Genomic DNA, 230,686 nt, shown 5'->3' with positions numbered 1-230,686 from the left:
CGCTTTCGAGGCGTTGAAGAAGGCCGGCAAGATCCGTCACTGGGGCGTCAGCAATTTCGACACCGACGAAATGGAGGAGCTGACCGGCCTGTCGTCTGGAGATCATGTCCAGACCAACCAGGTACTCTACAATCTGTCGCGGCGCGGCCCCGAATTCGATCTCGCACCGTGGAGCCGGCAGCGCGGCATCCCGCTGATGGCCTATTCGCCGGTCGAGCAGGGCGCGCTGGCGCGTAATCCCCGGCTGGAAACCGTTGCCGCCCGCCACAACGCAACGCCGGCACAGATCGCCTTGGCCTGGGTGATGGCGCAGCCCGGTGTCATCGCCATCCCGAAGGCGAGTAGCCAGGAGCATGTCCGCCAGAATTTTGCCGCGCTCGACATCGAGCTGACGGCCGAAGACCTCGTCGAACTCGACCGCGCCTTTCCACCGCCGACGCGCAAGCGCGGGCTGGAGATGATCTAGATTGGAACGGGTTTCGACCGGGTATCATCATACGGCGTATAGAGTCGGAGCCATGACGGTCACGTCGCTGCGCGACGGTTACGTCGACATGCCAATCAGGCGGCTGCGCCAGCCCGGAGACCGGACATTCGGTGACAACCTGCCCTCGCATGTACCGCTCGTCGACGGTGCGCTCAGGCTGTCGGTCAACGCCTTCGCCATCGATGACGGAGACGACATCACGCTGATCGACACAGGGGCTTCGAACGCCTGGCACCCGACAATGGGGCACCTGCCCGAGGCGCTGCGCGAGGCGAAGATCGCCACCGACCGGATTCGGACTGTTGCTTTCACCCACACCCATCTCGACCATATACACGGGCTCATCCTTGCCGATGGTGGCGACGGCTTCCCGCAGCTCTCTCGCCTGCTTGTCCCGCGCGCTGAGCTCGGCATGTTTCGCGACGTGGCGAGGCTGGAACGCTTCCACGATCGCGCCCAGCCTCTCGATGCTGGACAGCGCGTCAGCGCTGACATCGATACGATCGGCTCCGCTGGCCATGAAGCCGGCCACACTTGCTTTCGCGTTGTGAGCGCAGGCGAAACACTGTTGATCTGGGGCGACATCGTACATGTGCCGTCGCTTCAATTCGATCGACCCGAGATCACGTGGGAATTCGACGCAGACCAGCAGCAGGCGAGGGCAAGCCGGTTGCAAATGCTGGCGCTTGCGGCCAACAACGACTGCTACGTCGCCGGCGCGCATCTTGATTCGCCCGGCGTCGGCCGGGTTTTTCGAACCGAGACGGCTTTCCGCTTCGAGCCCTTGTAGCACTCTAGCCGAGCGCCGCCCGCGCCCGTCGCAACGCGCGCGAAAACACTGCGGTGTCGTCGAAGGCGCGTGCCAGCGTGAGCGCGCCCTGGATGGCGCCGACCGCTTCTTCGGCGAGTTCGTCCGCCCTGTCAGCGCTGTGCCCGCTTCGGGTCAGCGCTTCGGCAAGATGCGCCACCCAGCGGCCGAAATAGCTTTTGATCGCAATGGCGAAGAGGTCGCGGGATTCGTCCAGCGCGAAGGCGCCGATGAGGCACACCCGGCGTCCCGAGCGGAAATAGCTGTCGGCCGCTTCGAACATCCGATCGATGCCCGTGCGAGGGTAGGCCCTGTCCTGCAACGGCACGAAGACATTCTCCTCGAACCAGCCATCTATATGGGCAATGACAGCCGCCGCCATCTCTTCCTTGCCGCCGGGGAAGAAGTGGTAAAGGCTGCCTTTGCCTAGGCCGGTCGCCGCACCGATCCGCGCCAGGCTCGCCCCTTCATAGCCGTGTTCGCGGAAAACCTCGCCGATGATGGAGAGCAAATCGGCGCGATCGGGCGCGATCCTGCGCATGCGCTAGTTTTTCCGCTTGAGCATGATCTTTGCCGAAAACCGCGACACAGTTCTAGGGATCACACTCTAAAGTCCGAGTTCGGTCAGGCCGGGATGGTCGTCAGGCCGGCGGCCGAGCGGCCAGTGATATTTGCGCTCACCCTCAGCGATCGGCAGGTCGTTGATGCTGGCGACGCGCCTACGCATCAGTCCATCCGCGTCAAATTCCCAATTCTCATTGCCGTAGGAGCGGAACCAGTGGCCACTGTTGTCGCGCCATTCATAGGCAAAGCGCACCGCGATGCGGTTGTCGTTCCAGGTCCAGACCTCCTTGATCAGCCGGTAGTCCAGCTCGCGCGCCCATTTGCGCGTGAGGAAGGAGACGATCTCATTTCTGCCCGAGACGAACTCGGCGCGGTTGCGCCAGGTGCTGTCTTGCGTATAGGCGAGCGAAACCCGTTCGGGATCGCGGCTGTTCCAGGCGTCTTCGGCCATGCGCGCCTTCTGCGCGGCGGTCTCGGCGGTGAAGGGCGGCAGCGGCGGACGGCTCATGTCACTCTCCCATCGGCAAAGGCGATGGCGAGCATTGTACCAAACGGTACAATTGGTCAAGGCTGAAATCGGACTAGGTTTTCCCCGCCAGCCCCTTCAGCCGGTAGAGCGCTTCCAGCGCCTCGCGCGGCGTCATCTCGTCTGGATTGATCTCACCCAGCGCTGCGCCCAATGCGTCGCTCTTCGCAGGCTTTGCCGCTTCCCGCTTCATTGCCACCGAAAACAGCGGCAGATCGTCGACCAGCCGGTTGGCCTTGCCGGAGACATCGCCTTCCTCGAGCTGATGCAGCACCTCTTTGGCCCGGCCGACCACCGCTTCCGGCAGACCGGCAAGGCGAGCGACCTGAACGCCATAGGAGCGATCGGCGGCACCCTTGCCGACCTCGTGCAGGAAGACCACGTCGCCTTCCCACTCCTTAACCCGCATCGTGACATTGTGCAGTCGCGGCAGCTTGCCGGAGAGTGCCGTCATTTCGTGGAAATGAGTGGCGAAGATCGCCCGGCAGCGGTTCTTCTCGTGCAGATACTCGACTGCCGCCCAGGCGATCGACAGGCCATCGAACGTGGCGGTGCCGCGACCGATCTCGTCCAGGATCACCAGCGCCCGTTCGCCGGCCTGGTTGAGGATCGCCGCCGTCTCTACCATCTCGACCATGAAGGTCGAACGGCCGCGCGCCAGATCGTCCGAGGCGCCGACCCGCGAGAACAGCCGGTCGACAACGCCGATATGGGCCGACGTCGCCGGCACGAAGGAACCGGTTTGGGCGAGGATGGCGATCAGTGCGTTTTGCCGCAGGAAGGTCGACTTACCGCCCATATTCGGACCGGTGAGCAGCCAGATCGCGCCGGCCTTGGCCCCGTCTTGCGGCGACAGATCGCAATCATTGGCGACGAACGGCCCTTCGCCCGAGCGCCGCAGCGCCTGTTCCACCACCGGATGGCGTCCGCCCGAGATATCGAAGGCGAGGCTGGAATCGACCAGCGGCCGACACCAGGCTTCACTCTCCGACAACAGCGCGAGCGCCGCCGACACGTCAAGTACGGCAAGCGCATCGGCGCCGGCGCGAATTTTTTGCGCCTCGGCGACCGCCTCTGTCGTCAGCGTGTCGAAAGCGGCAAGCTCGATGCTCAGCGCCCGGTCGGCGGCATTGGCGATTTTGGTCTCGAGTTCGGCAAGTTCGGTCGTGGTGAAACGCATGGCGTTGGCCATGGTCTGGCGGTGGATGAAGCGCGCCTTGGCGCCGTCGCTTCCGGTCATGATTGAATGGTGGTTGGCCGTCACCTCGATGTAATAGCCCAGCACATTGTTGTGCCGGATTTTCAGCGAGCGGATGCCGGTCTCCTCGATCAGCGAGCGCTCCAGTCCGGCGATCACCTTGCGCGATTCGTCGCGCAGCGCCCGCATTTCGTCGAGCTCGGCATGGTAGCCGCCGCGCACGAAGCCGCCGTCGCGCCTGAGCAGCGGCAGTTCCTCGCCAAGAGCCTGGGCCAGATGCTTGGCCAGCGCACGCGGCAGCGCCTTTATCGCGGCAAGTGCCGCTGTCAGCTCCGCGGGCAGGACGGCCGTTCCGAACAGTTCGGCAATGGTGGCCGCCGCTTCGAAGCCGGCACGCAGCGCGCCGAGATCGCGCGGGCCGCCGCGGTTGAGCGCCAGCCGCGACAGCGCCCGCGGCATGTCGGCGACGCTCTTCAGGCCTGACCGCACCGCCTGGCAAAGCTGCGTCTCCGCACGGAAGAACGACACAGAATCGAGCCTGGCGCCGATCGCCGCCGGGTCAGTCAGCGGCGCCATCAGCCGGTCGGCGAGCAGCCTGGCGCCGCCGCCGGTGACCGTGCGGTCTATAGCCTTGAACAGCGAGCCGTCGCGGCTGCCCGACAGCGTGCGCAACAGTTCCAGATTGCCGCGTGTCGCAGGATCGATGAACAGCGTCGAGCCCTGCTCCTCGCGTTCGGGACGCGACAAAGGCGGCCGCTCGGCCTTCTGCGTCTTTTCGACATAGGCGATGGCGCCCGAGATCGCCGACAATTCGGCGCGCGAGAAGGCGCCGAAACTGTCCGGCGTCGCCACTTCGAAGAAACGCGCGATCCGCCCCGCTGCCGAAGCCGAATCGAAAAGCGACGGCGGCTGCGGGCTGGCAACGCGGCCAATGACGTCGAACACCGGCTTCAGCTCGGGATCGTAAAACACCGGCTCGGCGACGATCAGCTCGCGCGGGTCGACGCGGAAGACATCGGCCAGCAGGCGGTCGGCCGTGGTTTCGGCGACGCGGAAGACGCCGGTCGAGATCTCGATCCAGGCCATGGCGAAGGCGTCACCGCTGTTGCCGCCCTTCACCCGCCCTAGCGCCATCAGGAAGCTCGATTCCGACGGCGCCAGCAATTTATCCTCGGTGATGGTGCCTGGCGTCACCAGGCGCACCACGTCACGGCGTACGACCGATTTGCCGCCGCGCTTCCTGGCTTCCGCCGGGTCCTCGATCTGCTCGCAGACGGCAACGCGAAAACCCTGGCCGATCAGCTTTTGCAGATAGTCGTCGGCCGCATGCACCGGCACGCCGCACATCGGAATGTCGTTACCCTGGTGCTTGCCGCGCTTGGTCAGGACGATGCCCAGCGCCTTGCTCGCCTTCTCGGCGTCGTCGAAGAACAGCTCGTAGAAATCGCCCATGCGGTAGAACAGCAGAGAATCCGGGTTCGCCGCCTTGATCTCGATATATTGCTCCATCATCGGCGTGACGCTGCCGACGGGCGCAGGCGGTGTCACCTCGGGGGCGTCGGTTTCTGCTGAAGTGTGCATGTTCATCCCCGCACGCTAGCAGATGTGGGTGCGGGGTTTAATGCCGGCGGCCCGAAAAGCAGGGGACGACCGGCCTCGACGGCGGCTTGTGCTCCCTCTACGCCGGGTGAAGCCGTTGGTTGCTTCGGGCGCCAACCAGACCCTATGATCGCCATGGCGGGGATAAGCGGCATGGATCAGGACAAACAGGAGGCGTTCGAAGAGCTGGTCGGTCCGGCTGGATCGGCGCTTGAGCGCCTGCTGCTGTTGGCGGCGCGGCGCGTCCACCGCACCAAAAGCAAGCTTAGGGGGACAGTGCGCAAGCGCGTCCCCTTCCTCCTGCCGACACGGGGACCGCTGTCCGATCTCGATAGCGGCATCGAGATGTCGCTGCATGTGCTCAGCCGCGACCCGCTGGTGCTCTATGTCCCGATTGGCGGAGCCCGTCCGCTCTATCCGCTGGCGGCCCTTGGCCGGCGCCTGGCGGGACGGCGCGTCACCTTCCTGACGATGCAGACCTGGACCATGGAGCGGCCGGCTGTCATCGCCCGGATGGGCCGCGATCTCGCCTGGTATGCCGGCCGGTTTCCGCTGCACGAAATCATCTTCCTGTGCAACACCGAGGAAGAGCGCCGTCTCGTCGCGGCTGCGGGCGGCAATGCCATCTTCTCCAACCACAATCTGATGGTGTCGGAGGATATATTCCGGCAGCTGCCGGACGTGCCGGTCGAATTCGACGCGGTCTACAATGGCCGCATCTCGCCGATCAAACGCCATCACCTGGCCTTCGACATAGAGCGGCTGGCCCACATCACCTATTCGATCGGCGAATTGCCGCCGGTTGCCGCCCGCGCCTTTGTTCGGCGACTGCAGGCGCGTTCGCCGCTCCACCAGATCGCCAATCCGCTCGTCGACGGCTGGCCGGGCAAGCTGACGGCGCAACAGGTCAACCACGTCTACAACCAGGCCGCCGTCGGGCTGTGCCTGTCGGCCGTGGAAGGAGCGATGTACTCCTCGATGGAATATCTGATGGCCGGCCTGCCGATCGTCAGTACGCCGAGCCTTGGCGGTCGCGACGTCTATTTCGATCCGGATTATTGCATCGTCGCCGATCCGGAACCGGCTGCCATTCGCCGCGCCGTCGAGACGCTGCGAGATCGTGCCATACCGCGTCAGCAGATCCGCCGCCGCACGCTGGAGAAGGTTCACGCCCAGCGCATCGAACTCATGGCGTTCCTGACTGCATTGCTGCGGCGCAAGGGAAGCCGTGCGCCACCCATCGAGACGTGGCCTTTCCCCGGCACAGACGGCTTGATGCGGCGGGGAACGGTGCGCGAAATCGCTGCCTTCGTCAGCGAGCCAGAGCCGACGTGACGCCGTTCGACTTCGGGAGATTCGCTGCGGGCGTGAAGATCGCTTGGCGATTTACAGCGGTGGCGTGTAGCCTTGATCCAGAAGTTTCAAAAACACGCACCCGTCTCAAGGGGGCGACACCGGCGAGGAAATCAAAAGCATCATGGCCAAGAAAACCGAAAATAGCGGCCCCTCCGTCAGCGCCGAGGAGGCGCTGGAATTCCACGCCATGGGCCGCCCCGGCAAGCTGGAGATCGTCGCCACCAAGCCGATGGCGACGCAGCGCGATCTGAGCCTCGCCTATTCGCCGGGTGTCGCGGTTCCTGTGCTGGCCATTGCCGAAGACCCCAGCCGCGCTTTCGACTACACGACGCGCGGCAACATGGTCGCCGTCATCTCCAACGGCACCGCCATTCTCGGCCTCGGCAATCTCGGCGCGTTGGCCTCCAAGCCGGTGATGGAAGGCAAGGCGGTGTTGTTCAAGCGCTTCGCCGATGTCGATTCCATCGACCTCGAGGTCGACACCGAGGATGCCGACGAATTCATCAACTGCGTGCGCTTTCTCGGCCCGTCCTTCGGCGGCATCAACCTGGAAGACATCAAGGCGCCGGAATGCTTCATCATCGAGCAGCGCCTGCGTGAATTGATGGACATCCCGGTCTTCCACGACGACCAGCACGGCACCGCCATCATCTCGGCCGCCGGGCTGATCAACGCGCTGGAGATCACCGGCCGCGACATGAAGACCACGAAAATGGTCTGCAACGGCGCCGGCGCCGCCGGTATCGCCTGCATCGAACTGATGAAGGCGATGGGGTTTGCGCCCGAGAACATCATCCTGTGCGACACCAAGGGCGTCGTCTACCAGGGCCGCACCGAAGGCATGAACCAGTGGAAGTCGGCGCATGCGGTCAAGACCGACACGCGCAGCCTGGCCGAGGCGCTGGACGGCGCCGACGTCTTCCTCGGCCTGTCGGCCAAGGGCGCATTGACCACCAAGATGGTGCAGTCGATGGCCAAGAACCCGATCATCTTCGCCATGGCCAATCCCGACCCGGAGATCACGCCGGAGGAAGTGGCCGAAATCCGCACCGATGCCATCATGGCCACCGGGCGTTCCGACTACCCCAACCAGGTCAACAATGTGCTGGGCTTCCCCTACATCTTCCGCGGTGCGCTGGATGTCAGGGCCACCACCATCAATGACGACATGAAGATCGCCGCAGCGAGAGCGCTGGCCGACCTGGCGCGCAAGGACGTGCCCGACGATGTCGCCGCCGCCTATCAGGGCAACCGGCCGAAATTCGGCCCCAACTACATCATCCCGGTGCCGTTCGATCCGCGCCTGATCTCGGCCATCCCGCTCGCTGTGGCCAAGGCGGCGATGGAGTCAGGCGTCGCCCGCAAGCCTATCCTCGACCTCGACCGCTACGCGCAGGAGCTGTCGGCCCGCCGCGACCCGATCGCCTCGACCTTGCAGCGCATCTACGATCGCGTCCGCCGCCAGCCCAAGCGCATCGTCTTTGCCGAGGGCGAGGAAGAACAGGTGATGCGCGCCGCCGTATCCTATGTGAACCAGAAGCTCGGCACCGCGATCCTGCTTGGCCGCGACGACGTCATCAAGGAAAACGCCAGGCACGCCGGCATCGACCTGAACAAGCAAGGCATCGAGATCATCAATGCCAGGCTTTCGCGCCGCAACGCAATCTACACCGATTATCTCTACGAGCGCATGCAGCGCAAAGGCTTCCTGTTCCGCGACTGCCAGCGCCTGATCAACAACGACCGCAACCACTTCGCCGCCTGCATGGTGGCGCTGGGCGATGCCGACGGCATCGTCACCGGCGTGACCCGAAACTATTCGACGGCGCTCGATGACATCCGCCGCATCATCGACGCCAAGCCCGGCCACCGCGTCATCGGCGTCTCGATCGTGCTCGCCCGGGGCAAGACCGTGCTCGTCGCCGACACCGCCGTGCACGATATGCCCAATGCCGAGCAGATCGCCGATATCGCCGAGGAGGCGGCGGGCTTCGCCCGCCGCATGGGCTATGAGCCGAGGCTCGCCATGCTTGCCTATTCGACCTTCGGCCACCCGCAGGGCGAGCGCTCGGAACGCGTCCAGGAAGCGGTACGCATCCTCGACAAGCGCCGCGTCGATTTCGAGTATGATGGCGAGATGGCCGCCGACGTTGCGCTCAATGCCCGCGCCATGGCGCAGTATCCATTCATTCGCCTGACCGGCCCGGCCAATGTGCTGATCATGCCGGCGTTCCACTCGGCCTCGATCTCGACCAAGATGCTGCAGGAACTCGGCGGCTCCACCGTCATCGGCCCGCTGCTGGTCGGCTTGAACAAACCGGTCCAGATCGTCTCGCTCAACGCCAAGGATTCGGACATCGTCAACATGGCTGCGATCGCGGCCTATAGCGCGGGAGCCTGATTGGCGGCAAAATAGCCAACCCATAAGAGATTGATAATATTCGGCTGCTATAGGGAACGTTCTCGCCCCCTATGGCCTTATGGCATTGGCGGCGCGCTCAGACCGCCAAAACGGGGGTGCGGCCATGAAGCATGACACGGCATCTGTGGTCGGCCAGGGGGTCTATCACGACGAGCGCCTGGATGCGCTGCTCAGCATCACCGGCCGCATGGACGGTTATCTCTACCGTTGCCGCAACGATGCGTCCTACACCATGCTCTACATCAGCGACGGCATTTTCACCGTCAGCGGTTATCGGCCGAGCGACTTCATTCAAAATGCCGTGCGCGACTATGTCTCGGCCATCCACCCGGATGATCTCGCTGCCGTCTATGCCGCCGTCGATACCGCGCTCGAGGCGCGCTGCAACTGGAACGTCGACTACCGCATCGTGCCGCAGGTCGGCGAGCCGCTCTGGGTCCGCGAGATCGGCGGCGGCGTCTGGGACGAGGCCGGCGAACTGGAATTCCTGGAAGGTTTCGTCGTCGACATCAGCGACCGCAAGGTCGTCGAGGATCTCAACGCCGAGCTGCTGCTCGAACTCAAGGCCGCCAATGAGGAACTCTCCGTACAAAAGCGCGAGATCGAGCTGGCCAAGCAGCACAGCGACCACTCGGCCAACCACGATGCATTGACCGGCCTGCCCAACCGGCGCGCCTTTCACAACGAGCTGAGGTCGGTGATCGACCGCTGCGACAGCACCGGCCAGGCGGCCGGCCTGCTGTTCATCGACCTCGATAGGTTCAAGAAGGTCAACGACACGCTCGGCCACGAGGCCGGCGACGCGCTGCTGCATGAGGTGGCGGGTCAGCTTCGCACCGTCCTGCGCAGCGCTGATTTCGTGGCGCGGCTCGGTGGAGACGAGTTCGCATTCCTGTTTTCAGGAGAGGCTAGCCGGGCCCGACAGAAGGCCGTGGGCGTCGCCGAACGTATCCTGGAAAAGCTGCGGATCAAGGTGCCGACGCCGAATGGTGCCATCCATGTTGGTTGCACCGTTGGCGTCGCCATCTACCCGGCGGAAGCGTCCGATTCGGAGGCGCTGATAACGCTCGCCGACCGACTGATGTACATCGGCAAAAAGAGCGGCCGGAACCGGCTGGTCACCGCCGGGGCTTTGGAACCCGGGCCTACGTCCGACGACCTTCGCCGCACCGCCTGAGCGGAGCGCCGGACAGCCTGAACCGGCGGGGACCCCTCATCTGGCTCGGCGCTGCGCGCCGAAAGACGGCCCTACAGCAACCCCGCCAGTTGGGCCGCGCTGCGCAGGTTCTGCCGCGGCCGCGGCCCGAGCTGCTGGATCACCAGCCCGGCTGCCAGCGAGCCGAGATCACCGCAATCCTGCAGGCTGCGTCCGGTCGTGTAGCCGTAGAGGAAGCCGGCGGCGTAGAGGTCGCCGGCGCCGGTGGTGTCGACCAGTTCGCGGATCGTCGTCGCCTGAATGGTGACGGTCTCGTCGCCGCGCACGATCACTGAGCCTTTTTCGGAGCGGGTGACGGCGGCAATCTTGCAGTCTTTGCGGATAGCCGCCAGCGCCTCGTCGAAGGATTTTGTCTGGTAGAGCGACTTGATCTCGTGGCTGTTGGCAAAGACGATGTCGACANAGCGCCTCGTCGAAGGATTTTGTCTGGTAGAGCGACTTGATCTCGTGGCTGTTGGCAAAGACGATGTCGACAGTGCCCGAGCGCATCAGCTCGAGGAACTCGTCCCGGTAGCGGTCGACGCAGAACGAATCCGACAACGTCATCGACACTTCGCGCCCGGCCTCGTGTGCGAGCTTCGCCGTCTGCCGGATCGCCTCCTTGGCGCGCGGCGGATCCCACAGATAGCCCTCGAAATAGGTAACCTTGGCGCCGGATGCCTTGTCGGCCTCGACGTCTTCCGGGCCGAGTTCGACGCAGGCGCCGAGATAGGTGTTCATCGAACGCTCGCCATCGGGGGTGACGAATATCATCGAGCGCGCCGTCGGCGGCTGTCCCTCAAGCGGCCTAGTGTCGAAGGCAACGCCCTGGGCATGGATGTCATGGGCGTAGATCTCGCCGAGCGGGTCGTTCGATACCTTGCCGAAGAATGCGGCGCGGCCGCCGAAGCTGGCGACGCCCGCCGCCGTGTTGCCGGCGCTGCCGCCCGAGGCCTCGATCGCCGGCCCCATGCGGCTGTAGAGCAGCTCGGCGCGCTTGGTGTCGATGAGGTTCATCGCACCCTTGATGATGCCGTTGGTCTCGAGAAAAGCGTCGTCGCACTGGGCGATGATGTCGACAATGGCATTGCCGATGCAAAGCACGTCAAAATCCGGCATCAATGTCTCCGCCTCGGAACCTGCCGGCTTTCTGCCGCGCCCGGGCGGGTCTACAGCATCACCCCGAAAAATGGCAACCGATTTCCATCCTTTGCCGGCCCAAGCCGGCGCGCGCGCCTGGGACGAGGCTCCATCACAGTTCGACCGTGGCCGAAGCATCTGACCGCCGGGTCGCCTACAAGCTTGGCCTCAAATCAAGCGCTGGAAGCACCCGCATGCAAGCAAAGACCGACATGACCACCGAACTGGCGCTGCTTGGCGTGCTGGCCGCCCTGTGGGGCGCGTCCTATACCTTCATCAAGATCGGTGTCGAGACGATCCCGCCGATATCCTTCATCGCTGCCCGCACCTTGATTGCCGGCGCCATCCTGCTCGCGCTGATCCGCTGGCGCGGCCTCGCCATGCCCAAGGACAGCGCGACCTTGTGGCGGTTCATGGTCCAGGCCTGCCTCAACAGCGTCGTGCCGTTCACGCTGATCGCCGCCGCCGAGCGCTCCATCGACGCCGGTCTGGCCACCATTCTCAACGCGACCTCGCCGATCTTCACCTTCCTGCTGACCGCGCTTATCACCCGCCATGAATCCGTGACCGCACGCAAGCTGTTCGGTGTCGGTGCCGGCATTGCCGGCATTTGCCTGATCGTCGGCACCCAGGCGCTTGGCGGGCTCGGCCATCAATTGTGGGCGCAGCTTGCCGTCATTGCCGCCACGGTCTGCTATGCCGGCGCCGCCATTTTCGGCCGCAGCTTTAGGGGACTCGACCCGATGCTGCCGGCCGCCGGCTCGATGCTGTGCGGCGCGGTCATCCTCGTCCCCTTGAGCCTGGCCTTCGACCGCCCGTGGACGCTGTCGCCTTCAATGGCGTCGATACTGGCCTTGTTGGCATTGTCGGTGTTCTCCACGGCGCTGGCCTTCTGCATCTTTTTCCGCCTCATCCACACGCTTGGTTCGGTCGGCACGACGTCGCAGGCCTATCTGCGCGTGCCGATCGGCGTCGGCATCGGCGTCCTGTTCCTCGGTGAAAGCGTTGGGCCGACAGCTTTCTGGGGCATGGGCTGCGTCGTCGCCGGCGTTGCGGCAATGACCATCCCCGCCCGCTCCCGGGCGCTGGCGCGCTAGATCATGATGAGATTTGGTTGAAATCTCATCATGATCTAGCCCTTTGTTGGAGCATGATCTTTTCCAAAAACCGGTACCCACTTTTTGGGATCATGCTCTAGTTCCCGTCCGGAATTGCGCCCGCTCCAGCAGGCTTGCGGCTGACAGGGTCTCCGCCTATGTCGGAGATATCCGTTTGTTCCTGGGGGTGGAAACGCCGTGATCTCCAACGCTGCCCGCGCCGCCTTCAGCCGGCTGTTTTCTCCCGAATTCCGCGCGGTTTTCCTGAAGACGCTGGGCTTGACCGTCCTGGCGCTGGTCGCCTTGTGGTTCGTGTTGACCGGGCTTGTCGATTGGCTGGCCCTGCCATGGGTTCACTCCTTGCTGCCCGGCCTGCCGTCCTGGGCCGGATGGCTGAGCGGCATCATCGCTGCCATCGCGCTTGCCTTCGGGATGGCGCTGCTGATCGCGCCGGTGACGGCAATCGTGGCGGGCCTGTTTCTCGACGACATCGCCGAAGTGGTCGAGCGCACCGACTATCCGGCCGATCCCGTCGGACGCGCCATGCCGGCGCTGCGCTCGCTCGTGTTGTCGGTGAAATTCTTCGGCGTCGTCATCCTGGGCAACATCGTCGCCTTGCTCCTTCTGTTGGTTCCAGGCGTCAACATCGCCGCCTTCTTCATCGTCAACGGCTATCTGCTCGGACGTGAATTCTTCGAATTCGCCGCCATGCGCTTCCGCCCGGAAGATGAGGCGAGGGCGTTGCGCCGGAAATATGCCGGCACCGTCTTTCTGGCCGGGCTGCTCATCGCTGCCTTCCTCGCCGTGCCCCTGCTCAACCTGCTGACGCCGCTCTTTGCCGCCGCCATGATGGTGCATCTGCACAAGGCGGTCGGCGCGCGGGAGAGCGCCGGGCGATAGGCCTATCAACGCAGAAGAAAACCGCGTCCCAATTCGTCATCCGGCTCGACGGTGAATTCCGTCCGGCCCGAATAGTAGGCGCGGCCGCCGACGCGGGCGATGATCGCATCATGCGGGCCGGCCATGGTCGTGCGCGCCACCGCTCCGGAAAAGCGCGAGCCGGCGATGCTTTCGAAGGACCGCTCCTGACCAGGGTTGATCTCACCCTTGGCATGCATTGCCGCCAGCCGCGCGGTGACGCCGGAGCCGGTCGGCGAGCGGTCGACCTCGGCATCGGCAAAGACGCAGATGTTTTTCGTTGCCTCGCTGGAGAATGCATCGTGTCCATCGGTGAGGATGGTGCCGTAGAGGAAAGCGAGATCGGCATGGTCGGGATGCGATAGAGGGAACGCCGCCTTCAGCCGCTCGGTCAGCGCGGTTGCCGCGTCGACGAAATCGCGCACCCGGCTGCGGCCGAACTCCAGGCCGAATTGATGGCAGCCGGCCAGCGCGTAGAAGGCGCCGCCATAGGCGATGTCGAACGCAATCTTGCCGTATCCCCCCAATTCGATTTGTTGGTCATGGGCAAACAGAAAGGCCGGCACGCTTTCGAACGACACGGATCCCGCTTTGCCGTCCTTGACCTCCACCGAAGCGACGACCATGCCGCACGGCGCCTCGATATTGACGGTGGTGATTGGCTCCTGCTTGACCACCAGCCCTTCGTCGACGGCGTAGCGGCCAAGCGCAATGATGGCGTGGCCGCACATCGTCGAATAGCCCTCGTTGTGCATGAACAGCACGGCCAGCTCGGCGCCGGGCAGGTCGGGCTCCACCAGCAGCGCGCCATACATGTCGTAGTGGCCGCGCGGCTCGAAGATCAGCAGCTTGCGCAAATGGTCGAGGTGGTCGCGCACATAGGCGCGCTTTTCCAGGATCGTGCCTTTGGGAATGTCTGGATAGCCGTCGGTGACGATCCTGAGCGGCTCGCCGCCGGTGTGCATGTCGACGACGGTGAGCGTCATGCGCCGGGACCCCTACCCTGAGGATTTGGAAAACAGCGCCTGCAATTTGCCGAACGGCATGGCGGCCCGGGTGAAGCCGAACGTGCCGTCCTGCTGGATCTCGCGCGCTGCGGTTTCCAGCATGCCGAAGGCGAAATTGGTCAGCCACGGACCGAGCGAGATGCGCTTGACCCCGGCCATGGCAAGGTCGGCGATGGTGAAGGCCGACAGTGCCATGACGTTGACCGGCCTGCTCACCGCCGAGCAGACGTCCCGGATGGTCTCGACATCTTTGAGGCCGGGCGCATAGAGCACATCGGCGCCGGCCTTTTCGAAGGCCTGCAGCCGCTTGATCGTGTCGTCGAGATCCGGTTTGCCCCAAAGGAAATTCTCGGCCCGTGCGGTGAAGACGAAATCATGCTTGAGCGCCCGTGCGGCTTCAGCAGCAGCTGCAACGCGCTCGACGGCGTGTGAAAACTCATAGATGGGCTTGTCGGGATCGCCGGTATGGTCCTCGATCGAGCAGCCGGCGAGACCTGCCGCTTCGGCCGCAAAAACCGTCTCGGCGGCACTCGTCGCGCTGTCGCCCTTGCCTTTTTCGAGATCGGCCGACACCGGCAGGCTGGTTGCCGCCGTCAGCTCGCGGCAATGGTGGATCATCGCCTCGAAGGTCACTGCGCCATCGGGCAGGCCGCGCGAGAAGGCAAAACCGGCGCTGGTCGTCGCCAGCGCCTTGAAGCCGAAGGAGGCCAGGAGCTTGGTCGTGCCGACATCCCAGGGGTTGGGCATGACGAAGGTCGAGGCGTGCAGGTCGCGAAAGATCTTGCCCTTGTCCATGAGTGCTCCCTTCAGATGCGGAAATGCCGGCGGATTCTATCGTGCAGAAATGCACCGGGCAAACGAATGCGGTTGGCTCAGAAGCGTTTGGCGTTCTCTCCTGCCAGTCTGTCCAGCGCATCGGAATCCTTGACATAGTGCAACGTCTTCTTGTCCCAATGATAGGTGACGGAAATTGCATGGGCTTCTGGCTTGGGCGGCTGGTCGTCGCAGCTCTCGCCGTTGAGCACCGTGGCGTCGGTCACTATCACTTTGACCGCGGCATAAGGCTGCCCGTCAGCGATCGTCTGGAAAGCAACGTCCTGCTTGCGGCTGTAGGCGCACAGGTTCTCATCGAAGGTGAAGATCATGTCGATCAGTTGGAATTTGTCGTCGCGCACCATGATCAGCGGCGTGATCGCGTAGTTTTGGCTTGAATTGAAATGCGCGCTCATGGTGATCACGATGTCGTCGTTCGGCCCAACGGAAAGCTTGCCCGGTTCACGGAAATAGGTGCCGCGGTCGAGCGCGACATTGACGGCGTCGAGCAGCTTCGGCTTGTCTGTGATGTCGTAGAGCGCCAGCACGGCATAGCCTTCGGCGCTGTCGGGAGAGTCGCCGAGGTCGTAGAGCATCGCCAGCCGGTCCTTGCCCCCGGCCTTGATGGCGAGCACGCCGGCGTTGGAGAGGCCCGATGTCTCAGGCGGCGAACCGCCGCCATCCGGTCCCTCGATGTGGCGCATCTCGATCGGCAATCCACCCCGGTAGAAACCGTTGCTGTCACCTGCGAGGCCGGGAATGACCATCCTTGCGAGGTCCAGATAGGTCACATCCATGTGGCCGGGGATGGCGCTGCCGAATTCCGGGAAGCTGACGGCTTGCGCGCCGGCTGCGGTCCAAAGCCACGGCAGCAGCACAAGCGCTAGAGCAATTTCAGGAAAAGTGTGTGCGGTTTTCCGGCCGGAAATTGCAACAAAACAAAAAGATAGAGCGGTTCGCCGTTTCCATGAAACGGTGAAACGCTTTAGGATGGAGCGAAGCAGGTTCGTTGGCATGGGCGCCTCAGGCTGGCCGCGCGGAACCTAACACAGCTTCAGTGGATCGGCACCAGCCCGGCAAGTTCGCGCATGTCGTCGAACAGGACGCCGCCGGCGCTGGCCAGGCCATCGCGGTCGGAATAGGGATCGCCATGATAGGCATAGACACGCATGCCGGCGGCAATGCCGGCCTGCGTGCCGGCAACGCTGTCCTCGATGACGATGCAGTCGGCCGGCGCAAAACCCATGGTCTTTGCCGCATGCAGGAACAGGTCCGGGAACGGCTTGCCGCGGCTGACCATGGTCGAAGAGAACATGGCATGCTCGAACAGCGGCAGCAGCCCGGTCTGGCCGAGCGTGATGTGCATCTTCGAGATACGCGCAGAAGTGGCGACGCAATAGGGAATGCCGGCCGCGCGAACCGCCTCGATGAAGTCGCGCACATAGGGGATCGCCTCGACGCCATGCGCAAACAGATCGGGCAGGCCGGCATTNAACCGCCTCGATGAAGTCGCGCACATAGGGGATCGCCTCGACGCCATGCGCAAACAGATCGGGCAGGCCGGCATTCCAGCGATCGACGAAATCGGCGCCGAGCCGCACCGTGGTCGTCTCTTCGATTTCCTTCTGCACCGAAGCCATGCTGCGGCCGGAAAAATATTTGCGGCAATATTCGAATGTGGTGGGATAACCGGCGGCAACAAACCACTCGGCAAGCCGCCGGTTGGCAAGGTTCTCGGTGTCGACCAGGATTCCGTCGCAGTCGAAGATGACCAGTTTCGGTATGCTCATTCAGGCGGTGCCGGTCGATCCGAACCCGCCCGCGCCGCGCGTCGTGGCGCCGGCCAGCGAGCGCTCCTCAACCGTCACCTGCGTCACCGCGGCAAAGACGATCTGGGCAATGCGCATGCCGCGCGTCACCGCGAAATCCTCGTCGCCGAGGTTGACCAGCAGCACCTTAACCTCGCCGCGATAGTCGCTGTCGACCGTGCCTGGTGAATTGAGGACGGTCAGCCCATGCTTGAAGGCAAGGCCGGAGCGCGGCCGCACCTGGCCTTCCATTCCTTCGGGAATTTCCAGGATCAGACCGGTCGGCACCAAGGCGCGCTTGCCAGGCAGGATCAGCAGCGGCCGGTCTTCCGGCACCGCGGCGCGCAGATCCATGCCGGCGGCGCCGGTGCTTTCGTAAGCGGGAAGGGGAAGTCCATCGCCATGCGGCAACCTGACGAAGCCGACGGTTGGACCGATGACGGAGGAATTTTGGAGGGCTGCGCGCATAAAATCGATCCTATCGGCGCGAACGGCGATTCGGTCAACTCGTCCGCAGGCCTATCAACGGCTTTCTTTCGGGCGTCAGTGTGACCTAGCGCAATTCCACCGGAACGACCGTCGTCTCCTTGATCTCCTCCATGACGAAGGAGGCCGAAACGTCCGACAGCGCCACCTTGGCGATCAGCCGCTGATAGAGCCGGTCATAGGCCTTCATGTCAGCGACGCGGGCGCGCAGCACGTAGTCGAGATCGCCGGACATGCGATAGACTCCGGTGATCTCGGGAAAACCGGTCACCGCCGCCCGAAACTTCTGCAGCCAGTCCGGGTCATGATTGGACGTGCGGATCAGGATGAACACCGAAAGCCCGAGCCCGAGCTTGTCGGCATCGACCAGCGCCACCCGCCCGGTGATGACGCCGTCCTCTTCCAGCCGCTTGACCCGGCGCCAGCAGGCGTTGCGCGACAGCGACACTTTTTCGGAGAGCTGATCGATCGACAGTGTGCCGTCGCGTTGCAGCTCGGCCAGCAATCTTCGGTCGATTTCATCAAATTCAAGCGCCATGTTGGGATGAATGTCCCGAACCACGGCGTTAGACAAGGACAAATTGAGACCGATGAACCTTTACCCCGTGGCAGGATACCCACATCGGGGCTTATCCCGGCAGGAGGGATCACCATGACGACGCTGTTTTCGAAGCTGTTCACCTCTCACCCGGCCAAGGTGGGCGAGACCTATTTCAGCCATATGGCCTTTGCCGCCTGGTTCTGCTCGCGCCTCCTGATGGCCGCTGGTGCGGCACTCGTTCACGCTTTCTTGCCGTTTCTCTTCGAAACTACGGCAAGCCGAATCGTTCGCGAACTCTATGAACGGACGCACAACAGAGGCTCGCACGCGGTCAAGGAGCCCCAGGCTCTCTTGGATCGCGCCTAGGATTGGTTAGAAGCGATGTGCCGATGGGCGGCCTATCTGGGTGAAGCGGTCTTCCTCGAAGACGTCGTCACCGCGCCTTGCCACTCGCTGATTGCCCAGAGCCATTGCGCCCAGGAAGCCAAGTCGCCGACCAATGGCGACGGTTTCGGCCTTGCCTGGTATGGCGACCGGCCCGAGCCCGGCCTCTACCGCGACATCCTGCCGGCCTGGTCGGATCCCAATCTGAAAAGCCTGTGCCGGCAGATCAAATCCGGCCTGTTCCTCGCCCATGTCAGAGCGTCGACCGGCGGCGCCACCAGCCGCATGAACTGCCATCCCTTCATCTCCGGCAGCTGGTCGTTCATGCACAACGGCCAGATCGGCGGCTTCGAAAAGATCCGCCGCGCGCTGGAGAACTCGCTCTCTGACGCCGTCTTCGACCAGCGCGAGGGCACCACCGATTCCGAATTGTTTTTCCTGCTGATGATCGACGAGGGTCTTGCTGGCGACCCGCAAGGGGCAGTATCGCGCGCCACCGCTCGGGTTCTGGAGGCGTCACGCCACGCCGGTCTCGAACCGGCCTTGAAACTCACTGCGGCCCTTTCGGATGGGCGCGCGCTCTATGCCGTGCGCTACGCAAGCGATGCCCACGCACCGACCCTGTACACGTCGCTCCGCAACGGCGGTCGTTGCATCGTGTCCGAACCCTTCGACCGCGAAGGCGGCGACTGGCAGGCGATCCCGCCGGCGAGTTTTGCCACGATCACTGGCGATGGGATGAGCATTCGGCCGTTCGTGCCGGCTGTGGCAAGGCTGGCACTGGTCGTCTAGGCCCTAGTCTAAGCCGCATTCCTTCGCGCCCCCCTCTGTCCTGCCGGACATCTCCCCCACGAGGGGGGAGATTGGAGGTCACGGCGGCCTTCGCCAATTTTCAACGCAGGAAAAGGGGCGCCGAAGCCAAAGCTGCCAATCTTCCCCCAAAGTGGGGGAGATGTCCGGCAGGACAGAGGGGGGCGCCGTAGAGCGCCAACCTCTACCGACCGGCAAGCGCAATTTTGATCAAGCGCCGATGATCTCCGAATGCTGAACTTGGTTTTAAACCGCGATACGTTTGGCAGCAGCCGGAGCAATCATGGACCTCGCCTTTTCCTCGACCATCGATCTCGCCGCCGCAATCGCGGCGCGAAAGATCTCCGCCGTCGAAGCTCTGGACGCCCATCTGACCCAAATCGACCGACACAGCGAGGCGGTCAACGCGGTCGTCAATCTCGACCTCGAAGGCGCCCGCGAGCGCGCGAAACAAGCCGACGCGGTGCAGGCGCGCGGCGATGCGCTCGGACCGCTGCATGGCGTGCCTTTCACGTTGAAGGACATGCACCAAACCGCTGATATGAAGACCACGGTTGGTTTCGCACCATTCGCCGACTATGTGGCAAAGGCAGACAGCCCGGTCGTCGCCCGATTGAAAGCCGCAGGCGGCATCCTGATTGGAAAGACCAATGTCGCGACGATGCTGGGCGACTGGCAATCGGACAATCCGCTGTTCGGTCGCACCAGCAATCCGTGGAACCGATCGCGCACGTCAGGCGGGTCCAGCGGTGGCGCAGCGGCAGCGGTGGCGACCGGCATGACGCCGTTCGATGTCGGCACCGACATGCAGGATTCGATCCGCCTGCCGTCGGCTTTTTGCGGCGTCTACGGGTTGAAACCGACCGAGCACCGCGTGTCCCTGGCCGGCGCCTTCCCCGATCCGAACGGCGCGGCGCGTAGCGTGCGGCTGATGTCCTGCCTCGGCCCGCTGGCGCGCAGCGTGGAGGATCTTGCGCTGATCTACAAAATCATCGCCGGCCCGGACGGAGCAGACACCGACCTCGCGCCGGTGCCCGTAGAGGCCATGCCCAGGCTCGACCTCAAGACATTGCGCATCGCCGTCGCGCCGTCCTTCCCCGGCTTTCCGGTGGCTGGTAAAATCGCTGCCGCGGTCGAAAGCCTGGCCAAGCGGTTGCAATCAGCAGGGGTGATTGTGGAAGAAGCGAACTTGCCTGAGATCGATCTGCATGACGATCTGGAGCAGGGCGGCGATCTGATCGGCATGATGCTGGAGGCAGCGCAGCCCGAACCGCCGGAGCAGCCAACGCCGATCACCAATTGGTTCGAGGCGCTCGCTCGCCGCGACCGCTCGATCCTGGCCTGGGACAGGTTCTTCGAAACCTGCGATGCCTTGCTGTGCCCGGTCGCCATGACCACGGCCTTCGCGCATTGTGAGCCCGGCACGCCGATCGAAGTCGACGGCAAGGAGCAAAGCTATTGGATGCTACCGGCCTATGGCGCGGTCTTCAATTATTCCGGCCATCCGGCACTCTCGCTGCCCTGCGGGCAAGACCGCGACGGCCTGCCTATCGGCCTGCAACTGGTCGGCAAGCGCTGGTCGGAATCGCGGCTGCTCGGCATCGCCAAGGCGATCGAAGCGCTGACCGGCGGCTTCAAGCGTCCGCCGGGCTACTGAGCAAACCGACCCAACCCATAAGGCGTCAGCAGCGGATCACGCTCGCCGTCGAGAATTTCGCGCGTGGCGAACAGCCCGACCGCGGGCGCCAGCGTTATGCCGGAATGCATGACGGCGACATAGAGACCTTCCGTGCCCTCGGCGCGGCCGATGATCGGAAAGCCGTCGATCGGCGTCGGCCGGTAGCCAACCGTGTGGAAATCGAATTCCAATTCGTCGGCGCCGCGCAAAGCCGCCTTCATTGCTGCAAACAGCTCGCGCGCCGTGGCGTCGGGATTCTCACCGGGATCGCTCCCCGCGAAATCCGAGCCGGCGATGATGCGGCCCTCCGCCGTCTGGCGCATATGCAGCTTTTCGGCATGCACCAGCCCGTTGAGGAGCTTCTTGTAGGGCTGCGAGTGGACGATCAGACCGGGCGGCGTCTCGATTGGCAGCTTGATGCCGGCGGTAGCGGCAATATCGGGCGCCCCGACACCGGCTGCGATCACCACCTCTTCGGCTGGCATCAGCCCATGCGATGTATCGACACCGGCAATCCTGCCATCGGTCTGGACAAGTGCGGTTACAGAACTGGAGAGAACGCGCGCACCTTGCCGTTCTGCGTGGGCCAGCAGCGCCTTGGCCGCTGCGACCGGTTCGGCCACGCCTTCCTCCGCGACATAGACAGCGAATTCCGGCGGCTCGACGAGATTGGGCTCGATTTGCGCTGCCCGCCCGGCGTCGACGCGTTCGATGCCGTAACCCCAGCAAGCGTGCTCAGCCGCGTAGGCTTCGAGCCTGTCGGCCGGCAGATCCCAGCACAGCCCGCCGCACCAGGCGAGCGGCAGGCCGGGCAGCTCGTTTGCCAGCCGCTTCCATTCGGCCATCGCACGGATGCGCAGCCGGAAATAGATTTCGGGATTGCCCCAGCTGGCGTTGATCCAGGCAAAGGAGTTTGGCGTGGCGACGCCGCCGGCACCACTATCGGAAATCACAGTCACCCGCGCCCCGGCCTTGGTCAGGTGCCAGGCTATGGACGCCCCGATAATGCCGGCGCCAATGACGATGACTTCTTTAGCGCTGCTCATACCGGACCTCTCAGAATGGGCTCCTCTGATGCCACCGTAACGATTCAAGCTCAAGTGTGGTCGGCCTGCCGGCCCGAAACTGTCGACAGGCCAGCAATGCGCTGCTAGAAGCCCGCGCCACAGACAGGATTCCAGAAATTGGCTGAAGACATCGAACAGGCGGTATCGCGCCGCCGCACTTTCGCGATCATCGCCCACCCCGACGCCGGAAAGACGACGCTCACCGAAAAGCTGCTGCTGTTCGGCGGCGCCATCCAGCTTGCCGGCGAGGTCAAGGCCAAGAAGGATCGCATCCAGACCCGGTCCGACTGGATGAAGATCGAGCGCGAGCGCGGCATTTCGGTCGTCACCTCGGTGATGACCTTCGAATATGAGGACAATGTCTTCAACCTGCTCGATACGCCCGGCCACGAGGATTTTGCCGACGACACCTACCGCACCCTGTCGGCGGTCGATAGCGCCGTCATGGTCATCGACGCCGCCAAGGGTATCGAGCCGCGCACGCTGAAACTGTTCGAAGTCTGCCGGCTGCGCGACATCCCGATCATCACCTTCATCAACAAGATGGACCGCGAAAGCCGCGACCCGTTCGAAATTCTCGACGAGATCGAGCAGAAGTTGGCGCTGGACACTGCCCCCATCACCTGGCCGATCGGCCGCGGCAAGACTTTTGCCGGCACCTACCACCTGGCGCTCAACGCTGTGCGCAGGGGCGATGCCGAGAAAGACCGCACGCCGGTCAACGGCCCCGACTCCAACCGCGTCGCCGGCCTGCTGCCGGAAAACGAGCGCGAGGCCTTCATCGAGGAGCTGGAGCTCGCGCGCGAAGCTTGCCGCCCGCTCGACATCGACGCCTTCCGCGAAGGCCATCTGACACCGGTCTATTTCGGCTCGGCGCTGCGCAATTACGGCGTGCGCGACCTGATCGAGGCGCTCGGCGCCTTCGGCCCGCCGCCGCGTGCGCAGGACGCAGACACCCGCAAGGTCGAGGCGACGGAGGAGAAGATGACGTCCTTCGTGTTCAAGATCCAGGCCAATATGGACCCCAACCATCGCGACCGCATCGCCTTCGTGCGCGTCTGTTCGGGCAAGCTCGAGCGCGGCATGAAGGCCAAGCTGGTGCGCACCGGCAAGCCGATGAGCCTGTCGGCGCCGCAGTTCTTCTTTGCCCGCACCCGCGTCACCGCCGACGAAGCGTTTGCCGGCGATGTCGTCGGCATTCCCAACCACGGCACGCTGCGTATCGGCGATACGCTGACCGAAGGCGAGGACATACTGTTCCGCGGCGTACCCAACTTCGCGCCGGAAATCCTGCGCCGTGTGCGCCTCGGCGACGCGATGAAGGCGAAAAAACTCAAGGAAGCGCTGCACCAGATGGCCGAGGAAGGCGTCGTGCAGCTGTTTTCGCCGGAAGACGGCTCGCCGGCCATCGTCGGCGTTGTCGGCGCGCTGCAGCTCGACGTCTTGAAGGAAAGGCTGAATTTCGAATACACGCTGCCGGTCGAATTCGAAATGTCGCGCTTCTCGGTCTGCCGCTGGATCTCTGCCGACGACAAGGCCGAAACGCTTCGCTTCATTGAGGCGCATCGCGGCGACATCGCCCGCGATCTCGACAACGACCCGGTGTTTCTGGCCCAGAACGCCTTCTCGCTGAACTACGAAGCCGAACGCTGGAGGGCGATCCGCTTCGCCACCATCAAGGACTACCAGGTCCGCGACAAGGCGGCGTAAGGCGCCCCTTTTCCTTCTGCCCGCTTACGCGGAGAAGGTGCCCGAGGGCGGATGAGGGGCAGCGCCGACCTTGAAGGGTCAATTGGCTCCAACGCGCGCCGGCCGTTCGCGTGGCTCAGGGCGTTCGAAGCTCGAAAAGCAAAGCAATTGGCTTTTCGTCCGCTACGCGGCCGCTTCTCACCCCTTCGCAGCTTCCTCGATCTTGGCAATATCGATCTTGCTCATCTGCATCATCGCCGACATCACCCGCCCGGCCTTGGCCCGGTCCGGATCCAGAAGCAGGCGCGGCAGTTGCTCCGGCACGACTTGCCAGGAGACGCCGAACTTGTCCTTCAGCCAGCTGCATTGCGACGGTTCGCCGCCGCCTTCGATGAGCTTGTCCCAGAAATAGTCGACCTCTTCCTGCGTCTTGCAGTCGATCGACTGTGACATCGCCTCGTTGAACTTGAATTGCGGTCCGCCGTTCAGCGCCTGGAACTGCACGCCGTCGAGTTCGAACGTGGTTACCAGCGCCTTGCCGGCATCGGTATGGCCTTCGGGCCAACGCAGCACGCTCAGTACCTTCGAGTTCTTGAAGATGGAAACGTAGAAATTCATCGCCTCTTCGGCCTGGCCATCGAACCACAGGCAGGTGGTGATCTTTTGCATGTCATGCTCCTCGGGTGTTTGGTTGCGGTTACAGGTGAAGCGGCTGACTTATAGAAATGGTGCCATTCCCTTGCCGTCGTCCCAAGGACGGATGCCGGGCTAGCGATCCGACACTGGCCGGCAATCTTTTTCGAAACCCTGATTTCAGCGAGACTCTGGCGCATTGCAAAAATGTGGCCAGACCATACTTGCCGGTCTATAAACCCCGCGGTCCAAATTAAGCGCCGCCACGCTCCGCGTTGAGCGCAGCCAACCAGCCAAGGAACATTCATGCCGGCCTATCGCTCCCGCACTACCACCCACGGCCGCAACATGGCCGGCGCCCGCGGCCTGTGGCGCGCCACCGGCATGAAGGACTCGGATTTCGGCAAGCCGATAATCGCGGTGGTCAATTCCTTCACCCAGTTCGTGCCGGGTCATGTCCATCTCAAGGACCTTGGCCAGCTGGTGGCGCGCGAGATCGAGAAGGCCGGCGGTGTCGCCAAGGAATTCAACACCATCGCCGTCGATGACGGCATCGCCATGGGCCATGACGGCATGCTCTATTCGCTGCCGTCGCGCGAGCTGATCGCGGACTCGGTCGAATATATGGTCAACGCGCATTGCGCCGATGCCATGGTCTGCATCTCCAATTGCGACAAGATCACGCCCGGCATGCTGATGGCCTCCTTGCGCCTCAATATCCCAAGCGTCTTCGTCTCCGGGGGGCCGATGGAAGCCGGCAAGGTGGTGCTCGCCGGCAAGACACAAGCGCTCGACCTGGTCGACGCCATGGTTGCCGCCGCCGACGACAAGATCTCCGACGAGGACGTCAAGGTCATCGAACGCTCGGCCTGCCCGACCTGCGGCTCGTGCTCCGGCATGTTCACCGCCAATTCGATGAATTGCCTGACCGAGGCGCTCGGCCTGTCGCTACCCGGCAATGGCTCGACCCTCGCAACCCACGCCGACCGCAAGCGGCTGTTCGTCGAGGCCGGCCATCTCATCGTCGATCTCGCCCAGCGCTGCTACGAGCAGGATGATGAGTCGGCACTGCCGCGCAGCATCGCCTCCAAAGGCGCCTTCGAGAACGCCATGACGCTCGATATCGCCATGGGCGGCTCGACCAACACCGTGCTGCATATCCTGGCCGCCGCCCATGAGGGCGAGGTCGATTTCACCATGGAAGACATCGACCGGCTGTCACGCCGCGTTCCGGTGCTGTGCAAGGTCGCACCGGCCAAGTCCGACGTGCATATGGAAGACGTCCACCGCGCCGGCGGCATCATGGCGATCCTCGGCCAGCTCGACAATGCCGGGCTGCTCAACCGCAACCTGCCCACGGTGCATACGGCAAGCCTGGGCGAAGCGCTTGACCATTGGGACATCTCCCGCACCTCGAGCCAGAGCGTCCGCGACTTCTTTCTCGCCGCTCCGGGTGGCGTGCCGACACAGGTCGCCTTCAGCCAGGACCGCCGCTGGGACGAGCTCGACCTCGACCGCGAGAAGGGCGTCATCCGCTCAGCCGAGACGCCGTTCTCGAAAGACGGCGGCCTTGCCGTGCTGAAAGGCAATCTGGCGCTCGACGGCTGCATCGTGAAGACGGCCGGCGTTGACGAGTCGATCCTGAAGTTCACCGGCCCGGCCCGCGTGTTCGAAAGCCAGGACGCTTCCGTGAAGGCGATCCTGTCCAACGAAATCAAGGCCGGCGATGTCGTCGTCATCCGCTATGAAGGACCGCGCGGCGGTCCCGGCATGCAGGAAATGCTCTACCCCACGAGCTATCTAAAGTCGAAAGGCCTCGGCAAGGCCTGCGCGCTGGTCACCGACGGCCGCTTCTCCGGCGGCACATCAGGCCTGTCGATCGGCCATGCCTCGCCCGAAGCAGCGGAAGGCGGCACGATCGGACTGGTGCAGGAAGGCGATACGATCGAGATCGACATCCCCAACCGCACGATCCGGCTTGCTGTCAGCGACGCTGAACTCGACGCGCGCCGCGCGGCCATGGAGGCGAAGGGCGCCATGGCCTGGAAGCCCGAGGAAAAGCGCAAGCGCAAGGTGACGACCGCGCTGCGCGCTTACGCCGCCTTCGCCACCAGCGCCGACAAGGGCGCGGTGCGGCACGTACCGGAGTGAGGGGTGCGGCGCCGACCCCCACCCCGCTGCTGCGCAGCGACCCTCCCCACAAGGGGGAGGGTAAAGCTCACGGCATCAACTGATATTCATAAAGCTTCTGATACAGCCCGCCTTGGTTGAGCAGCGTGCGATGCGCGCCGCTTTCCACCACCTTGCCGGCCTCCAGCACCACGATCGTGTCGGCCTGGTGCACGGTCGACAGGCGGTGGGCAATGACGATGGTGGTGCGCCCGACCGTCAGCTGCTGCAGCGCGTCGCGGAAAAGCGCCTCGGATTCGGCGTCGAGCGCGCTGGTCGCCTCGTCTAGCAGCAGGATTTCGGCATTGCGCAGCATGGCGCGCGCGATCGAGATGCGCTGGCGCTGGCCGCCTGACAGCAGCGCGCCATTCTCGCCGACATCCGTGTCGTACCCTTTCGCCTGGGCGCTGATGAAGTCATGTGCATTGGCGGCCCTTGCGGCGGCCATTACTTCCTCGTCCGTGGCGCCCTCGCGCCCGAGCCTGATGTTGTGCATGATCGTGCCGGCAAACAGGAACGTGTCCTGGCTGACATAGGCGATCTTTTCCCTGACCGAGGTGAGCGTGGCACAAGAAATGTCCTGCCCGTCGAACATCACCCTGCCGACCTGCGGGTCGTACATGCGCATGGTCAGGTTGAGGATGGTCGACTTGCCGCTGCCCGAGGGTCCGACCAGCGCCGTCATCTTGCCTGCGGCAAGCGTCAGGTCCAGTCCCTCGAACACCGGCGCGCTTTCGGGGTAGGCGAAGCTGACATTGTCGAAATGGATCTCGCCCGGCCCGGCCCGCAGCGGCTTTGCATCCGGCTTTTCGGCCAGCGTCAGCGGCCGGTCGGCGAGCTGGAACATCATGCGCACGCCGACAATGCCGGTTTCAAGCGAGATGCGTACGCGGGCCAGGCGCTTGGCCGGCTCATAGGCCAACAGCAGCGCCGCGATGAACGCCATGATGTTGCCCGGCATCTGACCGCCGCCGCCCAGAACCAGGAAGCCGCTGACAAAAACGGCGCCAGCGATGGCCAGCCCCGCAAGCGTTTCCATCACCGGGCTGGTGGCGGCCTCCAGCGTGGCGATGTTGTTGGCGCGGCTCTCCACGTCCGACACGGCCTTGTACATGCGCTTGCGCATGGCGCCTTCGAGACCGAAGGATTTGACGACGCGCACGCCGATCGCCGTTTCCTGCATCACCTGCACGATCTGGCCGAGCGAACGGAATTCTTGCGAGGCAATTTTTCGGACGCGCTTCAGGATACGATTGACGCCGTAAATGGCGATCGGCCCGATCACCAGACAGATCAGGGACAGCGCCGGCTGCTGCCAGACCATCACCCCCACCAGCGCAGCCAGCGTCACCAGGTCGCGAACATAGGACGTGACGATTTGGTCGAGCACGCTGCGCGCGGCCTGGGCATTGTTCGTCATGCGCGAAATCAGTTCGGACGAAGAGGTCGAATGATAGAATTCGATGCCTTGCGCAAGAATGCTGTCATAGATCTTGCGCTGCCGGTCGGCGATGATGGCATTGCCGACCCTGCTCATGAAGTAGGCCTGGATGAAGTTTGCGAAGCCCTTGAGAATGAAAATCGCTCCGGTCGCCGCCGCGATCAGATTGACCTGCCCAATCCGCTTGTAAACCACGAATTCATTGGTGATTTCGCGCAGCATATAGGCGCTGGCTGCTGTCGTTGCCGCCACCACCAGCATCGACAGAATGGCCGCAGCGTAGCCAAATCTATGCGCGTGAAAGGATTCCCGCAAAAGCCTTGCGATAAGGCGCTGGTTTTCCGTCGAACGGAAGAAGCGAAACAAATGGCCGATCCCATGCCTGACTGACGAATTTCGGATTCGCCACCGGGGCGAAAGGCGGCTTATAGAGCGAGTTGTGGCCGGATGGAACCTTTCGCTGTCGCGGAGACAATCGGCTGCGGCACGGTGTCTTTTGCGCCACGATTGCGGCGACTGATCTGCGGGGAGATGACGACAGATGGATTTCGACCTTGTTGTGCGCGGCGGAACGCTGCCCGACGGCACCGTCGCCGACCTGGGCATCATCGGCGAGACGATCGTCGCCATCGAGTCCGAACTGCATGTCAGCGCCGGCACGGCGATCGACGCCCGTGGCAATCTGATCTCGCCGCCCTTCGTCGATCCGCATTTCCATATGGACGCCACGCTGTCCTACGGCATTCCACGCATCAACGCTTCGGGCACGCTGCTGGAAGGCATTTCGCTGTGGGGCGAACTGAAGCCGCTCTTGACCCATGACGCGGTGCGCGAGCGGGCGCTCGCCTATTGCGACTGGGCGGTCTCGATGGGCCTGCTCGCCATCCGTACCCATGTCGATGTCTGCGACGACCGGCTGCTGGCGGTCGAGGCGCTGCTCGACGTCAAGAAGATTGTCGCGCCCTATATCGATCTGCAACTGGTCGCTTTCCCGCAGGATGGCTTCTACCGTTCGCCGACGGCGCGCCAGAACACGCTGCGCGCGCTCGACATGGGCGTCGACATCGTCGGCGGCATCCCGCATTTCGAACGCACCATGGCCGACGGCACGCGCTCGGTCACCGAACTTTGCGAAATCGCGGCAGATCGCGGGCTGATGGTCGACCTGCATTGCGACGAGACCGACGATCCGTTGTCGCGCCACATCGAGCAGCTTGCCTATGAGACGCAGCGCCTTGGCCTGCAGGGCAAGGTGGCCGGCTCGCACCTCACCTCGATGCACTCGATGGACAATTATTACGTCTCCAAGCTGCTGCCGCTGATCGCCGAGGCCGGTGTCTCGGCGATCCCCAATCCGCTGATCAACATCATGCTGCAGGGCCGCCACGACACGTTTCCCAAACGCCGCGGCATGACCCGGGTGAAGGAGATGCAGGCGCTCGGCATCCGCGTCGGCTGGGGCCAGGATTGCGTTCTCGACCCCTGGTATTCGCTCGGCACCGCCGACATGCTCGACGTCGCCTTCATGGGGCTTCACGTCGCTCAGATGTCGAGCCCTGCCGACATGGCACGCTGCTTCGACATGGTCACCAACGTCAACGCCGCCATCATGGGCCTCGATCATCTCGGCCTTGCCGTGGGCAAGCGCGCCAGCTTCGTTATCCTCGATGCCGGCAATCCGATCGAAGCCTTGAGGTTACGTGCCGAACGGCTGTGCGTTGTCGCCAGGGGCAAGGTGGTGGCCGAGCGCACGAAGCAGGAGACACGGCTGTCGATCGTCGGCCGTCCCGGACAGGTGAACCGGCGGCACAAAACTGCGTAGAAACAGCCGATTTCCGCCGCTGGTCTTACCGATTTGCCTCGTCAAAGCGGCCGCTTGCAGCTAGGGAGCCGCATGGCCCAGTCGCTCGTCCGCACCTTTACCATCAGGAACGCGCTTCTGGCCGGCATCCTTTTGATGCTGGCCGGCGACTTCATGTTCGCGCTGAACGACGCGATGGGCAAATGGCTGGTCGCCAGCTTCTCGGTCGGCCAGGTGGTGCTGATCCGATCCATCGGCGCCTTCATCGTGCTCGGCCCGATGATCGCCAACCAGGGCGCCGGCAGACTGTTCCAGATGGAGCGGCCGGTCCTCCAGATTCTGCGCGTGCTGGCGACCACGGTGGACACAGCCTTGTTTTACGCGGCCGTCGTCTATCTGCCGCTGGCCGATGTGATGAGCTTCTACATGGCGGGGCCGATCTATGTGGCGGCGCTGTCGCATTTCCTGCTCGGCGAAAAGGTCGGCTGGCGCCGCTGGGCGGCCATCCTGGTCGGCTTCTGCGGCGTGCTGATCATCTTGAAGCCGTCTTCGGCGGCGTTCTCGCAGTCCTCGCTGTTCGCACTGGTCGGCAGCATTGCCTTCGCCTTCGCCATCATCCTCAGCCGCCGCCTGCGCGGCACCAGCGACACAACGCTGGTCACCTGGCAGACTATCGGCACGCTGCTGGTCGGCGGCGTGATGACCATAGGTGCCTGGCAGACGCCCTCGGCACTCGATTTCGGCGCCATGCTCCTGCTCGGCATCGTCTCCTGCAGCGCGCATCTGATGATTACCAGGGCGCTGAAACTGGCCCCTGCCTCGACGCTGGCGCCGCTGCACTACAGCCTGCTTCTATGGGCGGTGATCTTCGGCCTGGCCTTCTTCGGCGACGTGCCGGGACCGCGCATCCTGATCGGCTCGGCCATCGTCGTGCTCGCCGGCCTGTTCATCTTCCACCGCCAGAAGGTGGTCGAAACAGTCGTGCCGCCGGAGAACGTGCCGAAAGGCGTGAATTGACCTAACCTTGGCGCACCGCCGCCAGATGCCGTGAAAACTCAGGCGTTTCCATCAGCGCCTTGCAACGGGCGAAGCGGCCGTCGGCATAGGCGCGGAAATCCTCGACCGGGTTGTTGTTGGCAAGCTGGATAAGGCCCCAGAGCGTCCACAACAGGTCGCACATCGCCTTGTAGGTGACGACGCGGCCGCGCTCGGCCGGTTTTGCCTCGCCGCCGAAATAGGCGCGCATCATCTCTTCCTCCTGCGCGGTGTCGAACCGGCCTTCGACCGAGAGGTCGCCGAGGTCCCAGAGCGGGTCGTTCATCCCCGAATATTCCCAGTCGACGATCCACATCCGCTCGCCCGTATCGAGGAAATTCTCGCACAGCGGATCGCAATGGCAGGCCGCAAGCGGCAGTCTATGCGCGGCAAGCGCCGCACGCACGGTGTCGGATTCACGCACGACATCGTGGTAGCCGGCGGGCAAGGCCACATCCTTGGTCGCGAGCACCTTGAGATAGTCGTCGATCATCGCGAACAGCTCGAAGCGGAACGGGAACACCGCGCCTGACGAGTGCAGCTTGCGGAAGGCTTCGCCGGCGCGGGCCGGGCTACCGGCGCGCAGCTTGAACTTCTCCGGCGACATCGTCACGGCGCCGGCAACGAAGCGGCTCGCCATCACGCCTGTCGCAGGGTCGACATGCAGCACCTCGGGACTGACGCCCGCTTTGGCCGCCTCACGCGCCGCCACCGCTTCATTGGCGCGGTTGATATACTCCTCCGTGCCTTTGCCGGGGATACGCAGGCAGATATCGCCGGCCCGAAAGACGAGATTGGTCATCCCGCCCAGCCGCTCAAGCGGTCCGTCATAGCCCGCCAATGCCGGAATTGCCGCAAGTGTTGCGCGTGCCTCGTCCGTCCCCATGCCTGTTGCCCCTGGCGTGTTATTTCTTGCGACAACGGTTCCACAGTTTTCGCCGTTTGGCTATCATCCCGATCGAGGGTGAGCAGCGAGCTGGCGGAGAAACAGCCATGGCGGGCAACAAGGATCATGGCGGGCTTGGCGCCGCCTATTCAGCGCAACGGCCCGAGGACGTCGCCGCGATCTATGACAATTGGTCGGAAACCTACGATGCCGATATGTCGGCCGCCGGCTACCGCCATCCGACGATCTGCCTGGCCCTGCTCGCACGGCATCTGCCGCGCGGCGCGGCCCCGCTTCTCGACGCCGGGGCCGGCACCGGGCTGATCAGCGAGTGGCTGGCCATTACCGGCTATCCCCAGGTCGAAGCGCTCGATATTTCGCAAGGCATGCTGGCCAAGGCGGCGGCAAAGGGCGTCTATTCGGCACTGCATTGCCTGGCGCTCGGCGGGCCGCTCCCCTTTGCCGACAATGCCTATGCCGGCATCGTCTCGGCCGGCGTTTTCACCTCCGGGCATGTCGGCGCCGAGGGACTGGACGAACTGATCCGCATCTGCCGGCCGGACGGCATCATCGTGCTGACGGTCAAGAACACGCTGTGGAACGCCGGCTTCGCCGAACGCATCGCTGCGCTCGAGGCTGAGGGCAGGGTTGTCCGCGCCGAGGAGACGGCGCCCTATGTCTCGATGCCGGGCGAGTCGGATACCGTGCCCAGCCGCGGCCTCGTGCTTCGTGTGAGCTAATCCAGGTTTCGTCTACGCTTTGATCTTGCTCATCGCCGGATCGTACATCGGCTCGAGATGGATCTTGGCCGGCGTCCGTTCCATCGCCACCACCAGCTCATAGTCGCCTGAGCTGAGAAAATCGTCGCTGACGCCATCGGCGTTGCGGACATAGCCATAGCCGATGTTCTTAGCCAGCGTGTAGCCATAACCGCCGCTGGTGAGATAGCCGACCGGTTCGCCATTGCGCAAAATCGTCTCGCGCCCGACCAGCACGATATCGGGATCGTCGACCGTGAAGCCGGCAAAGCGTTTCTTCAGGTCGGCGCCGCTGATCTTTTCGAGCGCCCGCCGGCCGACGAAATCGGTGTTCTTCCTCAGCTTCACCGCCCAGCCGAGGCCGGCCTCCTGAGGCGTGTCGTTGGGGGTGATGTCGGAGCCCCAGGCGCGGTAGCCTTTCTCCAGCCGAAGTGATTCCAGCGCCCGATAGCCGATCGGCCGGATGCCGTGCGGCTTGCCTGCCGCCATCAGCGTGTCGAAGATTTCGCCGGTGGCGGCGATTGGCACATGCAATTCCCAGCCGAGCTCGCCGACATAGGTGACGCGCAGCGCCCGCACCGTGTGACCGGCAATAGCGATCTCGCTGACATGGCCGAATGGGAAGGCGGCATTTGAGACATCCGCGTCGGTGACGGCCGAAAGCACATCGCGGGCGCGCGGTCCCATCAGCGACAGCGTGCCGAAATCCTCGGTGACATCTTTCAACGTCACGTCGAGGCCCTTGCCGACATGGTCGCCGATCCAGGAGAGATCATGCGTGCGGAAGCCGGTGCCGGTGACGATGTAGAATTTGTCTTCGGCGAGCCTGGCCACCGTCAAATCGGCCTCGATGCCGCCGCGCGTGTTGAGAAGCTGCGTGTAGGTCAGCCGTCCCACCGGCTTGGCGACATCGTTGGCGCAGATCCAGTCCAGCGCCTTAGCCGCATCCGAACCCGTCATTTCGTATTTGGCGAAGGACGACTGGTCGAAGATGCCGACCTTTTCGCGCACATGCCGGTGCTCGTCGCCGACGGCTGAGAACCAGTTCTGCCGGCCCATCGAATAGACGTCTTCGGGCTTGGTGCCCTGCGGTGCGAACCAGTTCGGCCGTTCCCAGCCGAGCTTGGAGCCGAACACCGCGCGGTGCTCTTTCAGCCGGTCATAGAGCGGCGAGACGATGCGCGGCCGGCCCGACAAATACTCCTCATGTGGAAAGCCGATCGTGTAATGCTTGCCATAGGCTTCCAGCGTGCGATCGCTGACCCATTGCCGATCGCGATGCAGGCCGGAAAAGCGCCTGATGTCGACCACCCAGAGGTCGAGCGGCGCTTCACCGTCGACCACCCATTGCGCCAGCACCCAGCCGGCGCCGCCGCCGGAAGCGATGCCGAAGGCGTTGAAGCCGGCGCCGACGAACATGTTGGCGCATTCGGGCGCGACACCGAGGATGAAATTGCCGTCCGGCGTAAAACTCTCCGGCCCGTTGATCATCTGCTTGACGCCGACCGTCTCCAGCGCCGGCACGCGCGCGATCGCCTGGCTCATATGCTGTTCGAAATGATCGTAGTCGTCGTCGAACAGGCGGAACTCCCAGTCATCGGGGACATCGCCGCCGGGCAGGCCGGTCGCCCAGGCCTGCGGGTTCGGCTCATAGCCGCCCATCACCAGCCCGCCGACCTCTTCCTTGAAATAGGTGCGGCGGTCGGGATCGCGGATTGTCGGCGCGTCGGTCGCCAGCCCGTCGATCTTCTCGGTGATGATGTACTGGTGCTTGACCGGTTGCAGCGGCACGCAAATGCCGGCCATCGCGCCGACCTGGCGTGACCATTGCCCGGCGCAGTTCACCACCTTGTCGCAAGCAATGTCGCCCTTGTTGGTCTTCACCGCGGTGATGTGCCCGTCCATCATGTCAAATCCGGTGACGCGGACATCCTCGAACAGCTTCGCGCCATGCATGCGCGCGCCCTTGGCTAGCGACTGCGTGATGTCGGAGGGGCTGGCCTGCCCATCGGTCGGCAGCCAGGAGGCGCCGACGAGGTCGCTGGTCTCCAGCAGCGGCCACACCTTTTTGACCTCCCCTGGCGACAGCAACTGCATGTCCATGCCGAAGCTCCTGGCCGTCGTCGCCAGCCGTTTATATTCGGTCCAGCGGTCGGCATTGGTCGCAAGCCTGAGGCACCCGGTCATCTTCCAGCCGGTAGCGAGCCCGGTTTCGGCTTCCAGTCCCTTGTAGAGCTCGACCGAATATTTGAGCACGCGGGTGATCGAGGCCGACGAGCGCAACTGGCCGACCAGCCCGGCCGCATGCCAGGTCGAGCCCGAGGTCAGCTTGCCCTGTTCCAGCAGCACGACATCGGCCTTGTGGTCGCGCGCCAGGTGATAGGCCGTCGAACAGCCGATAATGCCGCCGCCGATGACGACGATGCCGGCATGTGTAGGCAATGTCATGACTGTGTCCCGTACTTCGTGCGGTAATTGTCCAGCGCCGCGTCGAGCCGCGTCAGGTTCTCCGCGGTGTAGGCGACGTAGTCGATGCCGGGCGCGTCGAGGTAAAGTTCGGAAACCATGCTCCACATCGCCTCGCGCAGCAGCGAGGCGCATTGCATGGCCGCGTGCGAGCGGCGGATCGCCTCATCCGGCTCGCGCATGAAATACGCCGTGAGGAAAGTGAAGGACTCCGCGTCGCTCATCTCGGCGTTGGAGGCAACGCCGGCAAGATCGAACATCGCGGTGTTGAAACCGGCATATTCGAAATCGATGAGCCACAACCTGTCGCCATCGTCGAGGATATTTGCCGGCAAAAGATCATTGTGGCCGAACACGATCGGCAGCAGCTTCTGCGCCCGCTCCAGTTCGTCGGCCAGCGCCAGCAGCCTGGGCAGCTCGTCCCGCTTGCGGCTGCCGCCTTCGCTCAGCGTTCGCGCATAGTCGCGGATGACATGGAAGACCCAGAACATGAAGCCGGCGCCGGAGATGTGATTGGGCATCTCGCGATGGAACCCGCGCATAAGGGCTGCGACGCGGCCGATATTGGCGCGCACATCCTCGGCGACAAAGGTTTTCGCGCCGAGGAATTCCGTGACCATAATGCCGGGTTCGGAATGGCGGACCGCCGGCGCGAAGCCTGCGGCGTGCGCCGCGCGGGCCGTCATCACCTCGCGGTCGCGAAAGACGTGGTGAAATGGATAGTCCTGGCCGAAGCGCACGACATGCCGCCCGGCTGCGTCCTTGACCAGATAATTGGCGTTGCTGAGGCCGCCCGGCAGCGGCGCAATGTCGATGTTGCCGTTCCAGCAGGGCAAGGCCCGGATGCGGTCTTCAGCAGTCACGGGACCATCCCTGACTTTTGCGGAGCTTTCTTGGGCGCCATGCGCCGCGCAACGAGCGTTGGGAAACGCAAAAATCTCGTCGGTGCGGGACGCAGGAACTCCTATCCCGCGCCGCACCGACGAGCCCCTCTGGCCAGGTTTTGATACCCGGTCTCCGCCCCCGCGGATTTGAGAAACTTTTGTGCCAGTTCAAACCCAGACGGTCTGGCCAGACGGTCCGGTCCGTGAATTGCGGCTCTGCCATCACCCTCCCGTGGCAGTTCCGAAGCTGTCACGCCGTCAATGTCACGCCAGTGCTACCTAACTGTCAATGAAATGTTGTGACTTTTTTTGGGTGTTTTGCCCGAAACCACGAGCAATTCCTTTAAAAACGGCGGCATTGCCCTAAAACCGGGCAGGCCGCAAAATTCAGGAAGCCAGATGATCCATTCGAAACGGCATGGCGAAATCCTCCGCCTCCTCAAGGAAGAGGGCACCGTCACCATTGCCAGCCTCGCCGACCGGCTGGGGGTTTCGCTTGAAACGGTGCGCCGGGATGTCAAGCCACTGACCGGCAATGGCTCGGTGCTCAAGATGCATGGCGCCATCGGCCTGCCGTCGATGGCCGGCGAAGCGCCCTTCGAGCGGCGCATGCGCGACAATGCCGAGGCCAAGCGGCTGATCGCCCGCATGGTCGCTGCCACCATTCGCGACGGTGAATCGGTCATGCTGGACACCGGCACCACGACCTCGTTCCTGGCCCGCGAACTGCTCGGCCACCGGCGGCTGACGGTCGTCACCAACTCGTCCGATATCGCCCGCACGCTGGCCACCGTCAACGGCAACAAGGTCTATATGGCCGGCGGCGAATTGCGCAGCGATTCCGGAGCCGCCTTCGGCGCCTCGGCGATCGATTTCGTCAGCCGCTTCTCGGTCAGCCATGCGGTGATTTCGATCGGCGCCGTCGATGCCGCCGCAGGCCTTGCCGACTACGATCTGGAAGAGGCGGAGTTCGCCCGCATGGTGCTGTCGCGCGGCCAGCGCTCGCTGGTCATCACCGACCACACCAAGTTCGGTCGCCAGGGTCTGGTCCAGGTCTGCGGCTTCGACGGTTTTTCCGAACTCGCCACCGACCAGCCGCCGCCGCGCGACATTGCCTCGGCACTTGCCGAGGCTGGAGCGCGCCTCAGCATCGCTGCCGCCTAGCCAAATACCAGCGGCTGGTGCGCCGCAATCCCGGCCATGCCGCCACCCGAGCCGCGAAGGCGATGTTGTGCATCATGCGCGCCGCGTCGCCCGGCCGCAGAAGATGTCATTGTGGGGGAAGAATTTCTTTTTCACACATCCCGCTCTTCGCAATGTCCATGCAACTTGGCAGCTGCAAACAGCGCCTCGTCGAAATGCGGGCCGGGCGAATCGCCCGCATCAGCAATGAGGCCACCATGCTGCAAACGATGCCTTGTCTTTCCTCATGGCCTGGACGCTTGCGCGCTCCGACCTGGAAGCCGACCCGGCTTGGCCGGACATTCCGCAACTTTCCGCCGGCGACGGTGTATGACGGTGTATAAGGTGTCCAGGATCAAGAACCTCAAAACCTATGACTGGCGCTTCGCATGACTGATCCACTGTCGGCGATCCTGGGCTTCGGCCTGCTCGGCGTCGCCTGCCTCGCCTTCACAGAAAAGATCCTGCCGCTGCCGCCCTCGCATGTGCTGCTGCTGTTCCTCGGCATGACGGCAGCCCCCGATCTCCCGGCGCTGGCGATCCTGCTTCTGGTAACGACGCTGTCCGCCATCACAGGCTGCCTTGTCTGGTATAGTTTGGGTCGTCGGATTGGCTTGGATCGTGCCGACAGGCTGGTCCAGCGTTTCGGCAAATATGTCTGCTTGCGCTATGCGACCTACAGCAAGCTTGGTCAGGCCTATCGCCGCCATCATGTCCGGGTCTCCTTGCTGGCGCAGTTCATCCCGACGGTTCGCAACTATCTGCCGATCGCGGCCGGCGCGCTCCGTCTTCCACTCTTGCCCTTCGCGGCGGCGACGCTGCTCGGCGCCACGCTATGGAACACCGGCTTCCTCGTCACCGGCTACCTTATGCGCGGCAGCGGCCGGGATTCCTATGCCATCGGCTTTCGCATCATCGTCATCGTCATGGCGCTGGAGACGGCGTTCATGCTCGCGCTGCGCTACGGTTCAGCCTGCCGGCGGCGCCTCGGGTTCGGCTGACCAGGAGGCGCCTCAAGCCGTATGGGTATAAGCTCCGCCTTCGGCTTTCCTTCCCCGGCGCGCCGGTGTTTAGTCCGGCCATGGCTTTCACCATCCGCCAGCTGCAGTTCTTCATTGCCGTCGCCGAGCAAGGCACGGTGTCGGGCGCCGCACAAAACCTCTCCATCTCGCAATCCTCGGTCACCGAGGCGATCAAGGAGCTGGAGAGCGATCTCGGCGTCGAATTGTTCGAGCGCCATCCGCGTGGCCTCAACATTACCCACAAAGGCCACCAGTTCCTGCGCCATGCGACCAAGATCCTGGCCGACGTCTCCGACGCGCGCCGCGCTTTTTCCGACGACCAGGTGGTGGCCGGCGGGCGGCTGCAGCTCGGCGTCACCTCGCTGGTCGCGGGCTATGTGCTGTCCGATCTGCTGGCGCGCTACCGCCGCGCCTATCCCGGCGTCGATGTCTCGGCCATCGAGGACAATGGCGACTATCTCGAACATCTGCTGATCGGCGGCAAGCTCGACATTGCCGTCATGGTCACCTCCAATTTGCGCGACCGCACCGCGCTGCAGTCGGAAATCCTCGAGGTCTCGGCCTACCGGCTGTGGGTCCCGCTCGGCCACAAGCTGGCCAGCGCCGACATTATCGGCATAGGCGACATTGCCGGCGAGCCGCTGATCATGCTGACCGTCGACGAGATCGAGGAGAACACCGGCAAGCTTCTGGCGGCGATCGGCGCCAGGCCGCATGTCGCCTTTCGCACCCGCTCGGTCGAAGCCGTTCGCAGCCTCGTCGCCACAGGTGCGGGCGTGGCGTTGCTGCCCGACCTAGTCTACCGGCCGTGGTCGCTGGAAGGCGACCGCATCGAATCGCGCGACATTTCGGGTTCCCTGCCGGTCGTCCAGGTCGGCATGGTCTGGCGCCGCGGCTCCGGTCTGCCGCAGGCGTCGCGCGACTTCATCGGCCTTGCCCAGTCGCAGCGTATGGTACGCCAGCAGCGTTGATAGGGTGCGTGGTTATCTATCGGAAAAACCGATATCGCGTTTCTGATAAATGAATTTGCGAAACCGGAATTTTCCGAGCACTTTTCATGTCAGGGACGAAAGCCGCCATCAGAGCGGCAACGTGCCATCGGATGAACTGACGCTTTTCAGCCTGCGGCTGACCGCGGCGGCGACTCGCTTCGCAGTCAGGCGCCAAAATGGGAGATTGACGATGAATTCATTCCTGAAGACGTGCACCGCCTTGACGGTCGCGCTGACCTTTTCCGGTCAGGCCGTCGCCCAGGTCAAGGAACTTGGCAAGGGCGAAGGGGAGGTCAGCATCGTTGCCTGGCCGGGGTACATCGAGCGCGGCGAAACCGACAAGGGCTATGACTGGGTGACCTCCTTCGAGAAGGAGAGCGGCTGCAAGGTCAACGTCAAGACCGCGAACACCTCCGACGAGATGGTCTCGCTGATGAATGAGGGTGGGTTCGATCTAGTCACCGCTTCGGGTGACGCATCGCTGCGCCTCGTTGCCGGCAAGCGCGTGCAGCCGATCAACACCGATCTCATCCCGAGCTGGAAGGCGGTAGACGACCGTCTGAAGGATGCGCCCTGGTTCACCGTCGACAAGGTGCATTACGGCGTTCCCTATCAGTGGGGCCCGAACATCCTGATGTACCACACCGATGTCTTCAAGGAAGCGCCCAAGAGCTGGAACGTCGTCTTCGAGGAAATGAACCTGCCGGACGGCAAGTCCAACAAGGGCCGCGTCCAGGCCTATGACGGCCCGATCCACATCGCCGACGCCGCCAACTATTTGATGTTCCACAAGCCGGAACTCGGCATCAAGGATCCCTACGAACTGAACGAGGACCAGTACAAGGCCGCACTCGAACTGCTGCGTGTTCAGCGGACGCTGGTCGGTCGCTACTGGCATGACGCCGCCATCCAGGTCGACGATTTCCAGAACGAAGGCGTCGTCGCCTCCGGCTCATGGCCCTACCAGGTCAACACGCTGGTCGCCGCCAAGAAGCCGGTCGCCTCGACCGTGCCGGAAGAAGGCGTCACCGGCTGGGCCGACACCACCATGATGGAGGCCGACGCCGCGCACCCGAACTGCGCCTATATGTGGCTCGAGCATTCGCTGTCGCCCAAGGTCCAGGGCGACGTCTCGGCCTGGTTCGGCTCGCTCCCGGTCGTGCCCGCTGCTTGCAAGGGCAACGAGCTGCTCGGCGAGGAAGGCTGCAAGACCAACGGCTACGAGAACTTCGACAAGATCAAGTTCTGGAAGACGCCGGTCTCCAAGTGCGCAACCCAGAACGACCAGTGCGTGCCTTACTACCGCTGGGTGTCCGACTATATCGGCGTCATCGGCGGGCGTTGAGCTCCCTTAACCCTCCCCCTTGTGGGGAGGGTCGACGCGCAGCGTCGGGGTGGGGGCAACGCTGACGTCCGGTGCTAGTCACCCCACCCGCGGCTTCGCCGCGACCTCCCCCATCGAGGGGGAGGTGAAGTGCCGTGCCCGCTGGCCTGATTGGTGGCGGCAAGAGCTATTTCGACGAACACAAACCGGCAACAGACGGACAGCCCATGACATCGGCCGTTTCCTTCCAGAAAGTCTCTCGCCATTTCGGCAGCGTGCGCGCCGTCGATGCGGTCGATCTCGATATCGTGCCGGGCGAGTTCTTCGCCATGCTCGGTCCGTCGGGGTCCGGCAAGACGACCTGCCTGCGCCTCATCGCCGGCTTCGAGCAGCCGACCTCGGGCTCGATCTCGATCTTCGGCGACCGCGCCGAGGGCGTGCCGCCCTATCGCCGCAACGTCAACACGGTGTTCCAGGACTACGCGCTGTTCCCGCATTTGAACGTGCTGGACAATGTCGCCTACGGGCTGATGGTCAAGGGCATCGCCAAGCCGCAGCGGCAGAAGGCGGCGGAAGAGGCATTGTCACTGGTGCGGCTTCCCGGCTATGGCGCCCGCCGTCCCGGCCAGCTCTCCGGCGGCCAGCGCCAGCGCGTGGCGCTGGCCCGTGCGCTGGTCAACCAGCCCAAGGTGCTTCTGCTCGACGAGCCGCTCGGCGCGCTCGATCTCAAACTGCGCGAGAACATGCAGGAAGAGCTGAAGTCGCTGCAGAAGGCGCTCGGCATCACCTTCGTCTTCGTCACCCACGACCAGGGCGAAGCGCTGTCGATGGCCGACCGCGTCGCCGTCTTCAATGACGGCAAGATCATGCAGATCGGCACGCCGGAAGACATCTACCAGCGGCCGAAGACCCGCTTCGTCGCCGATTTCGTCGGCTCCTCCAACGTACTGCCGCCGGACTTCGTCAAGCGCTATTCCGGCCAGCACCGCTGGGGCAGCCTGCGTCCCGAATCCATCCGCATCGGCCGCGCCGCCAAAGGCGAGGGCGTTGCCGCGCGCCTGGTCGGAACCAACTATCTCGGCGCTACGACCAAGCTGGCGCTCGACGCCGACGGGTTGAGGCTGCACGCCATCGTGCCGGCCGGGACAAAGCTGCCGGCGGAAGGCGAAGCGGTGGTGCTGACGTTCAACCGCGAGCATTTGCATTTGATGGACGAGCCGGCATGATTGAGGTTTGCGCCAAGCACCCCCCTCTGTCCTGCCGGACATCTCCCCCTCAAGCGGGGAGATTGGCTGTTCCTCCCGGTTTCGCCAATCTTCAACGTTGGGGATTTGGCGAGACAGCGAAACTGCTGATCTCCCCCCTTGAGGGGGAGATGTCCGGCAGGACAGAGGGGGGTGTGAAGGAACGCGGCTTCTCAGGGTTCCTTCAGCACGCGGTCGCCCCATGACCATCGCCGCGCTCAACTCAACCTCCGCCCCCGCCATCCTGCCCGGCAGCGGTGGCATGCGCGGCGCACTGTCGGACCTTTTCTGGCGCAAGCCGCAACTGCTGCTGTTCCTCATGCTGGCGCCGCCGGTGCTGTGGTTGGGCGTCGTCTATATCGGTTCGCTGTTCGCGCTCTTGGCGCAGAGCTTTTTCTCGATCGACGAGTTCTCCGGCCTCATCAACCACGAATTCACGCTGAAGACCTATGGCGACCTGTTCCAGCCCGCCAATCTCGACATCATCCTGCGCACGGTGACGATGGCGGTGCTGGTCACGCTGGCCTCGGCCGTCATCGCCTTCCCGATCGCCTATTATGCGGCGCGCTATGCCCGCGGCCGCTGGAAGGCGCTGTTCTATCTCGGAATCATGCTGCCGCTATGGTCGAGTTACCTCGTCAAGATCTACGCCTGGAAGCTGATCCTCGCCAAGGAAGGCATTTTGACCTGCCTGCTCGCCAAATTGCATCTGCTCTGGGTGCTCGATGGCTGGCTGTCGCTGCCGGTCGTCGGCGGCAACTCTTTGTCGGTCTCCGCCACCGGCACCTTCATCGCTTTCGTCTATGTCTGGCTGCCGTTCATGATCCTGCCGGTGCAGGCGGCATTGGAGCGCGTGCCCGGCAATCTGGTCGAGGCGTCCTCCGATCTCGGCGCATCGCCGGGCCAGACCTTCCGCAACGTGCTGTTCCCGCTGGCGCTGCCCGGCATCGTCGCCGGCTCGATCTTCACCTTCTCGCTGACGCTGGGCGACTACATCATCCCACAGATCATCGGCACATCGCGGCTGTTCATCGGGCAGGCCGTCTATTCGCAGCAAGGCACAGCCGGCAACATCCCGCTCGCCGCAGCCTTCACCGTCGTGCCCATCGTCATCATGGGTTTCTATCTCTGGGGCGCCAAGCGCATGGGGGCCTTCGATGCGCTCTGACGGTTCGCAATCCGCTCCGCTCGGCCTCAAGATCGCTGCCGCCTGCGGCCTGCTGTTCCTGCATCTGCCGATCTTGTTGATCTTCGTCTACGCCTTCACCACGGAAGAGAAGAGCTTCGTCTGGCCGCCGCCGGGGCTGACCACACAATGGTTCGCCGTCACCTGGAACCGGCCGGATGTCTGGCAGGCGCTGTCGCTTTCGGTCCGTGTCGCCGCCATCTCGACCGCGATTGCCTTGATACTGGGCACGCTGTGCGCCGCCGCCGTGTCACGGACGAAATTCTTCGGCCGCGAGACGATCTCGCTGCTCGTCATCCTGCCGATCGCGCTGCCCGGCATCATCACCGGCATCGCGTTGCGCTCGGCCTTCTCGCTAGCCGACATCCCGTTCTCGTTCTGGACGATCGTGCTCGGCCACGCCACCTTCTGCGTTGTCGTCGTCTACAACAATGCGGTCGCCCGTTTCCGCCGCACTTCCGGCTCAATGATCGAGGCCTCGATGGATCTCGGCGCCGACGGCTTCCAGACCTTCCGGCACGTCGTGCTGCCCAACATCGCCACCGCTCTGCTTGCCGGGGGGATGCTCGCCTTCGCGCTCTCCTTCGACGAGGTCATCGTCACCACCTTCACCGCCGGCCAGCAGCAGACCGTGCCGATCTGGATGCTGGAAGAGCTGATCCGCCCACGCCAGCGTCCGGTCACCAATGTCGTCGCCATGGTCGTGGTGCTGGTGACGCTGCTGCCCATCCTTGCCGCCTATTACCTGACCCGCGACGGCGACCAGATCGCCGGTTCGGGCAAATGAAGAACAGCGAATAGGGAGTAGCGAATAGCGAATAGGGAGATTGCACGACCAGCCCTATTCGCTACTCGCTATTCGCTACTCGCTCCTGACCAAGGAGAACCCGCATGGACACCCAGATGCTGATCGGCTCGAAGTTCGAGAACGGCACCGAGACCGAGGAGCCGATTCTGAATCCAAAGACCGGGGCGACCATTCTCAACCTGCCTGAAGCCAGCCAGGCGCAGATCGAGGCGGCTGTTACTGCCGCCGGGCGAGCGTTCGTCTTGTGGTCACGCACAACGCCGGCGCAGCGCTCCGGCTATCTCCTCAAGATCGCCGACCGCATCGAGGCCAACGCGCGGGAGTTCGCGGCGCTCGAGGCGCTGAATTGCGGCAAGCCGATCAACGCCGTGCTCAATGACGAGATCCCGGCGATCGTCGACTGCTATCGTTTCTTTGCCGGCGCTGTGCGTTCGATGCCGGGCGTGGTCGCCGGCGAATACATTCCCGGCCACACCTCGATGGTGCGGCGCGATCCGATCGGCATCGTCGCTTCCATCGCGCCGTGGAACTATCCACTGATGATGATGGCCTGGAAGCTGGCGCCGGCCATTGCCGGCGGCAACACCGTCGTCTTCAAGCCGTCGGAGCAGACGCCGCTGACGGCGCTGAAGCTGGCCAGGATCCTGGCCGAGGTTCTGCCCGAGGGCGTCGTCAATGTCGTGCTCGGCCGCGGCGACAGCGTTGGCAACACGCTGATTAATCACGCCAAGGTCAACATGATTTCGATCACCGGCGACGTCGCCACGGGCAAGAAGGTGCTGCAGGCCGCCGCCAAGTCGGTCAAGCGCACGCATCTGGAACTCGGCGGCAAGGCGCCGGTCATCGTTTTCGACGACGCCGACCTTGGCGCCGTGGTCAACGGCCTGCGCGCTTTCGGCTACTACAATGCCGGGCAGGATTGTACAGCCGCCTGCCGCATCTATGCCGGCAAGAAGATCTACGACAAGCTCGTCGCCGATCTCTCATCTGCCGTCTCGACCATCAAATACAACCAGCCCGATGACACCAAAAACGAGATCGGGCCGCTGATCTCGCGCCGCCAGCGCGATCGCGTCTCGAGCTTCGTCGAGCGCGCTTCGGAACTGAAGCACATCGAGATCACCACCGGCGGCAAGCCCGGCGAAGGCTCCGGCTTCTATTACCAGCCGACGGTGGTTGCCGGCGCGCTGCAGGAAGACGAGATCGTGCGCCGCGAAGTGTTCGGTCCGGTCGTCTCCATCACCCGCTTCTCCGAAGTCGATGAAGCCGTGAACTGGGCCAATGACAGCGACTACGGCCTGGCATCCTCGGTGTGGACCAAGAACGTCTCGCGCGCCATGGCGACGGCCGCCCGTCTGCAATATGGCTGCACCTGGATCAACACCCATTTCATGCTGACCAACGAGATGCCGCATGGCGGGTTGAAGCAGTCCGGCTACGGCAAGGACATGTCTCTCTATGCGCTGGAGGATTATACCGCCGTTCGTCATGTGATGGTGGCGCATGGGTAGAGGCCGCCACTATCTCTAAAATATTCGCCACCGCGTTTTCTGTATATTAATCGTGAGTTACTTTTGCGGTACGGCGGGAGTTCACGATTTACTGAATATTCAACCTGAACGAGCAGCCTCTTGCCGGGAAACCGCGCGGCGAGGGGTTTGCGCATGAACACGACCAAGATCAAGCTGGTACTCATTGGCGGCTTCTGTCTGCTGATCGCTGTGTTCGGCGGCAAGGACATGATCAAGAAGAGCGGCTGGCCCGAGGCGCCTGCTGAAATCCTCGCGGTCAATGTCGAATGCGACATGGAATCGACCACCCACAAGATTGTCTACAAGACCGTCAGCACCGCCACGATCCCGTGCGAACTGGTGGATGCGTTCAAGACGGTTCATGCTGACAAAGAGTGGAAGGTGACCCAGAAATTCACCGGCACCTTGCGCGTCGGCACCGGCGCCGACGCCGTCGAGGCCACGATGGAGCTGAACAAGAACGGTGCCCGCGAACCGCAGGTCGGCGACAAGCTCACCGTCGTCCAGAACCCCGCCAACCCCACCCAGATCGAACGCACCGGCATGACCGGCACGCGTTTGACGATCGTCATTGGGGCTGGACTGCTCGGCGCGTTGCTTCTCTATCTTGCTTTCAAACCCCGCTGGCGGATGTCGACCTCCGCCGTGGCGGGCAACCCTGCCGGAGATGCCGGCGCGGACCAGCGCGCGCGCCAGGCCGACGCCTTGATAGCGGCGGCCCTGGCCAAGCAGGCCACATTGCCCAATCAGCCGGCACGTGTCGCGGCTGCCGGATTGGCCAGGGAAGGGCGGTTTTCCGGGCAGCGGACGAGTTTCGGCCGCCGCAACTGATGGCCGAAAACTGCTGCACCTGCCACGGCTACTCCACGATGCGGTAGATGTTCCAAAGGCTGGTGCCTGAAACGACGTAGGGCTCCATCTCCTTGCCCCATTTGGCGTGGGCGTCGATCATGCCGATCCTGGCGAAGAAACCCTCCAGCTGGGCAAGGCTTTCGACCTGATGATGCGATTCGACCGTCGCTTCCCGAGCTCCGATCGAACCGGTCATGATCTGGAACTCGAGATCGGCAATGCCGACCTGAGAGCCGATCTCGCGTTCCCATTTCTTCAACAGGTCGAGCACGGTCTGCTTGTGCCCGAACTTGGCGTCGATCTGCCATCTGGCGCTGAACATTTTTGTCTCCTCCAGTTTTGCGGCCCAACCGCGGTTGATCTTTCCGCGGTGGAACTACTCGTCCCAGGCCTGCACGACGGTCTGTCGTGCAATCCGCCCATTCTTCAGCTCCAGCATCGCCGCGCAGAACACTTTCGTTCCGTCCGGATAGGCGCAGGCCTGGGTGAAGGCGAGATTGTCGCCATCGGCGATGGTGGTGTCGACCTTGTGGGTCATCGCCCGGCTGCAGATGTCGTCCCAGAAGGTGCTGATCGCCGCCCGGCCGCGGATCTCGCGCGGCTTGCTCGGTGGATTGTTGCGGTCGATCACCCGCACCAGTGCGTCGTCGGCATAGAAGCTAGCGAGCATCCTGCCGTCCCGTCCTTCGATCGCTTTCTTGATCGCCGCGCCGTCCACGCTCTGCGTCTTGGTCAGCATCTTCTCCTCCATGGCCCGTTGATCGGGCGGTTGAATGATCACAAGCAATGCCCGGCGCACCGCCCGGCATTTTCTTTCACTGCGACTTGGCTTTGACGGCTGCGAACACGCCGTCGGTCTGTTGTTTGAAGGTCGCGAAATCGACCTGGCTGCCGTTGAGCATCGTCGACCAGTGGCGCACGATCGCCGCCATCGCGATCGCCTCCTTGATCTCCTCATCGGTCGCGCCATTGAGCTTGGCGGCCTCGGTGTGGAAATAGATGCAGTACTGGCAGGGGATCTGCGAGGCGACGGCCAGCCCCAGCAGTTCCTTGGTCTTGCCGTCGAGCGCGGTCTTGGGGTTGAGCTGCACACCCTTGATCTCGGCCCAGGCGCCGGCAACCGCGACATCGGGCAGCGTCTTGAACATGTCCGGCACTGAGCCGAGCGTCGCCTCGATGTCCTTGTAGGCGGCGGCCGCCGAGGCATCCTCGGCTCTGGCGGGAGCGATCGTGAACAGCGCGCCAACGCCTGCCGCTATCACCAGCGATTTGATCGACCTGTTTGACTTCAGCATTGCATCCTCCATCCGCAGTGCCTTTCCCGGCGACATCCGCCTGGCCTGCATGGAGAGAATTGGTACGCCTCGACCCCACCTGGCCGCTTCGCCCGAAAGCGCCATGGTCCCTATGGCCCGTCCGGGCCAGCCTGCCTGGCGGAAAATGCCGCTGCCGCCGCCCGTGAGGGCAAATCGAGCTTCAGCAATATGTTGGCGACATGACGCTTGACCGTATGCTCGCTGAGCCTCAGCTCGGCGGCGATCGCGGCATTGCTCTTGCCGTCGGCGATCAGGATCACCACCTCGCTTTCGCGCGCCGTCAGTTGAGCCGGCTCGGCGGGTTTCGCCTTGGGGCGGCAGGCCGGCTCCAGGTGCTGTTCCGACGTCGCCTGGACCAGCGCCAGCGGCTCGTCCAGCTCATCCACCGTGACACGCCCGGCATCGATGAAATGCAGGCCGGACCCCGCCGCCAGATCGGCGGCCAGACGCGACGCCAGAATATCGCCGCGCCCGGCATGGGCGGCGATCTGCATCGTCACCCGTGCCATCAGCCCCACCGGCGGCCCGCGCATTTCGACCTCACCGACATGGGCGCCCTGGGCGCTTGCAACGCCCATATGTTGCGCCGCATCGCGCAGTGCCGCCGCGCAGCGTATGGCCCGCGCCGGCCCGTCGAAGCGCGAGATCATCAATTCGCCATGGATGCCGGCGACGCGTCCGCCATGACGGCCGACCAGCTGCCGCCAGCTCTCCTGGAAGCGCTCGCTACGTTCGCTCCACATGCGGTCGCCAACCCGCGCCGTGTCGTAGATGCGTGTCGCCAGAAGAGCGGCAAGCACGCGCTCCGCTTCGGCCACCGCACGCTCGCCGGTCAGGAATTCCTCGATCAGGTCGGCCACCCGGTCGACATCGCCGGTCCAGATCGGGTGATCGCGCCCGGGGACCTCGACCAGTCGCGCATTCGAGATGTTTTTCGCCAGGAAGCGGCTGGCGTCCGGGTCGACCCGCGCGTCGTTGCGGCGATGAATGAGCAGTGTCGGTGCGCCGATAGCCGAAAGCACGCCGCGCACATCGATTCCGGCATTCATCCGGGCAAGGGCTGCCGCTGCCGTCGGACTGGCCGACAGCCGCTCGAAGCGGGCCCACCACTGGGTGAAATGCGCATCATCTACCCGGCCGGGAGCGAAGTTGGGCAGTGTGGCGCCCGTGCCCCATTCCGTGCCGGCCTTCGCGATGAAGGCCTCGAGGCGCTCCGGCGACATCACCCATTTGTGGAAATGCGCATAACCGCCATAGAGCGCCAGCGCTCGTGTCCGTTCCGGATAGGTGGCGGCAAACAACATTGCCATCGGCGCGCCTTCCGAAGCGCCGAGCAAGGCCGCGCGGCCGCTGCCGGTGGCATCCATCACCGCGCGCACATCGTCCATGCGGGTTTCGAGGCTGGGCAGGTGGCGTGGGTCGACGCGGTCGGACAGGCCGGTGCCGCGCTTGTCGAACAGGATCAGCCGCGAGAACGCCGAGAGCCGTTTCAAGAGCCTGGCGTAGCCCTCGTCTTCCCAATGCAGGTCGAGATTGGAGATGAAGCCGGGCACGAAAACCAGGTCGAACGATCCCTGGCCGACCACCTGATAGGCGATCCGCACGTCGCCGCTGAGGGCATATCGCGTCTCGATCGGCCTCACGTTGCTATCCCGCCCGGCCAGACGATTTCTGATCGCCGACCATAGCAGACGCCCGGCGGATGCGGCAGCCAAACTTTAGAAGACAGGAATATAGCCCGCGGCGAACCGTGTTCGCCCGCCATTTCTGGGGGAGGCTATTTCTGGGGAGCGGCGCTCTCTGCACCCGTGGGTTGGACGTAGCCGATGCTCACATCGGCCTGCTCCTCGGTCTTCGGCCGCTTGATCCTGGCCGAGGCCACGACGACGAGTTCGTCAAAACCTTCGCCGCCACTGTCCAGCATCTCGAAGAACTGCCGGCGCATCCTGGGCTCCCAGAACTTGTTGATGTGCTCGGCCACGCCCGCCACACCTTCCTCGCGGGGCCTTGAATGGAAGAAGGCGGCGATCTGGTTGGCCATGCGCACCAGCTTTTCCCCGGTGCTCGTGATGTGTTCTTCGTCATGCGACATGCTGGGCAACTCCCAAGACCACCCGTTCCGGGTGGGTGAAAACATCGAAATCGTCGCCGCGCACCAGCGCCACCAGCGTCATGCCGGCCTCTTCGGCGGTGCGGATGGCAAGGGCTGTCGGCGCCGACACGGCGATGATGAAGGCGGAGCCGATCGCCGCCGTTTTCTGCACCATCTCCACTGAGACGCGTGATGTCACCACCACCGCGCCCGATGCACCGTCAATGCCGGCCTTGGCCAGCGCGCCGGCCAGTTTGTCCAGCGCATTGTGCCGGCCGACATCCTCGCGCGCCATGACGATGCCTTTGCCGGGAATGTAGAAGCCCGCTGCATGCACGGCGCCGGTTTCTGAATGCAGAGGCTGCACCTTGGACAAAAGCTTTACCGAACGGGTGATGTCGTCGGCTTCAAGTGTAAGCTTGGACGCACCAACCTTGTCGACCGAGCGCATCGCTTCCTCGATCGATTCGATGCCGCACAGCCCGCAGCCAACCGGCCCGGCCAAGCGCCGGCGCCGCGTCTCGAAGCGCGTATTGGCCTGGTCCTTCAGCCGGATCTGGATATCGATGCCGGCGCCATGGTCCTCGACCTCAATCGCATCGATTTCGTCAGGCAAGGCTATGATGCCTTCGGTCAGAGAGAAGCCGAGCGCGAAATCCTCGAAATCGGCCGGGCTCGCCATCATCACCGCATGGGTGGTGCCGGCAAAGGAGAACGCCACCGGCGTCTCCTCCGGCACCATGCGGTTGGCCGCCGCAGTGCCGCTGGCGCGGTGGGCAAGGCGAGAGATTTGGGTGGTGGCTTGGCGTTTTCGGGTCACGAGGCGCGCCCCTCTGCCCTGTCCGTCCTTCGCAGTAGCTGTGGAGGCTCGCGCCTTTCCTCTCCCCCCTCCGGAGGGAGAGGAAAGGCGCCAGGCGGCATAAGCTCGCGTCCTTCCTCTCCCCCGTCGATCGGGGGAGAGGTGTTGAGCAAAGCTCGACGGAGTAGGGGTCGACCAACCGTCAAGATTGAAGCTCTTATTGTCGAACGCCGTGGCAAGACTACTCCGCCGCTTCCAGCTTTGCGATGCGGCGGCTCTGCTCGGCCTGCTCGTTATAATCGCGCTGCCAGTCCGAAGGCCCGTTGGAGGCGCCGACCTGCACCGCGGTCACCTTGTACTCCGGGCAGTTGGTCGCCCAGTCGGAGAAGTCGGTGGTGATGACGTTGGCCTGCGTGTCGGGATGGTGGAACGTTGTGTAGACCACACCTGGCGACACCCGGTCGGTGATCAGCGCACGCAGCGTCGTCTCACCCGAACGGCTGGTCAGCCGCACCCAGTCGCCATCGCGCAGGCCGCGGTTCTCGGCATCGTGCGGATGGATCTCCAGCCGGTCTTCCGAGTGCCACATGACGTTTTCGGTGCGCCTTGTCTGTGCACCGACATTGTACTGGCTGAGGATGCGGCCGGTGGTCAGCAGCAACGGGAAACGGGGCCCGGTCCGCTCGTCGGTCGCCACATATTCTGTGCGGATGAACTTGCCCTTGCCGCGCACGAAGCCGTCGATATGCATGATCGGCGTGCCGAGCGGCGCCTTCTCGTTGCAGGGCCATTGCACCGATCCGACACGGTCGAGCAGATCGAAGGAGACGCCGGCGAAGCTTGGCGTCGTTTTGGCGATCTCGTCCATGATTTCGGAGGGATGCTGGTAGTTCCAATCCAGCCCGATCGCGCGGGCAAGCTCCTGTGTCGCTTCCCAGTCGGCATAGCGCGCCTTCGGCTCCAGCACCTTGCGCACCATGTTGATGCGGCGCTCGGCATTTGTGAAGGTGCCGTCCTTTTCCAGGAAGGTCGAGCCCGGCAGGAAGACATGCGCGTAGTTCGCTGTCTCGTTGAGGAACAGGTCGTGCACGACGACGCATTCCATCGCCGCCAGGCCGGCCGCGACATGCTTGGTATCAGGGTCCGATTGCAGGATGTCCTCGCCCTGGATGTAGATGCCCTTGAAGGAGCCGTCGACGGCGGCATCCAGCATGTTGGGGATGCGCAGGCCCGGTTCGTCGTCGAGCTTCACCCCCCACAACGTCTCATAGATGTCGCGCACCGCCTCGCCGGAGATGTGGCGGTAGCCCGGCAGTTCATGCGGGAACGAGCCCATGTCGCAGGAACCCTGCACGTTGTTCTGGCCGCGCAGCGGGTTCACGCCGACGCCGGGACGGCCGATATTGCCGGTCGCCATGGCAAGGTTGGCGATAGCCATAACCGTGGTCGAACCCTGGCTGTGTTCGGTGACGCCAAGGCCATAATAAATCGCGCCATTGCCGCCCTTGGCATAGAGGCGCGCAGCACCCCGGATCAGTTCGGGGTCGACGCCGGACAGCTTGCCCACGATTTCGGGGCTGTTTTCCGGCAAGGCGACGAAAGAAGCCCAATCCTGGAACTCCGCCCAGTCGCAGCGATCGCGGATGAAGGCTTCGTCGAAAAGCCCTTCGGTAACGATGACATGCGCCAGCGCCGTCAGCACCGCCACGTTGGTGCCGGGCTTCAGCGGCAGGTGATAGTCGGCCTCGATATGCGCTGACTTGACCATTTCGGTGCGGCGCGGATCGAGCACGATCAGCTTGGCGCCCTGGCGCAGCCGCTTTTTCAGCCGCGAGGCGAACACCGGGTGCGCGGAAGCCGGATTGGCGCCGATGATGACGGCGACATCGGTGAAGTCGACGGAATCGAAATCCTGCGTGCCGGCCGAGGTGCCATAGGTCTGGCCGAGGCCGTAGCCGGTCGGCGAGTGGCAGACGCGGGCGCAGGTGTCGACATTGTTGTTGCGGAAGCCTTGGCGCACAAGCTTCTGCACCAGATAGGTCTCTTCATTTGTGCATCGCGAGGACGTGATGCCGCCGATCGAGGTGCGGCCGTATTGATACTGGATACGGCGGAATTCCTTGGCCGTATGGGCGATGGCCTCTTCCCAACTCACTTCGCGCCAGGGATCGCTGACCTTTTCCCGGATCATAGGCGACAGGATGCGGTCCTTGTGGGTGGCATAGCCATAGGCGAAACGGCCCTTCACGCAGGAGTGGCCGTGGTTGGCCTTGCCGTCCTTGTAGGGCATCATGCGAATGACTTCGTCGTCCTTCACTTCTGCCTTGAACGAGCAGCCGACGCCGCAATAGGCGCAGGTGGTGACGGCGGAACGCTCGGGCATGCCTTTCTCAAGCACGGTCTTTTCACGCAGCGCATCGGTCGGACAGGCCTGCACGCAGGCGCCGCAGGATACGCATTCGGAGGCGATGAAGTCCTCGTGCATGCCGGCGACCATGCGCGATTCGAAACCGCGGCCCTCGATCGTCAGCGCGAAGGTGCCCTGCACCTCCTCGCAGGCCCGCACGCAGCGCGAGCAGACGATACATTGCGCCGGATCATAGGTGAAATATGGGTTGGACTCGTCGCGGGCGATGTAGTCGACCGCCAGCGAGCCATGGCCGGGCGCGACGCCGTTTTCCTGCTTGACGTGGTTGCGGCCCTCGATGCCGAAGCGGTTCTCGGTCAGGCCGACCGATTTCGCCACAACGTCGAACTCGCTGGCGCCGGTGCCGGCCTTCTCGTTCCAGCCGGTCGGGTGGTCGGAGACGTAAAGCTCCATGACACCGCGGCGGATGGCGTCGAGCCGCTCGGATTGCGTGCGCACCACCATGCCTTCGCCGACGGGCGTCGTGCAGGATGCCGGCGTGCCGCCGCGCCCGTCGATCTCGACCAGGCAGACGCGGCAGGAGCCGAACGAGTCCAGCATGTCCGTGGCACAGAGTTTTGGGATCTCGACCCCGCCTTCCATCGCCGCGCGCATGATCGACGTACCCTCCGGCACGCTGATGCTGCGGCCGTCGACGATCAGCGTAACCTGCTTTTGCGCCTTCGATTCCGGGGTTCCGTAATCGAGTTCTTCGATGAGTGTCGGGAAGTCGGCCTTGATATTCATCTGCCAGCACCTATTCAGCAGCCACGCGCGCCGGCGCGGGCTTGAAATCTTCGGGGAAATGGGTGATCGAGCTCATCACCGGATAGGGCGTGAAGCCGCCCAGCGCGCAGAGCGATCCGAACTTCATCGTGTTGCAGAGATCGGTGACCAGTGCCAGGTTCTTCTCCGGCTCGATGCCGGCGGCAAGCCGGTCGATGGTCTCCACCCCGCGTATCGAGCCGATGCGGCAGGGCGTGCACTTGCCGCAGCTTTCGATGGCGCAGAACTCCATGGCAAAGCGCGCCTGCTTCAGCATGTCGGCCGTGTCGTCGAACACGGTGATGCCGGCATGGCCGATCAGCCCGTCGCGCTTCGCGAACTCTTCGTAGTCGAACGGCGTGTCGAACAGGCCGCGCGGGAAATAGGCGCCGAGCGGGCCGCCGACCTGCACCGCCTTCACCGGGCGACCTGTGGCCGTACCGCCGCCGATATCGTCGACGATTTCGCCCAGCGTCATGCCGAACGCCGCCTCGAACAGGCCGCCGAACTTGACGTTGCCGGCGATCTGTATCGGGATCGTGCCGCGCGAGCGGCCCATGCCGAAATCCTTGTAGAAGGCAGCACCCTTGTCCATGATGATGGGCACGGAGGCTAGGCTGATGACGTTGTTGATCACCGTCGGCTTGCCGAACAGACCCTGGATTGCCGGCAGCGGTGGCTTGGCTCGCACCACGCCGCGCTTGCCTTCAAGGCTGTTCAGCAGCGAAGTTTCCTCGCCGCAGACATAGGCGCCGGCGCCGACGCGGATTTCCATGTCGAAGGCGTTGGGCGAACCCAGCACGCTGACGCCGAGCACGCCTGCCTTGCGGGCGACCTCGACAGCCTTGTTCATGACAGCCACCGCATGCGGATATTCCGAGCGGATATAGACGAACCCCTTGGTCGCGCCGGTGGCGATGCCGGCAATCGTCATGCCTTCGATGAGCACGAAGGGGTCGCCCTCCATAATCATGCGGTCGGCAAAGGTGGCGCTGTCGCCCTCGTCGGCATTGCAGACGATGTATTTGCGGTCAGATGTCGTATCGAGCACCGTCTTCCACTTGATGCCGGTCGGGAAGCCGGCGCCGCCTCGGCCGCGCAAGCCCGATTCCGTGACCTGTTTGACGATGTCGAGCGGCGCCATGGCCACCGCGTTCTGCAGGCCCTTGAGCCCGCCCAGTGACTTGTAGGCATCGAGCGATAGCGGGTCGTTGATGCCGCAACGCGCAAAGGTCAGGCGCGTCTGCTTGGCCAGGAACGGGATTTTGTCGGGCGCGCCCAGCCAGCGCTTGTGATGCCCGCCGGTGAGAAAGCCGCTGTCGAACAGGCTCTTGACGTCCGATGGCTTGACCGGCCCGTAAGCGACGCGGCCCTTTTCGGTCGCGACCTCGACCATCGGTTCGAGGAAATAGGCGCCGCGCGAGCCGTTGCGGACGATCTTGGCCTCGACGCCCCGTTCAGCCAGTTCCGCACGAACAGCCTTGGCGACCTTTTCGGCGCCGAGCGCCAGCGCGCCGGAGTCACCTGGAATGTAGATGCGCGGGATCATGAGCGTACCTCCCCGACGATCTCTTCGATCTTCTCGTCATCGAGCCGCCCGATCACCTCACCATCCAGCATCGCCGACGGTGAACAGGCGCACAGCCCGAGGCAATAGACAGGCTCAAGTGTAACCGATCCGTCGCGGGTGGTCTCATGGAAATCGATGCCCAACAACTGCTTGACCTTTGCGGCGATCGCATCCGAACCCATCGACTGGCAGGCTTCCGCCTGGCAGAGCTTGAGCACATGCCGGCCGGCCGGCCGGGCACGGAAATCATGATAGAAGGTCACAACGCCATGCACTTCGGCCCTCGACAGGTTCAGCCCATCGGCGATGACGGGCACGGCGTCCTGCGGCACGTGGCCAAATTCGTCCTGGATCTCGTGCAGGATCGGCAGCAGCGGGCCTTCGAGGCCCTTCAACTCCTGGATGATCGCCGCCGTGCGCGACTGTATCTCGGTACTTGCTGGCTGCATCGTCACGCAGCGCCCTCCCTATCGTAGCGATCGATGCATATCCAAAAGCATGACGCGGTTTTGGAACAACGACATGCCTACGCCGCTTAATCGCTAAGTGCTTAAGAAATCAGAGAAAACCCCTGAAATCAATAAAGCGGTTTCGTTGCACGATAGAAAATTTCTATCGCGCCGATTGATCAGTTATGACTAGCTCAGCGATTGGCGCGGAAATCGTCTGCCAGCGCCATCGCCTCGTCCAGCAGCGCCTGCACCAGCGGCGTGTGCGGTTCGCGCGGCGCGGCGACCAGCCCGACCGTGTGGCTGGCATCCGGTTCGACGATCGGAATGGCCTGGATCGGCTCGGAAAAACCGAATGTTTCCGCCAGGTTGAGCGGCATGATCGACGACCATTTGCCTGTCCGTATGTGGGAGAACAGCACGATCATCGAGTTGGATTCCAGTGTCGGCCGCACCTGCACGCCGGCCTCGGCCAGATGCTGGTCGATGATGCGGCGGTTCTGCATGTCCGGCGTCAACAAGCAGAGCGGCAGCTGGCTGATTTCGGCCCATGTCACTTTGTCGCGATCCGAATAGGGATTTCCGACCGCCGTGATCAGCTGGTAGCGCTCGTCATAGAGCGGCACGCTGGTCACCCGTCCGAGAGGCTCGTTGTCGAGATAGGTGATGCCGGCATCGACGTCGAAATTGCCGAGCAGCGACAACACCTCGATCGAGGTGCGCGACAGGATAGAGAAGGTGACGCCCGGATGCTTCTCGCGAAATGGCGTCGTCAGCCGCGCCACCATGGCGAGGGCGGTTGGGATGGCGGCAATACGGATACGCCCGGACAGGCCATGTCGCGCCGCCCGCATCTCTTCGCGCATGGTCCTGGAATCGCCGACGATGCGACGCGCCCACACCAGCACCTGCTTGCCTTCCGGCGTCAGCCCCTGAAAGCGCGAACCGCGATTGACCAGCATGACGCCGAGCTGGCCCTCCAGCTGCTTGATCCCGGCCGACAAGGTCGGCTGCGTGACGCCGCACGCTTCCGCCGCCCGGCCGAAATGCTCCTCCTTGGCCAGCGCGATGAAGAATTCGAGCTTGTCGATCATCCCATCCGTCCGTTCGTTGCGCGCAAGGTCGGGGAAATTGCCTTTCGCCGCAAGCTCTACCCGCAATTGGCCATGCATCCACATCTTTGGGCCGGCTGGCTGTTTCCCCCGGCCGAACACGGCGCTATGTGGTTGGATGGAATACGAGGAGATCGGACATGCTGGGCTGGTTCCGCAAGCTTTTGCCGCGCGAAGATCGCTTCTTCGACCTCTTTGAACGGCATTCCCGCACCGTGGTCGGCGGCGCCGAGGCGCTGGAGCAGCTTCTGCAGGGCAAGGACATCGATCGCTGGTGCCAGAAGATCATCGATCTCGAGGACGAGGCCGATCATATCACGGCCGAAGTCCTGCTGGCGGTGCGGCGTTCCTTCATCACGCCTTTCGATCGCGGCGACATCAAGGACCTGATCCAGTCAATGGATGACGCCATCGACATGATGCACAAGACCGTCAAGACGGTGAAGCTGTTCGAAAAGAAGGAATTCGACCCGCTGATGCAGGAGATGGGCGGCGTCATCGTTGCCGCCTCCAGGCTGGTTGCCGAAGCGATCCCGCTGCTCAGCAAGGTCGGCACGCACACGGTACGCCTCAACGCCATCGCCGAAGAGGTCATGCGCGTCGAAAGCCGCGCCGACGATCTGCATGATCAGGGATTGAAGGACCTGTTCAAGCGGCATGGCCGCAGCGATCCGATGGCCTACCTGATCGGCTCGGAGATCTACGGCCAGCTGGAGAAGGTGGTCGACCGCTTTGAGGACGTCGCCAACGAGATCAGCGGCATCGTCATCGAGAACGTTTAGGCAATGGAAGCCACCATCGCCTTTCCCGTGCTGATCGGCCTTGTCGCCGTCGCGCTGTTTTTCGATTTTCTCAACGGCCTGCACGATGCGGCGAACTCCATCGCCACCATCGTCTCCACCCGCGTGCTGAGACCACAATATGCGGTCCTGTGGGCGGCTTTCTTCAATTTCATCGCCTTCATGTTCTTCGGCCTTCACGTGGCTGAAACCGTGGGAAAAGGTATCGTCGACGTCAGCATCGTCACGCCGGCGGTGATCTTCTCGGCGCTCGTCGGCGCCATCGTCTGGAACATCGTCACCTGGATTGCCGGCATCCCGTCCAGCAGTTCGCATGCCCTGATCGGCGGGCTCGTCGGCGCCGGCGTTGCAAAGGCTGGGCCCGGCGCCATCGTCTGGACCGGGCTTGGCAAGACGGTCGCCGCAATCGTCGTGTCGCCGGCGACAGGGTTTGTTCTGGCGCTGCTCCTGATCCTGGCCGTTTCCTGGCTGTTCGTGCGCCAGACACCGTTCGCCGTCGACAGCACTTTCCGCGTCGTGCAGTTCTTTTCGGCCTCGCTTTATTCGCTAGGGCACGGCGGCAACGACGCCCAGAAAACCATGGGCATCATCGCCGTGCTGCTCTATTCGCAAGGTATGCTCGGCGGGACGTTCTACGTGCCGCTGTGGGTCGTCCTCACCTGTCAGACAGCACTGGCGCTCGGCACTTTGTTCGGCGGCTGGCGCATCGTCCACACGATGGGCTCGAAGATCACCCGGTTGAACCCGATGCAGGGCTTCTGCGCCGAGACCGGCGGCGCCATCACCCTGTTTGCCGCCACCTGGCTTGGCGTTCCCGTGTCGACCACCCATACGATCACCGGGGCCATCATCGGTGTCGGCGCTGCCCGTCGCGTCTCGGCCGTGCGCTGGGGCATTGCCGGCAACATCGTCATCGCCTGGATCGTCACCTTGCCGGCCACGGCTGCAATTTCGGCGCTCACCTACCTTGCGGTTGGCCTGGCAAGGTGAGGCGGACACTGTGGTGCTTGGAGTCGCTGCCAATCTGCACTATCTGAGCCGCAGCCAAACGCCTTAGGGAACAATGCATGTCCGTCACCAAGGAAATCGTCACCGAGCGTCTGAAGACGGTCAACGGGCCGGACTTCACCGGCAACATCGTCGACCTCGGCATGGTTTCGGAGATTTTCATCGCCGATTCGAAAGTGTTTTTCTCGATCACCGTTCCCGCCGCCCGTGCACAGGAGATGGAGCCGCTGCGCGCCGCAGCCGAGCGTGTCGTCAAGGCGATCCCTGGTGTCGCCGGCGCCGTCGTCGCGCTGACGGCGGAGAAGAAGGGCGGCGGCATGGAGGCTCCGGTTGCGTCGCGTCCCGCGCCCAGGCCGGCACCCCCGGCTGCGCCAGCCGCGCCGCGCCCAGCTCCACACTCTCCAGCCCCGCACGCCCCGGCCTCGCAAAGCTCGGGCAAGCGCGGCGTGCCCGGCATCGAGGCGATCATCGCGGTGGCGTCCGGCAAGGGCGGCGTCGGCAAGTCGACCACCGCCGTCAACATCGCGCTTGGCCTCGCCGCCAACGGTTTGCGTGTCGGCGTGCTCGATGCCGATATTTATGGCCCGTCCATGCCCAGGCTGCTCAACATCCATGGCCGGCCGCAGACCGTCGACGGCAAGATCCTGAAACCGATGGAGAATTACGGCCTTAAGGTGATGTCGATGGGCTTCCTCGTCGACGAGGAGACGCCGATGATCTGGCGCGGTCCGATGGTGATGTCGGCGCTGACGCAGATGCTGCGCGAGGTCGAATGGGGCCGCCTCGACGTGCTCGTCGTCGACATGCCGCCCGGCACCGGCGACGCCCAGCTGACCATGGCCCAGCAGGTGCCGCTGGCCGGCGCCGTCATCGTCTCGACGCCGCAGGACCTGGCGCTGATCGACGCCCGCAAAGGATTGAATATGTTCAAGAAGGTCGACGTGCCGCTGCTCGGCATCGTGGAGAACATGAGCTATTTCATAGCCCCCGATACCGGCAAGCGCTACGACATCTTTGGCCATGGCGGGGCGCGGCGCGAGGCCGAGCGACTCGGCGTGACCTTCCTCGGCGAAGTGCCGCTGGAAATGGGCATTCGCGAAAGTTCTGATGAAGGTGCTCCGGTGGTGGCGTCGAAGCCAGACAGCGCCGAGGCGAAGATCTATCGCGGCATTGCTTCGAAGGTCTGGGACCGGGTCAACGAAGAACGCGGCGCGGCCGAAGCGGCGGTGCCGAACATCGTGTTCGAGTAGCTCGGATATCCCTCCCCCTTGAGGGGAGGGTGGCCCGAAGGGCCGGGTGGGGTCCGCGGTGACACGCTCGACGCTATTTCTTTACAAGTCGAGGCAGCTCAACTCACGTTGAGGCAGTTGAGGCGACCCCACCCGCCTCGCTTCACGAGGCACCCTCCCCTCAAGGGGGAGGGGAACCCACCTTCTCGCCAAAGCTTGAAAAGAACTGCAAGGCCAGCTTCTTCGAAGTCGATTCGATGAGCCGGCTGCCGAGTTGGGCGATCTTGCCGCCGACTTCGGCTTTGGCCGCGTATTTGAGGACCGTCGCATCCGGCCCGTCCGCCGTCAGCGTCACGTCGGCGCCACCCTTGGCGAAGCCGGCAATACCGCCCTTGCCCTCGCCCTGGATGGTGTAGGAGTGCGGCGGCTTCAGGTTCTTCAACGTCACCTCGCCGTTGAATGTCGCCTTGATCGGTCCGATCTTCAACACCACCGTCGCCGCCATTTCGGTCGGCGATTTCATCTCCAGGTGCTGGCAGCCGGGAATGGTCGCCTGCAAAACCTTCGGGTCGTTCAGCGCGTCCCACACTTTCTGCAGGGGGGCGGCAATGCGTTCCTCGCCTTCGACCACCAAAGCCATCGACACCTCCCGGACAGACTTCGAAGGCCTAACGCACGGTCTGGTCTGTGTCTATCGCACCAAAGTCCGGTTGCGACGGTGCGCCCTCTTGCCTGCTTCCGCGCGTTGCCATATCGATTTGTCTTACAAATACGGAGACCATGATGGCAGGCGCCCCCACCGGAAAGAAGAAATTTCGCTCGCAGGAGTGGTTCGACAATCCCGACAATCCAGGCATGACCGCGCTCTACCTCGAGCGCTACCTGAACTACGGCCTGACGCGGGCCGAGTTGATGTCGGGCAAGCCGCTGATCGGCATCGCCCAGACCGGCTCGGATCTGTCGCCGTGCAACCGCCACCATATCGAACTGGCCAAGCGCGTGCGCGAAGGCATCGTCTCGATGGGCGGCATCCCCTTCGAATTCCCGTGCCATCCGATCCAGGAGACCGGCAAGCGCCCGACCGCGGCACTCGACCGCAACCTTGCCTATCTCGGCCTGGTCGAAGTGCTTTACGGCTATCCGCTCGACGGCGTCGTGCTGACCATCGGCTGCGACAAAACCACGCCGGCGCTGCTGATGGCGGCGGCCACCGTCAATATTCCGGCCATAGCACTTTCGGTCGGACCGATGCTCAATGGCTGGCACAAAGGCAAGCGCACGGGATCCGGCACCATCGTCTGGGAATCGCGCCAGCGGCTCTCCGCCGGCGAGATTGACTATGACGAGTTCATGGACATCGTCGCCTCATCGGCGCCGTCGACCGGCTATTGCAACACCATGGGCACCGCCACCACGATGAACTCGCTGGCAGAGGCGCTCGGCATGCAATTGCCGGGTTCGGCCGCCATTCCCGCACCCTACCGCGAGCGCGGCCAGATCTCCTATGAGACCGGCAAGCGCATCGTCGAGATGGTGCATGAGGATCTGAAGCCGTCCGACATCATGACGCGCAAGGCCTTCGAGAACGCCATTGTCGTCAATTCGGCGATTGGCGGCTCGACCAATGCCCCGATCCACCTCAACGCGATTGCCCGTCATCTCGGCGTGCCGCTCACCAATGACGACTGGCAGACGGTCGGCCTCCATGTGCCGCTCATCGTCAATCTGCAGCCATCGGGCGAATATCTCGGCGAAGACTATCATCATGCCGGCGGCGTGCCGGCTGTGGTGGCCGAACTGATGAAGGCCAAGCTGCTGCCCTATCCCGAAGCGATGACCGTCAACGGGAAATCGATCGGCGACAATTGCAAGGATGTGGCCAACGAGAACACCGACGTCATACGCACCGTCGCCGAGCCGCTGAAGGCCAATGCCGGCTTCATTAATCTCAGCGGCAATCTGTTCGATTCCGCAATCATGAAGATGAGCGGCATCTCGCCGGAATTCCGCGAACGCTATCTCTCCAACCCGAACGACCCGGAAGCCTTCGAGGGCAACGCCATGGTCTTCGATGGTCCCGAGGACTACCACGCCCGCATCGACGATCCGGCGCAAGGCATCGACGAGCACACCATCCTGTTCATGCGCGGCGCCGGCCCAATCGGCTATCCCGGCGGCGCCGAGGTCGTCAACATGCAGCCGCCGGCCTATCTCATCAAGAAGGGCATTCACGCGCTGGCCTGCATCGGCGATGGCCGCCAGTCGGGCACATCCGGCTCGCCGTCTATCCTCAACGCTTCGCCGGAGGCCGCCATTGGCGGCGGCCTGGCGCTGCTCAAGACCGGCGACCGTGTGCGCATCGATTTACGGAAAGGCACTGCCAACATCCTCGTCACCGACGAGGAAATCACGCGCCGCCGTGCCGAACTGCAGGTCGATGGCGGCTATCATTATCCCAAGCATCAGACGCCATGGCAGGAGATCCAGCGCTCCATGGTCGACCAGTTCTCGGAGGGCATGGTGCTGAAGCCGGCGGTGAAATACCAGGACGTCGCGCACACCAGCGGCGTGCCGAGGGACAACCACTGAGCACCCGCTTGATATGAAAATGCCGGCCTGATCGGGCCGGCATGAAAGCCTTGGCGTAAGCTTGTTTGGATGGCGGCCTCAGGGTGGAGGCGGGCCGGACGAAGCGGCGATGGCTGTGATGCCGGAGAGTCGTCCTGCCTTGCGGATGACTGGTGTGTGATACTGTTTCTTCATAGGACCCGTTGCCCGTTTTAGATCACTGCTCGCACGCCAACTGATCCCACCTGTCAGTATGACATTGCAGTCCTCGTCAGTTTCGGGTTTTTTGACACGAAATCAAGAGGGGTCCAGAGCGTCGTCCATGATGATGGTTTTCCGCCACGGGCGTATCCTTGCCGCCTAGCCCGATCGACATTGCCCCGGTCGACATTGCTATTGTCGGCGCGGGCATGGCCGGTCTCTTCCTGGCGTGGCGCTTGTCCCAAAGTGAAAAGCCCGCAAGGATCGCTGTTTTCGAATCCGCCGGTCGCGTCGGCGGTCGGGCCTCCACGGTCTCATTTCCCGGAGAGCCGAACTTCGGCATCGATCTCGGCGCGATGATGCTGATGCCGCAACATCGGCTGCTCAAAAAACTCATGGCGACGCTGGATGTAAAGCTGTCGGGTATGGACGTCGTCACCGGCGCCAACCGGCTCCATCTGCGCGGTAGGAGCCTGCCCTACGCCGCTATATCGCGCTTTGCGCCGCGCCGCCTGTTTGCCTATGACGTGACGCGTCGGCTGCAGGAAAAAGGCCCGTCCCGCCTGCTGCGAAAGGCGGCAGCACTGATCCTGCCGGGTTCGGAGGCCTTCGGCAGCGCCGAATGGAACGGCGCCGCAGGCTTCGTTTATCGCGGCCGCAAGCTGGCGGATTGGGCGACTTGGGATGTGCTGGCGACGGTCTTGACCCCGGAGGAAATGGCTTTTGCCGAGGACGCGGTGGGCTATTCGTTGCTCCTGCGCGGACCCAACGCCGCCGAGACGTTCAGGCTTGCGCTCGGCGAGCTGAGCGGCGGCCGCTCCTATTGTTCCCCCGATGGTGGGTTCCAGCCGGTTGCGGAGCGAATGGCCGGGCGGATCGCTGTCAGCGGCGGCGCCGTCCATCTCGATCACACCGTGACCGCCATCGCCCGCTCGGCGCAAGGGATGGTCTTGTCTGTCGAGGGGCAGGGCGGGACGGTCGAGGCGCGCAAGGTCGTGCTGGCGTTACCGGTCCGCCCCCTGCGGACCCTGCTGGAAAAGTCCGGCATCGAGCAGCCCAGCGATCTGCCGGCACCGGAACCCTGGCCGATGCTCACGCTGGCCGCCTGCTATGCCAGCCCGTGGTGGGCTCGAAACGGCATCGCGGCCGGCCACAGCGTGACCGATCTGCCGGCTCGCCAGATATGGCAGTTCACAAAAGCGGACGCTCGCGACGCGACGATTCGTCGGAGCGTCGCCATGGCCTATTGCGATGGCAAGCACATGGTATTCTGGCGCTCACTGCTGCCTGAGCTCGCTCGGCGCCACGGCTTTGCGGTTTTGGCCGAGGGACATTCCGCGCTGGAGGCCTTTCACGGCCAGATGGTCGAAGTCCATGGCAAACACGGCGCCATCTCGAAACCCATCGGCGGGTTTGCGCAGGATTGGGGTGCGCCGGCCTATGGCGGCGCGTCGCATGTCTGGGACCGTGGCATAGATATCTCCGGTATAAAACTGGCGAGCCATACGCTCGCTCCGGGCATTCATGTCTGTGGCGAAGCGTGGTCCAACAATCACGGCTGGATCGAGGGCGCGCTGGAAAGTGCGGAAGACCTGTTGCAGCGGGAATTCGGGCTCGACGCCTGGTTTGCCTGAGACTCCGGAAAGGCGATGAAAAACGATCCTACATTCCCATATGAGTGGTCGGCTATCGGACGGAAAGTATCAACGTGACTAAACGGCGCTCTTCCCTCGGTTTCCTCGGCATGTTCGGCCGCTCGGGTGACTTGCGGGAACTGGACAACGCGCTGCGCGGCGCCGACCTTCACCCGGCACTGGTGCCAGAGGGAGTAAAGCTCACCATCGTCAATCTGATGAAGGATCACTGGCCGGACGAGCCCCCGCCAGAGGCTTATCGGTCCGTGGCGCAGCTGTTTGGTTATTGCATCGCAGGCCCACAAACCTTTGAGCAGGCCAATGGGCCGGAGCGGCGGCTGGACGCTGAGCGCCGCATCGAGGCAGCGCTTGAAACCGGCGACAGCCTGGATGCCCAGATCGTGCTGATGGCGCTGCATGGCAAGCTGATCAGCGCCGAAGTCGTCGAGCGCTTTGGGCTAAGTGCGGACTGACCTTCGTAAGGTGAAGCTTACCCGCCCATGCCGCTGCGTGGCAGCTTGATCATCTCGCCGAAGCGGGCGCGCAATTTGTCGTCTAGCAGCTTCGGCACATGGCGCGGGAAGCGCTCGGCAAGCACGCGCTTCTTTTCGATGATCGCCCGCTGCAAGATGTCGGGCCGGCCCTTCTCGTTCCATTCCTTGGGCGAAAAGCGGTCGCCGACGGCCGGATAAAAATACTCGGTCTGCATCAGGCGCAGCGTCTGCTCGTTGCCGAGATAGTGGCCTGGGCCATTCATGCAGACTTCGGTGATGGTGTCGATCGACAGCGCTTCGTCGGTCACTTCGATGCCCCGCACGCAGCGCAGGCAGTGGCCCAGCATGTCATTGTCTATGATCAGGCTCTCCAGGCAAAAGCCGAGCAGCGAGGCGTGCATGCCCGCCGATTCATAGACCAGATTGAGGCCGGCAAGACCGGCCATCACGTCGGTGATCCCCTTTTCATAGCCGGACTGGATGTCGGGCAGTTTCGAATCCGTCATGCCGGCGGCCGAGCCGCCCGGCAGGTCGTAGAACTGCGCCATCTGCGCGCAGGCCGAAGTCAGTACTGCCTGCTCGGCCGAGCCGCCCGACATGGCGCCGGTCCTCAGGTCGGAGACGAACGGCCAGGTGCCGAAGATCGCCGGATGCCCGGGCTTGATGGCGTTGACGTAGATGAGGCCGACCAGCACTTCGGCCACCGCTTGCACCACAGCGCCGGCAATCGCCGCGGGAGCGGTGGCGCCGGCCTGGCCGGCCGATAGAAGCAGGATCGGGATGCCGCCGTCGACACAGGCTTCGAGCACGCCGCAGGCGTCCTCGGCAAACTTCATCGGCGGCACGACGAAGCAATTGGAGTTTGACACGAACGGCCGGGCGCGAAAGTTCTCCTCGCCGCCGGCGATCGCATAAAGCATTTCCAGCGCCGGCTGCACGTTCTCGCGCACCGTGAACGAGGTGCCGACATGCTTCGACGTGCCCATCACGCAGGCGTAGAGCGTGTTGAAGTCCATTTCGAGCGGATCGGGAATGTCGCGCGGCACCATCGGCCGCTGGAAGAAATGGATGTTGTCGAGCCCTTCGACGAGGCGAGCGGCATCATAAATGTCCTGCACCAGCGACTCGCGGTATTCGCGCTTTTCGACATCGACCAGATGCACCGCCGCACCCGCCGTGCCGTAATGCACGCGCTTGCCCTGGATCAGCATGTCATGCCTGGGGTCCTGGCCGTGCAGCGTAAAATTTCGCGCGGCTCGTCTGATCGTGTCCATCACAAGCCCGCGTGGGAAACGGACGCGGCCGTCATCGCCGTAAACGGCGCCGACCCCGGTCAGCGCCTCGACGCAGGAGGGAATGGCATTGGCGAAGCCGACGGTCTCCAGCAGCGTCAGCACCGCTTCATGGATGCGCTCCTGGTCGTTCCGGTTGAGCGGGCCGTAACTGCCGCCTTCAAGCCCGGCACGTACCGGCCTGATGTCGTCGGCCAAAGGTGCTGCCCGCATGGCGCGGCGCGCTTCGCGCCCGCCGGATCGTCGCGAACGCTGGTCGGCTGATGTATCTTTAGGAGCCGCATCCTTAAGAGCCGCATCCTGCTGCTCAACAGCCACTGACATGGGGGGCACTCCACCTTTAGCTTGCGAAACACGACGCGGTGATTGGTCCACCGTCGGCCTGCTTCGTCCCTCTGTCAGCCGACTATGCCGTTGCCATTGGCCCAGCCTATGGGCCAGTCAACGCAGCCGAGTATGCCAGAGAGCTAATGCAGAATGTTGGTGATCATGCCAAGGGCCGGGCTGTTCAAAGCCCCGGCACAGGCAAATCAGGCTGCAGCGGGCCTGCGTCCGGCTGCGGTCGCGAGCTCGCGAATACCCGGCTCGATGTGCTGCAGTGCGATCGAGGAAATGCCCAAGCGCATGAAACGCGACGGCTTTTCGGTGCGATCGAAGAAGCGATCGCCCGGCTCGATGATGACGCTGCGCGAGGCCGCGGCCTCGGCCAGTCCACGTGAATCGGTGCCGCGCGGGCCTTCCAGCCAGAGCGATGTGCCGCCGGCCGAATCGGTCGAGCGCCATTCCGGCAGGAATGCGGAAATCGCATGGACCAGACGCTTGCGCCGCTCGTCGAAGGCCGACGACAGCCGCCGCACCAGGGCTTCGTGATGGCCGAGCGACAGGAACAGCGCGACCGCGCGCTGGTTGTTGGCCGGCGGGTGCCTGAGCATGAAGCGACGCAGCGCCCTGAGCTCGGAGATTAGTCCAGCCGAAGCGACGATGTAGCCAAGCCGCAGGCCCGGAGCCAGCGTCTTCGACATCGAGCCGACATAGACGACGCGACCCGAGCGATCGAGGCTCTTCAGCGCCTGCTGCGGCGCCTCGTCGAGAAGCTGGCTGTCATAGCCGTCCTCGATGATGATCTGGTTGTGGCGGTTGGCGCGCGCCAGAAGGTCCTGCCGCCGCTCCGCCGACAGCGGCACCATGGTCGGGCAGTGGTGGCTGGGGGTGACGAAGACAAAGCCGGAATCGTTGGGAATGGACGAGGTGACGATGCCGGACTGATCGACCGGAACCGGCTGGATTTCGGCGCCTGCCAAGCGGAAGATCGAGCGCGCGTCGGGGTATCCCGGGTCTTCCATCGCGACCTTGGAGCCCTTTGTCATCAGCAGTGTCGCCAGCATATAGAGCGCGTTCTGGGCGCCCAGCGTGACGATGATCTCGTCCGGATTGGCGAAGATGCCGCGCCGCGGCAACAGCCGCGCCTGGATCTGCTCGATCAAGAGCGGATCGTCACGATCGACCATGTCGGAGGCCCAGTTGCGGATTTCGAGCACGGCCAGCGCCATGCGGTTGCACTCACGCCATTCGGCTGTCGGGAACAGCGCCGGGTCGAACTGGCCGTAGACGAAGGGGTAGGAGGACTTGATCCAGTTGTCGTGCTTGGCCGGTGGCGGCATGTCGCTGGCGGCGATCTGCCGGCGTGCCTTCCAGTCGATCTCGTTCTGCTGGTCGGGCGCCTTCTGGTGCGGCTTGGCGGGGGTGGCCAGCACATCCGGATTGACGAAATGGCCGCGCCGTTCGCGCGCCACCAGGAAACCTTGGTCGACCAATTGCTGGAATGCCAGCACCACAGTGCCGCGCGCGACGCCGAGTTTTTCAGCCAGGATGCGGCAGGACGGAAGCGGCATCGAAGCGGCGATCTGCCGGTCGAGAATGGCGGCGACGATCGCCTGACGGATCTGCGCCTGCAGGGTCTGGCCCGATTCCGCCGAAATCCGGAACAGGCCGGACCATATGGCCGTGTCGTTACGCTGTGGCATGGAAGGTGTTCCTCGATGGCCAGTCTTTTTTGCTTGGCTGGACCAGCGGAAGGTAACCGTGGCACAAGGGGTTGCGCCAATCAATTTTTCTGATCGCTGGGATTTATGCCAGTGATCTATGCGCGACGCGCAGCGTCGTCGCATCCCCGGGTGACGCTTGCGTCATCCCGCAGCGCGGACGCCCGCGCGATGCGAAGCGTCGTCGCGCCTCATTATCCCCAGCGCGACGCGCAGCGTCGTCGCTACTCCCATCAAATCATCCAGCGCGGCGCGCAGCGTCATAGCTCCATCACATCGCACTATGCTGCACTGCGTCATCCCCACGCATTGAAACATGCGGAATTCGGCTCAATAAGATCAGCGCGACGACACGCGCCGGAAACATCCGGTCTGATAAGATGTCGTGAAAAACGATCAGGAGCCGAAAGTGGATCATTCCTCCTTCGACAAACAGCTTGTCGCCTTGCGTGCTGCGCGCGCGGCGGCATCGGGTACGATGCGCGAGGCTTTTGCCGCCGACCCCAAGCGCTTCGAGACGTTCTCGGCCAGCGACGGCGACCTTTTGCTCGACTGGTCGAAATGCGCGGTCGACCAGGGCACGATGGAACTGCTCGAGAAGCTCGCCGCCGCCGCCGATCTCGAAGGTCGCCGCGCCGCAATGTTTTCCGGCAAGAAAATCAACATCACCGAAGACCGCGCCGTGCTGCACACGGCGCTGCGCAACCTCTCGGGCAAGGGCGTCACCGTCGATGGCCAGGACGTCAAGGCGGATGTGCTGTCCGTGCTCGACGCCATGGGCGCTTTCGCCGACGCCATTCGCTCCGGCAAGGCCGCCGGCGCCACCGGCAAGAAAATCACCGACATTGTCAACATCGGCATTGGCGGCTCCGATCTCGGCCCGGCCATGGCGACGCTGGCGCTGGCGCCCTATCACGACGGCCCGCGCGCGCACTACGTCTCCAACATCGACGGCGCCCATATCCACGACACGCTGAAGGGCCTGTCGGCCGAAACCACCCTGTTCATCATCGCCTCGAAGACCTTCACCACGGTCGAGACGATGACCAATGCCGAGACGGCGCGCGAATGGGTGCAGAAGGCGCTCGGCAAGGAAGCTGTCGGCAAGCATTTCGCCGCCGTCTCGACCGCGCTCGACCTGGTTTCCAAGTTCGGCATCGAAGCGGATCGCGTGTTCGGCTTCTGGGACTGGGTCGGCGGCCGCTATTCGCTGTGGGGCGCCATCGGCCTGCCGGTGATGATCGCCATCGGCCCGCGCAACTTCCGCGCCTTCCTCGATGGCGCGCATGAGATGGACGAGCACTTCCGCACCGCACCCCTGCAGAAGAACCTGCCGGCGCTGCTGGGGCTGGTCGGCTGGTGGCATCGCGTGATCTGCGGTTATCCGGCGCGTGCGGTCATCCCTTATGACCAGCGCCTTTCCAGGCTGCCGGCCTATCTGCAGCAGCTCGACATGGAATCGAACGGCAAGGGCGTCACCCTCGACGGCACGCCGGTGACGACGCCGACCGGACCGCTGGTCTGGGGCGAGCCCGGCACCAATGGCCAGCACGCCTTCTTCCAGCTGCTGCACCAGGGCACCGATTTCATCCCGGTCGAGTTCCTTGCCGCTGCCGTCGGCCATGAGCCGGATCTGAAGCACCAGCACGATCTACTGCTTGCCAATTGCCTGGCCCAATCGGAAGCGTTGATGAAGGGCCGCACGCTGGACGAGGCTCGCGCGCAGATGCTGGCCAAGGGCATGAAGCCGGCCGATGTCGACAGAATAGCCCCGCACCGCGTCTTCTCCGGCAACCGCCCCTCGGTGACGATCCTCTACCGCAAGCTCGACCCGCGCACCTTCGGCCGGCTGATCGCGCTTTACGAGCACCGCGTCTTCGTCGAAGGCACTCTGTTCAACATCAATTCCTTCGACCAATGGGGCGTCGAGCTCGGCAAGGAGCTGGCGACCGGCCTGTTGCCAGTCGTGGAAGGCAAGGAGAGCGCCGCCAAGCGCGACGCATCGACGGCCGGGCTGGTGGCGCGCATCCAGCAACTGCGGGGGGCTCAATGAAAAATCCGGCCGACATCAAGGGCATCTTGTTCGACAAGGACGGCACGCTTGTCGATTTCAACGCGACCTGGCTCGGCATCGCCGATTTCATGGCCATGGATGCCGCCGAGGGCGATCGCTGGAAAGCCGACAGGCTGCTTTCAGCGGCGGGCTTCGATTTTGTCGCCAAGCGCTTCAAGCCGGATTCCATCTTCGCCTCGGGCACCAACATGGATGTCGTCGAACTATGGTTCCCGCGCCTGTCCGACGAGGACCAGATGCTGGCCGTCGCCCGCTTCAACGAGATCACCTCGGTGCAAGGCTCATCGATGGCGGTGGCCCTGCCCGGCATCGTCGCGGCGCTGACGGCTCTGCACAAGGGATCCTACCGGCTCGGCGTCGCCACCAATGATTCGACTGCCGGTGCGGAAAAGACCATGGTCACGCTTGGCGTCGCGCAGCTGATCACCGCCGCCTATGGCTATGACGCGGTCGCCAATCCGAAACCGGCGCCGGACACGATCGTCGCCTTTTGCGACCTGACCGGGTTGAAGGCGTCCGAGATCGCCATGGTCGGCGACAACCGCCACGACCTGGAGATGGCGCGTGCCGGCGGCTGCGGTCTGGCGGTCGGCGTGCTCTCCGGCACCGGCACGCGTGAATCGCTGTCGGCGATCGCCGATGTCGTTTTGGATTCGGTCGCCGATTTGCCAGACTTTCTCTCGGCGCGGGTCAAGGAGACGGTCTGAAGGGGGCCTGGGGCAAACTCAATTCGACTCGAGATTTCCCGCCAATGGCCGAGTTGGGCGAAGCAGCCCATGAAAACTATGGAGCTTCTGGTTTGTTTTCGGACATAGTGGGCCACTCATCAGCAGAGCAAACGTACCCGCATTTGCCGCACTTGATCTTGGCGCTTGCGTTATCGATGTCTTCGCCCGGCTGAAGGTCGAAGCCGCGATTTTCGCACTTTGGGCAAACTGTGAAACCGATACGTTGAACAACTTTAATCCACGCCATTCGACTTCTCTTATCAACGGCTAATCGAATCTATTTTCTGCCCCTTGAGGTTTGTCCACAATGAGTAGAATCCGGCCATTCAGAGCGACTGGGCTTTGCCGCGTCGCGCTAGCAAATCTTCCGGCTCGAACCAAAACACACCGCTCAGCCTGCCCGCAGCGCCCTTCGCGTCACCGAAGTCCGGCACTTGATATTCCGCAACCAATCGTAGCCGCGACAGCGGCAGATCGGCGCGGCGGGGATCGCCGACCAGCACCTCGATGCCGGCTGCCAGGCAGCGGTCGAGGAACGGGATCATCCGCAGAGCAACCTCGCGGCCGTAGAACACGTCGCCGGCAAGCACGAGGTCGACCGCTGGCGGCGGGCCCGTCGTGATATCCTGGTCGACAATGGTGATCTCGACGCCGTTGGCCAACGCGTTGAGGCCGATCGCGGCGACGCCGTTGCGATCGATCTCCGCCGCGATCACCGCGCTGGCGCCGGCCTTGGCGGCGGCGATGCCGACGAGGCCCGAGCCGGCGCCGAGGTCGAGCACGCGGTGACCGGCCACGATTTGCGGATGGTCGAGTATATAGCGCGCCAGCACGGCGCCGCCGGCCCAGGCATAGGCCCAGTAGGGCGGCTGCGGCTCAGCTTCGTGCTCCTCGGTCTGGCTGCCGTCTTCCGGTCCATGAGCTCGCCACTCGACAAGCCGCCTCAGGCCGCTGCCGGAATGAGCCGTATAGAGCTGGATTTCACGAAGGGCGGGAACGGGCGCAAGCCGCAGGTTCGCCTTGATGAACACTACTGCATCGGGACGCCGACTATCGTCCGCCATCCCGCCGTCGCCAGGCTCGCCGTTCAAATTATTCCCGCAGCGCCCGGCGCAAAATCTTGCCCACCGGCGTCTTCGGCAGCTCGGTCCTGAACTCGATGTATTTCGGCCGCTTGTAGCCGGTCAGGTTCTCGCGACAATACGCAGTGATTGCCTCAACGGTCAGCGCCGGATCCTTCTTGACGATGAACAGCTTCGGCACTTCGCCCGAATGCTCGTCCGGCACGCCGACCGCCGCCACTTCGAGCACGCCCGGATGCTGGGCGACGACTTCCTCGAGTTCGTTGGGGTAGACGTTGAAGCCGGAGACCAGGATCATGTCCTTCTTGCGGTCGACGATCTTGGTGTAGCCGCGCTCGTCCATGAAGCCCATGTCGCCGGATTTGAAAAACCCGTCCTTGGTCATCACCTTGGCGGTCTCGTCCGGCCGGTTCCAGTAACCGGCCATGACCTGCGGCCCGCGAATGCAGATCTCGCCGACCTCGCCGAGCGGCAGGTTGTTGCCGTCATCGTCGCGGATGACGATCTCGGTCGACGGCAGCGGCAGGCCGATCGTGCCGGTGAAATTGCTGTCGCTGAACTTGTTGGCGGTCGCCACCGGCGAGGTCTCCGACAGCCCGTAGCCCTCGGTGATCGAATTGCCGGTCAGCGCCTTCCAGCGCTCGGCAACCCCCTTCTGCACCGCCATGCCACCACCCAGCGTCATGATCAGCGGCTTGAAGTCGAGCTTGCGGAAATCCTCGTTGTTGAGCAGCGCGTTGAACAGCGTGTTGAGGCCGGGGAAAATGTGCATCGGGTATTTCTGCAGCTCCTTGACGAAGCCGGGAATGTCGCGCGGGTTGGGAACGAGCACGTTCTGGGCGCCCTGCTGCATGCCCATCAGCGCGTTCACCGTCAGCGCGAAGATATGGTAGAGCGGCAGTGCGCAGATGAAGTTGAGATGCGCCGGTTTCGGCTTGATCGCGTAGGCGTCCTGCAGCCATAGCGTGTTCTGCGCGACATTGGACAGCACATTGGAGTGCAGCAGCACAGCACCTTTGGAAATCCCCGTGGTTCCGCCGGTATATTGCAGGAAGGCGATGTCGCCGGCCTCCATCTTGGCCGGTTTGAAGGCGATGCCGGCGCCGGCTTTCACCACCGCATTGAACTTGACATGGCCGGGCAGCGACCAGGCCGGCACCATCTTCTTCACCCGGCGCACGACGAGGTTGACGAGCGTGCCCTTGAGGCCGCCGAGCATGTCGCCCATCGCCGCGACCACCACATGCTTGACCGCCGTCCTGGCAATCACCGCCTCCAGGGTGCTGGCGAAATTCTCCAGAATGACGATCGCCTGCGCGCCGGAATCCTTGAGCTGGTGTTCGAGCTCGCGCGGCGTGTAGAGCGGATTGATGTTCACCACGACATAGCCGGCGCGAAGCACGGCCATCATCGCCACCGGATATTGCAGCACATTCGGCATCATCAGCGCCACGCGTGCGCCTTTCTGCAGGCCCTTCGATTGCAGATAAGCGCCGAAAGCGGCCGATTGCCGCTCGAGTTCGGCATAGGAGATCGACTTGCCCATGCAGACGTATGCCGGCTGGCCGGAAAACTGCTTGCAGGCGCCGACGAGGAAGTCGCCGATCGAACTGTAGGGCAGGGCGCCGATCTCCGCCGGCACGACTTTCGAATAGCTTTTTAGCCATGGCTTTTCCGGCAAGCCCGCGGCAAGCGCCGTCAGCGTATTCGGCAGTTTTTTGGCCGCGCCCGGCGACGGCTTCGAGGCGGGCTTCGCCGCGGCTGTCTTGGCGGCTGGCGGCTGGGCGGGCTTTGCAGCAGGTGCTGTCTTCGCCGCGCGCTTGACCGCAGGTTTCGCCGCCGGCTTGGCGCTTGCCTTCGCCGGCGTCGAGATTGCCGTTGGCTTGACGGCGGGAGTGGCTTTGGCCGGTGGCGCTTTCGACTTGGCGGCAGCGGCGGCCGGTTTTGAAGCTTTCGCCGCTTTTGCTTTCGCCGGGGCCGTTGTCTTTGTTGCTTTCGCCACCTCTAGCCTCCCTCAGTCGTTCTGTTGCCTGCTCCATGCTGCGCCGCCTCGATGTGGTGAGGCGTCCTCCGCTGCAGCGATGTCGCGGATTCCCGGAAAATCCAGCGTGTCACCTATCTATTGCGACTATCGGCGGCCGTGCAAGTCTTGCCCCAGCGGCAGGACGGCAAAGATTTGCCGTCGAAATCCTTCCCGCGACGCCGGCTCGGCAATGCCGTCCTGTCGTGTCGGTGGCGAAACCCAGGCTTGTGGATTTTTGGCTTACGATTGCTGCGATCAATGAAAAAATGCGGTCGTTAACAATCCCGTGATTAGCAGATTTTGCTATTTGTTTCTGCAGTTCGTCAAAGACCGAGAAATATTTTCTGCTTACGGTGGGGTAGGCAAACAGGGTGTTCCAAAGCCGGAAAAACGGTGCTTATATGCGCGCTTCGCGAGCCTATAGAGGGGCTTGGTAGAACATCAGGGAGTGCTCAATGAAAAAGAAACTGACTTTTGCAGCCGCGTTGCTGGCTGCAAGCGTCCTCGGCGGTGTGGCCAATGCCAAGACGCTGGTCTATTGCTCGGAGGCCTCGCCGGCCAACTTCGACCCGGGTACCACGACGGGCGGCAACGACTTCGACGCCTCGTCGCGCACCGTCTATTCGCGCCTGGTCGAGTTCAAGCATGGCGGCACCGAAGTTGTGCCCGGTCTCGCCGACAAATGGGAGATTTCGGACGACGGCCTGGTCTATACTTTCCACCTGCATCCGGGCGTGAAGTTCCAGACGACAGATTTCTTCAAGCCGACGCGTGATTTCAATGCCGACGACGTCGTCTTTTCGTTCGATCGCCAGTTCAACAAGGAAAACCCCTGGAACGGCGAGAAGTACCTGCCGAACCTGACCTGGGACTACTACACCGGCATGGACATGCCGAAATACGTCGCCAAGTGGGAAAAGGTCGATGACCTGACCGTGAAGCTGACGCTGACCGAGCCGAACGCGCCGATGCTGGCCAATCTCGGCATGGACTTCGCCTCGATCGTGTCGAAGGAATATGCCGACCAGCTGGAAAAAGACGGCAAGATGGCCGACTTCTCGACCAAGCCGGTCGGTACAGGTCCGTTCCAGTTCGTCGACTACCAGCTGGATTCGGTCATCCGCTATGCGGCCAACCCGGACTACTTCAAGGGCAAGGAAAAGATCGACGATCTCGTCTTCGCGATCACGCCTGACGCCACCGCCCGCATCCAGAAGGTGCTCGCCGGCGAATGCGATATCGCGCCCTATCCGAATCCTGCCGACATCGGCACGATCAAGGCCAACGCCGACGTGACCCTGATGGATCAGGCTGGCCTCAACATCGGCTATATGAGCTACAACACCACCATCCCGCCGCTCGACAAGCCTGAAGTGCGCCATGCGCTCAACCAGGCGATCGATCGGGAATCGCTCATCAAGTCGCTGTTCCAGGACGCCGGCGCCACGCCGGCCGTAAACCTGATCCCGCCGACCATGTGGTCGTGGAACAAGGACGTGAAGTCCGACGCCTATGATCCGGAAGCCGCCAAGAAGGTGCTGGCCGATGCCGGATTGAAGGAGATCCAGCTTTGGGCCTCCGACCGCGTCCGTCCCTACAACCCGAACTTCCAGCGCGCCGCCGAACTGATCCAGGCTGACTGGGCCAAGGTCGGCGTCAAGGCGGAGATCGTCAGCTACGAGTGGACGAAGTACCGCGAAGAAGGCAAGAAGAAGGAGCGTCCGGGCGCCTTCCAGATCGGCTGGACCGGTGACAATGGCGATCCGGACAATTTCTTCGCCACGCTGTTCGCCTGCTCGGCCATCGGCGTGTCGAACTACTCCAGCTGGTGCGACAAGGACTTCGAGGATCTGATCCAGAAGGCCAAGAAGACCAGCGACCAGGCCGAACGCACCAAGCTCTATGAAGAGGCGCAGGTTGTCTTCCAGAAGCAGGCTCCGGCCTTCCTCATGGCACACAGCCAGGTCTACGCAGTCGTGCGCAAGAATGTCAGCGGCTTCATGATGGACCCGCTCGGCATTCATCGCTTCGACGGCGTCGACAAGGCCGAATAGAACTGTTAGGCGGGCGGCGCGCAATCAGGCGCCGCCCGCTTTTCAAGATGCTCCGATATCTCCTAAACAAAATCGTCTTGGTGCTGCCGACGCTGATCGGCATCACCATCTGCGCCTTCGCTTTCGTCAGGCTGCTGCCCGGCGATCCCATTCTTGCCATGGCCGGCGAGCATGGCGTGTCGCCCGAGCGTTACGCGGAACTGAAGGAACAGTTCGGCTACAATTTGCCGATCTGGCAGCAATACGCGCATTATGTCCGCGATGCCGCGACCGGCAATTTCGGCGTGTCGATTTCGTCCAAGCGGCCGGTCATCGAAGATTTCATGACGCTCTTCCCGGCAACCATCGAGCTCTCAGTCTTCGCCATGATCTTCGCCATGGTGCTGGCCATCCCGGCCGGCATCATTGCTGCGGTCAAACGCGGCTCCTGGTTCGACCAGGGGCTGATGGGCACCGCCCTCGTCGGCTATTCCATGCCGATCTTCTGGTGGGGCCTGCTGCTGATCATCTTTTTCTCCGGCTATCTCGGCTGGACCCCGGTTTCAGGCCGCATCGGCCTTCAGTTCTTTATCAAGCCGATCACCGGCTTCCTGACCCTCGACAGCCTGCTCTACGGCAAATGGGATGCTTTCCGCTCGGCATTGAGCCACCTGGTGCTGCCGACAATTGTGCTCGGCACCATCCCGCTGGCGGTGATCGCGCGCCAGACGCGCTCGGCCATGCTCGAAGTGCTGGGCGAAGACTATGTGCGGACCGCCCGCGCCAAGGGCCTGTCGTCGTCCCGCGTCATCGGCGTGCATGCGCTGCGCAATGCGCTGATCCCGGTGGTCACCACCATCGGCCTGCAGGTCAGTACCCTGCTCGCCGGCGCCATTCTCACAGAAACCATCTTCGCCTGGCCGGGCATCGGCAAGTGGATGGTCGAATCCATATCCAAGCGCGACTATGTCGTCGTGCAGTCAGGCTTGCTGCTGATCGCCCTTATCGTCATGGCCGTGAACCTGATCGTCGACGTGCTTTATGCCGTCATCAACCCGCGCATCAGGGCGGCGTGATGAGCCAGTCGACCGAAATCGCCCCGATGGCCGCCGGCAACCCTGACCGACTGACCGGCTTCAGGACTTTCTGGCACTATTTCTCGGTAAACCGCGGCGCCGTCATCGGCCTGTTCGTCTTCATCCTTTTGGTGCTGGCCGCGCTCTTTGCACCGCTGCTCGCGCCCTATGCGCCCGACATCCAGGACAAGACCGCTTTCTTGCGTCCGCCGGCCTGGCAGGCAGGCGGCAGCATGGAATATCTGCTTGGCACCGACGCGGTCGGCCGCGACATGCTCTCGCGCCTGCTCTATGGCGCGCGTTTCTCGCTGCTCATCGGCGCCGTCGTGGTCACGCTGGCGCTTGTCGGCGGCATCACGCTCGGCCTTTTGGCTGGCTATTTCCGGGGCTGGGTCGACGTGGCGATCATGCGGGTCATGGATCTGATCCTGTCCTTCCCGTCGCTGCTCTTGGCGCTGGTTCTGGTCACCATCCTCGGCCCCGGCCTGTTCAACGCCATGCTGGCCATCGCGCTTGTCCTGCAACCCCACTTTGCCCGTCTGGTGCGCGCTGCCGTCATGGCCGAAAAGAGCCGCGAATATGTGGTCGCCGCCAAGGTCGCCGGCGCCGGCCATATAAGGCTTATGCTGCGCACCATCCTGCCCAACTGCCTGGCGCCGCTGATCGTGCAGGGCACGCTGTCCTTCTCCAACGCCATCCTGGAGGCGGCCGCTCTCGGCTTTCTCGGCCTTGGCGCCCAGCCGCCGACACCGGAATGGGGAACCATGCTCGCCTCGGCGCGTGAATTCATCCTGCGCGCCTGGTGGGTGGTGACCTTCCCCGGTCTGGCCATCCTCATCACCGTGCTTGCCATCAACCTGATCGGCGACGGTCTGCGCGATGCGCTCGATCCGAAGCTGAGGAGGTCGTAATGGCGCTGCTCGACATCCGCAATCTCGTCGTCGAGTTCCAGACCGCATCCGGCCCGTTCCGCGCGGTCGATGGCGTCTCGCTCCATGTGAACGAACGTGAAGTGCTGGCCATCGTCGGCGAATCCGGCTCCGGCAAGTCGGTGTCGATGCTGGCTGTGATGGGGCTGTTGCCGTGGACGGCGACGGTCACTGCCGACCAGATGAGCTTCAACGGTCGCGATCTTCTGAAGATGAGCCCGGCCGACCGTCGCAAGATCGTCGGCAAGGACATGTCGATGATCTTCCAGGAGCCGATGGCCAGTCTCAATCCGTGCTTCACCGTCGGCTTCCAGATCGAGGAAGTGCTGCGCTTCCATATGGGCATGGACAAGGCCCAGCGTCGCGAGCGCGCCATCGAATTGCTGACGCAGGTCGGCATTGCCGAGCCGGCCGAACGGCTGAACTCGTTCCCGCACCAGATGTCGGGCGGCCAGTGCCAGCGGGTGATGATCGCCATCGCCATCGCCTGCAATCCCAAGCTTCTGATCGCCGACGAGCCGACCACCGCGCTCGACGTTACCATCCAGAAGCAGATCCTCGACCTGCTGGTCTCGCTGCAGGTCAAATACGGCATGGGCCTGATCATGATCACCCACAATATGGGCGTCGTCGCCGAGACCGCCGACCGCGTCATCGTCCAGTACAAGGGCCGCAAGATGGAAGAGGCCGACGTGCTGTCGCTGTTTGAATCGCCGAAGAGCAATTACACCCGCGCGCTTTTGTCGGCGCTGCCGGAAAATGCCGTCGGCGACCGGCTACCGACCGTCTCGGACATGCTGTTCGAACCGGCTGCCGGGGGCGTCTGATGAGCATCAAGGTCGTCGAAGGCAAGGACATCGTGCGCGACTATCACGTCGGCGGCGGCCTGTTTCGCGGCGCGCGCACCGTGCATGCGGTCAAGGGCGTCTCGTTCAGCGTCGACAAGGGCAAGACGCTGGCCATCGTCGGTGAATCGGGCTGCGGCAAGTCAACGCTGGCGCGCATCATCACGCTGATCGATCCGGCAACGTCGGGCGAACTGTTCATCGACGGCAACAAGGTCGACATCGCAAGGAACGGCCTGACCAGGGAGATGCGCCGCAAGGTGCAGATCGTCTTCCAGAACCCTTACGGATCGCTCAATCCGCGCCAAAAGATCGGAGATGTGCTGGGCGAGCCGCTGCTCATCAACACCGACAAGCCGGCCGAAGAGCGGCGCGACCTCGCCATGAGGATGCTGAAGAAAGTCGGCCTCGGAACCGAGCACTACAATCGCTATCCTCACATGTTCTCGGGCGGCCAGCGCCAGCGCATCGCCATTGCCCGCGCGCTGATGCTGAACCCGAGCCTGCTGGTGCTTGACGAACCGGTCTCCGCGCTCGATCTTTCGGTGCAGGCGCAGGTGCTCAACCTGCTCGCCGACCTGCAGGACGAATTCCAGCTGACCTATGTCTTCATCAGCCACGATCTGTCGGTCGTGCGCTACATCGCCGACGATGTGATGGTGATGTATTTCGGCGAAGCCGTCGAATACGGCTCGCGCGAGGAGGTCTTCGCCGACCCCAAGCACAACTACACCAGGACGCTGTTCGCCGCGACGCCGCGCGCCGACGTCGCCTCGATCAAGGCGCGGCTGGCGAAGAAGAAGGCCGCCTGACCTCCCACCGAGAATTGTTTTTGAACAATCGGAAATGCGTCGCGGCGGTGGTTTGCCGGCAGGATTGATCGCGATCTGCGAGCTGCCGGGCGCAAGCCGCGTCGCAGGTTGGGGTGCGCCCCATCACTCACCCGCTCCGTGCTGGTAAAGCTCGTCCATGCTGAGCGTTGCCAGGGTTGCGAAGGGGGCCTGTTTTTTCACCCGACCGCGGCTCAAGATCACCACGTCGTCGCAGAACGATATGGTGCTGTAATGATGACTGATGACAATGGTGGTGCGGCGGCCGGCCCGCGATTTCAGCGTCTCGACAATAGCGGCTTCTGACAACCCATCCACCGCACTGGTGGCTTCGTCGAGGATGAGAATATCGGGATCGCGCACCAGCGCCCGCGCCAGGGCGATCCTTTGCCTTTGTCCGGCTGACAGGTTGATGCCCCGGTATCCGACCAGTGTCGCGTAGCCCTGCGGCAGGTGCTCGATGAATTGATGTGCCTCGGCCAGCCTTGCGGCGCGCATGGCGTCGCTGGCCGACGCCGTGTCGTAGCCGTAGATAATGTTTTCAAAAATGGTGCCATCGACCAGTTCCAGCTCCTGACTGGCCAGGGCAATGTTCCGCCGCCACTGGCTTGGGTCCACTTCATCGAGCGGTGCCCCATCGACGAGGATCCTGCCGCTGTCGGGTTTGACGAAGCGGCACAGGAGATTGACGATCGTCGTCTTGCCGGCGCCCGAGCGGCCGATCAGCGCCGTCGAGCGGCCGCTGCGGATGTCGAACACCGCCTTATGCAGCACCGCCTCGCGCGCGTCGGGGCCTGACAGGGGACCGGAATAGGCGAAGCTCACATCATCGAAGCTGATCCCTTGGCGCAAGCCGTCGAACGGCAGGCTGCCCTGCGGCGCCTCGGGCTTGTCGGAAGGATCGAGCAGCCATTGTACCTCCTCCAGCGAGCCGCTCATGCCTTGCAACTGACTCCAGGACATCTGCAAGGCCCGCATATGCGGCTGCAGTCGGTAGAGCAGGATGAGGAAGGCGACGGTCAGCGGGAAGCTTACATTCGCCAGCCAGGCTCCGATCACCACCGCCAGGAACAGCATCGCGTGCAACACCTCGGTCAGTGGCGGCAAGACGCCCTGGCGGATTGAAAGCACGAAAGCCGCCCGCCGCACCCCGTCGGACGCTTTGGCGAAGACCGCCTTTTCGCGGTTCTCCTGCCCGAAGATGCGAATCAGGCGCCCGGCATGCACCAGATGCAGCATCTGCGACGCCAGTGCGCTGTTGCGCGAGACGACGCTGCGGCTCGGCGCCTTCAGATTGGACGACAAAACCCCGTGCGCCAGTTGGACGAGCGCCAGCCCTAGCGTCACCAGCAGCGTCATCTGCCAAGAGAGGAGCAGGAGGAAGGCGAGCAGGATGACGGCGGCCGAGGCACTGACGATCGCGCCGAGCAGGGCCTGGATAGCGTCGGATGCTCGCCAGGATTCGTTGGAGATGATGTTGAGCAGCCGCCCGGGGCTTTGCTGCAGGAAAAAGGGGTAGCCGACCCTGAGCAACTGCTCCGACAGTGCGCTACGGATCGAATAACCTGCCTTGCCGTAGATGTAGCTGGTCAGCAGAGTGTTGGCGAAGGCAAAGACATTTTTCAGTACGATCGAACCGAGGATCGCGGCCGAAATGGCGATCAGCCGCTGGCGCTCGCCGAGGTCCGCTCCAACCTGCTGGAGGAGGGCGGAGAAACCGGCCATGCCTGATGTTTCGCCACGTCCCATAATGATGCCGAGCAGCGGAATGATGAGACCGATGCCGAGGCCTTCCAGCGCGGCGCCCGCAAGCCCGAGCCCCACCACGACGGGAACGAGCCGCAACAGCCTGCCACCAAGCGCGCGGCGCAGCATTGGCAGGGCTGACGGAATCAGTGACATTATCGCGCTCTGGCCTCCGCATTGGCTTCGCTGGCTTCTCGGTCGTGGCGCAGCGGCAGCCGTTTTGGCCATCCCATCATGACGAGCAGCGCAAATCTGGCGGCACCTGCCAGATTCATAACAACAATAGGCCAGTGCGACAGATCGAGGTCGCGGTCAAAGCGAGGACGGCCCGCCAGTTCCCTGAACGCGGCCCGCGCGGACCAATAGACATGGCGAAGCAGCCAAGGGGCGTGGCGGACATGTTTCAGGCACAGCGCACCATTACCGAGGCTATAGTCGCGGTGCAGCCTGTCGATCGATTTGCGGTCTCGCCGGCCGTGATGATGCAAGACCGTCATGTCGGGCACATACTCGACCGGCATGCCGAGCAGCATCGCCCGCACGAGATAATCAGTATCTTCAGCCGAGCGTAGCGGGCCGCCAGCGCCGAAGCGTTCGTCGAACGAGCCGATGCGGGCCGCGACGTCGCGGTGCATGGTCATGTTGCAGCCGAGCACGAAGCCGCCGGGGTGGACCGCCGGGGTCAGCCGCTCGCTTGCCTCGCGGAGCTTTATGGTGAAGGGCAGGTCCCGGGCATCACCGAGCTCGACCCGGCCGCCGCGGATCAGCCACTTCTCGCCACTCCGGTAGTGCCGCTCCAGGTCGCGGAGATAGTCGCGGTCGAGCTTGCAGTCGTCGTCGACGAAGACCAGCACGCGGCCTCGCGCTCGCGCCAATCCGGCATTGCGGGCAGCGGCTAGTCCGGGGCGAGTCTCCGAGACGGCTGTGACTGGGATGTCGGAAGTTTCGGCGATAGCGGCCAGCCGCTTTGACGTGCCGTCCCGTGAACCATTATCGACCACCACCAACTCTGCCGCGAAGGTGGCGTGCACCCGGCATGCGGTCTGGATCGAGGCTATGCAAGCCTCCAGCACAGCGGCGCGGTCGCGCGTGCAGACGATGAAACTGACCTCGAGCGACGGCCGCTCCGATCGGGGAGATGTCGGGACCGGCGCACTCGCAAACTGGTGATCGCGCAGGAGCGGGTGGGGCCTGTCGGTCATACCAGTCCCCGCTGATAACGCGCAAGCACCGCTTCGGCCGGCGTGGTTTTGAAGAAGTAGGCCACCGCGTCCGCCCGCTTTCCGGCCCTTATCGAGAGCAGGCTGAGCCAAGGCGCCCAGACGCCGGGACGCAGCGCATATTGTTCGCGGCGCCGGATGAAATTCCATCTCGCCGTCCGCGTGAGCAATTCGTGGGTCAGCGGCGGTTCTCCTTCGTCGCCGACGAGTTGGTAGAGGAAATAGAACAGGTTCAGCGCGCCTGCCTCGAAGCTTGGCCGTGTGTCGGTCGGCAGCTCGGAAATCCGCTCTTCGAGCGCACGGATGAAATCGGCTGCGCGCGAAACCGTGTCGAAAGAGACGGCCTCGCCGATGTCGCGCAGATCCGCTGTGGTTTCAGCAAGCCCCTCACGCTCGAGATTTTCGGCCACGATCCGCAAATGCGTCCTGCGCATTTCCTTGGCATGCCGCATGGTCACGCTTCCCGCATGGATGCGATAGACGAGCAGGCTATCGGGCAATATGGTCGCCGGGAAACGGCCGGCAAGCCGTCTGAAGAGATCGAAATCCTCGGCATGCCTATATTTTGGATCGTAATAGAGATCGTTGTTCCCAATAACCTTCCTGTTATAGATCACCGTCGGATGTAAGAATATCGTAAAGAACATCGACAATATGTCGAGCCGGCCGAGCCGGAACACCGGGTCTAGCCTGCCTTTGGCGATACGGCCGTGAAGCAAGGTATCGACGCAGGCGCCGCAGAAGCCGAGATCGGGCCGCCGCTCGAACAGTGCGACCTGGCGCGAGAGGCGCCGGGGATAGGCGACATCGTCCGCATCCATTCGCGCAACAAGCTCGCCCTGGGCCAGTCGTAGCCCTTCATTGAGGGTGGCGACGAGGCCGCGGTTCTCACGCGAGATGACAGAAACGCGATTGTCTGCCCGGCGGTATCGTTCGAGAATCTCGAGCGAGTTGTCAGTCGATCCGTCATCGATAGCGATGACCTCCAGGCGATCGTAGTCTTGCCGCAGAATGCTCTCCAGCGCAGCGGTGAGATAAGGCCCGGCATTGTAGACCGGCAGCAGGACGGAGACGAGCGGCGCGGTGGTCATCTCTGCGCATCCGTTCGCCGGAGTTCGAGTGCGGCGCGGCCATCGGGGGATCCGCCGGGATAGGCGTCCGCCGCCCTGCCGAGCCAGCCGGCATCGCCAGAGCGTGCCTGGGAGCGGCGGCGCGCTACATAGGGGAAGCGGCGCTTGAGGCCGTTGAGCGGCTTTTCGAAAGCCGTCCACGAGATCGAAGCGACGGCGATCGTGGCGGCGCTCGCGACCAGGAAACGCCCTGGCCCCTGCTCCGAGACATTGAGCGGGATCCAGGGCTGTGACTTGACGGCGAGCGACAGAAGGATCGGATGGTAAAGATAGACGCCGTAGCTGATGCGGCCCAGTGACAGCAGCGGTGGCAGTTCGAAAACCCTGCCGAGGACGCCGCCAAGGCCGGCTGAACAGGCGGCGACAACGGCCACCAGCGGCACCAGGGGCAGGATCTGCAGCAACGCCCAGCGGGCCCATTCCAGCATAGGATCGGCCGGCGCAGGGATAAGCCACTCAATCGCCAGGAAGACAGCCGCAAGGGCTGGCCAGCCTAGCCGCATCCATTGCGGCAGGCCGGCGCCTCTGGTCCGCCGGCAGGCAAGCAAAGCACCAAACGCCAGCGCGTCCATCGATGCTGGCGGCAGCAGGTCGCGCGCTAGCGCCGGGGTGGCGGTGATCGGCCAGTAGAAGCGATAGGCCAGCGACAACAGGATGACGCCGATAGTGATCGCTTCCACCCGCCGGCGGGGTGCGAGAAGCACGACCAGCGGCCAGGCGATATAGAACTGCTCCTCGATGCTCAGGCTCCAGAAATGGCAGAGTAGCCAGGGCGTCCATTCGTTGCGCAGCGCGTACCAAAAATTCGACAGGTAAAGCGCATGCCAGACGAGCGATCCACTGGACTGCTCCAGATCGGTCAGCCAGACGAACCCAAGCACGGCGAAATAGGGCGGGAATATGCGCAGCGCGCGCCTGATGTAGAAGGAACTCAATGCAGGGCCGGCTTTGAATTCGGCCGCGGCGCGCGCTTCGAGCAGCAGTCGTGTGATCAGGAAGCCGCTCAGCACAAAAAAAAGCCGCACCCCGATGTGGCCCCAAAAGGAGGACCCGTTGGGTGCAAGGAAATGGGAATAGAGAACCATCGTGACAGCGATGGCGCGCAGAGCGTCCAACTGATTGTCACGCGCGACCGCCATCAGCCATTTCCGCCGGTCTGAAATCTCCGATGAAGCCAGCGGCCCTGCATTCCGGGCCTCAGGTCGAGGCCTGCCAGCGTCGAGAGTGCGCCGACAACATCAAACCCGCGCCTTGTGCGCGGGACAGCCTCGAAATCGGTGCTGGCCAGCGAAAAATTCAAGCTGATCAACTTGGCGGAATCCTCCACGGCGCACTTCCCAGTACCAAATCCCCCAAGAAATGGTGCAACCGGGCAATGGTGCAGTGCAACACAAAATATCTATCGAGCTGTAATATTTGTGTGAGTTAGTGCTAAAAATGGGTATGATTTGCGAGTGCGTTGCGTCGCTGAGGGTTTTTCACGTCCGCAATGCTGCATGAGCAGTAGTACCATGTTAGAAAGGCACGGTTTAATTACACAACTATAATCCGGAGTGTCTGATATAGGTCAAAATTGACGAAGATTATTCTAAGATAGTGGTTTTGTATCTTATAAATTATGCTTGTATTGTCGGGTTCTCTAGGCTGTCGATCTTGCGCGATGCAGCATAGTCGATGGTCAAGCGTCTGACGACGCAATCCTGTGGCGGCGGCCATATGGCGCATGTCGACGAGGCAGACAGGAAGTGCCGGTGTTGGCGTAGGGAGTGACGTGCATTAGCCTTGCACCTGCCGTCACGCTTGCGTCGGATGGAGAACTGGTGCCGCTTAGGTGACTCGAACACCTGACCCCATCATTACGAATGATGTGCTCTACCAACTGAGCTAAAGCGGCCCAGGAAGCGCGAAGCCTCCAGGATCGGCTGGGTGATAGACTCAACCGGCCGCTAATTCAAGATGGGCAACCGTGATTTCAAGGCTGGATCCGGCAATTCGTCCCGTCATTTTCCATTGGCGCGGAATAAGCCATCGCCTTGTTTGCTTTTTCGATTACGCGGAGACGTCGCGCCGGACTGCGCGCAAATCGCCCGGCAAGGCGGCAAACGGACTGATTTTATTGCTAAAAGGCATCGAAATGGGCGTTGAACAGGCCTGTAAGGCAGAATGCGGGCGCTCGCCCGTTGATTGATTGGTCGCCTGCGGCTAACGATCATGGCAATGTAAGCGAACGGACAGGGGAATTCGCTTGGACGCGATCGAAAAAGCGATCCGCAACGCCTTCGAGAAAGGCAACGCCGAGGACCGGGCATTTCGCGAGCGGGTCTATCGGTCGGCTTTCGCGGCGCTCGACCGCGTGCTCCAGGCCAATCCCGGCGTGACGGTGGAAGCCGCCATCAAGCGCCGCAAGGCGGTCCAGGAAAAGATCGCCGAGATCGAATCCGAATTCCTGCCCGCGGTCCCCGATGTCGCCGCGCCCACGCAGAGCGCCGCGCCGACGCAGAGCGCTGCGCAGACACAAGATACCGCGCTGCCGCAACGCGTTGCGCAGCCGCAAGACGCCGTACAGGGCGCCGCCGAAGCGCCCGCGGTCGATGCCCCGACAGGTGTCGCGGCCGGACCGTCGCCGGCGATCGTCGTTGATGAACCGGTTCAGCCCGAGGCATCCGACGCGCCGCGTTCGCGCGTGCTGCCGGTCGTCCCCGACATCATGCCTGACGCCACGCTGCCCGGCGCCCCGGCGATCGATATGGCCGATTCCGCGCCGGCCGAGGCCGCGGCGGAAGTGGCGCCTGATCGCGATGAAAGGCGGATAAGGGGCCGCCGCCTGCCGCTGACGGCGATCTTCTTTGGCGTGACGTTGCTCGCCGCCGCCGGCATCGGCCTCTATTTCGCCGTGCAGACCGGGGTGTTCAAGACGCCGGCGCAGCTCGACACGGCGCCGCCCGAAGCGCCGCCGACCGTCGACGATGACGACTTCACGCCGCCTGCCGGTACAACTGAGCCGCAGCAGCCTGGCGCGCCGCAGCAGCCTGGTGTCGCCGAACAGACGCGCGACTGGATCAACGTGTTTACACCCACCGATCCAACGCATGTGGCGACCCCGTCCGACGCCAAGGCCGATGTCGTGCAGGACGACACCGGCTCCTTCCTGCGCATCCGCTCCGGTGCTTCCGGCTCGGCCATCAGCTTCGATGTCGGGCAGGGCGTGCTGGAGAAGCTTGCCGGCAAACATGCCGTGTTCGACATCGTCGCCCGCGCCGAGGACGGCAAGGACACGCAGATCTCCGTCGACTGCAATTTCGGCGATCTCGGCGATTGCGGCCGCAAGCGCTATGCGGTCGGCCAGCAGCGTAACGAATATCTGTTCGACGTGAAATTCCCCGACAAGCCCCCGGGCGCCGCCGGGAGCATCGCCATCAACTCCGACTTCGACAAGCAGGGCAAGGCGGTCGACATCTACGAGATCCGCGTCTCGATCGAACCGTAGGTCCCGGTGCCCGGTGGTCACAGCCTGGATTTGCGGGCGCGGCTCCTGCCAGCTAAATCATCGCTTTGGGGCTGTGCAGGACGCCCCAGGCCGGGGCGGAGTCCAGCGCGCCGAAGTCGCCTGCCGCAATCTCCCGGCAGATGGTCAGCAGCGCTCCGCCGGCAGCGCGGGCGAGCGATCCACCGACGCTGATCCGCCGCACACCGGCTTGCGCAATCTGGTCGAGGGTCAACCCGGAGACACCCTGGCCGATCACATGATTGACGGGAGTTTTGACTGAGCGGCAAAGCTTTTCGAGGGACGCCAGGTCCGGCACACCCGGCGCATAGAGAACCTCAACGCCGACAGCCTCGAATGTCCTGAGGCGGCGAATGGCCTCTTCGAGATCATAAGCGCCTTTGCCGAGGCCGTCGGCGCGGGCAGTCAGCACGATGTTGTATTTTCGCGCGGCCTCTGCGGCGGCGGCTATCCGCGCCACCGCGTCGTCAAAATCGCGTATCGGCAGATCGGAATTCGGCTGCCGATCCTCGATGGACAGCCCCGCCAGTCCAGCCTCGGCCGCCAGCCGAACGGTCTCGGGAACACCCTCGGGCGTGTCTTCGTACCCGTCCTCGAGATCGGCGGTAACGGGAACATCGGTCGAGGCGGCGATATCGGCGGCATAGGCCAGGCTCTCGGCGCGGCTGACGTCCAGCGCTCCGTCTTTCCTGCCTTTCGAGAATGCGTAGCCCGACGATGTCGTCGCCAGCGCCTTGAAGCCGAGACCCGTCATCATCCGCGCGCCGGCTATGTCCCACGGATTGGGGATCACGAAGCAGCCGGATTTGTGAAGAGCACGAAACCGTTCAACCTTGTCGGATCGGGAAATCATCTACGCTCCTGCCTGGGTTGGTACTCCCGGTTCGGAATTAAGTCTAGCGATCCAGCAGCGCCTGCAGCGTCTCGATGCGGTCGGCTTCGGCGGTCGGCTTGTCCCAGCGCAGCCGTGAGATGCGGGGAAATCGCATCGCAACGCCGGATTTGTGGCGAGTCGAACGGTTGAGACCTTCGAACGCCACCTCCAGCACCAGGCCTTGGCTGCGGTCGGCGCGCACCGAGCGCACCGGGCCGAAACGCTCGACCGTATTGTCGCGGACAAATTTGTCGATCTGCTTCAACTCCTCGTCGGTGAAGCCGAAATAGGCCTTGCCGACCGGCACCAATTCCTCCGCGCCTTCCGGCCCCGACCAGACGCCGAACGTATAGTCGGAATAAAAGCTCGACCGCTTGCCATGGCCGCGCTGCGCATACATCAGCACAGCATCGACCGTGTGCGGATCGCGCTTCCACTTGAACCACGGCCCTTTCGGCCGTCCCGCGAGATAGGGCGAATCCCAGCGCTTCAGCATCACGCCTTCGATAATCGGGTGCGGCGGCGCGCGGCGCAGTTCCTCCAGCGTTTGCCAATCCCGGAATTCGACGAATGGCGACAGATCGAAACGGTGCGGGTCCAGCGTTGTGATGAAGGCCTCAAGACGGGCCCGCCGCTCGCGGAAAGGTAGCGCGCGCAAATCTTCGCCGTTGATCTGCAGCGCATCGTAGCAGCGCATGAAGGCCGGGTATTGCTGCTGTATCTTCGGGGCCACGCTCTTGCGATTGAGCCGCTGTTGCAGGTCCGAAAACGTGCCGGTCGCCGCGGGCTCGCCGACCAGCAATTCGCCGTCGAGCGCGGCGGAAAAATTCATCGCCTGGGCGAGATCGGGGAATGCGCCGGACACATCGTCGCCGGTGCGCGAATAGAGCCGGCGCACGCCGCCCTCGCACACCGCCTGAACGCGGATGCCGTCCCATTTCCATTCCGCGCCATAGGCGGCCGGATCGAGCTTTTCGAGGTCGCCGTCGCCGACCGGGTTCGACAGCATCACCGGACTGAACAGGGCAAGTGCGGTCCGCTTCGGCTTCTCGGCCTTGCCTTCCAGCCACGCGAACAGCGAGATATAGGGCGGCGTCAGCCCGTGCCACAGCTCCTCGATCTCGGCGACATCGACCTTGCCGAAATCGGCCAGCGCCTGTTTGGCCAGCCGCGCCGAAACGCCGATGCGCAAGCCGCCGGTGACCAGCTTGATGATGGCAAAGCGCGCCGAAATGCCGGCGCTGTCGAGCAGCCCGGCCAGCACCTTGGGTCCGTCGGAGCGGCTCGCCGCCTGCAGCGTCGCCACGACATCGCCAAGCGTCGGCTCCCGGTTGGGGATATGTCCCGGCGTTTGCGGCCAAACCAGCGAGACGGTTTCGGCAAGGTCGCCGACATAGTCGTAGGAATAGCCGAACAGCACCGGATCCATGCGCTCGGTGACCAGCGTGCGCAGCATCGCCGGCTTGACCGCCGCAATGTTGAGGTCGCCAGTGATAGCCGCCAGCGCCAGCCCGCGGTCGGGGTCCTCGACGCTGCGGAAATAATCAACGAGCAGTGTCAGCTTGCCATTGCGCGACGGCGTCAGCACCAGGCGGTCGAGGAGTTCGGCAAAGCGGTTCATGGATGCAAGGACCGCGTTGACGGCAGAGGTTTGCGCTCTGGCACACCCCCCTCTGTCCTGCTGGACATCTCCCCCGCAAGGGGGGAGATTGGCAGCCTTGATCTTGCCGCCCATCTTGCGAGGTTGGCGATTGGCGAAAGCGGAGGTGACATCTGATCTCCCCCCTTGCGGGGGAGATGGCCGGCAGGCCAGAGGGGGGTGGGAAGGATCGCCGCGCCGGCGATTTCTGGATCAAAAATCACCATCAATCGCCCTCGTCCTCATAGCCCACAAGGTGCAGTGGCGTGGCGGCGATGCCTTCCAGCTCGCACCAGCGCACCAGCGCTTCCTCGCGGCCGTGCGTCACCCAGATTTCGCCGGCGCCCGTCTCCTTGACGGTAGCGGTCAGTTCATCCCAGTCGGCATGGTCGGAAATGATCAGCGGCAGTTCGACGCCGCCTTGCTTGGCGCGCTGGCGGATGCGCATCCAGCCCGAGGCGAAGCATGAGATCGGGTCGGGAAAGCGCCGCGCCCAGCGGTCGGCGAAGGCCGATGGCGGGCCGACAACGATGGCCCCAGTGAAATCCTGCTTGCCGCCGCTGTCGACGGTTGCCGGCTCCAGCGTGCCGAGGTCGATGCCCTGGCTCTGGTAATATTCGCTGAGCTTGGCCAGCGCGCCGTGGATATAGATCGGCCTGTCATAACCGGCATCGCGCAGCAGCCGCATCACCCGCTGTGCCTTGCCCAGCGCATAGGCGCCGACCAGATGCGATCGCTCGGGAAACTGCGCCGCCGATTTGAGCAGCCGGGCGATCTCCTCCGTGTCGGGCGGATGGTGAAACACCGGCAGGCCGAAGGTCGCCTCGGTGATGAAGACGTCGCATTGGACCGGTTCGAACGGTGCGCAGGTCGCGTCCTTCTGGCGCTTGTAGTCGCCGGAGGCGACGATGCGCCTGCCCTTGTGCTCGACCGCGATCTGCGCCGAGCCCAGCACATGGCCGGCCGGATGGAAGGTGACGCTGACATCGCTCAGCGCCATCGCTTCGCCAAGCACGGCCGCTTGCGTTGTCCCGGCAAAATCCTCGCCATAACGCAACCCCATAATGTCGAGCGTCTGCTGCGTCGCCAGCACCGAACGATGGCCGGATCGGGCATGGTCGGAATGGCCATGCGTGATCAACGCTCGGTTGACTGGCCGCACCGGGTCGATGAAGAAATCGCCGCATGGGCAATAAAGGCCTTCAGGCCGGGGATGGAGCAGGTCGCTGGCGCGCATCCAGTCAAGATAGTGGCTAATTCCAGCGCGGGAAGCCTGTTGCAAGAGACTGCTGACTCGGCCTACAGCCAGCCACCGGCCGCATCAGCCGGCGGGGCCATCGCCATGCAACCGCTGAAAATCTCGTCCGGCGACCTGACCGCCGACCGTCGCGCCGACTATGCCGAGATGCTTTTCGGCTCGGGCGAGCACGCGGCAGCGGCGGAGCTGCTGCTCGGCGCGCTGGAACTGGCGCCGCAATGGGCGGCGGGCTGGTTCCGTCTTGGCGAGATGCAGGAGACGGCCGAGCGGCTCGACGTGGCGGCTCAAGCCTGGGCGACGGCGCTGAAACTCGACCCGGCCGATCGCCTTGGCGCTGCGCTGAAGCTGCAACTCATCGGCAAGGCGCCGGCTGCCGCGGCGCCACCCAGCGCCTTCGTCGAAACGCTGTTCGACCACTATGCCGAAACTTTCGAGGATTCGCTGGTCGGCAAGCTCGGCTACCGGCTGCCGGAGTTTCTCGATCGCGCCATTCGAGCGGCAAGGGCGGGCCGCTTTTCGCTGGCGCTCGACCTTGGTTGCGGCACCGGTCTGATGGGCGAGAAACTGCGGCCGGTCGCCGAACGGCTGGAGGGCTACGACATCTCCGCCGCCATGCTGAAAAAGGCCCGCGCCAAAGGCGTCTACGATCTGCTCGCCAAGGCCGATCTGCAGGATTTCGCCTATGCCGGACCGAAAGCCGATCTGGTGGTGGCGGCCGACGTGTTCATCTACGTCGGCGCGCTCGATCGCGTGATGAAGACGGTCGCGGGCATTCTGGCCACCAATGGCCTGTTTGCCTTTTCCGTCGAAAAGCCAGCCAAGGGCGGGGCGGGCGGCGACGCCGGTTTCGCGCTGCAGGCGTCTCGTCGCTACGCCCATTCTCAAGCCTATGTCGAGCGGGTGCTTGCCGCAAACTGCCTGTCGGTGCTGTCGATGCAGCCGACCGTGATCCGCTGGGATCGCCGCCAGCCGGTCGACGGGCTTGCCGCGCTGGCGGTGCCCTCGTCCAAGGGTTGATGTCTCGTCTTGTTCGAAAACGTGAATAGGATTTTTGCGGCTGGCGCGGCATCAGGTAGGATACAAGCCGGGAAAAGCCCGCGGCAGGCATTGAGGAGGAACACATGCGCTGGAACATGATGGTCTTGGTGTCTTGCCTGGCAATGACCGGCTGCATGGGCAGTTCGATGTCGGAGCGGCAGGACCAGGACGTGCAATCGTCGCTGCAATATGACAACGTGCCTTGCGACCAGTTGCTGGCGCAACGCAACGAACTGGCGCAGCAATACCATCTGTCGATGGACGCCAAGCCGAGCTTCTCCAATCCGGCGATGGGCTTCGGCCCGTTCACGCCGGATATGCGCTCCAAAAGCAAGCGCGATACTGATCTGGCAAGTGGCAAGATCGACGCCATGAACCGCTCGATCGTCCGCCGCGACTGCGGCAAGCCCAACAAACAGAAGAAGTTCACCCTGCCGAGCTGAACCTGAACTTCCTCAGTACCCCGCCTTGCGGTCGACCACGTTATCAAGCTTTTCGCCGCGCTCGAAGGCATCCATCTGCCGCAACATGCTCGGCGCCAGGTGGACAGGGTCGGAGGTCGCCGCCGCGTGCGGCGTCACGAACACTTTCGGGTGACTCCAAAGCGGACTGGTCTTCGGCAGCGGCTCGACCTCGAACACGTCGAGGCTCGCCTCCTTCAGCGTGCCGTCGTCCAGCGCTCGCAAGATGTCGACGTCCTTCTGCAGCCGGCCGCGCCCGGCATTGATCAGCACCGAGCCGCCGAGGCCGTTGCGCTTGCGCAATTCCTTCAGCACGCCGTAATTGATGATGCCGTGCGTGTCCGGCGTCAGCGGCAACAGCACCACCAGTATGTCGGTGGCGTTGAGGAAGGGGATCAGCCCGGCCTCTCCGGCATAGGTCGCAACGCCTTTCATGGCCTTGTCGCTCCGCGACCAGCCATTGACGGCAAAGCCGAGCGACAACAGCACCGATGCCGCCGCGCGGCCGAGATTGCCGAGCCCCATAATGCCGACCGAGATGTCACCCGCCGGCCGCTGCGGCGGTTCGTGCCAGGTCTTCTTCGGCTGCTGCGCACGATAGAGCATGCCCTGCCGGTGATGGTCGAGCACGCGCCAGACGACATATTCGGTCATGTACTGCGTCAGGTTGTCGGCGACCACCTTGACGATCGGCACATCGGGCAGGCCGGGATCGGCGAAGATGTGGTCGACGCCGGCGCCGATCGAGAAGATTGCGCGCAGATTGGGCAGCGATTTCAGTAGGTTCGGCTTCTGCTTCCACACCACCGCATAGGTGATCGATGGATCAGACGCACCGTCCGGCTCCAGCACCACTTCGCGCTCGGCCGACAGCAGCTCGCGCCAGCGCTGCGGATGAAAGCCGGTGACGGCAAGCAGGATTTTGCCTTTTTCCATTTGCGGATTGTATTCCCTGTTATTCGCTGACGATACCGACCGGCGCCGTCTCGATCTTGAACGCGGCCGAGATCAGCGCCTTCGTATAGTCGGTCTGCGGCCGCTCGAAAATCTGTTCGGAAGGGCCGGCTTCGACGATCTTGCCATTGCGCATGACGATGACGTCATTGGCAAGGGCGCGAATGACTTTCAGATCGTGGCTGATGAACAGATAGGCAAGGTCGTGCCTGGCCTGCAGATTGCGTAAGAGGTCGACCACTTGCGCCTGCACGCTCATGTCGAGCGCCGAGGTCGGTTCGTCCAGCATGACGAAGCGTGGATTGAGCACCATGGCGCGCGCAATGGCGACGCGCTGGCGCTGGCCGCCGGAGAATTCATGCGGATAGCGGTTCCTGGTCGCCGGATCGAGCCCGACCTCCTTCAGCACGGCGACGACCTTGTCGTCGCGTTGGTCGGGCGACAGCTTCGGCTCGTGGATCTTCAAGCCTTCCTCGATGATCTCCGAGACCGACATGCGCGGGCTGAGTGAGCCGAACGGGTCCTGGAAAACGATCTGCAACTCGCGGCGCAGCGGCCGCATGGCGTTGAAGGAAAGCTGGTTGATGTCGCTGCCATTGAACTGGATGGTGCCGGTCGATGAGATCATCCGCGCCAGCGCCAGCCCGAGCGTCGTCTTGCCGGAGCCGGATTCGCCGACGACGCCGAGGGTCTGGCCGGCGCGCACGGTGACGTCGATGCCGTCAACTGCCTTCACATTGTCGACGGTGGTGCGAAAGAAACCCTTCTTGATCGGGAACCAAACCTTGATGTCCTTGCCTGTCATCACCGGCTTGGCGGCATCGTTGGCGGCCGGCGGCTTGCCCTTCGGCTCGGCGGCCAGGAGGTGCTTGGTATAAGCGTGCTGCGGGTTGGCGAAGATGTCCCTGGTCGGCCCGGTCTCGACGATCTTGCCTTTGGTCATCACGCAGACGCGGTCGGCGATCTTTTTGACAATGCCGAGATCATGGGTGATGAACAGCATTGACATGCCCTTGCGGCTCTTCAGCCCCGCCAGCAATTCGAGGATCTGCGCCTGCACGGTGACGTCGAGCGCCGTCGTCGGCTCGTCGGCGATCAGCAGTTCAGGCTCGTTGGCCAGCGCCATGGCGATCATGACGCGCTGGCGTTGGCCGCCGGACAATTGGTGCGGATAGGCGTCGAGCCGCTTTTCCGGTTCGCGAATGCCGACCTCGTTGAGCAGCGCCAGCGTGCGCGCCTTGGCCTGGCGGTCGCCCATGCCCTGATGCAGCGCCAGGATCTCGACGATCTGCTGCTCGATCGTGTGCAGCGGATTGAGCGAGGTCATCGGCTCCTGGAAGATCATGGTGATCTTGTTGCCGCGCACGCTGCGCAACTGCTTTTCGTTCATCGCCAAAAGGTCGGCGCCCTGGAACAGGATCTTGCCCGAGGGATGGCTGGCCGTCGGGTAGGGCAGAAGCTTCAGCACCGACAGCGCCGAGACCGATTTGCCGGAACCGGATTCGCCCACAAGCGCCACCGTCTCGCCCTTGGCGAGATCGAAGGAGATGTGGTCGACGGCGGTCGACTGGTTGCCGCCTTGGGTGAAGGCAACGCTGAGATCGCGGACGGAGAGCAGGAGTTCGCTGCTCATCGGAACGCCTTGCGCGGGTCGAAAGCATCGCGCGTTGCTTCACCGATGAACACCAACAGCGACAGCATCAGCGAGATGACGATGAAGCCCGATATACCGAGCCAGGGGGCATTGAGGTTACTCTGCGCCTGTTTTAGCAGTTCGCCGAGCGACGCGGTGCCGGGCGGCAGGCCGAAGCCGAGATAGTCGAGCGAGGTCAGTGTCGAGATCGAGGCGCTGACCAGAAAAGGCATGAAGGTCAGCGTCGCCACCATGGCATTGGGCAGAAGATGGCGCAGCATGATGGTGCGGTTGGACACACCAAGCGCGCGGGCCGCGTTGACATATTCGAAGTTGCGCGCGCGCAGGAATTCGGCGCGCACCACGCTGACAAGCGACGTCCAGGAGAAGAGCAGCATCAGCCCGAGCAGGATGAAGAAGCCCGGCGGCAGGATGGCGGCGACGATCAGCAGCAGATACAGCAGCGGTATCGCCGACCAGATTTCTATGAAGCGTTGAAAGAGAAGGTCGGTCCAGCCGCCGAAATACCCTTGCAGCGCGCCGGCGGCGACGCCGATAACCGACGAACCCGCAGTCAGGATCAACCCGAACAGCACGGAAATCCTAAACCCGTAGATGATGCGCGCCAGCACGTCGCGCGCCTGGTCATCGGTACCCAGCCAGTTCCAGTTGCCGACAATGCAGTCAGGATCGGCAGCGCCTTGCGGATATTGGCTGCATCGCCTCTGCGCGTCGTATTCCCATGACGGTTTTGCGGGAGCGGCGTCGGGGATCGCATTGTTGACGGTGCGGTAGGAATAGCGGATTGGCGGCCAGATCATCCAGCCATTGGCGTTGATCTCGTCGCGGATGACCGGGTCGCGATAGTCGGTGACGGCGTAGAAGCCGCCGAATTTTTCCTCGGGGTAGGCGACCGCCACCGGGAACAGGATCTCGCCTTTGTAGTAGGCGACGATCGGCCTGTCGTTGGCGATCAGTTCGGCAAACAGCGACAGCACGAACAGAGCGAGGAATATCCACAACGACCAGTAGCCGCGCCGGTTGGCCTTGAAGTTCTGCCAGCGCCGCTTGTTGAGCGGCGACAGCCAGGGGCGGGCGATCCTTGTCGGTGTGATCTCGGCTGCAGCCTGCGTCATCAGACGTCTCTCCGCTCGAAATCGATGCGCGGATCGACCCATGTGTAGATCAGGTCGGACAACAGCGTCACGAACAAACCAAGCAGCGAAAATATATAGAGGTTGGCGAACACGACCGGATAGTCGCGCGCCAACACGGACCTGAAACCGAGCAGCCCGAGACCGTCGAGGGAAAAGATGTTCTCGATCAAAAGCGAGCCGGTGAAGAAGGCCGAGATGAAGGCCGCTGGAAAGCCGGCAATGACGATCAGCATTGCGTTGCGGAACACATGTCCGTAAAGCACCCGCCGCTCCGACAGGCCCTTGGCACGGGCCGTCACCACATACTGTTTGCGTATCTCTTCCAGGAAGGAGTTCTTGGTCAGCAGCGTCGTCGTCGCGAAGGCCGACAGCACCAGCGCCGTCAGCGGCAAGGTCATGTGCCAGAAATAATCGACGATCTTGTCGGGCCACGACAATTGGTCCCAATTGTCGGAGACGATGCCGCGCAGTGGGAACCAGTCCCAGAAGGAGCCGCCCGCGAACAGCACCATCAGCAATATGCCGAACAGGAAGGCCGGTATGGCATAGCCGACGATGATCACGCCGCTGGTCCAGACGTCGAAGGCGGAGCCGTCCTTGACCGCTTTGCGGATGCCAAGGGGGATCGAGATCAGATAGGACAACAGCGTGATCCACAGCCCAAGCGAGATCGACACCGGCATCTTCTCCAGGATCAGGTCAAGAACCGAGATGTCACGGAAATAGCTGTCGCCGAAATCGAAGCGGGCATAGTTCCACAGCATCATGCCGAAGCGTTCGAGCGGCGGTTTGTCGAAGCCGAATTGCTTTTCCAGCTTCTTGATGAATTCCGGATCGAGCCCTTGCGCGCCGCGATACTTCGAGCCGACGTCACCGGCCACATCGAAATTGCCGCCGCCTCCTGCATCGCCGCCGCCGCTGCCGAGGCGGTCGCTGCCGCCCTGGTTGGTCAGGCTGGCGATGACCTGCTCGACCGGTCCACCCGGTGCGAATTGAGTGACGACGAAAGCAACCGCCATGATGCCGAACAGGGTCGGTATCATCAGCAGGATACGGCGCAGTATGTAGGCGCCCATCAGCTTTCACCCTCCCCCTTGTGGGGAGGGTCGATCCGCGAAGCGGAGCGGGGTGGGGGTAGTCTCGATCCGGCGTACGCCGTCACACCCCCACCCCGGTTCGCCATTCGCGCTGCGCACGAAGTGCTCACCGACCCTCCCCACGAGGGGGAGGGTAAAGTGCCGCGCAACAGCCTACCCTTTGCCAATTTTTGCCGCCTTGCCCTTGTCGACCCACCACAGCGCTTCGACCGGGAAGTCGAAATCGGGTTTCCGCTCGGGAAAACCGAACATGTCCCAATAGGCGCTTCGATGATTCGCCAGGAACCAACTTGGAATCCAATCCCTCCGTGCACGCAAGACCCGGTCGAGCGCGCGCATGGCAATTGTCAGGCTTTCGCGACCCTCGGCGGCACCTGCGGCGTCAACCAGGGCGTCGATGGCCGGGCTCGACGTTCCCGGCAGATTGCGAGAGCCCGATACGGTAGCTGCTCGCGAATGGAAAATGGTTTCGAGGTCGTCACGGGTTGGCGTCGCCGGAAACGAGGCCGCGACCGAGACGAGGTCGTAGTCGAACGAATTCTGCCGCAGCTGATATTGCGCGGCATCCACCAGCCGGATCGAGGCATCGATGCCGACCGCCTTCATGTTTTCGACCCAGGGCGAGTAGACCTGTTCGAAGACTTCGTCGTCGACAAGAAACTCTGCGGACAACCGACCACCCTTGTCGTTCACGACGAAATTGCCGGACCGTTTCCAGCCGGCCTCGGCCAGAAGCTTGGCCGCCTTGCCAAGCAACTGCCGGTCGCGGCCGGAGCCGTTCGACGCGTCCTGGATCACGGCTTCGCCAAAAGCCTCGGCGGGAATCTGCTCACGCAGCGGCTCAAGAAGAGCCAATTCTTGTGGCGACGGTCTGCCCTCGGCGCGAAATTCGGATTTCTCGAAGCAGGATTGCGAGCGCTCATAGGAACCGTAGAAGAAATTGCGCCGCGTCCATTCGAAGTCGAAGCAGAGCCCGATCGCCTGCCGCACGCGCGAGTCGCGAAACTGCTCGCGCCGCTGGTTGACGGCGGTGCCCTGCATCGAAGGCACCGTTTCGGCCGGGAATTCGTGCTTCACCACCTTGCCGGCAGTGAACGCTGGGAAGTCGTAGCCGGTCGCCCAGACGCGCGAGGTGAATTCCTCCCTGTAGAGGATTTCTCCCTTCTTGAACGCTTCGAAGGCAACGCTACGGTCCTGATAGAACTCAACGCGGATCCGCTGAAAATTGTTCTGGCCGCGATTGACCGGCAGGTCGTTGCCCCAATAATCAGCCACACGCTCATATTCGATCCAGGCCCCTGCCGACCAGCGACCGACCTTGTAGGCGGCTGACCCCAACGGCGGGTTCATCTGCGAGGAATCGAACGGGTTGGCCGTGTAGAACGCCTTCGACAGGACCGGGAACTCGACGACGTTGAGGATGGTGCGGCTTGTCTGCTTGCCGGAAAACCTAAGCTGCAGCGTGTGGGCATCCACGGCAATCGCGTCATCCAGATGCGTTAGCGGCAGGGAATAGTACGGGTGCCCCTTGTCCTTGAGCAGCTTGAAGGTGAAGGCGGCATCCTCTGCCGTCAATGGCGTGCTGTCATGGAAGCGGGCCTGCGGGCGCAGCGAGAAGGTGAAGTCGTTGCGGTCGTCGGAAATCGTCACGCTGTCAGCGATCAGCCCGTAAACGGCGTCAGGTTCGTCGTACGCTCTCACCATCAGTGAATCGAAGCACATCTCCGTGCGCTGGGGCGAATCGCCTTTGGGAACGAACGAATTCAGCGTGTTGAAGGTCAGCGGCGTCTGGTTGGCAAGCCAGTTGCGCGGCAGGAAGTTGAAGACGCCACCTTGCGGCGCATCGACATTGACATAGTCGAAATGAGTGAAGTCCGGCTTGTATTTGAGGTCGCCGAAAGCCGACAGTCCATGCAGTTTCACGCCGGTTGGGCTGGCGGCGAAAGCCTTGCCCGGCAGCAGCGCAGCAACGGCCGCGGCGCCACTGAGGGCCAGGAAATCGCGGCGAGGGAGCCCCGCCATCAATTGCTGCCCTTGTACTTGGCGGCCAGGGCCTTTTCCTTGTCCGCATCGATCCACCAGGAATCGATATCGGCGCCACGGTAGCCGGGCTGCTTTTCCGGGATGCCGAACTTGTTCCAGTAAGCCAGCCACACAACGGCGCGATAGTATTGCGGCACCACATAGTAATTCCACAGCAGCACGCGATCGAGCGCATGGGTGGTGGCGACGAGGTCATCGCGATCCGTGGCAAAAATGATGCGGTCGACAAGGGCGTCAACGACCGGGTTCTTGATGCCGGAATAATTGCGCGATGCCGGTGTGTCGGCGGCCTTGGAGCTCCAGAAATCGCGCTGCTCGTTGCCGGGCGATTCCGACTGTTGGAGCTGTCCTGTGATGACGTCGTAATCGAAGTTTCTGACGCGGTTGGTGTACTGGCTCGGGTCGACGATGCGCAGTGTTGCATCGACGCCGATCTTGCGCAGATTGGCGATCCAGGGGCTGGAAATGACCTGGTCGGTTTCATTCGAGCCTAGGATTTCAAACTTGAATGGCTCGCCGGTCTTGGCGTTGACCATCTTGCCGCCCTTGATCACCCAGCCGGCCTGGGCGAACAGGTCGACCGCCTGCTTCAGATATTTGCGCTCCGCCTGCGGCGAATCGTAGACCGGCAACTTGAATTCCTGGGTGAATACTTCCGGCGGCAGCTTGTCGCGGTACTTCTCCAGGATCTCCAATTCCTTGCCTTGCGGCAAGCCGCTGGAGGCTAGGTCCGTGCCCTGGAAATAGCTGTGGGTGCGAGTGTTGAAACCGAAGAACAGCGTGCGGTTCATCGATTCGAAATCGAACGGGTAGGTGAGCGCGGCCCTGACCAGACGATCGGCAAACAACCTATGTCTCTGGTTGAGCATGAAAGCCTGCATCGGCTCGGGCGAGGTGGTCTTGAACTCCTGCTTGATCACATCGCCGGCCTTGATCGCCGCGAAATCATAAAATGTCGCCCAGCGCTTCGAGCTGTTTTCCGGCTTGATATCGTCGAGGCCACCTTTCTTGAACGCCTCCCAGGAGGCGTTGTCGTCAAGAATGTAGGTGAAGTGCTGCGTGTCGAAATTCTCCCGGCCGATCTTCACAGCCAGCTTGGCGCCCCAATAGTCGGGGACGCGCTGCCAGACGATTTCCGACCCCGCCTTGAAGCTGGCGATCTTGTATGCAGCCGAGCCCAGCGGCGGCTCCAGCGTCCCCTTGGTGATGTCGCGCTTCTTGCCATTGTCGTCGGTGCCTTCCCACCAATGCTTGGGCAGCACGACAAGGTCGCCGAGGATCTTGGGCAGTTCGCGATTGCCCTTCTGGTCGAAGTGGAACTCGACCTCACGGTCCGAGACAGCGACGGCGTCGGTGACGTTTTCGAAATAGCGGCTGTACATCGGGCTGTTGGCCTTCAGCACCTGGAACGACCAGATCACGTCGTCAGTGGTGATCGGCTGTCCGTCATGCCATTTCGCCCGTGGGTCGAGCCGGTAGGTGGCCGAGGAATAGTCGGTAGGGTACTTGTAGGCATCGGCGATGAGCGGGTGGCTGACGCTGCCTTCGTCAGTCGCTTGATCCATGAGCGTGTCGTAGAGCAGGCCGCCGCCAAATGGCTGCAGGCCGGCCGCCGGCGAGCCCTGCACGACGTAGGGATTGAAGCTGTCGAACGTGCCGGAAACGACCGAATTGTAGGTACCGCCCTTCGGTGCATCCGGATTCACATAATCGTAGCGCTGGAAGTTCTCGCCATATTTGGAGGGGCCGATCAGCGAAGAGGTGGTGTGCCATTCCTGGGGGAAGGATGCCTGCAGGCCGCCTGCGAGGGCGCCCACAACCAGAAAGGACCTCAGAAGCGTTCGGCCAACCGTCATGCGTTCTCCTCGTCGCGATGCCCGGCAATCCTAAATGATTTGACGCCGGTGAAAACCGCCATGCGGCGGCTTTGTCGCCGCATATGCGATTTTCCTAACAAAAAGCCGGGCTGAACCCGGCTTTTTTGAGGTCATGGAGATGACAATTCGGTTATTTGGCGGGCGCCGGTGCCGGCGTCGCAGGGGCTGGAGCTGCACCTTCAGCCGGCTTGGCCGGAGCGGCACCCTCGGCCGGCTTGGCCGGCGCCGTTGCATCGGCGGCGGCACCTGGCGTCGGCAGCGGCTTCGGGCTATCCGACAGCGTGCGCAGATAGGCAATGACGTTGGCGCGGTCCTCGTCCTTCGGCAGGCCGGCAAAGCCCATCGCCGTGCCCTTCACGAATTTCTTCGGCGAGGTGATGAAGTGGTTGAGATTGTCATAGGTCCACTTCTCGGCGCCGCCCTTGGAAAACTCCTTCATGCCGGCCGAATAGGCAAAGCCCTCATGCTCGGCGACGGGGCGGTCGACGATGTCCCAGAGATCCGGGCCGACCTTGTTGGGGCCGCCTTTTTCGCCGGAATGGCAGGCCTGGCATTTCTTAAAGACGGCCGCACCTTGCTCGACATTGGCGGTGGCCAAAAGGTCGGCGATCGGCTTCGCCTCTGCTGCGGGTCCGGCGGCGCCGCCTTCGGCAGGCTCCGTCGCCTCGATGGCAAAGCCGGGTTTTTCCGGCGCCGGCGAGGCAAACAGGGCGTCGGACACCAAACCGACCGAGAAGACGACGAAACAGGTTCCAAGCAACCCGGCGAGCAGTTTGTTGACTTCGTTGGAATCCATACGCCCCAGGGCTCCCTTTTCCGGCGGACCTCTCCGTCCACTCCGTCCGTCGGTATCGTGACCCACCCCGTCGAGCCGGTCAAATCGGGCGGAAACTAGGTCTTTTGCTTGGGCGTTGCAACACCTATAAGGGCGCTTCCAGTGAGACCTTTTGCCACTTTCCCCATCCTCTTTCGAACGCCTTGCAACCTCGATGTCCACGCTCATCCTGATCCCGGCCCGCATGGCCTCGACGCGCCTGCCGGGCAAGCCGCTGGCCGACATAGCCGGCGCGCCGATGATCGTCCATGTCGCCCGCCGCGCCGCTGAGGCTGGGCTTGGCCGGGTAGTGGTGGCAACCGACACGCGCAACGTGGCCGAAGCGGTGCGCGCGCACGGTTTCGAGGCGGTGATGACGCGCACCGACCACGAATCCGGTTCCGACCGTATCTTCGAGGCGCTGACCGCCCTCGACCCCGATCGCAAGGTCGAAACCATCGTCAATGTGCAGGGCGACCTGCCGACCATCGATCCCAAGATCATCGGTGCGGCGCTGAAACCGTTCGAGGACGCTGCGGTCGACATCGCCACGCTCGGCGTCGAGATCGTCCGCGACGAGGAAAAGGCCAACCCCAACGTCGTCAAGATCGTCGGTTCGCCGTTGTCGGCGACGCGGCTGAAGGCGCTCTATTTCACCCGCGCCACCGCGCCCTGGGGCGAGGGGCCGCTCTATCACCATGTCGGCCTCTACGCCTATCGGCGCTCAGCCCTCGAACGCTTCGTCGCGCTAAAACCTTCGCCGCTCGAACGGCGCGAGCGGCTGGAGCAGTTGCGGGCGGTGGAGGCCGGTATGCGCATCGATGCCGAGATCGTGCAATCGCTGCCGCTGGGCGTCGACACGCCGGAAGACCTCGAACGCGCCCGACAAATTCTTTCCTGAGACCTTCAACCTGAGATATCGGCATGCCTGACAAGACCAACAGAATAGCCTTCCAAGGCGAACCGGGCGCCAATTCCGACACCGCCAGCCGCAACATGTTCCCTTCGATGGAGCCGTTGCCGTGCCCCACCTTCGAGGATGCCTTCAACGCGGTCGAGACCAACAAGGCCGACCTCGCCATGATCCCGATCGAAAACACCATCGCCGGCCGCGTCGCCGACATTCATCATCTCTTGCCGGAATCGAAACTCCACATCGTCGGCGAGTATTTTCTGCCGATCCACTTCCAGCTGATGGTGCTGCCAGGCGTCAAACGCGAAGAGATCAAGACCGTGCACAGCCATATCCATGCGCTGGGACAGTGCCGCAAATACATCCGCAAGAACGGTTGGAAGCCGGTGATCGCCGGCGACACGGCGGGCTCTGCGAAGCTGGTCTCGGAGCTCAAGGACCGCACCATGGCCTCGCTCGCCCCGGCGCTAGCCGCAGAACTCTACGGCCTCGACATCATCGAGAAGAACGTCGAGGACACGGATTCGAATGTCACCCGCTTTGTCGTGCTGACCAAGGACAAGCGATTGGCCGAACGGCCCTCGGCCGACACCAAGATGATGACGACCTTCATGTTCCGTGTCCGCAACGTGCCGGCTGCGCTCTACAAGGCAATGGGCGGTTTCGCCACCAACGGCGTCAACATGACGAAGCTGGAGAGCTATCAGTTGGGCGCCTTCACCGCGACGCTGTTCTACGCCGATATCGAGGGCCATCCCGACGATCCACTGGTCAAGCTGGCGCTGGACGAACTGCGCTTCTTCTCGCGCGAAGTGCGCATTTTGGGTGTCTATCCCGCCAGCGAGTCGCGCGAGCAGTGGAAGGTCGCGGACTAAGGTTCCCTAAACCAGCAGGGTCAGCGGCACATAGTCGATTTCCATGAAGGTTTCGACTTCCGGGATCCAGCGGTCGCGCACGAAGGCAACGTGGTCGGGATGCTCGTTATATCTGGTGTAGGCGGCCTGATCGACGAACTCCATCGAGAAGCCGAAGTGATAGTCGTTTTTCGGGCTGACTTGCCGCAGCGGCTCGAAATGGGTGACGCCCTTGATTGCGCTGAGAATGCGCTTGGCATCGGAGAGGAACCGCTTTTCCTCCAGCGAGTACTGCGGGTGCTTCAGGGTGAAAACCACGGTGTGACGGATCATTTTTTGCTCCCGTTAAGCAATTCCAGGAAAAGTGTGAAGCGGTTTTCCGTCCGGAATTGCGTAAAATAACAAGTCTTATTCGCTGTCGACCCAGGCGCGGATCAGATGATGCGCGATCGCGCCTTTCGGCGGCGTGACCAGATTGTCCTTGTGCGTCCTCTCCAGCATGGAACGCACCTCGTCGCGAAAAAACCAGCGGCAATCTTCCAACTCGTTGAGATCGGCCTGGATGTCGTCATTGAGCGGTTCGCCGAAACAGCCGATCATCAGCGAATAGGGGAACGGCCAGGGTTGGCTGGCATGGTAGACGACGCGGCCGAGCCGGATGCCGGCTTCCTCCAGCGTTTCGCGGCGCACCGCCGCCTCGATCGTCTCGCCCGGCTCGATGAAGCCGGCAAGCGCCGAGTACATGCCGGGCCCGAAATGTCGGCCGCGGCCGAGCAGGCATTTTTCCCGCGTCGCCGTCAGCATAATCGCCACCGGATCGGTGCGTGGAAAGTGCTCGGTGCCGCAATTTGGGCAATGGCGCTTGTAGCCGCCGGCCCGCATTTGCGATTCATGGCCGCATTTGCTGCAGAAGCGATGGGTGGCATGCCAGGCAAGCAGGGCGGCGCCTTGCGCCAGCGCGCCCGCTGCCGCCTCGTCGATCAGCCCCTGCATATAGACCGAGCGATAATCGATCGCCTTCATGGTCTCCGGCAGCTGTTCGGGATCGAGGCCGACCGGCACGGCAAGGACCGGGCCGCTCTCGGCAAAGCCAAGCAGCACGCCTTGTGCGAGTGATGGCTGCAGCTTCTGGCCCTCAGCCAGATCGAACCAAGGGTCGAAGCTGCCATCGTGCAATTTCAGATACAGCCGTCCGCCATGCATCGGCAGAAGACGTGCCGAGGGATCGGCCAACGCCCTTTCGACGGAATCGTCGGCGCGGTTCTCGGATTGCCGATCAATCGTGTTTCCGGCGAAGCCGACGAACTGGCTCGGTTCGCGCAAGGGCGCGTCAAAAAGGCGAAAGGTCATGGAAGCTCGAACGTCTAGGGATGGACACAGGCGGCTTATAGCGCCGCCTTGATCTGTTGCGCAAACTGGCGGATGCCTGAACGCTCATAGGGCTCGCGCATGCCGTGCCCCCACACCGGCCCCGGCCAGCCCGGATCGCCTTCCGAGCGGGCGATGACGTGGACATGCAATTGCCGAACGATGTTGCCGAGCGCGCCGGTGTTGATCTTGGTGCAGCCCGTGGTTCTTTTCAGCGCCTGCGCCACCATGTTGGTTTCGAACGTCAACATCGCCTGGTCGAGCGGCGTCATGTCGTGGATTTCTTCGGCCCCCGGCCGCTGCGGCACCAGGACCAGCCATGGCCAGCGGCTATCGTTCATCACCCTGAGCTCGCACAGGCCGAGCCACATCAGCTGCTCGCTATCCGCCTCCAGCCTGGAGTCGAGCGTGAATCCGGCCTTGAGGCCCGGTAGCATTGGCGTTTCCCTTGCGCTTCTCGCATTATTCCCAAACTCATGACGCTAGAGCGGCTGCACGGGGGCTGCAAGCGATTCATTGAGCGGCGGAGTTCACGGGCATCCGATTCTCAATGCACCCTTGCATTTGATCGATGAATTGCCGATATGGAACGCGGGAGGTTGGTGGTGGACGATCCACTCGCCAACCGGGTCAGGTCCGGAAGGAAGCAGCCCTAACGAGCCCGGAACGGGTCATTGTTCCAGCCTCCCACCTCATCGGCCCCTCTCGCGACATTGACGACGCATTGCAGCGCAGGCGAGACTATTGGAGCAATTCCAGGGAAAGTGTGAGCGGTTTCCCGTCCGGAATTGCGTTAAAGCAAAGGGTAGAGCGGTTTGCCGTTTCAGAAAACGGTGAAACGATCTAGCAGGAATCGGCTACGCTGAGACGCGGCCTTTTGGAGCTTTACGGGCGAATGAGCGAAGCCGGAAATTCGGACCCCGAAAACCTGGAGAAGCAAAAGGCCGTCGCCTATCGCGTGCTGGCGCGCAAATATCGTCCGTCGAATTTCTCCGAACTGATCGGCCAGGAGCCGATGGTCCGCACTTTGACCAACGCTTTCTCCACAGGCCGCATCGCCCAGGCCTGGATGCTGACCGGCGTGCGCGGCGTCGGTAAGACCACGACGGCGCGCATCCTGGCGCGGGCGCTCAACTACAAGACGCCGACGGTCGACCATCCCTCGGTCGACCTCGCCCTCCTGGGCGAGCACTGCCAGGCGATCATGGAAGGCCGCCATGTCGACGTCATCGAGATGGACGCCGCGTCGCATACCGGCATCGACGACATCAGGGACATTATCGAGCGCGTGCGCTATGCCCCGGTGTCGGCGCGCTACAAAGTCTACATCATCGACGAAGTGCACATGCTCTCCACCCAGGCCTTCAACGGCCTGTTGAAGACGCTGGAAGAGCCGCCCCCGCACGTCAAATTCATCTTTGCCACCACCGAAATCCGCAAGGTGCCGATCACCGTGCTGTCGCGCTGCCAGCGTTTCGACCTGAGACGCATCGATGCCGGCGCACTGGTCGCGCATCTCGCCTCCATTGCCGGCAAGGAAGGCATATCGGTAGACGACGACGCGCTGGCGATGATCGCGCGCGCCGCCGAAGGCTCGGCCCGCGATTCGCTCTCCATTCTCGACCAGGCAATCGCCCATGGCGGCGGCGCCGTCAGCGCCGAAGCGGTGCGCGCCATGCTGGGTCTCGCCGACCGCGCCCGCATCGTCGACCTGTTCGAACATGTCATGAAGGGCGATGTGGCGGCCGCCCTTGCCGAATTCCGCAACCAGTACGACACCGGCGCCGATCCGGCTGCCGTGCTGACCGATCTGGCCGAATTCAACCACCTCGTCACCCGGCTGCGCTTCGTGCCGACGGCTGCCGACGACGCTTCCCTGTCCGAGGATGAGCGCCGCCGCGGCGCCGACTTCGCCAGCACGCTGTCGGTCAAGGTTCTGTCGCGAACCTGGCAGATGCTCTTGAAAGGCATTCCCGAGGTGCAGTCGTCCAACCGACCGGTCAGCGCCGGCGAGATGGTGCTGATCCGGCTGGCGCATGCCGCCGACCTGCCGACGCTGGACGAGGCGTTGAAATCTCTGGAGAGCGGCGCTCCGGCGTCCGGTGGTGCGTCACGCCCGAATGGTGCGCCGGTAAATGCCGGCAATGGCGGCGGCGCCAGCGCGGTAGCGCAGACCCGGATGCCGTCCGGGCCAGCCGGTGCGCAAACCATGCGATTGGTCGACGCGCCCCCGGTCGCCTTTGTCGCGCCTCCGCAGCCGGTCGTCGAGCCGCAATCGCCGCCGCTGAAATCGCTGGCCGATATTGTCGCTCTTGCCGACGCGCAGCGTGACATCGCCTTCAAGGTGCTGGTCAAGAGCTGTATTCGCCTGGTGCGCATCGAGCCCGGCCGTATCGACGTCGGCCTGACCGCCGATGCGCCCAAGATGCTGCTCAACGACTTGACGACGAAGCTGCGCGCCTGGACCGGCCGCAACTGGCTGGTGTCATTGTCGAAGGAAGAGGGCGGCCAAACGCTGGCCGAGATGGAATCGACCAGGCGCGAGACTGCTTTCTCCGACGCGAAAAGCGATCCGGCTGTGGCCGCCATCCTGGCGCGCTTTCCCGGCGCCAAGATCATCGACGTGCGCATTCCCGACGCGCCGGAAGTCGACACCGACAAGGCCGAAGCGCCGGTCGAGCCGCCGCCGGACGACGACGAAACCTGACCATAGCCACGAATCCGCAAAGGACCCGACCATGAAAGATCTTCTCGGCCTGATGGGCAAGGCGAAGGAAATGCAGGCCAAGTTCCAGGCCATGCAGGACGAGATCGCCACGATAGAAGCAAGCGGGCAGGCCGGAGGCGGGCTGGTCAATGTCACGCTGACCGGCAAGTTCGAGATGAAGTCGCTGAAGATCGATCCGTCGCTGTTCAAGGAGGACGAGGTCGAGATCCTCGAAGACCTGCTGCTTGCCGCTCACAATGACGCCAAAAATAAGGTCGAGCAGATTATGCAGGAGAAGACCAAGGCGCTGACGGCAGGCTTGCCGATCCCGCCCGGAATGAAATTGCCGTTCTGAGCCGGCTCCAACCAGTTAATTGATTATGAAGGGAAATCGGCTGCGGAGGCTGTCGTTAAGACTTTCTCCGGCTTTGCTCACGCGGACATATCCGGCCATTTATAAAGTTTTACCTATGCTGCACGAAAGCTAATCCTTTAGCCATCTTTTTGCCTTTAAGAGTCTCATTCTTGCCACATCTCGGGGCGGGCTGGCATCTGGACAATGAGGCATTTTTGTTGATCGCGACGCGATGGAAGACGCCGCTTCTGCTCGGCATCATCTTCTCCCCTATGTTCCTGGCGGGTTGCAGCCAGACCACGTCTTCGCATGGCCTGTCGGTCGCCAGCCTGACCGACGCCATCACGCCCAGCTTCCTTTCGACGCGCGCCTACCGCAACACGCCGAAGGAGAAGGAATGCCTGGAGCGGGCGATGTTCTTCGAGTCCAACCGCTCGAGCCGTGACGGCATGATCGCCGTCGGCACGGTGGTGATGAACCGGCTGCGCTCCGGCAATCATGGCAGCACCATTTGCCAAGTGGTTGGCGAACCGGGCCAGTTCGCGCCCGGCGTGATGACGCGGGCGATGAATTCGAAAGCGATGCCCGATGTCGAGGAGGCCGCCGATGCGGTGCTCAAGGGCGAGCGCAAGGCCAAGCTGAAGAACACGATGTACTTCCACACCGCCGGACTGAGGTTCCCCTACAAGAACATGCATTACACCATGGTTGCCGGCGGCAACGCCTTCTACGAGAAGCGCGGTCGCAACTGGCAGCCGCTGCCGGATGAATCCACGACCATGGTTGCCTCGGCGCAGCCGCGCGCGCCTGTGCCTGAAGCGCCGGTGCAGGTTGCCTACGCCGAGCCGGTGGTGAAGACCATTGTCCGTCCAGATCCTGCCAAGCAGGCCGCGGCGGTTCGCGCAGCCAAGGCGACACGTGCCCCGGCCGAGCAGACCTATGTGACGGCTTCCGCGGCGCCCGCCAAGAGCGTCCGCATCGCCGCCAAGCAGACGGAGGTGGCGATGCAGGAGCCGATGGCCGAGCCCGATGCCTCGCGTTTCGGCGGCACGCTGAACGCCCGCTACATCACCTCGGTTCCATCGGCAACGCAGGAAGCGTCGATGGGCTTCCAGTCGACGCCTGAGAACACCGACGCTATCGGCGCGATGATTATCGACCAGACCCGGCCAGCGTCAGCTTACTGACGCCTAAAACAGTTTCCAAGCCCGCCATGGCAGCATGGCGGGCTCGGTGCGTATGCGGCATGTTTCAAAGCGCGCGGAAAAATCCTAGATCAGTGCGATGTCGAAGCGAATCGCCGGTCCCGAGATCGAACGCCTGATCCAGCTCCTGGCCAAGGTGCCGGGACTAGGGCCGCGTTCGGCCAGGCGTGCGGCACTGCACCTCATCAAGAAGAAGGAGCAGCTTTTGTCGCCGCTCGCCGCCGCCATGGCTGAAGCCGCCGACAAGGTGCGCATCTGCACGATCTGCGGCAATGTCGATACCTCCGACCCTTGCATGATCTGCACCGATCCGCGCCGCGATGCCTCGACGCTGATCGTCGTCGAGGATGTCTCCGACCTCTGGGCGCTGGAGCGGGCGGCGGCCATGAATGTGCGCTACCACGTGCTCGGCGGCACGCTATCGCCGCTCGACGGCATCGGCCCCGACCAGCTCAACGTGCGCTCGCTGGTCGACCGCGTCGCCGGCGGCGAGGTGAAGGAGGTGATCCTCGCCGTCAACGCCACGGTCGAGGGCCAGACGACGGCGCATTATCTCACCGACCAGCTCTCGGGTTTCGAGATCAAGGTCACCAGACTTGCCCATGGCGTGCCGGTTGGCGGCGAGCTTGATTATCTGGATGAGGGTACGCTGGCAGCCGCGTTGCGATCGCGGACGGCGTTTTGACGCAATTGGCGGGCAGGATGTGCGACATGAAAGCTTCGCATTCTTCGAGGTTTGCGCCAAACACCCCCCTCTGTCCTGCCGGACATCTCCCCCTCAAGGGGGGAGATCAGCAGCTTCTCGGGCGGCATTCTTCTTTCAACGCTGGTGGTTGGCGAAAACCGAAGCGACAGCCAATCTCTCCCCTTGTGGGGGAGATGTCCGGCAGGACAGAGGGGGGCGCGACAGAAAGCGGACCTTTCCGATTGGCGCTCGTTGCGCTTCTCGCATCCCTTGTTGCCCTGCTTTTTGTAGCCCCCGCCTCCGCCGCCAAAATCGACGACCAGTTCCGCGCCTGGCTGCAAACCGATCTCTGGCCGGAAGCCCAGACCAAAGGCATCTCCAAATCCACCTTCGACGCCGCTTTCGACGGCGTGAAGCCGAACCTCAAACTGCCCGACCTCGTTCTGCCCGGCGAAAAGCCCAACACGCCGCAGAAGCAGCATCAGGCGGAGTTCGGTTCGCCCGGCGCCTATTTCGCCGAAAAGACGGTGCGCGCCGTCACGTCAGGTGGGCGCACGCGCGAGGCGGCCAACGCCAAGACGCTGGCTGCGATCGAAAAGCGCTACGGTGTCCCGGGCGAGATACTGTTGGCGATCTGGGGCCGCGAGACCGGCTTCGGCGCGGCGAAAATGCCCTACGACGCTTTCGAGGTGCTCGGCACCAAGGCCTTCATGTCGACCAAGAAAGACTTCTTCCGCACCGAGGTGCTGGCGGCGCTCGAGATCGTCGAGCATGGGTTGGCGCCGGTCGGCGCCATGAAATCGTCCTGGGCCGGCGCGCTCGGCCAGCCGCAATTCATGCCGACCTCGTTCCTGAAGCACGCCGTCGACTACGACGGCGACGGCCACCCCGACATCTGGAATTCGACGCCTGATGTGCTGGCCTCGATCGCCAACTATCTCGTCCACTATGGCTGGGGGAAGGGGCGTGGCTGGGGCTTCGAGGTGACGGTTCCGGAAAGCGTTTCCTGCTCGCTCGAAGGTCCCGACCAGGGCAAGAAGATCTCAGCCTGGGCGGCGATGGGAATCAGCCGTGTCGGCGGCAAAGCCTTTCCGGCCAACGAACTGAAGGCGGAAGGGTTCCTTTTGATGCCGGCCGGACGCAGCGGTCCGGCCTTCATCGCCACGCCGAATTTTTACGTGTTGAAGCAATACAACACCAGCGACCTCTACGCCCTGTTCATCGGCCATGGCGCTGACCGCATCGCCCATGGCGATGCTGATTTCGTCGGCAGCTGGGGTGCGGTCGGCGGCCTGCATCGTTCCGACATCGCCGCGCTTCAACAGGCGCTGGAGGCCAAGGGCTACGATGTCGGCAGCGCCGACGGCCTGCCCGGCTTCAAGACCCGCCGCTCGATCGGCAGCTGGCAGGAAAAGAACGGCCGCCCCGCCACCTGCTTCCCCGACGCCGATCTGGTTGCTGCCATCAAGTAGCACCGAAAAGAGCAGATTTTTCCCCATCGGCGGCTGCAATTGGCTCGCCCATGCTTCGACGCGCACAGCATATTCCGGTCCAGTATGCCGGCTCGCAAAAATGCCCGTTGCCGGTTGGAGGGCTGCCGGATAGGGTGTTGACCAACTGGAAAAAAATCAACACGGTATTGGGTCTAACGGTCGTCCTCCGGCCGCGAAAAAGATTACTGCAGCCTGAGCCGGGAACTCGGGGTCAACAATCAACAAAACAGGGAACAATCATCATGATGATGGAAAAGTTTGCTCTACGTTCGCGCGTCTGGCTCGCAGGTGCTGCCATGTCCGCTCTGCTCATAGGCGTTGCGCCCGCCTTCGCCGTGACGCCCGCCGACACGCTGGTCGAAGGTTTCGCCATCGACGACATCATCTCCATGGATCCGGGCGAGGCATTCGAACTGTCGACCGCCGAAGTCACCGGCAACACCTATGATCTACTGGTCCGCCTCGACCTCAGCGACACCTCCAAGGTCAAGGGCGACCTTGCCGAGAGCTGGACCGTTTCCGACGACGGTCTGGTCTATACGTTCAAGCTCAAGCCCGGCCTAAAGTTCGCTTCGGGCAATCCACTGACCGCCGCCGATGTCGCCTATTCCTTCGAGCGCGCCATCAAGCTGGACAAGCCGCCGGCATTCATCATCAACCAGTTCGGCATCAGCGGCGACAATGTTGCCGACAAGGCCAAGGCCGTCGACGATACCACCTTCCAGTTCACCGTCGACAAGGCCTATGCGCCGAGCTTCGTGTTAAACTGCCTGTCGGCAACGGTCGCTTCGGTCGTCGACGCAAAGCTGGTGAAGGAACATGTCGCCGCGGTGACGCCGAGTGCCGACTACAAATGGGACAACGATTTCGGCAACGCCTTCCTGAAGACCGGTTATGCCGGCTCCGGCGCCTACAAGCTGCGCGAATGGCGGGCCAATGAGGTCGTCGTGCTCGAGCGCAACGACAATTACAATGGCGAGAAGGCCAAGCTCGCGCGCGTCATCTACCGCAACATGAAGGAGAGCTCGGCGCAGCGCCTGGCGCTCGAAGCAGGCGACATCGACGTTGCCCGCAACCTCGAGCCGAACGATCTCGACGCCATCGCCAAGAATGCCGATCTCACCACGACCAGCGCGCCGAAGGGCACGGTCTTTTACATCAGTCTCAACCAGAAGAATCCGAACCTCGCCAAGCCCGAGGTTCGCCAGGCGTTCAAATATCTGGTCGACTACGATGCGCTGAGCACGACCATCCTCAAGGGCATTGGCGAGATCCACCAGACCTTCCTGCCCAAGGGCGTGCTGGGCGAACTGGACGAAAATCCGTTCAAGTTCGACGTCGCCAAGGCCAAGGAACTGCTGACCAAGGCCGGCCTGGCCGACGGCTTCAGCGTAACCATGGATGTACGCACGGGACAGCCGACAACGGGCATGGCGGAATCGATCCAGCAGACGCTTGGCCAGGCCGGCATCAAGCTGGAAATTATCCCGGGCGACGGCAAGCAGACGCTGACCAAATACCGCGCCCGTAATCATGACATCTATATCGGCCAGTGGGGCCAGGACTATTTCGATCCGAACTCCAACGCCCAGACCTTTGCCTCAAACCCGGACAATTCGGATGAAGGCAAGACCAAGACGCTGGCCTGGCGCAATGCCTGGGACATCCCGGACCTGACAAAGCAGACCGAAGCAGCCTTGCTGGAGAAGGATGCCGGCAAGCGCGCCGATATGTACAAGAGCCTTGAAAAGACGATCCTCGACACCAGCCCCTTCGTCATCATCCACCAGCAATTGGAAGTGGCAGGCCTGCGCAAAAACCTGAAAGGCTTTGCGCTCGGTCCGAGCTTCGACACCAACTTCGTCGGCCCGGTCTCCAAGGAATAGCGCCGGCGGACGCGCCCTGATGAGCGCGATTGAAAACCAGGCGACGGCGGGGCAGGGAAGCGCCCGCGCCGTCGCTATCTTGTTGGCGATCGGCCGCTTCCTGGTCATCGCCGTCACCACCTATCTCGGCCTGCTCGCGGTGACCTTTTTCATCGGCCGCGTCATCCCGATCGATCCGGTGCTGGCGGTGCTCGGCGACCGCGCACCGGCCAATGTCGTCGAGCGCACCCGCCGCGAGATGGGGCTCGACCTGCCGTTGATCGAGCAATTCTATATCTATCTCAAGCATGCGCTGAACGGTGATTTCGGCACCTCTGTGCTGACCACCAATCCTGTGATGACCGACATCCGCCGTGCCTTTCCGGCAACGATCGAACTGGCGACTTTGGGCACTTTGATAGGCTCGTTGATCGGCGTGCCGCTCGGCGTGCTGGCAGCGGTAAAACGCGGCAGTCTCATCGACCAGATCGTTCGCATTGTCGGCCTGATCGGCTATTCCGTGCCTATCTTCTGGATCGGGCTTTTGGGGCTTGTCCTGTTCTACGCCAAGCTCCAATGGGTGGCTTTTCCCGGCCGCCTCGACATCGTCTACGAGTACACATTCACACCGATCACCGGCTTCTACCTGCTCGACGCCGCGCTGCAGGGCCAGTGGGATGTCTTCTACGACGCTTACCGCCACATCATCCTGCCGGCAGGGCTGCTGGGCTATTTCTCGCTCGCCTATATCAGCCGGATGACGCGCTCCTTCATGCTGAACGAGCTGTCGCAGGAATACATCGTCGCCGCGCGCGCCAAGGGCCTGTCTGAAACGCGAATCATCTGGGGCCATGCGCTGCGCAACGCCGCGGTGCCGATGGTCACGGTGATCGCGCTGTCCTATGCCGGGCTGCTCGAAGGTTCGGTGCTGACCGAGACGGTGTTCTCCTGGCCCGGCATCGGCCTCTACATCACCAATTCGCTGCAGAACGCCGACATGAACGCCGTGCTCGGCGGCACCATCGTCATCGGTTCGGTGTTCATCGGCATCAATCTCCTGTCCGATGTTCTCTACAAGGTGCTCGATCCGAGGACGAAGACAGGATGAGCGCCGAAGCAATCCAAACGCGCCGCGATTGGCTGCTCAGCGATCGGCCGGCCTCGCGCATGCAGGCAAGGCTCGGCCGCGCCTACGTCGCTTGGCGGCGCTTTTCCGCCAACCGGCTGGCGTTTCTCGGCCTGCTCATCATCACCGCGCTGCTGCTGGTCGCCGCCTTTGCCGATGTGCTGGCGCCCTATTCGCCGACCATCGGCGATCTCAAGAACGCGCGGCTTTTGGCGCCGAGTGCGGCGCATTGGTTCGGCACCGACGATCTCGGCCGCGATATCTATTCGCGCATTCTTTTCGGCTCGCGCTGGACGCTCTACGTCGTCATTCTTGTCGCCGTCATCGCAGCCCCCATCGGCCTTTTGGTCGGCACCGTCGCCGGCTATGCCGGCGGCTGGACCGATGCCATTCTGATGCGCATTACCGACATCTTCCTCGCCTTCCCCAAGCTGATCCTGGCACTGGCCTTTGTCGCCGCCCTTGGCCCCGGGATCGAAAACGCGGTGTTGGCCATCGCCATCACCTCGTGGCCGCCTTACGCGCGAATTGCGCGGGCCGAGACGATGACCGTGCGCAATTCCGATTACATCAAGGCGGTGCAATTGATGGGCGCCTCGCCGTTCCGCATCGTGCTGCGCCACATCATGCCGCTCTGCATCTCTTCGCTGATCATCCGGGTGACGCTCGATATGGCCGGCATCATCCTCACCGCCGCCGGCCTCGGTTTCCTTGGCCTCGGCGCCCAGCCGCCGCTGCCGGAATGGGGCACCATGATCGCGTCCGGCCGTCGCTTCGTGCTCGACCAATGGTGGGTGGCCGGCGCGCCCGGCTTCGCCATCCTCATCGTCAGTCTCGGCTTCAACCTGCTGGGCGACGGCCTGCGCGATGCGCTCGATCCCCGGAGTGGCGACCAATGAGTGGTGACCAATGAGCGGTGCACTTCTCGATGTCGACGACCTGCGCGTCACCTTCCCGACTCGGACCGGCCTCATCCAGGCGGTGCGCGGCGTCACCTTCTCGCTCGGCCGAGAGCGGCTGGGCATTGTCGGCGAAAGCGGCTCCGGCAAGTCGCAGACCGGCCGCGCCATCATGGGGCTGACGCCGCCGCAGGCTCTGGTTTCGGCCAAGAAGCTCGCCTTGGACGGCATCGATCTTTTGGACATACCCGCCCGCCAGCGCCGGGCGCTGCGCGGCAAACGCATCGCCATGATCCTGCAGGATCCGAAATATTCGCTCGACCCGGTGATGAGCATCGGCCGCCAGATCGTCGAGACGCTGCGCACGCATGAAAAGGTCTCCAAGGCCGAAGCGCGCGAGCGGGCGCTGGCCATGCTGGAAGCTGTGCAGATCCGCGATCCCTCGCGTGTCTTCGACCTGCATCCGCACGAGGTGTCCGGCGGGATGGGCCAGCGCGCCATGATCGCAATGATGCTGATCGCCGGACCGGAACTGATGATCGCCGACGAGCCGACCTCGGCGCTCGACGTCACCGTTCAGCTCGATGTGCTCGGCATCCTCGACCGCTTGGTCAGTGAGCGCGGCATGGGTCTGATCTTCATCTCGCACGATCTGCGGCTGGTCGCCTCCTTCTGCGACCGCGTCATCGTCATGTATGCCGGCAAGGTGGTCGAGCAGCTCAAGGCGTCGGAGCTGCGCGACGCCCAGCATCCCTACACGCGCGGCCTGCTCAACTGCATGCCCAGGATCGGTTACGAACGCCACCCGCTGCCGGTGCTCGACCGCAAGCCGGAGTGGGCGGCATGACGCCAGCCATTTCGATTGAAGGGCTGGAGGTGGTGTTCGACCGTTTTCGCGCGCTGAAAGGGGCGAACCTCGAGGTGAAGTCCGGCGAATCCTTCGGCCTGGTCGGCGAGAGCGGTTCCGGCAAGTCGACGCTGCTCAAAGCCATTGCCGGCCTGGTGCCTGTCGCATCCGGTACTATCACGGTCAACGGCAAGACGCTGGGAGCGCGCCGCGACAAGGCTTTTTATCGCGAAGTGCAGATGGTCTTCCAGGACCCCTATGGTTCGCTGCACCCGCGTCAGACCGTCGACCGCCTGCTACAGGAGCCGCTCGCCATTCACGGCTTTGCCGATGGCGAGCAACGCATCCAGCGCGCCCTCGACGAGGTCGGATTAGGCAACGGTTTCCGTTTCCGCTACGCGCACCAGCTCTCCGGCGGTCAGCGTCAGCGCGTGGCGATCGCGCGGGCGCTCATCCTCGAACCGTCGATCCTGCTGCTCGACGAACCAACCTCGGCGCTCGACGCTTCGGTGCAGGCGGAAGTGCTCAACCTGCTGGAAGAGGTTCGCCGTCGGCGCAAGCTGACCTTCCTGATGGTCAGCCACGACCTCGCCATCATCACCCATATGTGCGAGCGCCTGATGGTGATGCAGAATGGCGAAGCGGTGGAGAACCTGACGGCGGGCCAGCTGATCGGGCACCGCGTGGAGAAGGATTACACACGCAATTTGCTTAGGGCGAGCGAGGGGTTTGTTCGGACGGCGTGAACTAGTTTCTTCCGCAGAATAATCGCTTGGGGAATTCCATGGAAGAATGGAAGTTTGCAGATCCGCCCAATGTCGCGGTGCTATCGGACAAGAGCATATTCAAACGGGGCGACTGGATCGCATACGTTGTGCATGAAGCTGACGATGACGAGAACTACAACGATGAAGGGGGCAGTTGGCAATTCTATAGCAGCGACTCTCGAGATTGGGATGAACGCGAGATAATGCTCGTTGGCCTGCAAGAGGTGGTGCAGCAGGATGAAAGCATCCTGGCATTGGCCGACTTGCCAAAAGGCTGGCATGCTTGGCGGACGTCAAAATCATCGCCATGGCAGCGAGCGAAATCGCGCCCCGAACCCTCTAACGATAACGAATGATCCGGCAAAGCCTTAAGCGGGGTCTTGCGCCAGTTCGCCGTTCTCCGGAACAGATGGTTCGTCCCCCTGCTTAGGCTCCTTGATCCTGAACCACGTCACATAAAGCGCCGGCAGGAACAGCAGCGTGATCGCCGTGCCGGCGATGATGCCGCCCATCATGGCGTAGGCCATCGGGCCCCAGAACACTTCGCGCGCGATCGGGATCAGCGCTAGGCTGGCGGCCGCGGCCGTCAGCGCGATCGGCCGCATGCGGTGCTCGGTCGCTTCGATCACGGCTTCCCAGCGGTCTTGGCCCTCGGCCACCAGATCCTCGATCTGCACGATCAGGATCACCTGAGTTGCGGATCAGGATGCCGATCAGCGCCAGGACGCCCAGAATGGCGACGAAGCCGAGCGGTGCGCCGCTCGGCACCAGGGCCGCGACCACGCCGATCAGGCCGAGCGGCGCCACCGCCACGACCAGGAACAGGCGCTGAAAACTTTGCAACTGGATCATCAGGATGGTCGCCATCACGAACAGCATCAGCGGCACCACCGCTGCGATCGGTCCCTGGCTTTTGGCGCTTTCCTCGACCGAGCCGGCGGTTGCAACGGAATAGCCGGGCGGCAGTTTGGCGATGAAGGCGTTGACCGACGGCTTCAATTCGTTGACGACGGTGGCCGGCAGCACGTCGCCAACGAGGCCTGCGCGAACGGTGATCATCGGGATGCGGTTGCGCCGCCACACCGTCGGCTGTTCGAGGTCGTAGCGGAAGTTCGCCACCGCGGCGAGCGGGATCGCTTCGCCGTTCCCGGTGACGGGTGAGCTGTCACGGACTGCCCCTTACGTGTATCGGTCGGCTGGTTAAGACCGGTCTGTCGAAGTGGCCCGCATCGACGACAGGCCCAATCGCCCGGCGGCGGTGCCAACTTGAGGAAAACGTGAAATAAGGTCAGAAGAGGCCTTGGCATTCATCTAACGAGAACGGGCGTCGGCCCGATGAGGGACGAAATGAAGAACGCAGCCATTTCTGAGCGCAAGAACCAGTCGATCTCGCGCGGCGTCGGCATGACGACGCAGATCTATGCCGACCGCGCCGAGAATTCGGAGATCTGGGATGTAGAAGGCCGCCGATACATCGATTTCTCCTCCGGTATCGCCGTCGTCAACACCGGCCACCGCCATCCCAGGGTGATCGAGGCGGTCAAGGCACAGCTCGACCGCTTCACCCATACCTGCCACCAGGTCGTGCCCTATGAGAGCTATGTCAGGCTGGCCGAACGGCTGAACGGCATGCTGCCCGGCAAGTTCGAGAAGAAGACCATCTTCGTCACTACGGGTGCTGAAGCGGTCGAGAACGCCATCAAGATCGCCCGCAACGCCACTGGCCGCCAAGCCGTCATCGCCTTTGCCGGCGGCTTCCACGGCCGCACCTTCATGGGCATGGCGCTGACCGGCAAGGTCGTGCCCTACAAGGTCGGCTTCGGCGCCATGCCGGGCGACGTCTACCACGCGCCGTTTCCGGTGCCGCTGCACGGCGTGTCTACAGCCGATTCGCTGGTCGCACTCGACAAACTGTTCAAGGCCGATGTCGATCCGGCTCGCGTTGCCGCCATCATCATCGAGCCGGTCCAGGGCGAGGGCGGCTTCTACGACGCGCCGCGCGAATTCCTGACGGCGCTGCGCAAGCTCTGCGACCAGCACGGCATGCTGCTGATCGCCGATGAGGTGCAGACCGGCTTTGCCCGCACCGGCAAGATGTTCGCCATGGATCATCATGAGGTCGCGGCCGACATTACCACCATGGCGAAAAGCCTGGCCGGCGGCTTCCCGCTGGCGGCGGTCACCGGCCGCGCCGAGATCATGGATGCGCCCGGTCCTGGCGGGCTCGGCGGCACCTATGGCGGCAGCCCGATCGGTGTCGCCGCAGCACACGCCGTGCTCGACGTAATCGAGGACGAAAAGCTGTGCGACCGCGCCAATACGCTGGGCGCCCGGCTGAAACAGCGGCTGCAGTCGATCCGCGACGATGTGCCCGAGATTGTCGACATCAGGGGTCTCGGCTTCATGAACGCGGTCGAGCTCAACGACGTCAAGAGGGGCCTGCCGTCGGCCGAGATCGCCAATGCGATCCGGCTGAAGGCGCTCGACAAGGGGCTGATCCTGCTGACCTGCGGCGTCTACGGCAACGTCATCCGTTTCCTGGCTCCGATCACCATCCAGGACAATGTCATGAACGAGGCGCTCGACATTCTGGAAAGCTCGATCCGCGAAGTCTGCGCTGCCTAGCGCAAAACCCTACCTCCCCCTTGTGGGGAGGTCGGACCGCAGGTCCGGGTGGGGGGCCTCGCGCCGACCCCAACCCCGCTGCTTCGCAGCGACCCTCCCCACAAGGGGGAGGGTAAGTGCGTCTAGCCCGCAGCCCGTGCCGGCTCATCCTGCTGGAACGCTGCCAGTGCAGCCTTCAGCCCGTCAGGTCCCTCAGCAATCGTCTGCGCCATCGGCGAAAACCCGGCCCCGAGCATCTTGCGGCCCAGCATATGGTCGCCCGGCCTGTTGACGGATTCGATGCCGAGCAGCCGGCTTCCAGCATAGTGGTAGATCGAGAACTTGTTCTCAGCGAGGTCGCCCAGCACGACATGGCTGTCGCCGCCCGAGGTCAGCCCGACCATCTGCAGTTTCATGTCGCCGATGTCAGACCAGAACCACGGCACCGCCGCATAGGCGTCCGTATGGCCGGTGATCGTGCGTGCGGCAAGCCGCGCCTGGTCGGTGGCGTTCTGCACCGATTCCAGCCGCACGTCGCCGCCGGTCGACCAGTGGCGGTAGAAAGCGGCGTCGCCGATGGCCAGAATATCAGGCACTGAGGTGCGCATCTGTTGGTCGACGCGGATGCCATTGGCGACAGTCAGTCCGGCAGCCTGCGCAAGTTCGACATTCGGCACGGCGCCGATGCCGACGATGACCATGCGCGCGGGCAGCCTTTCGCCGGTGGAGGTGATGGCAGCGCAGACATGGCGGTTTTCCCCTTCCAGCCTGGCAATGGTGGTGCCGGTGAGGATACGCACGCCGATCGCCTCCAGCCGTTGGCGGACATGGCTCGCCACCACCGGCGCCACGGCGCGGCCAAGCAGCCGGTCGACAGCCTCGACCAGGGTGACGTTGCGGCCGGCGGCCCTCAGCGTTGCCGCGATCTCCAGCCCGATGAAGCCGCCGCCGAGGATGACCACGTCTTCGCTTTGGGCGCTGAGCGCGCGGATCAGCCGCGCATCGGCGATCGAGCGCAGCGACAGCACGCCCGAGAGGTCGGCGCCCGGCAGCGGCAGAAGCCGCGGCCGCGAACCGGTGGCCAGGATGAGCCGGTCGAACGGCAGCACGCCGCCGCCCGCTATGTCCAGCTTGCGGCCTGCCGTATCGATGCTGTCGATTCGGACGCCCGGCCTGAAGTCGATGGCGCTGCCGGTGTAAAAGGCCTCGCCGCGCAAGGGTTGCGGCTTGGCATCGGCGTCCTTGATGAAGGTCTTCGACAGCGGCGGCTTGTGATAGGGCAGATCGGTTTCGTCGCCGATCAGTATGACAGGCCCGTCATAGCCTTCCTCGCGCAGGCTGGCGGCCGCTTGCACGCCCGCATGACCCGCACCGACAATGACGACCCCGTTCTTCATCGCAACCCGAATTCCTGTTTCAAATCTGGAGCATGATGCCGAAAAGTGTGAAGCGGTTTTCGGACGACATCATGCTTTGATTGTGAGCCGTTCCGCCAGATGGCGATTGTCTGCCGCCGTCGCAAGAGCCCCGGTCCGGGTCGCACCCGGAACGGTCGCTTGTCAATCGCGGCGTCTCTCACCTTGGCTGCTGGCTACGATTTAAAGTTGATAGTGCTAGTTTAGAATAATTCTAAACTGTTGTTTCAATTGAATTTTCTAGGGTTCACCAGTTGACTTCCGGCCTCGCCATCGTTTTATGGAGGCTCGCGCGTCAGCGCATCCCTTTGATGTTTGGGCCTTGAACCCGTTCGATTGGAGGCATTTGGTGTCTTTCTCCCGTGAGCCGCAGAGCGGCGCGGCATCTGTGGTGTCCTACGGCATGCCTATGTCCCGGCACCGTTTGGCACGCGCGCCTTTTACCGAATCCCCTTTGAACTGGAGACTGATGATGACAGCGCGATATGGCGGCAGACTGGCTGCGATCGGTGCCACGGCTATGTTGACGGCGGCGGTTTTCATCCTGCCGGCCAAGGCGGCGGAGATCGATGCCAAGGCGGTCATCAAGACCTATTCCGACATCGCGCTGGCCAAGTACGAGGATTCGCTGACCACGGCGCAGGCGCTCGACAAGGCTGTCGACGCGCTGCTTGCCAACCCGTCGGCGGACACGCTGAATGCCGCCCGCGATGCCTGGAAGGCGTCGCGCGTGCCCTACCAGCAGACCGAGGTCTACCGCTTCGGCAACAAGATCGTCGACGACTGGGAAGGCAAGGTGAACTCCTGGCCGCTCGACGAAGGCCTGATCGACTACGTCGCCAAGAGCTACGGCACCGAGTCCGACGCCAACGCGCTCTACACCGCCAATGTCATCGCCAACAAGGACATCGAGATCGACGGCAAGAAGGTCGACGCCTCGAAGCTTTCGCCGGAGTTCCTCGCCGGCACGCTGCAGGAGGCCGGCGGCATCGAGGCCAATGTCGCCACCGGTTATCACGCCATCGAATTCCTGCTCTGGGGCCAGGATTTGCACGGCACCGGCCCGGGCGCCGGCGAGCGTCCGTACACCGACTACGACCTCAAGAACTGCACCGGCGGCAATTGCGATCGCCGGGCCGAGTATCTGAAGTCGGCCAGCGATCTTCTGGTCTCCGACCTGCAGGAGATGGTCGGCAACTGGAAGGAAGACGGCGCCGCCCGCAAGAACCTCGTCGATGGCCAGCCGAACACCGCTATCTCGGTGATCTTCAACGGCATGGGCTCGCTGTCCTACGGCGAACTGGCCGGGGAGCGCATGAAACTCGGCCTGCTGCTGCACGATCCCGAAGAGGAGCACGACTGCTTCTCGGATAATACCTACAACTCGCATCTCTATGACGCCATCGGCATCCGCGCCGCCTATCTCGCCAGCTACACGCGCATCGACGGCACCGTCGTTTCAGGCCCGTCGGTGCACGATATGGTCAAGGCGGCCGATCCGGCGATCGACAAGGAACTGTCCGACAAGCTCGATGTCTCGGTCGCCAAGATGGAGGCGATCAAGGCGCGGGGAGTGGCCGGCGATGCCTACGACCAGCAGATCGCCGAGGGCAACACCGAAGGCAATGCTACCGTGCAGGCGGCAATCGACGCGCTGGTCGACCAGACCAAGTCGATCGAACGCGCCGTCGGCGCGCTGAAGCTGAACAACATAGCCTTCGAGGGGTCCGACAGCCTCGACGCACCGGACAAGGTGTTCAAGTAGCACCCCAACCAACCACCAGCCAAACGGCGCGGAGGGGCGCCGTCAGCCAGAGCCAATCCATGCTGATCTGCCATTGCAACATCATCACCGAAAAGGAGATTGAGCAGACGATCGTCGATCTGCTGGATCAGGACCCCTGGCAACTGATGGTGCCGGCGAAGGTCTATCACACGATGCAAAAGCGCGGTCGCTGTTGCGGCTGCTTCCCAAATGTGGTCGAAACGATCATTCGGGTCACCGAAAATTACCACGCCCGTTCGGAGGCGAGCGGCGTGGACATCGTTTCACACCTGGATCGCGTCAGAGGCCTGCGCGTCCAATATGGGAGCAGAATCCATGAAAGGCGAACCGCAGATCATCGAGCGGCTTAACGAGGCTCTGTTCCTGGAGCTTGGCGCCGTCAATCAATACTGGGTGCATTTCCGCCTGCTCGAAGATTGGGGATATGCCAAGCTGGCAAAGAAGGAACGCGCCGAATCGATCGAGGAGATGCACCATGCCGACCGGCTGGTGGCCCGTATCATCTTCCTCGAAGGGCATCCCAATTTGCAGTCCGTGGCGCCGTTGCGCATCGGCCAGAACGTCAAGGAAGTGCTCGAATCCGATCTCGCCGGCGAATATGACGCACGCACCGCCTACAAGCGTTCGCGCGAGATCTGCAACGAAGCCGGCGACTACGTGACGATGAAGCTGTTCGAGGAATTGCTGGCGGATGAGGAAGGTCACATCGACTTCCTCGAGACGCAGCTCGACCTCCTTGCCTCGATCGGCGAGGAAAAATACGGCCAGCTCAACGCCGCATCGGCGGACGAGGCGGAATAGGACCATGCAGGAATGCGGCGCCCCCTAGATATTCTGCGCCGCTTGCGGCGGGCCGCCGGCCCGCTGCTCCTCAAAAACCCGCGATATCAGGCCTTTCGCGGGCTTTCGGTTGTAACCCTGGCGGCAATTTTGGCCCCGGCCCTGGCCGGATCGTCGGAACCGGTCGGCCTCGCCACGAGCCGCACCGACCTGACGCCGAAGGACCGGTCCCGCGTCCTTGCCGTTACCAGGCCAACCCAGGATTTCTCCAAGCCCGAATCCTTCGAAACGATGCAAGGCGGCGCCGGCACGTCGCGCAAGCAGGTCAACCGCGACGCCTTCTCGCAACCCTCTGAAAACATCACCTTCGAGGAACAGGGCAATTTCAAGCTCGGCAATGCGCTTTTCCGCAAGAACTGGGTGTCGTCGCCATCCTCGACCCAGGCCTCGGATGGTCTCGGACCGCTGTTCAACGAGCGCGCCTGCCAGAATTGCCATTTGAAGGATGGCCGCGGCCGACCGCCGGCCGCCGACCGCCGCACCACGTCGATGTTCCTGCGGCTGGCGCGCGATGCGAGCACGGCCGAGGAAAAAGCCGAGATTGCCGTGCACAAGGTGCTGAACTTCCCCGATCCGGTCTACGGCGCGCAGTTGCAGGGACTGGCGGTGCCCGGCCTCAAGGGCGAAGGCCGCATGTATGTCGACTATCGCGAGGAAAAGGTCACGCTCGGCGACGGCAGCCTGGTTTGGCTGCGCAAGCCGAGCTATTCGGTCGACGGGCTTGGCTACGGCCCGCTTGACCCGCGCACCACGCTGTCGCCGCGCCTGACGCCGCCAATGATCGGCCTTGGCCTGATCGAGCAGATCGCGCCGGCCGACCTCCTTGCCCATGCCGATCCCGACGACCGCGACGGCATTTCCGGCAAGCCCAACATGGTGCGTGACCTCAGCAGTGGGCAACTGACGCTTGGCCGCTTCGGTTGGAAGGCCCAGACCGCGTCGATCCGCCAGCAGGCGGCGGACGCCTTTGCCGGCGACATCGGCATTTCGACGCCGGAAGAGCCCAGTCACTGGGGCGATTGCACCGCAGCCGAAGAGGCCTGTTTGGCCATGCCCAATGGCGTGCAGAAGCGGCTCGGCCCGGTCGAGGCGCCACCACCGGTGATGGACCTCGTCACCTTCTATTCGCAGAACCTTGCGGTGCCGGCGCGGCGCGATGTCGGCGCACCCGCCGTGCTCGCCGGCAAGAAGCTGTTCTACGAGATGGGCTGCATTGCCTGTCATACGCCGAAATTCGTCACCATGCGCGGGAACAAGGCGCAGGCGTTCCAACTGATCTGGCCCTATTCCGACTTTCTGCTGCACGACATGGGGCCTGGCCTTGCCGACGGCCAGGCGGTGGGCGATGCCACGGGCAGTGAATGGCGCACCCCGCCGCTATGGGGCATCGGCCTGACAAAGACCGTCAACGGCAACGCTTTCTTCCTGCATGACGGGCGTGCGCGCACGCTTGCCGAAGCGATCCTGTGGCATGATGGCGAGGGGCAGAAAGCGCGCGATCGCTTCGCCGCCGCCAATACGGCCGACCGCGATGCTCTCATCAAATTCCTGGAGTCATTCTGATGCTCAAGCGGGTTTTGCCTGTTCTACTCCTCCCATTGGCTCTGTTCGGTGCGTCCCCGGCATCGGCCTCGGTGAAAGCCTCCGACGTGATCCAAAGAGCGATCGACGGCTTTGTCCGCCCCGCCTATGCCAGCCTGCATGGCCATGCCGGCACCTTGGCGAAGGCCATGGACGCGCTCTGCCAGGCGCCGTCGCAGGGTAACCTCGATGCCGCGCATGCCGGATTCTCGGCCACGGTCGCAGCCTGGTCGTCGGCTGAAATCATCGGCTTCGGGCCAATCAAGGAGAACAACCGGCTGGAGCGCATGCTCTACTGGCCGGACCGAAAGAGCATCGGCCTGAAGCAGGTGCAGGCGGCGCTGGCCGGCAAGGATCCGACCGCCACCGATCCGGCGCAGCTGGCGGGCAAGAGTGTCGCGATGCAGGGATTAGGGGCGCTTGAGTTCGTGCTTTACGGCGACGGCGCCGAGACGCTCGTCGGCAAGGACGAGCCCTATCGCTGCGCCTATGGCGCGGCGATCGCCAAGAATATCGAGACCATGGCGGCCGATGTCGACGCCGCCTGGAAAAAACCGGACGGTTTTGCAGGCCTGTGGGCCAATCCCGGACCCGACAATGCGCTTTACCGCGACGGCACTGAAGCGGTGACCGAATTGGTCGGCGTGTTCATCAATGAACTCGAAATGGTGCGCGACGTGCGCCTCAAAGGTTTTCTCGGCGCCAAACCGCAGGGTGACAAGCCGACGCAAGCGATCTACTGGCGCTCGCAAAACACCGGCCTTTCATTAGCCGGCAACCTCTCCGGCATTGATGCGCTGTTCCAGGCCTCGAAGCTCGGCGACGCGCTGCCCGAGGATAGCAGATGGATGGCGGAATCCATCCATATCCAGCTCATCAATGGCGTTGCCACTGCCAAATCCATCCAGGGTCGGATCGACAAGACGCTCGCCGATCCCGCGGAGCGCGGAAAACTCGAACATTTCGCGCTGATCACCTCCAGCCTGTCGGGCTTGATCGGCACCCGGCTAACCGCCGAGTTCGGCCTGACCGCCGGCTTTTCGTCACTGGACGGGGACTGACCAATGGTTGCGACACGCACGCCGCTGATGGACCGCCGCGATTTTCTCAGAGCTGCCGGCGCCGGCTTCGTCGCGTCAATGGCGCCGCGGGCCTGGGCGGACACGCTTGCCGCCGATGCCGTCTTTGCCACCGCCTTCGTCAAGCGCGACGGCAGCTTTGGCGCCGCTGTGTTGTCGGAAGCCGGAAAAGTATTGCATGCGATCGACCTGCCCGACCGTGGCCACGACGTCACCTTCGATCCGGTCTCGAAGCGCTCCGTGGTCTTCGCCCGGCAACCCGGCACCTTCGCCGTGGTCTTCGACCATGCCGGCCGCGAGCCGCCGCTGACCATCGCCAGCATCACCGGTCGGCATTTCTTCGGCCACGGTGTGTTTTCCACCGACGGCGCGCTGCTTTACGTCACCGAAAACAATTTCGACAATGCCGCCGGCGTCGTCGGGATCTACGACGCACGGGCCAAGTTCAGCCGCATCGGCGAGTTTCCGACCTATGGCATGGGGCCGCATGAGCTCTTGCTGCTCGGAGACGGCCGGACGATCGCCATCGCCAATGGCGGCATCGAGACCCATCCCGACTATGGCCGCGCCGAGCTCAACATCGCCACCATGAAGCCGTCCTATGTGCTGGTCGATCGCACAACCGGCGATCTCATCGAAAAGCACGAACTGCCGCCGGCTCTGCACCAGCTGTCGATTCGCCACATGGATGCCGACCCCACAGGCACCATCTGGTTCGGCTGCCAGTACCGCGGGCCGGGCACCGAGCGGCCACCGCTGGTCGGCCGCGCCACGCGCGGCAAGGGGCTGCAGCTGCTCGACATGCCGCAGGACGTGCTATCCGGCTTCCGGAATTACATCGGCTCGGTCGCCGCCAACCCGATTGCCGGCACGGTCGCGGTGTCTTCGCCGGAAGGCAATTCGCTGGCCGTCATCGACGCCGCCAGCGGCAAGATCGTCGCCACCAAGGCGCTGGTCGAGGTCTGCGGCCTGGCGCCTGACGGCCCAGGCTTCATGGCAACCACGGGTGCCGGCGAAATCATCGAAGGCAGCGGCGCGACGCGCTCCGAGCCCGACTATGTCTGGGACAACCACATGCTGCGCATCGCGCCGGCGGCGTAAGCCGTCCGGCCTGCACCGAAGCGAAGCCGCTTAACAATTTACGCGCTGGCTCTTGCGGCGGCGCGCCGTGGCGGGCAGAGGGAGACTGTTTTTCGAACCGGTCGCCCATGAAACTGCTCGCCCTCGACTGTGCCGCCAATCTCTGCGCCGCTTGCGTCTATGACGCATCGGGCGGCAGAGAGCTCGGCCGCTCGGTACTCGATCTAGGCAAAGGCCACGCCGAACACTTGATGGCTGTCATTGACGAAGCGTTGAAAGCGGACGGCACCGATTATGCCGGCCTTGGCGCCGTTGCGGTCTCCATCGGTCCGGGTTCCTTCACCGGCCTGCGGGTGGGCGTCTCGGCGGCGCGCGGCCTGGCGCTGGCGCTGAAGATCCCGGCGATCGGGGTAACGACACTGGAGGCGCTGGCGGCCGAGGCGAGGGCGGCATTTCCCGGCCGCCCGATCCTGGCCGCTCTCGATGCAGGCCGCGAGGAGATCCATGCCGCGTTTTACGATGCGGAAGCGATTTTGCGCTATGGTCCGGCGGTGACCACACTTGCGCAAGCCGCGGGAATGGCGGCGGACAATCGTCCGGTGCTTGCCGGCACGGCCGCCGTGCAGATCGCAGCCGCGGCCGGTCGCGATTTCGATATCGGCCCGACGGCTGCCACCGCCGACATTGCCGTCTACGCCCGGCTCGCCGCTGCAAAAGGTGAGGGCGACAAGCCGAAGCCACTCTATCTGCGCGGCGCCGATGCCAAGGCGCAGGCCGGGTTCATCCTGTTGAGGCAGGAAAAGTGATGCGCATCCCTTTCCTCCAGCCGCGCCGCAGGGACTATGCGCTCGAGCCGCTGACCATCGCCGACAGCCCGGCAGCGTCGGTGCTGCATCGCGAGGATTTCGTCCGGCCCTGGACCGATGGCGAGTTCGCCGCGTTGCTCGAACAGGAAACCGTGTTCGGCTATGCCGCGCGCGAAATCGGCCAGGGCGCCAAGCCGCCGGTCGGCTTCGTGCTGGCCAGGCTTGCAGCCGGCGAGGGCGAGATTCTGACCGTGGCGGTGGCGCGCTCGCATCGCCGCCAGGGGCTCGGCTGGCAATTGATGGACGCCGTGCTGCGCGAATTGCATGCGCAGCGCGCCGAGGCGCTGTTCCTTGAGGTCGACGAGACCAATGTCGCTGCCATCGCCCTCTACCGGCGGCTGGGCTTCCGCCAGGTCGGCCACCGCGCCAATTATTACCGCTCGACCGAACATGGTCCTACCGGCGCGCTTGTCATGCGCCGCGATCTTCGCTAGCCAAAGTTTTGGGGCAGGGCCAAGCTGCATGATCGGAAAAATCAGGATTTTCCTGGCGCTGAGCCTCGTTGTCATCGGTTCGCTGGTCCTTGTGCCTTTGCAGCTGCTGTCGATGAAGACTGGAATCTGGCGTGAGACGGTCATTCTGAAGGCCTGGCACAGCCTCATCGTCCGGACGCTCGGCCTGCGCATCCATGTCAAAGGCGCACTGTCCAGCCAGCGCCCGCTGCTGGTCGCCTCGAACCATATCTCCTGGACCGACATCATGGTGCTGGGCTCCTTTGCCGATGTGACCTTCATCGCCAGGGCGGACATGGAGGGATGGCCGCTGATCGGCTGGCTGTCGAAACTGCAGCGTACGGTCTTCATCGAACGCGAGCGTAAGCGGACAGCTGGCGACCAGGCCAGCGAGATCGCCAGCCGCATGGCCAAGGGCGACGCCATGGTGCTGTTTGCCGAGGGCTCTACCGGCGACGGCAACACCATCCTGCCGTTCAAGAGCACCTTGTTCGGCGCCGCCTCGATGGCGATTTCGGAAGGCGCGGCCGAGCAGGTCTTCATCCAGCCTCTGGCGATTGCCTACACGCGGGTGCACGGCGTGCCTCTCGGCCGTCGCCACCGGCCGCTCGCTGCCTGGATCGGCGATCAGGACCTGATGCCGCATCTCAAGGTGCTGATGGCCGAAGGCGCCATTGACGTCGAGGTGCATTTCGGCGAGCCCATCGCCTTTTCCAAGGGCTCGAACCGCAAGGAAACGTCGAGGATGATGGAAAGCAAGGTGCGCGCCATGATGCAGGCCGCGCTCGCCGATCCCCGACCGAGCCGCTAGCGCAGGCCGAGCGCCTACAGGCCGATGCCCGAGAATCGTCTGTTTTTTGTCACGGAAAGGCGTTAGAAGCCGCCGGATGGATTTGAACACGATAGAGCGGAACGAAACCGACAGCGCCTCGCAAAGCGCTGCTGCGGCGTCCGCCCCGGCCAAAAAGGTCTTCGTCAAGACCTATGGCTGCCAGATGAATGTCTATGACTCACAGCGCATGACCGATGCGCTGGCCGCCGACGGCTACACCGCGACCGATGTCATCGCCGACGCCGACCTGGTGCTGCTCAACACCTGCCATATCAGGGAGAAGGCGGCGGAAAAGGTCTATTCTGAGCTCGGCCGCATCCGCGACATGAAGGCTGAACGCGCAGCAGTTGGGCGCGAAATGCTGATCGGCGTCGCCGGTTGCGTCGCGCAGGCCGAAGGCGCGGAAATCATCCGCCGTTCGCCTGCTGTCGATCTGGTCATCGGCCCGCAGACCTATCACCGGCTGCCCGATGTGCTGGCCCGGGTGCGTGGCGGCGAGAAGATCGTCGAGACCGAATACGCCATCGAGGACAAGTTCGAGCATCTGCCGAAGCCGAAGCGTGCCGAAATGATCAAGCGCGGCGTCACCGCCTTCCTCACGGTACAGGAAGGCTGCGACAAATTCTGCACCTTCTGCGTCGTGCCCTATACCAGGGGCTCGGAAGTGTCGCGGCCGGTGGCGCAGATCGTCGCCGAAGCCGAGCGGCTGGCCGATGCCGGTGTGCGCGAGGTGACGCTGCTGGGGCAGAACGTCAATGCATGGCACGGCAAGGGTGAGGATGGCATGGAATGGGGGCTTGGTCGCCTGCTGTTCCGGCTGGCCGAAATTCCTGGCCTGGCGCGGCTGCGCTACACCACCAGCCATCCGCGCGACATGGACGACGAATTGATCGCTGCCCATCGCGATCTCCCGGCTTTGATGCCTTATCTGCACCTGCCGGTGCAATCCGGGTCAGACCGCATCCTCAAGGCGATGAACCGCAGGCACACGGCCAAGGACTATCTGGCGCTGCTCGAGCGCATCCGCGCTGCACGCGGCGACATCGCGCTGTCCGGTGACTTCATCGTCGGCTTCCCCGGTGAAACCGAGGCGGATTTCGAGGCCACGATGGGTCTGGTGCGCCAGGTGAACTACGCCTCGGCCTTCTCGTTCAAATATTCGCCGCGTCCCGGCACGCCGGGCGCCGATATGCCCGATCACGTGCCGGAAGCGGTCAAGGATGAACGTTTGCAACAGCTGCAGGCATTGTTGCTCAAGCAGCAGCAGGATTTCGGCCTGGGCCTGGTCGGCAGCACCATCGACACGCTGATCGAGAAGCCCGGCCGTCAGGCCGGCCAGAAGGTCGGCCGCTCGCCCTGGCTGCAGCCGGTTATTGTTGATGAAAAGGCCGGCGAAATCGGTGACATTATCCGGGTGCGAATCACGAAGACGGGCTACAATAGCCTGTTCGCCGAGTTGGCTTGATGGCCTCGGCAGATGAGGAGAGACGGTTGAGCGCTGCTGAAGTGAAGACTCTGCCCCAGAACCAGACATCCGGGGCCTCTGACATGGCGCACATCGTTCTGACTTTCGACAACAACAAGCTTGCCAGCGCCCTGTACGGCCAGTTCGACGAGAATTTGGCCCGGCTTGAGCAGAAGCTCGGCGTCGACATCCGCTCGCGCGGCAACCAGTTGACCATCAAGGGCTCGGCCTCGGCGGCCGAACAGGCGCGCCGCGCACTCGACAATCTCTACGGCATTCTCCAGAAGGGCACCGACATTGGCCAGTCCGACGTCGATGGCGCCGTGCGCATGGCGATTGCCGCCGACGACCAGCTGACGCTGCCGACGCTTGAACGCAAGGGCAAGGTTTCGGCCGCCCAGATCTCCACCCGCAAGAAGACGATCTATGCCCGTTCGCTCAACCAGGACGCCTATATGCGGGCACTGGAGCGTTCGGAACTTGTCTTCGGCATTGGCCCGGCCGGCACCGGCAAGACCTATCTGGCGGTGGCGCATGCGGCGATGCTGCTCGAACGCGGCATGGTCGAGCGCATCATCCTGTCACGGCCGGCGGTCGAGGCCGGCGAGCGGCTGGGTTTTCTGCCCGGCGATATGAAGGAAAAGGTCGATCCGTATCTGCGGCCGCTCTATGACGCGCTTTACGACATGATGCCGGCCGACAAGGTCGAGCGCGCCATTGCCGCCGAGGTCATCGAGATCGCGCCGCTGGCCTTCATGCGCGGCCGCACGCTGGCGCATGCCGCCGTCATCCTCGACGAGGCGCAGAACACCACGCCGATGCAGATGAAGATGTTTTTGACCCGCCTCGGCGAGAATTCGCGCATGATCGTCACCGGCGATCCGACGCAGATCGATCTGCCTCCAAGCACCAAGTCGGGCCTCGTCGAAGCCTTGCGTGTCCTTGACGGCGTGGCCGGCGCGGTAACCGTGCGCTTCAACGATGTCGACGTTGTGCGCCACCCGCTGGTGGCCGAAATCGTCAGGGCCTATGACCGCGACGCCAAGCTGGCGCGCGGCCTCGGCGCCGAGAGCTGATGTGACGATGCGGGCTCATGCCTGAAGACATAAGACCTGGCGGCGGGGACAGTTCGGTTCCCGTCGAGATCGATATGTCGGTCGAGGCCGGCGACTGGCCCGATGAGGCGGCGCTGACGCGTCTGGTCGATCGCGCCGTGTCGGCTGCCTTTGCCGAAACCGCTGCTGCCGGTCCTTCCGAACTCAGCATCGTCTTTTCCAACGATGCCCATATCCGTACCCTCAATGCCGGCTGGCGCGGCAAGGACAAGGCGACCAACGTCTTGTCTTTCCCGGCTTTTCCGTTCCCCAGGGGTGGCAAGCTGCCGCCGATGCTGGGTGACATCGTGCTCGCCGCCGAGACGGTGGCGCGCGAAGCAGCCCTGGAAGACAAGCCCTTCGAGAACCATATCACCCATCTCGTCATCCACGGCCTGCTGCATTTGCTGGGCTACGATCACGAGACCGATGCAGAGGCCGAGGAGATGGAAGCCATCGAGCGCTCAGCGCTCGCAAGGCTTGCCATTCCCGATCCCTACACGTAATGACAAAAGACCAATTGACCGGACGACGATGAACGACAAACCAGAAACTGCCGCCCGCCCCGAGGCTGGCAGTGCGACAAAGCCTTCCGATACGACGGAAGAGGGATCGAGTCCGAGTCCCAGTTCCGGCAGCCCCGCTTCTGGTAGTATTGCCAGCGAGCCATCGCCTGCCGGTCCGTCCCTGTTCGACCGCGTCTTGGGCCTTTTCAGGCAGCGGAACGGCACCAGCCTGCGCGAGGAAATCGCCGGCGCGCTTGCCGAAACGACCAGCGATGCCGGGTCTTTCTCGCCCGGCGAACGCGCCATGCTCAACAACATATTGCGCCTGCGCGAGGTACGCGTCGAGGACGTCATGGTGCCGCGCGCCGATATTGAGGCCGTCGAGATCACCACGACGTTGGGCGATCTGCTCGGTCTGTTCGAGCAGTCCGGCCATTCCCGCATGCCGGTCTATTCCGAGACGCTCGACGATCCGCGCGGCATGGTTCACATCCGCGACGTGCTGGCCCACATCACCAAGGTCGCCCGGGTCAAGAAGGGCAGAACATCCAGGAAGACGCCGGCAACGACGCTTCTCGACCTCGCCCAGGTCGATCTCGGCCGCACCATCGGCGACCTCAATCTGATCCGCCCGGTGCTTTTCGTGCCGCCCTCGATGCTTGCCTCCGACCTGATGGGCCATATGCAGACGACGCGAACCCAGATGGCGCTGGTCATCGACGAATATGGCGGCACCGATGGTCTCGCCTCGCTGGAAGACATCGTCGAGATGGTCGTCGGCGATATCGAGGACGAGCATGACGAGGACGAGCCGCTGATCACCCAGACCGGCGAGGGCGTGTTCGTCGTCGACGGCAAGGCCGAGATCGACGAGGTCGCCAAGATGATCGGCGAGGACTTTACCGCCGGTGAGCATGGTGAATATGTCGACACGATCGGCGGCATGATTTTCAACACGCTCGGTCGCGTGCCCGCGCGTGGTGAGGTTGTGCAAGCCATCCCCGGCTTCGAATTCCACGTGCTCGACGCCGATCCGCGCCGCGTCAAGCGGGTGCGCATCGTCCAGAACCAGAAGGGCGAGCGTCGCCGCCGCGTGACCGCCCCCCGCACCGAGCAGGCCTAGGACAGAACGTCGCCCGGCCGATGACGATCGACGATCCCTTCAAGCACTCAACCTTTGGCTCGGGTGTGTTCTACAAGGACCCGGAGCCGCATTGAAATGGCTCGAAACGGCCTTCGGCTTCGAGCCGAGCATGGTGGTCAGCGACGCCGACGGACGGCTGGTCCATGCCGAAATGCGTTTTGGCGACGGCTACATCATCGTCGATTCCGAATGGGCCGATCATATTGCCAGTCCGGTAAGCGTCGGCGGCAAGAACACTCAGTCGGTCTGTGTGCGTCTGAAAGACGGCCTGGACGTGCATTGTGAGCGGGCAATGGCGGCTGGAGCCCAAATCGTCGAGGAGCCTGCCGCCCATTTCTACGGCGAACGGCAGTATCGGGCACGCGACCCCGAAGGCCATGTCTGGACCTTCACCCAGACCGTGCGCACCGTGCCGCGCGAGGAGGCCGAGCACCTGAGCGGGCTCACCATCGAGGGATGGCACCGATAGCGCAGCGATCGGCCGGTTCGCGTTTCAATAAATCTGATAAATCTTGGCTCCTGATTCGCGCGACTTGGGAAGTCTGTATGGAGCGCCTTGCCGGCCGGATAATTCTGCTTTGGGGCTGGCGGCGCGCGCTGGTGGCGTTTCTTGCCGGGGCGCTGGCGGTGCTCGCCCAGGCGCCTTACGATTTCTTCGCCGTCTGTTTCGTCTCGTTTCCACTGCTGGTCTGGCTGCTCGACGGCGCCACCGGCGAGGCTTCCGACGGCTGGCTCAGGCGCCTGCGGCCGACTTTTGCCATCGGCTGGTGGTTCGGCTTCGGCTATTTCCTCGCCGGCCTATGGTGGATCGGCGAGGCGCTTCTGGTCGAGGCCGACAGTTTCGCCTGGGCCTTACCCTTCGCGGTCGTAGGCATTCCTTTGGCGCTGGCATTTTTCTACGGCTTCGCCACCGTCGTCGCGCGGCTGTTATGGACCAACGATATTGGCCGCGTTGCCGCCCTTGCCTTTGCTTTTGGCCTGACGGAATGGCTGCGCGGCTTCCTGTTCACCGGCTTTCCCTGGAATGCCGTCGGCTATGCGGCGATGCCCGTGCCGCTGTTGATGCAAAGCGTGTCGGTGACCGGCATGGTCGGCATGAACGCGCTGGCGGTCTTTGTCTTCGCCATGCCGGCCTTGCTTGCAGCACGCCGGCATGTCCGTCTCGGTGTGGTCCTGCTTGCCATTCTCGTCGCCGCCGATGCTGGCTTCGGCTATTTCAGGCTCGCGACCCCCGACAAGCCGACAACCCGCACTCTCGATGTCCGTATCGTGCAACCGGATGTCGACCTCAGCGAAAAATGGGACGCCTCGGTGCGCGACCGCATCTTCGCCACGATGATGGGCCTGTCGGCCGCAGCGCCCGATCCCGGCCATAACAAACCGCAGTTGATCCTGTGGCCGGAGACCTCGGTACCCTTCCTGTTCACCGAGCGTCCGGAAGCGCTGACCGCGCTAGGCGACATGCTGCAGCCTGGTCAGATGCTGATTGCCGGCGTCGTGCGCGAGGAGCGCGGATCCGGGGCGGATGCCGACAGCCGCTACTACAATTCGGTGGTGGCGATCGATGACAAGGGCGAAATCGCTGATGCCGTCGACAAGGTCCATCTGGTGCCGTTCGGCGAGTATCTGCCGTTTTCCGGTCTGCTCAGCCGCTTCGGCATCGGACAGCTCGTCGCCGGGCCGATGAACTTCGCCGCCGGCAACGAGCGCCATCCGATCGCTCTGCCCGGCGGCATCAGCGCCTTGCCGTTTATTTGCTACGAGGTGATCTTTCCTGATCTTGTGGCTGTTGACGCAACGTCATCCCAGCTTATTGTAAACGTCACCAACGACGCATGGTTCGGCGACACGCCTGGGCCGTACCAGCATTTCAGGCAGGCTCAGATTCGCGCGGTGGAAAACGGATTGCCGTTGTTGCGCGCCGCCAACAACGGCATTTCCGCCGTTGTCGATACGCGGGGACGCATCGTCGACGCATTGGCGGTCGATGCACGTGGCGCCATCGACGTGCGGGTGCCGATCTCCGGCCAAGCCTTCATCTCCGCCGCGGGGCGGCGCATTAACGGAATGCTGATCATGTTGGTGTTTGCCGCAATCGCCCTCAGCTTGAACGTAAGGCAACGGCTACGGGTGAATTGACAGTCGACACATTAGAAACTCATACTGTTACCGCCTAATTTTCTCGAAGTCGGTTGGTGTTTCTGTTGGGGCAGTTGGCTCCGGCTTCGTTTGGGCGAGAAAAATAGAAAAGGCCGGAAAAATTCGGCGAGGAAAAAATGACAGAAGAAAACAAGAAGAAACCGAATCCGATCGACATCCATGTCGGAAGTCGCGTCCGCCTTCGGCGCAATATGCTTGGAATGAGCCAGGAAAAGCTTGGTGAAAATCTCGGTATTACGTTTCAGCAGATCCAAAAATATGAAAAAGGAACGAACCGCGTCGGCGCCAGCCGTCTGCAGGCAATAGCCTCGATACTCAGCGTGCCTGTCGCCTTCTTTTTCGAGGATGCGCCAGGGCAGGAGCCGGTGGGTAATAGAGGATTTGCCGAGGACACTTCGATGGCTTTCGCCGTCGAATTCTGCGGCAGTCCGGAAGGGCTTCAGCTCAACCGCGCGTTCGTCAAGATCGCGGATGTGAAGGTGCGCCGCCGGATTATCGACCTTGTGAAGTCCCTTTCTGCCGAAGATGCCGAGTGATTCGGTGGGTCGATTGACCCATTGGCCCCAGTAATCCCCCGGGCCCGAGTAGCCCAGAGGCTCGACTGCCGGCGGTGCCAGCCGCCGGTGGTACAAGATATATTGCTGCGGCACTCATGCCAGAACCGCGGCACCGCTTGACGAGCGGCGCCCGGCACCGTTAACACGTGGCGCGCCAAAATCGGCAGCCCTGCCGATCGTTTTTTCAAGAGGGGACACCCGTGACGCGGCAGAACTACTTCTTCACCTCGGAATCCGTGGCCGAGGGTCATCCCGATAAAGTCTGTGACCGCATCTCGGACGAGATCGTCGATCTGGTCTATCGCGAGGCCAAGAAGACCGGCATGGACCCGTGGAAAGTCCGCGTCGCCTGCGAGACGCTCGCCACCACCAACCGCGTCGTCATCGCCGGCGAAGTAAGGGTTCCCGATACTCTGCTGAAGCGGGACAAAGCCGGCAACATCCTCAAGGACGCCGCCGGGCATTCGGTCGTCAACCCGGCCAAGTTCAAGTCGGTCGCCCGCAAGGCGATCCGCGAAATCGGCTACGAGCAGGCCGGCTTCCACTGGAAGACGGCAAAGATCGAGGTTCTGCTGCACGGCCAGTCGCCCGACATCGGCCAGGGCGTCGACAACGCCGCCGACCGCCAGGGCGAAGAGGGTGCCGGCGACCAGGGCATCATGTTCGGCTATGCCTGCCGCGAGACCCCGGACCTGATGCCGGCGCCGATCTATTACAGCCACAAGATTCTCGAACTGCTCGCCGCTGCCCGTCACGAAAACAACGGCGAAGCCGGCAAGCTCGGACCCGACGCCAAGAGCCAGGTCACCGTTCGCTATGTCGATGGCAAAGCCGCCGAAGCGACGCAGATCGTGCTGTCGACGCAGCATCTCGACGCGACCTGGGATTCCAAGAAGGTCCGCAAGGTCGTTGAGCCTTACATCCGTGAGGCGCTCGGCGACCTCAAGATCGCCGACGATTGCATGTGGTACATCAACCCGACGGGCAAGTTCGTCATCGGTGGACCGGACGGCGACGCCGGCCTGACCGGCCGCAAGATCATCGTCGACACCTACGGTGGTGCTGCCCCGCACGGCGGCGGCGCCTTCTCCGGCAAGGACACCACCAAGGTCGACCGCTCCGCCGCCTATGCGGCGCGCTATCTCGCCAAAAATGTAGTGGCGGCCAAGCTCGCCGACCGCTGCACCATCCAGCTGTCCTACGCCATCGGCGTTGCCCAGCCGCTGTCGGTCTATGTCGACCTGCACGGCACCGGCAAGGTCGACGAGGCCAAGCTCGAGGAAGCGCTGCGCACGGTGATGGATTTGTCGCCATCCGGCATCCGCAGGCATCTCGACCTCAACAAGCCGATCTACGCAAAGACCTCGTCCTACGGCCATTTCGGCCGCAAGGCCGGCCGAGACGGGTCCTTCTCCTGGGAAAAGACCGATCTGGCCAAGGCGCTCAAGGACGCGATCGCTGCTTAGGCATGATTCCAAAAAGTGGTACCGGTTTTTTGGAAAAGATCATGCTCCAACAAAGGATTAGATTGAGATGAGATTTCAGCCAAATCTCATCTCAATCCCAAATCTCATCTCAATCTAAGCGCGGCGCGCGACCAGGCCATGGATCCACAGGACAGGCGGAGCCGCGCGACCGAAGGGTTCTTCGGCCGCCGGCACGGCAAGACCATTCGCCCGCAGCAGGCCGCGGCGCTGGAAAGCGGTCTTGGAGCGTATGGCCTCGACCTCTCCGTCCAGGCACCGGCAGAATTGCGCGCGCTATTCTCAGCGGATGTTTCAACGGTTCGGCTGGAAATCGGCTTCGGCGGCGGTGAGCATCTGCTGCACCGTGCCAGGGAGGCACCGGCGACCGGCTTCATCGGTGTCGAGCCGTTCGTCAACGGCATGGCCAAGTTGATGATGGCGGTGCGGGAAAAGCCGCTTGCCAATCTTCGCGTTTATGACGACGACGCCACGCGCCTGCTCGATTGGTTGCCGCAGGCGTCGCTCGACGGCATCGATCTGCTCTACCCCGATCCCTGGCCGAAGAAAAAGCATTGGAAGCGGCGCTTTGTCAGCCCGCTCAACCTCGATCGGTTCGCGCGCGTGCTGAAGCCGGGCGGAAAATTCCGCTTCGCATCCGACATCGACACCTATGTGAACTGGACCTTGTTGCACTGTCGGGCGCATGGCGCGCTCCTTTGGCAGGTGCAAGATGGGGCCGACTGGCATCGGCCCTATGAAGGCTGGCCGGGCACACGCTACGAGGCAAAAGCCATTCGCGAGGGCCGACGGCCGGCCTATCTCACCTTCATCAGAAAATAGTTCGATGGGAAAGTGTCCCGCATCGACAGCCGGTCTGGCTTCAGAAACGGCCGATCTTGCCGAAAGCGGTCGGGTCCATGCCGAGCCGGCGCAGATCGTTGGCGCGCGGCTTGCGGCCGGCTTCGACGGCCCGCGAGGCGGCAACGGCGCTGCCGAAAAGGGCAAAGGCGTCGCCTATGGCGGAAAACACGGTACGGTTGCTCATTGTCTTGACCTTTCGCGCGCCACCGCGCGCTCATCTTAATTTGTGCAGTGCAGCATAGATAGCGAAGTGACATCCGGGATCACAGGGCCGTTACCGCATAGCCGGCATGCGCCCCGCGCAATCCTGCCAGCCGTCGCCGGCTGCAGCTCTGCCCGGCCCGTTAACAGACTTGAAACACTGGCCGGGATCGTTTATATCAGCCTCAAATTCTTGGTCGGTATGACGAAGAGTGGGTCCACCCGGTCCCGCTCTTTTTTATTACCTGCCGGTCAGCCATCAGCAAAGAGATGGTTCGGGACGACGATCATCCTGATCCGGAGAACGACAGGAACCGCATGACTGCAAGGGCAAGCGAAGCCGACGACCGCATCATCCGCGAAAGCGGTATCGATGCGCGCATCGCGCTGATCGTTCAGCCGGTGTTGCGAGGCATTGGCTTCCGCCTCGTGCGGGTGCATCTGTCGGGCCAGAACGGCCTGACGCTGCAGATCATGGCCGAACGCGAGGACGGCACCATGACCGTCGAGGATTGCGAAGAGGTCAGCCGCGCTGTGTCGCCGGCGCTCGACGTCGATGACCCGATCGAGAAGGCCTATCATCTCGAAGTGTCGTCGCCGGGCATCGACCGGCCGCTGGTACGCAAGTCGGATTTCGTCACCTGGACCGGCCATCTGGTGAAGATGGAAACCTCGGTGCCGGTCGCCGACCGCAAGCGCTTCAAGGGCAAGATCGCCGAAGCCGGCGAAGACGACATGCTGCTCGAGCGCGACAAGGCCGCCTACGGCGAAGAGCCGACGGTTCGCATTCCTTATGACGCGATCGCCGATGTGCGGCTGATCCTCACCGACGACCTTATTCGCGATGCCCTTTCGAAGGACAACCGGGAACGCAAGGAAGCCAAGAAACGCCGCGGCGAAGCTGATGATGCACCCGAAGGTGCTGAAGGCGGCGCGGAAGACGAAATCGAACAGGAACTATGATGAGCGGCCGGGCCTAAAAGCTCGGCAACAAGCTCGGGAGAAATAAGATGGTTGTAAGCGCCAACAGACTTGAACTGCTGCAGATCGCCGACGCGGTGGCGCGTGAAAAGTCGATCGACAAGTCGATCGTCATTGCCGCCATGGCTGATGCGATCCAGAAGGCCGCGCGCTCGCGCTACGGCCAGGAAACCAACATCCGCGCCGACATCAACGCCAACACCGGCGAGATGAAGCTGCAGCGGCTGATGGAAGTGGTCGAGAAGGTCGACGACTACGCCACCCAGATCGCCATTTCCTCGGCCCGCGAGCGCAATCCGGACGCCCAGCTTGGCGACTTCATCGCCGAACAGCTGCCGCCAATGGATTTCGGCCGCATCGCCGCCCAGTCAGCCAAGCAGGTCATCGTGCAGAAAGTGCGCGAGGCCGAGCGCGACCGCCAGTATGACGAATACAAGGACCGCATCGGCGAGATCGTCAACGGCACCGTCAAGCGCGTCGAATATGGCAACGTCATCGTCGATCTCGGCCGTGGCGAGGCGATTATCCGCCGCGACGAGCTGATCCCGCGTGAAAACTACAAGTACGGCGACCGCGTCCGCGCCTATGTCTACGACGTGCGCCGCGAACAGCGCGGCCCGCAGATATTCCTGTCGCGCACCCATCCGCAGTTCATGGCCAAGCTCTTCACCATGGAAGTGCCGGAAATCTATGACGGCATCATCGAGATCAAGTCGGTCGCCCGCGACCCAGGCTCGCGCGCTAAGATCGCCGTCATTTCGCGTGACTCGTCGATCGATCCGGTCGGCGCCTGCGTCGGTATGCGCGGCAGCCGCGTCCAGGCCGTGGTCGGCGAATTGCAGGGCGAAAAGATCGACATCATTCCGTGGTCGCCTTCGGCCGCCTCCTTCATCGTCAACGCGCTGCAGCCGGCGGAAGTCGCCAAGGTGGTGCTCGACGAGGATGCCGAGCGCATCGAAGTGGTGGTTCCCGACGACCAGCTGTCGCTGGCCATCGGCCGTCGCGGCCAGAACGTGCGTCTTGCCTCGCAGCTCACCGGCTGGGACATCGACATCCTGACCGAGGCCGAGGAGTCTGAGCGCCGCCAGAAGGAATTCGTCGAACGCTCGTCGCTGTTCATGGAAGCCCTTGATGTCGACGAGATGGTCGGCCAGGTGTTGGCCTCCGAAGGCTTCACCAGCGTCGAGGAAGTTGCCTACGTCGATTCGGGCGAGATCGCCTCGATCGACGGTTTCGACGAAGACACCGCTTCGGAGATCCAGACCCGCGCCCGCGAATATCTGGAGAAGATCGAAGCCGAGCATGACGACAAGCGCAAGGCGCTGGGCGTCACCGACGAACTGCGCGAGATCCCTGGCGTCACCACCGCCATGATGGTGACGCTCGGCGAGGATGGCGTGAAGACGATCGAGGATTTCGCCGGCTATGCCGCCGACGACCTGACCGGCTGGAAGGAACGCAAGGACGGCGAGACCAAGGTATTCCCGGGTGTGCTCGCCAATCACGGCGTGTCGCGCGCCGACGCCGAGCAGATGGTTCTGGCAGCCCGCCTCAAGGCCGGCTGGATCACCGAAGACGAGCTTGCAGCCGAACAGGTCCCGGCTGACGAAGCCGTTGGTGCGTGAGGTGAAACCGCATCGCACACAACCCGCCCCAGGACGAGATGAACGATCGCACCTGCATCGTCACGCGCAAGCAAGCCGAGCCGGATGAGCTGATCCGTTTCGTCGTCGGCCCGGATTCGGCCGTCGTTCCTGACCTAAAGAGAAATCTGCCCGGCCGTGGTTGTTGGGTGAGCGCCGACCGCCTACATATCGACAAGGCGGCGGCGAAGAACCTGTTTGCCCGCGCCTTCAAGGCGCAGGTCGTCGTGCCGCCCGATCTCGGCGGCATGGTCGACGGACTGCTTGCACGATCCGCTTTGGGTATGCTCGGCCTTGCCCGCAAGGCTGGCTCGATCGCACTCGGCGCAACCAAGGTCGAGAGCGCGGTGCGCTCGGGGTTGGCGCTTTTCGTGCTCCACGCGACCGAGGCATCCGACGATGGCGTGCGCAAGATCAGTCAGGCGCGGCGGGCAACTGTCCACCTCGGCGGGCCGGCAGTCCTTGCCTACAAACTTTTCTCCGAGGCCGAGTTGAGCTTGGCATTGGGGGGTACAAATGTGATACATGCTGCCGTTCTCGCGGGAGACGCGGGCAAGGCGGTTGAGAGGCGCATGGTTGCGCTCGACCGATATCGGGGCGGAACCCCCGACGATCTGGCAATGCTTGCGGCCGTTGCTGACGAAGATGATGCTGCAGAGGATATGGAATGAGCGATACGAAATCGGGCGACGATAAGACGTTGAGTGTTACACCGAAGAAGACCTTGACGCTGAAGCGCCCCGGTACCGAGCAGAGCGTCGTGCGACAGAATTTCTCGCATGGCCGCACCAAGCAGGTCCAGGTCGAGATCAAGAAGCGCAAATTCTCCATGCCCGGCGACAAGCCGGAGCCGGTGGCTGCACCCGTATTTACGCCCAAGCCCGCGGTAGTGGCAGCCCCCGTCGTGCAGGAAGCGCCCAAGGCGCCGCCTCCGCCGCCCCCGGCCGAACGCGGCGGCATGGTGCTGAACGAACTGTCGCGCAATGAAATGGAAGCGCGCCGCAGGGCGCTCGAAGGCTCCAAGGTTCGCGACGTCGAGGACCGCCAACGCGCCATCGAAGAGGCCAAGCGCCGCAACGAGGATGAGGAACGCCGCAAGCGCGAGCGCGAGGAATCCGCGCGCCGTCAGGCCGAGGAAGAAGCCCGCCTGCAGACCGAGGCCGAGTCCCGCCGCCGCGCCGAGGAAGAAGCGCGCCGCCGCGCGCCGCAGGCTGCCGAGCTTGTGGCGTCGGACGATGAGGAAGAGGTCAAGCCGAAGCGCACCGCCGCCGGTGCCCCGGTACGCCGTCCGGTTACGCCCGAAGTGGCGCGCCCGGCCAAGCCGACCAAGGCCGAGGAAGACCGTCGTCGCGGCAAGCTGACCCTCAACACGGCTCTTTCCGACGAGGACGCGCGCGCCCGCTCGCTGTCGTCGATGCGTCGCCGCCAGGAAAAATTCAAGCGCGCGATGCATAATGAGCCGCGCGAGAAGGTTATGCGCGAAGTGATCCTGCCTGAAACCATCACCATCCAGGAACTGGCGCAGCGCATGTCCGAGCGCGCTGTCGATGTGGTCAAGTACTTCATGAAGCAGGGCCAGATCCTGAAGCCGGGCGACATCATCGACGCCGACACGGCCGAGCTGGTCGCCACAGAATTCGGCCACACGGTCCGCCGCGTCGCCGAGTCCGACATCGAGGAAGGCCTGTTCAACATTGCCGACAATGCCGAGGACCTGGTGTCGCGGCCGCCTGTCGTGACCATCATGGGCCATGTCGACCACGGCAAGACCTCGCTGCTCGACGCCATCCGCAATGCCAATGTCGTCTCCGGCGAAGCCGGCGGCATCACCCAGCATATCGGCGCCTACCAGGTCGAGAAGAACGGTCAGAAGATCACCTTCATCGACACGCCCGGTCACGCCGCCTTCACGGCGATGCGCGCCCGCGGCGCTCAGGCGACCGACATCGCCATCCTGGTGGTGGCGGCCGACGACAGCGTCATGCCGCAGACCATCGAATCGATCAGCCATGCCAAGGCGGCCGGCGTTCCGATCATCGTGGCGATCAACAAGATCGACAAGCATGATGCCGATCCGCAGAAGGTTCGGTCGGAACTGCTGCGCCATGAGGTGTTCGTCGAATCGATGGGCGGTGAAGTGCTGGACGTCGAAGTGTCGGCGACCAAGGGCACCAACCTCGACAAGCTGTTGGAAGCGATCCTGCTGCAGGCCGAAATCCTCGACCTCAAGGCCAATCCGGACCGTACCGCCGAAGGCGTGGTCATCGAAGCCCAGCTCGACAAGGGCCGTGGCCCCGTCGCCACCGTACTGGTGCAGACCGGCACTTTGATGCCGGGCGACATCCTCGTCGCCGGCAACGAATGGGGCCGGGTGCGCGCGCTGGTCAATGACCGTGGCGAGCAGATCAAGGAGGCTCCGCCGGCAATGCCGGTCGAGGTGCTTGGCCTGCAGGGCACGCCGCAAGCCGGCGACCGCTTCGCTGTCGTCAACAACGAGGCCCGCGCCCGTGAGATCACCGAATATCGCCAGCGTCTGGCGCGCGAGAAGGCAGTGGCTCGCCATGCCGGCCAGCGCGGCTCGCTCGAACAGATGATGTCGCAGCTGCAGACGAGCGGGTTGAAGGAATTCCCGCTGGTCATCAAGGGCGACGTGCAGGGTTCGATCGAGGCGATCAACGCCGCTCTCGACAAGCTTGGCACCGACGAGGTGCGTGCGCGCATCGTTCATGCCGGCGCCGGCGCCATCACCGAAAGCGACGTGTCGCTGGCGGAGACCTCGGGGGCCGCGATCATCGGCTTCAACGTCCGTGCCAACGTGCAGGCACGTGCGGCCGCGGCGGCCGCGGGCATCGAAATCCGCTACTACTCGATCATCTACAACCTCGTCGACGATGTGAAGGCAGCACTTTCCGGCCTGCTGTCGCCGGAACGCCGCGAGACCTTCATCGGTAATGCCGAGATCCTCGAGATCTTTGACATCACCAAGGTCGGCAAGATCGCCGGCTGCCGTGTCACCGAAGGCAAGGTCGAACGTGGAGCGGGCGTGCGCCTGATCCGCGACAACGTCGTCATCCACGAAGGTACGCTGAAGACCCTCAAGCGCTTCAAGGATGAAGTCGCGGAAGTTCCGGGCGGCCAGGAGTGCGGCATGGCTTTCCAGAACTACGAGGACATGCGCGTCGGCGACATCATCGAGTGCTTCCGCGTCGAGATGGTGACCCGGACGCTCTGAGTTCGTATACTGTGGATACGACCGGGCGGTGGTCGAAAGACCGCCGCCCTAACTTTAATGCCTGTCGCCCAAAAGTGCGGGATAAACGACATGCATAGAACAAATATGAGACATGGCGGCACGGTCCCATCCCGCGCCTCACGCTTTCCGGATTGAGAAAAATGCCCCGTCCAACCGCCTCCAGCCCATCCCAGCGCATGCTTCGCGTCGCCGAACAGGTGCGCCATGCGCTGTCGGAAACCTTGCAGCGCGGCGAGATTATCGACCCGCTGATCGAGAACACCGTGGTTTCGGTCTCGGAAGTGCGCATGTCCACTGATCTGAGGGTCGCAACGGCCTTCGTTTCGCCGCTCGGCGCCAAGGACACGGGTGCGGTCATCGACGCGCTCAACAAGCACGCGAAGTTCGTGCGTGGCCGCGTCTCCGGCGCGCTCCGCCAGATGAAGTTCATGCCGGAGTTCCGCTTCAAGCTCGATACGTCCTTCGACAATTTCGCCAGGATCAACGATTTGCTGAAATCGCCGGAAGTCGCGCGAGACTTGGGTACCGATGGCGAAGACAACGACAAGGACGAGAAATAGTGGGGCGCCGCGGCAAGAAGAAGGGCCGGCCGATCTCCGGCTGGGTGGTGCTGGACAAGCCGGTTGGCATGGGTTCGACCGAAGCCGTCTCCAAGATCAAATGGCTTTTCCAGGCCGAAAAGGCCGGCCATGCCGGCACGCTCGACCCGCTGGCCTCTGGCATGCTGCCGATCGCGCTGGGCGAGGCAACCAAGACCGTGCCTTATGTGCAGGACGGCGCCAAAATCTACCGGTTCACCGTCGCTTGGGGCGAGGAGCGTTCGACCGACGATCTCGAAGGCCCGGTGACGCAAAGTTCCGACCGCCGTCCGGCGGAAGAAGATGTCAGGGCGCTGCTGCCGAACTACACCGGCGTCATCATGCAGACACCGCCGCAATTCTCGGCCATCAAGATATCAGGCGAACGCGCCTACGATCTCGCCCGTGGGGGCGAGACAGTCGACATCCCCGCGCGCGAGATCGAGATCGGCCGTCTGGACATCGTCGAGCACGCTGCCGACCACACTTCGTTCGAGGTCGAATGCGGCAAAGGCACCTATGTGCGCTCGCTGGCCCGCGACATGGGCCGCGACCTCGGCTGCTTCGGCCACATCGCCGAATTGCGCAGGGTCGAGGTCGAGCCGTTCACCCAGGAGGATTTCGTCACCGTCGCCGAACTGGAAGCCGCCCGTTTCGGCGAACAGCGCGAAGCTGACGAAGAGGGCGACGCCGATGTTGCCGACGCGCCGATCGACTTTGGCGCAATCGATGCGCTGCTCGTCGACACGGCCGCCGCGCTCGACTGCCTGCCGCAGATTGCCATCAGCGACGAAGCGGCGACCAAGATCCGCCTTGGCAATCCCGTCATCATCCGCGGCCGCGACGCGCCCGTGGAAGCCGAGGAAGCCTGCGCCACCGCGCGCGGCAAGCTTGTCGCCATCGGCGCCATCGAGCAAGGCATGTTCAAGCCGAAGCGGGTCTTTGCCGGCTGACCACTCCCGTCTAGTTTTACGTCGACGTCACATCCGAGGGGCACATGGCAAAGGCTGAGGCGGTGAAGAAGCGGGCGCCGGTGACAACGCGCCGGCCGCCGGTTGGAGCCTCGCCCGGCACGCTGATCGCCGATCCGGCGGCGCGACGGTCCGAGCTGCGGCTGACGCTGATTTCGCCTGAAAAATTCAAGACCATCAACGATGCCAGCATCGACGATCTCAACACCCATTGCGACAACTGGCCGGTCGTCTGGTTGGACTGCACCGGTCTCGCCAACATCCAGCTGATCGAGGAGATCGGCCGGATCTTCAACCTGCATCCACTGGCTCTGGAAGATGTCGTCAACACCGGCCAGCGGCCGAAGGTCGACTTCTTCGAGGACCACGCTTTCGTCGTCATGCGCATGATCGACGACGTCAAGGTGCATCGCTATGAGCAGATCGCGGTGTTCTTCGGCAAGAAATTCGTCGTCACCTTCCAGGAGCGCGAAGGCGATCCGTTCGACCCCGTGCGCAAGCGCATCGCCGCAGCGTTGCCCAACCGCTTGCGGATGCGCGGCGCCGACTATCTGGCCTATGCGCTCATCGATTCCATCGTCGACAGCTATTTCCCGCCGATTGAGGCCGCTAGCGAGGAGGTCGATGGCATCGAGGACGAGATGCTCAACACGCCTCACAAGCATCAGATGCGCCAGCTGCACGAATTGCGGCGCGACGCCAATGTGCTCAAGGGCGTGCTGTGGCCGATGCGCGACACGCTGGCGACGCTGATCCGCAACGACGTGCCCTATGTGAAGCCGGAGACGAAAATCTTCTTCAACGACACGCTCGACCACGCATTGCGGCTGATCGAGCTGGTCGAGAACCAGCGTGATATGCTGACCGGCTTGATCGAAATGCATTTGTCGCTGAGCCAGGCGCGCACCAACGATGTGATCTCTTATCTCACCATCGTCTCGGTGATTTTCATGCCGCTAACCTTCCTGGTCGGTATCTGGGGGATGAATTTCGATCCCGAGAGCTCGCCGTGGAACATGCCGGAACTGAAAGCCTACTATGGCTACCCGGCTTCGCTGCTGTTCATGCTGGCCGTTGCTGTCGGGCTGATCGTCTTCTTCAAAAGCAAGAAGTGGCTGTAAGCTTCAGGTATCAGGGGGATCCTGGATTCCTGAGCAAAGGGCTGCGACGAGCCGGCTTTATGAATGGGCTGGTGTTTTCCAGGGAATTGCCTTATATGCGCCGCAGCATCGCGCCATGTCGCTTTGCTTGCACCGGCCCCTGCTGGACGACATCCCGGCTGAGGGCGACCCGTTTCCTCAAACAGATAAGGAAAAACACGATGTCGATTACTGCCGAGCGCAAACAGGAATTGATGGGTGAATTCGCAACCGCCAAGGGCGATACCGGGTCTCCGGAAGTCCAGGTGGCCATCCTTTCCGAGCGCATCAAGAACCTGACCGACCACTTCAAGGACCACAAGAAGGATAACCATTCCCGCCGTGGTCTGCTCGCTCTCGTCTCCCAGCGCCGCAGCCTGCTTGATTATCTCAAGCGCAAGGATGACGCGCGCTATCAGACGTTGATCGAGAAGCTCGGTCTGCGCCGTTGACGAATTGACCGGCGGGCTTTCGAAGGAGAGCCCGCCGGTCGCGCATTCTGCCAGTCGCATCGATTGGCCAGACCCGGTTTCGAGCGCGCAGAGGCCACTCGAAACCGCCCATGGACGGTCATGGGGCAGGATTGCAGGACGCTCGTGCGCTAACCAGCGCCGAAATCTACCCGAGCTTCCCGTTGTCTTGCCCGTGGCTGCCCGAGAAAGGAAGCCAGGGAAAGGGCATCCGCGCACCGTGAAACGGCGCGGCCCTTTCCGCTTATTAAGGACAAGATATGTTCAACTACCACAAAGTGGAAATCGAATGGGGCGGCCGTCCGCTCATCCTGGAAACCGGCAAGATCGCACGTCAGGCTGACGGCGCGGTGCTTGCGACCTACGGCGAAACCAAGGTTCTCGCCACCGTCGTTTCGATGAAGGAGCCGAAGCCAGGCCTCGATTTCTTCCCGCTGACCGTCAACTACCAGGAAAAGACCTACGCCGCCGGCAAGATCCCCGGCGGCTACTTCAAGCGCGAGGGACGTCCGAGCGAAAAGGAAACGCTGGTTTCCCGCCTGATCGACCGCCCGATCCGCCCTCTCTTCGCCGACGGCTACAAGAACGACACCCAGATCGTCGTCACCGTCGTCCAGCATGACCTCGAGAACGATCCCGACATCCTGTCGATCGTCGCCACCTCGGCCGCTTTGACGCTCTCGGGCGTTCCCTTCATGGGCCCGATCGGCGGCGCCCGCGTCGGCTACATCAACGGCGAATACGTGCTGAACCCGCATGTCGATGAGATGCAGGAATCCAGGCTGGACCTCATTGTCGCCGGCACCGCCGACGCCGTGCTGATGGTCGAGTCCGAAGCCAAGGAACTCGGCGAAGAGCTGATGCTCGGCGCCGTCATGTTCGGCCACAGGGGCTTCCAGCCGGTCATCGACGCCATCATCAAGCTGGCCGAAGTTGCCGCCAAGGAGCCGCGCGATTTCACGGCGCCGGACTACTCCGCGCTTGAAGCCGAAATGCTGAAGATCGTCGGCGACGAGCTCAGCAATGCCTACAAGAACGTCGACAAGCAGAAGCGTTACGCCGCCGTCGACGCCGTCAAGGCGAAGGTCAAGGCAGCGTTCGCTTCGGCCGAAGGCGAAGACGCCAAGTACACCTCCGAGCAGATCGGTTCGGTGTTCAAGGAACTCCAGGCCAAGGTCGTGCGCTGGAACATCCTCGACACCGGTTCGCGCATCGATGGCCGTGACCTCAAGACGGTCCGCAAGATCGACTCGGAAGTCGGCGTCTTGCCGCGCACGCACGGTTCGGCGCTGTTCACCCGCGGCGAGACCCAGGCGCTTGTGGTTGCCACATTGGGCACCGGCGAGGACGAGCAGTATGTCGATTCGCTGACCGGCATGTACAAGGAGAAGTTCCTCCTTCACTACAACTTCCCTCCCTACTCCGTCGGTGAGACCGGCCGCATGGGTTCGCCGGGCCGCCGCGAAATCGGCCACGGCAAGCTCGCCTGGCGCGCCATCCGTCCGATGCTGCCGAGCGCTGACCAGTTCCCCTACACGCTGCGCGTCGTCTCGGAGATCACCGAGTCCAACGGTTCGTCGTCGATGGCCACCGTCTGCGGCACATCGCTGGCGCTGATGGATGCCGGCGTTCCGCTGGCCAAGCCGGTTGCTGGTATCGCGATGGGCCTGATCAAGGAAGGCGAGCGCTTCGCGGTTCTGTCCGACATCCTGGGTGACGAAGATCACCTCGGCGACATGGACTTCAAGGTCGCCGGTACCGAAGGCGGCATCACCTCGCTGCAGATGGACATCAAGATCGAGGGCATCACCGAGGAGATCATGAAGATCGCGCTGGACCAGGCCAAGGACGGCCGCCAGCATATCCTCAGCGAGATGGCGCATGCTCTGACCGGCGCCCGCCCCGAACTCGGTGAGTTCGCACCGCGCATCGAGGTCATGCACATCCCGACCGACAAGATCCGCGACGTGATCGGCTCCGGCGGCAAGGTTATCCGCGAGATCGTCGAGAAGACCGGCGCCAAGATCAACATCGAGGACGACGGCACGGTCAAGATCGCTTCGTCGAACGCCAAGGAGATCGAGGCGGCCAAGAAGTGGATCCATACCATCGTCGCCGAGCCGGAAGTCGGCGAGATCTACGAAGGCACGGTCGTCAAGACCGCCGACTTCGGCGCTTTCGTCAACTTCTTCGGTCCGCGTGACGGCCTCGTCCACATCTCGCAGCTTGCCAACGACCGGGTCGCCAAGACCTCGGACGTCGTCAAGGAAGGCGACAAGGTCTGGGTCAAGCTGATGGGCTTCGACGAGCGCGGCAAGGTCCGCCTGTCGATGAAGGTCGTCGACCAGGCCACCGGCAAGGAAATCGCCCCCGACAAGAAGGCCGAAGGCGAAGAAAACGCCGCCTGAGTGGTCTGACAATAGAGTTGAACGGGCGCGGCTTATGTCGCGCCCGTTTTCGTTTAATACCCGTCTACGACATGAGAATCGAAGAATGGCCGCTGAGCCGCTGAAGACACTGTTCCATCCCTTCGAGGCCGAGGGGCTCCCTCTGCCGCAAAAGGGCGAGCGTGTGTTGTTCCTGGGTGCGGAGCCCGGCTTCCGCTTGCCGGAAGGCTTCGAGGCAGAGCTCCATCTTGCACAGGGTTTCCGGCCGCATCTCCGAGCGCTGGAGCGTGCCGGTCACAAGGTAACGCCGCGCGCGGAAGGCGATGCATTCGATGCAGCGCTCGTGCTTGCCGGCCGCCATCGTGGGCTAAACGAGATGCGTATTGCCGAGGCGATCGAACGCGTCACGCCGGGCGGTCTGATCATTGTCGCCGGCGGCAAGGACGAAGGCATCGCCAGCCTGCGCAAGCGCATCGACGAGCTTGTCCCCATCGAAGGGCATCTGCCGAAATATCACGGCATCGCCTTCTGGCTTCGCCGTCCGGCCGATCTGGCGCCTGCGGAAAAACTGCGCGTCGCCAATCCCGCCTTGGTCGTAGAGGACCGCTTCCGTACCGCGCCTGGCATGTTCTCCTTCGACCGGATCGACGTCGGCTCGAAACTTCTGGTCGACAACCTGCCCAAAGACCTGCGCGGCAACATTGCTGATTTCTGCGCCGGCTGGGGTTATGTCGCCGCCGAGGTCGCGGCACGTTCATCCGGCATAACGGGGCTCGACCTTTACGAAGCGGATTTCGACGCGCTTGAGGCGGCCAGGGGCAATATCGGCCAGACAGGCTTCGAGCCCGGCTTCTTCTGGACCGATCTGCTGAGCGAGCCGGTCGAGCGGCGCTATGATGCCATCGTCATGAACCCGCCCTTCCATCGCAGCCGGGCGGCNTCTGCTGAGCGAGCCGGTCGAGCGGCGCTATGATGCCATCGTCATGAACCCGCCCTTCCATCGCAGCCGGGCGGCCGAGCCGGAAATCGGCGCCGGCATGATCCAGGCGGCGGGCAAGGCGCTGAAGCCGGGCGGGCGGCTGTTCATGGTGGCGAACCGTCAGCTGCCTTACGAACCGGTTCTGAAGGCCGTCTTCTCCAGCCATGCCGAGCTCGCCCGCGACGGCATGTTCAAGGTTTTCTCCGCGCGCCGATAGGACGGTGCCGGTCACCTCAATGCATGCTGACGATGCGCGCCGGCTCGTGGACGGGAATGGTCGGTCTGATGTCGCCAGGCTTGATCTTGAGCGGCGCCGGCCTGCCGAACAGATAGCCTTGCACCATCTCGCAGCCGGCCGCCCGCAAGAGCGTCGCCTGGTTCTCGGTCTCGACGCCTTCGGCGATGATGCCGACGCCGAGCGCCCGCGACAGGCCAACGATGGTAGAGACGACGGCGCCCGAATTGGAATCGGTGTCGATGCGGCTGACGAACGAGCGGTCGATCTTCAGCTTGCCGAAGGCGAAGTCGATCAGGTAGCTCAGATTGGAATAGCCGGTGCCGAAATCGTCGACCGCCACCGAGATGCCCATGTCGGCAAGCTGCTGCAGGATGATGGCGGCGCGGTCACGGTCCTGCATCATCGCCGTCTCGGTCAGTTCGAGCTCCAGGCGCGACGGCTTGATGCCGGTGCTGGCCATCGTGTCGCGCACGATGCCGACGAAATCCTTGGTCATGAACTGGACCGGCGAGATGTTGACGGCAACGAAGCAGTCCTCGGGCAAATGACGGGCATCGCTGCAGGCCTTGTTCAGCACCCAATTGCCGATCGGGTGGATCATGCCGGTCTCTTCGGCGATCGGAATGAATTCCATCGGCGGGATCATGCCGCGTTCCGGGTGCTTCCAGCGGATCAGCGCCTCGTAGCCGACGACACGGCCGGTCGGCAGGTCGAGCTGCGGCTGGTAATGAAGGTCGAAATCGCCACGGTCGAAGGCGATGTGCAGTTCGGATTCGATCCAGTGGCGGTAGTCGGCGACCTGGCCCATGTCGGAATGGAAGACCGACCAGTTGCCCACGCCGCCGGCGCGGGCATTCTGCAGCGCCAGGTTGGAGCGGCGCAGGATGAGGACCGGATCGACGCCATCCTTTGGCATCGCCACGATGCCGACCGACAGGCCGACCGACTGCAGGTGAGAATCGAGCTGGTACGGCTTCAGCATCTCCTCGATCATGGTTTCGACGGTGCTTTCCATCGAGCTTTGGAGTTGGTGTTCCCAGACAAGGATAGCGAACTCGCCGGCGCCGATGCGCCCCATCACCGCGCCTTCGGGCATGCAGGCCTTCAACCGCTTGGTGAAGCCGCGGATCAGTTCGTCGCCATGGCTGTAGCCGATGGCGTCGTTGATCTGCTTGAAGCGGTCGATGTCGATGTCGATGAGGAACACCGGCTCACCGGTCCTGATCGTCGCGGACGCCGCGTCGGCAATCCTGCCGACCATCGCCGGCCGCGCCAAAAGCCCGGTCAGCTTGTCGAAATGGGTTTCGTTGAAAACGTAGTCCACCGATTCATCGACGCCGGCGAAGAAGGACAAGGCAGCACCGGCGGCGGCCAGCGCGCATAGCGCCGACGCGATGCCGATCATGGTTTCCGCCTGCATGCCGGCAAAGCCGTCCCCGAAACCATGCCGGAGGCCCCAAAGCCCAAGGATGAAACTGCCAAGGCCCGAACTGGCGACGGTGAGCAGCCGGAACACAGGTGTTCGCTTCGGGTTGCTGACAGCAGGCATTGCTCAGTCCCTGTCGCATGATCCCGAAATCAACTCGACTTTCGGGAAATATCACGCGCAAATTCATAAAGGCTAAAGCATCCTTTGCGCCCAGCAAGAACGCGCAGAGCCCAAGCCCATAGGACTTCTAGCGGATATCTCCTTAAAATGAGTTTCCGCCGATGCATCTAATTTTTCTGGTGAATTAATCGCGTACGCTGTCGGTCTGCTTCAACTCATCCAGGGTTGGCATCGACACGATGTGATAGCCGGAATCCACATAGTGGATTTCGCCGGTGACGCCTGACGAGAGGTCGGACAAAAGATAGAGCGCCGAGCCGCCGACCTCGTCGATGGTCACCGTGCGGCGCAGCGGCGAGTTGCGCTGCTGGTAGGAGTACATGTGGCGGGCGTCCGAGATTCCGGCGCCGGCCAAAGTACGCACCGGTCCCGCCGATATGCCGTTCACCCGGATGCCGCGCGGGCCATAATCGTTGGCGAGATAGCGCACGCTGGCTTCCAGCCCGGCCTTGGCGACGCCCATGACGTTGTAGTTCGGCATGACGCGGACAGAGCCGGCATAGGTCAGCGTGATCATCGCGCCGCCTTCGCTCATCAGCGGGGCGGCATGGCGGGCGACCTCGGTGAAGGAGTAGCAGGAGATGACCATGGTGCGGACGAAATTGTCGCGGCTGGTGTCGGCGTAGAGCCCTTTGAGCTCGTTCTTGTCGGAAAAGCCGATGGCGTGGACGACGAAGTCGAGCCCGCCCCATTCCTTGCCGAGCGTCTCGAAGGTAGCGGCGACCGATGCGCTGTCCTCGACGTCGCACGGCACCACCAGTGACGCCCCAAGTTTCTCGGCAAGCGGCTTGACGCGGCGCCCGAAGGCGTCGCCCTGATAGGTGAAGGCAAGCTCCGCCCCGTGTTCGGACAATTTCCTGGCGATGCCCCAGGCGATCGAATGATCGTTGGCGACGCCCATGACAAGCCCGCGCTTGCCCTTCATCAGTCCGTCCATGGCCGGCAATCCCCCTACAATAAAACGCTGGCCTTATGCGGAATAGCGCTGGAAAATCAACGTTGCGTTGGTGCCACCGAAGCCGAACGAATTGGACAAAACCGTGTCGATCCTGGCGTCGTCGATGCGCTTGCGCACGATCGGCATGCCCTCGAATTCGGGATCGAGGTTTTCGATGTGGGCGCTCTCGCCGATGAAGCCGCCTTGCATCATCAGGATCGAGTAGATCGATTCCTGGACGCCGGCGGCACCCAGCGAATGGCCGGTCAGCGACTTTGTCGAGGTGATGAACGGCATCGTGTCGCCGAACACCTCTCGGATGGCGCCCATTTCCCGGGAATCGCCAACCGGCGTCGAGGTGCCGTGGGTGTTGATGTAGTCGACCGGCGTGGACACCGTCGCCAGAGCCTGGCGCATGCAGCGCACCGCGCCTTCGCCCGACGGCGCCACCATGTCGTAACCGTCCGACGTCGCGCCATAGCCGACGATCTCAGCGTAGATCTTGGCGCCGCGCGCCTTGGCGTGTTCGAGCTCCTCCAGGATGAGGACGCCCGCGCCGCCCGCGATGACGAAGCCATCGCGATTGGCGTCATACGCGCGGGAAGCTGTCGGCGCACGATCGTTATACTTCGACGACATCGCGCCCATGGCATCGAACAGGTCCGACATCGTCCAGTCGAGGTCTTCATGGCCGCCGGCAAACATCACATCCTGCTTGCCCCACTGGATCAGTTCGTAGGCGTTGCCGATGCAATGCGCCGAGGTCGAGCAGGCCGACGAGATCGAATAGTTGACGCCGTGGATCTTGAACCAGGTGGCGAGCGTCGCCGACGCGGTCGACGACATCGCCTTCGGCACCGCGAACGGACCGATGCGCTTGGGGCTGTTGTTCTTGAGCGTGGTCTCGGCCGCCTCGACGATGGTGCGGGTCGAGGGGCCGCCCGAGCCCATGACGATGCCGGTGCGCTCATTGGTGATGTCGCTTTCGCCAAGCCCGGCGTCGGCGATCGCCTGGTCCATCGCGACATGGTTCCAGGCCGCGCCCTGGCTCAGGAAGCGCATGGCACGCCGGTCGATCATAGGGGTCGGGTCGAGCGTCGGCGCGCCCCAGACCTGGCAGCGGAAGCCGTGTTCGGCGAAGGAATCGGAGAAGCTGATGCCTGATTTGGCATCGTGGAGCGAGGATTGCACCTCGTTGGCGTTGTTGCCGATCGACGATACGATGCCGAGGCCTGTGACGACGACCCTTCTCATTCGCAACTCCTTCCAGCGGATGATCCCGAAACCCTAGTCGGTTTTCGCCGGCGATCATACGCAAAATCAAAATGCCGCAGCGTCGTTGCGCGTCCGGGAACGCCCTGCTGCAGTGGCGCCGGTCAGGCGGCCGATTGCTTGGACAGCCCCACCTTGAGGTCTGTCGCAGCGTATATGGGTTCGCCGTCGGCCTTAAGCCAGCCATCGGCGATACCGAGCACCAGGCGTCCACGCATGACGCGCTTGAAATCGATGCCGTATTCCACCTTCTTGACCGAAGGCGTCACCATGCCCTTGAACTTCACTTCGCCGGTCGACAGCGCCATGCCCTTGCCCGGCTCGCCGAGCCAGCCGAGGTAGAACCCCGTCAATTGCCACATGGCATCGAGGCCCAGGCACCCAGGCATGATCGGATTGCCGATGAAATGGCAGGCGAAGAACCACAGGTCCGGCTTGATGTCGAATTCGGCGCGGATGAAGCCCTTGTCGTGGGCGCCGCCGGTCTCGCTGATCTCGGTGATGCGGTCGAACATCAGCATGGGCGGGTAGGGTAGCTGGGCGTTGCCGGGCCCGAACAGTTCGCCGCGGGCGCAGGCAAGCAATTCCTCATAACCGTAGTTGGATTTCGAACCCGCCATATGTCTCGTCCCCATAATGTCCCGGGCGGTGGGGCGCCCTTGTCGTTGGTTTCCTAACACAATCCCTTTCGGGCCGGAAACCGGCGTTTGCGCTTAACCCGCCCGTCTGCCCGGGTCAATGCGCGCTCTCGCATCGGCCCGAAATCGATTTCGATTCCGGAAAGCACGATGTGACGCCAAAAAAGCAATAGAGCGCACTTAGTGCGTCCAACTGGACGCACGTCGCTCTATTGATCGTATTCCGCCAACAGAATATATGTCGGGAGGTATCCAGTTTCGGTTGATGACGTTTTTTCGCCACTCTGGGCGTGTCTTGAGGCAGAACTGTGGGCTTGGACGGATAGATGGATCTGGGCGGCCGGAAGGAAAATGTCGCTGTGGACAAGCGGGTTCGCGAAGCCGGCCTTAGGCCGACACGCCAACGCATTGCGCTGGCCGATCTGCTGTTTGCCAAGGGCGACCGCCACCTTTCGGCCGAGGAACTGCATGAAGAGGCGGTCGCCGCCGGCGTGCCGGTCTCGCTCGCCACCGTCTACAACGCGCTTCACCAGTTCACCCAGGCCGGCCTGCTGCGCATCCTGGCGGTCGAGGGGTCCAAGACCTATTTCGACACCAACACCTCCGATCACCATCATTTTTACATCGAAGGCGAAAACAGGATCTTCGATATAGAAAGCGGTCCGGTGACCGTCTCCAACCTGCCGGAGCCACCCGCAGGCATGGAGATCGCCAATGTCGACATCGTGGTGAGGCTGCGCCCGAAGCGCAGCGTTTAAGCCCCAACCCGTGAAACCTGTCGATTTTGCAATCCGGCTCGAATGGGTTGCGGTCGCGGTCGTGGCTATAGTCGCCTATGCCGCGTCAGGCGTTTCCTGGTGGCTGTTCGCCCTGCTTATTCTGGCGCCCGACCTGTCGATGCTGGGCTATCTCGCCGGGGCACGGATCGGCGCTGTCGCTTACAACGCGTTGCACATCCTGATCGTCCCGCTGTTGCTGGCCCTCGCCGGATATGTTCTGGCCAATTCGACGGCGACCGCGATTGGTCTGATCTGGATCATCCACATCGCCGTCGACCGCGCGCTCGGCTACGGTCTCAAACTGTCGACCGGTTTTCAGGACACCCATCTCGGCCGTATCGGCCGTTAGGCCTCCAGCAATCTCAATTCTTGACGTGCTCGCCGGGATAGGCGCCCCACACCTGCGACTGGGCGATCCAGCCGGTGTGGCCGTCGAAGGTCATTTCGCACCACTGGCCATCGCAGGTTTTGATCGTGCCCGTAACGCCCGGCTCGATGATGGCGATGACGCTGGCGTCCTTATCGGCATCGTCGAGCAGATTGATTCGGCCACCTTTGGTGCGTTGCCAAGGGGCGACGATCGCGGTCCGGCGGCCGGACAGCAGCGACTGGTTGATCCAACCCTCCGAGCCATCGGCATCGCGCACCCGCCGCCAGGTATCGAATTCCTGGATGATTTCCATCGGCAGGCCGGCCTTTGTGTACATCCAGTCGACGGAATAGTTGGCGCCGGGGCCAACGCGCGAGTTGACGCGAGCCGATTTCAGGCTGACGAAACGCGGCAGCGGCAGGCCGCTCGGCCCGAGCGTGACCGTCTGCACAGGTGCGGCGGCACCTTGCGCCGCGGCTTGCGGGGAATGCAGGAGAGCGCCGAGAAGCGCTGCGCTGAGGATCAGGCGAAGCGACGCGAAACCAGACACTTTCATTCCTTTCGGCGCGTGCCCTTTGGTCCGGGCGCCCCTTTTTCTTTGTCTTCGGCGGCACCGCTTGTTACAGGAGTGGCAGGCACCGCGACCGGTATTCAGTTTCGCCTGTCTTGGTTAAAGAGGTCTCAACGAGATCGGGTTCGAGGAAACAATGGCAGGCAAAAAACGGCCTCTCGTCGTCATCACGCGCAAGCTGCCCGATCCGGTCGAGACCCGCATGCGCGAACTCTTCGACGCCAGGCTGAATGTCGAGGACCGCCCGATGACGCAGCCGGAGCTGGTCGCGGCGATCAAGGAAGCCGATGTGCTGGTGCCGACCATCACCGACCAGATCGATGCGGCGCTGATTGCCCAGGCCGGCGACAATCTCAAGCTGATCGCCAATTTCGGCAATGGCGTCGACAAGATCGATGTGGCGGCGGCGGCCAAGAAAGGCATTACCGTCACCAACACGCCGAACGTGCTGACCGAAGATACGGCCGACATGACCATGGCGCTGATGCTGGCCGGGCCGCGGCGGCTGGCCGAAGGCGCCAATGTGCTCACCAGCGACAAGAAATGGGCCGGTTGGTCGCCGACCTGGATGCTCGGCCGGCGCATCTGGGGCAAGCGCCTCGGTATCGTCGGCATGGGCCGCATCGGCACTGCGGTTGCGAGGCGCGCCAAGGCTTTCGGCCTGTCGATCCACTACCATAACCGCCATCGCGTGCTGCCGGCGGTCGAGGAAGGGCTGGAGGCGACCTATTGGGAAAGCCTCGACCAGATGCTTGCCCGCATGGACATCATCTCGATCAACTGCCCGTCGACGCCGGCGACCTTTCATCTGCTTTCGGCGCGGCGCCTAGCTCTGCTTCAGCCCACCGCCTATGTGGTCAACACCGCGCGCGGCGACATCATCGACGAGGAAGCGCTGGTCAAGCTGATCCAGGACGGCAAGATCGCCGGCGCCGGCCTCGACGTCTACGAGCACGAACCGGCGCTGAACTCGAAACTGCTGAAGCTTGCCGCCAAGAACAAAGTCGTGCTTTTGCCGCATATGGGTTCTGCGACGATCGAGGGCCGCATCGACATGGGCGAGAAGGTGATCATCAACATCCGCGCCTTCTTCGACGGCCACCGGCCGCCGGACCGCGTGCTGCCGCTACGGACTTGAAGCGGGCCGCGTTCAGGATGCGGTTGTGAGGGCGCCATCCGCCGCGACACTCACACGCTTGCCGCGATAGGCCTCAAAAGCGTCGCGCCTGAGCCTGAGCGCTACCGGCGTCGGCCAGCCCATTTCCCTGGCCACAATCAAGCCAAGCAGCAGGATCGCGTCCGGCTCGTGCAGCACGAGTGCCGTCGGCGCATGGCCATTGTGGACGAGTTCCATCAGCACGGCTGACGCTGAGGACGAGCCGATCGTGCCGGGCAGGAACAGCACACGCCCGGAAATGGTCTCGCCATGCTGCGGGTGACGGACATCGGCGATGCGGCCGCTCTTCGGATCGACGCCGCCCCAGAAGCTGATCGGCGCCGTCAGCACCAAGGCCAGCCCTTCGCCTCCGCTGCCCGGCACCAGGATTTCAGCGACGGCGCTCATGCGGCGATATCCGTAAACCTGGGCTTACCGGCAACCGCGCTTTCCACGCAGTCGGCCAGCGAGCCGTAAAGCACGGCGTAACCGGTATTGCCCGGCGCGTAGTGCGCGAATTTTCCCGAATTGGTCATCAGCACGCCGCCGGCCAGATTCGGCAGGATCGGCGTCACCACCACGCAGGTGTCGGCGACGATGATGACGCCGCTGGCTTCGAGCATCTTGCGCTTGCCGTTCTGCTCCAGCCTGGTGAGCACGTGGCGGCCGGTGCAGGCGTAAATCGGCACGCTGAGCCGCCGCCCGCCAATCAGCCGCTCAAGTGCATCGAATTCGGCCAAAGACAGATGCGGACTGCCGATCGCCACGGCATCGATGGCGGTCTGCGTGGCTGCGGTGGACAGGCCGGCGCGGGCCTTCATGGCCATCTCCGGCGTTACGCGGATCATCGTTTCCGGCCTGCCGCCCACCAGGATGGTCTCGGCGTCGGGCGCTTCTGGCGTTACCCCAGCGATATGGAACAGGCCGACGGCGCCCGACGATGCCGCCGCCGCGCCGAAGGCCTTCAGCGCATCCTCGCCGGGATGGCTGGATATGCCGGTGACGACGCCGACCGCGTTGCCGACCTCACGGCCGTAGAGGTTGCCCAGCACCGGCCAGGCGATCTCCGAACCAAGGAACGAGGCGGAGAGGCCGGACACATCGAACACCAGCCGTGCCTGCCGGTTCTCGGGGCGATGCAGGCCGTAATCCGGCGCGCGGCCCGATATGGCGCAGGCGATGTCGAGGAAGTCGCCATAGCGGTTGGTGCGTGCCCCCAGCACCGAATTGCAGAACACCACCGCGTTGGATTCACCCCAGGCGACATCGCTGCCAAGCGCTGGCCTGTGGCCGGCCTGATAGGGCGCGCAGGTCCAGCTCTGCTCGCAGCCCAGTTTGCGGTAGGCCTCCATCATTCGTCGCGCCATGCCGCGCGCCGGCTCTTCGAGGCGCACGCGCGAGCAGCCCATCAGGTCGAGCGCGCCGACATTGAGCGTCGAGCGCACCGCGACCCTGGCGCCGCCATCGACCAGCCTTTCGGCAAACAGCGTGCCGGAATCGCCGTGATAGAGCGCGCCGTCTATATGCGTCGAGGCGATCGGGATCAGTCGCGGCGCGCCGAGCAGCGCAGCGCTTTCGGCAACGATGCGCATCGCCATCGCCGCCCCGTCATGGCCGGAGGCGATTGTCTGCTCCTGTGCGCTGAGGGCGAGGCTCACGCGAACTCCTTGCGCATGGTGATCGAGGTCGGCCGGTCATAACCGTCATGCGCCGTGCGCGCGGTTTCGCGGAAGCCGAGACGCGCAAAGGTTGCGTGATTTGCCGTGAGCTCGACCCGCGTCTGCAGTTCGATGGCGGGTTTGTTGCGGTTGCGGGCAAGGTCCTCGACAGCCTGCATCAATCGTCTGCCGATGCCTTGGCCCTGAAGCCCGAGTTCGACGGCGAACTTGCCGATATAGAAATCATCGGGTCTCTCCAGCGCAAAAACGCAGCCTGCGATCTGGCCGCCCTGCAGAGCCACGAACACCGTTTCCCGCCCAGCCTTGTCCCTCAGGCTTTCGACGCACAGCAGATGCGCAGAGGAGGGCGGGTCGATGACGCCGTCCATCGGTGCAAAGGCGCGCATGATCAGGCTGAGCAGTTCGTCCCAGCGGTCGAAGCCGGGGGCGAACTGCGTGACCAAAACACTGGCAGGCTGATCCATGCGGTCAGCTTCTCTTGTAGCGGATCGTGTCGAAGCGCGCCGACAGCGCATCGTAGAGCAGCAGCCGGCCGACCAGTGGTTCGCCGATACCGGTGATCAGCTTGATGGCTTCCATTGCCTGCAAGGTGCCGATGACGCCGGTCAGCGCACCGACGACCCCGGCCACCGCGCAGGACGGCACCAGTCCTTCCGGCGGCGCTTCAGGAAAGAGGTCGCGATATCCAGGGTTCGGTCTGCCGTCGGCGCCGGTCCCGAACGGCATCAACACCGTCACCGAGCCGTCGAAGCGGCCGACGGCGGCATGCACGAGCGGCCGCTTTTCCGCCGCGCAGGCATCCGCCACCACATAGCGCGTCTCGAAATTGTCGGAGCCGTCGACGACCACGTCGTAGCGCGCGACGAGAACGGCAGCATTGTCGGCCGTCAGCCTGAAATCGTGCAATTCCACCGCGACATGGGGATTGATCCGGGCGATCGCTGCTTTGGCGCTCTCGGTCTTCGCCGTGCCGACCGTATGGGTGGCGTGGATCACTTGCCGCTGCAGATTGGACAGCGAGACAATATCGTCGTCGACGATTCCAAGCGTGCCGACGCCGGCGGCAGCGAGATATTCCAGCACCGGCGCGCCGAGGCCGCCGGCGCCGATCACCAGTACCCGCGCCCGCTTCAGCCTCTGCTGGCCGGCGCCGCCGATCTCGGGCAGCACGATGTGGCGGGCATAGCGTTCGAGCTCTTCGTCGGTGAGGGCGGCAGGGGTCATTGCCGGACCATATAGCGGAGCAAAAAGCTTGTCAGGTCTCTTCGGTTGGCCCAACCGTGCCGTGGTCGACGGTGAGGAACTGCGCGCGTCCCCTCAGGCTGGAAAACAGCGCGGCGTCGGTTCCGGTCATGAAGGCCTGGCAGCTCAGCTCTTCCAGGATCGAGAACAGCGCGGCGCGCCGGCCGGCATCGAGATGCGCGGCAATCTCGTCGAGCAACAGGATCGGCGTCATCCCCGACATCTCGCCGGTCAGCCTTGCGTGCGACAACACGATGCCGACCAGCAGCGCCTTCTGCTCTCCGGTCGAGCAGAGTTCGGCCGGCATCGCCTTGGGGCGGTGGCGCACCAGCAGATCCGAACGGTGCGGGCCATCGAACGTGCGTCCGGCGGCGCGGTCGCGCTCGCGGCCGTCGGCAAGGGCGGCGCGATAGCGTTCCTCGACGTCCACGGCGGGTGCTGTGGCGACGTCGCTTTCAAGGTCGCCGGAGAGGCTGATGTCGGCCTGCGGAAACGGCCCGCTGGAAGGCAGCCTGTCGATCATGGCGGTAAGCAGGCGTACCAGTTCGGCGCGCGCAGCCGCGATCGCCACGCCGGTTTCGGCCATCTGCATCTCGATGGCGTCGAACCAGGCGCCATCGCGCGAGCCTTCCGTAAGCAAGCGGTTACGTCCGCGCATCGCCTTCTCGTAATCGAGCGCACGCTGGCCGTGGCCGGGATCGACAGCCAAAACCAGCCGGTCGAGAAAGCGCCGCCGGTCGGCGGCAGGTCCGGGGAACAGGCCGTCCATGGCCGGCGTCAGCCAGACGACGCGCAGCCATTCCAGCATGGCGTCTGCCGACCGTGCCGGCGCGCCATTGATGCGCACCTTGCGACCGCCCTCGCCGGCCGCTTCACCCCCGGTGATGCCGGTGCCGATCTCGACCTGTCCCTCCGGCCCGTCGAGCCTTGCGTGGAGCGCAAAGCCGCCATCGCCGCCTTCGCGGGCCACGTCGACATAGGGCGCACGGCGCAGGCCGCGGCCCGGCGTCAGCAGGGAGATGGCTTCCAGAAGATTGGTCTTGCCGGCGCCATTGTCGCCGGAAAACACCACAGGGCCGGGGGAAAAGCCGATCGACAGCGCCGCATAGTTGCGGAAATTCGTAAGTGTTAGCTTCCTTATGTGACTTTGTTCCGGCAACCGCTATCCGCCTGTAGAAGTCGCCGCAATCAATTATGCTGCGGTGTGCCGCAGTGCGGCTGCTACACCCGCATCGGCATCAGCACGTAGAGCGCGGTCTCATCGGCCATGTCGTGGATCAGCGTCGGCGAACCGGCATCGGCCAGCATGAACTTGGCTTCCGTGCCGGTCAGTTGAGCAGCGACGTCGAGCAGATATTTGGCGTTGAAGCCGATCTCGATCGGGTCTGAGGAGTAATCAGCGGCCAGTTCCTCGGTTGCGCTGCCCGAATCCGGATTGTTGACGGCAAGCGTCACCTGGCCTTCGGTGATCGAAAGCTTCACCGCGCGGCCGCGCTCGGAGGAAATGGTCGAGACGCGATCGACGGCGGCGGCGAAGCTCTGGCGGTCGATGATCAGCTTCTTGTCGTTGCCGGTCGGAATGACGCGCTGGTAGTCCGGGAAAGTGCCGTCGATCAGCTTCGAGGTCAGAACCACGCTGCCGATGGTGAAGCGGATCTTGGTGTCGGACAATTCGGTGGTCACCGCGACATCGGGATCGTCGACCAGCTTCTGCAACTCGCTGACCGTCTTGCGCGGAATGATGATGCCCGGCATGCCTTCGGACCCGGCCGGAGCGTCGATCTCGGCGCGCGCCAGGCGGTGGCCGTCGGTCGCCACCGAACGCAGCTTCAGCTTGCCGCCAGTTTCATGCGTGTGCAGGTAGATGCCGTTGAGATAGTAGCGCGTCTCTTCGGTGGAGATGGCGAACTGGGTCTTTTCGATAAGGCCTCTCAGGGCGACGGAATCGAGCCGGAAGATGTGTGAGAAGGATCCCGCCGAAAGCTCCGGGAAATCGGACTGCGGCAGGCATTGCAGGCGAAAGCTCGAGCGGCCCGACGTTACCGTCATGGCGTTGCCGTCCTCGTCGGTCTTCAGCATCACTTCGGCGCCGTCGGCCAGCTTGCGCACGATGTCGTAGAGCAGGTGCGCCGGAACCGTCGTCGCCCCGCCGCGCTCGACCTTTGCCGGCGTCGCTTCGGTCACTTCGAGGTCGAGGTCGGTGGCTTTCATTTCAAGGCTGGCGCCCTCGGCGCTGAGCAGCACGTTCGACAGGATCGGTATGGTATTGCGCCGCTCGACCACGCGATGAACGTGGTTGAGCGACTTCAGGAGATTGGACCGTTCCAGGATAACACGCATGACGAAACAGGCTCGCTTGAATGAATGGACGGGTCACCAGTGGGCGGCGCCCCGCGAAAGGTCTGAACAGGCTCAGAATCTATGCAAACTGACAGGAAAAAGCCAGCAAACGCAAGTCCGGGCCACCGGTTCGCGCCGGTTAAGCGGGCTTTCTGGGGATAAAGCGGACGTTGGCCGGCAACCGATGCATGTCGCCGAAAACTGCGCAGCGGTTTTGGGACAACGACATGCATCAAAACAAGAAAATTTAAAGCGCGACGACCGTTTGCCGCGCCGATCAGGCTTGGTCGTTGATCAGCCTGCGCAACAGTTCCAGTTCCTGCGCCAGCGTGTTGTCGACGCCGGAAAGGTCCTCGATCTTGCGCACCGCATGCAGCACCGTGGTGTGGTCGCGCCCGCCGAACCGCCGGCCGATCTCCGGCAGCGAGCGCGGCGTCAATACCTTCGACAGGTACATGGCGACCTGCCTGGGCTTCACGATGGTGCGCGTGCGCCGGTTGGACAGCAACTCGGTCTTCGACACATTGTAGTGGCGCGCCACGATGCGCTGGATGTCCTCGATGCGCACCCGCTTCGGCTCGCCAGAGCGATAGATGTGCCCCAGGATCTCGTCGATGCGGTCGATGGTGATCGCCGGCTCGAACGACTGACGAAACAGCAGTTGGTTGAACGCGCCTTCCAGCTCACGCCCGCTGCCGGTGACGGTACGGGCGACATGGTTGAGGATCTCCTCCGAAATATTGAGCGACGCATCGTCGACCTTGGCCGTGGCAAGCCGCAGCTTGAGCATGCCGATGCGCATGGCGAAGTCCGGCGCCGACATTTCCAGCGCGACACCGCCATTGAGGCGCGAGCGCACCCGCGGTTCCAGCGATTCCAGTTCCGACGGCGGCCTGTCGGCGGCAACCACCACTTGCTTGGCGCTGTCGAGCAGCATGTTGATGAGATGGCAGAATTCGTGCTGGATCGACTTGCCCTGCAGGAACTGCATGTCGTCGATGATCAAGAGGTCGATGTCGCGCAGCTGTTCCTTCAGCGTCAGCGCATTGTTGTCGCGGATCGCGGTGGCGAAGCGCCACATGAAATATTCGGCCGTCAGATAGACGACGCGCGATTTCGGGTTCTGTTTCAGGGATTCGGCCGCAATCGCCTGCAAAAGGTGCGTCTTGCCGAGCCCGACGGTTGCATGAAGGAACAGCGGGTTGAAGCGCACCGCGCTCGACTGCGATTCCGCCACGGCTTTGGCTGCGGCGAAAGCCACCCGGTTCGACGGGCCTTCGATGAAGGAGCCGAACGTGTAGCGCGGGTCGAGCGGCGACCCCAGCACATTGTGCCGGAATTCGCTCTCGATCGGCGTGCCGGGACGAGGGGCGGGCGCCCGCTCCATCCTGCCGGGGCCGACCGTGCCGGCCGCCAATGCGGTCTGCGTATGCTTGGTCATCTTGCGCGCCGGCACGACCTCGGGTTCGACGCCATTGCGGGCCGGACGGGTCGCGGTGCGCACGACCATCTCAATCTTGAGGATTTCGGGATCCTCGTGCTTCCACAGATCGGCGATGAGATCGAGATAATGGCCATTGATCCACGAGCGCAGGAAGGCCGTGGGCACCGAGATGCGTACAATGCCCCGGGAAGCCTCAGCCACCTTCATACGGCCGAACCAGCTCGAATAGACCTCGGTTCCCAGGCGCGCCTTCAATTGGGCCTTGACCCGGTCGAACTTCTGTTCCGCGTCGTTGGAAGCCGCCATATCGTGCGCTCCGACCAATGTTCCGGGAAATGGCAGGTCGCCCGTAAGCTCCCGCTCGATGCCGCTCTGCATGATTGTGCGTCCCTTTTCCTTTGTACCTTTTTTCCGCCGGGAGTGCGCCTCCTGCACCCATGTTTCCGGCGACCGTATCTTCGCTACAACACCACCGCCGCCGCCGGCGGATGACGTTGCCTCGTCAAAAAGGGATGGGTCCCGGCTGCTTAAAGCCAGTCCGTCTGACATGTTCGGGCAAAGCGGTGCTACCCGGCGAAAACGCCGGTGCGCCATCAAGCTGCCATGTACAATTACGCCAGTCCCCTATCGTATCGAAAAGGCAAGCCATACCCGTTCGCGGAATTGATCCACGTCATGAATTCTGCCACTGTTAGCTGGCCGATTCAGGCTGGGTTAAGGGCTAATGGCCCGTCCCTTTCGATAGACCGACATTACCGAAATCGCTGTGGATAGGGCAAGGCCACCTCTAACGGATTTTTAAGGAATCTGGTTAGTGAACAACGGTTCGGGCTCCGTGCTGGAAGCGCATATTTTGACAAAGCCATTGGGATTCAAACCCTTTTGCCGCGAATATGAAAATGGCTGTGCGGTTTGAAATTTTCTGAAATAATTCGCTTGACACCAACTTGCTGCCTGTCGCCCACAGGCTATGTGAACAAGCTGTGGATCACTTCCAGCAAGCCACTGAAAAATATCAGCAATTTGTGACAGCCAAATTTATTGGCGTGGGCCGTTTCGGCGGATTGGAATATCAGTGGGAGTGTATGTGCCGGCAAAGCATTCCGGACTCTGGAATGCGGCTCGGGCGTGTTTTGCGGTCGTTCTTTTAAGTGCTTGCCGGCAAACGAAAAACCCGGCGCGATTGGCCGGGTTTGAAAGAACGACAGTTCAGGAACGGTCGATCAGGCCGACAGCACCTTGAGGCGGTGAGCCAGACGCGACACCTTGCGCGATGCCGTATTCTTATGGATCACGCCCTTGGTCGCGGCGCGCATCAATTCCGGCTCTGCGGTCTTGAAGGCTTCCAGCGCGGCTGCCTTGTCGCCGGCAGCCAGTGCCTCTTCGACCTGGCGGACATATGTACGCACGCGCGAGCGGCGGTTCTTGTTGATCGCTGCGCGGCGGGCGATCTTGCGCGTTGCCTTTTTGGCCGAGGAGGTATTGGCCATGATGCCTCTCTTCTGATCTGGTGGGCGCATGCGGGATGCCGCAGGGCGCAAAAAACAAACGGGCAGCCAACGGCCGCCTCGGTTGGAGCGGCTTATAGTTCAGCTTTTCCGGCGCGTCAACGCCGCTTTGGCTTCTTTTTGGTCCTCGCCGCCGCCACTCTAGCGATTGGTGAAATTCGGCTTCCGCTTCTCGGCAAAGGCTGCCATCCCTTCCTTCTGGTCGTCGAGCGCAAACAGCGAGTGGAACAGCCGGCGTTCGAAGCGCAGTCCCTCCGCCAGCGTCGTCTCGTAGGCGCGGTTGACTGCCTCCTTGGCCATCATCACCGATGGCAGTGAAAACTCTGATATCCTGGCCGCGGCCTTCATCGCCTCCTCGATCAACTCGCCGGCCGACACGACGCGCGAGGCCAGGCCGCTGCGCTCGGCTTCGGCGGCATCCATCATCCGACCGGTCAGGCACATGTCCATGGCCTTCGACTTGCCGACAAAGCGGGTCAGCCGTTGCGACCCGCCCATGCCGGGAATGACGCCGAGCGTGATTTCGGGCTGGCCGAATTTCGCCGTGTCGGCGGCAATGATGAAATCGCACATCATCGCCAGTTCGCAGCCGCCGCCCAGTGCATAGCCGGCGACCGCCGCGATCATCGGCTTGCGGGTGCGGGTAAACTGTTCCCAGCCGACGAAGAAATCCTGCACATAGGCCTCGGCGTAGGTGACGGCCTGCATTTCCTTGATGTCGGCGCCCGCCGCAAAAGCCTTCTCGGAACCGGTGATGACCATGGCGCCGATGCCGGGATCGGCGTCGAACCCCTTTGCCGCCGTCAGCAAATCCGCCAGCACCTGCGCGTTCAGCGCGTTGAGCGCCTTGGGCCGGTTCAGCGTGATCAGGCCGACCTTGCCGCGCGTCTCGACGATGATGGTTTCATAGCTCATGGGCTGACCTCCTGGTTGCGGCACTGAAGGACCGATCCAGCTTACCGCTGGCAGGTCCGGCAATAAAAGGTCGAGCGGCCGCTTTGCACGATGCGCTCGATGTGGCCGCGACAGCCGGGCGTCGGACAGGGCTCGCCTTCGCGATCGTAGACCGCGAAGGAATGCTGGAAATAGCCCAGCGACCCGTCTGTGTGCACATAGTCGCGCAGCGAAGACCCACCGGCGGCGATCGCATCGGCGATCACCGAACGGATTGCCCCGGCCAGTCGTTCGCTCTGTTCCTTGGCCTTCTTGCCGGTCCCGGCGATGGTGCCTGCCTCGCGCAATGGCGAAAGGCCGGCGCGCCACAGCGCTTCCGACACATAGATATTGCCGAGCCCGGCTATCAGCTTCTGGTCGAGCAGCGCCGCCTTCAACGGCGATCTGCGGCCCTTCAGCAGAGAGGCGAGCAGGGCGCCTTCCAGCGCATTGCCGGTCGGCTCGACGCCCAGTCCCGCCAGCATCGGATGCGCCTCGGCCAGGCCTTCCGCAAACAGCATGAAGCCGAAGCGACGCGGGTCGTTGAAGACCACGCGAGACTGGAGGCCGACAGGCGACACGACATGGAACACCACATGGTCGTGCTTGGCATTCTTCGAGCGCTCTTGATGGAACGTGCCGGGCGTCTCTTTGTCATCAGCGGCCTCGATGCGGAACGAGCCCGACATGCCGAGATGGCAGATCAGCACCGGGCCATCGTCCAGGTGTATGGTGAGATATTTGGCGCGGCGGCCAAGCGCGATGACGGTCTTGCCGGTCAGCCGCTGCGCAAATCTCGCCGGAAACGGAAATCGGAGATCGGGCCGGCGCGCCTCGACGCGCACGATCCGCGCGCATTCCAGAACCGGCTGCAGGCCGCGCCGGACGGTTTCGACCTCGGGCAGTTCAGGCATGGCCGCCTATCGCCGCATGGAAGGAAGCGCCGTGGCGGCCGCGCGCCAGCTTGAGGTGTTCGGCGACCGTCTCGCCGATATCGGCGAAGGTGGTCCTGAGCCCGATGTCGCCGCCCGTGAGACCTGGTGCGGTGCCGATGACCGGGACGCGTTCGCGCGTGTGGTCGGTGCCACGCCATGTCGGATCGTTGCCATGGTCGGCGGTGAGGATGAGCAGATCGCCCGGCTTCAGCTTTGCCAGTGCCTCGGGCAGCCGGCGGTCGAAGGCTTCGAGCGCTGCAGCATAGCCGGCGACGTCGCGGCGATGGCCGAACTCGGTGTCGAAGTCGACGAAATTGGCGAACACCAGGTCGCCGTCGCCGGCATCGTCCATCGCGCCCAGCGCCTTGTCGAACATTGCCATGTTGCCGGGCGCCTTGCGTACTTCCGAGATACCGCGGTGGGCGAAGATGTCGCCGATCTTGCCGACCGCGATCACCCGGCTGCCGCGCCCGGTCAAGCGGTCGAGCAGCGTCGGCTCAGGCGGCGGCACGGCGTAGTCATGGCGGTTGTAGGTGCGCTCGAAGGTGGCCGATGTTTCGCCCAGGAAAGGCCGTGCGATCACCCGTCCGATCTTCAGCGGATCGACCAGCCGGCGTACCGTCTTGCAGAACTCGTAGAGCCGCTCCAGGCCGAAATGAACTTCGTGCGCTGCTATCTGCAGGACGGAATCGACCGAGGTGTAGCAGATCGGCTGGCCAGTGCGGATATGCTCCTCGCCGAAGCGCTCGATGATCTCCGTGCCGGGCGCATGGCAGTTGCCGAGAATGCCCGGCACCTTACCCTCGCGGATCATCGCTTCGGTCAGTTCGGCAGGGAAGGCGGGCACCTTATCGGGGAAATAGCCCCAGTCGAACCGCACGGGCAGCCCGGCGATTTCCCAGTGACCCGACGGCGTATCCTTGCCGCTCGAAATCTCCTGCGCGGCGCCGTGGAAAGCGGAGGCTGAAACAGCGGCTTTGCTGTCGAATTGGAAGCCGGTTGCGGTTTCTGCTGCGCGGCCGAGACCGAGCGAAACCATGGTGGGCACCTTCAGCGGTCCCTCGCGCAGGCCCTCGCGATCGGCGCGGGCTTCCGCGCAGGCCAGCGCGATATGTCCGAATGTGTTCGAGCCGGCGTCGCCATAGGGTTCGGCATCGGCGGCGCCGCCAATGCCGAAAGAATCGAGAACGAAGAGGAAAGCGCGTGCCATCGGTGCCGTCATTGCCAGTCTGGTTGACCAGACATAAGGTCCCGTCGCGGCATTGGCAAATCGTAAACCAGGCGGCAACGGCCTGACGCGATGGTCGCGAAGTCGGGCAGGCGCGCTGTACGCATCCTTGAGACATGCGATGCGCTTCAAGGAACGGCGTGCGGGGCATGGATCGATGAGACGGGCTGACCTGGGTTGGAGTGCACTGGCGACCACTGTAGCGCTGCTGGCCTCGCAGCTCGCCGCGCACGCCGACTGGCGCGACCAGATCGGCACGTTTCGGATCGGCATCGTTGCCGAGCCGGGCGCCGGCAACACGGTTCCGGGTCTGGCCATGCTGACTGACGCCTACGGCAGGGCGCTCGGCATGAAGGTGGAATTCGTCGTCGCGCATGACTATGCGGCGCTGATAGAGGCACAGGCCATTGGCCGGATTCAGTACGCGGTCTATTCGGCGACCGCCTACGCCACCGCCTCGGAGCGCTGCGGCTGCGTCGAACCTCTTGTGGCGCCGGTCGATGCCGACGGTGCCACGGGCATCCGCTCCGTGCTTTTGACGCGCGACGGCAGGCTTTCCGATCTCGCGGCCCTGGAAACGCACCGCATCGCCATGGCGCCTTCCGACAATGTCGGCGGTTCGCTTCTACCGCTCGCCGGGCTGGCGGCCGACGGCATCAAGATCAGCCAGGATGCGCCATTCCTCGCTCATGCCGGCTCGGCTGCCGCCGCAGAAGCGATGCTGGTCGATGGCCAGGCCGATGCCTTGTTCGGCTGGGAGCGGGCCACGGCGGAAAACCGGACGGCGATTGCTGGCGATCAGCCGGCTGATCCGGACGGCACGGCGGCGCGACTGGAGGCGGCGGGCATTCCAGAAGCCGCGCTCCAGATCATCTGGACCTCCGGCGTGCTCAGATACGGCCCTCACGCCGTCCGCAGCGATCTCGACCCCGAAGCCAAACGCCGACTGACCGTCTTCCTCACCAATCTCAGATCGCAGTCGCCGGAAGTCTACGATTTCGTGGAATCGAAACATTCGGGAGGGTTCACGCTCGCCGCTGCGAGTGACTATGCGATGGCCGATTCCATCGTGCGCCTGGTGTCGGGCAGCACCGACAGCGGCGCGCAATAAAGCCGGGGTCGGATGGGCCAGAGCTGCTTCAGCAATCGCTGCAGGGGATCGACGTGGTCCGGCGCGGCCTGAGATAGTAGGTTTCGCTCATCGTTATCTTGCCTTCGTTGAAGGCCGAGATAAATCCGAGCGGCTTTTCGGAGCCTTCCGACCAGGAGATGATCGGTTGGTATGCTAGAGTGGTTTTGACACGAATGAGGAAAGTCCCCGCAACATTGAGCGTCGCCGGAACGGTGGTGGAAGTTGTCGGGTTGGAGTCGCGGCCAGTCTTCCCATCCAGCACGCTCCAGGACCACGCCACCTTTGCTTGCGGTATCGGATTGTTCGGGTCGGTTCTGATGTCGATTGCCGTAATGGAGATATTGGCGACCGAGCGGTTGTAAGGCTGAAGGCTGGAGTTGCCGATCTTCATGATGTCGGTGAGATCTGCGTTGACCACCGACGTTTGCTGCGTGACGAGGTCGGCAACCATGGAGCTGATGCGGCTGACCTTCTTGCTGGCCTCGATGGCTTGCGAGGCCTCCATCGTAATGAAATACATGATCAGCAAGACAGGCACGATGAGGGCAAACTCGACGGCCGCTATGCCGCGCCGATCGGAAAAAAACCGCGCCGCTCTCTTCCAGCTAACCGACATCCCCGGATGTGCCCCCGCACGAAACATGCACTTTTCCTTTTGCTTACACGTGCAATTTCAGTTGTCGAATGGCTCGTTTTGCCACGTTGTCGTCGCGTAATGCAGAGTCTTGCCGCCATCCATATTCGACATGTATTGAGCCATGAAATCGGTCATGACCGGCCAAGGGTAAAAGACCCGCAGCATGTTCTTTGATTCTGCCGGACCTATTGTAGGGGTCCCGAAAGCCGGGTCCTTGCCTGTATCCGGATCCTTGCCCGTCAGCGTGATGGTCGAGCCGGAAATCGTGAAACCCGCACTGGCTGCCCCGGCAAAGGTCTTGAACGGGCGCAGATCCACCAGCAAACCGGGGCAACCCTTCGCGACAATGATCTCGAGTCTGGCGCAGACCAAGCCCTTCAGCTTCTCTTCCGTCACATCGGCTTGCCTCAACTGGCCAGTACGCAACTGACGGGCGATATCATCGGTGATGTTGGCCATCACCTCCTGTCCGGCAAATGAAACGCAGCTCTCGAGGATGGCGAAGACGAGAGCCGCAAACGGTAGCGCAAGCATCGCGAATTCTATCGCCGTGCTGCCGCGCCGATCACGAAGGAAACGACGGGCAAACGTCACGCGCCCTGCCTTGGCCTTGCAGATCTCGCGTTCTGAATCCTCGTCCAAAACGTCGCCCATATCCCGTTCCTGCGATCCTGATGCGGTACCGTCAGCACCACTATCAAGAACCCATTTAGCTCCGGTTTGAATGACCGTTAAATTCGACCAGGCGACATTAACCGGCCGCTAACCGACGCGGCTTTCCCGAGACAATCGAGCCAACTGAGGCGCTTACTGCCCAGCGCTCATCTCGGCTTCGGACGACTTTTCCGAGTCGCTCTTGTACGAGCTTTCGCAATAGGGCGTGCAGGACATGGTCTGTACCGAGGCGCGCCTGTAGATACGCACGGACGACGCGTCCTGGCGCACCACGGTCACCTGCTCGTCGACGATCGGGCTGCCATCGTGGTCGAGGACAACCAGATTGGTGACGCCGAACCCCTTGCCAGTCAGTACGATCGTCGATGCATCCTGGACGGAGGCGTCGGCAATCGCCGGATTGCCGACGACTATGGTGTCGGCGGGGCGTGTCAGTTTGACGATCTTGGCCTGATTCATCGTCACTTCGATGCCGGCTCCGGCCTTGGCCGGCAGCACAAAAGCCGGGACGGCGAGAAGCGCGACAAGCAGGAATGACGATTTCATGGCAGTCATCAAGGCGCTCCACAGCGGCAAAACTTGTTCAAAGAAACATGAAGGAGATTGGTGAACCAACGGTTAAACCCTTGACCGGCGCCGGGGTATTCGCACCAATCCTGCTGCCAGCTAATGTAACAATGCATCCTGCCGATAGCCGTGAAATTACAGCTCTTCACGGGCAGGCGAGCTACTGTCCAGCGTTTAGTTTACGGTTAACCACGCAAGCTGTTCGAAGCGGGAAAGGAATCGGTAAGGCTGTTTATTAAGCCGATTGAAAGAGCTTCTCCGTAGATTGGCAGCATCCGATCAACCACCACAGAAGTTGACGGAAGTGCTGTAACACGTGGAGTAGGAGCTCTCGAATGTCTAATCTCATCGCACGTTTCGCGAAGGACGAATCCGGCGCGACCGCTATCGAATACGGTCTGATCGCCGCTCTCATCGCGCTTGCCATCATGGTTGGCGCTGGTCAGCTCGGCAATGCCCTGAACGCCAAGTTCATCGCCATCGCCGGTAAGGTGAGTGGTTCGTAATACACTGGTTGCCTTAGAGATAGGGGCCGCCTGACTGGCGGCCCTTATTTCATCGCGTCGGGTGGTTTTGAGTAACCCAGTCTCATCGATCGTTAATCATATATGTCTAGGCTGAGGCTGGATACAGTTGGCAACAGGGTGTCGCGCCCATGCTCGAAGCGTTGATCTTCGTCATCTTTCCTTTTTGCATGCTCTTCGCCGCGATCTCCGACATGCTGTCGATGACGATCGCCAACCGCGTACCGGTGCTGCTGCTGGCGGTGTTTGCGCTGGTTGCGCCGCTGACGGCCATGGACTGGGCAACCTATGGCTGGCATTTCGCCGCCGGCGGCCTGGTGCTGGCCGTGACGTTCGGTCTGTTTGCACTCGGCGGCATGGGTGGCGGCGACGCCAAGCTGCTCGCCGGCACCGCCGTCTGGATGGGGTTCAACATTCACCTTGTCGAGTATCTCGTGATATCGACGTTCATCGGCGGACTGCTGACGCTCGCCATCCTTCTCTACCGGAAATCGCCGCTGGCGATTTACACCAGCCACAATCTATTCCTGCGCCATTTCGCCGACGACACGACTGGCGTTCCCTACGGCATTGCACTCGGCATTGGCGGGCTGCTGACCTATCCGGATTCACCCCTGATGGTTTGGGCACTGGCAAAGCTGGCGAACTGAAACAGCAAGCAACCTTTGCCGCTCCGACATCGGTCTGAAAAGAGGCCGCTGTTCGCCCTTTCTGTCGTCGGAGCACGGGTCCGTCCAATTTATGTAAACCTTAAATTAATCACGATCGTAAGCATTGCATTAACCTTGTTTTGACGATTGCCGCTGCAAAGTCCGGCCTGGCTAGGTGGTTGCCTAAAGGCGAGGGTTCGGACAGATGCCAGCATCCCGACTGATTATTCTGGGCGTGGCGGTGGCTGCGGCGGGTGGTGCAGGTTATGTTGCCAAGAATATGGTGGCGGTCCCGCCCCAGCAGGTCGTCGCCGATGCCCCGCAGGCGCCGGCCATTGCCTTGCAGGATGTGCTCGTGCTTTCCGGCGACGTGCCGATGGGCAGCCCACTTGAGAACAATCTCAGCTGGGAGTCCTGGCCGTCCGATGGCATCAATGCGAATTTCATCACCCGTGCCGCCGAACCCGAAGCGCGGGAGAAACTGAAGGGCTCCGTCGCCCGCATGGCGATGTACACCGGTGAGCCGCTGCGGCGCTCCAAGCTGATCGGCGAGGGGCAAAGCTTCATGTCTTCGATCCTGCCCACCGGCATGCGTGCCGTCGCCACCGCGATCTCGGCTGACACGTCGGCAGGCGGGTTCATCCTGCCCAACGATTTTGTCGACGTCATCATGACCCGCAGATCCGACACCGGCAACGGCGGCAGCGGATTCACCACCGAGACCATCCTCAAGAACATCCGCGTCCTGGCGATCGATCAGACCATCCAGGAGGACGAGGAAGGCAAGAAGACCAGGGTCGGACAGACGGCGACGCTGGAGCTGACGCCGCAGCAGGCCGAGATCATAACCGTCGCCCAGCAGATGGCCGATCGCCTGACGCTGGCGCTGCGCTCGATCACCGACAACAAGGAAAAGGGTACCGATGAAGCCGACTACCTCGTTTCCGGCAGTGGGCGGCGCGGAACGGTGCGGTTGATCAAATCGGGCGAAGTTTCCGAAGTAGGGGCAAGGAAATGAGGTTAGTCGCTAAACTGCCGGTCACCATGGCTGCAGCCGTCGGCCTGCTTTTCCTCGGAGCCCATGCAAGTGGCCTCGGCGACGCCAAGGCCGCCGGAAAGAGCGTCGGGGTCACGGCCTCGACCGCCACGCAACGTGTCAAGCTCGGCCTCAACAAATCGGTCGTCATCGATCTGCCGAGCGACGCCTACGACATCCTTGTCGCCAATCCCGCGGTCGCCGATGCGGTGACCCGCACCGCAAGGCGCATCTATCTGTTCGGCAAGTCGGTGGGCGAAACCAACATCTTCGTCTTCGGTCCCAATGGCGAGCAGATTGCCAGCCTGGATCTGGCCGTCGAACGCGACGTCGCCGGATTGGAAGACTACCTCAAGCGCTTCCTTCCGAATGCCGAGATCAAGGTCGAATTGCTGAACGACAACGTCGTCCTGACCGGGACGGTGGATACGCCGCTCGATGCCAAGCGCGCCGTCGATCTGGCAACCATCTTCGTGTCCGGCGGTGAAGCGACGACGGGCCAGTATTCGCAGACCGCGGCCGGCGGTAATGCCAATGGCGGCGTCGACATCAACAACCCGGATGCCGAACGCCGGGTCTCGAAGATCGTCAACCTGCTACAGATCATCGGCGACGACCAAGTGACGCTGAAGGTGACCGTGGCCGAAGTCAGCCGCTCGGTGATGAAGCAGCTCGGCGTCAACATGGTTGGCAGCGGCAGCATGGACGGCATCGCCTACGGTGCGCTGAGTTCGCCCAACTACGGTTTGGGAAAGCCGCTTTCGCAGAATTCAGGCTTTAACTTGGGCGGCAGTGGCCTCAAAGCCTACATCAATGCCATGGAGCAAAGCGGCGTCATGAAGACGCTTGCAGAACCGACCCTCACCGCGGTTTCGGGCGAGAAGGCAACGTTCAGGGTCGGCGGCGAATTCAATCTCATCACGGCACGTACGAACAACGTTTCGACCGACAACCAGACCGGCCAGGTCACCTACACCAACGAAAAGCTGGAATACGGCATAGGCCTCGAGTTCCAGCCCGTTGTGCTGTCGGCGGGTCGGATCAGCCTCAAGGTCAGAACATCGGTTTCGGAGCCGACCTCGGAAGGTGCTACCACCCTGGAAGGCGGCGGCAGCTTGCCCGGCCTGACGCTTCTGTCGATCCGCAAGAGACTTGCCGACACCACCGTCGAATTGCCGTCGGGCGGTTCGATGATGATTGCCGGCCTCGTTCGCGACGACGTCCGCCAGGCTGTATCGGGCTTGCCCGGCCTGACCAAGATCCCGGTGCTCGGCACGCTATTCCGCAGCCGCGATTTCGTCCGCAATGAAACTGAACTGGTCATCATCATCACGCCTTATCTGGCTCGGCCGGTGGCGCGCAACGACCTGGCTAAGCCGGACGACAATTTCAATGCCGCCGGCGATGGTCCGGCCATGTTCCTTGGCCGCGTCAACCGCGTCTACGGCACCATGCAGACCGACAAGCCCAACGGCCGCTACCACGGCGTTGTCGGCTTCATCTACAAGTAAGCGGGGAAGCGGACATGTCTCAGTCAGCATCAAAGGTACTGGCGATTGCCGCAAAGGCATGGTCTGGCCGTGGCCGGATCCGCCGATCGGCAATGCCGATCCTGGCGGTCGCGATCGCCGCCTCGCTTGCCGGTTGCGCTAAGCGCGACAGCATCACGGTTGGGGCGATTCCCGATGATTATCGCACCACGCATCCGATCGTAATTGCTGAGAAGAACCAGAAGCTCGACCTCCCGGTCGGCGCCGGCGATCGCGGCATGACCGGCTCGCAGCGCGACACGCTTCTGGGCTTCCTCGACGGTTACGACAAGAGCGCTGCCCCGGCGCTGACGATCGCAACCCCGATCGGCTCGGCTAATGAGGTCGCGGCGACTGCCGCGGCGCGCGATTTCGCAAGGCTGGCGGTTGCCAGCGGCATCAAGCTAAACCGGATCGTGGTGACCTCCTACCAGTCGGTTTCCCCGGAAGCGTCGGCGCCTATCCGCGTTTCCTATATTTCGGTGAGAGCCCAGACCGACAAATGCGGGCGCTGGCCCGAAGACATCCTCGAAACCTCCGAAAACAAGCACTACGCCGATTACGGCTGCTCGTCTCAAAACAACCTCGCCGCGCAACTCGCCAATCCGACCGATCTGCTCGGGCCAAGAAAGTCGTCCGACATCGACGCCGAGAACCGCGGCGCGGTGATCGACGTCTACCGCGGCAGAGGTATTTCGGACGAGTTCCTCGGCAATTCGGAAGTGACGTACTAGGAGCGCCGGTCCCGCGTAGAGACCGGAAGAGAAGTCACGGAAAAGAGCATGACAATGAGCAATCTTGCCTACGATACGCCCGTAGACGGCGGCGACAGCTCGCAATTGGATATTGCCGCGATGCAGGCGCTGCGGCCGGTTCCGCGTATTTCCATCCAGGCATTTTGCGAGACGGAAGGTGTCGCGCATCCGGTGGAGCGGGCCGGCGAGGATCGCCGCATGGCCAAGGCGCATCTGAAAGTGCATATGGGCGGCATCGCCACGGCGATCGAATTCTACCAATCCGCGCCGACGCCGAACCTCATCCTTCTGGAGTCGCGCAGCGAACCGAAGCAGTTGCTGGAGCAGCTTGCCCAGCTTTCAGAATATTGCGATCCCTCCTCTAAAGTCGTGGTGATCGGCCACTACAACGATGTCGGTCTTTACCGCGAACTCATCCGCTTCGGTATTTCCGAATACGTCATCGCGCCCGTGTCGATGGCCGATATTGTCTCGGTGGTTTCGTCGATCTTCGTCGATCCGGAAGCCGAGCCGATCGGCCGCTCGATCGCCTTCGTCGGCGCCAAGGGTGGCGTCGGCTCCTCGACCATCGCCCACAATGTGGCGTGGGCGATGTCATCGCTGTTCAAGTCGGAAGTGGTCGTCGCCGATCTCGACCTGGCTTTCGGGACGGCCAACATAAACTTCGACCAGGACCCTGCGCAAGGCATCGCCGAGGCCGTGTTTTCGCCCGAACGCGTCGACGAGGTTTATCTCGACCGTCTGCTTGCCCAGTGCGCCGAACATCTGTCGCTGCTCGCCGCGCCCTCCACCCTCGAACGTGTCTATGATTTCGATCCCGATGCCTTCACGCAACTCATCGATACCGCCCAGCGCAGCGTGCCGCTGCTGGTGCTCGACGTCCCCCATATCTGGACGGGCTGGACCAAGAACACACTGATCAAGGCCGACGAGATCGTCATCACTGCGACGCCGGAATTGGCCAATCTGCGCAACACCAAGAATCTGGTCGATATGCTGACGCGTCTTCGCCCGAACGATCCGCCGCCGAAACTGATCATCAATCAGGCCGGCGTGCCGAAACGGCCCGAGATTTCCGCTTCCGACTTCGCCGAGCCGCTCAGCCTCACGCCGATGTCGGTCATCGCCTTCGACCCGTTGTTGTTTGGAAATGCCGCGAACAACGGCCGCATGCTGGGCGAGATGGATCCCAAGAGCCCGGTCGTCGGCATGATCAACGAAATCGCGCACGTGCTGACCGGTCGCAGCGAAATCAAGGCCAGGAAGAAGGCAGGCCTTGGCGGCCTCCTCGGCAAGCTCTCGCGTAACAAGAAATGACGCTTCTCAAGCGAAATTGGTAGTCGATCATGTTTGGAAAAAGAGGCTCCGACGACGGCGGCCGGTTCACCCCGGAGTTCCGTCAGCCAGCGTCAGCGGCGCCGGCTGCTGCAACGCCTGCGGAGATGGGGGTACTTGCCCGACCCCCGGCAGCGCCGCCGCCGGGAGCGCTGGCAACGCCGCCAACTCGCCGTGCCGTTGAGGCGCCGTCGATGGCGCCGGAGCCGCCAAAAAAGATCCAGCGCGAAAAAAGCGAAACCTACTACGACACCAAGAGCCAGGTCTTCTCCGCGCTCATCGACACCATTGACCTGTCGCAACTTGCGAAACTCGATCCCGAGAGCGCGCGCGAGGAAATCCGCGATATCGTCAACGACATCATCGCCATCAAAAATTTCGCAATGTCGATCGCCGAGCAGGAAGAGTTGCTCGACGACATCTGCAACGATGTGCTAGGCTACGGGCCGCTGGAACCGCTGCTCGCCCGCGACGATATCGCCGACATCATGGTCAACGGCTCCAAGAACGTCTACATCGAAGTCAACGGCAAGGTCGAACAGACCGGCATCCGCTTCCGCGACAATCAGCAGCTGCTCAACATCTGCCAGCGCATCGTCAGCCAAGTTGGCCGCCGCGTCGACGAATCGAGCCCGATCTGTGACGCCCGTCTTCCTGACGGGTCTCGCGTCAACGTGATCGCGCCGCCGCTCTCCATCGACGGCACCGCGCTCACCATCCGCAAGTTCAAGAAGGACAAGCTGACGCTCGATCAGCTGGTCAAGTTCGGCGCCATCTCGCCGCAGGGCGCCGAGATACTCAAGATTATCGGCCGCGTCCGCTGCAACATCGTCATCTCCGGCGGTACCGGCTCCGGCAAGACGACGCTGCTCAACTGCTTGACCAACTATATCGACCGCGAGGAACGCGTCATCACCTGCGAAGACTCGGCCGAACTGCAACTGCAGCAGCCGCACGTGGTGCGTCTCGAAACCCGCCCGCCCAATCTCGAGGGCGAAGGCGAGGTGACAATGCGCGACCTGGTCAAGAACTGCCTGCGCATGCGGCCCGAACGCATCATCGTCGGCGAAGTGCGCGGACCGGAGGTTTTCGACCTGCTGCAGGCGATGAACACCGGCCATGATGGGTCGATGGGAACGATCCACTCCAACAGCCCGCGCGAATGCCTGAACCGTATCGAATCGATGATCGCCATGGGCGGCTATTCGCTGCCGCAGAAGACCGTGCGTGAAATCGTCGTCGGCTCCATCGATGTCATCATCCAGGCAGCACGCCTTCGCGACGGCTCGCGCCGCATCACCCACATCACCGAGGTGATCGGCATGGAAGGCGACGTCATCATCACGCAGGATATCGTGCTCTACAACATCAAGGGCGAGGACTCGAATGGAAGGCTGCTTGGCGAGCACGTGTCGACCGGCATCGGCCGTCCGCACTTCTGGGATCGCGCCCGCTACTATGGCGAGGAACAGCGCCTCGCCAATGCGCTGGAATCGATGGAGAAACGCGCTGACTGACGCATATCGAGGTTGGAAGCAATTCCAGAAAAAGTGTGAAGCGGTTTTCCCGGGAAAAGCGCGTAGTGCTTTCCCTTGGGAATTGCGTCAAAACAAAGCGATAGCGCATATCGCCGTTTCCTTGAAACGGCGATATGCGCTGGGGACCGAGGTCGATGTTCGGAATTGACACCACCGTACTGGCGTTCATCGTGCTCGCCGGCTTCAGCGCCGGTGCGGTCGCCTATGCCTTCCTGTTCACCAAGATGAGCAACGAGAAGCAGGCCGGCAAGCGGCTCGAGACGATCAAGGCCGCCGAGACCGATCGTTCGGTCGTCAAGGCTTCGCGCGACCGTGTCGCGGAGGCGGTCAAGCGGCGTAAATCTGTCCAGGACACGCTGAAACAGCTCGACGAAAAGCAGAAAACCAACGAACTCGCCGTCAAGAAGCCGCCGTTAAAGGCCCAGATTCGTCAGGCCGGCATGCAGGTCTCGATCGAGCGTTTCTATATCTACTCCGTCATTTGCGGCATCGCGCTGACGGTGCTTGCCTATCTCGCCGGCGCGCCGCTTCTGGTCCTGCCGGGCGCGCTGCTGGCGGGGGCGCTCGGCCTGCCGCGCTGGTTCGTCTCGTTTCGCCGCGCGCGCCGGGTCAAGGCGTTCCTCAACGAATTTCCCAACGCCCTCGACATCATCGTGCGCGCCGTCAAATCCGGCCTGCCGCTCAACGACGCCATTCGCCTGATCGCCAGTGAATCGCCGGAGCCGGTCAAGACCGAGTTCCGCCGGATCGTCGATTCACAGCAGATTGGCATGTCCATCCCCGATGCCACCTTGCGCATGGCTGAAACCATGCCGTGCAGCGAGGCAAGCTTCTTCGGCATCGTTATTCAGATCCAGTCACAGGCCGGCGGTAATCTCTCCGAGGCGCTTGGCAACCTGTCGCGCGTGCTTCGCGATCGCAAGAAGATGAAGGCCAAGGTCCAGGCGCTTTCCATGGAAGCCAAGGCGTCGGCCGTCATCATCGGCGCGCTGCCTTTTGTCGTCGCCCTTCTCGTCTATCTGTCGAGCCCGAACTACATCATGCCGCTGTTCACCACCAGCACCGGCAATCTGATCCTCGGCTGTTCCGGCGTCTGGATGTCGATCGGCATTCTGGTGATGCGCAAGATGATGAACTTTGAAGTTTAGGCCGACCTTGGAAAGCTCGAAACGAAAAGACTGAAAACGAATGACCGACCAAGTCGTAAAATCGCTGACCGATCCTGCCTTCCTGATAGCGTTGCTGGTTGGCATTGCGGTGTTCGCGACCGTCTTCACGGTGCTGCCGGCCCTTGGTGGCAATCAGCTCAAGACTCGCATGAGATCGGTGGCGCTGGAGCGTGACGAATTGCGCGCCAAGCAGCGCGCGCGGCTTGCCAATGAAGCCGATCGTCGCCGCAAGGGGCTGCGCGAAGAGCAGTCGATCGGCATGCGCAACATCGTCGACAGGCTGGACCTGCGGCGTGCGTTGGCCGATGAAGGCACGTTGCAGAAGCTCAAGGTGGCGGGCTTTCGTGGCCAGAACCCGCTGACCCGCTTCCTGTTCTTCCGCCTGATCCTGCCTTTTGTCGGTTTCGCGCTGGCAGCGATCTATCTGTTCGTGCTCGGCGGACTGCCTGACCGGCCGGCCTTCGTGAAACTGTTCGTCTGCATCCTTGTCGCCTACGCCGGTTTCTACGCGCCGATCCTTTACGTCAACAATCGTGCCGCCAAGCGCAAGCAGTCGATCCAGGCGGCGTGGCCGGATGCGCTCGACCTGATGCTGATCTGCGTCGAATCGGGCATGTCGGTCGAGGCCGCCTTGCGCAAGGTCTCCGAGGAGATCGGTTCGCAGTCGGTGGCGCTGGCGGAGGAATTCGTGCTGACCAACGCCGAACTCTCTTATCTGCAGGAGCGCAAGCAGGCTTATGAAAACCTCTCGGCTCGTACCGGCCTGGAGTCGGTGAAGTCAGTGTCCCAGGCGCTGGTCCAGGCCGAACGCTACGGCACACCCGTGGCGCACGCATTGCGCGTGCTGGCCTCGGAAAGCCGTGACATGCGCATGAATGCCGCCGAGAAGAAGGCCGCCGCCCTGCCGCCGAAGCTTACCGTGCCGATGATCCTGTTCTTCCTGCCGGTTTTGTTCGCCATCATTCTAGGCCCAGCCGGCATTCAGGTCAGTCAGCGCGGCATCTTCGGCGACCAGCACAATTCCTCAAGCCAGTAGGCCTCGGTTGCAGCCGTACAAAAGAGCCGCACTGCCAATGCAGTGCGGCTCTTGGTTTTCAGCGTTGATGCGTGGACGGATTTGCGCTGTGCGGAGCCGGCGCCCATGCGGCGCTCAGTTGGTCGCCGGCTTTGCCTTGTCCTGATCCTTGAGCTGACTCCAGGCGTTCTGCTGGGCAAGCATCTGGCGAAGATAGGCTACATTGGCTTGCGCCTGTTCGGGTGAAAGCTCCTGCGACGCGATCTTCTCGGCCTCGTCGAAGCGGCCCTGCAGTCCCACGACCAGCGCAAGGTTCTGGCGCACCCGGCTGTCGGCATTCGGTTGCTGGGCTGCCGAGCGCATATAGGTCTCGGCGGTGCGCAGATCGCCTTCCAGCACATAGGACATACCGAGATTGGAAAGGATCGAGGGTTCGTTCGGCTTTAGGTCCAGCGCCTTGCGGTAGTTCTGGCGCGCTTCATCCTTCTGGCCAAGCTGGTCGAGAATGGCGGCCTCGGCCGACATCAGCCGCCAGTCCGGATATTCCGGCGTCTGCGCCCGGCGCACGGCGTCGAGCGCCGGCTCGAACTGGCCGTTGGCGGCCAGCGCCTTGCCGTAGGCGGCAAGCACGTCGCGATCCTTGGGGTAGGCGATCGCCAGCTTGCGCATCACGGCAAGCGACTGGTCGGCATCGCCGTCCATCTGGAGCGCCGCCGCAAAATTTGTCGCCAGCCGCTTGTCGTTGGGGTTCTTTGCGTAGGATTCGCCCAGCCGCCCGGTCGCCCCGTGCAACTCGCTGGCCGACATGGTTTCCAGCGGTTTGCCGCTGGTGCGCCCGATCGAGCCGGTCGTGAGCTTGCTGGTTCCGCACCCGGCAACACCGGCCGCCAGCGCCATCAGCAGTGCCGTGGTGACCAACCGTTTGCCCGTGACGTTCATCCTGCGGTTGGTGGGCATCGGCACGGGGCTCTCCATTCCTGCGCGTGGCCATTCACGTGGCCATCTTCATCCCCGCAGAAATATTCTGTTAACCCTAACGGACAGTTAAAAAGTGAGCCGTCGGATCGGTGAACGGCCCGCCGGAAGCCTTTGGCCTGGCAGTCCCATGCCGGCCCCTGTGCATAGATGTTGAAATCATCCGACGTCCCTGTCACTTGACTGAGGACGACCTGCAAGCCTCCCGGAGACCATCGAATGCCCGTCGAACTCATCGAGACACTAAACACTGCCCTGCCGGTCCATCTGGTCGCGAGCGATGGACTGGAGGCCTTGGGGCTTTCGCCTTCCATGACCGCATGGGCGGCCGCCAACGGCTTTTCCGGCGAAGCCGGCAGGACGCTCGCCGTCCCCGGCGACAACGGTTCCCTTGCCGGCGCCTTGTTCGGCGTCGGTGATGGCGAGGGCGCGCTGGCCGTCGGCATGCTGGCGAGAGCCTTGCCGGAAGGCGACTGGCATTTTGCCGCCGCTCCAGCCGAGCCGGAACTCGCGGCCATAGGCTTGGTGCTCGGCGGTTACGTCTTCACTCGCTACGGAAAGAAATCAGGCAAGACGCTGCGTTTTGCGCTGCCGCTCGGCGTAGATGCAGGACGTGTCCGGCGCATCGCCGACGGCGTCTTCCTGGCGCGCGACCTCGTCAACACGCCGACCAGCGACATGGGACCGGACGAGTTGGAGAAGGCCGTGCGGACCCTGGCGGCCACTCACGAGGCCGAGGTATCGGTGATCAAGGGCGATGATCTCCTGAAGCAGAATTTCCCGATGATCCATGCGGTCGGCCGGGCCTCGGTCGGAGCGCCGCGCCTGATCGACATGGTTTGGGGACCGGAAGGCGCGCCGAAGGTGACGCTGGTCGGCAAGGGTGTCTGTTTCGACACTGGCGGCCTCGACATCAAGCCGTCCTCGGGCATGCTCTTGATGAAGAAGGATATGGGCGGCGCCGCCAATGTGCTGGGCCTGGCCTCGATGATCATGGCTGCCGGGCTGAAGGTGCGGCTGCGCGTCCTGATCCCGGCGGTCGAGAATTCGATTGCCGGCAACGCTTTCCGGCCTGGAGATGTACTGACCAGCCGCAAGGGCATTACCGTCGAGATCGGCAACACCGACGCCGAAGGGCGGTTGGTGCTGGCCGACGCGCTGGCGCTGGCCGATGACGAGGAGCCGGAACTGCTGATCGACATGGCGACGCTGACCGGGGCAGCGCGTGTCGCGCTCGGGCCCGATCTGCCGCCTTTCTACACTGGCGACGAAGCGCTGGCGTCCGAACTGGCTGCGGCCTCCATGGCCGTCGAGGATCCGTTGTGGCGCATGCCGTTGTGGCGGCCCTATGACGCCAGGCTGGCGTCGAAGATCGCCGACATCAACAACGTCACCACCGACGGCTTCGCCGGTTCGGTCACCGCGGCGCTTTTCCTCAAGCGCTTTGTCGAACGGACAACGGGCTGGGCGCACTTCGACATCTTCGCCTGGAACCCGTCCGATCGCCCCTACGGACCCGCCGGCGGCGAGGCGCAAGGCATCCGTGCACTGGAGCGGGTCATTTCGAGGCGCTATGCCTGACGCCCTGAGACGGCCACCAAAACTGAAACGGAACCGAAACAATTTGCCGTCATGCTCGGGCGATGTCGATTTCGATGCGTCCGAGCCAGGCGATGCGGCTGTGGCAGCAGGTGATGCTGTCGCAGGTGCGCGCCGGCGCGCCAGATCTCACCATGCGCCAGACGGCGATCCTGTTCACCATCTATCTCGACCCGCCGCCGCACACGGTGCGCGGTCTAGCCGCCCGCCTCAATGTTACCAAGCCGGTTATCACCCGCGCCCTCGACACGATGGGTGCGCTGAAACTGGTGTCACGCCATCGCGACGAGCTCGACAAGCGCAATGTGCTGATCCGGCGCACGGTCGAAGGCGCGCTCTTTGTCGAGCGCTTCGGGGATGGTATCGTTGCCAGGGCTCATGAACTGCCCATCTGATCAATCCATGAATTAGAACGAGTACCGATTTGACTGCCAGGGATGCCCGCCTCCACGCCTTCCGTTCCGACCTCGCCGATGCAAGGCTGAAAGGGGAGGTTTCGGCCGATCGCTTCGTCACCGGCCGTCGGGCTCGGATCACGGCCTCCGTGGCTGACGTGCGCAAGGCACCGCGCCCGGATGCCGGCGTCAACACGCAGGTACTGTTCGGCGACGATGTGCTTGTCTTCGAGGAAGCCGAGGGATGGGCCTGGGTCCAGGCCGAACGTGACGGCTATGTCGGCTACGTCGGCGCCACCATGCTGGGCGCACCCGAGCATGCGCCAACCCACATCGTCACGGCGCCGCGCACTTTTCTCTATCCAGGCCCGGATCTGCGCTTTCCGATCAGCGGGCAATTGTCGATGGGCTCGACGGTGACGGTGAGGGGCGCTGCCGAAACGCGCGGCACGCACTATGCGCTGTTGCCTTCCGGCGAGGCGCTGATCGCCGGCCATGTGCGCCCGGTCAGCGATATCGCCGCCGACTATGTCTCGGTCGCCGAGATGTTTATCGGCACGCCCTATCTCTGGGGCGGCACCTCCGGCTTCGGCATCGACTGTTCTGGCCTCGTGCAACTGGCCATGCGCATGGCCGGCCGCAATGTGCTTCGAGATTCCGACATGCAGGCGGCAGGCCTGGGCGAGCCGCTCGATCCGGGATCCGATTATGCCGGGCTAAAACGCGGTGACCTCGTGTTCTGGAAGGGGCATGTCGCCGTTATGGCCGACGCCGAGACCATGATCCACGCCAACGGCCACACCATGCTGGTCTCGCGCGAAGGGCTGAAGGATGCGGTTGATCGGATTGGGTATCTCTATGGCGGGCCGACTGGGTTTCGGCGGCCTTAGCGCCTCTTCCTTCGCCCCGTTCACGGGGAGAAGGTGCCCGAAGGGCGGATGAGGGGCGGCGCCAGCGATTGAAAGCTCGCGCTGTCCCTCACGTGCCTGCCGGCATCCTCTCCCCGTACGGGGTGAGGGCAACTCACCCGATCACCTTTTGTTCCGATTTTCCTTGGCGATCGCGCGACGTCGCGCTACCTCTTTCGCGTGACCGAGCAGCCGCGCCTTGCCAAACAAAATGCCGCCGTCCTTCTGCCCGAGCCATTCATCAGATGGTTTGGCGAAAAAGGCTGGTCGCCGCGCGCTCACCAGATCGAGCTGCTGGCGAAGGCTCAAGCCGGGCAATCGGTGCTCTTGATCGCACCGACCGGCGCCGGCAAGACACTGGCCGGCTTCTTGCCATCGTTGACCGAACTGGCCAACCGCCCCAGACGCAAAGCCGGTATGGCACGGCGCGGCATCCATACGCTCTACATCTCGCCGCTGAAGGCGCTGGCCGTCGACATCGAGCGCAACCTCGGCAAGCCGGTGGAGGAGATCGGCCTGCCCGTCACCATCGAGACGCGCACCGGCGACACGCCTTCCCACAAGCGGCAGCGCCAGAAGCTGGCGCCGCCCGATATCCTGCTCACCACGCCCGAGCAATTGGCGCTGCTGATTGCGGCCGGCGATGCCGGGCGCTTCTTCGAGGATCTGCGCTATGTCGTGCTCGACGAGTTGCATTCGCTGGTGACATCGAAACGCGGCCATCTGCTGGCGCTCGGGCTGGCGCGGCTGCGCAGCATCGTGCCCGGCCTGCAGACGATCGGTCTGTCGGCAACGGTGGCCGAGCCCGACGAGTTGCGGCGCTGGCTGGTGAGCCAGAATCCGCCCAAAGGCCTGGCAAGTCCCGATATGTCTGAGCTCATCGTCGTAACCGGCGGCGCGAAGCCCGAAATCTCGATCCTCGATTCGGAAGAGCGCGTGCCATGGGCCGGCCATTCGGCGCGCTATGCGACGCCGGAAATCTACCGCGAGATCAAGCGCCACAAGACCACCCTGCTGTTCGTCAACACCCGCAGCCAGGCCGAGCTGCTGTTTCAGGAATTGTGGCGGGTCAACGAGGATACCTTGCCGATCGCGCTGCATCACGGCTCGCTCGATGTCACCCAGCGCCGCCGCGTCGAGAAGGCGATGGGAGACAATGCCTTACGTGCCATCGTTGCCACCTCGACGCTCGATCTCGGCATCGATTGGGGCGACGTCGATCTGGTCGTGCATGTCGGGGCGCCCAAGGGCGCCAGCCGGCTGGCGCAGCGCATCGGCCGTGCCAACCACCGCATGGACGAGCCGTCGAAGGCGATCCTCATCCCGGCCAATCGTTTCGAGGTGCTGGAGTGCCGGGCAGCGCTGGACGCCAACTATCTGGGCGCCCAGGATACGCCGCCGCTGGTCAATGGCGGGCTCGATGTGCTGGCCCAGCATGTGCTGGGCTGCGCCTGCGGAGCGCCGTTTCGCGCCGACGATCTCTACGAGGAAGTGCTGACAGCAGCGCCCTATGCCAGCCTCGACCGGCCGACATTCGACCGCGTCATCGATTTCGTCGCCACCGGCGGCTACGCACTGAAGAACTACGAGCGCTACGCCCGCATCCGCCTCAACAAGGACGGCATGTGGCGGGTCTCCAATCCCCGCGTCGCGCAGCAATATCGGCTGAACGTCGGCACCATCATCGAGGTGCCGGCGCTCAATGTGCGTTACGTCAAGGCCGGCAGCAAAGGCTCGGCTTCGCACGGCGGCCGGGCTCTGGGCAAGATCGAGGAGGCCTTCCTCGAAACGCTGACGCATGGCGACACCTTCATGTTTGCCGGCAAAGTGCTGCGCTTCGAAGGCATCCGCGAGAACGAATGCTTCGTCTCGAATGCGCCGGGAAGCGACGCCAAGGTTCCTTATTATGGCGGCGGCAAATTTCCGCTTTCGACTTACCTCGCCGAGCAGGTGCGCGCCATGCTGGACGACCCGCAGCGCTGGAAGAAGCTGCCCGAGCAGGTATCGGACTGGCTGCGGTTCCAGGCCGACAAATCGGAATTGCCCAAACGCGACGACCTCTTGATCGAGACCTTTCCGCGCGGCAACCGTCACTATCTCGTCGCTTATCCTTTCGAGGGCAGGCTGGCGCACCAGACGCTCGGCATGCTGCTCACCCGCCGGCTGGACAGGGCCGGCGCCAGGCCGCTTGGCTTCGTCGCCACCGACTACGCATTGGCCATCTGGTCGCTGGGCGATATGGGCGCGATGTTCAAATCGCGGAAACCTTCGCTTGGCGCTCTGTTCGACCAGGACATGCTGGGCGACGACCTCGAGGCTTGGCTGGCCGACAGCTGGCTGCTCAAGCGCACCTTCCGCAACTGCGCGCTGATTTCAGGCCTGATCGAGAAACGTCACCCCGGCCAGGAGAAAAGCGGCCGCCAGGTCACCGTCTCGACCGATCTGATCTATGACGTGCTGCGCAGCCATGAGCCCGACCACATCCTGCTGCAGGCGACGCGCGCCGACGCGGCGACCGGTCTGCTCGATGTCAGCAGACTTGCCGACATGCTCTCGCGTATCCAGGGTCGAATCGTGCATAAGGCACTCGAACAGATATCGCCGCTGGCCGTGCCGATCATGCTCGAAATCGGCAAGATGCCGGTGAACGGCGAGGCCGACGAAACGCTGCTGATGGATGCCGCGACTTTGGTCGAGGAAGCCATGGGTCCTGGGATGGTTGAGGAATGAATTTTTCGCTGGCGCGGGCATCGCTGATCGCCGAGGCCGACTTTGTCGGCATCGCGGGCGAGCGCGCGGTCTGTGATTCGCGCGGCGTGCTCTATTTCCCCGATCTGAGGCTGCTCGCGGTCTCCGACCTGCATCTGGAAAAGGGCTCGTCCTTCGCCAGGCGCGGCGCACTGATCCCGCCCTACGATACCGGCGCCACTCTGCTCCGGCTGCAGGCGGTAATCGCGGACTATCAGCCGGCCATCGTCATCAGCCTGGGCGACTCCTTCCACGACGGCGGCGGCGCCGAGCGCATGCATCAAACCTTCCGCGATCGGCTGGAAGCATTGATGGCCGGCCGCGACTGGTTCTGGGTCGCCGGCAACCATGACCCGGAAGCGCCGGCGGATTTGCCCGGCGAGACGGTGCGCGAACTCGCCATCGGCTCGCTGCTGTTCCGCCACGAGCCGTCGAAGATAAGAACCGAGGGCGAAGTTGCCGGCCATCTTCACCCTTGCGCCCGCATCGTCCAGCAGGGCCGCTCGGTGCGGCGGCGCTGCTTTGCCGGCGATGGCGGCCGCATGATCATGCCGGCCTTCGGCGCTTATACCGGCTCGCTCAACGTGCTCGACCGCGCCTATGCCGGCCTGTTCCGCCGCGAGACGTTGATAGCTTATATGATGGGCGCCGCGCGCATCTTCGCCATTTCCGGTTCGATGCTGCGGCCGGGCTGAGTTTCTACGGTATAAGCACGGTTGCGCCTGTCGTCTGCCGTGCTTCGAGCCGGCGGTGCGCCTCCGCCACTTCGGCAAGCGGCATGCTTGTGTGCACCGGGATTTTCACTGCGCCGCTGAGGACGACGCTGAACAGATCCTCGCTCATGGCGACGACGTCCTCACGCCTGGCGAGATGATGGAACAGCAACTGCCAGGTGGCGAACAGCGAACCCTTTTGCATCAAAAGCATGATGTCGAATGGCGGGATCGACCCCGACGCTGTGCCGTAGCTGACGAAGGTGCCGAACGGCCGCAGGCAGTCGAGCGAGGCGGGGAAGGTCGCGTTGCCGACGCCGTCATAGACGACGTGGCAGCCTTCGCCGTTGGTGACCTCTTTCACCCGTGCGGCGAAATTCTCTTTGCTGTAGTCGATGACATGGTCGCAGCCATTGGCGCGCGCAAGTTCGGCCTTTTCGGGTGAACCGACCGTGCCGATGACGGTCGCGCCGAGATGTTTGGCCCATTGCGTCAGGATGAGGCCGACGCCGCCCGCCGCGGCATGCACCAGGATGGTATGGCCCGCCTCGACGCGAAACGTGCGGCGCAGCAGATATTGCGCCGTCAGCCCTTTCAGCATCATCGCCGCACCTGTCTCGAAATCGATGGCGTCGGGCAGATGCACGACGAAATGCGCGGGCACGATGCGTTCTTCGGCATAGGCGCCGAGCGTCTCGACATAGGCGACTCGGTCGCCAGGCGCGAAGCCGCTGACGCCTTCACCGACGGCGACGATTTCGCCGGCGCCTTCATTGCCGGGAATGAATGGCAGAGCGGGCGGCGCGTATTCGCCGGTGCGAAAATAGATGTCGACGAAGTTGAGGCCGACCGCCCGGTTGCGCACGCGCACGTCGCCCGGTCCGGGCTGGCCGATGTCGACATCTTCGTAGGCGAGCATATCTGGCCCGCCATGGCGGTGAACACGGATCGCTTTCATGGTTTTCTTCCCTGCGCTGTTCTCTTGAGTGTGAGATAGCGCGTGGCGAGATATCATTGTAGACTGATACCTATGACATCAGAGTTCAAACAAAATGATATCTGAGCAGATCGGCCTCGACCTTCTCCGCACCTATGTCGCGGTCTGCCGGCAAGGTAGCCTGAGCAGGGTCGCCGCGCAGACCGGCAAGACCCAATCGGCGATGAGCATGCAGATGCGCCGGCTGGAGGGCCTGCTCCAACGGCACTTGTTCCAGCGCACCGGCCGCGGTGTCGTACCGACTGCGGCGGGAGAGCTCTTTCTGGGATACGCGACCCGCATCCTCGCTCTCGGCGACGAAGCGGTGGCGCGTCTGCAGCAGGCTAGCATTGGCGGCGGCGTGCGTATTGGTCTTGCCGAAGAGGTCACCACGGCCGCGCTTTCGGCCGCGCTTGGGCGGCTGCATCGCACCTATCCCGACATCAGCCTCGACGCGATGGTCGAGCACAGCGTCGCGCTGGGACGGCTGTGGAGCGAGGATGCGCTGGATGTCATGATTGCCCCGACATCCGTCGTCGCGGCCGATGCCGTGACGACATGGAACGTCGAACTGCAGTGGGTCTGCGCCCAGGACTATGTGCTGGACCATGACCGGCCACTCGATCTCGCCGCCTTCGGCGCAACCTGCCCTTGGCGCAGGCGGATGATCGAGGCGCTGGTCGCCGCCGGCCGGGAGCACCGGATCGTCCTGTCGTGCCAGAGCGTCACCGGCCTTCAGGCCGCGATCGAGAACGGACTGGGCGTTGGACTGCTTCCGCCCGAATCCGTGCGCACTGCTTCGATGCGGGTGCTGAAGACGTCAGCCGGCCTGCCCGAGCCGCTCACGGTCCAATACGGCCTTTACGCGCACGACCGCAGGACAGCTGTAATCGATGCCGCGATCGAAATCCTGCTTAAGGATTTGCCGGCGGCGCCACGAGCACGGGCCGCCTGACGGCGGGACGCTCTACCGGCCGTAATAGAGGGTGACGGTGTGCTTGGCCTCGGCGAAGAACAGCCAGCGCTCGACCAGCATGCCGGCGAACTGGACGGTTGCCGCAAGCACCGACAGCACCGCTGCGAATGGCCAGGGCAAAGCGAATAAGACAGAAAGCAGCAGCAGGGCAGGCAAGGCGAAAGCCAGCAACTGCGTGATCAGCCGCAGCTTTGCACCGTGCTTGCGGGCGATGCGAAAGCCCATTTCCTTGAGCAGGTAGTTCTCCTCGGTGTGCGGCCATTCCAGCGAGCGCACCGTCCCTCCGGCGAGGCCTGTCGCCGTGTTGGCGGTGGTCGCGATCTCCAGCGCGTCATTGTATCGCCACGTCGCCAGCTTCCAGCCCCAGCCGAGCAAGGTCAGCAGCAGGGCGGCTACCGCAACGGCGGTCGGGCTGATGGCGAAAGCCTGCAGCAGCGCGTTCAACAGCACGCTGCCGGTCATCGCCGAAAAGATGAGATAGCCCGGCAGCGTATACGGGCTATGCCACTGCGCGATCGGCTTCAGCGAGGCATAGATCATGCCGGTGGTGCAGACGGTGACGATTGCGCCGATAGTTGCGAGAAACCCGGCGATGGCCATCCAGCCTCCGGTGCGGCCAAAAAACACCCAGCCGATGCCGAACAGCCCGGCGGGAATGAAGGTCGCGACCGACGATACACCCTCGCGTGACAGCCAGGAGCTACGCCATTGCGAAAAGGCGCGCCAGGCGCGTTCGGGCCGGCCAAGATGGCCGGTCGACGACAAAAGGCCGGCAGCAATCAGGCCAAGCGCCAGCCCCATGCCGATAAGGCCGGGCCAGAAATGGGCCGGGATAAAACCCAGTCCGCCAAGCACGCCAAGCAGCGCCAGCAGTCCGTAGCCCGCTCCTGTGGCAGTTGTGAAGAAGACGACGGAAAAGGCTGGATGCATTGGTCAGTTCGAAAGCATGCGGTCGATCCAGCCGAGAAAACCGCCTTCGGCCGTGACTGGCTCGAGCCTTGGCGCCGGCACCGATGCGGCGCGCTGGGCGCGCGGCGGCAGATATTTGTTGGTCGGTTTGTAGCCCATCTCCGGCATCAGGTCGACGCCGCGACGCTCCGCCACCAGTTGCGAGACAGCCGACGAGGGATCGCCGAGATCGCCGAAATGCCGGGCGCTGGTCGGGCAGGCGGCAACGCAGGCCGGCACGCGGTCTTCCTCGGCCAGATTGTCATTGTAGATGCGATCGACGCAAAGCGTGCATTTCTTCATCACGCCGACATCGGTGTCGAATTCGCGCGCGCCATAGGGGCACGCCCAGCTGCACAGTTTGCAGCCGATGCATTTGCTTTCGTCGATCAGCACGATGCCGTCCGACGCCCGCTTGTAGGACGCGCCGGTCGGGCAGACAGTGACGCAGGCAGGCGTCTCGCAATGCAGACAGGAGCGCGGAAAGTTGACCGTGCGCCCGCCCGCCTCGGTCGTGTGCTCGTAGCTGTGCACGCGGTTGAACCAGACGCCGTCGACATGGCCGCCATAGGGGTCGATGTCGGTCAGTGGCGCCATGTGGCCGCCGGTGTTCCACTCCTTGCAGGCGGTGACGCAGGCCTGGCAGCCGACGCAGGTGTCGAGGTCGATGACCAGGCCAAGCTTCTTGTCTGTATGGGCGGGAAGGCAGGTCATTCCACAGCTTCCCTATGGACGCGGAACTCGGCGCCGAAGCGAAGGATGTCGGGCGATGGCTCGACATTTGGCGGCTGGCTGAAGCGCTCGAATTGCGGCTCGGTGAAGCCGGCTTCTTCGGAGGCGCATTTGACGATGCGAACCCTGAGATCGAACCACGCCGCCTGGCCGGTGACCGGATCGGAATTAGAATAGCGTTTACCGTTCGCATCGGCCGAGGTCTGGTCGCCGATGATGTGGTTGAGCAGGAAGCCGCGATTGCTCTCGGCGGCGTTGTCCTTCAGCCCCCAGGCGCCGCGCCTTTTGCCGATGGCGTTCCATGTCCAGACCGTATCCGCATTGACGCCGTCGACCAGCTTGATCTGCCCCTTCACCCGGCCGTTGATGCTTTCGATCCACACCCAGTCGTCGTCGGCCAGGTCGAGAACTGCCGCGGTCTTGTGGTGCACGAACAGGCGGTTCTGGCTGGTGATTTGCCGCAGCCACGCATTCTGCGAGCCCCAGGAATGATACATGTGCATAGGCCGCTGCGTCAGCGCATGCAGCGGGTATTTCTGCGGATCGACCGCGGCCTCTCCGAACGGCGTAAACCAGAACGGCAGCGGATCCATATAGGTCTCGATGCGCTGGCGTTCGCTCTCGGGCGGCTGGACGCGACCATGACCGCGCGCGGCGAGGCGAAAGCGCTGCATCGGTTCGCAATAGAGCTGGAACACGATCGGCTCGGCCTTGGGGATGAACCCCATCTGCTCCGCGAAGTCGAGATAGGAGCGGTTGGCCATCTTGTAATAGCGCTGGTCCTCAGCAAAGTCCTGGTGCCAGAAGCCGCCATTGTCGATGTAGCGCTGCAGCTGGTTTGGGTTGACCTCGCCCTTGCCTGCAGACGTGCCGTCCTTGCCGCGCCAGCCTGCGAGCGGGCCGATGCCTGGCGTGCGCTCGTGATTGACGATGTAGTCGGCATAGTCGCGGTATTTCGCCACCCCATCGTCGTTGACGAAGCAGGGCAGGCCGAGCCGGGCGCCGAGTTCGATCAATACTGACTGGAACGGCCTGACGTCGCGGTTGGGTTCGACGACGGGATGGCGGATGGCATCGCCTGGTCCGTCGGCATGGCTGATAGGCCGGTCGAGCAGGCTGATGCAGTCGTGACGTTCGAGATAGGTGGTGTCGGGCAGCACCAGATCGGCGAACGGCACTGTCTCGGAATAATAGGCGTCGGAATAGATGATGAAGGGGATCTTGTAGTTACCCGCTTCGTCATGGTCGGTGAGCATGGCAATGGTCTCGACGGTGTTCATCGAGGAATTCCAAGCCATGTTCGACATGTACATCATCAGCGTGTCGATCGGGTACGGGTCACCGGCCCACGCATTTCGGATGACCGTATGCATCAGCCCATGCGCGGCGAGCGGCGCATCCCAGGAATAAGCCTTGTCGATGCGCAAAGGCGTGCCGGCCTCGTCGACCAGGAGATCGTCCGGCCCGCAGACGAAGCCGAGCGGCATGCCGTCGAGCGGCGTCATCGGCCTGACCACCTTGCCGGCCGGCTTCGGTCCCGGCGGCGCCGAGCGCGGGTAGGGGGGCTTGAAACGGAAGCCACCGGGCACGTCCACCGTGCCGAGCAGCACCTGCAGCAGGTGGATGGCACGGCAGGAGTGAAAGCCGTTGGAGTGGGCCGAGATGCCGCGCATGGCATGCATCGACACCGGCCGTCCCTTGATCGTCTCGTGCCGCCGTCCGGCCCAGTCGGTCCACGCAACCGGCAGTTCGATCGTCTGTTCGAAGGCGACGTGGGCGAGTTCGGCAGCGATCCGGCGGATGGTGTCGGCCGGAATGCCGCATCGTGCCGCGACCGCATCGGGTGCGTAGCTGTCGTCCATGTAGCGGTCGGCGATAAGCCGGAACACCGGCACGCAACGGCGGCCGGCGAACGTGAAGCTGCCGGTCAGCGCCGGTTTCGCATCCGCATCGGCTGCGTTGACGGTTGTCTTCGCCACTCTGTCCCAGGCGAGAAGATTGTTGTCGCTGTCGCGCAGGAACAGCCCGTCGTCCGCCGCACCCGGCTCCTGGACGACCAGCACATGGGCGTTGGTGTAGCGCAGCAAATAATCGAGATCGACGCGGCCTGCCTTCAGCAGTTCATGGATTAGGGCGAAGACGAAGAGGCCGTCGGTGCCGGGCCGGATCCCGATCCAGTCGTCGGCAATGGCGTTGTAGCCGGTGCGACAGGGGTTGATCGACACCACCTTGGCGCCGCGCGCCTTGAGTTTACCCAAGCCGATCTTGATCGGGTTGGAATCATGGTCCTCGGCGACGCCGAACAGCATGAAGTATTTCGTATTGTCCCAGTCCGGCTCGCCGAACTCCCAGAACGAGCCGCCGATCGTGTAGAGCCCGCCGGCCGCCATGTTGACCGAGCAGAAGCCGCCATGGGCGGCGAAGTTCGGCGTGCCGAACTGGCTCGCCCACCAGCCGGTCAGCGACTGCGACTGGTCGCGCCCGGTGAAGAAGGCGAGCTTTTTCGGATCGGTCCGGCGGATATGCGATAGCCGCCCGGTCGCAATCGAAAACGCTTCCTCCCACTCGATCTCGCGGAATTCGCCCGAGCCGCGCAGGCCGCTGCGCAACAGCGGCTTCTTCAGCCGCGCCGGGCTGTAGTGCTGCATGATGCCGGAGCTGCCCTTGCCGCAGATCACGCCGCGGTTAACCGGATGGGCCTTGTTGCCGTTGATGTAGCGCACCTTGCCGTCCTTGATGTGGACGTCGATGCCGCACCGGCAGGCGCACATATAACAGGTGGTCTTGGCGATGCTGTCGGAGATAGCGGGCGAGGTGTCGACGCCGTCGCCTTCATCAGGCGCGCGTGTATCGCCAAGCGGCCGTTGCGACGGTGCGGAATTGGCTCCGCGCGGCGCAGCTGGGTTCATGATGCCGGCGTGCTTTTGCTACCTGCGAATTTGGCCCGCGTCTTCGGTCCGGGGCCACGCATATAGTGTTCTTCAGGATGATATCGATCGCCGGCCAGCCGCCGCCTGAGGCCACGGGTCCAATGCGCAAACAGGGATCTGAACCGCCCGATCATTTTGTTGGCCGCGATTTGTTGGCGAATTCTTTCTAACTTCGACTGAAAAAGTAGAATAAAGCTATCGATCCGTCTAATCAGTTGTTCTTGTAAATTCGATCGGAATTGGTTCTTAATGCACACATGACGCTGGACCAGTTGCGCATTTTCGTTGCCGTTGCCGAACGCGGCCATATGACCAAGGCGGCGGAGCTTTTGGGCATCTCCCAGTCGGCGGCGTCGGCGGCCATCCGCGCTTTGGAAGAGCAGCATGGCGTTCATCTGTTCAACCGTGTCGGCCGCAACATCGAGCTGGCTCAGACCGGCCACCGTTTCCTGCCCGAGGCCAAGGCGGTGCTGGAACGCGCCGCCGCCGCCCGAAATGTGCTGGAGCATGTCTCGCAGACGGTCGCCGGCAGCCTGTCGATCGCCGCCAGCCTGACCATCGCCAGCTACTGGCTGCCGCGCAGGCTGGCCTCTTTCCATGAAGCCTACCCGGCGGTGCGCTTAAGCGTCAGCATCGGCAACACCAGGCAGGTCGAGGCCAATGTGCTCGACGGCACCGCCGATCTCGGTCTGGTCGAGGGGCGCACCGAGTCAGACATCCTCCGCCGCACCAAGGTCGACGTCGACAGGTTGATGCTGGTCGTCGCCGCCTCGCATCCCGAAATCGCCGAGATCGCGCCGGGCCGCCCGGATATCAGAGGGCTGCGCTGGATCATCCGTGAGGGTGGTTCGGGCACGCGCGAGGTGCTGGAGGACCTGGCCCGCCGCGAGGGGATATCGCTTGGCGACCTGCAGATATTTCTGGTGCTGCCGAGCAACGAGGCGGTTCGCCAGGCGGTCGAGGCCGGCGCCGGCGCCACCATCATCTCGGACCTCGTCGTCGGACGCGCCGTCGCCGAGGGCAGTCTCCGGTCGGTGCCGCTCGAACTGCCGAAGCGCGACTTCGCCATGATCACCCATCGCGACCGCCAGGCAAGCCTCGCCCAGATGGCGCTCAAGGCGCATCTCGGCGCTGAGGCCGTCAGCAATCCGGCGTAAGCGATCAGGCGAACTTCCGCTGTGCATCCAGCGCCAGGCCAAGGCCGACCGAACCGAACATGTCGCCCTCGATAACGGCGGCTTGCGGCACCAGCGACAGGATTTCGCGCCGTGCCAGCGGGATGGCGGTCGAGCCGCCGGTGAGGAACACGGCGGTGATGTCGGACGCTTTCACGCCAGCATCGGCAATCGTCTGCCGCACCGTAGCGGACACCCGCTCGATGTCGGCGGCGATGGTCTCTTCCAGGCCGGTCCGCGAGATCTCGGCGGCGAAATGCGCGCCAGGCAGCGCCACCGTTACATCGGCCGAAGCCTGATCCGTCAGCGCGATCTTGGCTCGTTCGACGAGGCCGGCCAGCGCATGGCCGTAACGGTGCTCGACAATATGGATGAAGCGGTCGACAAGGTCGGCGCGGACGGCCTCGAAGCGGATTTGCCTCAGATGCGTCATCGCCTTGGCAGTATAGACGAGGTTGATGCGCTGCCACGTCGCGAGATCAATGAAATAGCTCGCCGGCAGGTTGCGCTTGCCGTCTTTTGTGGGCGAGAGATAGCCGAGCTTGGGCATGACATGGGCGATGCTGAGCAGCCGGTCGAAATCGGTGCCGCCAATATGGATGCCGCGGTTGGCCAGGATATCGTCCTTGCGGTCGCGTGAGCGTGCGCGTTGCGGCGAAACGCGCACGATCGAGAAGTCGGACGTGCCGCCGCCCATGTCGACGATCAACGCCAGTTCCTCGCGCTTCACGTCCTGCTCATAGTCGAGTGCTGCCGCAATCGGTTCGAACTGGAAGGCGATGTGCTTGAAGCCTTGCGCGCGCGCCGCTTTTTCAAGCTCGCTTTGCGCCTTGGCATCGGCTTCCACATCGTCGTCGACAAATTGCACCGGCCGGCCGAGCACAACGTTCTCCACCGGAGCGCCGGCATCTTCCTCAAGCCGCTTCTTCAAATGGCCGACGAACATGCCGACAATGTCGATGAAACCGATCTGCCGGGCCTTGATCCGCGTCTTCTCATGCGCCAGCGAACTGCCGAGCACGCTCTTCAGCGACCGCATCAGCCGGCCTTCGATGGCATCGGTGTAGTCGGCAATGGCGCGGCGGCCGAAATAGGTGTGACCGTCCTCGAAGTTGAAGAAAACCGCGCTTGGCAATGTCGGCTGTCCGCCTTCCAGCGCCACCAGCCGTGCCTGGCCGTTGCGGATCACGCCCACCGTAGAATTGGACGTGCCGAAATCGATGCCGCCAAATGCCTGGTGCATTGCAGCCTCCTGTCATTGGGTCGTCGCTGTGGCAGGCGTCCGCAAGGCGCGCGCCGTCCAGAGGCCTGACCGTTCTGCCGAATGATTGTGCGTGTTACCCGAGGGTTGGGAGGCGGCGGTCTATCGCAAGACTGAGAAAAGGGGAACCCCTTTTCCCCGGAAATGGGTCCTGCGCGTCAATCCCTGCGGAAAATCAGCCTGCCGAGCCATCCCGTGATCATGGCCAGCGACACGGAGAAGACGCCGTAGAGAAAGGAGTAATCATGCGCGACGCGGAAGATCGACTGTTCGAAACCCGATTTGCGGATTTCGAGCTGGGCCGAGCTTTCCTTGAGGAACAGGCCGCTCTTGAACAGGAACGCGCGGGCTTTATGCGTTCCAACCGGGACGTTGGGCGCCAGCCGCACCGTGGCGCGAAACAGGTTCTGCGACAGGAACTGCACGCCGCCGACATTCTCGCTGTAGAGGCCGGTCGCCGCCTTGCGCTCGCGCAGCGCCACGGTGAATTCCCCGATCGTCGCCGGACTGTCGGTTACGTCGGCCGGTTGCATGTAAAGGTTGGAGGCGCCGAGCGACAGCTGCTTGTAGCTGTTGGGTTCGGTGATGTCCTGCAGCGGCCGCGTCGTGGCGACGGAGTAGGATACCGGCACGTTCTCGAAGGTCTCGGATTCCAGGTTGACCCAGACGCCGAGCACGCGGTCCTTGCGGCGCACCACCACCGGCCGCGGCGGGCCTTCGAGCACGACGATGACGTCGTAGCGCCCCTGCCGCGCGACCAGCGGGTCGGGGTTTTCCAGCGAACCGAAAATGGTCAGGTCGGCGCCGGAAAAGCCGGCGGTGATCGACACCGCGTCGGTGGAGAGACCGATCTGGATGCCTTCCGGCAAGGGGTTCGGCGATTGCGCTGCGGCCGGCAGAGCGACGGCGATAAGCAAAGCGGCGGCCGAAAAAATCCCCCACCGCGGCATCAGTTCAGGCCCGCGGCGGTCAGCGAATAGAGGTTTGGCGGCGTGACGAAGAGATCGATGGCAAGCCGGATGGCAACCGCCAGCACCAGCAGCGCCAGCAGTGCCCTGAGCTGTTCGCCGCGCAGCTTCTGTCCTGCCTTGGCGCCATATTGCGCGCCGGCGACGCCGCCCGCCATCAGCAGGAAGGCAAGCATGACGTCGACTGTCTGGTTGGTGGTGGCGTGGACCAGCGTGGTGTAGGCCGAGGTGAAAATGATCTGGAACAGCGAGGTGCCGATAACGACGTTGGTCGGCACTTTCAGGAGGTAGATCAGCGCCGGCACCATGATGAAGCCACCGCCGACACCCATGATCGACGACAGGAAGCCGATGCCGGCGCCGAGCCCCAGCACCGGAATGACGCTGACGAACAGCTTCGAGGCCCTGAAGCGCATCTTCAGCGGCAGCCGGTGGATCCAGTTGTGCTGGCCGGATTTCTTCAAGACCGGCGCCGCACCGCTGCGCGTCGCGCGCAGCGCATTGACGCTCTCGACCAGCATCAGCCCGCCGACGGTGCCAAGCAGCACGACGTAAAGCAGTGAGATAAACAAATCGAGCTGGCCGAGCCGACGCAGGAAGGCAAAGACGAAGATACCGCCGGTCGAGCCGACGATGCCGCCGGCCAGCAGCACCCCGCCGAGCTTGAAGTCGAGCGTGCCGCGCTTCATGTGCGACAGCGCGCCGGAGAAGGAGGAGGCGATAACCTGGTTGGCGCCAGTGGCAACGGCGATTGCCGGCGGGATGTTGTAGAAGATCAAGAGCGGCGTGATCAGAAAGCCGCCACCGACCCCGAACATGCCCGACAGGAAACCCACCGCCGCGCCCATTGCCAGCAGCACGAAGACGTTGACGGAAATTTCCGCGATCGGGAGATAGATGCCCACCCGTCAGTCTCGATCAGTTTGCCTGTCGGCGATTGCAGCCATTCCAGGGCATTGTCGCACCGAAAAGCCAATTCTTTCTTGCACCGCCGGGGCAGTGGGATCAAACCCCGCCGCCCTACCGAAACAAAAAACATCTCAAGCAGTTAACAGGCAAATGTATGGCAAGGGCGTCGCGTTAGCGACGCATCTGCCGTTATTTGTGCGCCAGCAGCGCCTTCACCAGCTTTTCGTCGATTTCGCCGGTCGCCTGCATCTTGTTGTCGGTCTGGAAAGCCATGATTGCGGTCTTGGTCTTGCCGCCCATCACGCCATCGGCGCCGCCGGCATCGTAGCCGTTCTTGTTGAGGATGAGCTGGATGTTCTTGACCGCCTTCTTCATGTCAACGCTGGCGGTGGTCTGCGGCGTGCCTTCCTGCCAGGATTCAGGAATGTCGGCCGAGTTGGACGCAGGGTCGAGCGGCTTCGGCTTCCACAGTTCCGTGGCGGCGCGCGCCCGCTCCAGCTGTTCGGGGCGCAGCGCAGTGGCGACTTCGTCGCGCTTTGCAGCCGCATCCTTGTCGCCGGTCTTGGCGACGAGCGCGAACCATTTGTAGGATTCCTCCAGGCTCTGCTTCATGCCGACGCCCTTTGCCGCCAGGATGCCGAGATTGAACTGGCTGTCCTTGACGCCGACATCGGCCGCCGCCTGAAACCAGTGCGCGGCCGATTCATTGTCGGTCACGCCGTCGGCGGCCATGGCAAACAGAACGGCCAGATTGTGCATGGCGCTGGCATTACCCTGCGCGGCGGCGAGCTGGTAGAAGGTCTTTGCCTTCTTGACGTCGCGCGTGACGCCGATGCCCTTCTCGTAGAAATTGCCGATGCGGTATTCCGCCGGTGCGAAGCCGAGCTCGGCCGACTTTTCGTACCATTTGGCCGCTGCCGCCATGTCTTCCTTGACGCCGCGCGATTCAGCATAGCGCGAACCGAGCTCGAACAGCGCCTTGGCGTCACCGCCGGCAGCCGCGTCGCGCAAGGCTTGCGGGCCTGCATCGGCCGGAACGTCTATCTTGGCCACGACAGGTGCTACCGCAGCATCAGCCGGCGGAACGGCGCCGGTAGTATCCGAGGCCGTCGTATCCGAGGGCGCCATGACGGCGGCCGCAGGCTGCGCGTCGGCAGCCGCCGGTTCCGCAGTGGCGGTGGTCGGCAGCATTGCATTTGGCGTGGGGGCCGGATCGGCCAAAGCCATCGGCGCTGGCGCGGGCTCCACCGCCGGCACTTCGGGCCCAGCGACCGAGGCCGCATTCATTGGCGCATCGTTGCCAGCTGCCGGTTCCGTGGGCTCCGCCTGCCTGACGATCCGGGCCGGCACGTCCTGCACGGCCACCTGCTGTTCTGCCTTGGGTTGGCTGGCAGCGTTGACCGAGGCAGTCTCGACCGGCTGCGAGGCGACGATCGGCGCTGTATCGTTGCTTGCGACCTCGACCGGGTCGGCGAAGAAGGCCTTGCCCAACTGGAGGCCGGCAAGCGCCAGCATGATCGCGACCGCTCCCATCAGAATCGGCTTGCGCCGCGCCTTGAGCAGGTCGCCGATACGAAGCGCCTTGACCGGGCCCTTCATGGTGGACTGGCGTTTCAGCGCGTCGGCCTCGGCGGCCGCGGCCTGCGCCGCGCGCCTGGCCGCGGCAATGAAGTCGGATTTCGACGCATCGCCGGAGTTTTGGCGCACCGGCGGGCCGCGCTCGTCGCGCACGCGCTTCATGATGGCGTTGAGGTCGGGCGCGCCGGAGCCCGGCTCCAACGGTCGGTTGGCGAGCTTCGGATCGAGCGGCTCGTCGAGATCGACGCTCGGCATGTCGACATTAGGCCCCGAGCCGGCAAGCGGCGGCATGTCAGCCGACTTCTTGCCCCTGAAGGCGCGCGCCAATCCTCCGAACAGCGACTTCTTGGCCGTGCCTTCGCCTTTCTCGGCAATCCTGTCGGAACCGAGCGCTGCCTGGGCAGCGGCCGCGGCAGCTTCGGCTGGCGAGCGCCGCACTGGTTCGCTGCCCATGACCGGGTCGCTACGCGTACCCAGGTCGCTACGCGTACCCGGGTCGCTGCGCATATCCGGCTCGCTGCGCATGATGGCGGCGGCGCGACCGTCGAGATCGGCCATGTCTCCGGTCAGCGGCAGCGGCTGGTCGATATCCATCGACGGCGCGTCCTGCACCGAAATCTTGGAGGCGCGTGCAGCGCGGGCCCGCCGCGCCGGCTCGGCCTGGGCATCCAGAAGCTCGCTCACCGCCTCGGCCGGTTCGCTGGTCTCCAGCGAGCCCAGACGATCGACGATCTTGAGCAGCGTGTCGTGGATCGCCTCGAATGTCCGTGAATTGCGCTCGTCCGAACGGCGCGTCAGCGCTTCCAGCGTCTTCAGATCCTGGGCAAGGCCGGTAACGGCCGCGGTGTTGGCGTTCGAATCTGCCAGCGAGCGCACGGCGCTCTCGGCTGCTTCGCGTGCCGCGCCCATGATGGATTCGCGGGTTCCGGCCAGCGACTTCTCGATTTCGTTGAGGCGCGGGCTGATGTCCTCGAATTCCGGCAGCGGCGTGCCGGGCTTCGACAGATGCGCCGATAGGCCGGAGACCTGCGCCTCGAGGCTGCGGATCAGTGCCGGATCGATGCCGGCGACCTGCGCGGCCGACGATTCCAGCCGGCTTGAAATGTCTTCGAGCCGGCTTTCCAGGCCGCGGATCGCCGCCTCGTTGGCAGGATCGGGAATGCGCGTCTCCATGCGTTGGGCGAGCGCGGTGAAGCGTGCGTCGATGGCGTCCATGATGCCGGCGCTGTCAGCCTGCGGCTGGCGCTGGTCCAGCCGGTCGGCAACCTCGTCCAGCCGCCGCTCGAGATCGCGAAACAGCATGTTGCCCTGTTCGATGGCGTCGCCCTGCCGGCGTTCCATCATGCCCGACAGCACGTCGAAGCGCTGTTCCAGACCCTGGAAGATATAGTCGGCGTCGGGCATGGCCGGGGCGCGGTCGATCTTGTCGGCGATCATCGCGATCTGCTTGCCGAGGCGCTCCATCGCCTGTTCCGGCAGATTGGCGCGGCCGGCAAGCTCGTCGACCCTGTTCGACAGCGTGCTGAGACGGTCGAGAACCTCGCCGCTCGGACGAACCTGCACGACTTCCTCGATCTGCTGCGCCAGCGAGGCGATCCGCTTCTCGATGCGTTCAAAGGGTTCGGGGTCGAAGGAATTGGCCTGTGCGGCGACGGTCGAGGCGACGATGGCGCGCGAAATCTCGTCGAGCCGTTCGTCGATCAGGCCAAGCGTGTCGCCGCCGCGGTTGCTCTGCTGGCTGACGAAATGATCGACGGCGCCGGCAAGCGTGCGGACCTTTTCTTCCATCGAGCGCAGCGACAGCGATTCCGGCAGATTGTGGACCGCATTGCTGATCTGTTCGAGCCGGTCGGTCAGGGCCGAAAATCCGGGGCCGTCGGCGCGGTTGCGCTGGTCGGCGTCGACACGGTCCTCGAACGCGCTCCAGCGGCGGTCGAAATCGTCCCAGCGGCGGTCGACCTTCAGCACGCTTTCCTCGCGCGCCAATGTGTCGAGCGCCGTCTTTACCTGCTCGAGCTCGAGCCGCAGCATGTTGACGCTTCGGTCGTCGCTCTTCTCGGCCAGCGTCTGGATGGCGCCGGACAGCCGCTCGAATTCGACGCCGAGTTCGGCGCTGCCCTTGCCGGGCAAGCCGCCTGCCTGACCACCCGATTGGTTGCTCGCCTGGAAGGCCCGTTCGATGTCCTTGCGCAACGCGGCGAATTCGCGCTGCAGGCCGGCCGTCATCTGATGGCGCAGTTCCTCGCGCAGGCCACGCAATTCGCCGGCGATCTTGCCGACCACGGCGACGCTGTCTTCCTGGCCGCGCACGCGGTCGATGTCGCGCGCGATCGCCTGATAGTTCTGGTCGAAGCCGGCCGGCCCGGCGCCTTTCGGCCGCGGCGTGGGCTGCGGGTCCTCGTACCAGCGCGGCGGGGCGTAGGGCTGGGCGCTTGCGTAGCGCGGCTCTGCCGGCGGCCGGCGCGGATCGAAGCGCTCGGCGGCGTCCTCGCGCTTGCGCTCCAGCCGCTGCTCCAGCGTTTCCAGCGAGCGGTTCAATTCATCAAGTGTGGTGTTCGGCCTGCGCGGCCTGCCGGCGTTGAGTGTATCGAGATAGGACCGCTTGCTGTTCATCGATGCGTCCGTTTTTCAGAATGGCCGGCTTGCTGCCAGTTTCCCAAGTCCTTGTCGGGAACGAAGGCGGCCGCGCGGCACTGCTGCGGCGGAAGACGAGCTTCCCGGGCCAGGCCCGCTCTCCGAAAACCGTGAAAAATTCGCTACAGGATAAACACGGGTGACCGACATCCGCACATTTCACCCATCGTGGTAAACAAGGTGTTAACCAAGCTTAAGAAGTTACGGCATTGCTGAAATACAGGCGGTGCCCGTTCGGACCCGGCGCCGGGGGTGCGGCATAAGGTTTCGCAATCCCAGAACGCCCTTGCGTCATGCGGCGGCTATCGATATAGAATTGACGTAAACGTAAGAGGGGCGCCGTTCGTGCCTTTTGCGATGAATTAGTTGAAACCACGACTGGAAGCATGCCCCCGCTTCCACTCAGGCGTTGCAAGGTCCGAGACCGCGATGCCACGACAGGGGAAAGCCAGTGACTATGAAACTTGTTTCGCCCGGCGAAGCCGCGGCCAACACCAACAATATGTCTGCCGAAGCCAGTGAGGAGCTCGTGCGCATCGGCGAGATGGCCAAGAAATACGGCGTGACGCTGCGCACGCTGCGTTTCTATGAAGACAAGGGCCTGCTCAATCCAAAGCGCGATGGGGCGACGCGGCTATACACGCGTCGCGACAAGGCGCGGCTGAAGCTGATCCTCCTCGGCCGCAAGGTCGGGTTCTCGCTGCGCGACGTCAAGCAGATGATGGATCTCTACGATCCGACGGGATCCAACACCAAGCAATTGCGGCTGGCTCTCGACAAGTCGGAGAAGCAGCTTGCCCGCCTGCAGAAGCAGCGCGCGCTGATCGACGACGCCATCAACGAGTTGAGCGGCTCGATGTCGGCCGTGCGCCAGATGCTGTCCGAGCGTTCGGCCCCGGCCAGCGCCGCCAGCTGATTTCGCTCCGCAGCTCCCGGCGAAAGCTTTGAACGGAAGAGCCGCGCGGCCCGCCCGCGTGGCTCTTTTTGTTTGACCACCCTCGCTTTGCGCAAAGCCCTGCACCGCTCGTGCGACAGGCTGGCATAAGTAAATTTTGTCGCGGCGACTAAATTGACGTTTACGCAAACGTCAATTTTTGCTATCCCGCTTTCAACATTGGCCCGCATGCCGCCCCAACCTCATGTTTCGGGGCTGATCTCGCGGCCAAGACCCGCATGGTGGAGGAAACACATGCCGATCTACAGGGCACCGGTCCAGGACACGCTGTTCGTGCTCAACGAGGTGCTGGGCTATCAGCGCTACTCCAACCTTCCCGGATTTGCCGACGCGACGCCCGACGTTGTCGAGGCGATCCTCGCCGAAGGCGCCAAGCTCGCCGAAAACGTTATGCATCCTCTGAACCGCGTCGGTGACATGGAAGGCTGCGTGCGCCATGAGGACGGCTCGGTGACGACGCCGAAGGGCTTCAAGGAAGCTTACGACCAGTATCGCGAAGGCGGCTGGATGGGACTGGCGGCGCCCGTCGAGTTCGGCGGCCAGGGGCTGCCCTATGCCGTGCACACCGCGGTTGCCGAATACATGGTTTCGGCCAACATGGCGCTGATGATGTATCCCGGCCTGACGCAAGGCGCGATCGCGGCGATCATCACCCACGGCACCGACGAGCAGAAGGCGACATGGCTTCCGAAGCTGGTCGAGGGGTCCTGGACCGGCACCATGAACCTGACCGAGCCGCATTGCGGCACCGATCTCGGTCTGCTGCGCACCAAGGCGGTGCCGAACGGCAACGGCACCTACAAGATATCCGGCCAGAAGATCTTCATCTCGGCCGGCGAGCACGACATGTCGGAAAACATCGTTCATCTCGTGTTGGCCCGCATCGAAGGCGCGCCGGCAGGCGTGAAGGGCATCTCGCTGTTCATCGTGCCAAAGCTGAAGCTCGATGCCTCGGGCAATCCGGGCGAGAAGAACACGCTCTCCTGCGGGTCGATCGAGGAGAAGATGGGCATCCACGGCAATTCGACTTGCGTCATGAATTATGACGAGGCCGAAGGCACGCTGCTCGGCGAGGCCAATGGCGGCCTGAAGGCGATGTTCACGATGATGAATGAAGCCCGCCTCGGCGTCGGCCTGCAGGGCCTGTCGCTGTCCGAGATCGCTTACCAGAACGCGGTCTCCTACGCCAAGGACCGGCTGCAGGGCCGCTCGCTGTCGGGCGCCAAGGCGCCGGACAGACAAGCCGACCCGATCATCGTCCATCCCGACATCCGCCGCTCGCTGATGACCATGAGGGCCTTCAACGAGGCCGGCCGCGCGCTGGCGCTGTGGACGGCGATCAAGTCCGACATCGCCCACCGCTCCGCCGACGACAAGGATCGCCAGGCGGCCGACGACTATACCGGCCTGCTGACGCCGGTGATCAAGGGCGTGCTCACCGACAAGGGTTTTGACCATGCCGTCATGGCGCAGCAGGTGTTCGGCGGCCACGGCTACATCGAAGAGCACGGCATGAGCCAGTTCGTGCGCGATGCCCGCATCGCCATGATCTATGAAGGCGCCAACGGTATCCAGGCGCTCGACCTCGTCGGCCGCAAGCTTGGCCTGAATGGCGGCCGCGCCGTGCAGGCCTTCTTCAAGGACGTCGGCGAGTTCTGCGAGGAGAACCGCGCCGACGAGAAGCTGGCGCCTTTCACGAAGGCGCTGAAGAAGGGCCTCAATGATCTGCAGGCGGCGACCATGTGGCTGGTGCAGAACGGCATGGCCAAGCCCGACAATGCCGGCGCCGCGTCGACCGATTACATGCATCTCTTCGGCCTGGTGGCGCTGGGCTACATGTGGGCGCAGATGGCCAAGGCCGCGCTCCGCAAGACCGGCGCCAATGGTTCGCAGTCGTTCTACGACAACAAGGTGGTGACGGCGCGCTTCTTCATGGAGCGGATCATGCCCGAGACGTCGGCACATCTGGCCCGCATTTCCAGTGGTGCGGACACGCTAATGGCGCTGCCTGCGGAAGCGTTCTAGAAATGGCCAGCGTCCCCCTCCCCCTTGAGGGGAGGGTGGCCCGAAGGGCCGGGAGGGGTCCTGCGTGCAGTGCGCCGGCTGGTTGGCGCTTTGGTAGGAGATGATCGCAATGCCCCAAACCCGCGTCAATTCCGAAGATAAGGTCGAGCACGTCATCGGCGACCCCACCCGACCGCTTCGCGGCCACCCTCCCCTCAAGGGGGAGGNGCTCTACGACATGGCGCATCGCTTCATGTCGGAAGAGATCGCGCCGCGCTACGACGAGTTCGAGAAGAACGAGATGGTCGACCGCGAGAGCTGGCGCAAGGCAGGTTCCGCCGGCCTGCTCTGCGCCTCTATGCCGGAGGAATATGGCGGCTCCGGCGGCACCTTCGCGCATGAGAGCGCCATCATCGAGGCGATCGGCCACGTCGGCGTCGACGGTTTCGGCATCGGTCTCCACAACGCGATCGTTGCTCCTTACATCCTTCACTACGGCTCGGAAGAGCAGAAGAAGAAATGGCTGCCGAAACTGGCGACCGGCGAACTGATCGGCGCCATCGCCATGACCGAGCCGGGCGCCGGCTCCGACCTGCAAGGCGTCAAGACGCGCGCCGAGAAGGACGGCAACCAGTACAAGATCAACGGTTCGAAAACCTTCATCACCAATGGCCAACTGGCCAATTTCATCATCGTCGTCACCAAGACCGATCCGGCCAAAGGCGCCAAGGGCACCTCGCTGATCGTCGTCGAGGCCGACGAGGCCGAAGGCTTCGAACGCGGCCGCAACCTCGACAAGATCGGCCTGAAGGCCAACGACACGTCGGAGCTGTTCTTCAATGATATGCGCGTGCCGACCTCGAACCTGCTTGGCCACGAAGAGGGACAGGGCTTCATCCAGCTGATGCAGCAATTGCCGCAGGAGCGCCTGCAGATCGGCACCGGCGCCATCGCCATGATCGAGCGCGCCCTGGCGCTGACCATCGACTACGTCAAGGACCGCAAGGCCTTCGGCAAAGCGATCATCGAGTTCCAGAACACCCAGTTCAAGCTCGCCGAACTGAAGACCGAGGCGACCATCGGTCGGGTCTTCTACAATGATTGCGTCACCCGCCACATCAATGGCGGCCTCGATCCGGTGACGGCGTCGATGGCGAAATACTGGCTCTCGGACCTGCAGGGAAAAGTCGTCGACGAATGCCTTCAATTGCATGGCGGCTATGGCTACATGAATGAATATCCGATCGCCCGCATGTTCCGCGACGCCCGCGTCCAGCGCATCTACGGCGGCACCAACGAGATCATGAAATTGCTGATCGGCCGCTCTCTCTGAGAGCGACGTCGGCAAAGCAAGGAGCAAGCAAATGGCTGAAGCTTATGTCTATGACGCCGTGCGCACACCGCGCGGCAAGGGCAAGAAGGATGGCTCGCTGCACGAGGTGCCGGCGGTGCGGCTTGCGGCCAGGACGCTTGAAGCGTTGCGCGACCGCAACGGCCTCGACACTGCAAACGTCGACGACATCATCTTCGGGTGCGTCGATCCGGTCGGCGAAGCCGGCTCCGTCATTCCGCGTGCCGCCGCCTTCGAGGCCGGCTACGACAACAAGGCGCCGGGCATGCAGATCTCGCGCTTCTGCGCCTCAGGCCTCGACGCCGTCAATTTCGGCGCCGCCAAGATCGCTCAAGGCGCCGACGAGATCGTCATTGCAGGCGGCGTGGAATCGATGTCGCGCGTCGGCATGGGCGCCTCGGGCGGCGCCTGGTTCATGGACCCGTCCGTCGGCCTGCCCGGCTGGTTCGTGCCGCAAGGCATATCGGCCGATTTGATCGCCACCAAATATGGTTTTTCGCGCGACGACGTCGATGCCTATGCGGTCGAGAGCCAGAAGCGCGCCGGCAAGGCCTGGGCCGATGGCCGTTTCAAGAACTCCGTCATACCGATCAAGGACCAGAACGGCCTCACCATCCTCGATCATGACGAGCATATGCGGCCGTCGACCGACATGCAGTCGCTGGCCTCGCTCAACCCGTCCTTCGTCATGCCTGGCGAAATGGGCGGCTTCGACGCGGTCGCCGTGCAGAAGCATCCGGAAGTCGAAGAGGTCAATCACGTCCACCATGCCGGCAATTCGTCGGGCATCGTCGACGGTGCCGCCGCAGTGCTGCTCGGCTCCAAGAAGGCCGGCAAAACGATGGGCTTGAAGCCACGCGCGCGTATCCGCGCCTTCGCGAATATCGGTTCCGAGCCGGTGCTGATGCTGACCGGCCCGGTCGATGTCACCGAAAAGCTGTTGAAGCGCGCCAAGATGAAGCTGTCGGATATCGACCTGTTCGAGCTTAACGAGGCCTTCGCCTCGGTGGTGCTGCGCTACATGCAGGCCTTCGACATCCCGCACGACAAGATCAACGTTAATGGCGGCGCCATCGCCATGGGCCATCCGCTCGGTGCCACCGGCGCGATGATCCTGGGCACGGTGCTGGACGAGCTCGAGCGCCGCGATTTGAACACCGCTTTGGTGACGCTCTGCATCGGCGCCGGCATGGGCACCGCAACGATCATCGAACGCGTCTGATTTCGGCCGGAAGGAGAGAGACATGACTTACACAAACTTCACGGTCGACACCGACGCAGACGGCATCGCGCTGGTCACCTGGAACATGCCGGACCGCTCGATGAACGTCTTCACCGAAGAGGTGATGAACGAGCTCGACAAGATCATCGACCAGGTGGTGGCCGACGCCGCCATCAAGGGCGCGGTGATCACCTCGGGAAAGGACAGCTTCTCCGGCGGCGCCGACCTGACCATGCTGCAGAAGATGCTGGCCGTATTTGCCAAGGAGAAGACCAAGGACCCGGAGAAGGCGGCACAGCTTTTGTTCGACAATGCCGGCCGCATGGGTGGCTTGTGGCGCAAGCTCGAAACGTCGGGCAAACCTTGGGTCTCGGCGATCAACGGTACCTGCATGGGCGGCGCGTTCGAGCTGTCGCTGGCCTGTCATGGCCGCGTTGCCGCTGACTCCGAAAAGGTCAAGATGGCCTTGCCGGAAGTCAAGGTCGGCATCTTCCCCGGCGCCGGTGGCACCCAACGCGTGCCGCGCCTGACCGACCAGCAGCAGGCGTTGCAGATGCTGACCACCGGCCAGACGCTGTCGCCGCAGAAAGCCAAGGCGATGGGGCTGATCCACGAGATCGCCGAACCCGGCAAGCTGATCGAGACCGCCAAGGCGATGATCAGGAACGGCCTGAAAGCCGTCCAACCCTGGGACGAGAAGGGCTTCAAGCTGCCTGGCGGCCAAATCTATACGCCGGCCGGCTTCAATCTGTGGCCGCCGGCCATCGCCATCCTGCGCCGCGAGACCTACGGCAATTATCCGGCCGCCGCGGCGATCCTGAAATGCGTCTATGAAGGCCTGCTGGTGCCGTTCGACACCGGTCTGCGGATCGAACAGCGCTATTTCACCGAAATCATGCAGTCGAAGGAAGCAGCAGCGATGATCCGCTCGCTGTTCGTCTCGCTGCAGGAGCTCAACAAGGGCGCCCGCCGTCCGGCCGGCGTGCCGGAGACCAAGTTCAAGAAGATCGGTATTCTCGGCGCCGGCTTCATGGGTGCCGGCATCGCCTTTGTCACCGCCAAGGCCGGCATCCCGGTCGTCCTGCTCGACCGCGACATGGCGTCGGCCGAAAAGGGCAAGGCGCATTCCGACAGCCTGATCTCCGATCAGGTCAAGAAGGGCCGCGCCAAGCCCGAGGAGAAGGACAGACTTCTGTCGCTGATCACGCCGACGGCCGACTATGCCGATCTCGCCGGCTGCGATCTGGTGGTCGAGGCGGTGTTCGAGGATTCGGCCGTCAAGAAGGCTGCCACCGAGCAGGCCGAAGCCGTGCTGAAATCGTCAGCGGTCTTCGCCTCCAACACTTCGACCATCCCGATCACCGCGCTGGCCAAGAATTCGGCGCGGCCGAAGAATTTCGTCGGCATCCACTTCTTCTCGCCGGTCGACAAGATGATGCTGGTCGAGATCATTTTGGGCAAGAAGACCGGCGACAAGGCGCTGGCCACCGCGATCGATTTCGTGCGCGCCATCAAGAAGACGCCGATCGTCGTCAACGACACGCGCGGCTTCTACGTCAACCGCTGCGTGCTGCGCTACATGTCGGAAGCCTACAAGATGCTGATCGAAGGCGTTCCGGCGCCGATGATCGAGAATGCCGCCAAGGCCGCCGGCATGCCGGTCGGCCCGCTGGCGCTGACCGACGAGACGGCGATCGACCTTGCTCAGAAGATCATGAAGCAGACCATCAGGGACCTCGGCGACAAGGCCGTCGACCCCAGGCAGATGGCGTTGATCAACACGCTGGTCGACACCCATGGCCGCTTCGGCCGCAAGAACGGCAAGGGTTTTTACGACTATCCCGCCAAGCCCGCCAGGAAGAAGCTGTGGCCGGGCCTGAAGGATCTCTATCCGCAGCTGGAGGCCGAGAAGGTCGACTATGAGGAACTGCAGCAGCGCCTGCTGGTAACCATTGCGCTGGAAGCCGCGCGGGTGATGGAAGAGGGCATCGTCACCGATCCGCGCGAGGCCGATGTCGGCTCGATCCTCGCCTTTGGTTTCGCGCCATTCACCGGCGGCGCGCTGTCCTATATCGACGGCATCGGCGCCGGGGAGTTCGTCAGAATAGCCAAGGGCCTGCAGAAGAAATACGGCGCCGAGTTCAAGGCGCCCAAGCTGCTGCTCGACCTGGCGGAGAAGGGCGAGACCTTCTACCAGCGCTTCGATCCCTATGCGAAAGGCGAGGTGCAGAAGGCCGCTTGAGCTAGCGCCCCATGTACGTCTGGGGGCGCCTTGCGCGCATGATGGCCACGGCAAGGCGCCGTGGCCTTACAAAGTCGGCAGCGAAAGCCGACTGGCTTTTCGCTGCCTGCCGACCGACATCGACTTCAACCTCCATCTCAACAACGCCCGCTACATGATGCTCGCTGACCTCGCGCATGACCCCGAAAATCGGAATCGATTTTCGGGGTCATGCGCCAAATCAAAATGCTACAGCGTCCTTGGCGCGTCCAATAGGACGCTTGCCCGCTCCGTTCAACCGCGACCGCCGACCGAGGCCGAGCGGGGTTGCATGACCTCCCACCAGGGATTGCGCAGCCTGCCCAAGGCAGTTTGAGGCATCCATGACGACTTCGCCGCACGCAGCTTTTTGAGAGATCGGGCCGCGCGCCGGTGGACAATCGGATAACCGCGCGTTAGAAGGAAAAGGTATTTTTTCCTGTTTTGAGGAGAGCGAATTGCTCTCGCATGACCGAGTTTGGGCAGCCATCGACGCTCTCGCCGAGCGCTATTCGTTGTCGGCCTCCGGCCTGGCCCGGCGAGCCGGTCTGGACTCCACCGCTTTCAACAAATCGAAGCGGCTGTCCTCGGATGGGCGACCGCGCTGGCCCTCGACCGAATCGCTGGCCAAGATCATCGAGGCGACAGGCGCTTCGCTCGACGAATTCACCGGACTGGTCGAAGGCCGCGCCAAGACAGCTTCGGGCTCGTTAGCCCCGCAGCGTTCAGCGGTGCCGCTGCTCGGCTTCGCCCAGGCCGGCGCCGGCGGCTTCTTCGATGATGCCGGCTATCCCTCAGGCCAGGGCTGGGACCTTGTCGAGCTTCCGGCACGGGCGACCGAAACCTCCTATGCGTTGAAGGTGCAGGGCGATTCCATGCTGCCGCTCTACCGCAATGGCGATGTGCTGATCGTCGAGCCGGGCGCCGCTACCCGCAAGGGCGACCGCGTCGTCGTCAAGACCAATGCCGGCGAAGTCATGGCCAAGGTGCTCGACCGCCAGACGACGAAATCGATCGTGCTGATTTCGCTCAACCCCGACCATCCGGACCGCGACATCGCGATGCGCGATGTCGAATGGGTGGCGCGGATCGTCTGGGCAAGCCAGTAGGTCTCGCGGTGCGTCTGCTTCAAATCCTCATAGCCCTCCTGGCGATCCCGGTGATGGTCGCCATTGTCGTCGCCGGCGGTCGCGCGCTGCATCGCGACGGCCCCGCCATTACTGTCGACCAGATCGACCCGGACACCGAGGCCGTGCCCGAGGAGCCGGCGACGTCGGCGATCCCCGAGGTCCAGCCCGTCAAGCCTCCGATGCACTCGCCTCCGGTGCATTCGAGGGCGATCGATCCCGAGGCCATCGCTCCGCCGCCGCTGCCGGCAGAAGAACTTGAACGGGTCGAGCCACGCGCGCCGCTGAGCGACCTGGCGCTGGCCGGACCGCCCAAGCCGCGTGGGCGCAGAGCGGTCGACGACTGGGGAGGAACAAAACTGTTCCAGCCGGTCGCGGCCGCCGCCGGCCTGATCGAAGCCAATGGTTATTCCGTGACGGTCTCCGGCATCGACATCGTCAGGCAAGACGAGACCTGCACCGAGGGCGGCAAGTCCTGGGCTTGCGGTATCAGGGCGCGCACCGCGTTCCGGTCTTTCCTGCGCGGCCGGGCCGTTGCCTGCAAGGTGCCGCCGGAGGCCGACCGTGCGTTGATCGCCGCCGAATGCCGCATCGGCAAGCTGGATGTCGGCCAGTGGCTGGTCGAAAACGGCTGGGCGCGCGCCACGGCAGGCGGCCCCTATGTCGAAGCGGGCGACAAGGCGCGCGCCGCCAAGAAGGGCGTCTTCGGCGCCGCGCCCGATCTTGGCGGCCTGCCACCGGCGCCAACGCCTGTTGCGGCACCGACGGCGTCGCAACCGATCCTCGATGCCCCGGCGATAGACACGCCGCCGGCCGGGACGGAAATTATGCCGCCAGCTGACCAGCCAGCGCCCGCTCAATGAGCGCGCGGGTTTCGGCGATGCCGTAGAGGGCTGCGAACGAACCGAAGCGCGGTCCGCGTTCCTGGCCGATCAGCACCTGGTAGATCATCTGGAAGAAAGCGCCCGAGACACCAGGGCCGCCGTCCGGGCTCTTCTTCGAATGGTCCTGATAGCGTTCGATCTTGCGCGCGACGTTGAGCGAAGCGTTCTGGATCGCTTCGCCGTCGGCGCCGGCCGGCAGGCCAGCAAGCGCGTTGCCAAGCGCTTCCAGCGCCACGCGTTCGACATCGTCGGCCGGCCGGAAGGTCTTCGTCGGCTTCACGAAATCGTCGAAGTAGCGGATGGCGAAACCGACCAGCTGGTCGAGTTCGGGATGCGTCGCCGGCGTCACGCCAGATGCATGGCGCGAGATGAAGCCCCACAGCACATCCTTGTTTTGCGCGTTGGAGGCGCTGACCAGGTTGAGCAGCAGCGAGAACGGCACCGGCATGTCGATGGAAGGCGGCTTGCCGTCATGCATGTGCCAGACCGGATTGCCCAGCCGNCCCAGCCGCTCCTTCCAGTCCTGGCGCGGATAGGCGTTGAGGAAGGTGTAGTACTCGTCGACGGCGCGTGGGATGACGTCGAAATAGAGCTTTTTCGCCTGCCTTGGCCGCTGATACATATAGAGGCCGAGGCTTTCGGTCGGCGCGTAGCGCAGCCATTCGTCGATGGTCAGCCCGTTGCCCTTCGACTTCGAGATCTTCTGGCCGTTCTCGTCCAGGAACAGCTCGTAGACGAAATGCTCGGGCGCGCGCCCGCCGAGAATGTTGCAGATGCGGTCGTAGATCACCGCGTTCGTCTGGTGGTCCTTGCCGAACATTTCGAAATCGACGCCGAGCGCTGCCCAGCGCATGCCGAAATCCGGCTTCCACTGCAGCTTGACCTTCCCGCCGGTCACCGAAAGCGTGGTCTCGGTGCCCTCATCGTCGAAGGTGATGTTGCCGGCCTTGGCGTCGACATGCTTCATCGGCACGTAGAGCACGCGCCCGCTCTTCGGCGAGATCGGCAGGAACGGGCTGTAGGTTGCCTGCCGCTCCGGCCCCAGCGTCGGCAGCATCACCGCCATGATCTGCTCATAGCGCTCGGCGGCGCGCACCAGCATCGCATCGAAGCGGCCGGCCTTGTAGTACTGCGTGGCGCTGGCGAATTCGTAGTCGAAGCCGAACGTGTCGAGGAAGCGGCACAGCATCGCGTTGTTGTGGTCGCCAAAGCTCGGATAGTCGCCGCCGAACGGATTGGGCACCGCCGACAGCGGCATATGCAGATAGGGCTCGAGCGCTGCGCGATCCGGCACATTGTCGGGGATTTTGCGCATGCCGTCCATATCGTCGGAGAAGCAGAGCAGCTTGGTATTGACCTTGTTCCCGGTCAGCATGTGAAAGGCATGGCGCACCATCGAGGTGCGCGCGACCTCGCCGAACGTGCCGATATGCGGCAGGCCCGACGGGCCGTAGCCGGTCTCGAACAGGACGATCTCCGGGAAGTCGCCGCCCTTGTAGCGCTCGATGATCTTTTTGGCTTCCTCGAACGGCCAGGCCTTGCTTTCGGCGGCTGCCGCAAGCATTTCGGGGTTGAGATCGGCGATGTTTGATCCCGTCATGTCAAAGTTCCAGTCATGGCCGGCTTTCGCGGCTGGTAAGATTTTTCAACCGGGTCTCTAGGCGCGACAGGGCGGAGCGTCAACGATATCAGGCGTTTTCGTTGCGACGGCGCCGTGGCGTCCCTACCTTCGACCCTCACTATCAAGGAGTTTTGAATGCCGTTGCCGTCCACCCATGAAGCCCTGATCTACCTGATGGTCATCACCTCGGCTTCCGATCGCGACATGACCGATATCGAACTGGCGCGCATCGGCGACGTCGTCCGCAGCTGGCCGGTGTTCGAGGATTTCAAGCAGGACAGGCTGATCGCCATTGCGCAGGACTGCCAGAAGATGCTGCATGAAAAGGATGGGTTGGAAGGCGTGCTCGAGCGTGTCGCCGAGACTTTGCCCGAACGGCTGCACGACACCGCCTATGCCGCGGCCTTCGAGGTTGCCGCCGTCGATCTAGAAATGCGCATGGAGGAATTGCGGGTGCTGCAGTTGATCCGGCGTGAGCTCGATCTCGACACGCTGACCGCCGCAGCCATCGCGCGCGGGGCGAAGGCCCGCCTGCGCACGCTGACCTGATCCAGCCCCTAGAGGAAGCTGACCGGGACCGGATCAGAAAAAGCTGACCGGGAAATAGCGCAGGTAGAATTCGGCGAAGGTGCCTTTCACCGATATCTCCTGCAGCGCGTAGTCCATGGCTGCGGCCAGCGCTGGGTCGCTGGCCCGGGTGGCAATGGTCATGCCGGACCCCAGATATTCCGGCGCCAGGTAGGGTCCACCGGCGAAGCGGCAGCAACCGGCGGCGTCCGTGCCGCCCAGCCAGAAGGAAAAGCGCATGCCGTCGCCGAAGGCGGCATCGATCTTGGCGCTCTTCAAGTCGCTGTAGAGGTCTTCCGGCCGTTGAAAGCGGATGATCTGCACGGTGCCGAAATAATCGCGCAGCATCTTTTCATGCGCCGAGCCGGCCAGCACGCCGACCCGCTTCGAGCGCAATTTGTCGAGGATCGGCTCGGCGAAGGCCTTGGTCTTCGGCATGATGAAGCGCGCCGGAAACTGTAGATAGGAGCGCGAAAAGCTGTACTTCGCCCGCGTCTCCGGCGTTGCGGCGATGCCGGCGATGATCGCCTCGCCTTCGCCCTTCTGCAACGCGTCGTCGAGTTCGGCCCAGGGCAGCGCCTGGATCTGGCATTTGTCGGCGATGTCGAGTTCGGCGCAAATCGCCCGCGCCAGGTCGATGTGGAAGCCGGACAGTCGGCCCGTGCCGTCGAGAAAATTGAAGGGCGGGAAATCGGTTGTGGTGAGGAACCTGAGCCTCGGCAGCGCCGCAAGGTCCGGCTTCGGCAGCCGCTCCTTGGCATCCCAAAGCACCGGCACCTGCGGTTCCGCTGCCCGCACAGCGCCGGCAAACGGCTGCACTCCGATCAGCATCGACAGCAAGGCGATGGTTATCCAGCGTGATGTCACAAAAAACTCCGCCCGTCTTGGCCGTTGGCTTGTGATACGAAAACGGCGCAGGCACAATTGTTTTTGATTTCAAAGGGCAAATTTCGGGTTATGCTTTGGCGAGGTTGCAAATAGCCGCACAGAGTCGGCCCGGGGTTGGCGGTCGCTGGCGTTAGAAAAGCTAAGGATGTGGCTTTGCAATCCGGGGTTGATGGCTAAGTGCGGGGCAGGCACGTAGCATCGGTCTCAAGAGCGGTAGGCAACATGGGGTAGATGTTGCGATGGGTTATTTTGACCGGACACTTGAATATATTGACCGGGTGCAGCGTGCCGACACGTCGGCTGCGGTGTGCGAGCAGCTACTTAGTGTCACCTCGAATTTCGGATTGACGGCCCTGATAGCCGCAACGGTGCCGCAGCCCGGTACACCAAGCAGCCAGACGAAGGACCATGTGCTGCTCTGCGATTGGCCTAGCGAATGGCTGGAGCGTTACTTATCGCGCAACTACGTCGACCACGATCCGGTCGTCAGCCATTTGAAGCAGTTTCGGGCGCCATTCCAATGGCGCGATGCCGTTCAAAGCATGCCCGCCGACAAGAGCAGCGCCGAGGTAATGCGCGACGCCCGCCAGTTCAAGCTGCGTGACGGCCTCGCCTTCCCGCTGATCACGCTCGAAGGCCAGATCGCGCTGGTCTCGCTGGGCGGTGAGGCGGTCGAACTGTCCGAAGCCGAATTCGCAATGGTCTCGCTGGCCTCCACCTATGCCATCGGCCGCGCCATGCAGCTTCAAACGACGGCCGGCAAATCTATCGATCACATTGAATTGACGCCGCGCGAGCGCGAATGCCTGCAATGGGCGGCGGTCGGAAAATCCGAGTGGGAGATTTCGCAGATCCTCGGCATCTCGGAGCATACCTCTGAGAAACACCTTCTCAACGCCAAGAGCAAACTAGGCGCCGCCAACCGTGTGCAGGCAGTCGCCGAAGCAGTCAGGCACGGCTATATCAGCTAGGCCGGTTCTGGCGGCCCGAAATTTATGGCCGCATTGTTGGCGTCATATCTTCAGAAAAGACCGGCCCCTGTCGTCCTCTTGAGACGGCTAATGCTTTCTTAACGCCAAAAGCAGACTCGGCGCCGCCAACAGGGTGCACGCCATCGCGGAGGCGTTTAGGCGCAGCTATATTAGCCATGTCGGCTGTGGCAGCCTGGAAATCCTTGCCAACACCTTCGCGCAATTTTTTCGGGAAAGCCCGGCCGTATCTTCCTCTTAAGCCCAGGAGACGGCTAATGCTATTTTCCCTTACCACTCAACAACTGATGGAACGTCCCGACCTATGGGAGGCCGTCCATCGCCTGCGTTACAAGGTCTTCGTCGATGAGATGCGGTGGACCGATCTCGATCGCCCGGACGGCCTCGAAATCGATCAATTCGACCATGATGAGGCCGAACACCACCTTGTCATACGCAATGGCGAGCTTGCAGGCTATCATCGGATGCTGCCGACCACACGGCCGCATCTCCTTAGCGATGTGATGCCGGAACTCTGCGAGGGAAAGCGCCCTTCGGGACCGAATGTCTGGGAGCTAACCCGTTACGCGGTGGCGCCAGGCTTTCGCGATGGTAAGCGCGGCGTGTCTACGGTCGGCACCGAACTGATCGCCGGCTTCGTCGAATGGGGCCTTGCTCGCAATGTCGATCAGGTCATTATCGAGGTCGAGCCGGTGTGGGTGCTGCGGACGCTGCAGTTGCACTTCCTGGCGACGCCGCTCGGTTACCAGCGCACCTATGGCAACCAGCAGGTCGTCGCCACACTGCTGACCTTCAACGAGCATACGCTGGATGTCGTGCGTTCGCGCCGCAACCATCACGCCCCGGTGTTGGCCAGGGGCACCCCCCACATGCTCGGCATGCGGCAGGCGTCGTGAGACTGTCTTCACCCGACGCGCTTTAATGCATGTCGCTCAAAGTGGCCCCGGTTTTGAGAGAACGACATGCATGAAACAAAGACCTAAAGCGCGTCGCGTGAATCCGTTCAAATGCGATGCGCTTTAGACAATGGCCACAGAGCCCACCTCCGTGTGGGGGTGGGCTCTGTAATTTCAGCCTCTGCCTATCGAGGCCAGTCTCTACTTCTCGAGAAACGACGGCCCTTCGCCGACGATCTTTTTGTCTTCCTTGCCGATGGCGTCGAGATCGCGCCCATCATAGGGCAGTGACAACAGGATGCGCCGCATGACGGCCAGCCGCGAGCGTCGCTTGTCATTGGCCCGCACGATGATCCAGGGCGCGAACTGCTTGTGCGTGCGCTCGACCATCTGGTCGCGCGCCTTGGTGTAGTCGTCCCATTTGGTGATGCCGGCAATATCGATCGGCGAGAACTTCCAGTTCTTCAGCGGCGACCAGCGGCGGTCGTGAAACCGTTCGAGCTGGGTCTCGCGGCCGATGTTGAGCCAGAATTTGAAGAAATAGATGCCCTCATTTGAGATCATCCGCTCGAAATGCGGCGTCTCGTCGAGGAATTTTGCATGCTGTTCCGGTGTGCAGAAGCCCATCACCGGCTCGACGCCGCCGCGGTTGTACCAGGACCGGTCGAAGGTGACGAATTCGCCCGATGTCGGGAAATGGGCGACGTAGCGCTGGTAGTACCATTGCCCGACTTCGGTTGGGGTCGGCTTGGTCAGCGCCACGTTGCGCGCGGTTCGAGGATTGAGATACTGGCGCAGCACCGATATGGTGCCGCCCTTGCCGGCGGCATCGCGCCCCTCGAACAGCGACATCACTCTGCTGCCGGTCGCCTGCAGCCAGGCCTGCGCCTTGACCAGTTCGATCTGCAGCCGCTCCAGCGTCTCGTCATACTCCTCGCTCTTCATTTTCTTGTCGTAGGGGTAGTCGCCTGCGGTCAGTTTGTGGTCCTCGATCCAGCTGGGAAGCTCGGGGTTTTCGATGTCGAACTCCTGCTCCTTGCCGTCCACCTTGATCTTCAGCGGCCCCTTTGCCGGCTCTGCGGCGGGACTTTCCTTGGCTTTTTTCATCGAGACGAACCTTTCCAGCTTGCGGACTCATGCTATGGGGGGCCTCAAACCCGGTCCAGCGGAAGTTTCGGCGGGACCGGCGCAGAAGCACGGAAAGCACGAATGGCTGACACCGGCGCAGAGCGGACAACCACGGGGCAGGCCGTCGCCGGCCGGCTGTGGAACAGCCGATGGCTGCTTGCCGCCGGTGCGATCGCCATCATGGCCGTTTATGGGTTTGCCGGTATCTCCGCCTATGTCGTCCTGGCTGCGTTGACGGTGCTGCTGGCCGCCGCGCTTCTGCCAACCGGTGGCGCCAGCCGGTCTGCGGAGACCATTACCACGGTCGAGGCGAGCGGGCTGCAGCGGCTTTCCGGCGAATATCTTGCGGCTGCCGTTGCCGATCCGCTGATCATCTTCGACCGCACCGCCACCATCGTCCACGCCAATGCCGCCGCCTATGCCGCCTTTGGCGGCATCGCGCCCGGCCTGTCGCTGTCGCTGAAATTCCGCGCCCCGGAAATGCAGGCATTGCTGGACGGCGTACTGTCGGGAACCGCCGCCTCCGATGCCGTCGACTACACCGAGAAGCTGCCGGTGGAACGCGCCTACCGGGTCAGCGCATCCTCGGTCGGCCACGCCACAGATCTCTATGTGCTGGTGTTCAAGGACCAGAGCGAGACGCGCCGCATCGATCGCATGCGCGCTGACTTCATAGCCAATGCCAGCCACGAGCTGCGCACCCCGCTTGCTTCGATCTCGGGCTTCATCGAGACGTTGCGCGGCCCGGCCCGCAACGATCCGGCGGCCCGCGAGCAGTTCCTGCAGATCATGCAGAACCAGACCGGCCGCATGGCGCGCCTGATCGACGATCTCCTGTCGCTGTCGCGGCTTGAAATGAAGCCTTACCTGAGGCCGGGAACCGAGGTCGATCTGCGCCAGACCATCGACAGCGTCATCGATTCACTAGGCCCGCTCGCCAGCGAGAACGGCGTCGTCATCGAACGCGACTACGCCGAGGGGCCGCTCGACGTGCCCGGAGACCGCGACGAGCTGTTCCAGGTGTTCGAGAATCTCTTGGAAAACGCCTGCAAATACGGCCAGCCTGGCGGACGCGTCACGGTGTCGATCGCGCGGGGCGAGGCCGGCCCGGAACCGGGCATCGATGTAACCATCAGGGACTACGGCCCGGGCATCCCGGAAGAGCACATACCGCGCATTACCGAGCGCTTCTATCGCGTCGACGTGGAGAGCAGCCGCACGCAGAAAGGCACCGGTCTTGGCCTGTCCATCGTCAAGCATATTCTGACGCGCCACAACGCCCGGCTTTCGATCAAGTCGGAGGTTGGCAAGGGCGCGGCGTTCACGGTCCATTTGCCGGCAGGCTGAGGCGGTACTATCTGCTAACTGCCTGTTTCTTCTTTCTGTCATCCGGCTAGCGTATCAGCACAGGGGTCGAGGAAACGACTCAAAAGGCCAAAGATTTAAGGAAGGCATTTCGCCCATGCAGTCCGTACACATTGTCAGCGCCTATGACGAAGAGCTGAAATACCTGGCGAAGCGCATCGCTGCGATGGGCGGCCATGCCGAGCGCATGGTCGAGCAGGCGATCCAGGCGCTGGTCAATGCCGATCCCGGCCTCGCCCAGAAGGTCATTCGTGACGACATCGTGCTTGACGATGGCCAGCGCGAAATCGACGACAAAGCCATCGTCATCATCGCCAAGCGCCAGCCCATGGCGACGGATCTGCGTGAGATCGTCGGCGCCATCCGCATTTCGGCCGACCTCGAACGGGTCGGCGACCTCGCCAAGAACGTCGCCAAGCGTGTGGTCAGCGTCATTGACGGCCGCCAGCCGACCAGCCTGTTTCGCGGCCTCGAGGCGCTTGCCGAACTCGCTTTGACCCAGCTCAAGGAAGTGCTCGACGTCTATGCCTCGCGCTCGGTCGAGAAAATAGGCTTCGTTCGCGACCGCGACGACCAGATCGACGCCATGTACACCTCGCTGTTTCGCGAGCTTTTGACCTACATGATGGAAGATCCGCGCAACATCACGCCGTGCACGCATCTGCTGTTTTGCGCCAAGAACATCGAGCGCATCGGCGACCACGCCACCAACATTGCCGAGACGATCTACTACATCGTCACCGGCGAGCAGTTGCCGGCCGAGCGTCCAAAGGGCGACAAGACCGACAAGGTTGCCCTTCCGGCGCTGCCAGTGAAGTGATCGCGCTCCCCTCGAACGCTTAATCATATTGCGCTAAACTACCTGGATGTTAGCGTCTCGGTTCCTGGCCAAGGCCAGGCGCTCAGGAGGCTGCGATGGAATATGTCCGAGAGTTCAAGCCGGCGCCGGCATCGTCCGGCATCATTGCGTCGAGCGTCTACACCGCCGGCAAGCGCATCGCCGACATTCCGATCGAAGAAGCCGGCGAATGGGCCAAGAAGTCGGGCCATGTCGTCTGGATCGGGCTGCTCGAACCCGACCGCGAGCTTCTGCTGCGCGTCAAGGCGCAATTCCATTTGCATGAGCTGGCGATTGAAGACGCCGAACATCCGCACCAGCGGCCGAAGATCGAGCAATATGGCGATGCGCTGTTCATCGTTGCCCGCACTGCACAGCTGATCGACGGACGCGTCACCTTCGGCGAGACGCATCTGTTCGTCGGCTCAGGCTATATCGTCAGCGTCAGGCATGGTCCCTCGACCTCATACGCCGCCGTGCGCCAGCACTGGGAAAGCTGTCCGCACTCACTGGCCAAGGGCGAGGATTTCGTCCTCTACGCCATCCTCGACTTCATCGTCGACAACTACATGCCGGTGCTAGAGCAGATCGAGGACGAGGTCGAGGCGATCGAGGACAGGGTGCTGCTGAAGCCGATGACCGGTCCCGACATCGAGCGGCTCTATATGCTGCGCCGCGATCTGTTGCGCCTGCGCAATGCGGCGCTGCCGCTGGTCGAGGTCTGCCGCCGGCTGACCAGCGCCGAACTGCCGCAGATCCATACCGCAATGCATCCGCTGTTTCGCGATGTCACCGACCATATCCGCACCGTGCAGGAAAAGATCGACAGCCTGCGCGAGGTTCTGGCGTTCGCTTTCGAAGCCAGCCTGCTGGTCGGCCAGAGCCAGGAAACCGCGAACACCAAGAAGCTGGCCTCATGGGCGGCGATCCTGGCGGTGCCGACGGCGCTCGCCGGCATTTACGGCATGAATTTCGACGACATGCCGGAACTGAAGATGCAATACGGCTATCCCGTCGTATTGGTCTCGATCGCGCTGATCTGCTCGTTTTTGTATTGGCGATTTCGGAAGAGTGGGTGGCTGTGATGGTAGGCAGTAGGCAGTAGTAGGCAGTAGGCAGTAGGCAGTAGGCAGTAGGCAGTAGGCAGTAGGCAGTAGGCAGAATAAGGTAGCGCCTCACGAGCGCTACCCCATTCCCTACTGCCCAGTCCCCAATCCCTATTCCTAACTACCGGCTCCTGCGCCGCTCTGAAGCCGGCTGGAACGCCACCCTTGCGTGGTACTTGCAGTAAGGTCCGGTTTCAGCCGCCTCGTTGCCGCAGAAGTTGAAGTCTTCCGACAGCGGATCGCCATTCGGCCATTTGCAGGTGCGCTCGGTGAGATCGGTGAGCTGCAGATGCCGCGAGATCGGCACGACGACGTTTTCGACCGGGCGGATGTAGTGGCGCGCCACTGGCTCGGCGTCGAACTGCGCCTGCAGCGCGTTCGCCCCGATCGAAGTCGTGACATGGCGCTGCGCGGTTGCGGCGCGCGGCACCGATTTCTGGATCGAAGATCCCTGCGTTGTCTTCTTCTGACGCGCCGGCGTCGCGGTCGAGCGTCCGCGGCCCGACAGCTTCAGCCGGTGCACCTTGCCGATGACCGCGTTGCGGCTGACCCCGCCGAGTTGGGCGGCGATCTGGCTTGCGCTCAAGCCCTCCGACCACAGTTTCCTGAGAAGTTCGACCCGCTCGTCAGTCCAGTTCATGAGACCGCGCTCCTGCTAAGTGTGCGGCAGCCGGAATCCGTTCCCGACCCGGCAATCTTTGCCGGGGCAGACACCACATATATTAGGTGATTAGGTCCGCCGCACGAAATCTAGTTATTTCCCGACTACAATTACCTCATGTGTTGACTCGGTGACAAGAGTCCCAGGTGCAACACGAATCGGTTTTTTAGGTTTTCCCCAACTTGCCCGGTCGCTTATGAGCCAGCGTCTCGTCGGGAGCTTGCCGCGCGCCTCTGCACGACGTTTTCGTTGACTTCATGGCCGAAAAACACGATAAGCCGCAAAGGCCGCCGCTTTGGCGGCTTTTTTGATTTTTCCGGTACCGGAGACGCATATAATGAGCGGTTCGGCGCTTTACGAGACCTTTGCCCGCGCCCCTTTGGCCTTCGACCATGGCGAAGGCACCTGGCTGGTTACCGACAAGGGCGAGCGATATCTCGATTTCGCTGGCGGCATCGCGGTCAATTCGTTGGGCCACAGCCATCCGCATCTGGTCTCGGCGCTGACCGAACAGGCGGCCAAGCTCTGGCACGTCTCCAATCTCTACGAGATCCCGGGGCAGGCCCGGCTCGGCGAGCGGCTGGCTGACGCCACCTTCGCCGACAAGGTGTTCTTCACCAATTCCGGCGCCGAGGCGCTCGAATGCGCGATCAAGACGGCGCGGCGCTACCAGTTCGTCAAGGGCCATCCCGAGCGCTTCCGGGTCATTACCTTCGAAGGCGCCTTCCACGGCCGCACGCTGGCGACCATCGCCGCCGGCGGCCAGTACAAATATCTCGAAGGCTTCGGCCCCAAGGTCGAAGGCTTCGACCAGGTCGGCTTCGACGACATCGACGCCGCCGAGAAGGCGATCACACCAGAGACCGCCGCGATCCTGATCGAACCGGTACAGGGCGAGGGCGGCATCCGCCCGGTGCCGACGCAATCCTTGAAGCGGCTGCGGCAGCTCTGCGACCAGCATGGCCTGCTGCTGATCTTCGATGAGGTCCAGTGCGGTATCGGTCGCACCGGAAAGCTGTTCGCGCATGAATGGACCGGCGTGACGCCCGACATCATGGCGATTGCCAAGGGCATTGGCGGCGGCTTTCCGATGGGCGCGTGCCTCGCCACCGACGACGCTGTCGTCGGCATGACGGCAGGCGTGCATGGCACCACTTTCGGCGGCAATCCGCTGGCCATGGCGGTCGGCAACGCTGTGCTCGACGTCGTGCTGGAAGACGGCTTCCTCGAAGACGTCCAGCGCAAGGCATTGCTGATGAAGCAGGGCCTGGCGGCGGTCGCCGACGAATTTCCCGATGTCATCGAAGGCATCAGGGGCAGCGGCCTGATGCTTGGCCTGAAATGCGCCATGCCCAACACCAAGGTCAACATGGCGCTGCGCGACCAGCATCTGCTGGCGGTGCCGGCCGGCGACAACGTCATTCGTCTGCTGCCGCCGCTGACCGTCACCGACGCCGAGATTGGCGAAGCGCTCGATCGCATCCGCGCCGGCGCCAAGGGCCTGACCGACGCCATCGCCGCGGCCGCCGCGAAGTAATCCCGAGAACCATTCCCGATGAGCCTTCGCCATTTCACCGATCTTTCCGCCGTTTCCGAAGGCGATCTGCGCCTGATGCTGGACGATGCGGTGGTGCGCAAGGCGCGCCTCAAGGCCGGCGAACGGACCAAACCGCTCGAAGGCAAGGTGCTGGCCATGATCTTCGACAAGCCGTCGACGCGCACGCGCGTGTCCTTCGACGTTGGCATGCGACAGCTCGGCGGCGAGACCATCATGCTGACCGGCACCGAAATGCAGCTCGGCCGCTCCGAGACCATTGCCGACACCGCCAAGGTGCTGTCGCGCTATGTCGACGCCATCATGATCCGCACCACGTCGCATGAGCGGCTGCTCGAGCTGACCGAGAATGCCACGATTCCGGTCATCAACGGGCTGACCGACGACACCCATCCCTGTCAGCTGATGGCCGACATCATGACCTTCGAGGAGCATCGCGGTCCGGTTGCCGGCAAGACCATCGCCTGGACCGGCGACGGCAACAACGTGCTGCATTCGCTGCTCGAGGCCTCGGCGCGGTTCCGCTTCAACCTGAACGTCGCAGTGCCGGAAGGCAGCGAGCCGGCGCAGAAGCACATCGACTGGTCGAAGACCAATGGCGGCAAGCTGCACTTCACCCGCTCGCCCGAAGAGGCCGTCGACCAGGCCGACTGCATCGTCACCGACTGCTGGGTGTCGATGGGCCAGGAACACCGCGCCCGCGGCCATAATGTCTTCTCGCCCTATCAGGTCAATGCGGCGCTGATGGCCAGGGCCAAGCCCGACGCCCTGTTCATGCACTGCCTGCCGGCGCACCGCGGCGAGGAAGTGACCGACGAGGTCATCGACGGTCCGCATTCGGTGGTCTTCGACGAAGCCGAGAACCGGCTTCACGCCCAGAAGGCGGTTTTGGCCTGGTGTCTGGGCGCTTGATCTCCAGGCGCTTGATCTCCAAGCGCTTGATCCGGGGCGGCGTGATGCCTATTTGCGCCGCATCACGCAAATCAAGCGCGTTTGGACGCATGCACCCCTCCGGGCCGCATGGCCGCGCCCTGGAGCTTTGTCATGTTGGAAACGCATCAAGTGACTGAACATCACCCCAAACTCGGCGAGTTCGGCTATGCCGGCGACGATCATGTCGTACCCTTCGAGGTCGGCCCGCTCGACGTGCGCGGCCGCACCGTGCAACTCGGGCCGATGCTCGACGCCATCCTCAACCGTCACGACTATCCCGAGCCGGTCGCCCGCCTGCTCGCGGAAGCCTGTGTGCTGACGGTGCTGCTCGGCACCTCGCTCAAATTCGAAGGCAAGTTCATCCTGCAGACCCGCACCGACGGGCCGGTCGACATGCTGGTCGCGGATTTCTCCACGCCTTCGTCATTGCGCGCCTATGCGCGTTTCGACGCCGACCGGCTGGAGGCCCTGGTGGCCGCAGGCCAGACCTCGCAGCAGACGCTGCTGGGCAGCGGCGTTTTGGCGCTGACCATCGACCAGGGCGCGCACACGCAGCGCTATCAGGGCATCGTCCAGCTCGACGGCGAGACGCTGGAAGACGCCGCGCGCACCTATTTCCGCCAGTCGGAGCAGATCCCGACCGACCTCAGGCTGTCGGTGGCCAAGCTGCTGACGCCCGGCCCCGGCGGTGCGCGCGAGCAGTGGCGCGCCGGCGGTATCCTGGCGCAGTTCCTGCCGCAGTCGCCCGAGCGCATGCGCGTGCCCGACATTTCGGGCGGCGACGGCGATCCGCGTGACGTGACGCAGGAGCCGGCCGACAATTCGTGGCGCGAGCTGGTGGCGCTGCTCGGCACCATCGAGCCGACCGAGCTGATCGACCCGACCATCGGCGCCGAGCGGCTGCTCTACAGGCTGTTCCACGAACATGGCGTGCGCGTCTTCGGCGGCGTGCCGGTCGCCGACCAATGTTCCTGCTCAAGGGACAAGATACGCGGCATCCTCGAGGGGTTTTCCGCGCAGGAGATCAAGGACAGCACCGAAGATGGCGGCATCCACGTCGCCTGCGAGTTCTGCTCGAAGCAGTACGACTTCGACCCGGCGGAGTTTGCAGCTCAGTAGCATCTCTTCCTTCTCCCCGTTCACGGGGAGAAGGTGCCCGAAGGGCGGATGAGGGGCAGCGCGAACTTTGGTGAATGGCCGCGCATAGCCTACGTCATGTGCGTGGAAGATAACCTCATGAGTCCGCGGCGCCTCATTGCCCTGCCGGGCATTTCTCCCCGTATAGAGATGGGGAGAAAACCCCTAATTCACCGTCCGCCGCGTCCCCGGCAGATCCAGCGAAAACGCGGGAATAGCGACGTCGAACGTCTCGCCCTTTTTGTTGCGCATGGTGTAGTGGCCGACCATGAAGCCGGACGGCGTCGAGAGCGGGCAGCCTGACGTGTATTGATAGCTGTCGCCGGGATTGAGCTCAGGCTGGTCGCCGACCACGCCGGCGCCACGCACTTCCTCGACCCGGCCGCTGCCGTCGGTGATGTGCCAGTAACGCGCCATAAGCTGCACGAAATCGTCCGACTGGTTGTCGATCGTCACCTGGTAGCCCCAGACATAGCGGTTCTCCGCCGGGTCCGAGCGGTCCTCCAGGTAGAACGGTCTGACCTGCACTTCGATGTTGCGCGTGACGGCGCGGTACATGGGCTGCTCCGGTTGCGCGGCAGGGAACATTTGTCGCGCCATGCGGTTTGATACGCGCAGAGCGGCATGTCCTGCCAGCCTCAAAGCGCAGGTGCCGACAAACAATGTCATTTAAGTGACACATGACAATGTTGGTGTGCGCAAACCTTGCCGGCGACTCAAGGCCCATCTGTCGACTGACAAAGCAGCCGCGAGCGGCCTTTCCGGAGTGACCAGATCTCGATGGAACCAGCTCTCACAGCCGCCTTCGCTTCCTCCGCTTTGCTTCTTTCCAATCTCGCCAGCATCCTGCTTGCATCGTCGAAGCTGAAAGCGCGCCGTCTCATCCCTCCGCCGTCCAACGAGCAGCCGCCGGTGTCGATCGTCGTGCCGTCGCGCGGCGTGGAGCCGTTCACACAAGAGACGCTGCAGCGAGCCTTCTCGCTCGACTGGCCGCGCTACGAACTGATCTTCTGCGTCGCTGACGCCGACGATCCCGTCGTCAAACTGATAAACAGGGCGATCGTCCTGTTTCCCAACGTGCCGGCCCGGCTGCTGATCGGCGACGACCGCGTCAGCAGCAACCCGAAGCTCAACAACTGCGTCAAGGGCTGGGAAGCGGCGCGCTATCATTGGGTTATTCTGGCGGATTCCAACGTGCTGATGCCAAGGGATTACGTCCAGCACCTGATGGCGGCCTGGCGGACCAATACCGGGCTTATCTGCTCGACGCCGATCGGCTCTCGGCCGCATGGCTTTTGGGCCGAGGTCGAATGCGCGTTCCTCAACACGCTGCAGGCGCGCTGGCAATATGCCGGCGAGGCGCTCGGTCTCGGCTTTGCCCAAGGCAAGAGCATGCTGTGGAACAAGCCGATGCTCGATACCAGTGGCGGTATCCGCGCGCTGGCCGCCGAGATCGCCGAGGATGCTGCTGCAACCAAGCTGGTCAACGGACTGGGCCTGCGCGTCAATCTCGTTGCCTCGCCTTTCGAGCAACCACTGGGGCAGCGCCGACTTGCCGACATCTGGTCGCGCCAGGCGCGCTGGGCGCGGTTGCGCCGCGTCACTTTCCCGCTGTTTTTCGCACCCGAGATCCTGACCGGCGTCGCCGTGCCGTTGGCGTTGGCGCTGGTGGCGGCCGCAAGTGCCGGCATCAGCCTGCCGGCCACGGTGTTGGCCGTGCTGACGGCGGCCTACATTCCCGAATGCGCGCTGGCCGCGGCCAAGGGCTGGCACCTGTCGCTGCGCATGGTCCCGGCGATGATGGTGCGCGACATGATGCTTCCCGCCATCTGGGCGCGCGGCTGGCTGAGCGGCGCCGTCGACTGGCGCGGCAACATCATGACCATCGGCACCAAGACGGCCGAACTGGAAGAGGTTTCGTCGGGAGCGTGACGCCTCGCGGCCTATCCGGCGGCCTTCAGCGCCTGCGCAACGTCCTCCAGCAGATCGTCCGTATCCTCAAGACCGACCGACAGCCTGAGCGTTCCCGGCCCGATGCCAAGCTCGGCGCGAGCTTCGTCGCTGAGGTTCTTGTGCGTGGTGGTCGCCGGATGGGTGATCAGGCTCTTGGCGTCGCCGAGATTGTTGGAGATCAGCACGATGTCGAGCGCGTTCTGCAAGGCGAAGGCCGCCTGCTTGCCGCCCTTAACGTCGAGGCAGATCAGCGT

General features: G+C 63.3%; 203 protein-coding genes, 1 tRNA gene, 1 other RNA gene and 4 pseudogenes (2 of these 209 cut by a window edge). 121 read left to right on the top strand and 88 right to left on the bottom strand.

Annotated elements, in window-relative coordinates; genetic code table 11:
- Both X727_RS149785 and X727_RS149790 read left to right on the top strand, forming a co-directional pair.
- Window positions 1–466, top strand: the 3' portion of a protein-coding gene (locus X727_RS149785; RefSeq protein WP_023834365.1) for an aldo/keto reductase. Its footprint begins 380 nt before the window's first position; 466 of the gene's 846 nt are visible here — the last part of the coding sequence; the start codon falls outside the window, past its left edge; the stop codon is at window positions 464–466.
- A gap of 52 nt (window positions 467–518) precedes the next feature.
- Window positions 519–1,277 carry an MBL fold metallo-hydrolase gene (locus tag X727_RS149790; RefSeq protein ID WP_023698948.1) on the top strand — a complete coding sequence of 253 codons (759 nt, stop codon included), beginning with the start codon at window positions 519–521 and terminating at the stop codon, window positions 1,275–1,277.
- A gap of 4 nt (window positions 1,278–1,281) precedes the next feature.
- On the opposite strand, the gene X727_RS149795 is transcribed toward X727_RS149790, so the two are convergent.
- From X727_RS149795 to mutS, 3 genes are all read right to left on the bottom strand, one after another.
- Entirely contained in the window at window positions 1,282–1,836 is a 555-nt protein-coding gene (locus X727_RS149795) for a TetR/AcrR family transcriptional regulator (RefSeq protein WP_023834363.1), read from the bottom strand.
- 66 nt (window positions 1,837–1,902) lie between these two features.
- Window positions 1,903–2,367, bottom strand: coding sequence for a nuclear transport factor 2 family protein (locus X727_RS149800; RefSeq protein ID WP_023834362.1), 465 nt, complete (start codon window positions 2,365–2,367; stop codon window positions 1,903–1,905).
- A gap of 73 nt (window positions 2,368–2,440) precedes the next feature.
- Window positions 2,441–5,170: a DNA mismatch repair protein MutS gene (mutS, locus tag X727_RS149805; RefSeq protein ID WP_023834361.1), complete on the bottom strand. Its 2,730-nt coding sequence runs from the start codon at window positions 5,168–5,170 to the stop codon at window positions 2,441–2,443.
- Between the two features lie 165 nt (window positions 5,171–5,335).
- On the opposite strand from mutS, the gene X727_RS149810 reads away from it, so the two are divergent.
- The 3 genes from X727_RS149810 to X727_RS149820 all read left to right on the top strand — a co-directional run bounded on the left by X727_RS149810 (window position 5,336) and on the right by X727_RS149820 (window position 10,137).
- Complete coding sequence (locus tag X727_RS149810) at window positions 5,336–6,517, top strand: glycosyltransferase (protein WP_031204289.1); 1,182 nt, start codon at window positions 5,336–5,338, stop codon at window positions 6,515–6,517.
- Between the two features lie 142 nt (window positions 6,518–6,659).
- The gene (locus X727_RS149815; protein WP_023834359.1) at window positions 6,660–8,939 is read left to right on the top strand and encodes an NADP-dependent malic enzyme; all 2,280 of its coding nucleotides are present in this window, start codon (window positions 6,660–6,662) and stop codon (window positions 8,937–8,939) included.
- Between the two features lie 124 nt (window positions 8,940–9,063).
- Window positions 9,064–10,137: a sensor domain-containing diguanylate cyclase gene (locus X727_RS149820; protein WP_023746643.1), complete on the top strand. Its 1,074-nt coding sequence runs from the start codon at window positions 9,064–9,066 to the stop codon at window positions 10,135–10,137.
- A gap of 71 nt (window positions 10,138–10,208) precedes the next feature.
- Here X727_RS149820 and X727_RS01000000164740 read toward each other — a convergent pair.
- Window positions 10,209–11,274, bottom strand: a pseudogene (locus X727_RS01000000164740) (adenosine kinase).
- A gap of 215 nt (window positions 11,275–11,489) precedes the next feature.
- Here X727_RS01000000164740 and X727_RS149825 point away from each other — a divergent pair.
- On the top strand, window positions 11,490–12,392 hold the full coding sequence (locus X727_RS149825; protein WP_023834358.1) for an EamA family transporter: 903 nt from the start codon (window positions 11,490–11,492) through the stop codon (window positions 12,390–12,392).
- Between the two features lie 198 nt (window positions 12,393–12,590).
- On the top strand, window positions 12,591–13,292 hold the full coding sequence (locus tag X727_RS149830; RefSeq protein ID WP_023672874.1) for a sulfate transporter family protein: 702 nt from the start codon (window positions 12,591–12,593) through the stop codon (window positions 13,290–13,292).
- Window positions 13,293–13,297: 5 nt separating this feature from the next.
- On the opposite strand, the gene X727_RS149835 is transcribed toward X727_RS149830, so the two are convergent.
- The 6 genes and pseudogenes from X727_RS149835 to X727_RS149855 all read right to left on the bottom strand — a co-directional run bounded on the left by X727_RS149835 (window position 13,298) and on the right by X727_RS149855 (window position 17,962).
- Window positions 13,298–14,296, bottom strand: coding sequence for a proline racemase family protein (locus X727_RS149835; protein ID WP_023834357.1), 999 nt, complete (start codon window positions 14,294–14,296; stop codon window positions 13,298–13,300).
- Between the two features lie 12 nt (window positions 14,297–14,308).
- The gene (locus tag X727_RS149840) at window positions 14,309–15,112 is read right to left on the bottom strand and encodes an oxaloacetate decarboxylase (RefSeq protein ID WP_023834356.1); all 804 of its coding nucleotides are present in this window, start codon (window positions 15,110–15,112) and stop codon (window positions 14,309–14,311) included.
- 77 nt (window positions 15,113–15,189) lie between these two features.
- Complete coding sequence (locus X727_RS149845; RefSeq protein WP_245274168.1) at window positions 15,190–16,008, bottom strand: hypothetical protein; 819 nt, start codon at window positions 16,006–16,008, stop codon at window positions 15,190–15,192.
- A gap of 176 nt (window positions 16,009–16,184) precedes the next feature.
- Window positions 16,185–16,920, bottom strand: a pseudogene (locus X727_RS01000000164735) (HAD family phosphatase).
- Window positions 16,921–17,406 (bottom strand): dUTP diphosphatase, encoded by a 486-nt coding sequence (gene dut, locus X727_RS149850; RefSeq protein WP_023834354.1) that lies wholly within the window; start codon window positions 17,404–17,406, stop codon window positions 16,921–16,923.
- An 85-nt stretch (window positions 17,407–17,491) separates the two neighbouring features.
- Window positions 17,492–17,962, bottom strand: coding sequence for an Lrp/AsnC family transcriptional regulator (locus X727_RS149855; RefSeq protein WP_023834353.1), 471 nt, complete (start codon window positions 17,960–17,962; stop codon window positions 17,492–17,494).
- Between the two features lie 114 nt (window positions 17,963–18,076).
- Between X727_RS149855 and X727_RS149860 the strand changes: the two genes are divergently transcribed.
- The 3 genes from X727_RS149860 (at window position 18,077) to X727_RS149870 (ending at window position 20,816) form a co-directional block, all read left to right on the top strand.
- The gene (locus X727_RS149860; RefSeq protein WP_023685117.1) at window positions 18,077–18,331 is read left to right on the top strand and encodes a DUF6356 family protein; all 255 of its coding nucleotides are present in this window, start codon (window positions 18,077–18,079) and stop codon (window positions 18,329–18,331) included.
- 15 nt (window positions 18,332–18,346) lie between these two features.
- Entirely contained in the window at window positions 18,347–19,141 is a 795-nt protein-coding gene (locus tag X727_RS149865; protein WP_023834352.1) for a class II glutamine amidotransferase, read from the top strand.
- A gap of 301 nt (window positions 19,142–19,442) precedes the next feature.
- Complete coding sequence (locus X727_RS149870) at window positions 19,443–20,816, top strand: amidase (RefSeq protein ID WP_023834351.1); 1,374 nt, start codon at window positions 19,443–19,445, stop codon at window positions 20,814–20,816.
- Here the strand turns inward: X727_RS149870 and X727_RS149875 are convergent.
- A complete protein-coding gene (locus tag X727_RS149875; protein WP_023672884.1) occupies window positions 20,810–21,883 on the bottom strand; it encodes an FAD-binding oxidoreductase in 1,074 nt (357 codons plus the stop codon). The two genes, X727_RS149870 and X727_RS149875, sit on opposite strands and share 7 nt — an antisense overlap.
- Before the next feature lie 138 nt (window positions 21,884–22,021).
- On the opposite strand from X727_RS149875, the gene X727_RS149880 reads away from it, so the two are divergent.
- Window positions 22,022–23,614, top strand: coding sequence for a peptide chain release factor 3 (locus X727_RS149880; protein WP_023834350.1), 1,593 nt, complete (start codon window positions 22,022–22,024; stop codon window positions 23,612–23,614).
- A 177-nt stretch (window positions 23,615–23,791) separates the two neighbouring features.
- Here X727_RS149880 and X727_RS149885 read toward each other — a convergent pair whose 3' ends face one another.
- The gene (locus tag X727_RS149885; RefSeq protein WP_023685112.1) at window positions 23,792–24,262 is read right to left on the bottom strand and encodes a VOC family protein; all 471 of its coding nucleotides are present in this window, start codon (window positions 24,260–24,262) and stop codon (window positions 23,792–23,794) included.
- Between the two features lie 270 nt (window positions 24,263–24,532).
- Between X727_RS149885 and ilvD the strand changes: the two genes are divergently transcribed.
- The gene (gene ilvD / locus X727_RS149890) at window positions 24,533–26,377 is read left to right on the top strand and encodes a dihydroxy-acid dehydratase (RefSeq protein ID WP_023725822.1); all 1,845 of its coding nucleotides are present in this window, start codon (window positions 24,533–24,535) and stop codon (window positions 26,375–26,377) included.
- A gap of 67 nt (window positions 26,378–26,444) precedes the next feature.
- Here the strand turns inward: ilvD and X727_RS149895 are convergent, their stop codons facing one another.
- A complete protein-coding gene (locus X727_RS149895) occupies window positions 26,445–28,202 on the bottom strand; it encodes an ABC transporter ATP-binding protein (RefSeq protein ID WP_023834349.1) in 1,758 nt (585 codons plus the stop codon).
- Window positions 28,203–28,377: 175 nt separating this feature from the next.
- Between X727_RS149895 and X727_RS149900 the strand changes: the two genes are divergently transcribed.
- Window positions 28,378–29,658, top strand: coding sequence for an amidohydrolase family protein (locus X727_RS149900; protein WP_023688810.1), 1,281 nt, complete (start codon window positions 28,378–28,380; stop codon window positions 29,656–29,658).
- 72 nt (window positions 29,659–29,730) lie between these two features.
- Window positions 29,731–30,654, top strand: a complete 924-nt coding sequence (locus X727_RS149905) for a DMT family transporter (protein ID WP_023688809.1) — start codon at window positions 29,731–29,733, stop codon at window positions 30,652–30,654.
- A 1-nt stretch (window position 30,655) separates the two neighbouring features.
- On the opposite strand, the gene X727_RS149910 is transcribed toward X727_RS149905, so the two are convergent.
- Complete coding sequence (locus X727_RS149910) at window positions 30,656–31,558, bottom strand: phosphotransferase family protein (RefSeq protein ID WP_023834348.1); 903 nt, start codon at window positions 31,556–31,558, stop codon at window positions 30,656–30,658.
- A gap of 107 nt (window positions 31,559–31,665) precedes the next feature.
- On the opposite strand from X727_RS149910, the gene X727_RS149915 reads away from it, so the two are divergent.
- A complete protein-coding gene (locus tag X727_RS149915; protein ID WP_023688807.1) occupies window positions 31,666–32,298 on the top strand; it encodes a class I SAM-dependent methyltransferase in 633 nt (210 codons plus the stop codon).
- A gap of 12 nt (window positions 32,299–32,310) precedes the next feature.
- Here X727_RS149915 and X727_RS149920 read toward each other — a convergent pair whose 3' ends face one another.
- On the bottom strand, window positions 32,311–34,764 hold the full coding sequence (locus X727_RS149920; protein WP_023816927.1) for an FAD-dependent oxidoreductase: 2,454 nt from the start codon (window positions 34,762–34,764) through the stop codon (window positions 32,311–32,313).
- Window positions 34,761–35,645: a phosphotransferase family protein gene (locus tag X727_RS149925; protein WP_023736174.1), complete on the bottom strand. Its 885-nt coding sequence runs from the start codon at window positions 35,643–35,645 to the stop codon at window positions 34,761–34,763. The genes X727_RS149920 and X727_RS149925 overlap by 4 nt, the downstream gene beginning before the upstream one ends.
- Before the next feature lie 420 nt (window positions 35,646–36,065).
- On the opposite strand from X727_RS149925, the gene X727_RS149930 reads away from it, so the two are divergent.
- The 9 genes from X727_RS149930 (at window position 36,066) to X727_RS149970 (ending at window position 45,787) form a co-directional block, all read left to right on the top strand.
- Window positions 36,066–36,830, top strand: a complete 765-nt coding sequence (locus tag X727_RS149930; RefSeq protein WP_023685103.1) for a DeoR/GlpR family DNA-binding transcription regulator — start codon at window positions 36,066–36,068, stop codon at window positions 36,828–36,830.
- A 407-nt stretch (window positions 36,831–37,237) separates the two neighbouring features.
- Entirely contained in the window at window positions 37,238–37,849 is a 612-nt protein-coding gene (locus tag X727_RS149935; protein ID WP_023712606.1) for a DedA family protein, read from the top strand.
- Window positions 37,850–37,929: 80 nt separating this feature from the next.
- Window positions 37,930–38,841, top strand: a complete 912-nt coding sequence (locus X727_RS149940) for a LysR substrate-binding domain-containing protein (protein ID WP_023673412.1) — start codon at window positions 37,930–37,932, stop codon at window positions 38,839–38,841.
- Between the two features lie 211 nt (window positions 38,842–39,052).
- Window positions 39,053–40,207 carry an ABC transporter substrate-binding protein gene (locus tag X727_RS149945; protein ID WP_023736171.1) on the top strand — a complete coding sequence of 385 codons (1,155 nt, stop codon included), beginning with the start codon at window positions 39,053–39,055 and terminating at the stop codon, window positions 40,205–40,207.
- A 206-nt stretch (window positions 40,208–40,413) separates the two neighbouring features.
- Window positions 40,414–41,412 carry an ABC transporter ATP-binding protein gene (locus X727_RS149950; RefSeq protein ID WP_023834347.1) on the top strand — a complete coding sequence of 333 codons (999 nt, stop codon included), beginning with the start codon at window positions 40,414–40,416 and terminating at the stop codon, window positions 41,410–41,412.
- Window positions 41,413–41,632: 220 nt separating this feature from the next.
- Complete coding sequence (locus X727_RS149955; protein WP_023834346.1) at window positions 41,633–42,598, top strand: ABC transporter permease; 966 nt, start codon at window positions 41,633–41,635, stop codon at window positions 42,596–42,598.
- A complete protein-coding gene (locus X727_RS149960; protein ID WP_023673416.1) occupies window positions 42,588–43,403 on the top strand; it encodes an ABC transporter permease in 816 nt (271 codons plus the stop codon). The genes X727_RS149955 and X727_RS149960 overlap by 11 nt, the downstream gene beginning before the upstream one ends.
- Before the next feature lie 104 nt (window positions 43,404–43,507).
- Complete coding sequence (locus tag X727_RS149965; RefSeq protein ID WP_023745237.1) at window positions 43,508–44,935, top strand: gamma-aminobutyraldehyde dehydrogenase; 1,428 nt, start codon at window positions 43,508–43,510, stop codon at window positions 44,933–44,935.
- Between the two features lie 153 nt (window positions 44,936–45,088).
- Window positions 45,089–45,787 carry a DUF3592 domain-containing protein gene (locus X727_RS149970; protein ID WP_023834345.1) on the top strand — a complete coding sequence of 233 codons (699 nt, stop codon included), beginning with the start codon at window positions 45,089–45,091 and terminating at the stop codon, window positions 45,785–45,787.
- Window positions 45,788–45,815: 28 nt separating this feature from the next.
- Here the strand turns inward: X727_RS149970 and X727_RS149975 are convergent, their stop codons facing one another.
- From X727_RS149975 to X727_RS150020, 10 genes are all read right to left on the bottom strand, one after another.
- Window positions 45,816–46,130 carry a hypothetical protein gene (locus X727_RS149975; RefSeq protein WP_023834344.1) on the bottom strand — a complete coding sequence of 105 codons (315 nt, stop codon included), beginning with the start codon at window positions 46,128–46,130 and terminating at the stop codon, window positions 45,816–45,818.
- 54 nt (window positions 46,131–46,184) lie between these two features.
- Window positions 46,185–46,547 carry a nuclear transport factor 2 family protein gene (locus tag X727_RS149980; RefSeq protein ID WP_023688799.1) on the bottom strand — a complete coding sequence of 121 codons (363 nt, stop codon included), beginning with the start codon at window positions 46,545–46,547 and terminating at the stop codon, window positions 46,185–46,187.
- Window positions 46,548–46,623: 76 nt separating this feature from the next.
- Window positions 46,624–47,103 carry a carboxymuconolactone decarboxylase family protein gene (locus X727_RS149985; protein WP_023688798.1) on the bottom strand — a complete coding sequence of 160 codons (480 nt, stop codon included), beginning with the start codon at window positions 47,101–47,103 and terminating at the stop codon, window positions 46,624–46,626.
- 110 nt (window positions 47,104–47,213) lie between these two features.
- Window positions 47,214–48,767 carry an alpha/beta fold hydrolase gene (locus X727_RS149990; RefSeq protein WP_023826529.1) on the bottom strand — a complete coding sequence of 518 codons (1,554 nt, stop codon included), beginning with the start codon at window positions 48,765–48,767 and terminating at the stop codon, window positions 47,214–47,216.
- 134 nt (window positions 48,768–48,901) lie between these two features.
- A complete protein-coding gene (locus tag X727_RS149995; protein WP_023688796.1) occupies window positions 48,902–49,216 on the bottom strand; it encodes a formate dehydrogenase subunit delta in 315 nt (104 codons plus the stop codon).
- Window positions 49,206–50,036 carry a formate dehydrogenase accessory sulfurtransferase FdhD gene (gene fdhD, locus X727_RS150000; RefSeq protein ID WP_023753001.1) on the bottom strand — a complete coding sequence of 277 codons (831 nt, stop codon included), beginning with the start codon at window positions 50,034–50,036 and terminating at the stop codon, window positions 49,206–49,208. The genes X727_RS149995 and fdhD overlap by 11 nt, the downstream gene beginning before the upstream one ends.
- 220 nt (window positions 50,037–50,256) lie before the next feature.
- Window positions 50,257–53,169: a formate dehydrogenase subunit alpha gene (gene fdhF / locus X727_RS150005; protein WP_023673425.1), complete on the bottom strand. Its 2,913-nt coding sequence runs from the start codon at window positions 53,167–53,169 to the stop codon at window positions 50,257–50,259.
- Window positions 53,170–53,179: 10 nt separating this feature from the next.
- Window positions 53,180–54,736: an NADH-quinone oxidoreductase subunit NuoF gene (locus tag X727_RS150010; RefSeq protein ID WP_023673426.1), complete on the bottom strand. Its 1,557-nt coding sequence runs from the start codon at window positions 54,734–54,736 to the stop codon at window positions 53,180–53,182.
- On the bottom strand, window positions 54,733–55,212 hold the full coding sequence (locus tag X727_RS150015; RefSeq protein ID WP_023736169.1) for a formate dehydrogenase subunit gamma: 480 nt from the start codon (window positions 55,210–55,212) through the stop codon (window positions 54,733–54,735). Before X727_RS150015 ends, X727_RS150010 begins: the two co-directional genes overlap by 4 nt.
- A gap of 188 nt (window positions 55,213–55,400) precedes the next feature.
- Complete coding sequence (locus X727_RS150020; RefSeq protein WP_023834343.1) at window positions 55,401–56,300, bottom strand: LysR family transcriptional regulator; 900 nt, start codon at window positions 56,298–56,300, stop codon at window positions 55,401–55,403.
- 158 nt (window positions 56,301–56,458) lie between these two features.
- Here X727_RS150020 and X727_RS150025 point away from each other — a divergent pair, with 158 nt between their 5' ends.
- The 3 genes from X727_RS150025 to X727_RS150035 all read left to right on the top strand — a co-directional run bounded on the left by X727_RS150025 (window position 56,459) and on the right by X727_RS150035 (window position 59,376).
- A complete protein-coding gene (locus X727_RS150025; RefSeq protein WP_023834342.1) occupies window positions 56,459–57,100 on the top strand; it encodes a DUF47 domain-containing protein in 642 nt (213 codons plus the stop codon).
- A gap of 3 nt (window positions 57,101–57,103) precedes the next feature.
- Window positions 57,104–58,108 carry an inorganic phosphate transporter gene (locus X727_RS150030; RefSeq protein ID WP_023834341.1) on the top strand — a complete coding sequence of 335 codons (1,005 nt, stop codon included), beginning with the start codon at window positions 57,104–57,106 and terminating at the stop codon, window positions 58,106–58,108.
- A 77-nt stretch (window positions 58,109–58,185) separates the two neighbouring features.
- Window positions 58,186–59,376 (top strand): Mrp/NBP35 family ATP-binding protein, encoded by a 1,191-nt coding sequence (locus tag X727_RS150035; RefSeq protein ID WP_023688788.1) that lies wholly within the window; start codon window positions 58,186–58,188, stop codon window positions 59,374–59,376.
- 160 nt (window positions 59,377–59,536) lie between these two features.
- Here X727_RS150035 and X727_RS150040 read toward each other — a convergent pair whose 3' ends face one another.
- Window positions 59,537–59,995, bottom strand: a complete 459-nt coding sequence (locus tag X727_RS150040; RefSeq protein WP_023745242.1) for a carbon monoxide dehydrogenase subunit G — start codon at window positions 59,993–59,995, stop codon at window positions 59,537–59,539.
- Window positions 59,996–60,138: 143 nt separating this feature from the next.
- Here X727_RS150040 and X727_RS150045 point away from each other — a divergent pair, with 143 nt between their 5' ends.
- The 3 genes from X727_RS150045 to X727_RS150055 all read left to right on the top strand — a co-directional run bounded on the left by X727_RS150045 (window position 60,139) and on the right by X727_RS150055 (window position 64,231).
- Complete coding sequence (locus X727_RS150045) at window positions 60,139–61,944, top strand: IlvD/Edd family dehydratase (RefSeq protein ID WP_023688786.1); 1,806 nt, start codon at window positions 60,139–60,141, stop codon at window positions 61,942–61,944.
- A gap of 332 nt (window positions 61,945–62,276) precedes the next feature.
- Window positions 62,277–63,758, top strand: a complete 1,482-nt coding sequence (locus tag X727_RS150050; RefSeq protein ID WP_023745243.1) for an FAD-dependent oxidoreductase — start codon at window positions 62,277–62,279, stop codon at window positions 63,756–63,758.
- A 110-nt stretch (window positions 63,759–63,868) separates the two neighbouring features.
- Window positions 63,869–64,231: a hypothetical protein gene (locus tag X727_RS150055; protein WP_081726128.1), complete on the top strand. Its 363-nt coding sequence runs from the start codon at window positions 63,869–63,871 to the stop codon at window positions 64,229–64,231.
- A 17-nt stretch (window positions 64,232–64,248) separates the two neighbouring features.
- Here X727_RS150055 and X727_RS150060 read toward each other — a convergent pair whose 3' ends face one another.
- Both X727_RS150060 and X727_RS150065 read right to left on the bottom strand, forming a co-directional pair.
- Window positions 64,249–65,868 carry a trimethylamine methyltransferase family protein gene (locus X727_RS150060; RefSeq protein WP_023745244.1) on the bottom strand — a complete coding sequence of 540 codons (1,620 nt, stop codon included), beginning with the start codon at window positions 65,866–65,868 and terminating at the stop codon, window positions 64,249–64,251.
- A gap of 206 nt (window positions 65,869–66,074) precedes the next feature.
- Window positions 66,075–67,568, bottom strand: coding sequence for a PLP-dependent aminotransferase family protein (locus X727_RS150065; protein WP_023669484.1), 1,494 nt, complete (start codon window positions 67,566–67,568; stop codon window positions 66,075–66,077).
- A 463-nt stretch (window positions 67,569–68,031) separates the two neighbouring features.
- Between X727_RS150065 and pgi the strand changes: the two genes are divergently transcribed.
- The gene (gene pgi, locus X727_RS150070; RefSeq protein WP_245265795.1) at window positions 68,032–69,639 is read left to right on the top strand and encodes a glucose-6-phosphate isomerase; all 1,608 of its coding nucleotides are present in this window, start codon (window positions 68,032–68,034) and stop codon (window positions 69,637–69,639) included.
- Window positions 69,636–70,367, top strand: a complete 732-nt coding sequence (locus tag X727_RS150075) for an HAD family hydrolase (RefSeq protein ID WP_023745246.1) — start codon at window positions 69,636–69,638, stop codon at window positions 70,365–70,367. Before pgi ends, X727_RS150075 begins: the two co-directional genes overlap by 4 nt.
- Before the next feature lie 347 nt (window positions 70,368–70,714).
- Here the strand turns inward: X727_RS150075 and X727_RS150080 are convergent, their stop codons facing one another.
- Both X727_RS150080 and X727_RS150085 read right to left on the bottom strand, forming a co-directional pair.
- A complete protein-coding gene (locus X727_RS150080; protein ID WP_050591294.1) occupies window positions 70,715–71,452 on the bottom strand; it encodes a 50S ribosomal protein L11 methyltransferase in 738 nt (245 codons plus the stop codon).
- 28 nt (window positions 71,453–71,480) lie between these two features.
- On the bottom strand, window positions 71,481–73,472 hold the full coding sequence (locus X727_RS150085) for a long-chain fatty acid--CoA ligase (protein ID WP_023834340.1): 1,992 nt from the start codon (window positions 73,470–73,472) through the stop codon (window positions 71,481–71,483).
- 476 nt (window positions 73,473–73,948) lie between these two features.
- Here X727_RS150085 and X727_RS150090 point away from each other — a divergent pair, with 476 nt between their 5' ends.
- From X727_RS150090 to X727_RS150110, 5 genes are read left to right on the top strand one after another with little or no spacing between them, the layout of a single operon-like run.
- Window positions 73,949–75,547: an ABC transporter substrate-binding protein gene (locus X727_RS150090; protein WP_023669491.1), complete on the top strand. Its 1,599-nt coding sequence runs from the start codon at window positions 73,949–73,951 to the stop codon at window positions 75,545–75,547.
- Between the two features lie 47 nt (window positions 75,548–75,594).
- A complete protein-coding gene (locus X727_RS150095; RefSeq protein ID WP_023669492.1) occupies window positions 75,595–76,602 on the top strand; it encodes an ABC transporter permease subunit in 1,008 nt (335 codons plus the stop codon).
- Between the two features lie 26 nt (window positions 76,603–76,628).
- Window positions 76,629–77,513 (top strand): ABC transporter permease subunit, encoded by an 885-nt coding sequence (locus X727_RS150100; RefSeq protein ID WP_050485757.1) that lies wholly within the window; start codon window positions 76,629–76,631, stop codon window positions 77,511–77,513.
- Window positions 77,513–78,358 (top strand): ABC transporter ATP-binding protein, encoded by an 846-nt coding sequence (locus tag X727_RS150105; protein WP_023692618.1) that lies wholly within the window; start codon window positions 77,513–77,515, stop codon window positions 78,356–78,358. The genes X727_RS150100 and X727_RS150105 overlap by 1 nt, the downstream gene beginning before the upstream one ends.
- Window positions 78,358–79,188 carry a dipeptide ABC transporter ATP-binding protein gene (locus tag X727_RS150110; RefSeq protein WP_023682050.1) on the top strand — a complete coding sequence of 277 codons (831 nt, stop codon included), beginning with the start codon at window positions 78,358–78,360 and terminating at the stop codon, window positions 79,186–79,188. The genes X727_RS150105 and X727_RS150110 overlap by 1 nt, the downstream gene beginning before the upstream one ends.
- A 123-nt stretch (window positions 79,189–79,311) precedes the next feature.
- On the opposite strand, the gene X727_RS150115 is transcribed toward X727_RS150110, so the two are convergent.
- The 6 genes from X727_RS150115 to X727_RS150140 form a co-directional block, all read right to left on the bottom strand.
- The gene (locus tag X727_RS150115; RefSeq protein ID WP_031202805.1) at window positions 79,312–81,108 is read right to left on the bottom strand and encodes an ABC transporter ATP-binding protein; all 1,797 of its coding nucleotides are present in this window, start codon (window positions 81,106–81,108) and stop codon (window positions 79,312–79,314) included.
- Window positions 81,108–82,154 (bottom strand): glycosyltransferase, encoded by a 1,047-nt coding sequence (locus tag X727_RS150120; protein WP_023712595.1) that lies wholly within the window; start codon window positions 82,152–82,154, stop codon window positions 81,108–81,110. Before X727_RS150120 ends, X727_RS150115 begins: the two co-directional genes overlap by 1 nt.
- Entirely contained in the window at window positions 82,151–83,263 is a 1,113-nt protein-coding gene (locus tag X727_RS150125; protein ID WP_023682047.1) for a glycosyltransferase, read from the bottom strand. The genes X727_RS150120 and X727_RS150125 overlap by 4 nt, the downstream gene beginning before the upstream one ends.
- Window positions 83,260–84,441 carry an acyltransferase gene (locus X727_RS150130; protein ID WP_023669499.1) on the bottom strand — a complete coding sequence of 394 codons (1,182 nt, stop codon included), beginning with the start codon at window positions 84,439–84,441 and terminating at the stop codon, window positions 83,260–83,262. Before X727_RS150130 ends, X727_RS150125 begins: the two co-directional genes overlap by 4 nt.
- Window positions 84,441–84,629, bottom strand: coding sequence for a hypothetical protein (locus tag X727_RS150135; RefSeq protein WP_023834339.1), 189 nt, complete (start codon window positions 84,627–84,629; stop codon window positions 84,441–84,443). The genes X727_RS150130 and X727_RS150135 overlap by 1 nt, the downstream gene beginning before the upstream one ends.
- A gap of 491 nt (window positions 84,630–85,120) precedes the next feature.
- A tRNA-Thr gene (locus X727_RS150140) sits at window positions 85,121–85,196 on the bottom strand.
- Between the two features lie 72 nt (window positions 85,197–85,268).
- Between X727_RS150140 and X727_RS1000000167950 the strand changes: the two genes are divergently transcribed.
- Together X727_RS1000000167950 and X727_RS150145 are read left to right on the top strand one after the other, a co-directional pair.
- Window positions 85,269–85,490 (top strand): hypothetical protein, encoded by a 222-nt coding sequence (locus tag X727_RS1000000167950; protein ID WP_155921595.1) that lies wholly within the window; start codon window positions 85,269–85,271, stop codon window positions 85,488–85,490.
- A 57-nt stretch (window positions 85,491–85,547) separates the two neighbouring features.
- Window positions 85,548–86,789, top strand: coding sequence for a hypothetical protein (locus X727_RS150145; RefSeq protein WP_023736159.1), 1,242 nt, complete (start codon window positions 85,548–85,550; stop codon window positions 86,787–86,789).
- Between the two features lie 52 nt (window positions 86,790–86,841).
- On the opposite strand, the gene X727_RS150150 is transcribed toward X727_RS150145, so the two are convergent.
- From X727_RS150150 to X727_RS150160, 3 genes are all read right to left on the bottom strand, one after another.
- Complete coding sequence (locus tag X727_RS150150) at window positions 86,842–87,660, bottom strand: isocitrate lyase/phosphoenolpyruvate mutase family protein (RefSeq protein WP_023740782.1); 819 nt, start codon at window positions 87,658–87,660, stop codon at window positions 86,842–86,844.
- Between the two features lie 43 nt (window positions 87,661–87,703).
- On the bottom strand, window positions 87,704–89,302 hold the full coding sequence (locus tag X727_RS150155) for a cisplatin damage response ATP-dependent DNA ligase (protein ID WP_023755180.1): 1,599 nt from the start codon (window positions 89,300–89,302) through the stop codon (window positions 87,704–87,706).
- Window positions 89,303–89,546: 244 nt separating this feature from the next.
- A complete protein-coding gene (locus tag X727_RS150160; protein WP_023669503.1) occupies window positions 89,547–90,557 on the bottom strand; it encodes a ligase-associated DNA damage response exonuclease in 1,011 nt (336 codons plus the stop codon).
- A gap of 105 nt (window positions 90,558–90,662) precedes the next feature.
- Here X727_RS150160 and X727_RS150165 point away from each other — a divergent pair, with 105 nt between their 5' ends.
- A complete protein-coding gene (locus X727_RS150165) occupies window positions 90,663–91,595 on the top strand; it encodes a methyltransferase domain-containing protein (protein WP_023834338.1) in 933 nt (310 codons plus the stop codon).
- A 104-nt stretch (window positions 91,596–91,699) separates the two neighbouring features.
- Window positions 91,700–92,059 (top strand): hypothetical protein, encoded by a 360-nt coding sequence (locus tag X727_RS150170; protein WP_023751915.1) that lies wholly within the window; start codon window positions 91,700–91,702, stop codon window positions 92,057–92,059.
- 12 nt (window positions 92,060–92,071) lie between these two features.
- Here X727_RS150170 and X727_RS150175 read toward each other — a convergent pair whose 3' ends face one another.
- The 7 genes from X727_RS150175 to X727_RS150205 form a co-directional block, all read right to left on the bottom strand.
- Window positions 92,072–93,013 carry a glyoxylate/hydroxypyruvate reductase A gene (locus X727_RS150175; protein ID WP_023834337.1) on the bottom strand — a complete coding sequence of 314 codons (942 nt, stop codon included), beginning with the start codon at window positions 93,011–93,013 and terminating at the stop codon, window positions 92,072–92,074.
- A gap of 19 nt (window positions 93,014–93,032) precedes the next feature.
- Window positions 93,033–94,664, bottom strand: a complete 1,632-nt coding sequence (locus X727_RS150180) for an ABC transporter ATP-binding protein (protein WP_023834336.1) — start codon at window positions 94,662–94,664, stop codon at window positions 93,033–93,035.
- Window positions 94,661–95,800, bottom strand: a complete 1,140-nt coding sequence (locus X727_RS150185) for an ABC transporter permease (RefSeq protein WP_023682037.1) — start codon at window positions 95,798–95,800, stop codon at window positions 94,661–94,663. The genes X727_RS150180 and X727_RS150185 overlap by 4 nt, the downstream gene beginning before the upstream one ends.
- Window positions 95,800–96,897: a microcin C ABC transporter permease YejB gene (locus tag X727_RS150190; RefSeq protein WP_023669509.1), complete on the bottom strand. Its 1,098-nt coding sequence runs from the start codon at window positions 96,895–96,897 to the stop codon at window positions 95,800–95,802. Before X727_RS150190 ends, X727_RS150185 begins: the two co-directional genes overlap by 1 nt.
- 174 nt (window positions 96,898–97,071) lie before the next feature.
- Window positions 97,072–98,940, bottom strand: coding sequence for an extracellular solute-binding protein (locus X727_RS150195; RefSeq protein ID WP_023682036.1), 1,869 nt, complete (start codon window positions 98,938–98,940; stop codon window positions 97,072–97,074).
- Entirely contained in the window at window positions 98,940–100,817 is a 1,878-nt protein-coding gene (locus tag X727_RS150200) for an extracellular solute-binding protein (RefSeq protein ID WP_023682035.1), read from the bottom strand. Before X727_RS150200 ends, X727_RS150195 begins: the two co-directional genes overlap by 1 nt.
- A gap of 151 nt (window positions 100,818–100,968) precedes the next feature.
- Window positions 100,969–101,634 carry a cytochrome c family protein gene (locus X727_RS150205; protein ID WP_023669512.1) on the bottom strand — a complete coding sequence of 222 codons (666 nt, stop codon included), beginning with the start codon at window positions 101,632–101,634 and terminating at the stop codon, window positions 100,969–100,971.
- A 193-nt stretch (window positions 101,635–101,827) separates the two neighbouring features.
- Between X727_RS150205 and X727_RS150210 the strand changes: the two genes are divergently transcribed.
- Together X727_RS150210 and X727_RS150215 are read left to right on the top strand one after the other, a co-directional pair.
- Window positions 101,828–102,553, top strand: a complete 726-nt coding sequence (locus tag X727_RS150210; RefSeq protein ID WP_023669513.1) for a 3-deoxy-manno-octulosonate cytidylyltransferase — start codon at window positions 101,828–101,830, stop codon at window positions 102,551–102,553.
- A 23-nt stretch (window positions 102,554–102,576) separates the two neighbouring features.
- The gene (locus tag X727_RS150215) at window positions 102,577–103,440 is read left to right on the top strand and encodes a prephenate dehydratase (protein ID WP_023682034.1); all 864 of its coding nucleotides are present in this window, start codon (window positions 102,577–102,579) and stop codon (window positions 103,438–103,440) included.
- A gap of 6 nt (window positions 103,441–103,446) precedes the next feature.
- Here the strand turns inward: X727_RS150215 and X727_RS150220 are convergent, their stop codons facing one another.
- The 3 genes from X727_RS150220 to X727_RS150230 all read right to left on the bottom strand — a co-directional run bounded on the left by X727_RS150220 (window position 103,447) and on the right by X727_RS150230 (window position 105,224).
- Complete coding sequence (locus X727_RS150220) at window positions 103,447–103,752, bottom strand: Dabb family protein (RefSeq protein WP_023669515.1); 306 nt, start codon at window positions 103,750–103,752, stop codon at window positions 103,447–103,449.
- Window positions 103,753–103,827: 75 nt separating this feature from the next.
- Complete coding sequence (gene nudC / locus X727_RS150225) at window positions 103,828–104,769, bottom strand: NAD(+) diphosphatase (RefSeq protein WP_023712582.1); 942 nt, start codon at window positions 104,767–104,769, stop codon at window positions 103,828–103,830.
- Window positions 104,770–104,804: 35 nt separating this feature from the next.
- Complete coding sequence (locus X727_RS150230; protein ID WP_023682032.1) at window positions 104,805–105,224, bottom strand: HIT family protein; 420 nt, start codon at window positions 105,222–105,224, stop codon at window positions 104,805–104,807.
- Window positions 105,225–105,381: 157 nt separating this feature from the next.
- On the opposite strand from X727_RS150230, the gene ffs reads away from it, so the two are divergent.
- The 12 genes from ffs (at window position 105,382) to X727_RS150285 (ending at window position 117,092) form a co-directional block, all read left to right on the top strand.
- Window positions 105,382–105,478: signal recognition particle sRNA small type (gene ffs, locus X727_RS1000000166505), an RNA gene on the top strand.
- 204 nt (window positions 105,479–105,682) lie between these two features.
- The gene (locus X727_RS150235) at window positions 105,683–107,494 is read left to right on the top strand and encodes a DNA polymerase III subunit gamma/tau (protein ID WP_023745254.1); all 1,812 of its coding nucleotides are present in this window, start codon (window positions 105,683–105,685) and stop codon (window positions 107,492–107,494) included.
- A 31-nt stretch (window positions 107,495–107,525) separates the two neighbouring features.
- Entirely contained in the window at window positions 107,526–107,849 is a 324-nt protein-coding gene (locus tag X727_RS150240; protein ID WP_023669519.1) for a YbaB/EbfC family nucleoid-associated protein, read from the top strand.
- Window positions 107,850–108,067: 218 nt separating this feature from the next.
- Window positions 108,068–109,036, top strand: coding sequence for a cell wall hydrolase (locus tag X727_RS150245; protein WP_023834335.1), 969 nt, complete (start codon window positions 108,068–108,070; stop codon window positions 109,034–109,036).
- Window positions 109,037–109,133: 97 nt separating this feature from the next.
- Window positions 109,134–109,739 (top strand): recombination mediator RecR, encoded by a 606-nt coding sequence (recR, locus tag X727_RS150250; protein WP_023823774.1) that lies wholly within the window; start codon window positions 109,134–109,136, stop codon window positions 109,737–109,739.
- A gap of 194 nt (window positions 109,740–109,933) precedes the next feature.
- Entirely contained in the window at window positions 109,934–111,211 is a 1,278-nt protein-coding gene (locus X727_RS150255) for a lytic murein transglycosylase (RefSeq protein ID WP_023745257.1), read from the top strand.
- A gap of 263 nt (window positions 111,212–111,474) precedes the next feature.
- Window positions 111,475–113,118 (top strand): ABC transporter substrate-binding protein, encoded by a 1,644-nt coding sequence (locus tag X727_RS150260; protein WP_023682026.1) that lies wholly within the window; start codon window positions 111,475–111,477, stop codon window positions 113,116–113,118.
- A 19-nt stretch (window positions 113,119–113,137) separates the two neighbouring features.
- Window positions 113,138–114,205 carry an ABC transporter permease gene (locus X727_RS150265; RefSeq protein ID WP_023669524.1) on the top strand — a complete coding sequence of 356 codons (1,068 nt, stop codon included), beginning with the start codon at window positions 113,138–113,140 and terminating at the stop codon, window positions 114,203–114,205.
- Entirely contained in the window at window positions 114,202–115,122 is a 921-nt protein-coding gene (gene nikC, locus X727_RS150270; RefSeq protein WP_023745258.1) for a nickel transporter permease, read from the top strand. Before X727_RS150265 ends, nikC begins: the two co-directional genes overlap by 4 nt.
- Window positions 115,123–115,132: 10 nt before the next feature.
- Window positions 115,133–115,969 (top strand): ABC transporter ATP-binding protein, encoded by an 837-nt coding sequence (locus tag X727_RS150275; protein WP_023669526.1) that lies wholly within the window; start codon window positions 115,133–115,135, stop codon window positions 115,967–115,969.
- Complete coding sequence (locus X727_RS150280) at window positions 115,966–116,715, top strand: ABC transporter ATP-binding protein (protein ID WP_023669527.1); 750 nt, start codon at window positions 115,966–115,968, stop codon at window positions 116,713–116,715. The genes X727_RS150275 and X727_RS150280 overlap by 4 nt, the downstream gene beginning before the upstream one ends.
- Window positions 116,716–116,753: 38 nt before the next feature.
- On the top strand, window positions 116,754–117,092 hold the full coding sequence (locus X727_RS150285) for a DUF2185 domain-containing protein (RefSeq protein WP_023696743.1): 339 nt from the start codon (window positions 116,754–116,756) through the stop codon (window positions 117,090–117,092).
- 12 nt (window positions 117,093–117,104) lie between these two features.
- On the opposite strand, the pseudogene X727_RS1000000166500 reads toward X727_RS150285, so the two are convergent.
- Window positions 117,105–117,888 (bottom strand): annotated as a pseudogene (locus X727_RS1000000166500) (efflux RND transporter permease subunit); the annotation flags it as partial.
- Between the two features lie 195 nt (window positions 117,889–118,083).
- Between X727_RS1000000166500 and X727_RS150295 the strand changes: the two are divergent.
- Window positions 118,084–119,361: a 4-aminobutyrate--2-oxoglutarate transaminase gene (locus tag X727_RS150295; RefSeq protein WP_023738174.1), complete on the top strand. Its 1,278-nt coding sequence runs from the start codon at window positions 118,084–118,086 to the stop codon at window positions 119,359–119,361.
- Window positions 119,362–119,483: 122 nt separating this feature from the next.
- On the opposite strand, the gene X727_RS150300 is transcribed toward X727_RS150295, so the two are convergent.
- Window positions 119,484–120,737 carry an FAD-dependent oxidoreductase gene (locus X727_RS150300; protein WP_023834334.1) on the bottom strand — a complete coding sequence of 418 codons (1,254 nt, stop codon included), beginning with the start codon at window positions 120,735–120,737 and terminating at the stop codon, window positions 119,484–119,486.
- A 490-nt stretch (window positions 120,738–121,227) separates the two neighbouring features.
- Here X727_RS150300 and X727_RS150305 point away from each other — a divergent pair, with 490 nt between their 5' ends.
- From X727_RS150305 to X727_RS150385, 18 genes are all read left to right on the top strand, one after another.
- On the top strand, window positions 121,228–122,520 hold the full coding sequence (locus X727_RS150305; RefSeq protein ID WP_023834333.1) for an imelysin family protein: 1,293 nt from the start codon (window positions 121,228–121,230) through the stop codon (window positions 122,518–122,520).
- A 59-nt stretch (window positions 122,521–122,579) separates the two neighbouring features.
- Window positions 122,580–122,891, top strand: a complete 312-nt coding sequence (locus X727_RS150310; protein ID WP_023834332.1) for a (2Fe-2S)-binding protein — start codon at window positions 122,580–122,582, stop codon at window positions 122,889–122,891.
- Entirely contained in the window at window positions 122,857–123,342 is a 486-nt protein-coding gene (bfr, locus tag X727_RS150315) for a bacterioferritin (protein WP_023669537.1), read from the top strand. Before X727_RS150310 ends, bfr begins: the two co-directional genes overlap by 35 nt.
- A 12-nt stretch (window positions 123,343–123,354) precedes the next feature.
- Complete coding sequence (locus X727_RS150320; protein ID WP_023834331.1) at window positions 123,355–124,944, top strand: di-heme oxidoredictase family protein; 1,590 nt, start codon at window positions 123,355–123,357, stop codon at window positions 124,942–124,944.
- On the top strand, window positions 124,944–126,023 hold the full coding sequence (locus X727_RS150325; protein ID WP_023834330.1) for an imelysin family protein: 1,080 nt from the start codon (window positions 124,944–124,946) through the stop codon (window positions 126,021–126,023). The genes X727_RS150320 and X727_RS150325 overlap by 1 nt, the downstream gene beginning before the upstream one ends.
- 3 nt (window positions 126,024–126,026) lie before the next feature.
- On the top strand, window positions 126,027–127,142 hold the full coding sequence (locus X727_RS150330) for a DUF1513 domain-containing protein (protein ID WP_023669540.1): 1,116 nt from the start codon (window positions 126,027–126,029) through the stop codon (window positions 127,140–127,142).
- Window positions 127,143–127,249: 107 nt separating this feature from the next.
- The gene (tsaB, locus tag X727_RS150335) at window positions 127,250–127,927 is read left to right on the top strand and encodes a tRNA (adenosine(37)-N6)-threonylcarbamoyltransferase complex dimerization subunit type 1 TsaB (protein ID WP_023834329.1); all 678 of its coding nucleotides are present in this window, start codon (window positions 127,250–127,252) and stop codon (window positions 127,925–127,927) included.
- A complete protein-coding gene (gene rimI / locus X727_RS150340; RefSeq protein ID WP_023669542.1) occupies window positions 127,927–128,421 on the top strand; it encodes a ribosomal protein S18-alanine N-acetyltransferase in 495 nt (164 codons plus the stop codon). The genes tsaB and rimI overlap by 1 nt, the downstream gene beginning before the upstream one ends.
- Before the next feature lie 28 nt (window positions 128,422–128,449).
- Window positions 128,450–129,250, top strand: a complete 801-nt coding sequence (locus tag X727_RS150345) for a 1-acyl-sn-glycerol-3-phosphate acyltransferase (RefSeq protein WP_023669543.1) — start codon at window positions 128,450–128,452, stop codon at window positions 129,248–129,250.
- A gap of 76 nt (window positions 129,251–129,326) precedes the next feature.
- Window positions 129,327–130,736, top strand: coding sequence for a tRNA (N6-isopentenyl adenosine(37)-C2)-methylthiotransferase MiaB (miaB, locus tag X727_RS150350; RefSeq protein WP_023834328.1), 1,410 nt, complete (start codon window positions 129,327–129,329; stop codon window positions 130,734–130,736).
- Window positions 130,736–131,812 carry a PhoH family protein gene (locus X727_RS150355; RefSeq protein WP_196813585.1) on the top strand — a complete coding sequence of 359 codons (1,077 nt, stop codon included), beginning with the start codon at window positions 130,736–130,738 and terminating at the stop codon, window positions 131,810–131,812. The genes miaB and X727_RS150355 overlap by 1 nt, the downstream gene beginning before the upstream one ends.
- Window positions 131,813–131,829: 17 nt before the next feature.
- Complete coding sequence (gene ybeY, locus X727_RS150360; protein WP_023834327.1) at window positions 131,830–132,336, top strand: rRNA maturation RNase YbeY; 507 nt, start codon at window positions 131,830–131,832, stop codon at window positions 132,334–132,336.
- 28 nt (window positions 132,337–132,364) lie between these two features.
- The gene (locus X727_RS150365; protein ID WP_023682011.1) at window positions 132,365–133,459 is read left to right on the top strand and encodes a hemolysin family protein; all 1,095 of its coding nucleotides are present in this window, start codon (window positions 132,365–132,367) and stop codon (window positions 133,457–133,459) included.
- A 91-nt stretch (window positions 133,460–133,550) separates the two neighbouring features.
- The gene (locus X727_RS01000000164730; protein ID WP_155921596.1) at window positions 133,551–133,949 is read left to right on the top strand and encodes a VOC family protein; all 399 of its coding nucleotides are present in this window, start codon (window positions 133,551–133,553) and stop codon (window positions 133,947–133,949) included.
- 77 nt (window positions 133,950–134,026) lie between these two features.
- Window positions 134,027–135,619 (top strand): apolipoprotein N-acyltransferase, encoded by a 1,593-nt coding sequence (gene lnt, locus X727_RS150370; protein WP_023834326.1) that lies wholly within the window; start codon window positions 134,027–134,029, stop codon window positions 135,617–135,619.
- A gap of 137 nt (window positions 135,620–135,756) precedes the next feature.
- Entirely contained in the window at window positions 135,757–136,176 is a 420-nt protein-coding gene (locus X727_RS150375) for a helix-turn-helix domain-containing protein (RefSeq protein ID WP_023669550.1), read from the top strand.
- Between the two features lie 221 nt (window positions 136,177–136,397).
- Entirely contained in the window at window positions 136,398–137,663 is a 1,266-nt protein-coding gene (metK, locus tag X727_RS150380; protein WP_023669551.1) for a methionine adenosyltransferase, read from the top strand.
- 138 nt (window positions 137,664–137,801) lie between these two features.
- A complete protein-coding gene (locus tag X727_RS150385; RefSeq protein ID WP_023745267.1) occupies window positions 137,802–138,503 on the top strand; it encodes a tRNA (guanosine(46)-N(7))-methyltransferase TrmB in 702 nt (233 codons plus the stop codon).
- Between the two features lie 40 nt (window positions 138,504–138,543).
- Here the strand turns inward: X727_RS150385 and X727_RS1000000166495 are convergent, their stop codons facing one another.
- On the bottom strand, window positions 138,544–138,708 hold the full coding sequence (locus X727_RS1000000166495; RefSeq protein ID WP_023669553.1) for a hypothetical protein: 165 nt from the start codon (window positions 138,706–138,708) through the stop codon (window positions 138,544–138,546).
- Window positions 138,709–139,043: 335 nt separating this feature from the next.
- Here X727_RS1000000166495 and rimP point away from each other — a divergent pair, with 335 nt between their 5' ends.
- The 10 genes and pseudogenes from rimP to X727_RS01000000164725 all read left to right on the top strand — a co-directional run bounded on the left by rimP (window position 139,044) and on the right by X727_RS01000000164725 (window position 151,343).
- Window positions 139,044–139,688 carry a ribosome maturation factor RimP gene (gene rimP / locus X727_RS150390; RefSeq protein ID WP_023745268.1) on the top strand — a complete coding sequence of 215 codons (645 nt, stop codon included), beginning with the start codon at window positions 139,044–139,046 and terminating at the stop codon, window positions 139,686–139,688.
- A 47-nt stretch (window positions 139,689–139,735) separates the two neighbouring features.
- Window positions 139,736–141,331: a transcription termination factor NusA gene (gene nusA, locus X727_RS150395; protein WP_023669555.1), complete on the top strand. Its 1,596-nt coding sequence runs from the start codon at window positions 139,736–139,738 to the stop codon at window positions 141,329–141,331.
- A gap of 38 nt (window positions 141,332–141,369) precedes the next feature.
- Complete coding sequence (locus X727_RS150400; protein WP_023669556.1) at window positions 141,370–142,020, top strand: RNA-binding protein; 651 nt, start codon at window positions 141,370–141,372, stop codon at window positions 142,018–142,020.
- Window positions 142,017–144,581, top strand: coding sequence for a translation initiation factor IF-2 (gene infB / locus X727_RS150405; protein WP_023669557.1), 2,565 nt, complete (start codon window positions 142,017–142,019; stop codon window positions 144,579–144,581). Before X727_RS150400 ends, infB begins: the two co-directional genes overlap by 4 nt.
- A 161-nt stretch (window positions 144,582–144,742) precedes the next feature.
- The gene (gene rbfA, locus X727_RS150410) at window positions 144,743–145,162 is read left to right on the top strand and encodes a 30S ribosome-binding factor RbfA (RefSeq protein WP_023692585.1); all 420 of its coding nucleotides are present in this window, start codon (window positions 144,743–144,745) and stop codon (window positions 145,160–145,162) included.
- Window positions 145,162–146,133, top strand: a complete 972-nt coding sequence (gene truB, locus X727_RS150415; protein WP_023703480.1) for a tRNA pseudouridine(55) synthase TruB — start codon at window positions 145,162–145,164, stop codon at window positions 146,131–146,133. Before rbfA ends, truB begins: the two co-directional genes overlap by 1 nt.
- A gap of 44 nt (window positions 146,134–146,177) precedes the next feature.
- Window positions 146,178–147,272 carry a magnesium/cobalt transporter CorA gene (gene corA, locus X727_RS150420; RefSeq protein WP_023688739.1) on the top strand — a complete coding sequence of 365 codons (1,095 nt, stop codon included), beginning with the start codon at window positions 146,178–146,180 and terminating at the stop codon, window positions 147,270–147,272.
- Between the two features lie 59 nt (window positions 147,273–147,331).
- The gene (gene rpsO / locus X727_RS150425; protein ID WP_280790678.1) at window positions 147,332–147,742 is read left to right on the top strand and encodes a 30S ribosomal protein S15; all 411 of its coding nucleotides are present in this window, start codon (window positions 147,332–147,334) and stop codon (window positions 147,740–147,742) included.
- A gap of 278 nt (window positions 147,743–148,020) precedes the next feature.
- Complete coding sequence (gene pnp / locus X727_RS150430; RefSeq protein WP_023834325.1) at window positions 148,021–150,168, top strand: polyribonucleotide nucleotidyltransferase; 2,148 nt, start codon at window positions 148,021–148,023, stop codon at window positions 150,166–150,168.
- 85 nt (window positions 150,169–150,253) lie between these two features.
- Window positions 150,254–151,343, top strand: a pseudogene (locus tag X727_RS01000000164725) (class I SAM-dependent methyltransferase).
- Window positions 151,344–151,359: 16 nt separating this feature from the next.
- On the opposite strand, the gene X727_RS150435 reads toward X727_RS01000000164725, so the two are convergent.
- The 4 genes from X727_RS150435 to fabA all read right to left on the bottom strand — a co-directional run bounded on the left by X727_RS150435 (window position 151,360) and on the right by fabA (window position 155,802).
- Window positions 151,360–152,913 carry a bifunctional diguanylate cyclase/phosphodiesterase gene (locus tag X727_RS150435; RefSeq protein ID WP_023834324.1) on the bottom strand — a complete coding sequence of 518 codons (1,554 nt, stop codon included), beginning with the start codon at window positions 152,911–152,913 and terminating at the stop codon, window positions 151,360–151,362.
- A 184-nt stretch (window positions 152,914–153,097) separates the two neighbouring features.
- Window positions 153,098–153,910 (bottom strand): enoyl-ACP reductase FabI, encoded by an 813-nt coding sequence (gene fabI / locus X727_RS150440; protein WP_023669564.1) that lies wholly within the window; start codon window positions 153,908–153,910, stop codon window positions 153,098–153,100.
- Between the two features lie 33 nt (window positions 153,911–153,943).
- Window positions 153,944–155,164: a beta-ketoacyl-ACP synthase I gene (gene fabB / locus X727_RS150445; RefSeq protein ID WP_023696728.1), complete on the bottom strand. Its 1,221-nt coding sequence runs from the start codon at window positions 155,162–155,164 to the stop codon at window positions 153,944–153,946.
- 122 nt (window positions 155,165–155,286) lie between these two features.
- Window positions 155,287–155,802: a 3-hydroxyacyl-[acyl-carrier-protein] dehydratase FabA gene (gene fabA / locus X727_RS150450; RefSeq protein WP_023745272.1), complete on the bottom strand. Its 516-nt coding sequence runs from the start codon at window positions 155,800–155,802 to the stop codon at window positions 155,287–155,289.
- Between the two features lie 344 nt (window positions 155,803–156,146).
- On the opposite strand from fabA, the gene irrA reads away from it, so the two are divergent.
- Both irrA and X727_RS150460 read left to right on the top strand, forming a co-directional pair.
- A complete protein-coding gene (gene irrA, locus X727_RS150455; protein ID WP_031193300.1) occupies window positions 156,147–156,578 on the top strand; it encodes an iron response transcriptional regulator IrrA in 432 nt (143 codons plus the stop codon).
- Between the two features lie 10 nt (window positions 156,579–156,588).
- Complete coding sequence (locus tag X727_RS150460; RefSeq protein ID WP_023669568.1) at window positions 156,589–156,948, top strand: DUF4260 domain-containing protein; 360 nt, start codon at window positions 156,589–156,591, stop codon at window positions 156,946–156,948.
- A gap of 13 nt (window positions 156,949–156,961) precedes the next feature.
- Here the strand turns inward: X727_RS150460 and X727_RS150465 are convergent, their stop codons facing one another.
- Window positions 156,962–157,519 carry an SH3 domain-containing protein gene (locus X727_RS150465; protein ID WP_023669569.1) on the bottom strand — a complete coding sequence of 186 codons (558 nt, stop codon included), beginning with the start codon at window positions 157,517–157,519 and terminating at the stop codon, window positions 156,962–156,964.
- 157 nt (window positions 157,520–157,676) lie between these two features.
- Here X727_RS150465 and X727_RS150470 point away from each other — a divergent pair, with 157 nt between their 5' ends.
- On the top strand, window positions 157,677–158,678 hold the full coding sequence (locus X727_RS150470) for a D-glycerate dehydrogenase (RefSeq protein WP_023703476.1): 1,002 nt from the start codon (window positions 157,677–157,679) through the stop codon (window positions 158,676–158,678).
- 12 nt (window positions 158,679–158,690) lie between these two features.
- Here X727_RS150470 and X727_RS150475 read toward each other — a convergent pair whose 3' ends face one another.
- The 11 genes from X727_RS150475 to X727_RS150525 all read right to left on the bottom strand — a co-directional run bounded on the left by X727_RS150475 (window position 158,691) and on the right by X727_RS150525 (window position 169,987).
- Window positions 158,691–159,104 carry a DUF126 domain-containing protein gene (locus tag X727_RS150475; protein WP_023834323.1) on the bottom strand — a complete coding sequence of 138 codons (414 nt, stop codon included), beginning with the start codon at window positions 159,102–159,104 and terminating at the stop codon, window positions 158,691–158,693.
- The gene (locus tag X727_RS150480; protein ID WP_023682000.1) at window positions 159,101–160,354 is read right to left on the bottom strand and encodes an aconitase X catalytic domain-containing protein; all 1,254 of its coding nucleotides are present in this window, start codon (window positions 160,352–160,354) and stop codon (window positions 159,101–159,103) included. Before X727_RS150480 ends, X727_RS150475 begins: the two co-directional genes overlap by 4 nt.
- Entirely contained in the window at window positions 160,351–160,839 is a 489-nt protein-coding gene (locus X727_RS150485; RefSeq protein ID WP_023755156.1) for a GNAT family N-acetyltransferase, read from the bottom strand. The genes X727_RS150480 and X727_RS150485 overlap by 4 nt, the downstream gene beginning before the upstream one ends.
- A 4-nt stretch (window positions 160,840–160,843) precedes the next feature.
- Window positions 160,844–161,599 (bottom strand): molybdopterin-synthase adenylyltransferase MoeB, encoded by a 756-nt coding sequence (locus tag X727_RS150490; RefSeq protein WP_023681998.1) that lies wholly within the window; start codon window positions 161,597–161,599, stop codon window positions 160,844–160,846.
- A gap of 31 nt (window positions 161,600–161,630) precedes the next feature.
- Window positions 161,631–162,776: a DNA replication/repair protein RecF gene (gene recF, locus X727_RS150495; protein ID WP_023726852.1), complete on the bottom strand. Its 1,146-nt coding sequence runs from the start codon at window positions 162,774–162,776 to the stop codon at window positions 161,631–161,633.
- 62 nt (window positions 162,777–162,838) lie between these two features.
- Window positions 162,839–163,957 (bottom strand): DNA polymerase III subunit beta, encoded by a 1,119-nt coding sequence (gene dnaN, locus X727_RS150500; protein WP_023669575.1) that lies wholly within the window; start codon window positions 163,955–163,957, stop codon window positions 162,839–162,841.
- A gap of 277 nt (window positions 163,958–164,234) precedes the next feature.
- Window positions 164,235–165,779 (bottom strand): chromosomal replication initiator protein DnaA, encoded by a 1,545-nt coding sequence (gene dnaA, locus X727_RS150505; protein ID WP_031204276.1) that lies wholly within the window; start codon window positions 165,777–165,779, stop codon window positions 164,235–164,237.
- A gap of 845 nt (window positions 165,780–166,624) precedes the next feature.
- A complete protein-coding gene (rpsT, locus tag X727_RS150510) occupies window positions 166,625–166,891 on the bottom strand; it encodes a 30S ribosomal protein S20 (RefSeq protein WP_023681995.1) in 267 nt (88 codons plus the stop codon).
- 159 nt (window positions 166,892–167,050) lie between these two features.
- Complete coding sequence (locus tag X727_RS150515) at window positions 167,051–167,824, bottom strand: enoyl-CoA hydratase (protein WP_023834322.1); 774 nt, start codon at window positions 167,822–167,824, stop codon at window positions 167,051–167,053.
- A 41-nt stretch (window positions 167,825–167,865) separates the two neighbouring features.
- Window positions 167,866–168,756: a bifunctional DNA-formamidopyrimidine glycosylase/DNA-(apurinic or apyrimidinic site) lyase gene (gene mutM, locus X727_RS150520; protein WP_023823750.1), complete on the bottom strand. Its 891-nt coding sequence runs from the start codon at window positions 168,754–168,756 to the stop codon at window positions 167,866–167,868.
- Complete coding sequence (locus X727_RS150525) at window positions 168,749–169,987, bottom strand: phosphopentomutase (RefSeq protein ID WP_023834321.1); 1,239 nt, start codon at window positions 169,985–169,987, stop codon at window positions 168,749–168,751. The genes mutM and X727_RS150525 overlap by 8 nt, the downstream gene beginning before the upstream one ends.
- A 175-nt stretch (window positions 169,988–170,162) precedes the next feature.
- Between X727_RS150525 and X727_RS150530 the strand changes: the two genes are divergently transcribed.
- Window positions 170,163–171,116, top strand: a complete 954-nt coding sequence (locus X727_RS150530) for a PhnD/SsuA/transferrin family substrate-binding protein (protein ID WP_023681991.1) — start codon at window positions 170,163–170,165, stop codon at window positions 171,114–171,116.
- Between the two features lie 28 nt (window positions 171,117–171,144).
- On the opposite strand, the gene X727_RS150535 is transcribed toward X727_RS150530, so the two are convergent.
- From X727_RS150535 to X727_RS150545, 3 genes are all read right to left on the bottom strand, one after another.
- The gene (locus X727_RS150535) at window positions 171,145–171,780 is read right to left on the bottom strand and encodes a TadE/TadG family type IV pilus assembly protein (RefSeq protein ID WP_023681990.1); all 636 of its coding nucleotides are present in this window, start codon (window positions 171,778–171,780) and stop codon (window positions 171,145–171,147) included.
- A 30-nt stretch (window positions 171,781–171,810) separates the two neighbouring features.
- Window positions 171,811–172,428, bottom strand: coding sequence for a TadE/TadG family type IV pilus assembly protein (locus tag X727_RS150540; RefSeq protein ID WP_050587055.1), 618 nt, complete (start codon window positions 172,426–172,428; stop codon window positions 171,811–171,813).
- Between the two features lie 153 nt (window positions 172,429–172,581).
- Window positions 172,582–173,004 (bottom strand): pilus assembly protein N-terminal domain-containing protein, encoded by a 423-nt coding sequence (locus X727_RS150545; protein ID WP_023681988.1) that lies wholly within the window; start codon window positions 173,002–173,004, stop codon window positions 172,582–172,584.
- Window positions 173,005–173,351: 347 nt separating this feature from the next.
- Between X727_RS150545 and X727_RS150550 the strand changes: the two genes are divergently transcribed.
- The 9 genes from X727_RS150550 to X727_RS150590 all read left to right on the top strand — a co-directional run bounded on the left by X727_RS150550 (window position 173,352) and on the right by X727_RS150590 (window position 182,588).
- The gene (locus tag X727_RS150550; RefSeq protein WP_023834320.1) at window positions 173,352–173,522 is read left to right on the top strand and encodes a Flp family type IVb pilin; all 171 of its coding nucleotides are present in this window, start codon (window positions 173,352–173,354) and stop codon (window positions 173,520–173,522) included.
- 149 nt (window positions 173,523–173,671) lie between these two features.
- Complete coding sequence (locus X727_RS150555) at window positions 173,672–174,190, top strand: prepilin peptidase (protein WP_023703464.1); 519 nt, start codon at window positions 173,672–173,674, stop codon at window positions 174,188–174,190.
- Between the two features lie 205 nt (window positions 174,191–174,395).
- Window positions 174,396–175,208, top strand: coding sequence for a Flp pilus assembly protein CpaB (gene cpaB / locus X727_RS150560; RefSeq protein ID WP_023681985.1), 813 nt, complete (start codon window positions 174,396–174,398; stop codon window positions 175,206–175,208).
- Window positions 175,205–176,737: a type II and III secretion system protein family protein gene (locus X727_RS150565; RefSeq protein WP_023681984.1), complete on the top strand. Its 1,533-nt coding sequence runs from the start codon at window positions 175,205–175,207 to the stop codon at window positions 176,735–176,737. The genes cpaB and X727_RS150565 overlap by 4 nt, the downstream gene beginning before the upstream one ends.
- 14 nt (window positions 176,738–176,751) lie before the next feature.
- Window positions 176,752–177,489: a CpaD family pilus assembly protein gene (locus X727_RS150570; protein ID WP_023745283.1), complete on the top strand. Its 738-nt coding sequence runs from the start codon at window positions 176,752–176,754 to the stop codon at window positions 177,487–177,489.
- Window positions 177,490–177,543: 54 nt separating this feature from the next.
- A complete protein-coding gene (locus tag X727_RS150575; RefSeq protein ID WP_023681982.1) occupies window positions 177,544–178,827 on the top strand; it encodes a CpaE family protein in 1,284 nt (427 codons plus the stop codon).
- A 29-nt stretch (window positions 178,828–178,856) separates the two neighbouring features.
- Window positions 178,857–180,362, top strand: a complete 1,506-nt coding sequence (locus tag X727_RS150580) for a CpaF family protein (protein ID WP_023834319.1) — start codon at window positions 178,857–178,859, stop codon at window positions 180,360–180,362.
- A 155-nt stretch (window positions 180,363–180,517) separates the two neighbouring features.
- A complete protein-coding gene (locus tag X727_RS150585; RefSeq protein ID WP_023669592.1) occupies window positions 180,518–181,531 on the top strand; it encodes a type II secretion system F family protein in 1,014 nt (337 codons plus the stop codon).
- Between the two features lie 40 nt (window positions 181,532–181,571).
- Window positions 181,572–182,588 carry a type II secretion system F family protein gene (locus X727_RS150590; RefSeq protein ID WP_023696714.1) on the top strand — a complete coding sequence of 339 codons (1,017 nt, stop codon included), beginning with the start codon at window positions 181,572–181,574 and terminating at the stop codon, window positions 182,586–182,588.
- 114 nt (window positions 182,589–182,702) lie between these two features.
- Here the strand turns inward: X727_RS150590 and X727_RS150595 are convergent, their stop codons facing one another.
- Window positions 182,703–183,524 carry a tetratricopeptide repeat protein gene (locus tag X727_RS150595; RefSeq protein WP_023669594.1) on the bottom strand — a complete coding sequence of 274 codons (822 nt, stop codon included), beginning with the start codon at window positions 183,522–183,524 and terminating at the stop codon, window positions 182,703–182,705.
- Between the two features lie 237 nt (window positions 183,525–183,761).
- Here X727_RS150595 and X727_RS150600 point away from each other — a divergent pair, with 237 nt between their 5' ends.
- The 3 genes from X727_RS150600 to X727_RS150610 all read left to right on the top strand — a co-directional run bounded on the left by X727_RS150600 (window position 183,762) and on the right by X727_RS150610 (window position 186,426).
- On the top strand, window positions 183,762–185,123 hold the full coding sequence (locus X727_RS150600) for a leucyl aminopeptidase family protein (protein ID WP_023834318.1): 1,362 nt from the start codon (window positions 183,762–183,764) through the stop codon (window positions 185,121–185,123).
- Window positions 185,124–185,185: 62 nt separating this feature from the next.
- Window positions 185,186–185,536 carry a MarR family winged helix-turn-helix transcriptional regulator gene (locus tag X727_RS150605; protein WP_023669596.1) on the top strand — a complete coding sequence of 117 codons (351 nt, stop codon included), beginning with the start codon at window positions 185,186–185,188 and terminating at the stop codon, window positions 185,534–185,536.
- A 29-nt stretch (window positions 185,537–185,565) separates the two neighbouring features.
- The gene (locus X727_RS150610; RefSeq protein ID WP_023688713.1) at window positions 185,566–186,426 is read left to right on the top strand and encodes an NlpC/P60 family protein; all 861 of its coding nucleotides are present in this window, start codon (window positions 185,566–185,568) and stop codon (window positions 186,424–186,426) included.
- A gap of 141 nt (window positions 186,427–186,567) precedes the next feature.
- On the opposite strand, the gene X727_RS1000000169035 is transcribed toward X727_RS150610, so the two are convergent.
- Window positions 186,568–186,762, bottom strand: coding sequence for a hypothetical protein (locus tag X727_RS1000000169035; protein ID WP_245260071.1), 195 nt, complete (start codon window positions 186,760–186,762; stop codon window positions 186,568–186,570).
- Between X727_RS1000000169035 and X727_RS150615 the strand changes: the two genes are divergently transcribed.
- Window positions 186,670–189,174 (top strand): ligase-associated DNA damage response DEXH box helicase, encoded by a 2,505-nt coding sequence (locus X727_RS150615; RefSeq protein ID WP_245262675.1) that lies wholly within the window; start codon window positions 186,670–186,672, stop codon window positions 189,172–189,174. The two genes, X727_RS1000000169035 and X727_RS150615, sit on opposite strands and share 93 nt — an antisense overlap.
- Window positions 189,171–189,887 (top strand): ligase-associated DNA damage response endonuclease PdeM, encoded by a 717-nt coding sequence (pdeM, locus tag X727_RS150620; protein WP_023669598.1) that lies wholly within the window; start codon window positions 189,171–189,173, stop codon window positions 189,885–189,887. Before X727_RS150615 ends, pdeM begins: the two co-directional genes overlap by 4 nt.
- 4 nt (window positions 189,888–189,891) lie before the next feature.
- Here the strand turns inward: pdeM and X727_RS150625 are convergent, their stop codons facing one another.
- Window positions 189,892–190,863: a quinone oxidoreductase gene (locus tag X727_RS150625; protein ID WP_023688710.1), complete on the bottom strand. Its 972-nt coding sequence runs from the start codon at window positions 190,861–190,863 to the stop codon at window positions 189,892–189,894.
- Between the two features lie 94 nt (window positions 190,864–190,957).
- Between X727_RS150625 and X727_RS150630 the strand changes: the two genes are divergently transcribed.
- Window positions 190,958–191,836 (top strand): LysR substrate-binding domain-containing protein, encoded by an 879-nt coding sequence (locus X727_RS150630; protein ID WP_023688709.1) that lies wholly within the window; start codon window positions 190,958–190,960, stop codon window positions 191,834–191,836.
- Window positions 191,837–191,848: 12 nt separating this feature from the next.
- On the opposite strand, the gene X727_RS150635 is transcribed toward X727_RS150630, so the two are convergent.
- The 3 genes from X727_RS150635 to X727_RS150645 are packed head-to-tail and all read right to left on the bottom strand — an operon-like array spanning window position 191,849 to window position 196,446.
- The gene (locus X727_RS150635; protein WP_023692554.1) at window positions 191,849–192,787 is read right to left on the bottom strand and encodes a DmsC/YnfH family molybdoenzyme membrane anchor subunit; all 939 of its coding nucleotides are present in this window, start codon (window positions 192,785–192,787) and stop codon (window positions 191,849–191,851) included.
- 3 nt (window positions 192,788–192,790) lie between these two features.
- On the bottom strand, window positions 192,791–193,519 hold the full coding sequence (locus X727_RS150640; RefSeq protein WP_023834317.1) for a 4Fe-4S dicluster domain-containing protein: 729 nt from the start codon (window positions 193,517–193,519) through the stop codon (window positions 192,791–192,793).
- A complete protein-coding gene (locus tag X727_RS150645; protein WP_023834316.1) occupies window positions 193,516–196,446 on the bottom strand; it encodes a molybdopterin oxidoreductase family protein in 2,931 nt (976 codons plus the stop codon). Before X727_RS150645 ends, X727_RS150640 begins: the two co-directional genes overlap by 4 nt.
- A gap of 278 nt (window positions 196,447–196,724) precedes the next feature.
- Here X727_RS150645 and X727_RS150650 point away from each other — a divergent pair, with 278 nt between their 5' ends.
- A complete protein-coding gene (locus X727_RS150650) occupies window positions 196,725–197,624 on the top strand; it encodes a LysR family transcriptional regulator (protein ID WP_023699495.1) in 900 nt (299 codons plus the stop codon).
- Between the two features lie 4 nt (window positions 197,625–197,628).
- Here X727_RS150650 and X727_RS150655 read toward each other — a convergent pair whose 3' ends face one another.
- The 4 genes from X727_RS150655 to X727_RS150670 all read right to left on the bottom strand — a co-directional run bounded on the left by X727_RS150655 (window position 197,629) and on the right by X727_RS150670 (window position 204,971).
- Window positions 197,629–198,885, bottom strand: a complete 1,257-nt coding sequence (locus X727_RS150655; RefSeq protein ID WP_023699496.1) for an Hsp70 family protein — start codon at window positions 198,883–198,885, stop codon at window positions 197,629–197,631.
- A gap of 176 nt (window positions 198,886–199,061) precedes the next feature.
- On the bottom strand, window positions 199,062–199,853 hold the full coding sequence (locus X727_RS150660; protein ID WP_023834315.1) for a TIGR02186 family protein: 792 nt from the start codon (window positions 199,851–199,853) through the stop codon (window positions 199,062–199,064).
- Window positions 199,853–200,776, bottom strand: coding sequence for a sulfite exporter TauE/SafE family protein (locus X727_RS150665; RefSeq protein WP_023669608.1), 924 nt, complete (start codon window positions 200,774–200,776; stop codon window positions 199,853–199,855). The genes X727_RS150660 and X727_RS150665 overlap by 1 nt, the downstream gene beginning before the upstream one ends.
- A gap of 193 nt (window positions 200,777–200,969) precedes the next feature.
- On the bottom strand, window positions 200,970–204,971 hold the full coding sequence (locus X727_RS150670; protein ID WP_023834314.1) for an SEL1-like repeat protein: 4,002 nt from the start codon (window positions 204,969–204,971) through the stop codon (window positions 200,970–200,972).
- 478 nt (window positions 204,972–205,449) lie between these two features.
- Between X727_RS150670 and X727_RS150675 the strand changes: the two genes are divergently transcribed.
- The 7 genes from X727_RS150675 (at window position 205,450) to X727_RS150705 (ending at window position 214,774) form a co-directional block, all read left to right on the top strand.
- Window positions 205,450–205,908, top strand: a complete 459-nt coding sequence (locus tag X727_RS150675) for a MerR family DNA-binding transcriptional regulator (RefSeq protein ID WP_023669610.1) — start codon at window positions 205,450–205,452, stop codon at window positions 205,906–205,908.
- 273 nt (window positions 205,909–206,181) lie between these two features.
- Window positions 206,182–207,972, top strand: coding sequence for an acyl-CoA dehydrogenase (locus X727_RS150680; RefSeq protein ID WP_023738204.1), 1,791 nt, complete (start codon window positions 206,182–206,184; stop codon window positions 207,970–207,972).
- Window positions 207,973–208,189: 217 nt separating this feature from the next.
- Window positions 208,190–209,284 carry an acyl-CoA dehydrogenase family protein gene (locus X727_RS150685; RefSeq protein ID WP_031204272.1) on the top strand — a complete coding sequence of 365 codons (1,095 nt, stop codon included), beginning with the start codon at window positions 208,190–208,192 and terminating at the stop codon, window positions 209,282–209,284.
- A gap of 31 nt (window positions 209,285–209,315) precedes the next feature.
- Window positions 209,316–210,524 (top strand): acetyl-CoA C-acetyltransferase, encoded by a 1,209-nt coding sequence (locus tag X727_RS150690; protein WP_023834312.1) that lies wholly within the window; start codon window positions 209,316–209,318, stop codon window positions 210,522–210,524.
- Between the two features lie 22 nt (window positions 210,525–210,546).
- Complete coding sequence (locus tag X727_RS150695; RefSeq protein ID WP_023834311.1) at window positions 210,547–212,766, top strand: 3-hydroxyacyl-CoA dehydrogenase NAD-binding domain-containing protein; 2,220 nt, start codon at window positions 210,547–210,549, stop codon at window positions 212,764–212,766.
- Window positions 212,767–213,242: 476 nt separating this feature from the next.
- A complete protein-coding gene (locus X727_RS150700; protein WP_023715330.1) occupies window positions 213,243–213,893 on the top strand; it encodes a helix-turn-helix transcriptional regulator in 651 nt (216 codons plus the stop codon).
- Between the two features lie 8 nt (window positions 213,894–213,901).
- On the top strand, window positions 213,902–214,774 hold the full coding sequence (locus tag X727_RS150705) for a thermonuclease family protein (protein WP_023834309.1): 873 nt from the start codon (window positions 213,902–213,904) through the stop codon (window positions 214,772–214,774).
- On the opposite strand, the gene X727_RS150710 is transcribed toward X727_RS150705, so the two are convergent.
- Window positions 214,737–216,395 carry a lysine--tRNA ligase gene (locus X727_RS150710; RefSeq protein WP_023834308.1) on the bottom strand — a complete coding sequence of 553 codons (1,659 nt, stop codon included), beginning with the start codon at window positions 216,393–216,395 and terminating at the stop codon, window positions 214,737–214,739. The genes X727_RS150705 and X727_RS150710 overlap by 38 nt on opposite strands.
- A gap of 156 nt (window positions 216,396–216,551) precedes the next feature.
- Here X727_RS150710 and X727_RS150715 point away from each other — a divergent pair, with 156 nt between their 5' ends.
- Window positions 216,552–216,965 carry a tellurite resistance TerB family protein gene (locus X727_RS150715; protein ID WP_023688697.1) on the top strand — a complete coding sequence of 138 codons (414 nt, stop codon included), beginning with the start codon at window positions 216,552–216,554 and terminating at the stop codon, window positions 216,963–216,965.
- 33 nt (window positions 216,966–216,998) lie between these two features.
- Here the strand turns inward: X727_RS150715 and X727_RS150720 are convergent, their stop codons facing one another.
- Window positions 216,999–217,850: a transporter substrate-binding domain-containing protein gene (locus X727_RS150720; RefSeq protein WP_023730967.1), complete on the bottom strand. Its 852-nt coding sequence runs from the start codon at window positions 217,848–217,850 to the stop codon at window positions 216,999–217,001.
- A 260-nt stretch (window positions 217,851–218,110) separates the two neighbouring features.
- Between X727_RS150720 and X727_RS150725 the strand changes: the two genes are divergently transcribed.
- Window positions 218,111–218,842: a LuxR family transcriptional regulator gene (locus tag X727_RS150725; protein WP_023669621.1), complete on the top strand. Its 732-nt coding sequence runs from the start codon at window positions 218,111–218,113 to the stop codon at window positions 218,840–218,842.
- A gap of 275 nt (window positions 218,843–219,117) precedes the next feature.
- On the top strand, window positions 219,118–219,756 hold the full coding sequence (locus X727_RS150730; protein WP_023681954.1) for a GNAT family N-acetyltransferase: 639 nt from the start codon (window positions 219,118–219,120) through the stop codon (window positions 219,754–219,756).
- 201 nt (window positions 219,757–219,957) lie between these two features.
- On the opposite strand, the gene ppk2 is transcribed toward X727_RS150730, so the two are convergent.
- Complete coding sequence (ppk2, locus tag X727_RS150735) at window positions 219,958–220,863, bottom strand: polyphosphate kinase 2 (protein WP_023834307.1); 906 nt, start codon at window positions 220,861–220,863, stop codon at window positions 219,958–219,960.
- A 102-nt stretch (window positions 220,864–220,965) separates the two neighbouring features.
- Here ppk2 and X727_RS150740 point away from each other — a divergent pair, with 102 nt between their 5' ends.
- From X727_RS150740 to X727_RS150750, 3 genes are all read left to right on the top strand, one after another.
- Complete coding sequence (locus tag X727_RS150740) at window positions 220,966–222,231, top strand: ATP-binding protein (protein WP_023834306.1); 1,266 nt, start codon at window positions 220,966–220,968, stop codon at window positions 222,229–222,231.
- Window positions 222,232–222,346: 115 nt separating this feature from the next.
- The gene (gene phoU, locus X727_RS150745) at window positions 222,347–223,069 is read left to right on the top strand and encodes a phosphate signaling complex protein PhoU (protein ID WP_023692535.1); all 723 of its coding nucleotides are present in this window, start codon (window positions 222,347–222,349) and stop codon (window positions 223,067–223,069) included.
- A 95-nt stretch (window positions 223,070–223,164) separates the two neighbouring features.
- A complete protein-coding gene (locus X727_RS150750) occupies window positions 223,165–224,172 on the top strand; it encodes a magnesium and cobalt transport protein CorA (RefSeq protein WP_023692534.1) in 1,008 nt (335 codons plus the stop codon).
- Between the two features lie 142 nt (window positions 224,173–224,314).
- Here X727_RS150750 and X727_RS150755 read toward each other — a convergent pair whose 3' ends face one another.
- The gene (locus tag X727_RS150755; protein ID WP_023692533.1) at window positions 224,315–224,833 is read right to left on the bottom strand and encodes a GcrA family cell cycle regulator; all 519 of its coding nucleotides are present in this window, start codon (window positions 224,831–224,833) and stop codon (window positions 224,315–224,317) included.
- A gap of 358 nt (window positions 224,834–225,191) precedes the next feature.
- Between X727_RS150755 and X727_RS150760 the strand changes: the two genes are divergently transcribed.
- The 3 genes from X727_RS150760 to X727_RS150770 all read left to right on the top strand — a co-directional run bounded on the left by X727_RS150760 (window position 225,192) and on the right by X727_RS150770 (window position 228,461).
- A complete protein-coding gene (locus X727_RS150760) occupies window positions 225,192–226,391 on the top strand; it encodes an aspartate aminotransferase family protein (RefSeq protein ID WP_023681950.1) in 1,200 nt (399 codons plus the stop codon).
- 18 nt (window positions 226,392–226,409) lie between these two features.
- Window positions 226,410–227,321 carry an ornithine carbamoyltransferase gene (argF, locus tag X727_RS150765; protein WP_023681949.1) on the top strand — a complete coding sequence of 304 codons (912 nt, stop codon included), beginning with the start codon at window positions 226,410–226,412 and terminating at the stop codon, window positions 227,319–227,321.
- Between the two features lie 108 nt (window positions 227,322–227,429).
- Entirely contained in the window at window positions 227,430–228,461 is a 1,032-nt protein-coding gene (locus tag X727_RS150770) for an Hsp33 family molecular chaperone (RefSeq protein WP_031204268.1), read from the top strand.
- A gap of 183 nt (window positions 228,462–228,644) precedes the next feature.
- Here the strand turns inward: X727_RS150770 and apaG are convergent, their stop codons facing one another.
- The gene (gene apaG / locus X727_RS150775) at window positions 228,645–229,037 is read right to left on the bottom strand and encodes a Co2+/Mg2+ efflux protein ApaG (protein WP_023669631.1); all 393 of its coding nucleotides are present in this window, start codon (window positions 229,035–229,037) and stop codon (window positions 228,645–228,647) included.
- Between the two features lie 222 nt (window positions 229,038–229,259).
- On the opposite strand from apaG, the gene X727_RS150780 reads away from it, so the two are divergent.
- Window positions 229,260–230,411 carry a ceramide glucosyltransferase gene (locus tag X727_RS150780; RefSeq protein ID WP_023834304.1) on the top strand — a complete coding sequence of 384 codons (1,152 nt, stop codon included), beginning with the start codon at window positions 229,260–229,262 and terminating at the stop codon, window positions 230,409–230,411.
- Between the two features lie 11 nt (window positions 230,412–230,422).
- On the opposite strand, the gene X727_RS150785 is transcribed toward X727_RS150780, so the two are convergent.
- A protein-coding gene (locus X727_RS150785) for an O-succinylhomoserine sulfhydrylase (protein WP_023669633.1) crosses the window boundary here: on the bottom strand, window positions 230,423–230,686 show its end. The gene runs 927 nt beyond the window's last position; 264 of the gene's 1,191 nt are visible here — the last part of the coding sequence; the start codon falls outside the window, past its right edge — the gene reads right to left on this strand; it ends in the stop codon at window positions 230,423–230,425.

Origin of the sequence: Mesorhizobium sp. L103C105A0 (assembly GCF_000502215.1) — a bacterium.
In the GTDB taxonomy this organism is placed as follows: Bacteria; Pseudomonadota; Alphaproteobacteria; order Rhizobiales; family Rhizobiaceae; genus Mesorhizobium.
This window is presented reverse-complemented; position numbering and strand designations above follow the sequence as displayed.

Coding starts and splice junctions, on each gene's coding strand:
- X727_RS150655 (WP_023699496.1), bottom strand. CDS start 198,885: ATGCACCAGGCATTTGGCGGCATCGATTTCGGCACGTCCAATTCTACG.
- rpsO (WP_280790678.1), top strand. CDS start 147,332: ATGAATGGGCTGGTGTTTTCCAGGGAATTGCCTTATATGCGCCGCAGC.
- X727_RS150325 (WP_023834330.1), top strand. CDS start 124,944: ATGCTCAAGCGGGTTTTGCCTGTTCTACTCCTCCCATTGGCTCTGTTC.
- X727_RS149955 (WP_023834346.1), top strand. CDS start 41,633: ATGACCATCGCCGCGCTCAACTCAACCTCCGCCCCCGCCATCCTGCCC.
- X727_RS150600 (WP_023834318.1), top strand. CDS start 183,762: ATGCCCGTCGAACTCATCGAGACACTAAACACTGCCCTGCCGGTCCAT.
- X727_RS149855 (WP_023834353.1), bottom strand. CDS start 17,962: ATGGCGCTTGAATTTGATGAAATCGACCGAAGATTGCTGGCCGAGCTG.
- X727_RS150210 (WP_023669513.1), top strand. CDS start 101,828: ATGTCCACGCTCATCCTGATCCCGGCCCGCATGGCCTCGACGCGCCTG.
- X727_RS150635 (WP_023692554.1), bottom strand. CDS start 192,787: ATGCATCCAGCCTTTTCCGTCGTCTTCTTCACAACTGCCACAGGAGCG.
- X727_RS150230 (WP_023682032.1), bottom strand. CDS start 105,224: ATGCTACCGGGCCTCAAGGCCGGATTCACGCTCGACTCCAGGCTGGAG.
- X727_RS149835 (WP_023834357.1), bottom strand. CDS start 14,296: ATGACGCTCACCGTCGTCGACATGCACACCGGCGGCGAGCCGCTCAGG.
- X727_RS150575 (WP_023681982.1), top strand. CDS start 177,544: ATGAGCAATCTTGCCTACGATACGCCCGTAGACGGCGGCGACAGCTCG.
- corA (WP_023688739.1), top strand. CDS start 146,178: ATGGCAAAGGCTGAGGCGGTGAAGAAGCGGGCGCCGGTGACAACGCGC.
- X727_RS149995 (WP_023688796.1), bottom strand. CDS start 49,216: ATGTCGCATGACGAAGAACACATCACGAGCACCGGGGAAAAGCTGGTG.
- X727_RS150485 (WP_023755156.1), bottom strand. CDS start 160,839: ATGGATCAGCCTGCCAGTGTTTTGGTCACGCAGTTCGCCCCCGGCTTC.
- X727_RS150650 (WP_023699495.1), top strand. CDS start 196,725: ATGACGCTGGACCAGTTGCGCATTTTCGTTGCCGTTGCCGAACGCGGC.
- nudC (WP_023712582.1), bottom strand. CDS start 104,769: ATGACCTTTCGCCTTTTTGACGCGCCCTTGCGCGAACCGAGCCAGTTC.
- nusA (WP_023669555.1), top strand. CDS start 139,736: ATGGTTGTAAGCGCCAACAGACTTGAACTGCTGCAGATCGCCGACGCG.
- X727_RS150110 (WP_023682050.1), top strand. CDS start 78,358: ATGAGCATCAAGGTCGTCGAAGGCAAGGACATCGTGCGCGACTATCAC.
- X727_RS149915 (WP_023688807.1), top strand. CDS start 31,666: ATGGCGGGCAACAAGGATCATGGCGGGCTTGGCGCCGCCTATTCAGCG.
- X727_RS150205 (WP_023669512.1), bottom strand. CDS start 101,634: ATGGATTCCAACGAAGTCAACAAACTGCTCGCCGGGTTGCTTGGAACC.
- X727_RS150040 (WP_023745242.1), bottom strand. CDS start 59,995: ATGGCTTTGGTGGTCGAAGGCGAGGAACGCATTGCCGCCCCCCTGCAG.
- nikC (WP_023745258.1), top strand. CDS start 114,202: ATGAGCGCCGAAGCAATCCAAACGCGCCGCGATTGGCTGCTCAGCGAT.
- ppk2 (WP_023834307.1), bottom strand. CDS start 220,863: ATGAAAAAAGCCAAGGAAAGTCCCGCCGCAGAGCCGGCAAAGGGGCCG.
- X727_RS149930 (WP_023685103.1), top strand. CDS start 36,066: ATGATCCATTCGAAACGGCATGGCGAAATCCTCCGCCTCCTCAAGGAA.
- recR (WP_023823774.1), top strand. CDS start 109,134: ATGTCGAAGCGAATCGCCGGTCCCGAGATCGAACGCCTGATCCAGCTC.
- X727_RS150285 (WP_023696743.1), top strand. CDS start 116,754: ATGGAAGAATGGAAGTTTGCAGATCCGCCCAATGTCGCGGTGCTATCG.
- pnp (WP_023834325.1), top strand. CDS start 148,021: ATGTTCAACTACCACAAAGTGGAAATCGAATGGGGCGGCCGTCCGCTC.
- fdhF (WP_023673425.1), bottom strand. CDS start 53,169: ATGAATATCAAGGCCGACTTCCCGACACTCATCGAAGAACTCGATTAC.
- X727_RS150240 (WP_023669519.1), top strand. CDS start 107,526: ATGAAAGATCTTCTCGGCCTGATGGGCAAGGCGAAGGAAATGCAGGCC.
- X727_RS149870 (WP_023834351.1), top strand. CDS start 19,443: ATGGACCTCGCCTTTTCCTCGACCATCGATCTCGCCGCCGCAATCGCG.
- X727_RS150195 (WP_023682036.1), bottom strand. CDS start 98,940: ATGGCGGGGCTCCCTCGCCGCGATTTCCTGGCCCTCAGTGGCGCCGCG.
- X727_RS150730 (WP_023681954.1), top strand. CDS start 219,118: ATGCTATTTTCCCTTACCACTCAACAACTGATGGAACGTCCCGACCTA.
- X727_RS150755 (WP_023692533.1), bottom strand. CDS start 224,833: ATGAACTGGACTGACGAGCGGGTCGAACTTCTCAGGAAACTGTGGTCG.
- X727_RS150760 (WP_023681950.1), top strand. CDS start 225,192: ATGAGCGGTTCGGCGCTTTACGAGACCTTTGCCCGCGCCCCTTTGGCC.
- X727_RS150540 (WP_050587055.1), bottom strand. CDS start 172,428: ATGGGCGACGTTTTGGACGAGGATTCAGAACGCGAGATCTGCAAGGCC.
- X727_RS150170 (WP_023751915.1), top strand. CDS start 91,700: ATGCGCTGGAACATGATGGTCTTGGTGTCTTGCCTGGCAATGACCGGC.
- X727_RS150125 (WP_023682047.1), bottom strand. CDS start 83,263: ATGACCACCGCGCCGCTCGTCTCCGTCCTGCTGCCGGTCTACAATGCC.
- X727_RS150310 (WP_023834332.1), top strand. CDS start 122,580: ATGCTGATCTGCCATTGCAACATCATCACCGAAAAGGAGATTGAGCAG.
- X727_RS149910 (WP_023834348.1), bottom strand. CDS start 31,558: ATGGGGACGGACGAGGCACGCGCAACACTTGCGGCAATTCCGGCATTG.
- X727_RS150545 (WP_023681988.1), bottom strand. CDS start 173,004: ATGACTGCCATGAAATCGTCATTCCTGCTTGTCGCGCTTCTCGCCGTC.
- X727_RS149860 (WP_023685117.1), top strand. CDS start 18,077: ATGACGACGCTGTTTTCGAAGCTGTTCACCTCTCACCCGGCCAAGGTG.
- X727_RS150630 (WP_023688709.1), top strand. CDS start 190,958: ATGATATCTGAGCAGATCGGCCTCGACCTTCTCCGCACCTATGTCGCG.
- X727_RS150175 (WP_023834337.1), bottom strand. CDS start 93,013: ATGGAAAAAGGCAAAATCCTGCTTGCCGTCACCGGCTTTCATCCGCAG.
- X727_RS150200 (WP_023682035.1), bottom strand. CDS start 100,817: ATGACGGTTGGCCGAACGCTTCTGAGGTCCTTTCTGGTTGTGGGCGCC.
- X727_RS150220 (WP_023669515.1), bottom strand. CDS start 103,752: ATGATCCGTCACACCGTGGTTTTCACCCTGAAGCACCCGCAGTACTCG.
- X727_RS150280 (WP_023669527.1), top strand. CDS start 115,966: ATGACGCCAGCCATTTCGATTGAAGGGCTGGAGGTGGTGTTCGACCGT.
- X727_RS149885 (WP_023685112.1), bottom strand. CDS start 24,262: ATGCAAAAGATCACCACCTGCCTGTGGTTCGATGGCCAGGCCGAAGAG.
- X727_RS149945 (WP_023736171.1), top strand. CDS start 39,053: ATGAATTCATTCCTGAAGACGTGCACCGCCTTGACGGTCGCGCTGACC.
- irrA (WP_031193300.1), top strand. CDS start 156,147: ATGGATCTGGGCGGCCGGAAGGAAAATGTCGCTGTGGACAAGCGGGTT.
- X727_RS150065 (WP_023669484.1), bottom strand. CDS start 67,568: ATGCCACAGCGTAACGACACGGCCATATGGTCCGGCCTGTTCCGGATT.
- X727_RS150165 (WP_023834338.1), top strand. CDS start 90,663: ATGCAACCGCTGAAAATCTCGTCCGGCGACCTGACCGCCGACCGTCGC.
- X727_RS150235 (WP_023745254.1), top strand. CDS start 105,683: ATGAGCGAAGCCGGAAATTCGGACCCCGAAAACCTGGAGAAGCAAAAG.
- argF (WP_023681949.1), top strand. CDS start 226,410: ATGAGCCTTCGCCATTTCACCGATCTTTCCGCCGTTTCCGAAGGCGAT.
- X727_RS150585 (WP_023669592.1), top strand. CDS start 180,518: ATGTTCGGAATTGACACCACCGTACTGGCGTTCATCGTGCTCGCCGGC.
- X727_RS149965 (WP_023745237.1), top strand. CDS start 43,508: ATGGACACCCAGATGCTGATCGGCTCGAAGTTCGAGAACGGCACCGAG.
- X727_RS150675 (WP_023669610.1), top strand. CDS start 205,450: ATGAAACTTGTTTCGCCCGGCGAAGCCGCGGCCAACACCAACAATATG.
- X727_RS150685 (WP_031204272.1), top strand. CDS start 208,190: ATGGCGCATCGCTTCATGTCGGAAGAGATCGCGCCGCGCTACGACGAG.
- X727_RS150090 (WP_023669491.1), top strand. CDS start 73,949: ATGAAAAAGAAACTGACTTTTGCAGCCGCGTTGCTGGCTGCAAGCGTC.
- X727_RS150605 (WP_023669596.1), top strand. CDS start 185,186: ATGTCGATTTCGATGCGTCCGAGCCAGGCGATGCGGCTGTGGCAGCAG.
- X727_RS150055 (WP_081726128.1), top strand. CDS start 63,869: ATGTTCGGCCGCTCGGGTGACTTGCGGGAACTGGACAACGCGCTGCGC.
- X727_RS149950 (WP_023834347.1), top strand. CDS start 40,414: ATGACATCGGCCGTTTCCTTCCAGAAAGTCTCTCGCCATTTCGGCAGC.
- X727_RS149900 (WP_023688810.1), top strand. CDS start 28,378: ATGGATTTCGACCTTGTTGTGCGCGGCGGAACGCTGCCCGACGGCACC.
- X727_RS150345 (WP_023669543.1), top strand. CDS start 128,450: ATGATCGGAAAAATCAGGATTTTCCTGGCGCTGAGCCTCGTTGTCATC.
- mutS (WP_023834361.1), bottom strand. CDS start 5,170: ATGAACATGCACACTTCAGCAGAAACCGACGCCCCCGAGGTGACACCG.
- X727_RS150215 (WP_023682034.1), top strand. CDS start 102,577: ATGCCTGACAAGACCAACAGAATAGCCTTCCAAGGCGAACCGGGCGCC.
- dnaA (WP_031204276.1), bottom strand. CDS start 165,779: ATGCAGAGCGGCATCGAGCGGGAGCTTACGGGCGACCTGCCATTTCCC.
- X727_RS150025 (WP_023834342.1), top strand. CDS start 56,459: ATGCTGGGCTGGTTCCGCAAGCTTTTGCCGCGCGAAGATCGCTTCTTC.
- X727_RS150120 (WP_023712595.1), bottom strand. CDS start 82,154: ATGACCGACAGGCCCCACCCGCTCCTGCGCGATCACCAGTTTGCGAGT.
- X727_RS150180 (WP_023834336.1), bottom strand. CDS start 94,664: ATGAGCAGCGAACTCCTGCTCTCCGTCCGCGATCTCAGCGTTGCCTTC.
- X727_RS150115 (WP_031202805.1), bottom strand. CDS start 81,108: ATGTCACTGATTCCGTCAGCCCTGCCAATGCTGCGCCGCGCGCTTGGT.
- X727_RS150580 (WP_023834319.1), top strand. CDS start 178,857: ATGTTTGGAAAAAGAGGCTCCGACGACGGCGGCCGGTTCACCCCGGAG.
- X727_RS150555 (WP_023703464.1), top strand. CDS start 173,672: ATGCTCGAAGCGTTGATCTTCGTCATCTTTCCTTTTTGCATGCTCTTC.
- X727_RS150045 (WP_023688786.1), top strand. CDS start 60,139: ATGGCAGGCGCCCCCACCGGAAAGAAGAAATTTCGCTCGCAGGAGTGG.
- rbfA (WP_023692585.1), top strand. CDS start 144,743: ATGCCCCGTCCAACCGCCTCCAGCCCATCCCAGCGCATGCTTCGCGTC.
- X727_RS150740 (WP_023834306.1), top strand. CDS start 220,966: ATGGCTGACACCGGCGCAGAGCGGACAACCACGGGGCAGGCCGTCGCC.
- X727_RS150715 (WP_023688697.1), top strand. CDS start 216,552: ATGCCGTTGCCGTCCACCCATGAAGCCCTGATCTACCTGATGGTCATC.
- X727_RS150020 (WP_023834343.1), bottom strand. CDS start 56,300: ATGATCGACAAGCTCGAATTCTTCATCGCGCTGGCCAAGGAGGAGCAT.
- X727_RS150375 (WP_023669550.1), top strand. CDS start 135,757: ATGACAGAAGAAAACAAGAAGAAACCGAATCCGATCGACATCCATGTC.
- X727_RS150490 (WP_023681998.1), bottom strand. CDS start 161,599: ATGACCCCTGCCGCCCTCACCGACGAAGAGCTCGAACGCTATGCCCGC.
- X727_RS150255 (WP_023745257.1), top strand. CDS start 109,934: ATGTCCGGCAGGACAGAGGGGGGCGCGACAGAAAGCGGACCTTTCCGA.
- fabA (WP_023745272.1), bottom strand. CDS start 155,802: ATGGCGGGTTCGAAATCCAACTACGGTTATGAGGAATTGCTTGCCTGC.
- X727_RS150010 (WP_023673426.1), bottom strand. CDS start 54,736: ATGATCCCGCGCATCTACATTCCAGGTGACTCCGGCGCGCTGGCGCTC.
- X727_RS150355 (WP_196813585.1), top strand. CDS start 130,736: ATGGCCTCGGCAGATGAGGAGAGACGGTTGAGCGCTGCTGAAGTGAAG.
- lnt (WP_023834326.1), top strand. CDS start 134,027: ATGGAGCGCCTTGCCGGCCGGATAATTCTGCTTTGGGGCTGGCGGCGC.
- X727_RS150190 (WP_023669509.1), bottom strand. CDS start 96,897: ATGGGCGCCTACATACTGCGCCGTATCCTGCTGATGATACCGACCCTG.
- apaG (WP_023669631.1), bottom strand. CDS start 229,037: ATGTACCGCGCCGTCACGCGCAACATCGAAGTGCAGGTCAGACCGTTC.
- X727_RS150550 (WP_023834320.1), top strand. CDS start 173,352: ATGTCTAATCTCATCGCACGTTTCGCGAAGGACGAATCCGGCGCGACC.
- X727_RS149935 (WP_023712606.1), top strand. CDS start 37,238: ATGACTGATCCACTGTCGGCGATCCTGGGCTTCGGCCTGCTCGGCGTC.
- X727_RS150295 (WP_023738174.1), top strand. CDS start 118,084: ATGAAGAACGCAGCCATTTCTGAGCGCAAGAACCAGTCGATCTCGCGC.
- X727_RS150670 (WP_023834314.1), bottom strand. CDS start 204,971: ATGAACAGCAAGCGGTCCTATCTCGATACACTCAACGCCGGCAGGCCG.
- X727_RS150155 (WP_023755180.1), bottom strand. CDS start 89,302: ATGAACCGCTTTGCCGAACTCCTCGACCGCCTGGTGCTGACGCCGTCG.
- X727_RS149865 (WP_023834352.1), top strand. CDS start 18,347: ATGTGCCGATGGGCGGCCTATCTGGGTGAAGCGGTCTTCCTCGAAGAC.
- X727_RS150060 (WP_023745244.1), bottom strand. CDS start 65,868: ATGTCAGTGGCTGTTGAGCAGCAGGATGCGGCTCTTAAGGATGCGGCT.
- X727_RS150525 (WP_023834321.1), bottom strand. CDS start 169,987: ATGGCACGCGCTTTCCTCTTCGTTCTCGATTCTTTCGGCATTGGCGGC.
- X727_RS150535 (WP_023681990.1), bottom strand. CDS start 171,780: ATGTTTCGTGCGGGGGCACATCCGGGGATGTCGGTTAGCTGGAAGAGA.
- X727_RS150625 (WP_023688710.1), bottom strand. CDS start 190,863: ATGAAAGCGATCCGTGTTCACCGCCATGGCGGGCCAGATATGCTCGCC.
- X727_RS150640 (WP_023834317.1), bottom strand. CDS start 193,519: ATGACCTGCCTTCCCGCCCATACAGACAAGAAGCTTGGCCTGGTCATC.
- X727_RS150695 (WP_023834311.1), top strand. CDS start 210,547: ATGACTTACACAAACTTCACGGTCGACACCGACGCAGACGGCATCGCG.
- tsaB (WP_023834329.1), top strand. CDS start 127,250: ATGAAACTGCTCGCCCTCGACTGTGCCGCCAATCTCTGCGCCGCTTGC.
- dnaN (WP_023669575.1), bottom strand. CDS start 163,957: ATGCGTGTTATCCTGGAACGGTCCAATCTCCTGAAGTCGCTCAACCAC.
- X727_RS149815 (WP_023834359.1), top strand. CDS start 6,660: ATGGCCAAGAAAACCGAAAATAGCGGCCCCTCCGTCAGCGCCGAGGAG.
- X727_RS150300 (WP_023834334.1), bottom strand. CDS start 120,737: ATGAAGAACGGGGTCGTCATTGTCGGTGCGGGTCATGCGGGCGTGCAA.
- pdeM (WP_023669598.1), top strand. CDS start 189,171: ATGAATTTTTCGCTGGCGCGGGCATCGCTGATCGCCGAGGCCGACTTT.
- X727_RS150330 (WP_023669540.1), top strand. CDS start 126,027: ATGGTTGCGACACGCACGCCGCTGATGGACCGCCGCGATTTTCTCAGA.
- infB (WP_023669557.1), top strand. CDS start 142,017: ATGAGCGATACGAAATCGGGCGACGATAAGACGTTGAGTGTTACACCG.
- X727_RS150590 (WP_023696714.1), top strand. CDS start 181,572: ATGACCGACCAAGTCGTAAAATCGCTGACCGATCCTGCCTTCCTGATA.
- X727_RS150105 (WP_023692618.1), top strand. CDS start 77,513: ATGGCGCTGCTCGACATCCGCAATCTCGTCGTCGAGTTCCAGACCGCA.
- X727_RS149975 (WP_023834344.1), bottom strand. CDS start 46,130: ATGTTCAGCGCCAGATGGCAGATCGACGCCAAGTTCGGGCACAAGCAG.
- X727_RS150750 (WP_023692534.1), top strand. CDS start 223,165: ATGGAATATGTCCGAGAGTTCAAGCCGGCGCCGGCATCGTCCGGCATC.
- X727_RS150095 (WP_023669492.1), top strand. CDS start 75,595: ATGCTCCGATATCTCCTAAACAAAATCGTCTTGGTGCTGCCGACGCTG.
- phoU (WP_023692535.1), top strand. CDS start 222,347: ATGCAGTCCGTACACATTGTCAGCGCCTATGACGAAGAGCTGAAATAC.
- X727_RS150260 (WP_023682026.1), top strand. CDS start 111,475: ATGATGATGGAAAAGTTTGCTCTACGTTCGCGCGTCTGGCTCGCAGGT.
- X727_RS150075 (WP_023745246.1), top strand. CDS start 69,636: ATGAAAAATCCGGCCGACATCAAGGGCATCTTGTTCGACAAGGACGGC.
- X727_RS150365 (WP_023682011.1), top strand. CDS start 132,365: ATGAACGACAAACCAGAAACTGCCGCCCGCCCCGAGGCTGGCAGTGCG.
- X727_RS150035 (WP_023688788.1), top strand. CDS start 58,186: ATGTCCGTCACCAAGGAAATCGTCACCGAGCGTCTGAAGACGGTCAAC.
- dut (WP_023834354.1), bottom strand. CDS start 17,406: ATGCGCGCAGCCCTCCAAAATTCCTCCGTCATCGGTCCAACCGTCGGC.
- X727_RS150780 (WP_023834304.1), top strand. CDS start 229,260: ATGGAACCAGCTCTCACAGCCGCCTTCGCTTCCTCCGCTTTGCTTCTT.
- X727_RS150530 (WP_023681991.1), top strand. CDS start 170,163: ATGAGACGGGCTGACCTGGGTTGGAGTGCACTGGCGACCACTGTAGCG.
- fabB (WP_023696728.1), bottom strand. CDS start 155,164: ATGAGAAGGGTCGTCGTCACAGGCCTCGGCATCGTATCGTCGATCGGC.
- X727_RS150160 (WP_023669503.1), bottom strand. CDS start 90,557: ATGCGCGCCAGCGACCTGCTCCATCCCCGGCCTGAAGGCCTTTATTGC.
- X727_RS149825 (WP_023834358.1), top strand. CDS start 11,490: ATGCAAGCAAAGACCGACATGACCACCGAACTGGCGCTGCTTGGCGTG.
- X727_RS150660 (WP_023834315.1), bottom strand. CDS start 199,853: ATGCCGCGGTGGGGGATTTTTTCGGCCGCCGCTTTGCTTATCGCCGTC.
- X727_RS149985 (WP_023688798.1), bottom strand. CDS start 47,103: ATGCTGAAGTCAAACAGGTCGATCAAATCGCTGGTGATAGCGGCAGGC.
- X727_RS149905 (WP_023688809.1), top strand. CDS start 29,731: ATGGCCCAGTCGCTCGTCCGCACCTTTACCATCAGGAACGCGCTTCTG.
- X727_RS150385 (WP_023745267.1), top strand. CDS start 137,802: ATGGATCCACAGGACAGGCGGAGCCGCGCGACCGAAGGGTTCTTCGGC.
- X727_RS150515 (WP_023834322.1), bottom strand. CDS start 167,824: ATGAGCTATGAAACCATCATCGTCGAGACGCGCGGCAAGGTCGGCCTG.
- ybeY (WP_023834327.1), top strand. CDS start 131,830: ATGCCTGAAGACATAAGACCTGGCGGCGGGGACAGTTCGGTTCCCGTC.
- X727_RS150130 (WP_023669499.1), bottom strand. CDS start 84,441: ATGGCGGTCGCGCGTGACAATCAGTTGGACGCTCTGCGCGCCATCGCT.
- X727_RS150080 (WP_050591294.1), bottom strand. CDS start 71,452: ATGGCGGACGATAGTCGGCGTCCCGATGCAGTAGTGTTCATCAAGGCG.
- rpsT (WP_023681995.1), bottom strand. CDS start 166,891: ATGGCCAATACCTCCTCGGCCAAAAAGGCAACGCGCAAGATCGCCCGC.
- X727_RS150435 (WP_023834324.1), bottom strand. CDS start 152,913: ATGCCTGCTGTCAGCAACCCGAAGCGAACACCTGTGTTCCGGCTGCTC.
- rimI (WP_023669542.1), top strand. CDS start 127,927: ATGCGCATCCCTTTCCTCCAGCCGCGCCGCAGGGACTATGCGCTCGAG.
- X727_RS149790 (WP_023698948.1), top strand. CDS start 519: ATGACGGTCACGTCGCTGCGCGACGGTTACGTCGACATGCCAATCAGG.
- X727_RS150275 (WP_023669526.1), top strand. CDS start 115,133: ATGAGCGGTGCACTTCTCGATGTCGACGACCTGCGCGTCACCTTCCCG.
- X727_RS150725 (WP_023669621.1), top strand. CDS start 218,111: ATGGGTTATTTTGACCGGACACTTGAATATATTGACCGGGTGCAGCGT.
- ilvD (WP_023725822.1), top strand. CDS start 24,533: ATGCCGGCCTATCGCTCCCGCACTACCACCCACGGCCGCAACATGGCC.
- X727_RS150570 (WP_023745283.1), top strand. CDS start 176,752: ATGTCTCAGTCAGCATCAAAGGTACTGGCGATTGCCGCAAAGGCATGG.
- X727_RS149810 (WP_031204289.1), top strand. CDS start 5,336: ATGGATCAGGACAAACAGGAGGCGTTCGAAGAGCTGGTCGGTCCGGCT.
- X727_RS149960 (WP_023673416.1), top strand. CDS start 42,588: ATGCGCTCTGACGGTTCGCAATCCGCTCCGCTCGGCCTCAAGATCGCT.
- X727_RS149970 (WP_023834345.1), top strand. CDS start 45,089: ATGAACACGACCAAGATCAAGCTGGTACTCATTGGCGGCTTCTGTCTG.
- X727_RS150770 (WP_031204268.1), top strand. CDS start 227,430: ATGGCCGCGCCCTGGAGCTTTGTCATGTTGGAAACGCATCAAGTGACT.
- cpaB (WP_023681985.1), top strand. CDS start 174,396: ATGCCAGCATCCCGACTGATTATTCTGGGCGTGGCGGTGGCTGCGGCG.
- X727_RS149875 (WP_023672884.1), bottom strand. CDS start 21,883: ATGAGCAGCGCTAAAGAAGTCATCGTCATTGGCGCCGGCATTATCGGG.
- X727_RS150690 (WP_023834312.1), top strand. CDS start 209,316: ATGGCTGAAGCTTATGTCTATGACGCCGTGCGCACACCGCGCGGCAAG.
- X727_RS150185 (WP_023682037.1), bottom strand. CDS start 95,800: ATGACGCAGGCTGCAGCCGAGATCACACCGACAAGGATCGCCCGCCCC.
- mutM (WP_023823750.1), bottom strand. CDS start 168,756: ATGCCTGAACTGCCCGAGGTCGAAACCGTCCGGCGCGGCCTGCAGCCG.
- X727_RS150305 (WP_023834333.1), top strand. CDS start 121,228: ATGACAGCGCGATATGGCGGCAGACTGGCTGCGATCGGTGCCACGGCT.
- X727_RS150645 (WP_023834316.1), bottom strand. CDS start 196,446: ATGAACCCAGCTGCGCCGCGCGGAGCCAATTCCGCACCGTCGCAACGG.
- X727_RS150100 (WP_050485757.1), top strand. CDS start 76,629: ATGGCCGCCGGCAACCCTGACCGACTGACCGGCTTCAGGACTTTCTGG.
- X727_RS149840 (WP_023834356.1), bottom strand. CDS start 15,112: ATGGACAAGGGCAAGATCTTTCGCGACCTGCACGCCTCGACCTTCGTC.
- X727_RS150475 (WP_023834323.1), bottom strand. CDS start 159,104: ATGAGCGCCGTCGCTGAAATCCTGGTGCCGGGCAGCGGAGGCGAAGGG.
- X727_RS149920 (WP_023816927.1), bottom strand. CDS start 34,764: ATGACATTGCCTACACATGCCGGCATCGTCGTCATCGGCGGCGGCATT.
- X727_RS150320 (WP_023834331.1), top strand. CDS start 123,355: ATGCGGCGCCCCCTAGATATTCTGCGCCGCTTGCGGCGGGCCGCCGGC.
- X727_RS150595 (WP_023669594.1), bottom strand. CDS start 183,524: ATGCCCACCAACCGCAGGATGAACGTCACGGGCAAACGGTTGGTCACC.
- fabI (WP_023669564.1), bottom strand. CDS start 153,910: ATGGACGGACTGATGAAGGGCAAGCGCGGGCTTGTCATGGGCGTCGCC.
- X727_RS150565 (WP_023681984.1), top strand. CDS start 175,205: ATGAGGTTAGTCGCTAAACTGCCGGTCACCATGGCTGCAGCCGTCGGC.
- X727_RS149940 (WP_023673412.1), top strand. CDS start 37,930: ATGGCTTTCACCATCCGCCAGCTGCAGTTCTTCATTGCCGTCGCCGAG.
- X727_RS150470 (WP_023703476.1), top strand. CDS start 157,677: ATGGCAGGCAAAAAACGGCCTCTCGTCGTCATCACGCGCAAGCTGCCC.
- miaB (WP_023834328.1), top strand. CDS start 129,327: ATGGATTTGAACACGATAGAGCGGAACGAAACCGACAGCGCCTCGCAA.
- X727_RS150265 (WP_023669524.1), top strand. CDS start 113,138: ATGAGCGCGATTGAAAACCAGGCGACGGCGGGGCAGGGAAGCGCCCGC.
- X727_RS150150 (WP_023740782.1), bottom strand. CDS start 87,660: ATGATTTCCCGATCCGACAAGGTTGAACGGTTTCGTGCTCTTCACAAA.
- X727_RS1000000166495 (WP_023669553.1), bottom strand. CDS start 138,708: ATGAGCAACCGTACCGTGTTTTCCGCCATAGGCGACGCCTTTGCCCTT.
- bfr (WP_023669537.1), top strand. CDS start 122,857: ATGAAAGGCGAACCGCAGATCATCGAGCGGCTTAACGAGGCTCTGTTC.
- X727_RS149980 (WP_023688799.1), bottom strand. CDS start 46,547: ATGCTGACCAAGACGCAGAGCGTGGACGGCGCGGCGATCAAGAAAGCG.
- X727_RS149820 (WP_023746643.1), top strand. CDS start 9,064: ATGAAGCATGACACGGCATCTGTGGTCGGCCAGGGGGTCTATCACGAC.
- X727_RS150030 (WP_023834341.1), top strand. CDS start 57,104: ATGGAAGCCACCATCGCCTTTCCCGTGCTGATCGGCCTTGTCGCCGTC.
- X727_RS149800 (WP_023834362.1), bottom strand. CDS start 2,367: ATGAGCCGTCCGCCGCTGCCGCCCTTCACCGCCGAGACCGCCGCGCAG.
- X727_RS150680 (WP_023738204.1), top strand. CDS start 206,182: ATGCCGATCTACAGGGCACCGGTCCAGGACACGCTGTTCGTGCTCAAC.
- X727_RS150400 (WP_023669556.1), top strand. CDS start 141,370: ATGAACGATCGCACCTGCATCGTCACGCGCAAGCAAGCCGAGCCGGAT.
- rimP (WP_023745268.1), top strand. CDS start 139,044: ATGACTGCAAGGGCAAGCGAAGCCGACGACCGCATCATCCGCGAAAGC.
- X727_RS149795 (WP_023834363.1), bottom strand. CDS start 1,836: ATGCGCAGGATCGCGCCCGATCGCGCCGATTTGCTCTCCATCATCGGC.